We start from the raw sequence: 223,455 nt of genomic DNA, 5'->3' as shown, positions 1-223,455 counted from the left end.
GCAGCTGCCCGCGTTCGCGGGACCGGACGAGGCGCTGGCGCTGCCGCACCTCCCCGGGAGGACCCCTGACTTCTTCGCCCACCTCGACCTGCGGCTCGCCGACGGGGGTCTGCCGTACAGCGGTTCGGAGACGTCGCACATGCGGGGGTGGATGCGCTTCCGGCAGGCGCCGCCCCGCTTCGAGGAGGAGCACCTCGTCTCGCTCGTGGACGCGTGGCCGCCTGCACCGATCCAGATGCTCGACCGGCCCCGCCCGGGGAGCAGCCTGACCTGGACGCTCGAGATCGTCGGCGACGTCAGGGCCGAGCCCGACGCCTGGTGGGCCTACGAGGTCAGGACCGACCACGCCGCCGACGGTTACGCGCACACCCACGCCCACGTCTGGCGACCCGACGGGACCCTCGTCGCCATCAGCCGGCAGACCGTCGCCGTCTTCGGCTGACCCCTCCCCCTTCGCACGAGCCAAGGCTCGTGCGGGGCTCGCCGCCCCTCCCCCTTCGCACGAGCCAAGGCTCGTGCGAAGCGAGTCAGGTGGTGGCGAAGATCTGGCCGAGGTCCTCGAAGGCCTTGAACTCCATGGCGTTGCCGGACGGGTCGAGGAAGAACATCGTCCACTGCTCCCCCGGCGTGCCCTCGAAACGCACGTACGGCTCGATGACGAACTCGGTGCCCGCCGCGGTCATCCGCTCGGCGAGCTCCTTGAACCGCTCGACCGTCAGGACGACACCGAAGTGCGGCACCGGGACCATCTTGCCGTCGACGGGGTTGTGACCCGCGACGGCGTTCTGGTGGTGGTCGACCATGTGGGTGACGACCTGGTGGCCGTCGAGGTCCCAGTCGGTCCAGCGCTCGTCCTCACGCCCGCGGCTCAGGCCCATGACTTCGCCGTAGAAGTGGCGCGCGGCCTCGATGTCGTGGACGGGGATGGCTAGGTGGAAGGGTCGCAGCTCGCTCATCCCACGACGGTATCGCCCCGTCGCCTCTCGGCGCACAGCGCGGGGAGGTAGCACGGCAGCGCGAGCAGCCCGACGACCGCAGCGGCGATGATCGCTGTCTCGTTGTCCGTGGCCTCGGCGAGCAGACCCAGCAGCGGCGCCGAGACCGCGAAGGCGAAAAAGCTCACGAGCGAGGAGAGCGAGAGCACGGTCGCGCGGTTCTCCGAGGTGGCCTCGCGGTGGGTCAGCGCATGGTCCATCGCGCCGCTGCCGAAGACCGCGTAGGTGAAGAGGTAGGCGGCGACGAGAGCGACCGGGCCGGCGACCACCCCGATGGCGAGCGAGCCGAGCACGTGCAGCAGACGGCCGACGATCGCGGCCCGTGCGACACCGACGCGGCGCGCGAGCACCCCGACGGCCGCGGAGCCGGCGGAGTAGGCGCCCCACGCCATGGCGGCGACCGGGCCCATCCAGGCGCCCGCGGTCGCGTTGCTCCCGAGCAGGTCCGCGAGCCGGATCGGCACGAAGTTCTCCTGCACGACCATGACGACGGCCGTGAGCCCGGACGCGAGGACGAGCCCGCGCAGCGCTGCGCTGGAGCGCAGCAGACCGAGCCCGCCGACGATGACCGCGGGGGTGGCCGCGACGGACCGACGCACCCGCTGCCAGGTGCCGTCACCCTCGGCCACGGCCTCAGCGAGCTCGGGAGCGGCGGCGTCGGTCGTCAGGTGGGGCACCTCGCGCATGAGGGCGGCGACGGCGACGAGGTGGACGATCGCACCGACGACGTAGAGCGCCATCGGGAGCTCGAGTGCCGACCGGCTCTCGAAGGGGTGCCACCACACGAGCGCGCCCGAGAGCAGCGACCCGACCGCCATGCTCGCCCCGATGAGCGTGCCCGCGCGGGCGAGCGGCTGGTCGACGTCCGCACCGGGCTCGCGGACGTGCACGGCATCGACGAACCACGCCTCGAGCGGCCCGGACTCCAGCGCCCGGAAGACCCCCATGAGCACCCCGGCCGCGAGGTAGGCGCCCCAGGACCCGGCCATGACGTAGGCGAGGGCGGCGAGGACCTGCACGCCCGCGGCGACGAGGTAGACCGGCCGCCGCCCGAAGACGTCGGTGAAGCCGCTCGTCGGCAGCTCGAGCAGGGCGACGGCCACACCGATCGCGGACATCGCGGCGAGTGCCTGGGCCGTCGACAGCCCGAGCTCGAAGGCCCACAGGATGAAGAGCCCCACGACGAAGCCGACGGGGAACCAGCGGGTGACGGTCAGCGTGTAGAAGACCCGGTGGGCCGGACGGGACACGATGCGGGCCGGCGCCGCGGTCACGACCTCTCCGGCCGCGGGTAGGAGTGGACCTGGATCTCGAAGGGACGGGTCCCCTCGGGAGCGGCGTCGGGCGGGGTCGGGTGCTGCTCGAGAACCTCCCAGATGATCGCCTCGAGGCGCCGCCGGATCTCGTGCGCCTGCTCGAGGGTGGCATGGACCACCGCGTCGCTGCTCCCGATCGTCCCGAGCCACTCCTCCGGCAGCGCGTCCTGCTCCTCGACCGAGAGCTGCAGCCGCGAGGCGAGCTGACTGACGACGACCTGACGCCACGCGCCCTTCGCGTCCCGCTCGGCCGGCCCGGACGACGAGCTCGCCGCACTCGTGTACTGCGCGCTCGCCCGCCACCAGCGCTCTCGGCGGGTCCCGAGCTCAGCGGCGTCCGCGACGAAGCCGTGCCGCTCGAGCTGACGGAGGTGATAGCTCGTCGATCCGGTGCTCTCGCCCACCTGCTCGGCGAGGGCGGTGGCCGTCGCCGGGCCGTGGATCCGGAGCAGACCGAGCAGCCGGAGGCGAAGGGGGTGCGTCAGCGCCTTGAGCTGGGTGGTGTCGGGTATGACGACCGTGGGCTGCTCGGGCACGAGCTCACCGTAGACGACAAAGATTCCTCTGCAGACGACCGTGTGCAGTCCTGGTGCTCGGCGCTCGCCCGGGCGAGCTTCACAACTGCCGGGTAGGTGTGACCGACGAGGGGCGCGTGTGCGTAGGGTTCCGGACATGACCGCCGTCGCCGACCCCGGTGCGCTGCTCGACGCGTACCGCGAGCGCGTCGACCGTCGGGCCGAAGGGGTCGACGAGACCCTCACCGTCGACGGCACCCGCCCGCACACCGACGCGCTCATCGCGACGATCGAGCGGCTCGGCCTCGAGGGGCTCCTCGACCGGCGGGCCGAGACCCGGCGCTTCGTCAGCGACGACGGCATCACGTACGGCACCGGCGAGCCGCCCCCGGGCGAAGGGGTGGCGCCGGACGAGCCCCGGACGGCCGGTCCGTGGCGGGTGGACCCGCTCCCGCTCGTCATCGGCAGCGAGGAGTGGGCCGGGCTGGAGCGCGGGATCCGCCAACGCGCGCACCTCCTCGACGCCGTCCTCACCGACCTCGCCGGTCCGCAGCGTCTGGTGCGCGAGGGGACGATCCCCGGCCAGGTGGTCTACGGGCACGGCGGCTGGCTTCCCCAGGCCGAGGGCATCACCCTCCCCGGCAGGCACCAGCTCGTGCTCCCCGCGACCGACCTCGCCCGTGACGCCGACGGGACGTGGCGGGTCTTCGCGGACCGGGCGCAGGCCCCGAGCGGAGCCGGCTACGCGATGGCCAACCGTCGCATCGTCGCGCGCGTCATGCCGGACCTGCACCGGGCGAGCGACCTCTCCCGGCTCCGCGGCTTCTTCTACGGCGTCCAGCGCGCCGTGCGTCGGGTGGCGCCCCGGACCGACGACATGCCCCGCGTGGTCATCCTCAGCCCAGGCACCCTGAGCGAGACCGCCTTCGACCAGGCCTTCCAGGCGATGCTCCTCGGCTTCCCGCTGGTCGAGTCCGAGGACCTCCTGTCCCGCGACGGCCGGATCTGGCTCCGCACGACGAGCGGGCTCTCCCCGGTCGACGTCATCATCCGCCGGGTCGATGCCGACTGGTGCGACCAGCTCGAGCTGCGGCCGGAGTCGCGTCTCGGGCTGCCCGGCATGGTCGAGGCAGCGCGTCTCGGCCACGTCTCGATCGTCAACCCGCTGAGTGCCGGACTCCTCGAGAACCCCGCACTCATCCCCTACCTGCCGCACGTGTGCCGCGACGTGCTCGGCGAGGACCTCCTGCTCGACTCGCCCGACACGTGGTGGGCCGGGGAGCGGAGTCACCGCAGCCACATCCTCGCCCACCTCTCGAGTCTGGTCGTCCGCCCGATCCACCACGCGGGGCGCGACGACGCGATCCGCGGGTGGGACCTCACCCAGGAGCAGCGCGGCGCGCTCGCGGCACGGATCGAGGACGAGCCGTGGCGCTGGACCGGGCAGGACCCCCTGGCGATGTCCAGCGCCCCCGTCGTCACGAAGCACGGCCTCGACCCGCGCAACGTCGTGCTGCGGACCTTCGCCGTGGCCGACGACGAGGACTACCTCGTCATGCCGGGCGGCCTGGGACGCCTCAGCGCCCGCCGCGACTCGGCCGACGTCTCCTCCGCCGGCGGAGCCCCGAGCAAGGACGTCTGGGTTCTCGCCGGCGACATCCCGACCGTGAGCCGCGACGGAGGCGCGTCGCCCGAGCTCGTCCCGAGCCCGCACGTCGACCACGCACAGACCCTCGTCGCGCCCGCTCCGCGCGTCGCCTCCGACCTCTACTGGCTGGGCCGCTATGCGGAGCGGGCAGAGTCGGTGGCGCGGGTGCTGCGGGTCGCCGACAACCTCGTCGACGACCACGCGCAACGACCCGGGACCACGGGCCACGCGGCGATGGTCGCCCTGCTCCGCGCGGTCACCGAGATCACCTCGACCGGCCCTGGCTTCGTCGGCGACGGCGGGCGCGGCCGGCTCGACGACCCGCTCCCCCACCTGCGCCAGCTCGTCGTCGACCCTGGCCTCGTCGGCTCGGTCGCCTACAGCGCGCGCCGCGCGGTCATCACCGCCCAGGCCGTGCGCGAGCAGCTCTCCCAGGACACCTGGCTCGTCGTGAGCCGGCTCGAGCACACGCTGCAGCACGTCCAGCCGGACGACGACCTCCAGGAGATCCTCATGGAGAGCCTCGAGGCGTTCCTCGCGCTGTCCGGCATCGCCGTGGAGTCGACGGTCCGCGACCCGGCGTGGGCCTTCTCCGAGTCGGGGCGACGGATGGAGCGGGCGCAGCAGACGATCCGGCTGCTGCGCCACACGCTTGCGGTCGAGCGCACCCCCCTCGTCGAGGGCGCGACGACCGAGGCGGCACTCATCGCGGCCGAGTCGGTCATCACCTACCGGCGGCGTCTCGCGGCCGGGCTCGGCCCGCTCTCGGCGACGGAGTCGGCGATCGACCTGCTCCTGCGCGACCCGATCAACCCGCGCTCGATCGCCTTCCAGCTGGAGCGTCTCGCCGAGGCGCTGGAGCTCGTCGATCCTGACCCGCTCGACGAGGTCGTCGCGACCGTCCGTGAGGCGCGGGCTCGCGTCGCCGCGCTCGAGCTGCCGACGCTCATGGAGGACGACCGCGCCGGGCTCCTCGTCGAGCTCGAGCAGCTCGATGCGACGCTGCGACGCGCGCACACCGAGATCGAGGAGCGCTTCTTCACCCGCAAGGCGCGGCAGCACAGCGTCCAGACGGTCTCGTGGACGGACGGGGTCGCCTGGTGAGCCCGAAGCAGAAGAGCGCGACCTACGACCTCCACCCGACGCCCAACCCGGACCACCACACGAGGCGGCCCTACGAGGTCACCCACGCGACGGAGTACCGCTACGAGGAGTACGTCACCGACTCCTTCGGCCGGGCGATGCTCGCCCCGCGCGAGACCGCGTGCCAACGCGTCCTCGAGCACACCGTCGAGATCACCCCCGAGCCGCACGTCCTCTCCGAGCACGTCGACCACTTCGGCAACTTCAGCCACTTCTACCAGGTGCGCACGCCTCACACGACGCTGAGGGTGGTCAAGCGCTCCCTCCTCGAGATCCAGTGCCCCCCACCGGATCTCGACCGGCTCAACCGGTGGACGGTGGCCCAGGCTGCCGAGCTCATCGCGACCGGTGGCCGCCGGGACGAGCTCGCAGGGGGTGGCACCACCCCTTCGATCGACCTCGTCGAGGCGGCCCAGTACGTCCTGCCGAGCCAGCTCGTCGACCTCACGGACGAGGTCGAGCAGTACGCGCTGACGATCCTGCCGCCGGAGCGCCCTTTCGGCGAGGCCCTCGTCGCGCTGTACTCCCAGATCTACCGCGACTTCACGTACGCCAAGGGCACGACGAGCGTGAAGACGACCTTGCCCGATCTCCTCGCGCAGCGCGAGGGGGTGTGCCAGGACTTCGCCCACCTCGCCGTGGGGTGCCTGCGCGCCGTCGGCATCCCGGGTCGGTACGTCTCGGGCTACATCGAGACGATGCCCCCGCCGGGCCAGGTCAAGCTCGCCGGGTCGGACGCCACCCACGCGTGGGTCGGGGCGATGACCCCCGACGGCGACTGGGTGGACCTCGACCCGACGAACGACCACTTCGCCGACAGTCGTTACGTCGTCACCGGCTGGGGGCGTGACTTCCGCGACGTCTCGCCGCTCAAGGGTGTGATCTTCAGCGAGGGCAAGGGCAGCGAGCTCAAGGTGGCGGTCGACGTCATCCGGCAGGACCGGCCCGACCCGCGCCAGCACCCGGCCCCGATGCGCGACCAGCCCGGCAGCACGACGCCGGCCACACCGCCGGACGAGCGCCCGTGACCACCGCCTTCGTCCTCGGCGGTGGTGGCGTCCTCGGCGCCACCGAGGTCGGCATGCTCCGGGCCCTCCTCGAGCGCGACATCACCCCAGACCTCGTCGTCGGGTCGAGCATCGGCTCGGTCAACGGCGCCTTCATCGCGGCCGACCCGAGCAGCGCGACCGTCGCCCGGCTCGAGGAGCTGTGGCTCGAGGTCGTGCGTTCCGGCGCGCTCAAGGAGTCGCCGGTGCGCCAGGCGGCCCGGCTCGCGAAGCACCGCACCCACGTCATGTCCCCCGGCGTCATCCCACGACTCGTCCGCGAGTACCTCGACGTCGAGCTCATCGAGGACCTGCCGGTCCCCTTCCAGTGCGTCGCGGCCGAGATCGAGACCGCCCGCTCACGGTGGTTCTCCGCCGGGCCGATCGCACCGGCCGTGGCCGCCAGCTGCGCCGTCCCGGGGCTGTTCGCCGCGGTCGAGATCGATGGCTTGCACTACCTGGACGGCGGGCTCGTCCACTCGATCCCCGTCGGGCGGGCGCTCGAGCTCGGCGCGACACGGATCTACGTGCTCCACGTCGGGCGGGTGGAGCAACCTCTCAGCGCGCCGACGACACCGTGGGACGTCGGGCTCGTCGCCTTCGAGATCGCACGACGGCACCGCTTCGTCGAAGAGATCGGCGCCGTGCCGGACGACGTCGAGCTACATGTCCTGCCGAGCGGCGTCGAGCGCTCCCCGGCGCTGTCGACCCTGTCGATGGGCCGGGGCGAGAAGGTCACCGACCGCATCCGGGCCGCCTACGAGGCCACGGCCGAGCACCTGGCCCTCACGACATGAAGGTCGGCCCACCGCCCTCCTGGCTCCAGGTGGTGCTGCGCCTCCTCTACCCACCCTTCGCCGTCCTGGTCACCCTGGCGGCCCTGCCCCTCATGGTGCTCGGGGCGCTGCTCTGGCCGATCGACCGCCGGTTGCGACTGACCCGCGTCACGTTCCTCGCCGTGTACTTCATGTGGGAGGACGTGGGGGTGCTGCTCCACTGCCTCTTCCTCTCGGTCCGCACGCCCACCGACCGCGGGGAGCGGTGGGTGCGCCAGCACGAGGAGCTCGTCGCCCACGCCCTCGACAACTTCCTGCGCACGGCAGAGCGCTGGGCCGGCTTCCACGTCGTCGTCGACGGAGAGCTCGACCTCGGCGACCCGTCACGCCCCGTCGTCGTCCTCTCTCGGCACGCGGGACCTGCCGACTCGGTCGCCCTGGCGTGGCTGCTCGGCCACCGGGGCGGGCGGGTCCCCCGGATCGTCCTTGCGGCGGGGCTGCTGTGGGACCCGGGCCTGGCCATGGTGCTCAAGCGGCTCAAGGCCTACTTCGTGCCGTCGCGCACCGGCGCCGGCGACGACCGGACCCAGGGGATGCAGCGGCTCGCCGACCACCTCGGCCCGCGCGACGCCCTGCTGATGTTCCCCGAGGGCCGTAACTGGACCGTGCACCGCCAGGAGGCCGAGGTCGCCCGCCTCTCCGCCGAGGGCGAGAGCGAGCGGGCCGAGCAGGCCGCGCTGTGGCGATGGGTCCTGCCGCCGCGGTACCGCGGGGTGCAGACGATCCTCGCGGCCCGTCCCGACGCGGACGTCACGATCATCGCCCACACCGGCCTCGAGCTCTTCGACTCTCCCCTCGACATCTGGCGGGGCATCCCCTTCGGCCCGGACGAGGGTCTGCTCGTGCGCACCACGACCTACCCCGCCGCCGAGGTCCCGCGGGAGCCGGAGGCGATCGTCGAGTGGCTCGACGAGCGGTGGACCGAGGTCAACGCGTGGGTCGAGGGGCACCGCACGGTGCGAGGATCGGGGCATGCTGCGACGCCGTGACCTGCCGATGCCCCTCACCGTGTCGCCGGAGGCGGCGGAGGCCGCGCAGCAGGCCGACAACAAGCTCCACCGGTGGCCGATGACGCCGCGGATCACCAAGGGCCTCAGGGCGAAGGGGGCGGGCGAGCGGCGCGCGGCCGTCGAGTCGCTCGCCCGCAGCCGTCGGGTCGACATCACCGCCTCGCAGGTCTCGGTGATCAGCGGTGGCCGTCCGGTCACCTCCCTCGTCATGACGCCGGAGACCTCGTCGTGGGACGGCGACGGGGATGAGCCGTGGGTCTTCTGGATCCACGGGGGCGGCTTCTGCTGGGGGTCGGCCCTCGACGGCTCGGCCGTCCAGCTCGCCGCCGACGCGGGCGTGCCCGTCGTCTCCGTCGAGTACCCGCTCGCGCCCGAGCACCCGTACCCGGCACCGCTCGACGCGTGCCTCGCCGCCTACCTCGCGCACGCCGCCGCGTGGGGTCCGAGGGTCCTCCTCGGCGGCCTGTCGGCCGGCGCCAACCTCGCCCTCGGCGTCCTCGCCCGGGTCCGCGCCGACGGCGGGCCGGAGCCGCTCGGGCTGCTCGCGGCCACCCCCTTCGCCGACCTCGGAGGGCGGGGAGACTCCTACTCCGCCAACGAAGGGAGGGACGCCTACGTCCGGTGGAAGGGGCAGCAGGAGCGCTTCGCGAAGGCGTACCGCGGCGGCGCCCGGGTCACCGACCCCTTCGTCTCGCCCGTGCACCAGACGTGGGAGGTGCCGGTTCCGCCCACCCTGCTGACCACCGGGACGCGCGACCTCTTCCTCTCCGACTCCGTGCAGCTCGCCCGCACGATGCGCGCGTCCGGCGGCGAGGTCGACCTGCAGGTCTGGGAGGGGATGTGGCACGCCTTCCAGAACGATGCGAGCTCCCCGGAGGCCCAGGAGTGCCTCGCGCACACCGCAACCTTCGCCCGGCAGGTGCTCCGGGTCTGCGGCACGACCGGCAGGTCCGGCGCGGATCTCGCCGGGCCGTAAGAGCCGACGAGGGGTGTCGCTCCGGTAGACACGCAGGCATGGCCGACACCGAGAACCCCGTCTTCACGGCGAGCGGTGACTGGAGCGGGCAGCTCGTCGCCACCGCTGTCCACGCCGGGCACGACCTGCGCCCCGAGGTTGCCGAGCAGATGATCCTCGACGAGGACGTGCGCCTCCGGGAGGAGGACCTCTTCACGGACCGCTTCATCGCGCACCTGCCCGCACGGTTGGTCGTCCACCGGTCACGCTTCGAGACCGACCTCAACCGGGTCCGCGACGAGGCCGTCTACCGCCAGCCCGACGACGCGTGGGGCCTGGACATGTGGCGTGGCGGGACCCTCGACGACGACATCGCAGGGCGATCGCTCGAGGTGTACGACTCGGTCTACGACGAGCTGGCCCGGCGTTTCGACGAGCTCGCGTCGCGCGGTCCCTTCGTCGTCTACGACGTGCACTCCTACAACCACCGCCGGGACGGCGCCGACGCGCCGCCCGAGGCCCAGGCCGACAACCCCGACGTCAACGTCGGCACCGGCTCCCTGGACCGCGAGCGCTGGGGCAGCGTCGTCGATACCTTCACCGAGCGGATCGCCCACAACCTCGGTGGCCTCGACGTCCGGGAGAACGTGAAGTTCAAGGGCCGGGGCATCGCCATGTGGGCGCACGAGCGGTACCCGGGCACGGCGATCGTCCTGGCCATCGAGTTCAAGAAGACGTACATGGACGAGTGGACGGGCGAGCCCGACGAGCACCGCATCGGCCAGATCGCCGCCGCGCTCGCCGACACCTACGAGCCGGTCCTCGCCGCCGTCGACCGCCTCACCGGCCGCGGGAGCGAGTGGTGAGCGAGGACTCCGCGGCGCTGCGCAAGGTCGCCGTCGCGGACCTCGCGATCGACCACGCGCTCGCGCAGATGTCGGGCTCGATGCGCTTCCTGCTCGACGTCACCCCGGTGAACTCCGACGACATCAAGGCGCAGTTCCTCAAGGGTGAGGTCAAGGAGCCGCGCTTCACCTACCGCGACATCGAGGCCGACCCCGAGGTGCTCAAGCAGGTCGTCGCCAACATCGACGTCGGCTCGGTCACCGATCCCACGCTCGCGACGCTGCTGCGCAACAAGCACCGCGAGCTCACCCTCCAGCTCGACATGCTCATGGCGCGCGACAGCGACGACTTCCGCTCCCTGAGCATCGAGCTCTACGGCGGCGCCTCGCCCCAGCTCCGCGGCCAGGCCGAGCGGATCATCGAGGAGGTCCCGAGGCCGGAGGCGAAGGGGGAGAAGGTCACCGCCGAGGAGTTCCTCGAGCTCGCGCAGGCGGAGATCGACTTCTACGCCTCGATCGACCAGGACATCGAGATGCACGCCGAGGTCCGTGACGACGTCAACGGCGTCATGGTGTCGGGGAACACGCTGCTCATCGACCCCGACTCCGCCGTCCAGCGGGCCCGCGCCAACGCGTTGCTCCAGCACGAGGTCGGTACCCACCTCGTCACCCAGGTCAACGGGTCGGCCCAGCCGATCCAGGTGCTCGGCACCGGCCTCGCCGGCTACGACGAGACCCAGGAGGGCCTCGCGGTCCTCGCCGAGATCGGCTGCGGGGGGCTCACCCCCTTCCGCCTGCGGCAGCTTGCCGCCCGCGTGCTGACCGTCCACCGGATGACCCAGGGGGCGACCTTCGTCGAGTCCTGGGAGGCGCTCGTCGACGCCGGCTTCCCCAAGGCCAGCGCCTTCACGACGACGATGCGCGCCTACCGCTCCGGCGGCCTCACCAAGGACGCGATCTACCTGCGCGGTCTCGTCGACCTGCTCTGCCACCTCAAGGGCGGCGGCTCGCTCGAGCACATGTGGCTCGGCAAGTTCTCGCTCTCCGACCTGCCACTCATCCAGTCCCTCGCCGAGGCAGGGATCCTCAACCGGCCCCGGCTCCTCCCCCGCTGGCTCGACGACACCGAGGCCGCCGAGCGGCTCTCGAGCGCCGCCGAGCACGCCGAGGACGTCACCCGGCTCGTCTCGACGCCGGCACCTACCCCTTCGCCCGCCTGACCCGCAAGGAGACCCGCATGAAGATCGGATTCGTCGTCAACGACGTCGCCACCGAGCAGGACGTCTACACGACCACCCGGCTCGCCATCACCGCCCACGCGATGGGGCACGAGGCGTACTACATGGGCATCGGGGACTTCGCCTACAACCCCGACGGCTCGCTCTCCGCCCGCGCCCGCAAGGGCACCGGGAAGACCTACAAGTCGCTGACGCGATACCTCCACGACGTGCAGAAGCCCGAGGTCGAGCAGTGGCTGCCGATCGAAGACTTCGACGTCGTCATGCTGCGCTTCGACCCGGCCGACGACGCCGAGGAGAACCCGTGGGCGGGCAACGCGGGCGTCGCCTTCGGGCAGCTCTTCGCGGCCGCGGGCGTGCTCGTCGTCAACGACCCGACCTCGCTGGCCAACGCGCTCTCCAAGGCGTACTTCCAGCACTTCCCCGAGATCGTCCGTCCCAAGACGCTCATCTCGCGCGACGAGGAGCAGATCGAGGCCTTCGTCAAGGAGCTCGGCGGCAAGGCCGTGCTCAAGCCGCTCCAGGGCTCGGGCGGCAGCGGGGTCTTCCTCGTCAACAGCAAGGAGGCGCCGAACCTCAGCCAGATCATCGAGGCGATCGGCCGTGACGGCTATGTCGTCACCCAGGAGTACCTGCCCGAGGCGAAGAACGGTGACATCCGGATGTTCGTCATGAACGGGCGCCCGCTCGAGGTCGACGGCCAGATCGCCGCCTTCCGCCGGGTGAGCACCTCCGACGACATCCGCTCCAACATGTCGACGGGCGGCAAGGCGCAGAAGGTCAACGTCACCCCTGAGATGCTCGAGATGGTCGAGGCGGTGCGGCCCAAGCTCATCGCTGACGGCATGTTCCTCGTCGGGCTCGACATCGTCGGTGACAAGCTCATGGAGGTCAACGTCTTCAGCCCCGGCGGCTTCGGGTCGTGCGAGGCGCTCTACGGCATCGACTTCGTGCCCGCCGTCATCGACGACCTCGAGCGCAAGGTGTCGGTGCGCACGCACTACGACGAGATCCCCAACGTCCGCCTCGCAACCCTCTGAGGGCTGATCCCTGAGGCGCGACGAGCTGTGCGAGGAGCCTCGAAGAGTCAGCTGCCGGGGTGGCGGATCTGGTCGAGCCAGTCCGCGGCCTCGGCGAAGGACGCGTCGGAGGTCAGCGGGTCGACGGTGACGGCCTGGCCGTTCGCGGCGGGGTAGGAGCCGAGGAAGCGGACGTGGCCGCACACGCGGTGCAGGCTCATGAGCGCCTCGCCGACGCGCGCGTCGTGGACGTGCCCCTCGAAGTCGATGGAGAAGCAGTACGAGCCCATCGAGTCCTTCGTCGGGCGCGACTCGAGCCGGGTCATGTTGATCCCGCGCGCCGAGAACTGCTCGAGCAGCTCGAGCAGCCCGCCCGCGCGGTCCTGCCGCTGGTAGAGCACGACGGTCGTCTTGTCGAAACCGGTCGGCCGCGGCAGCCACTCGGGGCGCGACACGACGACGAAGCGGGTCACGGCCGACGCCATGTCGCCGATGTCGTGCGCGAGGACGGTCAGGCCGTGGTTGTCCGCGGCGACCGGGGCGCAGACAGCGGCGTCGAAGGGTGCCTCGCCGGTCCCGAGGTCCTCGGCGGCCGACGCGGTCGAGAGGGTCGCGATGTAGCGTGCGTCGGGGACGTTGGCCTGGCACCAGCCACGGACCTGCGCCCAGGCGTGCGAGTGGGTGCCGACGCCCCGGACGTCGGCCAGGCTCACGCCTTCGTTCGCGGCGATGACGAACGTGATCGGCACGAGGACCTCGCCCGTGACGATGAGCGGGTCGCCGGAGGCGAGCGCGTCGAGGGTGGCGCTCACTCCCCCTTCGACCGAGTTCTCGATCGGGACGACGGCCGCGTCGATCTCGCGCTGCCGCAGCGCGGTGAGCGCGGCGTCGACGGACCCGAAGGGGACGTGCTCGGCGTTCGCCGCGGGGCGCCACGAGAGCAGCGCCATCTGGGTGAAGGTCCCCGTGGGGCCGAGGTAGCCGTAGCGCGTCACCGTGGGTCTCCTTGTCGTCGGTGCTCGGCCCAGTCTCGCCCAGGGTGGGCTGCGGGGCGAAGGGGGTTCCGCCTCGCGGGATCGGCGCTCGGTGCACGAGGTCTCGAGGCTCCGCCCACGCAGCGCGTGGGACCCAGCTGGGCCGGTCGCACCTCGACCGACGGAGGGGGTCAGGCGGTGGGCGAGCCCTTGCGCGCGGCGGCGACGGCGTGCCGCTCCTCCGGCGTGAGGGTCGTGCTCTCGTCGGGAGTCTCCCCCGCGGCGATCCCCTTGGCATAGGTGCGCGACTCGCTGCGGCCGTGGATCGAGGTGAGCACGAGGCCGTCACCGTTGGCGTCGAGCACCGCGGCGGAGAAGGAGAGCCGGCCGCCCATGTCGCCGAAGGCGTCGTAGCGGACCACCGCGACCCGGGAGAGCGAGGCGTCGACCTGGGCGCGGAGGCTGGCGGCCTCGGACTCACCCACAGGCGTGGCGCGCTCGAGCACGGCGACCCGCTCGGCCAGGCGGCGGTTGGTGCGCGCGACGCTGATGACGAGCAGCAGGGCGATGAGGACCGAGACGGCCAGCAGGAGCTCGGTGCCACTCATGGCCGCGACCCTACCCGTGAGCCGCCCCACGTGACCCGCGAGTACGACGACCGTTGTGTCGCCACGCGGTCAGCTCCCGCGCGAGATCTCGGGGGTGGCGGGGCTCCCGGACCGGGCAACGGTCGTCGTACCCGCGCGTAGCTCTCGGTCGGTGCGAGTGATCACCCAGGCGAGGATGCCCAGGATGACGAGCGTCCCGATGACGTTGCCCTCGACGAGCACGTCGCCGAACCACGCCGGGTCGCGGGACTCCCGCTTCCACAGCACGCCCCAGAAGGGCATGGTGCAGACGAACCAGACGAAGGGGATCAGCGCCAGCCCCGCCCGCAGGCGGTCACGGCCGGCGGCGGCACCGAGGATCGCCGGGACGATCACCATGAGCCAGTGCAGGTGGTGCACCCACGACACCGGGCTGAGCAGGAAGCCGGCCAGACCGACGACCGCAGCCTCCATGAGCCAGTCGCCCTGCTGGTAGGCGCGCCGGGCGAGCCAGAAGACGAGTCCCCCGACGACGAGCAGGTACGGGGCCCAGGCGAGGTAGAGCTCGGTCGAGCCGGCCTCGAGCCCGCGCCGCAGGAGCAGCGCGCGGAAGGCCTGGTTGGCGGAGCCGTCGTTGGGCCCGAGCCGGGTCGGGTCGGAGAGCGCGCCGCCCCAGAAGGCGAAGGACGCCGGCGGGATGAGCAGCCACGCCCCGATCGAGACCGCCGACGCCGTCGCGATCGCGGTGAAGGCCTCGCGCCACCGCCGGCAGACGATGTAGTGGATGACGAAGACGCCCGGCGTCAGCTTGATCGCCATCGCCAGGCCGACGAGCACACCCGGCGGGATCGACTGCAGCGCAGGCAGTCTCGGGCGCTTGAGGTCAAGCAGGATCATGAGCACGAGGAAGGCGTTGACCTGCGCGAAGCGGATGCCGTCGCCGACCGGCTGCGTCCACAGGAAGGCCCCGGCGACCGCGCCGACGAGCACCGGCGCCCACGCGCCGACCCGGTCACGCAGGTGGTACCAGGCGACCCAGGCGATGGCGACGTTCGTCGCGAGCTGCGCGATCGTCCAGCCCCACGCCGCCGTCTCGAAGGGGACGAGCGCCAGGGGCACCGCGAGGATCGCGGCGATCGGCGGGTAGGTGAAGGGCAGCAGCTGCGGCGGGTCGGTCATCTGCTGGTAGATCGGCCGCCCCTGGAGGACCGAGAGCCCGCCCTCGCGGTAGACCTGGATGTCGACCTGCCACTGGTCCTGCGGGAAGAGGAACAGGAACTTCGCGACCGGCCACGCCGCGAGCGCGACGAGGACGGCGAGCCCGAGCAGCCAGTGCAGGGTCGTCGGCTTCGCTCGGGTCACGGGCCCATTGTGGCTGACGGCCTAGCCTGGCCCCGTGACCCGCCTCGCCCTCGCGCTCCTCGTGGTCCTCGCCTGGGCCCTCGGGGCGGCCGCGCCCGCGTCCGCGGAGGACGGCGAGCCACGGGTCGTCGTCCTCGGCGCACCGGGCCTGACCCTCGCGGACCTCTCCCCCGAGGCCACCCCGACCCTGTGGGAGATGGCGACCGGCGGGGCCACCGCCAACCTCGTCGTCCGTGGTGGCTACCTGCAGACCTGCGGGGTCGACGGCTGGCTGAGCCTCGGCGCCGGCGACCGGGTGGCCGTCCCCCGGCCGGGCAGCCCGGACCTCGACGACCCGGGCGCGGCACCGGAGTGCCCGGAGCCGCAGAGCGACGAGATCGGTGCCGTCGCGGGCTGGTCGGAGATCGCCGAGCTCACCCGCGAGCGCAAGGCCGACGCGACCCTCGGGGTCCTCGCGGACTCGCTCGTCGCGGCCGGGACGTGCGTCGAGCCGGCGGGTGGTCCCGCGGCTCGTCTCGGCGCAGCCGACGCCGACGGGGAGGTCGGCGACGGGTCGATCGGGTGCGCCGTCCGCCTCGTCGACGTCGGCGCGGTCCAGGACGACGGGGGTGAGACCGGACGGGCGGAGCAGGTGCGGGCGGTCGACGCAGCAGTCGGTGAGGCCACCGGCGACCTGGCCCCCGGGACGCTCGTGGTCGTCGCCGGTCTCGGCGACGACGGCGCCGGGCCCGCGCTGCGCGCCGTCATCTACTCCGGCGGCACCGATGCCGGCCCCGCGGCCGAGCCGGGGTCGCTGCACTCGGTGACGACGCGCCGCACCGGTGTCGTCCAGCTGCCCGACCTCACCGCCGACATCCTCGCGCGGGTCGGTGCGGAGCCCGTCGCCCCCGTGGCCGGACGACCGCTGACGCTCGTCCGCGACGGTGGTCAGGGCGAGGCGGACGAGCGCATCGCCGACCAGAGCGACGTCGCCGGCCAGCTCGCCGTCGCCAACCGGAGCATCCCGCCCTTCTTCTACGGCTTCGCCACGGTGGTCGTGCTCTCGACCCTGCTCGGCACGGCGGGCTGGGTCGCCGTGCGCCGCAAGGACTCTCGTGCCCGTCAGGCGACCTCGCTCGGCCTGCGCGGTCTGGCGCTGACCCTGGCTTCCGTGCCCGCGGCGACCTTCGGCGCGACACTGACCCGCTGGTGGGCGGCGGACCGCCCGACCCTCGCTCTCGCAGGCGCCGTGGCCGGGCTCGCGCTGCTCCTGGGGCTCGGCGCCCTGGCCGTGACCCGCGGCGCCGGTCGACGCACCCTGACCGCCGTCGGCATCGTCGGCGGCGTCACCGCGCTCCTGCTCACCGCGGACCTGCTCCTGCGCGACGGCGAGGCGATCTTCCTCGGCGTCCTCGGCCTGCACCCCTGGGACGGCGGCCGCTTCTACGGCTTCGGCAACGTTCCCTTCGCCCTCTTCGCCACCGGCGGGCTGCTCGCGACGACCGCCCTCCTCGACCCCTTCGTCCGCCGTGGACGCCGCCGCGAGGCGACGCTCGTCGCGGCGCTCTGCGCCGTCGTCATCCTGCTCGTGGACGCCGCCCCCTTCGCCGGCGCCGACGGTGGCGGGACGCTCGCGCTCATCCCGGCCCTCGGCTACCTCGTCCTCGCGGTCTCGGGGGCCCGGATCACGCTGCCGCGCCTGCTGCTCATCGGCATCGCGACGGTCGTCGGCTTCCTGACGATCGCGGGCCTGGACCACCTCCGGCCGGAGAAGTCGCGCAGCCACCTCGGACGGTTCTTCGGGCGGATCCTCTCCGGCGACGCGTGGGCGATCATCGAGCGCAAGCTGCTGACCAACGTCGAGATGCTGCTCGGCCCGCAGCGGGCGGCCCTGCTCGTGCCGGTGGGGCTCGTGCTCGTCGTCTGGGCGCTCGCCCGCCCCGGGAGCGCCCTCGCCCGACCCCTCGCCGGCCCGCTCGAGGACTACCCGGCGCTGCGCCCCGGGCTCATCGCGCTCGTCGTCGCGCTCACCGCGGGCTTCCTGCTCAACGACTCCGGGACCGCGATCCCCGGCGTCGCCGCGATCATCCTCGCGCCGGCGCTGGCCGCTCTCGCCGTCGGGTCGCACCGGAGCGCAGCAGCCACACCCACAGCGCGAAGGTCGCCAGCGGCACCGCCACCATCCGCCACGCCAGGGTCACCGTCTCCATCGTCTCGGGGATGACGATGCGGCCCGGCACGTAGCCGAGCGCGACGACAGTCCCCTGGAGGACGAGAGCGGTGAGCAGTCGCGGGTCTGCGCTGCCGAGCCCGACCCAGGCGGCCGCCGCGGCCCACATCATCAGGGCGTACCAGGGCAGGACGTAGGCGGCGCCGATCGCGTACGCGGCGGTGAGGGCGAGAAGCACCGTCACGACCGGCTCCGCCCGGTCGCGCAGCCGGCGCCACAGGACGACGGCGAGGACGACGCAGACCACGGCCGAGAGTCGTGAGGCGATGCTCCGTGCGGTCGGCTCCGCGACGACGAGGTCGAGCACGGTGTAGACAGCACGCCACGGGCTGACGTAGCTCACCCCGCCGCTCTGCCGGATCACCTGGTCGAAGACGTGCGGCCCGGCCCAGAGGTGCAGCGGCACGAAGGTCGCGAGCCCGCCGAGGCCCAGCGCCGCGGTCCGAGTCAGGGCGGACCGGTCCAGCCGCAGCCGGCCGGACGCGGTGACCCAGGCGAGGACGAGGGTGAGAGCGATGACGCCGGCGGTGACCTTCGTCGAGGCGGCGAGGCCCGCGAGTGCGCCCGCCAGTCCCGCGCCGAGCACACCCGGCACGCGCACCGCGACGACGAGCGCGGCGACGACCCCGACCGTCGCGAGCAGGTCGACGTGCGCTCCGAAGACCCCCGCGCCGAGCACGAGGATGTTGCCGGTCCACCACGTGTCGACGGCCTCGACGCGGCCGGTGAGCCGCACGAGCAGCCAGCGGATGGCCAGCCAGGACGCGACGACGACGACCTGCCAGAGCCAGACGATCTGGCGCACCGACTCGCCGCCGAGGTGAGCGGCAGCCCCGAGCAGCACCGTCGCGACGGGGCCGTAGACATTCGGGGTGTCCTGCCACGGCGGCTGGACGAGCGCGGTGACGGCGTCGTTGCCGAAGGCCTGCGGCGAGGTCAGCCACGGGTCACCGCCCTGGGCGAGGATGTGGCCGTAGGCGGCGTAGTTCGTGTGGTCGGCGGTGCCGAAGGGGACCGTGAGCAGCACGAGACCACCGACGAGCAGCCATGCGGGCCACGTGATCCCGAGCCGCGACGGACGGCGGAGAGCGAGGATCAGCGCGGCGGCCCCGAGCACGTAGCCGAGCACCTGGACCGCGATGATTCCCCACCCGCGCAGCGGCACGTCGGGCAGGTGCGGCACCCAGCCGGCATCGCCGAGCGGCGGAGCCGCGACGGAGGGGTGGGCCAGGCCGACGACGAGGAGGCAGAGGATCGCCCCACCGAGCAGACCCAGCCGAAGGGGGTCGCGACGGGCCTGCGCTGCGGGCGGCTCCCCCTTCGCCTCAGCCACGGATGCGACGGTCGAGGAGCGCCCGGGAGACGTCGCGCATCTGGCGGGCCCGGTGGAGCTGGCCGCGGATGTCGGCGCCGGTGGCGCGGTGGGTCAGCGGGACGGGCACCTCGACGACCCGGCCGCCGGCCCGCAGGACGTCGACGAGCATCGCGGCCTCGACGCCCCACCCGGGTGCGAGGGGGATCGCCCACCCGAAGGCCTCGCGGGTCAGCGCGCGCATCCCGTTGAGCGGCTGGGCGATCCGGCGGCCGGTGAGCGACTCGATCTGGCCGCGGGCGAGGCGCACGACGCGACCGCCGCCGTGCGAGCTGGCCTCGCGAGGGATGTTCGCGATCGCGAGGTCTGCCTGGCCGGCGAGGACCGGCTCGAGGAGGGGGCTGAGGCGCTCGGCGGAGTCGGCGAGGTCGGCGTCGGCGAAGAGCAGGACGAAGGGCGGCACCCCCTGCCGGGTCTCCTCCTCGGTGAGGCGCAGGACACCGGTGGTGAGCGCCGCGGCCTTGCCCTGGTTGGTCGCGTGCCGCACGACGAGGGCGCCGGCATCGGCGGCGAGCCGCCCGGTGTCGTCGGTCGAGCCGTCGTCGACCACGACGACGAGGGGGACCTCGGGCAGCGAGCGCAGCGCGGCGACGGTGGCGCTGATGCGCTCCGCCTCGTCCTTCGCGGGGACGATCGCCGCGACCGCGCCCATGGCCTCAGCGGAGGGTGACCTGGCGCGAGGTCAGGCCGGCGCGTGCGCGTCGCTCGTCGGGGGTGAGGGACTCCTCGCGGGCCAGGGCAGCCTGGTAGCGCTCCTGCATCGCGGCGAGGGCGTCCTCGTGGTCGGCGGCCTGGCTGTCGGCGGGGACCTCCCAGACGGGGACGAGCAGCCCGCCGGCGCGGAAGGCGCCGAGCAGCTTGTTGCCCTCGCCGAGCTCGGACTCGCCGGCCGCGGCGAGGCGGGCCAGCGCGGTCGTCGCGGCGTCCTCGTCGTCGCCGAGGATCCAGCGGATGTAGGTGCGCTCGCCGATCTTGCACCAGTAGGCCGACGGGGCGCCGGTCATGGCCTGGGTGGGGACGACCGTCTCGTTGGCGCGGTCGAGCGAGGCGCGGCCCTCGGCGTCGAGCTCGTCCTCGCCGACCCAGAAGTCGAAGCCCTCGTGGACCTTGAGCTCGAAGGGAGCGTCGAGGTCGAGGAGGTCCTGGAGCCGGGGGGTGGCGGCGGTGGCGCGGGGTGCGGAAGGCACGGGGTTGCCGGGCTCAGCCTCGATCGCGGCGACGAGCGAGGCGGCGAGGTCGCGGCTGGCGTCGCCGCTGCTGCTGCCGGACTGGCTGGCGAGGAGGATCGCGCCGTCGGCGCGGTGCAGTGCCGCCCATGCCATGGGCAGGACGGTCGCGAGCGTCACCGTCTCCGGCGCGCCCTCGGGCACGGCGTCACCCTTGAGGGTGAGCGTCGCGGTGGCCGCCGGGATGATCTCGTGCGCGGCGACCCAGTCGGTCTCCGCGGGGAGTCCCTCGAAGGGTCGCGCGACGTACGGCGCCGGAGCGACCTTGACCTTGCCGCCCTCGGACTTCTTGCGTCGTGATGCCTTGCCCATGGCGTGCAGCCTAGGCGCTCACGGCCCCGCGGACGGCCGGGGCGCGGGCCGGCGTGGCTCCCGGTACGGTCAGCTGCCGACGCGTCGGCGCGACGGGCCGCCGAGGGAGGCCCAGACGGTGACCCGCTTGTCCTCCTCGCTGACGCCCCACTCGTGGGCGAGGCTGCGCACGATGCGCAGACCGCGGCCGGCGGTGGCCCAGACGGCGGGCGCGGCCGGGACGGGGGTGCTGTCGCCGCCGCCGTCGCTGACCTCGACCTCGCAGACCTCGCCGCGGACCTTCCAGTGGACACGCACGCACTGGTCGGCGAGCGGCTTGGCGTGGCGGAAGGCGTTGGTCACGAGCTCGGTGACGACGAGCTCGGCCTCCTCGATGATCTCGTCGGGCATCTCGCGGGCGCGCAGGTCGTCGTTGAGCGCCTGGCGGATCACCGGGATGGCGTCGAGGTGCCACTGGGCGCGGACGGTGCGGGCCTGGCCGTCGCCGGGGCCGGCGCCGAACTCGTTGATCAGGGGACGCTCGTGCTCGTCCGTGCCGGTCTCGCTCACGCGGGGCTCCTCATCGGGGTCGGGTGGGGCGCGCCCATCGTATGCGCACACACCGGGCCCCCGGGCTGACGACCCAGCCCGCGTCGGCGTGCGTGTCCTGCTGAGGTTCGCAGTCGCGCGAGCGAGATCTTGGGCCAGATGCCGGGTGTGGACGGCGAACCTCAGCAGTACCCGAGAGTCACGGCGGCGGGTCGAGGCGAAGGGGGTGAGATCAGTCGCGGGGGACGGCGCGCCAGGGCTCGATCCGGACACGGGAGCCGTCGGTGAGCCCGTGGACCACGTCGTCGGCGAGCACCACCGGCATCCACGCGGGGCTGGTGCCGGTCGCCGGGTCCTCGACACCGCCGAGTCCGACGGCGAGGGCGCGTTCGGTGCCCTCGAGGGTCTGGCCGGGCGGCCGCTCGCGCCACCACGCGACGCTGCGGGCGACGTCGCCGGGCTCGAGGGTGAGTGTCTGCGGGGCGACCTCCTCGCCGTCGAAGCTGTGGTCGACGCCCATGACCGCCAGCGCGACCTCGTCGGAGGAGTCGGCCAGCCGCAGCTCGGGGTAGCCCTCGACGGTGCAGGCGGCCTCGCTCGTGCTGATGACGACGATGGACATCGTCGCGGCACTCAGCCCACGGTCGTCGCCGGCGACGGTGACGACGAGGTCCTCGGGCGTGCAGGCCGGGGTCGACGGGGTGGTCGGCGTCGGCGTGGTGAGTCCCGTGGGGGTGGGGCCGGGTGTCGGCTCTGGCGAAGGGGTGGGCGTCGGCGTCGGCTCGGGTCCCGCCACGACCTCGCCCGGGTAGGGGTTGAGCAGGTCGCCGAGGAGCTCGCCGGCGCGGACCCGGGTGCCGCTGTCGAGGTCGGTGGAGACGACGAGGGCGATGGGCAGGGCGAGGCTTCCGGCGGCCGCCACCGCGACCACCCGCTGCCGGTGCGGCACAGCACCCTCGCGCGGGCCGCCGTCGGCGAGCCGCGACCAGAGGGTGCCCAGACCGGCGGCTCCCGCGACGAGCACGTCGGCGATGAGGAAGGCCTCGCTCCACCCGCGCTGCTCCACCCCGACAACGAGGACCGGCAGCACCCAGAGCATCGCGACGGTGAGAGAGGAGACGGCGAGCGCGCGCCACCACGAGCCGCGCCGGTCGGAGTGGGGGCGGCAGAGCCGGTCGAGGGCGTCGAGGAAGACCGTCAGCCCGACCCACCACGCTGCGACGACCGCGCCGACCATGAAGGCGCCGAGCAGCATGGCGATGCCGAGCGCACCCGCGGTGATGGCGTTCGTGACGGCGACGAAGCCGGTGGCGAGCAGGGCGTGCCGCCACGGCCCGGCCTCGTGCTCGTCGGTGATGCCGTCACCCTCGGGCGACTCGGGCCGGGTCCGGCCGACGGCGAACATCCCGCCCGCGAGGCCGGTGAGCGCGATGCCGTGGACGACCCACGCGGCGATGACGAGCGAGCGCAGCGCCGGGAGGTCGCACTCGCCGCCGCCCGGGCAGCTGCTCCCCCAGCTCGGCATGATCCCCGCGCCGAGTCCCCCGACGACGAAGAGCGCGAGCAGCGTGAGCCCGACGATCCACCACGCCACGCGGGCCGGTCGAGGTCGGGTCAGGCGCACGCCCCCATCCTCGCAACTCCCCGACCGCTCACCCGGGATTACCCCTCCCCCGGCTCAACCCCTTCGCCCGAGGACCGCACGAGCCAAGGCTCCTACCCCGTCCAGACCGCACGAGCCAAGGCTCCTGCCCGTCTGACGGGCAGGAGCCTTGGCTCGTGCGAAGGGGGGGAGGGGCGGCTCAGAGGACGTGGTGGCCGGGCTGGTTGCCGGCCTCCGCGACGACCTCCATGGCCGGGCGGACGCGCGGCTTCTTCGGGATGACCCCGAGGCGACCGGACTGGAAGTCCTCGAAGGCGGCGATGAGCTCGTCGCGCGTGTTCATGACGAAGGGGCCGTAGGCGGCGACGGGCTCGCGGATCGGGCGGCCGCCGAGGATGAGCAGCTCGAGACTCGGGCTGCGCTCGTCCTGGTTGTCGTGGGCGGCCAGCTCGAGCGTGTCGCCCGGGCCGAAGACCGCCAGCTGCCCCTCGCGGAAGGGACGCCGCTCCGGGCCGACGACACCCTTGCCCGAAAGGACGTAGACGAGCGCGTTGAAGTCCTTGCGCCACGGCAGCTCGAGACGCGCGCCGGGGGCGACCGTCGCGTGGACCAGCGAGATCGGCGTGTGCGTGATGCCAGGGCCGTCGTGCCCGCCGAGCGAGCCGGCGATGACGCGCAGCAGGGTGCCGCCGTCGTGGCTCGAGAGCAGGCCGACCTCGGTGGAGCGGATGTCCTGGTAGCGCGGGTCGGACATCTTCATCGTGCTCGGCAGGTTGACCCACAGCTGGATGCCGTGGAAGAGGCCGCCGCTCATGACGAGCTGCTCGGGCGGCGCCTCGATGTGCAGCAGCCCGGAGCCGGCGGTCATCCACTGGGTGTCGCCGTTGGTGATCGTGCCCCCACCGCCGTGGGTGTCCTCGTGGTCGAAGGAGCCGTCGATGATGTACGTGACCGTCTCGAAGCCACGGTGCGGGTGCCAGCTCGTGCCGCGCGGCTCGAGCGGCGCGTACTCGACCTCGCCCATCTGGTCCATGTGGATGAAGGGGTCGAGCCGCTCCATCGGCACGCCGGCGAAGGCGCGGCGCACGGGGAAGCCCTCACCCTCGAAGCCCTTGGGGGCCGTGGAGACGGTGAGCACCGGGCGGCTCACGGCGTCGGGGCCGGGCAGCTCGACGCGGGGGAGCGTGAGGATGTTGTCGACGGTGATCGCGGGCATCGGGGCCTCCTGGTCGGGTGGGATACACCCTATCAACAATCGTTGATTCTTCAACTATTCCCTCGTCCCCTCATAACCGTGCCCGGGTAGTTGTGAGAGGGGGCGAAGGGGGGAGCCCGCCGCCTTATCGCCGGGCCGAGCCGGCATGCACCTCGTCGATGTCGTGGGCATCCGCCGACCCGAGCGACTCGACGACCCCGACGCCGGCCTCCTCGGCCGGGTGGTCGTGGTTCGTCTCGCGCAGCGGCTTGACCGGGATGATCGCGGTCGCGACGAAGACGAGCGCGAGGATCGGCAGACCGACGAGGAAGACGTTGTGGAGGTTCTCGGCGAGCCCCTGGCGCACCGCGTCGGCGACGGCCGGCGGCATCGTCGCGAGGACCGAGGGGTCGAGGACCGACCCGACGTCGATGTCCCCCGTCGCCCCGGAGGCGGCACCGGCGGGCAGGTGGGCGGCGATCTTCTGGGCGAGGCCGCTCGTCATCACCGTCCCGAAGATCGCGATGCCGACGGTCGAGCCGACGTTGCGGAAGAACTGCGTGGACGCGGTCGCGACGCCGAGGTCGGCCGGGGCGGCGGCGTTCTGCACGACGAGCGTGTACTGCTGCATCGCCATGCCGAGCCCGATGCCGAGGACGGTCATCGCGAGGGTGAGCTGGGTCTGCGTCGCGGTGTGGTCGAGACGCGTCAGGAGGAACATCCCCGCGCCCATGATCGCGACGCCGAGCAGCATGAAGGGCAGGTACCGGCCGGTGCGGGTGATGAGCAGACCGGTGAGGATGCCGAGCAGGATCATCCCGATCATCAGCGGCATGAGGATGAGGCCGGAGTCCGTCGCGCCGACACCGATGACGCCCTGCGCGAAGACCGGGATGTAGATGATCGCGCCGAACATCACCATCGAGACGCCGAAGGCTGCGACGTTGCTCAGCGTGAAGATGCGGCTGCGGAAGAGGCGCAGCGGCAGCACCGGCTCGACGGCCCGGCGCTCGACGAGGACGAAGGCGAGGATCGCCGCGACACCCATGGCGTAGAGGCCGATGGACTCGACCGAGCCCCAGGCCCACTGGGTGCCGCCGAGCGAGGTGGCGAGGAGCAGCGCGGTCAGACCGGTCGTCAGGGTCGCCATGCCGGCGTAGTCGATGGAGACCTCGCGCCGGACGTGCTCGAGGTGGAGGAAGCGGCTGATGACGACGAAGGCCACGCCGCCGACGGGCAGGGCGACGAAGAAGAGCCAGCGCCAACCGAGGTGGTCGGTGATGGCGCCGCCGGCGAGCGGGCCGGCGACCGAGGTGACGCCGAAGACGGCGCCCATGTAGCCCTGATACTTGCCGCGCTGCCGCGGCGGGATGATGTCGCCGATGATCGTCTGGGACAGCGGCATGAGCGTGCCCATGCCGAGCCCCTGGATGGCGCGGCCGGCCACGAGCGTCCAGAAGTCCGGCGCGAAGCCGCAGACGAGCGAGCCGACCATGAAGACGACGATGCCGCCGAGGTAGAAGCGCCGGCGGCCGTAGAGGTCGGAGAGCTTGCCGACGATCGGCACGGAGACGGCGGAGACGAGCATGGCTGCGGTCGCGACCCAGCTGTAGTGCTCCATGCCGCCGAGCTCGGCGACGATGCGCGGCATGGCCGGCCCGACGATGGTCTGGCTCACGGAGGCGACGAGCATGCCGAGCATGAGACCGACGAAGACCCGGCGGTGCTCGCGGCTCATCGTGTAGGGGGCGGTCGGTGCTGCGGCGGTCATGCAGGGGTCCTCTCGGGGACGGGCTCGAGACGGGCGGCAGCGACGTCTGCGCTCAACCGGTCGAGGAGGGTGGCGAGGGTGGCGATGTCGTCCTGCGGCCAGTCGGCGAGGACGTCGGTGATGATCCGGGCGCGGGCGTCGCGCTCGGCGTGGAGGCGATGGCGCCCCTCGTCGGAGAGGGCGACGCGGAAGGCGCGCCCGTCCTGGGGGTCGGGGGTGCGCGCGAGCCAGCCGCGGTCGACGAGGGCGGCGACGCGGCGGCTCACGGTCGGGACGTCGTGCCCGTCACGAGCGGCGAGGTCGCTCGGGCGCACGGTGCAGGGACGCCTGAGGAGTTGCTTGCATGCGGCAACCATATTCCTCAACTTGCAGTCTCTGCAACTTTGCCCGCGGGTCCTACAGTGGGCGGCGTGAGCGAAGGGCGCAGAGAGCAGCGCAAGCGGGAGACCCGGGCGGCCCTCCACCGGGCGGCCCTCGAGATCGTCCGGGACGAAGGGGTGTCCGCGGCGACCGTCGATCGGATCGCCGAGCGGGCAGGAGTCTCGCCACGGACCTTCTTCAACTACTTCCCGACGAAGGAGGACGCGCTCGCCGGTGTCGACCGACAGCTGCCCGAGCAGCTGGCCGGGTCGCTCCTCGCCCGCCCCGCCGACGAGCCGCTCGCGGACGGCCTGCGCGTCGTCGTCCTCGAGCAGCTCCGCCGGGTGAGCCGGGACCGGGAGACCTGGCAGATGCGCGCCGCCGTGTCGCGCGAGCTGCCGTCGATCTCGGCGGCGGCGATGGGCAACGGGGCGGAGACGGCACGTGCCCTCACGGCCGCGGCGTACGAGCGGTCCGGCACCGACCCCCGCGTCGACCCCGAGCCGGCGGTCACGACCTTCATCGTCCTCGGCGCGGTGCGGGCGGCCTTCTGGCTGTATGCGGCGCGGGACTTCGAGGGTGAGATCGCCGATCTCGCCGAGGAGGCGCTCGACCGCTAGGCGGGGCCGACGAGCAGCGTCGGCACGTGGAGGTCGGGGTCGCGGACGGTGGCGACGACGGTGCCGGGCTTGCGCCCCCGCCGCACCTCGGAGACGTCGACTCCAGCGTCCGCGAGGCGAGCCCGCTCGGCCTCGAGGTCGTTGCTGCGCCAGGCGATCCCGGCGTAGGCGTCCCGCCGGTCGTCGGCCCCCTCCCCGGCGTCCGGCACGACGACCTCGACGACCGCGTCCCCGCAGCGGAAGAAGAGCCCGCGGAAGCCGAGTCCGGTGTCGCGGTCGAGCCGGAGGTCGAGACCGAGCCGGGCCCCGTAGTCGGCGGCCGCTCGGGCCGCGTCCGTCGCGGAGACGACGACATGGTCGAGCCGAAGGCTGTGCGCCGAGGCGCGACGGAGGGTCCCCGAAGGGGGTGGTCCGGCCGCGTCGGGAGTGGTCGCCTCGGCGAGCCGCCAGCGCACGCCCGCGATGGTCACGAGGTCGCCGTCGACGTCGAGCCCACGACGGCCGAGCAGGGTCGCGGCGGCCGCGACGTCCGGGGTGGCGAGGACGACCTCGACGAGGCCGGCGTCCACCCCTTCGTCGACGGGGACGACGTCGACCGGCAGCGTGACGCCGAGTCGCTCCCACGCGGCGGTCGTAGCCCGCTCGTCCGGGGAGGCAACGACGGCACCGGCGATGCTCAGGCTCATGCCCCCAGGCTAGGCGCTCCCCCAGGTCAGCCTGACCGGTCCTCTGCGGGAGGACTGTGCCGGAGGAAGACGAGCACGACCCAGGCGACCGTCGCCACGAGGTAGAGCACGAGCCCGACGGGCATGATCCAGCCCGAGGCGGAGCCGGGGTCGCGCGTCTCGAGGACGATCCCGACCTGGACGACGACCGCGAGGAAGCCGGCCGTGAGACCGGTGAACGTCAGCCCGTCCTCGAAGACCCGCCGTCGCAGGACGGCCGCGCGCTCAGGGGTGGCGAGCCAGTAGTCCTTGTGCGGCAGGTTGAGGAAGATCGCCGGGGGCTTCGCGGCCCACCGGAAGAACCACGGCATGGGCAGGATGACGAGCGCGAGGATCACGGACATCACGACGTGCTCGGTGCGCGAGCCCCAGCGGTCGACGCCCTCCGGCCCGACGTGCGCGACGACCCGCTCGGGCAGCACGGCGAGCGCCCAGACGAAGGATCCGAGGTAGGCCCCGGCGCCGAGGATCCACGCGGCCCAGGCCCACCAGGCCGGGTCTCCCCCGTCGCGCATCACATCAGCTTGCGGACGACCTGCAGGGGCGCGACGGACATGACGCGGGCGAGCGCCTCCCACGGCTTGGCGGGGACGAACGCCTTGGCCTTGCGACGCTCGATCGCCTCGACCATGGCGCGGACACCCGTCTCGGTGTCGACCATGTACTTGACCTTCTGCTTGACCTTCTCGTTCATCTCCGAGCGGATGTAGCCCGGGCAGATGACGGAGACGTCGATGTCGAGGTCGGGCTTGCCCATCATCTCGGAGCGGATGCCCTCGCCCATGCTCGCGACGGCAGCCTTGCTCGCGGCGTAGGCGGTCATCGAGCTGGGGAAGCCGCGGACCGAGGTCACCGAGCTGATGATGACGAGGTGGCCCTTCTTCTGCTCGCGGAAGACCTGCATCGCCGCCTCGGCCTGGGCGAAGGCGCCGAGGACGTTGGTCACGAGGGTCTCGCGGTTGGCGTAGTTCTTGCCCTTGCCGACGGGCGCGCCCTTGCCGAGGCCGGCGTTGACGATGACCCGGTCGATGTGGCCGAAGTCCGTCTTGACCTGCTGCGTGGTCGCGAGGACGGCGTCGTCGTCGGTGACGTCGAGGGCGTAGAGCTCGACCCGGCGCTCGGGGTGCGCGGCGAGGATCTCGGACTTGAGCGCGTCGAGGCGGTCGGTGCGGCGGGCGGAGAGGGCGAGGTCGTGGCCGAGGGCGGCGAACTGGCGCGCCATCTCGGCGCCGAGGCCCGAGCTGGCGCCGGTGATGAAGGTCGTGAAGGTCATGACTGCGAGGTTAGCGCGACCTCAACCTCCGAGATCCGCCCCGGTGGCGCAGATGACACGGGCAGCCAGGGCGTGCCCGGCACGCACTGCGGGCTCGGTCGGCTCGCCCCGGAGGGTGGCGGTGAGGAACCCCGCGGCGAAGGCGTCCCCCGCGCCGGTCGTGTCCAGCGCGTCCTCGACCGGCTCGACGGGGACGGTGAGGGTCGGGTGGCCGTGCCGCAGGACACGGGTCGCGTCGGCGCCGCCCCGGGCGATAAGCGTGACGAAGGGGTGTCGCGCCAGCCAGACGTCGCGGTCCAGCGAGAGTGCGCCCACCTCGTCGGCGTTCGCGCTGACCCAGGTGGGCCGTAGCTCGGCGACGAGCCCGTCGACCCAGGCCGGACCGTGGACGTCGACGAGCCGGGTCGAGGAGACGTCGATGCTCACCTGACCACCCTGATCCCGGACGCGAACGGCCATGTTGCGCAATGCATCCGGCGTCGACCCGTGGTCGAACCCGTAGAGCGGGAGGTGGAGGATCGCGACACCGGCGAGCCAGCTGTCCTCGACCGGCTCGAGCAGGGCGCACGCCGCCCGGTCGGGCAGCATCGTGCGCTCCCCGGAGCCGTCCACGACGACGACGATCGTGCCGGTGCGACCGCGCCGCTGGACCCGGGCGTCCACCCCCTTCGCCTCCAGGTCGGCGACCACCCCGTCACCGGCGGCGTCCGGACCGACGCACCCGACGAATCGGGTGGGTGCGCCGGCAGCGGCCGCGAAGGCCGCGACGTTCGCCGCGGACCCTCCGCGCTGACGGGTGATGGTGGCGGCCGCGTCGCTGCCCATGCGCAACGGCTCGCGGGTGTGGGCGACCACGTCCTCGACGAGGTCGCCCGCGACGGCGAGGACCCCGGTCACCCGGGCCGGCCGGCCAGGGCCGTCGCAATCTCGCAGCCGAGGGCGACGTTGTTGCGGTACAGCGCGACGTTGGCGTCGAGCGAGGCGCCGCCGGTCTCGCGCTGGATGAAGTCGAGGAGGAAGGGCGTCGTCGCCTGACCGCGGATGCCCTGCTCGTCGGCCGACGCCCAGGCCCGCTCGATGACCTCGTCGAGGACACCGGTGTCGAGGCTGTCGGCCTCGGGGATCGGGTTGCCCACGAGGACGGAGGAGCTCAGCCCGAGGTCGCGGGAGGCCTGGTAGATCGTCGCGACCTGCTCCGGCGAGTCGACCTGCTGGCTCAGCGGGTAGCCGGAGTCGTGGACGTAGAAACCCGGGTAGCGCAGCGTCCGGTAGCCGACGACCGGCACCGACAGGGTCTCGAAACGCTCGAGCGTCGCCGGGATGTCGAGGATCGCCTTGGCACCCGAGGAGACGAGCACGATCGGCACCTGCGAGAGCACGACCAGGTCGGCCGACTCGTCGAAGCTGCTCGCGGCGCCGTGGTGGACGCCACCGAGGCCACCGGTGGAGAAGACGTGGATGCCGACGGCGTGCGCGAGGTAGGTCGTCGCCGCGATCGTGGTCCCGGCGCTCGCCCCGGTCGCGCGGGCGACGGGGAGCTCGCGGACCGACGCCTTGATGACGTCGTCGTCGTTGCCGAGCCGCTCGATCTCCTCGGCGGTCATGCCGACGACGGGGCGACCGGCGACGACACCGATCGTCGCGGGGGTCACGCCGGCGGCGCGGACCTGCTCCTCTGCCGCGAGCGCGACCTCGAGGTTGCGGGGCCGGGGCAGGCCGTGGGTGAAGATCGTCGACTCCATCGCGAGGACGGGCCGCCCGGCGGCCAGCGCCTCCCGGACGTGGTCACCGACGTGGATGGCAGCGGGAGAGGTCGTCACCCCCGCACGCTATCGGCTGCCGTCGACGTCGCGCAGCACGAGCTGCCGGGTCGCCGCCTCCTGCTGCGGGTCCTCCCAGGCGACCTCGTCGAGCGCGGAGATCGTCTCGTCGACGACGCGTGTCACCCCTTCGCCCGAGACGAGGCCGAGCCCGTGGGCGATGGTGGCCGCTCCGACATAGGTGTCGACGATGTGGATCCCGAGCCCGGCGAGGCGGGTCCGCTCCTCGAGGGGGGTAGCGACGACGTCGTGGATGAAGACCGCAGGGCACGCCTCGGGGTGCGTCTTGCGGACCCGCTGCCCGACGAGGACGTCACCCTGCCCGGAGTCGCCGACGAAGACGACGCCGTACTCGGGGAAGAGCTGGCGGTAGTGCGAGATGTTCGCGAGCTTGCCGTCGGCCATCGCGTCCTTGGTGTGCAGGTGCGCCAGGCCGCCGGCGAGGATCGACGACGAGGCGATGCCCGCCTTGCGCAGAGCGTCCTTGCTGGAGCGCTCGACGAGGCCGAAGGCGACCTCGGGGCGCGCCGTGACGAAGGTGAGGTCGCCACGCGAGAGCGGGTTGTCGACCGGGCCGTCGTCGAGCGCCTGGAGGAATGCGAGCGCGCCCGGCACCGGCGTGTGCCCGCGGGGGTAGCGCCGCTCGTGGATCATCGGGAAGACGGTGTCGTCGATGTCCGAGAGGACCTTGACCCCGACCCGGCCGAGATCGTTTGCGGCAGAGGCGAAGTGGGCGAGGATGCGCTCGCGGGTCGACTCGTCGTCGATGTCGCCGAAGACGAGCTCCTCGAGGTCGTGGTGGTCGTCGCGGCGGTTGATCGCGTTCTTCAGCTCGGTGAGCTCGAGGCCCTCGACGCTCGTGAGGATCTCGGCCAGCCGCTCCTCCTCGTGCCGGCGGGTCCAGCCCTCCTGCAGCCGGTGGATCTCGTCGACCAGGCGGTCCGTCTGCTCCGTCATGCCTCGAGGCTAGGGGGCGCCGAGGGGGAACGTCGCGATGACCTCGTGCCGCGGATGGCGGCCGTCGCGCAGGTGGCTGGCGACGAGGTCGACATGGTCGACGGTCCATGTCGGGCCGCGGTAGGTGTCGAGCACCCGTAGCCAACGGGTCCCCTCGATCGGCCGGCGCACCCGGGCGAGGGTGAGGTGCGGGACGAACCGCTGACCGTCGACGGGCGCCCCGCTGATCTCGCAGGCGGTCCGAGCGTGGGCGGCGAGCGCGGTGAGGTCCTCCTCGCCGTCGGCCAGGCCGAGCCAGAGGACCTTGGCGCGGAGTGCGTCGGGGAAGGCGCCGGCTCCGCCGAGGGATGCGACGAAGGTGGCGTGCCGGCCGGCGGCGTCGGCGAGCCGCTCCTCGAGGGGTGCGAGCGCGCGGTCGCTCACCGAGGCCATGAAGGCGAGGGTGAGGTGCCACTGGACCGGGCGCACGAAGGGGAAGTCAGCCGCCGCGTGCCGCGGCTCGAGGAACTCCTCGAGGTCCTCGACGACGTGCTCCGGCGGCCGTACCGCGACGAACATCCGCTGACCCATGACCCCGTCCTACCGCATGAGGAGGTGTCAGCGTTCGGGGGTCATCACCGCGAGGGCGTGGTGGACGACGCGGGCGCGGACGCGGGTGACCTGGCCGAGGATGTCGCCGTCGAGCTGCACGTGCAGGGGGCGCGGCACGACGACCTCGAGCGAGCGGGCGGGCGTGGTGCGCAGCCCCGGGACGTCACGGCGCCACCCGAGCACCCCCTTCGCCGCGATGGGCACCCACTGGTCGGGCCGCCTGACGGTGACCTCCATGACGTCGAGCAGACCGTCGTCGATCTCGGCGCCGGCGGCGATGCGCACGCCGGCACGGACGCGGCCGCAGTTCGCGGCGAGGACGCTCCAGGCACGAATGGTCCGCGGCGGCGCGTCGTCGAGGGTCAGCTCGACGGGGACCGGGCGGTAGAGGGCGTGCCGGGCGGCGGGCAGGACGTAGGCGGGCCAGCCGATGCGGTCCTTGAGGTCGTCGCGGGTGGCGGCGACGGTCGCCGCGTCGTGACCGATGCCGAGGAGGACGAGGAAGGGGTGCTCGGTCTCGTCGTCGCCGAGCCGGGCGAGCCCGAGGTCGACGGGGCGGGCTCGCCCGTCGAGGGCGACCCGGACCGCAACGTCCGGGCGGGTCGGGATCGCGAGGTTGTGGGCGAAGAGGTTGGCCGTGCCGAGCGGGACGACGCCCATGGCGAGCGCCCCCGGCCCTTCGGAGGCCAGCCCGTGGGCCACGGAGCGGACCGTCCCGTCCCCGCCGGCTGCGACGACCAGGGCGGCTCCCCCCTTCGCCAGGGCAGCCGCCTGGGCAGCGCCGGTCTCGGCGACGGTCGTCTCGAGGACCTCGGGTGCGGGCCAGCCACGCTCTGCGCAGGCCGCCTCGACGCGGCCGACGGTCGCGCGCCAGCGCCGCTTCGAGGGGTTGACGACGAGGGCGACCTGCACCCCGCCAGGCTACGGGTCAGGCCGCGGCGCGCGAGTCGTCGAAGACGATGATCGAGCCGCTGTAGCACGCCACCCAGATGCGCTTCTTCGTGGGCTCGTAGGCGACGCCGATAGGCAGGCCGTCAGTGGCCTCGGAGTCAACGACGCTCATGTCCTCGGTGAGGATCTTGCTCACCCGGGACGCGCCGTACTCGACGGTGTAGAGCGCCGAGCCGTCCGGGGAGATCGCGGTGGAGCGCGGGTCTGCGGCGGTCTTCGCCTCGGCGAGGACCTTGCCGGTCGCCGTCTCGACCTTGCTCACCGTCGCCTCGCCGGAGTTCGTCACGTAGAGGATGTCGCCCTTCGGCGAGAGGTTGACGTGCCGCGGCTTGTCGCCCGTGTCGACGAAGGTCCGCACCGTGCCGGCGCCAAGGTCGACCGCGACGGTCCGATCGGCTCCCATGAGCGTGACGTAGGCGGTGCCGCTGTCCGGGGTCACGGCGATCCCCCGTGGGTGCAGGCCGCCGAGGGGGATGGTCTTGGTGACCTTCGCGGTCTGCGTGTCGATGACGGTGAGGTCCATCGAGCACCAGTTCGTCACGAGGACCGAGCTCCCGTCGGGTGTGACGGCCACGTACTTCGGCACGGCTCCGACCTCGACGACGCGGCGGATCTCGAAGCTCTGCGCATCGACCTCGTAGACGTAGCTGTTGGAGATCCCCTTGGCCGACCGGCACGCGTCGGCACCCTCGGGCTCGAACCCCGTGCCGTACATGGAGTACTGGCTCACCCACGCCGTGCGTCCGTCAGGGCTGAAGGCGCCCTCGACCGGCGCGCCCTTGCTCGTGCCGGGGTGCCCCTCCACGCCATGGTCGGCCAGGTCGAGGGCGTCAGAGATCGTCCGCACCCGAGCACCGTCCGCCCGGTAGGCGGTGATGGTGTGGCTGTACATCATGTTGTGGGCGAGGACCAGGCCGCCCGGCGAGGCGACGACCGACTTCGGCGTGAGGCCACCGGTGATCCGTTGGATCCTGACGAGCTCGCTGTCCGCCGTGCCGACCTCCTCCCCCTGCTCCGCCGCCGGCTGCACGGCCGGCGCGGCCACCTCGACCGCGTCGTCCTGCGCTGGGGCGTGCACCGCTGCCGGGGCCGCCTCGGCGGCCTCGTCACCGCCGCCGAACGCGAGCTGGACCAGCCCGACGAGGACGAGGACGAGGACGAGGACGACGGCCAGGCCGAGCGCGACGCGACGGCGCCGGACGTAGAGCGGGTCGGTGTTGACGTACACGAACGGGCCCCTTCGGCGGATTGCGGGTTCTGGTCACGGTAGGACGCTGGTCGCAGGGGGTCACGGAGGCGCACCGACGGGTGCGCTGCAAGGATGCGGTCATGCCCTCGCTCTTCGCCCGGATGGCTCGACGACCTGCCCTCCTGCGGCGCGCCGTCTCTCGCTACCCGCCGTATCTCGGCGCGGGGATCCGGGCCGCCGACGGGTCCAAGGTGCTGCACTGGTGCGAGACCGACATCGTCGACACGGGCGGCGAGGTCGTCGCCCGGGTGCGCAAGCAGCTCTACGTCCGGCGCAAGCGGAAGGACTGACCATGGAGATCCTCACGAGCCGGGACGAAGGGATGAGTGTCAGCGAGGCGGTCGCGTCGCGACGGTCCGTGCGGGCCTTCACCGACGAACCGGTCGGCCGGGCCGTCCTCGAGAAGGTCCTCGAGACCGCGCAGCGCTCTGCCTCCGGCGGGAACCTCCAGCCGTGGCGGGTCTACGTGCTCGGCGACGAGGCGATGGCGCTGCTCCGGGCGAAGGTCGCCCAGCGGCTCGACGGGGACGGTCCGCCTGCCCCGCCGGTCGAGTACGACATCTACCCGCCGAGCCTGTGGTCGCCCTACCGCGAGCGGCGCTTCGCCAACGGCGAGCAGCTCTACGCGGCGCTGGAGATCCCGCGGGAGGACAAGCCGGCGCGACTGGGGCAGTTCGCGCGGAACTGGGACTTCTTCGGCGCGCCGGTCGGGCTCATGCTCTACGTCGACCGGGGCATGGGGCGCCCGCAGTGGGGCGACCTCGGGATCTGGCTGCAGTCGGTGATGCTCCTGCTCCGCGAGGCGGGGCTCGACTCGTGCCCGCAGGAGGCGTGGAGCGCACAGCACGACCTCGTCGCCGAGGTCGTCCGTCCGCCCGAGGAGCTCATCCTCTGGTCCGGGCTCGCGATCGGGTACGCCGACGAGTCCGCACCGGTCAACGGCTGGCGTAGCGACCGGGCACCGTTGTCGGAGTCCGTCACCTGGCTCGACTGAGGGACCCAGGTAGGGGACGGTCGATACCCCGGTCGGTCGCCCCCTTCGGGTCGGCAGACCTACCGTCGATGCCATGACGAAGGACGAGACCACGGCCGTCGAGATCGACGCCCCGCAGGTGTGGGAGCTCGAGATCGACGGGCGCCTGCACCGGGTCGAGACGAGCACGTCGGGCCTGACGAACAAGGCCATCTGGTGGGTCGACGGCGAGCGCATCGCGGACCGGTCCTCCGTCGCCGACGACAACCTCGAGCTGGTCGCCGAGAAGGATCACGCGCTCGCTGACGAGCTCGGGGCGATCAAGGCGCGGTTCACGGGCGGGGGTCGGCCGCGGCGGGTGACGCACTTCGAGGGTGACCACGACACGGCGTCGACGAAGGCGCTCATCGGCTCCGGCGGCACGGACCTCGACCCGGAGCCGGGGAGCAGGGCAGCCAAGCGCGAGGAGTGGGCGGTGCGCCACCCGGTGCTCGCCTCGCTCGACGAGATCATCGGCGGCGCGGGCAAGATCCTCGTCCCGATCGCGATCGCGGCGCTCATCCCGATCCTGTCCCGGCTGCTGCCGGACTGGGAGCTCGACCTGCCCCTGCCGGACCTGCCGAGCATCCCATGGCCGGACATCGACCTGCCGTCGATCCCCTGGCCCGACCTGTCGGTCCCGTGGCCGGACATCACCCTGCCGGGGTGGCTGGGAGCGATCCTTGAGGCGCTGAGATTCATCTGGCCGCTGCTGCTCGGCATCGTCCTCGCGATCAGCGAGTACCAGCGCCGCAAGCGCAACGCCGCCGCGCGGGCCGAGCGTCAGGCGCGCACCTCAGCCGCGCGGGACGTCGCGCCGGCGGAAGCCGACGAAGCCCGCGACGAGGAGGGCGAGCCCGAGCACGGTGAGCACGACGGCCGCGGTGACGTCGGCCTCGACCGCGGGTACGGCGCCGACCGCGGCGAAGGGTGACGCGTCGATCACCCGTTGCGGCAGGTCCATCCCCGGGCCCATCCACGCGATGACGGCCGCGAGGCCGAAGACGACCCAGGCGAGCGGCCTCCCCTTCGGCCACAGCCCGAGGAGGGCGACGCACAGGCCGATGAAGAAGACGACGACCGGCAGCTGCGCGACGCCCGCGCCGAGGAGCTTGCCGACCCATCCCCCTTCGTCAAGGACCGCACCCGTCGTCCAGCCGAGGACGAGGCTGCCGAGGAGCTGGGTCATCACGGCGCCGACCGTGACGACGAGGACGTGCACGGCGAGCCAGGCGAGGCGGCTGCGGCCCTCGACGAGCTGCATCTCGAGGCGCCCCGCGTCCTCCTCCTTGCGGAGGGACCCGACGGCCTGGATGACGAGCGCCGCGGCGAGCATCGCCTGCATCTGGACGAACATCGCCTCGATCCGGTCGAGGATCTGCTCGCCGCCGCCGCTGCCGATGAAGTCCGTGAGGTCGGGGTTGGCCTCGAGTGCGGCGATGACCTCCTTGGTCAGCCCGCCGTAGACGCCCATGAGGACGACGGAGAGGAGGAGCCAGCCGAGGATCGGGCCGCGGTGCTCGTAGAGGGCCAGGCCGAAGGGGGATCGCAGCGTCGTCGAGGCACGGGCGGGTGCCTTACGGGGACGGAGCAGGGCGGCGCCGACGTCGTGGCGCGCGGAGAGGGCGAGGGCGAGCGCGGCCAGGGCGGCGGCGGTGGCTGCCGAGAGGATCAGCGGCCAGGCACGGGCGTCCCCGAAGGGGCGGATCTCGTCGAGCCAGCCGAGCGGGGAGGTCCAGATGACCCAGCTCTCCTGGATCGCGCCGATGCCCCGGAGGATGTACGAGACGACGACGAGCGCGAGCCCAGATGCCCACACGGAGCGCGTGTTCTGGAAGACCTGGGCGAGCACCGCGGTCGCACCGGCGTGCACCGCGCCCAGCGCCGAGACGCCCGCGCCGTAGAGGATCGCGCCTCCGGCGTCGGCGCCCAGGCCGATCATCGTCGCGGTGGTCAGGGCGCCGAGCCCGACGAGAGCGGCGAGCGTGACGAGGAGCGCGGCCGCGAGCGGAGCCAGCCGGCCGATGCGGGAGGCGAGGAGCAGCTCGAGACGGCCGGCCTCCTCCTCGCGTCGGGTGGCCCGGACGACGAGCGCGAGCGCCATGATCGGGACGAAGAAGGCGATGACGAAGCTGAACTCGTTCGCGAGGACCCCGCCGAGGGTCTCGAGCCCGGCGACCCGGCCGGAGAGCATCGCCATCGCGCCCCCGGAGACCGAGGCCGCGTATCCGCGGAGCTTCTCCGGGGTGTCGTAGAGCGCGGCGATCGAACCGGCCGACATCGCGAGGACCGCGAAGAGCCCGACGACCCAGCCGACGATCCCCTTCCACCCCGTGCGCCACTGGACCCGGGCCATCGACCCGGTCCCGGCGAACGAGGTCACGGCTGCACCCCTTCGTCCCGGTACTGCTGGAGGAAGAGGTCGTCCAGGCTCGGCGGGGTCATCGTCAGGCTGCGGACTCCGCCCTCGTGGAGGCGGGAGACGACGAGCGGTACCGCGGATGCATCTGCGTGGCAACGGATCTCAGAACGTCCGTCGGCATCGCCGGTCGTGAGCTCGGTGACGCCGGGGATGCCGCTGAGGTCGGCGGGGCGGTCGGTAACCGCGTGGACGTGGGTGCTCGTGTGCTCGCGGAGGTCGGCGAGGGTGCCGGTGGTGACGGCGCGACCCGCGCGGATGATGCTCACGCGGTCAGCGAGCGCCTCGACCTCGGCGAGGATATGGCTGCTCAGGAGGACGGTGACGCCCTGCTCGCGCCGCTCGCGGACACACTCCTGGAAGACCTCCTCCATGAGCGGGTCGAGGCCGGAGGTCGGCTCGTCGAGGAGGAGCAGATCGACGTCGGCGGCGAGCGCGGCCACGAGGGAGACCTTCTGCCGGTTGCCCTTGGAGTAGTCGCGGGCACGCTTGGTGGGGTCGAGGTCAAAGCGGTCGATGAGCTCGGCGCGACGCGTATCGGACAGGCCGCCGTGGGCCCGGCCGAGGACGTCGATGCACTGCCCGCCCGAGAGGCCCGGCCACAGGGTGACCTCGCCGGGGACGTATGCGAGGCGGTGGTGCAGCTCGACGGCGTCTCGCCACGGGTCCCGTCCGAAGAGCCGGGCCGTCCCGCTCGTGGCCCGGGCCAGGCCGAGGAGGACGCGGATGGTCGTGGACTTGCCGCTGCCGTTGGGGCCGAGGAAGCCGTGGACCTCGCCCTCGGTGACCGTGAGGTCCAGGCCGTCGAGGGCCCGGGTGGAGCCGTAGGTCTTGACGAGGTCGTGGGTCTCGATGACAGGCGAAGGGGTCACGGGTCCAGTGTGCTCCTCTGCCTCGTCGGTGGCGTGCCGGTGTGCTTGGCTGAAGAAATGGCGCACCTGTTCTCCGTTGTCGGGGCCGACTCCATCTCGCTGAAGCCCACTTCGCTCGCTGACAGCCACTTGCGGGAGGTCGAGCATCTCGAGCAATGGATCGTGGATCATCCAGAGATCTTGGGTGAGAACGTGCTGATCCTGGATCGTCAGTTCGGGCGATGGAGCTCGACGTCCTGAGACTCCGCCAGCGAGCGGCTCGATCTACTTGCCTTGGACGCCGATGGCACGCTGATCGTGGTGGAGCTCAAGCGAGGGCGAGACGCAAGGGTGCACCTGCAGGCCCTGACCTACGCCGCGTTGGTCTCGAGCTTCAGCCAGAACTTGCTCGGGGAGGTGTACGCCGGCTACCTCGCTCGGCAGGGAAACGCGACAACTCCCGTCGAAGCTCTCCAGCTGCTCATCGACCGCTGCTCGGCTCGGTGAGCCAGCAGTGCGTCACCCGGGCACGCTGCCCCGTCATCGTCATGCCTCACGACGCGAGCGCCGAGAAGTAGTCCGCGTCCCGGGTCACGGGGCGAGCGAGCCCCCTTCGCCGGTGATCCGTCTCAGCTCGGCGACGTGACCGTCGAAGGCGGCTCTCCCCTGCGCCGTTTGGGACACCCAGGTGAGCCGACGGGCGTCGCTGCGAGCGGCCGAGCGCGCCTTCGTCGTCGTGATGTAGCCGGCATCGGCGAGCACCTTGAGGTGCTTGGAGAGGGTGGCGTCCGAGATGCCGATGGTGTCGCGCAGCACGGCGAAGTCGACCTTCTCCGCGCCCCGCAGCAGCCCCGAGATCCGCAGCCGCACCGGGGCGTGGATCGTCTCGTCGAAGGCGGCGCGCTCAGCGCTCACGGGTCAGCTCCCGCTGGACGAGCCACTCGCTGGCCACGCTGAGGCCCCACCCCGCGGCGAAGGCGAGGAACGCCGGGGCGAGCAGCCACCACGCCGACGCCTCTGCGGAGATGACGTTGGCCAGGACGATGACGGCGATCAGGACGACGAGGAAGACCACTGCCAGCAGGACCACCGGGACGGACCACGAGCTCATGGCCACCCCTGATCGGCGCGGCGGGTAGAGCATCAGACCGACCCATACGGCGAGGACGACCGGCATCGCGAGGTTCGACCACCCGTCAGGCACGAGGCCCAGGAGCACGAGCGCAGCGGAGGTGATCCCGACCAGGGCGTGATACCAGGTCGGCATCCGGGTGCGGTCGGCCAGTGCGGCGCGGTCAGCCTCGATCGCGGCGAGGGAGTCGCGGGCGAAGTTGTTGCTTTCCATGTAGGAAAGTGAATTACTCAACCCAGTGGTAAGTCAAGTCTGTTGCCGAGACAGAAAGTCTTGAGCAGCCCGCCACCGCCAAGGCCTCCCGTAGGGCGCCTTACCCTGCACGCATGAAGGTGGTCGACCCGCAGGGGAAGACGTGGCGGGTGTCGAGACGGTGGCTGCCGTGGCGCCGCCGGGTCAAGGCCGACTCCGGTCCCGACCTCCCCACCGGCAGCGAACTCGGGGACGACCCGATCAGCATGATCATCGGACTGGTGCTCCTCGTCCTGATCCTCCCGGGGCTCATCGTCGTCGGCATCGCCCTGCTCGAGCTCCTCCTGCTCCTGGTGCTCCTACCCTTCATGGTCCTCGGCCGGGTGATCTTCGGCAGGGCCTGGCAGATCGAGGTCCGCGACGGGTGGACGCCGGTCTGGGACGGCGAGGCCGGCTCGTGGGCGGAGAGCGGGCAGGCGATCGAGGCGGTCGCCACCGGGCTGCAGCAGGGGCTAGGTCTGCGGGCGGCGACGCGGCCGGTCGACACGCCGGGCAGGGGACCGCTCCCCTGACGCTGTCGGTGGTCGAACGTATGTTCTATCTATGGCAGCGACGGCGGGCGAGACGAGGGGAGCGACCCTCCCCGAGGCGCTCGGCCGCGCGCTCGACTCCTTGGCCGCCGGGGAGCCGGCGTCGACGTGGTCGCTCAGCGACGCGGGCGTCGCCGATGGTCTGGGCATGGTCGGCGAGATCCGGCACCTCCTCGAGGTCGCCGAGGTGGCGCTCACGCGCGAAGGGGTGAGCCGTGGCCTCCCCCAGGCGGCTGGGTGGGGAGCCCACGACTGGGTGGCTCGGACCGAGGGGCAGCGGGCCCCCGCACCCCCACCGCGGCACGTGGCGCAGGTGCTCCGGGTGGCGCAGGCCGGGTCGCGGACGGCAGCGCTGGTGACCGAGAGCGGTGCCGGGTCGGAGGTGGCTGAGGTGGTCGAGGCGTTCGTGGTCGGCGACCTGCCGCTCGGCAAGGCTGATCAGCTGGCCCGCTTCCACACCCAGGTCGCCCAGGTGGCCGACCCCGAGATGCTCGCCCACGACATGGGGGTCCTGCTCGAGGGGGCTCGCGACGAGGCCGAGGGTCCGCGTGGCGGGCGGGTCCAGGGGCTGACCGAGAAGGAGCTGGCCGTCGCGATCACGAAGACAGGTCGGCTCCTCAAGCCGGTCGCCGACCTCGACCGGGAGCACCGGCGGTCGCGGGCGGCGCGGATGTTCCAGCGCAGCGCCGGGCCTGCCGGCACGACGAGCTACCGGGTGACGCTCGACCCCGAGGGCGCCGCCATCCTCGATGCCGCGATCGATGCGCTCTCCCGGCCGGTGCCCGCCGAGGACGGGACGCTCGACGAGCGCTCGGCGACCCAGCGGAGGGCGGACGCGCTCGTCGAGATCGTGCGGCGCGGGGTGTCGTCACCCGGCGAGGCGCCCAAGACGGAGAAGGCTCAGGTCCTCGTCACCATCCCCTACGCCGCGCTCGCCGACGCGATCCCGGGCGTCGGCTCGAGCCTCACCGCGGGCCGCGGGGCGCAGCACCTCGCCGGGGTGACCGCGACAGGCGACGTGCTCCCGCCAGATGTCGTGCGCCGGATGGCCTGCGACGCCGCGGTCATCCCGGTCGTGCTCGGCAGCGCCGGCGAGATCCTCGACCTCGGGACCGCCGTGCGGCTCTACACGCCCGCGCTGCGCAGAGCGATCTGGCACCGCGACGGCGGCTGCACCTACCCGGGCTGCACGATGCCCCCGCAGTGGTGCGACGCCCACCACGTCGTGTGGTGGTCCCGCGGCGGCCCGACTAGCCTGGACAACGCAGCGCTCCTCTGCCAGCGGCACCACACCCTGGTCCACGACCGCGACCTCACCGCGACCGTCACCGCCACAGGCGTGACCTGGCACCTGTAGCGACCACGCCCCGCAACCCACCGACCGGGTGGGCTGCAGAGGTATGTCCCGGCGTAGCGTCTCCCCGTGACAACCCGACCTCAGACCCCTTCGCGCTCGGCCGAAGGCCCGGAGAACCCGTGGCCCGCGCTGTGGGCGCTCATCGTCGGGTTCTTCATGATCCTCGTCGACGTCTCGATCGTCTCCATCGCGACGCCTGCGCTCATGAGCGACTTCCGCGCGCCGATCGAGGACGTGCTGTGGGTGACGAGCGCCTACCTGCTCGCCTACGCAGTGCCGCTGCTCATCACGGGGCGTCTCGGTGACCTCGTCGGCCCGAAGAAGATCTACCTCGCCGGGCTCGTCGTCTTCACCCTCAGCTCGCTCGCGTGCGGGCTCGCCGGCAACATCGAGCAGCTCATCCTCGCCCGTGTCGCCCAGGGGCTCGGTGCCGCCCTCATGACCCCGCAGACGATGGCGGTCATCACCCGCACCTTCCCCGTCGACCGACGCGGGTCGGCGATGGCGCTCTGGGGAGCCGTCAGCGGCGTCGCCTTCCTCGTCGGCCCGCTGCTCGGCGGGCTGCTCATCGACAGCGTCGGCTGGGAGTGGATCTTCTTCATCAACGTGCCCGTCGGCATCGCCGGGTTCGTCGCCGCGCTCCGGCTCGTCCCCGACCTGCAGACCCATGCCCACTCCTTCGACTGGGTCGGTGTCGCGCTCTCCGCGGTCGGCCTCTTCAGCCTCGTCTTCGCTCTGCAGGAGGGCGAGAAGCACGACTGGGGCACCATCGCCGGCCCGATCTCCATCCCGCTCCTGCTCACCGTCGGCCTCGTCCTGCTCGCCGTCTTCGTCTGGTGGCAGTCCCGCGTCCAGCCGGAGCCGCTCGTGCCGCTCGGCCTCTTCCGCGACCGCAACTTCTCCCTCGCCAACGTCTCCATCACCCTCATGGGCCTGGCGATCAACGCGATGATGTTCCCGATGCTCGTCTGGCTGCAGACCGTCCGCGGGCTCTCCCCCACCGAGGCCGCCTTCGTCCTCGTGCCGCAGTCGATCGCCTCGATCGTCCTCGCCGGCCCCGTCGGCCGGCTCATCGACCGGCTCCACCCCCGGATCCTCCCGACGATCGGGCTGGGGGGCTTCGCGGTGACGCTCTTCGCGCTCGTCGCGCTCATGACCCCGGACAGCCCGATGTGGCTCATCGTCACGGTCATCACCTTCGTCGGCGTCACTGGCGCGCTCATCTGGGGCCCGCTTGCGACCACCGCCAACCGCAACCTCCCTGTCCGCCTGGCCGGCGCCGGGGCGGGGGTCTACAACACGACCCGCCAGGTGGGCTCGGTCATCGGGTCGGCGGCCATCGCAGCACTGATGAGTGCCCGGCTGGCGGCCCACCTCGGGCCGGCCGGCGGGGAGGTCACGATGGGTGAAGGGGGTGCGGCCGGTCTCGAGTCGCTGCCACCGGGGGTGGTCGACGGGTTGTCCCAGGCCTTCGCCGAGTCGATGCTCCTGCCCGCCGCGGTGCTCGTCGTCGCTGCGCTGGCCGCAGCAGGGCTGGAGCGGATGAAGCACCAGCGCAGCTAGAGGTGCTTGAGCGCCTCGCGGACCGACAGGGGAGAGAGCCGGTTGCGGTGCGTGTCGACGAAGGCGCGGACCCACTCAGGGTCGGTCCGCGCATACTGACGCAGCGCCCACCCGATCGCCTTGCGCGCGAAGAAGTCCGGGTCCTGCAGGCTGCCCTCGATCGCGTACGCCAGCAGGTCGAGGTCGGTGCGCTCCTTCGAGCCGAGCTGGCTGATGATCGCCGTCCGGCGCAGCCAGAGGTCCGGGTCTCGTGACCACTCGCGCAGGACCGGCGCCATGACCTCCGGGCGGGCGCGGAGGAGGTCACCGACGCAGTGCGAGGCGATCTCGTCGACGAGGTCCCACCAGGCCGCCGAGGTGATGAGGTGACGCAGCAGGTCGAGGTACCCCGTCGTGGGATCGCGCACCCACGGGCGGCAGACCGGGAGTCGCAGGATCGCGATCGCCGCGTAGCGCTCCTCGCGGTGGCTTGCCTCGTCCCAGAGGTGGCGGATGGCAGGGAGACCCGGCCATTCCCCGACGACCCGGCGGACCTCCCCTCGCACCACGGGCAGCGGCACGCCGTAGAAGGGCATCGCCGACCTCATGTACCGCTGCTGCGCCGCCGCGCGCTCCGGGTCCGCGTGGGCAGCGAGCGCCGCACGGACCACCCGCTGCAGCTCCCCGTCGACCTCCACCCGACAAAGTGTCTCGAACCCGGGAACAGTTGTCGGGTCCGAGGGACCTTTATCGGGTTATCCGATAAAGGTCACGGCAGGTCCGCGCAGGCTCGGGCGTGGGCGGCGGCGAGCTCGCCGAGGTCCGCGCGGTAGTCCCGGATCCGGCAGCCGAGCCGGTTCGGCTTGACCTCGATCCCTTCGTCCGCCCAGATCTCGAAGGCCCGCTGCCGATGAAAGGGCGCGTGGTCCCCGGACGCGTTGACGACCCGCCACCACGACACGTTGCTGCCGTAGTGCCGCATCACCCAGCCGACCTGCCGCGGGCCGATCCCGACGAGCGCCGCGATGTCCCCGTACGACACGACGCGCCCCCGCGGGACGCACTCGACCGCACGGAGCACCCGTTCGAGGACGAGATCGTCCACGGCGTCCCCCTTCGCTCAGCCCTCGCTGATCGTGACCTTCTCGATCGTGTGGGTGGTCTCCGGGAGGCCTGAGTCCGACCCGTCCTCCTCGATCGCGGTGACGACGTCCATGCCGTCGGTGACCTTGCCGAAGAGGTTGTACTTCGGCGGCAGCCCGACGCCCGCGTCGCCCGTGACGATGAAGAACTGCGAGCCGTTGGTGTCCGGGCCCGCGTTGGCCATCGCGATCGAGCCGACCTCGTACTCGCCGGCCCCCGGGAGCTCGTCGTCGAACTGGTAGCCCGGCCCGCCGTTGCCCTGACCCGTCGGGTCGCCGCCCTGGATCATGAAGGTCGGGATGACGCGGTGGAAGGTCACGCCCTCGTAGAAGCCGTAGCGCGACAGGACGACGAAGTTGTTGACCGTCGCGGGGGCCTTCTCGGCGTCGAGCTCGATGGTGATGTCGCCGGCGTCCGTCGTCATCACGGCGGTGTAGGTCTTCGACTCGTCGATGCACATCGGCGGCGCCGCGTCGAAGGCCTGCACCGGCTCCTCCACCCCGCCCTCGGGAGGGCACTCGACCGTGCTGCCGGACTGGGTGGCGCCGGTCGGGTTCTCCGGCGAGTCGTCGGAGCACGCGGCGAGCGTGACGGCGAGCGCGGGCAGGACGGCGAGAGCGAGGGTGCGACGCATGCGGGGAGTCTACGAAGATGGCTGCCAGGATGAGGTGCATGAGCTCGACGACGAGTGCCGGCATCCACTTCCCCGCCGAGGGCGACGGTCGCCCCACGACCCCTGCGACCCGCGGGATCCTCGCGGACTCCGTCGCCGGGGTCGACCCCGACCTCGCGGGTCGCATCGCGACCTCCCGCGACTGGCGCAAGGACTACGTCGACCACGTGCGTGCGGTCACCGCAGCGTCGGCCACCTCGCCCGAGGCCGCCCGTCAGATCGCCGGCGACGGCCTCGCCTCGATGCGGGAGCGGCTCGTCCTCGTCGACGCGGAGGGCCGCGAGACCCCGCTCACCGACGTCGACCTCGGCCACCCGGCCGGCGGCGCCGGCCACTCGACCCGACGGGGGTGGGGCCGCTTCACCCCCTTTGCCACCGAGTCGGTCTCTGGCACCGGGGCGCCCGTCACCGACCTGACCGTCCCCTACGAGGGCCGCGACCTCTCCGGCCCGACGCTCCTTGCCCAGCTCGACCGATGGGTCGACGCGGGGGTCGTCGAGCCGAGCTTCGTCGACGCGATCCGCGACGTCGTCGCCCACCCCGAGTGGCTCGCCCTGCCCGAGCGCCAGGTGCTCCTCATCGGGGCCGGCTCCGAGATGGGACCGCTCGAGCCGCTCCTCGCCTGGGGCGTCGACGTCCTCGCCATCGACCTCCCCCGCTCCCGGGCGTGGCGCTACAAGAAGGGTCTGGCTGCGGGGCTGGCCGGCACCCTGAGCTTCCCCGTCGACGAGCACGGCGACTCCGGCGCCGACGTCGTCCACCAGCCCGCCGAGGTGCTCGACTGGGTCCGGCGGCAGCGGGACGGCTCCCCCTTCGCCGTCGGCATGCACGCCTACGCCGACTCGGGGGTCCACGTCCGCGTGAGCGCCGCCACCGACCTGCTCATGGACGCGCTGACCCAGGACGACCCGCAGACGGCTCTCGCGTGGCTGGCCACCCCGACCGACTCCTTCGTCGTGCCGCCCGAGGTCGTCGCCGAGGCGCACCGCCGCTGGCGCGACCGCGGCCGCCGTACGCGCAGCGCCCAGGCCCCCGCGCGCCTGCTCGGTCGTGGTCGGCTCTTCGAGCCCGCCTACCGGGGCGTGCCCGACGACTCTCAGGGCGTCGCCGACGTCCTCATCCCCCAGCAGGGCCCGAACTACGCGATCGCCAAGCGGCTGCAGCGCTGGCGCGGTGTGACGGCCGAAGGGGGCGGCCAGCGGGTGTCCTTCAACGTCGCCCCGGCGACGTGGACCCGGTCGGTCGTGAAGAACCCCGTGCTCGGCGCGGCGTACGCGGGGGCGCACCACTTCGGCATCGAGATCTTCCGGCCCGAGACGGTGCGGCCGCTCATGGCGGCGCTGCTCGTCCGCGACCTCATGGCACCGGCGCCGCAGCGGGCGCACCCGGAGGAGCTCTTCTCCGACGCGGCCGCGCACGGCGGGCTGTGGCGCGCGGGCTACGAGCCGAAGACCGCCCTCGGTGTCGCCGCCGTCGCGGGCCTGCCGTCGAGGCTGGCGGCGCGGGTCCGAGGCTGACCCTGAGCGGCCCGCGCAGGCTCGGCGGTCGGGTGCTCCCCCGTCAGGACGAGGAGCTCGTCGACCAGGGGCTGCAGTTCGACCTCGCGACGATGCGCGACCGCGCGGCAGCTGCCCACGCTCCTCGGAGCGGGTGGCGTGCTCGGGCTCACCGAGGTCACCGGCGACCCGACGAAGGGGTACAGCTAGGCCCGGCTCATGGGCTGGCCGCAGCAGGTCTCGACGTGGGTGTCCCCGTCCGAGCACGTGCACGGCTTCTCGTAGACGATCTCGGCTCCGCAGCTGTCGCAGCGGTAGTGGTCTCCAGCTTCTCTGGCCATCACGGCCTCCTGTGTCGGGGGCGCCACGGTGCGCCTCGTGCTCTCGATGCTAACGACGGGCGGCGTACGACGCACCACCCCAACGGCGGGTTCGGCGTCCCGTCCGCCTCGCCCGTGATCACGCCGGACGGCGTGGTCGCGGGCGGGTGGCGGTCGGCGCGCTGCTGTCCGGCTGGGTCCTCCGGGTCGTCCACCGCACCCCGCGAGGAGCAGCCCGAGCGCGGCGATCGTCGTGGTGGTCACCCGTACGCGGTTGATCCTCAGGGTCATCCTCCCGGCGCGGTGTCGCCGACATCCTCACCGACGACCGAGAGGCTCCCGTCGGTTGGCAGCGCGTTTCCCGGCGCATGCCCAGTGGCCGATATCCGGCGCGGATTGCGGCCACTGGGCATGGGTAGGCGAAGGGATCTTGAGGCGCGGCTGGGCGGGGCCAGGCGAAGGGAGCGTCCGCGGCGCTCGGAGTCAGCTGCCGTCGTGCCCGCGGAGCAGCTGGGCGAAGCCCGTCGGGGCGTCGAGCCGGTGCGCCTGCTTGCGGGCGTCGCGCTCGGCCGGGACGAAGCCCTCGATCGTGCGGTCCTTGACGACGAGCGCGGCGAGCTCGGCGGCGGCCCGGTTGACCCGGGACTGCAGGCTCTTGCCCCCTTCGCCACCCCCGAAGTCGTCGGTGGCCGCGAAGACACCCGTCGGCACGACGACCGCGTGGAGGTAGGTGAAGAGCGGCCGCAGCGCGTGGTCGAGCACGAGCGAGTGCCGAGGCGTCCCCGCCGTCGCCGCGACGACGACGGGCATCCCGTCGACCGCCTGCGGGTCGAGCAGGTCGACGAACATCTTGAAGAGGCCCGAGTAGCTCGCGGTGAAGACCGGCGTCACGACGATCATCCCGTCGGCCGAGGCGATCTTCTCGTGCGCGGCGACGACGCCCGGCGTCGGCCGGTTGCCGGAGACGAGGGTCTGCGCCATCTCGACCGCGAGCTCGCGCAGCTCGATGACCTCGATCTCGACCCCTTCGCCTCGGGCGCCGACCGCCGCCTCGGTGGCGGTGGCCAGCTGGTCAGCGAGCAGGCGGGTGCTCGACGGCTGGGAGAGCCCGGCGGTGACGACGACGACCCTGCGGCTCATCGGGCACCCGCCCCGGCGGTCTCGCCCTCACGCGCCTCGGCCATCTCGGCCTCGGCCACGGGGGAGCTGATGACCTTGCGGTGCGGGCTGTCCGGGCCCTGCGCGACGAGCGAGGTGTGCGTGGGCGGGTCGCTCGGCACGTGCGCCGGACGGCGACGCTCGAACTCGGTGCGCAGCACGGGCACGACCTGCGTGCCGAGGATCTCGATCTGCTCCATGACCATGTCGAGCGGCTGGCCCGCGTGGTCGATGAGGAAGAGCTGGCGCTGGTAGTCGCCGACCGCGTCAGCGAAGCCGAGGGTGCGCTCGATGACCTGCTCGGACGTGCCCACCGTGAGGGGGGTCTGCTGCGAGAAGGACTCGAGCGAGGGTCCGTGCCCGTAGACCGGCGCGTTGTCGAAGTACGGGCGGAAGGTCCGCTTCGCCTCGGCCTCGGTCTCCGCGATGAAGACCTGCCCGCCGAGGCCCACGAAGGCCTGGTCGGCGGCGCCATGGCCGTAGTGCTCGAAGCGCTGGCGGTACATGTTCACCATGCCGGCGGTGTGCTCGATGTTCCAGAAGATGTTGTTGTGGAAGAAGCCGTCGCCGTAGAACGCGGCCTGCTCGGCGATCTCGGTGGAGCGGATCGAGCCGTGCCAGACGAAGGGGGCGACGTCGTCGAGCGGGAAGGGCGTAGAGGTGTACCCCTGCAGCGGCGTGCGGAACTGCCCCTGCCAGCTGATGTTCTTCTCCCGCCAGAGCAGGCGTAGCAGGTGGTAGTTCTCGATCGCCAGCGGGATGCCCTGACGGATGTCCTTGCCGAACCACGGGTAGACGGGGCCGGTGTTGCCGCGGCCCATCATGAGGTCGACGCGGCCGCCGGAGAGGTGCTGGAGGTAGGCGTAGTCCTCGGCGAGGCGGACCGGGTCGTTCGTCGTGATGAGGGTGGTCGCGGTCGAGAGCAGGAGGCGCTCGGTCTGGGCGGCGATGCTCGCGAGGAGGACCGGAGGGTTGCCCGGCGCGACGAAGGGCGGGTTGTGGTGCTCCCCGGTGGCGAAGACGTCGAGCCCGACCTCCTCGGCCTTCTTGGCGATGGCGACGGAGGCGTTGATCCGCTCGTGCTCGGTCGGGGTCTGCCCGGTCGTGGGGTTGGTCGTGATGTCGCCGATGGTGAAGATTCCGAATTGCATGACCCGCTCCTCAGGCTACGTGGTGTGGAGATCGTTTTTAATTGATGATTCAACTTTACCAACAACCAAGCCGCGGAGGCAATACCCCGCCGGCATCCCCCTTCGCCCGGCCGGACGGGCAGGGCGCTCAGGCAGGGGCGCCCGTGAGCTGGTCGGCGAGGACGTACCTGCGCGTCGCGTCGACGAGCTGGTCGAGGAGGGTCTCGAGCTCGCCGGCGCGGCGGTCCTCGAGGGTCAGCCCGTCCTGGCCGAGCTCGGTGAAGAGGCTCAGCGAGACCTGCTGACGGACGTCGTGCATCGAGAAGTTCGCGACGACGGTGCGCCAGTGCTCGACCGCGCGCACGCCGTTGTCGGCGCCGTAGGAGACGAAGGCGACCGTCTTGCCCTGCCACTCGGGGCCGAGCGAGTCGACGGCGTTCTTGAAGCCGCCGGGGACCGAGTGGTTGTACTCGGGGGTGACGAAGACGAAGCCGTCGTAGGAGTCGACTGCCTGGCTCCACCGGGCCACGCGCTCGTCGCCGTACTCACGGTTCGCCATGCCGGGCACGGTCGCCGAGGTGAGCAGCGGGACGTCGAAGGACCGCAGGTCGACGAGCTCGAAGGTCACGCCCTCACGCTCGTCCGCGGCGGCCTTGACCCACTCGGCGACGGCCTGGCCGGCGCGCCCCTCGCGGATGGACCCGATGATGATGCCGATCTTCATGCGCTGCTGCTCCCTGAGAGCTTGATGGTTAGTTGATTGATCAACTACCACCGTACCGGCATCCTCCCCGCCGACCGAATCCGTCAGGCCCAGGGGTCCTCACGCACCCCGAGCCGCGGCAGGTGGACGGTGACCCCGTCGGCGGCTGCGAGCCGGTCGATGACCCGGATCGACACGTCGAGGTCGTCCCCCGCGTAGGGCAGCGCGCGCAGCGGCTGGTCGAGCGGGCGGAAGAAGTCGTCCCAGTGGATGAGCACGACCCGCCGGGCCCCGACCGCGCGCACGGTCTCGGTCCAGTACGTCTCGATGTAGTCCTCGTCCAGGAGGCCGAGCTGCCCGACGCCGAGGTAGGCGATGTCGGCACGCACCCCCGCGAGCGCGCCCGCGACGTACCCGGCACTCCCGACGATCAGCGCGGTGTCGCCGCCGCGGTGCGCGACGTGCAGCGACCACGCCCGCCCGCACCGGTAGGCGCCGACCTTGACCGGCGGGATCACGGGCTGGGTGATCTCACCCGGGTAGCGGTCCGGCGGGCAGTGGTGACCGGCGAAGGGGGTGAGCGTCCAGGACCCGTAGGTGACGGGGGCGCCCTCGACGAGGAGGTCGCGCCGGTCGGCGGGCAGCGCGTGGCCGACCCCCACCTGGAGGGCCGACTCGTCACCGGCGAGCCGGGCGCCGGTGAGCTCGGCGACGAGCGGGGAGTCCATGACGTGGTCGAAGTGGGCGTGGACGGGGACCACCGCGTCGAGCCGGTCGACACCGCCGAGCCGCAGCCCGGCCGCGACCCGCTCGTGGTCCGGGGTGATCTTGCGGGCGGCGACCGAGAGCAGGCCCGGCCGGCTGAAGAACCCGTCGGTCATGATCGCCGACTCCCCGTCGTCGAGGACGAGGGTGGAGACGCCGAGGAAGGTGACGCGGCGGGCCCCCTTCGCCTCCGGGACGTCGAAGCGGTCGCGGTACCGGGAGAGGTCAGGACGGCCGGGCTTGAGACGCATGCGCCCACGGTAGGCGGGTCAGCCCCCGCGGATCGCCTCGATGACCGCGGAGTGATCGGCGGCCGGGTCCTGCCCGAGCACCCCGGCCCAGGCGGGGACGAGCTCGTCGCGGTAGCGGTGCCCCTCCCCCGCGGGTGGCCGCATCGCGACCGCGAGGTCGGCGGTCACCTGCCAGAAGGTGATGACCGGCAGCCACGTCATCTGCTCCGCGCTCGACCCGGCCCGGTCCTCGCGGAGCCAGTCCGGCTCCTCGAAGAGCAGCCTGGGCGACCACCACGCAACGGGGTCGGAGCGGTGCTGGAGATAGGCGACCCGGGGCGACTGCCACTCGGCGAGCCCGCGCCCGTAGCGGTCGGCGGTGAGCTCGGCGGGCGACCCCGCGAAGCGCACGTGCCGACCGTTGTCGATGACCGGGTCGACCTGCGTCGAGCCGCCCTGGCGGGACTCGGTGATCTCGGTGTAGATGTCGCTGAACTGCGGCGTCCCCGACCACACCGCCCCGTCGACCCGCCGGAGCATGTCGGCAGCGGAGGCGAAGGCGGCGTTGCCGCCGTAGGCCCCGAGGGACTCGCCACTGACGAAGACCCGGGGGCGCTCCCCGCTCGGCATCGACGCGACCCGCTCGAGGACTGCCTCGGTGAGCGCCCGGCCGGCCTCGCGGGGGCTCGAGGGGGCGTCGAGGACGGCGAGCGCGGAGGGGAGGTTCGAGTGCTGGATCGCGACCGACGCGACGTCGCCACCGGTGAGGTACTCGGCCGCGCCGACGCTCCACCGGTTGACCCAGCCACGACCGGTCGTGGTGAAGACGATGAGGTGCGAGCGCGACCACGCGTCGGTCCGGTCGAGCTCGGCGAGGACCGCGTCCGTGGTCGCCTCGACGGTCCGATCCCCGCGGGCAGCGGCGTAGACGCGGATCGGGTCGAGCGCCCGGCGGCCGGTGGTCTCGGCGATGGCCTGACGGGTCGTCGCGGACCCGACGAAGTTGCGGCCCTCGTAGCCGAGCGTCCCCCACGGCTCGCGCGAGTCCGGGCTGCCCGAGAGCGTCCGGAGCCGCGGCTGGCTGATGCCGTCGGGGGTCGCGGCGTTGGCGACGACCTCGTTGCCGCCGACGACGCGGAGCAGCCCGCCGAGGACGACGTACTGCGCGACACCGGCGACGAGCGCGACGACGGTCAGCCCCGCAAGCAGCGAGCCGACGATGCTCGGCAGTCGGTGCAGCCGCCCGAGGACGCGGCGGTAGAGCCAGCGCAGCCCCCACCAGATCGCGACGACGACGGCGAGCGAGATCACGGCGACGATCCCGCTGGAGAGCGCCCGCAGGACCGTCGGCTCGGGCAGCTCGAAGGCGCGGGCCAGCGAGCGCTGCTGGCTCAGGGCGACGAAGGGGGCGGCGGCGAGGATCGCGGCGAGCAGCCCCGCCCAGGTGCGGCGCAGCCCGCGGCGGACCTCCCGCCGCATCTCGACCCGCAGGTCCGCCCACCGGGCGAGCCCGCCGAGGACGGCGGCGAGCAGGGCGCCGAGGCCGTACCAGGCGGCCGTGCTCACGCCGGTCACGACGCCCTGGAAGAGTGCCGTCCGCGGCAGGAGCGAAGGGGTGAGCGACCCGACGAACCCGAGGACCCCGAGGGCCGTCGCGAGGACGTGCGCCTCGGCGACCCAGCGGGCGGCCGCCTGATGCAGCCAGCGGGTCACCCCTTCGGGCGCAGGTGATCTCACCGGCTCAGCGTAGGAGGCGCTGCTCCTGGGGTGCGAGGAGCCCAGCGGTCCCCCTGCTCCCTGACGTGCGAGGAGTCCGGCGACGAGCCTCGAAGGGTCAGACGCCGGCGACTCGCGCCTCGAGCTCGAGCACCTGGGGGAAGAGGACGTTGTTCTCCTTGTGGATGTGCTCGTGGAGATCGCGCTCCATCTCCTCGAGCCCGGCGAGCATCGCGCGGTACGAGCCGCAGGCGTCCTCCGGCGGGGCGTAACCCCCGGTGAGCGCGCGCATCTCCTTGAAGAGGTCCCCGACGACGTCGTGCTCGGCGAGCATCTGGGTGATCGGCTCGGCGAGCGAGCCGAAGGCGAAGGCGACCGGGGCCTGCGCCTTCTCGAGCTTGGAGACGGCCGGGAAGAGCACGCGCTCCTCGCGGGTCATGTGCGGGTCGAGGTCGGCGACGGCGGCCGTGTAGGCCTCGCGGACGCGGGCGAGCTCCGGGTGGTTGGCGCCGTGGACGGTGTGGACCTTGTCGACGAGCGCCTGCAGCCGCGGCATCTCCTCCCACAGGTACGCGTGGTGGGTGTCGACGATGTCGTGCGCGAGGGCGGCCAGCTCGAGCTGACGAAGGGGGGCCGCCGGCGGGGCGTCGGGCAGGTCGAGGGCGGTGCTCACCTCGTCGACGTCGAGGCCGGCCTCGACGGCAGCGTCGGCGAGCGAGCGCTGGCCGTTGCAGCAGTAGTCGATCTCGTAGCGCTCGAGGACTCGGGCGCGACGGGGGTCCTCGGTGACGAGGTCGCCGAGGGTGGCGGTGGTGGTGACAGCCATGACGTGCTCCTTCTGATCGGTCAGGCGATGGTGGACGCGGTGGTCCGTGAGGTGCGACGAGCCCTGGGAGGGGCCTCGAGCGGTTGCGCAGCGCGGACCGCGGGGGTCGCGGCGAGCGCCGTGGTGAGGGTGTCCCGGGCCTGGGTCCAGGCATCGTGGAGGGCGCAGGCCGCGCCGACGCCGCAGGTCTTGTCCTGGGCGACGCAGTGGCCGTCGGCGGTGGGCCCGTCGACCGCCTCGATGACGTCGAGCACGGACGCGTCCGAGGCGACCTCGGTGAGCGAGTAGCCCCCGGTCGGGCCGGGCACCGAGCGGACCCAGCCGGCCTTGACGAGCGGACCGACGACCTGGGCGACGAAGCCCGGCGTCGTGCCGAGCGCCGCGGCGAGCGCGGGCGCCTTGAGCCGGGCGCCGCCCGGCGCGAGCACCGCGACGGCCTGCACCGCGAGCTCCGCCCTCCGCGTAACCTCAAGTCTCATAGTAAGAGACTCCTAGACAAGAGCCGCCCTGTCCAGCCCCGCCGCTGCCCGGGCAGGGTCCACAGCTGCCCGGGCGGGGTGGGTCAGGGGCGGACGACGGTGACGCCGGGGTGCGCCGGGGGTGAGCCGAGGCCGGCGAGGGCGTCCGGGGCGTCCTCGAGCGGGACCACCGCCCCGACGAGCCGGGCCAGGTCGATGCGGCCGGCGACGAGGTCGAGCATCGCCGGGTAGTCCGCGGCCGCGAGCCCGTGGGTCCCGTGGATCGACAGCTCCCACCCGACGACGCGGTCCATCGGCAGCGGCGGGGTCGCCTGGTCACCGAGGAGCAGCCCTGCCTGGACGTGGCGTCCCCGGCGGCGAAGGGAGAGGACGGATCCCGTTGCGGTCGGAGGAGATCCGTAGGCATCGAGGGAGACGTGGGCGCCGCCGCCGGTGACCTCGGTGACCGCGGCGCCGACCTGCGCCGGCGTCTGGCCGGACCCGTCCACGACGACGTCCGCACCGAGGTCGGTCGCGAGCGCGAGCGAGGCGGGTGCCACGTCCACGGCCACCACCTGGGCGCCGAGCGCCTTCGCGACGAGCAGGGCAGACAGGCCTACCCCGCCGGCCCCGTGGACCGCGACCCAGTGCCCTTCGCCTGCTGCGCCGTGCTGGGCCACGGCCCGGTAGGCCGTCGCGAAACGGCAGCCGAGCGCCGCCGCCTCGATGTCGCCGATCGCGTCCGGGAGGGCGACGAGGTTGTGGTCCGCAGCGTGGAGAGCGACCCGCTCGGCGAAGGAGCCCCATCCCGTGAAGCCCGGCTGGGTCTGGTCGGGGCACACCTGCGACTCCCCCGCGAGGCACCACGCGCACACCCCGCACCCGCAGACGAAGGGGGTCGTGACCCGGTCGCCGACCCGCCAGCGGGTCACCCCTTCGCCGACCTCCCGGATCGTCCCCACGAGCTCGTGACCCGGCACGTGCGGCAGCTCGACGGGGTCGTGCCCCATCCACGCGTGCCAGTCGGAGCGGCACACCCCCGTGGCCGCGACGTCGACGACCACCCCGCCCGGCGGGCAGGCCGGGTCCGGGACCTCGGTGACGGTGGGGACGACTGCGGTCTGGGTGATGAGGACGGCACGCACCAGGCCATCGTGCCTCGTCGCCGCGTCAGCGGGTGCGGCTCTCCCACAGGATGCGGCCGAGGAGCCCGCCGAGGGCTGCCGGCACGACGACGAGGCCGGCGATGAAGGGGGTGAGGGAGGTCAGGTCGCTGATCAGCACGTCGCGGTCCAGGTCCGCCGAGAAGTCCTGCGTCTGGAGCGCGGCGAGCACACCGACGAGCACGCCCACCGCGAGCCAGACGAGCGCCGTGCGCAGCCAGGCACCCGTGGACATGGTGTCGAGGAGGGAGGTGAGCCAGGAGAGCCCGGCGAGGACGAGGGTGCGGACGACGACTGCGACGAGTGCGCTCATGGGGCGAGCGTGGTAGCCGCCGGGCGGGCGCCGCCACAGATCGGTCTACTCACCTGCGGCCCCGGGGTCCGGCCAGTTCGAGCTCGCGGACGTAGCGGAGCGCCGGCTCCTCGTCGGCGCCGACGTGGATCGGCCCGTCCGTCTCGACGACACGGAAGCCGTTGCGCTGCAGCACCTTCCGCGATGCCGGGTTGCCGATGGCGACCTCGGCGACGACCCGCCGGACTCCACCGCGCGCCGCGTCCCCGAGCGCCAGGGCCACCGCGCAGGTCGCGTACCCCCTGCCCCGGTGCGGCCCGTCGATCTCGTACCAGAGCAGCGCGTCACCATCGACGACCGGCCCGAGGGTGACGCTGCCGACCGGGTCGCCCGACGCCATGACGACGCCACCGTCGAGCGACACGTCCGGCCGGTCCGCGACGTCCCGGGAGGGACGCCCGGCCGACCGCTCGGGGCGGAGGGGGGTCACGGGACCATCCAACCCTGTCGTCCCGTGGTTGGTCGCGGGCAGGCGAAGGGGGCGGGAGCGCGGCCCACGCCCTTCGCCGACGGGGATATCCCCACCTCGTCCCGACCGGACGGCGACGCCGGTACGTTGCCGGGGAGCCCTCACCCCCAGACCCGACGATCGGAGCACCGTGGACACGACCAACCCCACCCTGGCCCCCGCCGCGCAGCGGACCCTCGAGCGCTGGCACGAGGGGGTCGCCGCGGCCGACGTCAGCAGGTTGCCGGAGATCCTCCACCCGGACGCGGTCTTCCGCTCGCCGATGGCGCACACGCCGTACGAGGGCGCCGCCGCCGTGCACCTCATCCTCAGCACGGTCATCACGATCTTCGAGGACTTCACGTACCACCGGGAGTTCGTCTCCGAGGACGGGCGGTCGGTCGCCCTGGAGTTCTCGGCCCGTGTCGGCGACCGTTCCCTCAAGGGTGTCGACCTCATCGAGATCGACGACGAGGGCCTCATCACCGACTTCGAGGTGATGATCCGGCCCCGGAGCGGTCTGCAGGTCCTCGGCGAGCGCATGGCGGAGAAGCTCGCTCAGCATGTCCCACGGCACCCCGCCGGCTAAGGTCCGCTCGCCCACGGTCCGTTGGCAAGAGCTCAGGGGACGACCTTCCCGGGGTTCATGAGCCCGGCCGGGTCGATGGCGTCCTTCACTGCTCGCATGAGGCCGATCTCCTCGGCGCTCTTCGAGACTGCGACCGCGTCACGTTTCGCCGTGCCCACCCCGTGCTCGGCGCTGATGCTGCCCGAACGACGCCGTACCTCGTCGTAGACGATCTCGGTGAGCTCGGCCGCACATGCCCTGAGCGCCTCGCCCTCACCGCGAGCCGGTGAGAGGTTGTAGTGGAGGTTGCCGTCTCCTACGTGCCCGTAGGTGATGAGCCGGACTCCCGGGAGCCGCTCGCCGAGGCGCCGGCCTGTGAGCTCGACGAAGTCGGACAGCGCGGTGGCGGGCAGGGTGACGTCGTGCTTGATCGACAGCCCGGGAGCCTGCTGCGCCTCCGAGATTCCCTCGCGCAGCGCCCACAGCGCCGCCCGCTGGGCGCCGGTGCCGGCGACGACGATGTCATCGTCGAGCAGGCCGACGTCGAGCGCGGCGCTGAGCGCCTCCTCGAGACGGACCTCGACCTCGTCGGTCGTGCCCGCGACCTCGACGAGGGCGTACCAAGGACGAGGGCCGAAGGGGTGCCGGGCGCCGGGGACGTTGCTCACGACGAGGTCGAGGGCCTCGGCATTGATCACCTCGAAGGCCGTGAGCTGATCCCCGGCGTGCTCACGCAGCACCGGCAGCAGGGCCACCGCCTCGCCGATGCCCGCCAGCCCGACGAGAGCGGTTGCCCGACGCGGCGTGGCCGGCACCAGGCGGAGAGCGACGCCTGTGACGACGCCGAGCGTGCCCTCCGCTCCGATGAAGAGCTGCTTGAGGTCGTAGCCGGTGTTGTCCTTGCGCAGGGTCCGCAGCCCGTCCCAGACCCGGCCGTCGGGGAGCACGACCTCAAGCCCGAGGACGAGGTCACGGGTCATGCCGTAACGCAGTACCGCCGTGCCGCCGGCGTTGGTCGAGACGAGGCCGCCCACGGTGCATGAGCCCTCCGAGCCGAGTGAGACGGGGAAGAGCCGACCCGCGCGGTCGGCGGCGTCGTGGATGTCGGCCAGGACCACCCCGGCGTCGACGACGATCGTGTCGCCGACCGGGTCGATGGAACGGACCTGGCGCATCCGCGACAGCGAGAGCACGACGCTCCGGCGCTCCGGGCCAGCGATGCCTCCTCCGACAAGACCGGTGTTGCCGCCCTGCGGGGTGACCGCGACCCCCGCGGCGGCGCAAAGCCGGACGGCCTCGGCCACCTCGCCGGTGCTCGCCGGCCGGAGGACCGCGAGCGCGACGCCGTGCCGGGTCCCGGTCCAGTCCGTGAGGTAGGCGGCCACGTCTGCCCGATCGGTGAGCACCCCGATGTCCCCGAGCGTTGCCCGCAGATCCGCCAGGAGCATGCCGTCCTCGTCGTCCCGTGCCGCCATGCCGCCCACCTCAGCCGGTCCGAAGCCGAACATGCTCGGTACCGATGCTCGAGACGTCGGGCGTACCGAGGAGGTTCATGGCCCGGCGCAGCTCGGCGACGAGGAGGTCGAGGACCGTCGTGACCCCTGCCTGCCCACCGACCATGAGGCCGTAGAGATAGGCCCGCCCGATGAGCACCCCCTGCGCACCGAGACCGAGCGCTGCGGCGACGTCCCCACCCGAGCGCACTCCCGAGTCGACATACACCTCGGCCTTGTCGCCCACGGCGGCGACCACCTCGGGCAGGAGCTCCAGCGGGACCGGCGCCCGGTCGAGCTGCCGACCGCCGTGGTTCGACAGCACGATCGCGTCCGCGCCCCCGGCCACCGCCTGCCGGGCGTCGCCGATCGACAGCACTCCCTTGACGACGACCGGCCCGCCCCAGCGCTCCTTGAGCCACGCGATGTCGGAGGGTCGGATCGCCTGCTCGCGCAGCGTGTTGGACATCCCCCACCGTCCGTGGTGGGACCCCTCAGGGAAGGTCGCGAAGCGCAGCGGCTCGGTCGTGAGGATGTTGCCCACCCACCCGGGGTGGCGGGCCAGCCCGGCGGGGGTCCTGGGGGTCAGCTCGGGCGGGATGGCGAATCCGTTGGCCTTGTCCTTGCGCTTCATCCCGGTGACGGTCGTGTCGATCGTCAGCATGAGTGCTTCGTACCCCTGAGACCTGGCCTCCTCGATGTGCGCGAGGCTCACGGCTCGGTCCTTCATGAGGTACACCTGGAACCAGTTGCGGCCGCCCGGGGCGGCCCGCGCGGTCTCGGTGATCGAGGTGGTCGCATACGTCGAGAGCGTGTAGGGCAGGCCCGACTCGGCAGCGGCGGCCGCGACGGCCCGCTCCCCGGTGTGATGGCTGAGCCGGGTGTACCCCGTCGGGGCGAGGATGATCGGCGCGGCGGCCGGGCGGCCGAGGATCGTCGTCGCCACGTCAGGGTCAGCGACCTGGCTGAAGGCCGTGGGGCGCAGCTCGACGCGCTCGAAGGCGTCCCGGTTGCGTGCCATGGCCACCTCACCGTCCGAGCCCGACTCGACGTAGTCCCAGACGGCGCCGGGGACCCGGCGACGGGCCAGGCGCTCGACGTCGTCGACGCTCAGACACCTCGAGAGCCGGCGAGCCGGGGCGCTGCGCTCCACGGCGCGCACCTTGAGGAAGGGCTCGAGGTCCCTCCACCGCGGCAGCTGGCGTCCTGCCATGGACCGCTCCTCACTTATGCGACAAGTCACGACTCATCATATGAGTATCACCCGAGCAACCAGGCGACAACCATCGCCAGGGGGAGCGCCGCCACCGTCGTGACGAGCACGGTCTCGCGTGACACGTCCTCGCCGACCCGGTACCGCGTCGCGAAGACGAAGACGTTCTGGGCCGTCGGCAGGGCGGCGGTCAGGACGACACCCAGCAGCGCAGGGCCGTCAAGGCCGAGCGCGGACGCGACCGCCCAGGCGACGACCGGCATGACGGCGAGCTTGAGCGTGGACGCGAGGACGACCTCGCCTCGGTGCCCGGACAGCCCCACCCCCGGCGAGAGCCGGAGGGCCGCCCCGTAGGCGAGCAGCATGAGCGGGATCGCAGCACCCGCGAGCAGCTGCAGGGGCGCGTCGACGACCTGAGGAAGGGACCAACCGCTGACGGCCAGCACAGCCCCGACCACCGCGGCCACAGTGAGCGGGTTGGTCACGACCCGGCGCACCACGGCCGCGACGTTGCTCGCTCCGCCCCCCACCCGGTCAAGGACCACGAGGCAGGCCGGTTGCACGACAAGCATCTGCACCAGCAGCGTCGGGACGACGACCGTGATGTCCCCGATGACGTAGGCGGAGATCGCAACCCCCAGGTTCCCGGCGTTGACGTAGCTGGCCGACAGCGAGCCGATGACGAGCTCACCCGGCGCCGGTCGCCACAGCACAGTGGCCAGCACGGCATAGCTGACGAAGCAGGCAGCCAGAGCGAGCGCCGACGCCGCAACGTTGACGCCAGCCTGCCCGAGGTCGATGCGGGCGATCGTCACGACCATGAGCGCCGGGGTCGCGACGAAGAACGCAAGCTCTCCCAGGAGGCGGACATCGTCCCGGTCGAGGAGCTTGGCCTGCGCCAAGGCCGCACCGCACGCGATGACGACGACGATCGTCAGGAAGCCGACGAGCACCTGGCAACCCTCCCCGCGACACCCCGCGCGGGAGCACCGACAGCCCGCTGCGCCACCAGCGAGCCATGCCGCAACGGCAATGGACGATGCCCACGCCCCCTTCGTACCGTCCGGTCATGCACCCGGACAGCGTCGTCATGGTCGGAACCCTCCGCAAGGAGCTTGTGGAGGAGCTCGAACGCCGGTACGGCGCGCGCGAGCTGCGTGAGCTGGGCGACGGGCCGGGGACGGGGGTGAAGGTTGCCGTCACCAGCGGCGTGTGGGGTGTGCGAGCCGAGCACCTCGACCGGCTGCCCGACCTTCGTGCTGTGGTGAGCTTCGGGGTCGGCTACGACAGCACCGACGTCGCCGAGTGCCACCGCCGCGGCGTCGCGGTGGCCAACACCCCGGACGTGCTCACCGACTGCGTCGCCGACCTCGCCGTCGGGCTCGTCATCGACGTCATGCGCGGACTGAGTGCGGCCGACCGGTCCGTGCGACGGGGCGACTGGGCCACGGGGCGCCAACCGGCCCTCGCCCGCCGTGTCACCGGAGCCCGCGTCGGCATCCTTGGCCTCGGCCACATCGGTGGCGCCATCGCGCACCGGCTCGAGGCCTTCGGCTGCCAGATCAGCTATCACAACCGCCGCCGTCGGGACGACGTCCCCTACGCCTACGCAGCAAGCCTGGTCGACCTGGCTCGCGGGTGCGACGTCCTCGTCGTCGCCGCCTCCGGAGGTGAGACGAGCGCGGGCCTGGTGGACGTCAACGTCCTTGCCGCCCTGGGAAGCGACGGTTACCTCGTGAACGTCGCTCGCGGCTCCGTCGTGGACGAGACGGCTCTCATCGGCGCGCTTGAGCGGGGCGAGCTTGCGGGCGTCGGGCTCGACGTCTTCGCCAACGAGCCCCACGTGCCTGCCGCCCTCCTCGAGCGGGACGACGTCGTCGCCCTCCCGCACATCGGGAGCGCCACGGTCGAGACACGGGCCGCGATGACCGAGCTCGTCCTCGCCAACGTCGAGCAGCTGCTGGCCGCCGGGACGCTCATCACGCCCGTACCGCACGCCACTGTCTGAGCCCACGGCCTGCTCCCTTCGGTCGAACCCCCTGGACAAACTCATCATACAAGTTTCATACTCATCTTATAAGTAAGGCGGCGCCGATCCGCCCACGACCCCGAAGGACCCCGCATGGCCGACTCGATCCGATCACTGACCCTCTCCCACGTCGTCCTCCCGCTGGAGAACCCGGTGAGCGATGCCAAGGTGCTCACCGGACGGCAGAAGCCGCTCACCGAGACCGTCCTCCTGTTCGTCGAGGTCACGACCACGGACGGGCACGAGGGCATGGGCTTCTCCTACTCCAAGCGAGCCGGAGGGCCGGCGCAGTACACCCACCTCAAGGAGATCGCCGAGGTCGCCGTCGGGCAGGACCCCTCGGACATCGACCGCATCTACCAGTCCCTCATGTGGGCCGGCGCTTCCGTCGGCCGCTCCGGCGTCGCGACCCAGGCGGTCGCTGCGCTCGACGTCGCCCTGTGGGACCTCAAGGCGCGCCGGGCCGGCCTCCCGTTGGCCAAGCTGCTCGGCGCCTACCGAGACTCCTGCCGCGTCTACAACACCTCCGGCGGGTTCCTCCAGGCCTCCGTCGAGGAGATCAAGGAGAAGGCCACCGCCTCCCTCGAGTCCGGCATCGGCGGCATCAAGATCAAGGTCGGCCAGCCGGACTGGCGCGAGGACCTGCGCCGCGTCGAGGCTATCCGCGAGCACCTCGGCGACACGCCCTTCATGGTCGATGCCAACCAGCAGTGGGACCGCGATCGCGCCCGCCGCATGTGCCGCGCCCTCGAGGAGCACGACCTCGTGTGGATCGAGGAACCCCTCGACGCGTGGGACGCCACCGGGCACGCCGATCTCTCGCGGACCTTCGACACCCCTATCGCGACCGGTGAGATGCTCACATCCGTGCCGGAGCACATGGCGCTCATCGACGCCGGGTACCGGGGTATCGTCCAGCCTGACGCCCCTCGGATCGGTGGTATCACCCCATTCCTCCGCTTCGCGACGCTCGCCTCGCACGCCGGGCTCGCCCTCGCCCCCCACTACGCGATGGAGATCCACCTCCACCTCGCGGCGGCCTACCCCACCGAGCCCTGGGTGGAGCACTTCGAGTGGCTCAACCCGCTCTTCGAGGAACGCATCGACATCCACGACGGCCGCATGTGGGTGCCCGACCGTCCCGGCCTCGGCTTCACCCTGAGCGGCCGGATGCGCGAGCTGACGAAGGACAGCGTGACGATCGGGGCATGAGCCCGACCGCCTCCGCAGCTCGTCACCGGCAGGCATGATGCCCCTATGACGACGACCCTCGCCCACCGCGTGGTCACCGGCCTCAAGGAGCAGATCCTCTCCGGCCGGCTCGCCCCCGGAGCGAAGCTGCCCTCGGAGGCCGAGCTCATCGACGAGTTCGCCGTCTCCCGCACCGTCGTGCGGGAGGCGGTGACCCGGTTGCGCGCCGAGGGTCTCGTCGAGACCTTCCAGGGCCGGGGCTCCTTCGTCCTCGCCGTCCCCGAGCCCTCCCCGTTCGCCGCCGAGGCCGCCTCGATCCGCACCCACGACGACGTCCTCGCGATGGTCGACTTCCGGATCGGGATCGAGTCCGAGGCTGCCGCGCTCGCGGCCCACAACCGCAGTGCCACGGACGAGAGCGCGATCCGCGCGGCGGGCGCCGAGTTCACCCGGGCCGGGGCCGAAGGGGGGGTCGCGGCCGACTTCGCCTTCCACCGGGCGGTCGCCCAGGCGTCGGGCAACCGCTACTTCCGCGACCTCGTGGAGTCGCTCGGGCCGACGATGATCATGCTCGCCCGCACCCGGCTCGGCGACAGCTACTCGATGTCGGACGCGGCTCACGTCCAGCGGGTCGCGCGGGAGCACGAGGCGATAGCGGATGCGGTCCTCGCCGGTGACGCCGACGGCGCCAGGGCAGCGATGCGCGTGCACCTCGGGAGCACCCGCCGCCGGCTCGGCGGCTGAGCGAGCCCTACCAGCGGGCGGTGTTCGGGGTGAATCCCGGCTGGATCGAGCGCATGTACACCGTGTCCTCCCGGCGTCGGACACCGCAGCCGAGGTACTGCTCGTGGAGCGTACCCAGCGCGTCCCGGTCCAGGGTCACACCCAGGCCGGGGGTCGTGGGCACCCGGACCGCACCGTCGACGAAGTCGAGGACACCGGGAGCGATGACCTCCTCCGTCTTCCACGGGTAGTGGGTGTCGCACGCGTAGGTGAGGTTGGGCGTCGCGGCGGCGAGGTGGACCATCGCGGCGAGGCTGATGCCCAGGTGCGAGTTCGAGTGCATCGACAGGCCCATGCCCCACACGTCGGCGATGCCGCCGAGCAGCTGCGAGGCCCGCAGGCCACCCCAGAGGTGGTGGTCTGAGAGCACGACCTGGACGGCACCCCGAGCGATCGCCGGCGGCAGGTGCTCCATGGCAATGACGCACATGTTCGTCGCGAGCGGGACGCTGACCTGGGCGGCGACGGCCGCCATGCCCCTGATGCCGGGGGTCGGGTCCTCAAGGTACTCGACGACGCCGTCGAGCCGGCGCGCCACATCGACCGAGGTGGGGACGGTCCAGGCGCCGTTCGGGTCGAGGCGAAGGGGCAGGCCCGGGAAGGCCTCTCGAAGCGCCTCGATCGCCGCGCACTCCTCCTCGGGTGCGAAGACGCCGCCCTTGAGCTTCAGCGAGCCGAAGCCCCACCCGTCGACCATGCGACGGGCCTGCTCGACGATGCCCTCAGGTGTCAGGGCCTCGCCCCACGCGTCGTCGGCCTGGCCCGGGTGGCCGGCCCACTTGTAGAAGAGGTAGCCGGAGAAGGGCACCGCGTCGCGGACCGCGCCGCCGAGCAGGTCGCTCACCGGCACACCGGCCCGGTGCCCCTGGATGTCGAGGCAGGCAACCTCGAAGGGGGAGTACACGGTGTCGACCGCGGAGTCGACGTCGAGCATGCCGCCGAAGCTCGCGCCCGCGCCGCCGTCCCCCTTCGCCAGGACCTCGGCAACCAGACGTCGCAGACCGTGGAGGTCGTACGGGTCGTGCCCGCCGAGAGCTGAGGCGACCGCCTCGAGCCGCTGCCAGTGCGTCTCGTCGGCGTAGATCTCGCCGAGTCCCAGGACTCCGTCGTCGGTGTGCACCTCCACGACCGCGCGCAGCGCGAAGGGCTGGTGGACGCCGACGACGTTGAGGAGCGGAGGGTCGGCAAAGGCGACAGGGGTGACGACCACCCGCGAGATCCGGCATCCAGTCATGCGGAGGGCTTCACCGCGAGGATCGGTACGTCGAGGCCAAGGAGGAGGCGCTGCGCGTCCGAGCCGAGGACGAGCTTGCCGACCGCGCTGCGCCGACGCAGCCCGATGACGACCCGGGTCGCCGCGTGCTTCTCGACGAGCTCCTCGAAGGTCTGGACGAGGTCGGCCCCGTGCTGACCCTGGTCGATGCTCGCCTCGACCCCGCGCTCCTCTGCAGCGACGAGCAGACGCTCCCGGGTCGCCGCGTCGGCCATCTCGGGGTCGATGATGCTGCCCTTGCGGGGACTGTTGACGATGACGACGGGCTGCCCCAGAGCCGCAGCCTCCGCGAGACCGGCCTCGAGCGCGGCCTCGCCCTCGGGGGCGGGGACGTATCCGATGAGGATGCTCATTCTTCTCTCCTGGCGGTGCGGCGGCGGATGGTCTTGCTGATGAACGGGGAGAGAGCGACAACGACGAGCAGCACGATGATCGTTCCCGAGATCGGTCGGGTGACGAACCCGGTCGGGTCGCCGCCGAAGATGATGAGGGAGCGGCGGATGTTGCTCTCGACGATGGCGCCGAGGACGAAGGCGAGCACCATCGGGCCCGGCTCGAAGCCCAGCTTCTTCATGAGGTAGCCGATGGCCCCGAAGAAGATCATGACGAAGATGTCGAAGGTGCTGTTGTTGATCGTGTATACACCGAGCACCGTGATGAGCACCGTGATGGGCGCGAGGATCGCCGGGCGGATGCGCAGGATCTTCACGAAGATCCCGACGAGCGGGATGCTCAGCAGCAGCAAGATGATGTTGCCGATGTACATCGAGTTGATGACGCCCCAGAAGAGCTCCGGGTTCTCGTCGACGAGCTGCGGTCCGGGCGTGACGCCGAGGATGAGCAACGCTCCGAAGAGGATCGCCATGGACGCGTTGGCGGGGATGCCGAGCGTCAGGAGCGGGATGAAGGACGAGGTGGCGGCGGCGTTGTTGGCCGACTCCGGCGCGGCGACGCCCTGGATCGCGCCGCGTCCGAACTTCTCGGGAGTCTTGCTGATCCGCTTCTCGGCGGCGTACGCGGCGAGCGAGGACATCACCGCTCCACCGCCGGGGAGGACGCCGAGGAAGAAGCCGATGCCCGAGCCGCGGGCGATTGCGCCGGAGGACTCCTTGAGCTCGGAGCGTGAGGGCCACACGTTGCCGACCTTCGCCGGCGAGTGGACCTTGCCGTGCCGCTCCTCGAGGTTGTAGAGGATCTCGCCGACGCCGAACAAGCCCATCGCGACGACGACGAAGTCGATGCCGTCGGTGAGCTGGAGGCTGCCGAAGGTGAATCGCTCGGCGCCACTGAAGCTGTCGCGGCCGACGGTCGCAAGCAGCATGCCGATGCCGGCGGCGATGAGCGCCTTGACCATGTGGCCGCTGCCGATCGTCGAGACCAGCAGCACACCGAGGAGCGCGAGTGCGGCCATCTCCGGCGGGCCGAAGTCGAGCGCGTACCCGGCGACGACGGGCGCGAGGAGGGTGAGGCCGATGATCGAGACCGTGGCCCCGATGAAGGAGCCGATGGCCGCGATGCCGAGCGCAGTGCCTGCTTTGCCCTGCTTGGCCAGGGCGAAGCCGTCGAAGACGGTCACCACCGTCGACGCCTCACCAGGGAGCCGGAGGAGCACCGACGTGATCGTCCCGCCGTACTGGGCGCCGTAGAAGATGCCGGCCAGCATGATGATCGCCGAGACCGGCTCGGTCCCGTAGACGATCGGCAGGAGGATGGCGATGGTCGCCGCCGGGCCGAGCCCAGGAAGCACACCGATGAGCATGCCGATGAGCACGCCGATGAGGCAGTAGAGGAGGTTACGAGGCTCAGCGACGACGCTGAAGCCCGCGAGGAAGTCGTTGATGTCCACGTCAGCCCCTGGTCAGATCGAGATGAGGTGCGGGAGCGGGATGCGCAGCCCGTAGAGGAAGAGGACGTAGAAGACGGCGACCGTCGCTACCGAGATGACGATCGAGGAGCGCCAGGTCTCCCCGCCGAGCCACCTGAGCCAGACGAAGCACAGGAGCAGCGACGGGATCTCGAAACCGATGAGCGGCATGAGGAAGGCCATGGCGACGAAGGTGACGAGACCGGCAACCGGCAGCACGCTCGAGCGGCTGAAGATCTCGGTGTCCTGCAGTCCGCGGCCCCCGACAAGCAGGAGTACCCCGAGCCCGGTGACGCCCACCGAGATGATGAAGGGCCACAGCCCCGGGCCGGGGGCGCGCGGCGCCCCCAGCCCGTAACCGTTCGCGAGCCACATCCCGGCGGCGCCGATGACGATGGCGACGAGAGCGCCGGCTACCTGGTAGCCGGGACCACCCGCGGGCGGGCGCTCCTCGGCCAGCTCCTGGGCGAGCTCGGCCTCGAGCTCGGCGAGGATGTCACCCTCGGCCGCGGGCCGTGGTGCGCCGCGTGTGCTCTCGTCACTCATCGTCACTCCGTCGTGTCGCAGGGATGCTGCAGGATCCGGTCAGTTGCCGCCGAGGTCGAGCTTGTACTCCTCGACGAGGGACGCGTAGCGCTCCTTGTCCTTCTTGAGCTGCTCGACGACCTCGTCGCCGGTCAGCTCCATCGGGGTGAGGCTGTTCTGCTCGTTGAACTTCTTGTACTCGTCGGTCGCGAAGGTCTTCTTCATGCCGTCGGCAATCGTGTCCTTGACCTCCTGGGGAGTGCCCTTGGGGACCGTCATGAAGCGGTACTGGTAGACCTCGACGTCGAGGCCCTGCTCCTTGGCGGTGGCGACGTCCTGGAGGTACTCGATCCGCTCCGGCGCGAAGACCGTGATCGGTGTGAGCTTGTCGCTCTCGATGTTCTCGATCGCCTCACCGATCTGGATGCAGGCCGTGTCGACCTGACCCCCGAGGACGGCCGTCAGCGCCGGGGCACCACCGTCGAAGGGCACGGGCTTGGCGTCCGCGCCGGCGACCTCGTAGGTCAGGGCGCAGGAGAGCTGCGCTCCGGTGCCGACGCCGGTGGTGGCATAGGTGAGCTGCCGGTCCGCGCTCTTGATGTCGTCGATGGACTTCAGGCCGCTCTTTGGGCTGGTGACGAGGACATAGTCGTCCCGGCTGACGCCGCCGACGACCTCGAAGTCGTCGATGTTGGTCACCTCGTCCTCGTCGACCGCAAGAGGGGTGATGACGAAGAGCGAGGCGTTCTGGATCCCGATGACGGAGCCGTCGTTCTTGGCGTCCTTGATCTGAGCCGCGGCAAGGGCGCCGTTGGCGCCCTCCTTGTTAATGACGGCGAAGGTGCCGCCGAGGGCGTCGGAGAGGCCCTTGGAGACCGAGCGGCTGATGAGGTCGCTGGATCCGCCGGCGGACGCACCGACGTACATCTCCACCGTGCCAGAGGGATACGTGGCGTCGTCGCCGCCACCTCCACCAGTGGTGTTCGAGACACCGCCGCACGCGCTGAGCGCGAGCGTGCCGATGCCGACAAGGGCTGCGAGACGGGTCGTGGTGCTAGGCATCATTGCCTCCTTGGGGGGTTCATGCTGAGTGGCACGACAGTAAGGACGTGCGTCGATGCTCGTCCAACCCCGTTTGCGTATGGGGTGATGCTCGGGCGGCATCGACGGCTAGGGTGGGCTCGTGTACACGCTCGACCAGGTCAGATGCTTCGTCGCGGTCGCCGAGGAGCTGCACTTCGGGCGTGCCGCCGAGCGGCTGATGATGACCCAACCGCCCCTCTCCCGGCAGATCCAGAAGCTCGAGCGTTCCATCGGCGTGACTCTCCTCGACCGAGACAACCGCGGGGTGCGCCTCACCGAGGCCGGTCGTAGCTTCCTCGTCGAGAGCCACCGCATGCTCAACCTCGTCGACTCCGCAGCCGACGTCGCCCGGCGCATCGACGCCGGCTCCGCCGGCGTCGTCCGTCTTGGATTCACCGCCGTTTCTGCGATCAGCATCCTGGGGCCCCTCCTCCAGAGGGTCGCTACCGAGCTCCCCCGCGTCGAGATCCGACTCTCGGAGCGGGTCAGCGGCGCCCAGGAGGACGGCATCAGGCGCGGTGAGCTCGACCTCGGCCTGGCCCGGCCCCCCTTCGATACCAGCCTGCTGGGGTCTCGTGTCGTGCTCCGTGAACCCCTCATGGCCGTCATCCCCGTGGACCACCGCCTGGCCACGCTGGACCGACCGCTGGCGCCCGAGGACTTCGACGGCGAGGCAGTGATCGGCTACCACCCGCGCCAGTCACGCTACTTCCATGAGATGGGGGTGCGCTTCTTCGCCAACGCCCACCAGCGCGTCGAGCAACGGGTGCAGCAGGTGCTGACCGCGATGCTTCTCGTCTCGGCTCACCGCGGGTGCACCCTCGCCCCGGCCTCCGCGCAGTCCCTGGGGGTCTCCGACATCGTCTTCCGACCGCTCGTCAGCGGCGGGGGCGACTCCCGCCTGGACGTCGACCCCGCGCGGCCCGTCGAGCTCCACGCCATCTGGTCCCGCACCTCCGCGAATCCCAGCGTGCGACGCATCGTCGACATCGCCTCGACGATCTCGGGTTGACCACGTCGTCCCCATAGCGGACCCTGCGAGGCGTTGATGCCCACCGTGCATCACTGGATACAAAGTTGGGCTTGGACGGGTATGGCACGGCCGCCCTACGTTGGCAGCACTCCCCCAGCCCGCCCCGACCAAAGGACGCCCGCGTGACCCGCTACAGCCCCAACGAACTCGCAGACCAGATCAAGAGCGGCCTGCTCTCCTTCCCGGTCACCGCATTCGACAGCGAGCGTGAGCTCGACCTGCCCGGGTACCGCACCCACCTCTCGTGGCTCGCCGAGCAGCCGGTCGCCGGACTCTTCGCCGCAGGCGGCACCGGTGAGGGCTTCAGCCTCAGCCTCGAGGAGACCGACGCGGTCGTCCGCGCCGCCGTCGACGAGATCGACGGCAAGGTGCCGGTCCTTGCCCCCGCCACCGGCTCGACCGTCAACGCGGTCGCCCAGGCCAAGGCGGCCAAGGCGGCCGGCGCCGACGGACTCCTCCTCCTGCCGCCCTATCTCACCGAGGCCAGCCAGGACGGTCTCTTCGAGCACGTCAGCCAGGTCTGCCGCGCCACCGATCTTGGTGTCGTCGTCTACAGCCGCGCCAACGCGGTCCTCGTCGACGAGACCGTCGCCCGGCTCGCCGACGCCAACGAGACCCTTGTCGGATTCAAGGACGGCATCGGCAACATCGAGCAGATGACCCGCACCTACGCCAAGGTCGGCGACCGCCTCATGTACATCGGCGGTCTGCCGACCGCGGAGACCTTCGCCCTGCCGCTGCTCCAGCTCGGCGTGAGCACGTACTCCTCCGCCCTCTTCAACTTCCTCCCTGCTTGGGCGATCGATTTCTACGACGCCGTGCGCCGCCAGGACCACGCCGAGGTCTACCGTCGGCTCAACGAGTTCGTCATCCCCTACCTCGACATCCGGGACCGCAAGCCCGGTTACGCGGTGTCGATCGTCAAGGCGGGACTCAAGGCCGTCGGCCGCGACGCCGGCCCCGTCCGCTCGCCCCTGTCCGACCTCGCCGACTCCGAGGTCGCCGAGCTGAAGACCCTCATCGACTCCATCAGCTGAGAGGACCGCACCATGACCGACCAGCCCCGCTCGATCATCGCCGGCCAGGAACGCGACCAGGCCGACGTCACCGCAGCGACCGCCGCCGCCGCTGACGCCTTCGCCGCCTACCGGAGCACGACCCCGGACGAGCGTGCCGACTTCCTCGAGTCGGTCGCCGCCGCCATCGAGGCCGACAAGGACGCCATCATCCAGGCCGCCGTCGCCGAGTCGCACCTGCCTGAGGCCAGGATCACCGGCGAGGTCGGCCGGACCACCGGCCAGCTACGGATGTTCGCAGGTGTCGTCCGCCAGGGCGACCACCTCGGGGTGCGCATCGACGTGGCGATGCCGGATCGGGAACCCCTGCCCCGGCCCGACATCCGCCAGCGCATGATCCCTCTCGGTCCGGTCGCGGTCTTCGGCGCGAGCAACTTCCCGCTCGCCTTCTCGACCGCGGGCGGTGACACGGCGTCGGCGCTCGCTGCGGGCTGCCCGGTCATCGTCAAGGGCCATCCGGCACATCCGCGGGCGGGCTACCTCGTCGCGCGGGCGATCACCTCCGCCGTCGCCGCCGCGGGCCTGCCCACCGGCGTCTTCTCCTTCGTCCTCGGCGACGGGTACGAGATCGGCCAGGAGCTCGTGCGGGACCCGCGGATCGCCGCAGTCGGCTTCACCGGCTCCCGGGCGGGCGGTCTGGCCCTCGTCCGTACCGCCGCCGAGCGAGACGTCCCGATCCCCGTCTACGCGGAGATGTCGGCCGTCAACCCCGTCGTCGTCCTGCCCGGTGCCCTCGGTGACGCGGCTTCGCTCGGCGAGGCCTACGTCGGCTCCCTCACGATGGGCGCCGGCCAGTTCTGCACCAACCCTGGCCTCCTCTTCCTCCCCGAGGGCGACCAGGGCGACGCCTTCCTGGTGGCCGCCGGCCGCGCTGTCGCCGGGTCCACCGGCACCCAGATGCTCACGTCGGGGATCGCGGAGGCGTACACGAAGGGGGCCGAGCAGGTTGCCCAGGTCGGTGGCGCCGAGGTGGTCGCCTCCGGGCAGTCGGGCGAAGGGGCGGACGCCCCGGCGCCGCAGATCGTCGCTGCACCGCTCAACGCGCTCGACGAGGTCGCGGTCGAGGTCTTCGGCGCTGCCGGGGTCGTCGTCCGGTATGGCTCGCTCGACGAGCTGCTGCCGCACCTCGAGGCCCTCGAGGGTCAGCTCACCGCGACGATCCACGCCGGCGAGGCGGACGCCGAGGCCTCCGCCCGGCTCCTCCCGACGCTCGAGCTCAAGGTCGGCCGGATCCTCTTCAACGGATGGCCGACGGGTGTCGAGGTCGGTCACGCGATGGTCCACGGTGGCCCCTACCCGTCCACCTCCGACAGCAGGACGACGTCGGTGGGCTCGCTGGCCATCGAGCGCTTCCAACGACCGGTCTGTTATCAGGACGTCCCGGCCGCGGTCCAGCCCGAGGCGATCCGTGACGACAACCCGTGGGGCCTGCGCCGCCGCATCGACGGGGTGCTCGAGGCGTGAGCACACCGACGATCGCACGTGTCGAGGTCGTCCCCGTCGCCGGGCACGACTCGATGCTGCTCAACCTCAGCGGTGCGCACGGCCCCTACTTCACCCGCAACGTCGTGATCATCACCGACTCCGACGGTCGTGAGGGCCTCGGAGAGGTGCCCGGCGGGGAGGCGATCCGGCATACGGTCGAGGACGCGGGCGAGCTCATCGCGGGCCGCCCCGTCGCCCGGTACCGGTCCCTCCTTCGCGAGGTGGCCGCAGCCTTCGCCGACCGGGACTCCGGCGGTCGAGGCCTGCAGACCTTCGACCTGCGCACGACGATCCACGCCGTCACCGCGATCGAGTCGGCGCTGCTCGACCTTGCCGGTCAGGAGCAGGGTGTCCCCGTGGCCGAGCTCCTCGGTGACGGGCAGCAGCGTACGCACGTGCCGATGCTCGGCTACCTCTTCTACGTGGGTGATGCCGACCGTACCGATCTGCCCTACCTGCGCGAGCCCGACGGTGCCGACGCGTGGGAGCGGGTCCGCCGCGAGGTCGCCCTGACCCCCGAGGCGGTCGTGCGGCTTGCCGAGGCCGCGGCCGAGCGTTACGGCTTCGTCGACTTCAAGCTCAAGGGTGGCGTGCTGCCCGGCGAGGAGGAGGTCGCCGCAGTCACCGCGCTCCACCAGCGCTTCCCCGAGGCGCGGATCACCCTCGACCCCAATGGCGGCTGGCTGCTCGCCGACGCCGTGCGGCTGCTCAAGGGCAAGGACGACGTCCTCGCCTACGCCGAGGACCCGTGCGGCGCCGAGGGCGGCTACTCGGGTCGTGAGGTCATGGCCGAGTTCAAGCGGGCGACCGGCCTGCGCACGGCGACCAACATGATCGCCACTGACTGGCGGCAGATGGCGCACGCCATCCGCACCAACGCCGTCGACATCCCGCTCGCCGACCCGCACTTCTGGACGATGGCAGGCTCCGTCCGGGTGGCGCAGATGTGCCACGAGTTCGGTCTGACCTGGGGGTCGCACTCGAACAACCACTTCGACATCTCGCTCGCGATGTTCACGCACGTCGGCGCCGCGGCCCCCGGCGAGATCACGGCCCTCGACACGCACTGGATCTGGCAGGACGGGCAGGGTCTGACCACCGATCCGTTGCTCATCCGGGACGGGGCCATCGAGGTGCCGACCGCGCCCGGGCTCGGCATCACCGTCGACCGCGACCGGCTCGCAGAGGCCCACGCGCTCTACGAGGAGCACGGGCTCGGCGCCCGCGACGACGCTGCGGCGATGCAGTACCTCGTGCAGGGGTGGAGCTTCGACCCGAAGCGCCCCTGCCTGGTGCGCTGACGGAGCATCCAGCGACGACACGCTGAGCCATCACCCACGAAGCTCCTCGGGTGATGGCTCAGCTGTTCGATGAGGCGGCGCAGGTGATGCAGACCGGGGTCGACGGCCGGGCCTCCAGCCGACCAGGTGCGATGTCGCCACCGCAGCGCACGCAGCGGCCGTACGTGCCCACCGCCAGTCTCGCCAGGGCGGCGTCGATCTCGGCGACCTGACGCTCGTTGGCGTCCGCGAGCGAGCCGACGAGCGAGCGCTCCGCCGCGATCGTCGTGCCCTCGGGGTCGTGCTCGTCGTCGAGGTTGCTGTCTCGGGCTGCCTCGACGATGTCGTCGAAGCTCACGACCAGTCCCCGCAGCCGGGCCACCGCGTCGGCCCGCTCCTTGAGGAGGCGGGCCCGGATCTCTTCGTCCATCACACCAGGCTAGGCGCCCGCTACGGTGCCGCCATGAGCGACAACGGTGCCGCCACTCCCCCTTCGCCCCAGGCCGGACCGGGCCGCGCCCGGCAGGACGCGATCTACCGGCCCGGAGCGCTCGGTATCGCTCCGGCCGTGCCGACCGAGCCCACCCGGCTCGAGGAGTCCGCGCGCAAGGCGATGTCCCGCACGGCCTGGGCGTACATCGCGGGCGGCGCCGGCAGCGGCGCGCCGATGCGCGCGAACCGGGCCGCCTTCGACCGGTGGCAGGTCGTGCCGCGGATGCTCACCGGGACGACGCGGCGAGACCTCGCGACGACCGTCCTCGGCACCGAGCTGCGGGCCCCCGTCCTGCTCGCTCCTGTCGGCGCGGCCGGACTCGTCACGGACGACGCCGACCTGCGCATCGCCGAGGGTGCGCACACGAGCGGCGTGCCGTACGTCTTCTCCTGCCAGGGCGGCAACCCGATGGAGCAGACGGCGCAGGCGATGGCGGGGACGCCGTGGTGGTACCAGCTCTACTGGTCTACCGACGAGGCGCTCGTCGACTCGATGATCGGCCGCGCCGAGGCTGCCGGCGCGCAGGCGCTCGTCGTCACCCTCGACACGACGATGCTCGGCTGGCGCACCGAGGACCTCGACCTCGGCTCGCTCCCCTTCGCCCGCGGGCAGGGGATCGCGCAGTACACCTCGGACCCGCGGTTCATGACCCTCGTCCGCGAGCGGGTCGCGGCGGCGACGAAGCGGGCCGGCGGCCTCGGCGTCGACCTCAAGAACCCGCTCACCGTCGCGCGGGCGGCGAAGGGGGGCGTCGGCACCCTGCTCTCGATGAGCCGGGAGCACCCGGGCGGCACCCGGGAGAACCTCCGCTCGGCCGAGCCGCGCGCCGCGGTCGAGACCTTCCTCGACATCTACTCCAACCCCGGGCTGTCGTGGGAGCACGTCGAGACGTTGCGCGAGCGGACCTCGCTGCCCGTCGTGCTCAAGGGGATCCTGCACGCGGACGACGCCCGGCGGGCCTTCGAGGTCGGGGCCGACGCGATCGTCGTCTCGAACCACGGCGGCCGCCAGGTCGACCGGTCGGTCGCCTCCCTCGATGCCCTCGTCGGGATCCGTGAGGCCGTCGGGCCGGAGCGGACCGTGCTGCTCGACAGCGGGATCCGCTCGGGGGCGGACGTCTTCGTCGCGCTGGCGCTGGGCGCCGACGCCGTGCTCCTCGGGCGGCCGCACGTGTACGGCCTGGCGATCGACGGGGCGAAGGGGGTCAGCGCGGTCATCGACAACGTCCTCGCCGAGCTCGACCTCACGATGGGCCTCGTCGGGGCGGCGTCGGTCGCGGACATCACCCGCGACCTCCTCCTCCCCGCCCCCTGACCCCCTCTTTCGCAACTGCCCGGGCAGTTGCGGTCGTGCGTCAGATCGAGGCGGCCTCGATCTTCCCGGCCGACCGTCCGTCGACGTCCTTCGGCTCGCTCGACGGGGCCGTCATGACGTAGAGCGTCCGGCCGTTGGGGCCGCCGACGGCGCAGGCGAAGGCGTTCTGCGTCGTCGTGACCATGCCGGTCACCTCACCGCCCTCCGCGTACCGGACGACCGCCGGACCGAGGGCGGCGCTGACCCAGACACCCCCTTCGCCGTCGGCCGCGATGCCGTCCGCCGCCGCCATCTGCTCGGCCGTCGACGCCCACACCCGACGGTCGGTGAGCGAGCCGTCCTCCTGGACCGTGAAGGCCGTGAGCTGCAGACGCAGCGTCTCGGCGAGCACGAGGGTCCGGCCGCCGTCGAGGAACGCCATGCCGTTGGGGAAGCGGACACCCTCGGCGACGACCGTCACCGACCCGTCGGGGTCGACCCGGACGAGGTCGGTCGCGCCCGCGCTCTCGTCGCCGAGGATCGTCGGGACGTCGCGCCGCGCCATGTCGTCGTGGAGGTCGTAGCCGAAGTTGCCGACGTAGGCCCGGCCCTGGGCGTCGACGAGCATGTCGTTGGCGTGGTAGCCGCAGTGCGCGGAGATGTCGGCGTGCTCGACGAGCGCGCCGTCCGTCTCCAAGCGCATCACCTTGTGGTCGGTCATCGACACGACGAGGAGGCGCCCGTCGGGCAGCCAGCCCAGGCCCGACGGCTGGCCCGGCACGTCGACGACCTTCGTCTCCTCACCGGTCTCCGGGTCGAGGGTGTACACGGCATGCCGGTAGAAGTCGCTGAACCACAGCAGGCCATCACGCCAGCGCGGCCCCTCCCCGAAGTCGAGGCCGTCACGGATCACGGTGGACGTCGTCGTCATGGCCCCACCCTGGCAGCGAAGGACCCCCGGCGGAAGTGTTTCGGGAGACCTTCCGGGGTTTACGTTGACGGGCATGCCGCAACCTCCCTTCGCCACGCCCCCGCACGTCCTCGGCATCGTCCAGGCGGGGGGCAAGGGCTCCCGGATGGACGTGCTCACCCGTGAGCGGGCCAAGCCGGCCGTCCCCTTCGGCGGCAGCTTCCAGCTCATCGACTTCGCGCTGAGCAACCTCAGCAACAGCGGCTTCCCCGACGTGTGGGTGTCGGTGCAGTTCGAGGCGTCCTCGCTCGACCGGCACCTCGCGAGCGGTCGGCCGTGGGACCTCGATCGCACGCGCGGCGGCTACCGGCGGCTGGTCCCCGAGGAGGGGCGCACCCGCGCGGTCGAGGGGTTCAGCTCGGGCAACGTCGACGACCTGCTGCGACTCTCCCCGCAGATCGCCGACCTCCGCCCCGACGTGGTCGTCGTCATGAGCGCCGACCAGGTCTTCCGCCTCGACGTCCGGCAGGTCGTCGCCCAGCACCTGACCCAGGGGTCCGAGGTCACCGTCGTCACCGCGGAGGTGGCCAAGACCGAGGCCAAGCACAAGACGCTCGTCGACGTCGGGGACGAGGGACTCATCACCGGCATGAGCGAGAAGCCGACCACGCCCGAGCACGGAGTCGTCGCGGCGGAGATCTTCGTCTACTCCACCGACGCGCTGCTGCGCGAGCTCGACGCGCTGAGACGTGAGCTCGCGCAGGAGGAGCCGGGACTGCCCGACGGGCTGGGCGACTTCCCCCGCCTCGTCGAGCGTTTCGTCGAGCGCGGGACAGCGCACGCCTTCGCCCTCGAGGGCTACTGGCGCGACCTCGGCCGGCCGGGCGCCTACCTCGCCGCGCACCGCGAGCTGCTGCGAGGCAAGGTCGACGTCTTCGACGACCCGACCTGGCCGATCCGCAGCCACTTCCCCGAGCTGCCACCGGCGATGGTCCATGCCGGCGCCGTCGTCGAGGACTCGCTGCTCACACCGGGCACGCAGGTGCGCGGCACAGTCCGGCGCAGCGTGCTCGGCCCCGGCTGCGTCGTCGAGGCCGGCGCCGTCGTCGAGGACTGCGTGCTCATGGACGAGGTCGTCGTGCGGGCCGACGCGGTGCTGACCGCGGCGGTCGTCGACCACCGGTGCGAGTTCGCGAAGGGGGCGACCGTCGGGTCCTCGCCGAAACGCTGGCCCCCGGCCGACTCGGCCGTCGTCCTCGTCGGCCGCGAGTCGACCGTCGGCCCCGGGGTGAGCATCGAGGCGGGCGCGCGGCTCGAGCCAGGCACGACCGCTTGATCCCTCCCCGTGCCCATGCCTCGGCATGTGCACGTCCGTCCGTGAGCACCGCCTCCAGCTCCTGCTTCGACCCCACGCCCGGGGTGTGACAGACCGCCTTCGCTGACATCATCGAGACATGGCGACTGCGAAGAAGGCCCCGGCGAAGAAGACGGCTGCGAAGACGACCACCTCCGGCACCTGGACCGCCGAGGAAAAGGCCGCGATGAAGCAGGCCGCGGCCGAGAAGAAGCGGACCAGGGCCGGCAAGAACACCGAGCAGGACGTCCTCGACGCGATCGCGAAGATGGACGGCTCCGACCGGGCGATCGCCGAGGGGCTGCACGCGCTCGTCAAGAAGATCGCGCCCCAGCTCGAGCCGCGGACCTGGTACGGCTTCCCCGCCTACGCCAAGGACGGCAAGGTCCTGCTCTTCTGGCAGTTCGCGGGCAAGTTCGACTCGCGCTACGGGCACATCGGATTCAACGACAACGCCCAGCTCGACGACGGCTCGATGTGGCCGACGAGCTTCGCGATCACCCGGTGGACCAAGGCGAACGAGGCCGAGGTCAAGAAGCTCATCCTCTGCGCCCTCGGCGACTGAGCCCCCGCGACCCGGCGTAGGGTCGCCCCTCGTGAGGACGCGAGCGAAGGGGTCGGCCGGCGCCCTCCCCTTCGCCCTCCTCGTCGTCGCGACCGTCCTCGTCTCGCTCACCTGCGCCCCGGCGCCTCGGCCGTCGGCCCGGTGCTCGACGAGATCCGCGACGGGCTCGGGATGGGCGGCGGTGCGGCCGGCGCCCTCACCGGGCTGCCCGGGCTGTGCTTCGGGATCGGAGGGGCGCTCGCCGTGCGGCTTGGCCGAAGGGCCGGGGTGGCCGGCGGCATCGCGCTCGGCCTGGCGCTCGCCGCGGCCGGGCTGCTCCTGCGGCCGCTCGTCGGTGACGCCACGGCCTTCCTCGTCCTGTCCGCGGTCGCGCTGCTCGGCATGGCCGTCGGCAACGTCCTCGTCCCCGCCTGGGTCAAGGCCCACGGCGGCCACGAGGTCCGCCTCATGACGATCTACGGCACCGGTCTCATCGTCGGCGGCTCGCTCGGGTCGCTGCTCACCGCTCCCGTTGCGGCAGAGGCGGGTTGGCGCTGGGGCGTCGGCTTCTGGGGTGTCGGTGCGGTGGTCGCGGTGCCGCTGTGGTGGTGGCTCTCCCGCCACGAGCGGCGGCGCACCGCGGTCCTCGACGAGCTCGACGTGCCACCCGACGCGCACGTCATGCGCTCCCCGACCGCCATCGCGATGACCGTGCTCTTCGGGCTGCAGTCGATGCACGCGTACATCCAGATGGGCTGGCTCCCGCAGATCTACCGGGACGCCGGGCTGTCGGCCGCGTCTGCCGGGGCGATGCAGGCGATGCTCGCCGCGGTGACGATCGTCGGCGGGCTGACGATGCCGAGCGTCATCGCGAGAGGCCGAGGTCTCGCCCCGATGATCGTCGGCCTCGGTCTGCTCCTCGTCGTCGGCTACGGCGGCCTGCTCGTGGCGCCTGCGACCGTGCCGTGGCTCTGGGCGGTCGTGCTCGGCATCTCGGGCTTCGCCTTCCCTCTCGTCATCGCACTCATCACCGCGCGGACGCGGTCGCACCACGTCACCGGTCGGCTGTCCGGCTTCGTGCAGCCGGTCGGCTACCTGCTCGCCGCGCTCGGGCCGGTCGTCGTCGGCGTGCTGCACGCGGCGACCGGTGGGTGGGAGGTCGTCCTATGGGTGCTCATGGCGACGTCGCTCCCCTTCGTCCTCGCGGGGCTGCGGGCGGTCCGCCCGTCCTTCGTCGACGACGAGCTGGGACGAAGGGGGTCCGCCGCGTGACCCCTCTGGCCCACCCTCTCCGAGGTCGACGTCAGCACCCCTGAGCCGTTCGGCCCATGACCCTCGCCCTGCCCGTGACCTGGTCGTAGCGTCCAGGGATGGGCCCGTCCCGGGCCCCGAACCCCAGGAGGGCGACATGTCCAAGGCAGCCATCTCACTGACCACCGGCCTCGAGGACGCGGAGAAGGTGACGGTTGCCTTCCTCGTCGCCGTCGGTGCCGCCGAGTCCGGCCGCGAGACCTTGATCTTCCTCACCAAGGAGGCCGTCCGGCTCGCCGTCGACGGCTTCGCCCGGACGACGGCCTGCGAGGGCTGCCCTCCCCTCACCGACCTCTTCGACCGGTACACGGCGGCCGGCGGCCGCTACATCGCCTGCGGCGTCTGCGTCACGGCCAAGGGGGTCGACCCCGGCTCCCTCGTGGCGAACGCCGAGGTCGGCGGGACCGTGCAGCTGTGGGAGTGGATCGGCGAGGGCGCCACGACCTTCAGCTTCTAAGGTCATGGGCTTCCTGCCCGGCATCGAGTCGACCGACGGCTCGCTGCCTGCGTACGAGCGTGTCTTCGCGGTGCGGCCCGAGGTCTACGCGGCGTGGCGTGCCCTCGTCGCGGCGATCCGTGAGGGGCTCGACGACCGCACCTACGAGGTCGCGACCGTCGGCGCCGCACGGGCGCTGCACAGCACCTACTGCAGCCTCGCCCACAGCGTCGTCCTGCTCGGGTCGCACGTCGACGAGGACGGGCTGCGGCGCATCCTCGCGGCGAGCGACAGCATGGACGTCGCCGAGACGACCGGCCGCGACGACGCGGTCGCCAGCTTCGCGGCGCAGGTCGCCGTCGACGCGCCCAACCTCGACGAAGGGGACGTGGCCGGCCTGCGCCGGCACGGCCTGAGCGAGGAGGAGGTGCTCGACGTCATCCTCACCGCGGCGGCGCGCTGCTTCTTCAGCACCGTCCTCGACGCGACCGGCACGCGATCGGACCCCGTGCTGCGCGACCGCCTCCCCTCTCGCCTCGTCGACGAGCTCACGTCCGGCCGGCCCGCCGGCTGAGGACCGGACGCCCGACGACCGCGACGGCTCACCCCTTCGACCCCCGTCGTTAGCGCCTCCCCGGCACGGGCCGTCCCTAGGGTGAGGCCATGGCGCTGCAACAGGTGATCCTCGTCCGGCACGGGCAGTCCGAGGGCAACGTCGCGGCCGAGACCGCGATGCGCGACGGCCTCGAGCGCATCGACGTGCCCGCGCGCGACCCCGACGTCGAGCTGTCCGAGACAGGCCGCCAGCAGGCGTCCGCGGTGGGGCACTGGCTCTCCGAGCTCACCGACGGCGAGCGCCCTGGCATCGTGTGGACCAGCCCCTACCGCCGCGCTCGCCAGACCGGCGAGATCGCGCTCGAGCAGGCCGAGATGGAGCTCGACTTCAAGGTCGACGAGCGGCTGCGCGACCGCGACATGGGCATCACCGACATGCTCACCGGCGCAGGGATCCGGAAGCAGTACCCGGAGGAGGCCGAGCGCCGGGAGTGGATCGGCAAGTTCTACTACCGGCCGCCGGGTGGCGAGTCCTGGGCGGACGTTGCCGGGCGCGTGCGGGCCGTCCTCGCCGACCTGGCGCAGGAGCGGCACGAGATCGCGCTCGTCACCGCGCACGACGTCGTCAACCTGCTCTTCTGCTACGTCGCGGAGGGCCTCGACGAGGAGGCCGTCCTCGAGCGGTCCCGCACCAACGGGCTCAAGAACGCCGCGATTTGCCGGCTCGTCCGCGACGAGGACTCACCCACCGGCTGGCGGGTCACCGACTACAACCTCGACGAGCACCTGCGCCGCGAGGACGTCGAGGTCACCGACCAGCCCGGCGCCGCCGACGCGGTCGGCGAGGGCTCCGACGAGCGGGGCGACGATGCCTGAGCAGATCCCCGAGACCGCGGCCGGCGGGACGCTGAAGAACCCGCGGCTCGTCACCCCCGACATGCTCCGCGCGTGGCCGCTCCCCGCACCATCCGGCACGAAGTACACCCGCGGCCAGGCCGTCGTCGTCGGCGGGTCGTGCGCGACTCCCGGCGCGGTCCTCCTCGCCGGGGTGTCGGCCCTGCGGATGGGCGCCGGCAAGCTCCACCTCGGGGTGGCCGAAGGGGTGGCCCGTCACCTTGCCGTGGCGGTCCCGGAGTCCGGGGTGACGGCGCTCGCCGAGTCCTCCGACGGATCCGTGACCGGGGTGGGCACGGGGGCCGCGCTGGAGCGCGAGACCTCCCGCGCCGACGGGGTGCTCGTCGGGCCCGGGCTGGACGACCCCGAGGGGTCGGCGCGGCTCATCACCGAGATCGTGCCGACGCTGGGTGACGAGACGCGGGTGGTGCTCGACGCCTTCGGCCTGACCGTGCTGCCCGACCTCGACGACTCGGTGGTGGACGCACTGCGGGGGCGGCTCGTCGCAACGCCGAACTCCGGCGAGCTCGCCTACGTCCTCGACCGCGACGAGATCCCCGACGACGAGGTCGCGGAGGCGACCCTCGCCGCGGCGAAGCGGTACGACGCCGTCGTCGGGTGCGAGCAGTGGGTCGCCGCCGACGGCCGGCTGTGGCAGGTGACGACCGGCGACACCGGGCTCGGGACGTCGGGCAGCGGCGACGTCGTCGCGGGTGCCGCGCTCGGGCTGCTCAGCCGCGGCGCCGGTCGGACGCAGGCGCTCGTCTGGGCGAAGTACGTCCATGCCGCGGCGGGCGACGCGCTCGCGATGCGGCTCGGCCGGGTCGGCTACCTCGCCGGTGAGCTGCCGGACGAGCTGCCGCTCGTGCTGCGGACGCTGCGGGGCGACTGAGCCCAACCCTGGGGGACGATGACGGACGCGAAGCCGTGCAGCGGCCTCGACCTCGAGGGTCTGGGCGGCGGTATCAAGGTCCGGTGGGTACCGGCAAGAAGCCGGCCTTCGTCTCGCGCGGCTGACCCCTCAGGTCTGGTCGCGCAGATATCGGCCGAAGTGGGGCACGGTGAAGGCGATCCGGCCCCGCTCGCCCGAGTAGATGAGGCCCTTCTTGAGCAGGGCGTCGCGCGCAGGCGAGAGCGACTGCGGCTTCTTGCCGAGATGGGCGGCGACCTCCGAGGTGGCGACGGACTCGATCTCGTCGAGAGGTGCCACCCCTTCGTCCCCCTGCGCCGCGGCGTCCGACACGGCGGCCGCGACCTCCGCCATCGCCCGCAGGTACTCGCGCTCACCCGGTGTCGCGCGCTCGAAACGTGACCCGAAGAAGCCGACGGCCAGCTCGGCCTCTGCCTCCGGCGCCGCGACCGCGACGTCGTCGGCGGTGATCGGTGAGCGGGGAGCCTTGTCCCACACGGACTTCCCGTACGCCTGGATGAAGTAGGGGTAGCCACCGGTGGCCGCGTAGAGAGCGTCGAGGGCGGCCGGCTCGAACTCGGCGCCCTCGTCGTCGGCCGGGGTGGTGAGGGCGCGGTCGGCGGCCTCGCGCGGGAGCCGGTCGATGCGGACGTAGCGGAAGAGCCGCTCGGAGTACGACTTGCTCGCCGAGAGGACCGCGGGCAGGTGCGGCAGGCCAGCGCCGACGACGATGACAGGCAGCCCGGACTGGCTGATCTCGTGGCACGCGGCGCACAGCGCCGAGACGTCCTCGGGACCGAGGTCCTGCATCTCGTCGATGAAGATCGCGATCCCCCGGCCAAGGTCGGCGGCCAGCCCGCCCGCGTCGGTGAGCAGCTCGACGAGGTCGATCTCGATGTCGCCGGAGTCGGCGCGACCCTTGACGGCCGGGGCGTCGATGCCGGGGTTCCACGTGTCGCGGAGCTTGGTGCCGGGGGCGGCGTCGCGCTGGGCGAAGGCCTTGATGACGCCGAGGACGTGGTCGACCTCGTCGGTCTGGCTGTGCCCCAGCTCGCGGACAGCCTGGTGGAGCGCACTGGCGAGGGGGCGGCGCAGGCGCTGGTCGGGGCGGGCCTCGAGCTTGCCGGTCCCCCACCTCGCGCGGACGGCGGCGCTGCGGAGCTGGTTGAGCAGGACCGTCTTGCCGACACCACGAAGACCGGTGAGGACGAGGCTGCGGTCGGGTCGTCCGGCGGCGACCCGCCGGAGCACGACGTCGAAGGTCTGCAGCTGGTCGTCGCGGCCCGCGAGCTCGGGGGGTCGCTGGCCGGCGCCGGGGGCGTAGGGGTTGGTGATCGGGTCCACGATCGGACCGTATCCCGATGTCTAGGCCGGATCGGATATTTGCGTAGCGAGTCGGATTGACGGGGTGTGAGCACCCGGTCGTCCACAGGGGGCGGGTCGCGGGGGTGTGTCTCCACAGGGCGAAGGGGGGTGAGTCGACGTTGTCAGTAGTCGAACGTATGTTCGACTCATGGCAGCCGCACCGCACCTCGTCGACCCGCAGGATGACCCTGCCGGCGGTGTGTGCGGCGAGCTCAACGCCGGCCTCGACCGGCTCGACGCGGACCTCGACGCGCTCGCCCGGGCCGAGGGTGTCACCGCGAGGCACCTCGGTGCAGTGATGCACGAGCTGACCCGCCTCGTGAACCGGACGCACGCGCTGCACGACAAGGGTGCGGCCATCGCCGACCAGATCGACGTCGCGTCGCGCACCGGTGCACGGTCGACCGGGCAGTGGCTCGCACGGGTGACGAACTCCGACCCACGGGCTGCGCACCGGCAGGCGAGCCGTGCCGCGGCAGCGGGGCTCGGCGTGCCGTCCGCATCCCGGGAGGAGCCGGGACTGGAGCTCGTCGGGCCGGACGACGGCCGGACCGGTGGCGACGGGTCCGACGGGGACGGGGCGGGTGGCGACGGGGCCCGCGGGCAGACGGTCACTCCGACCGGCCGAGCGCAGCTGGCCGGCGAGATCTCACGCGAGCACGTCGAGGTCATCCAGCACACGATGGCCGCCCTGCCCTCGACCGTGACCGAGGAGGCACGCGCCGGGTGCGAGGCGGAGCTCGTCGCACTCGCGGTCGGTCACTCGCCGCGCGACCTGCGGCAGCTCGCCCGGCGGGTCCTCGAGCGGGTCGGCACGGCCGAGGAGCAGGTCGACGCCCACGAGCACGACCAGGTGGCCGCCCAGGAGGAGCGCGCGTGGGAGAGATCGTCATTCTGGGTCCGTGACAACGGTGACGGGACGATGCACGGACAGTTCACGGTGCCGACCCTTGCCGGCCAGGCGCTCAAGACGATCCTCGACGCGATGTCGTCGCCTCGCCGCGCGGGCACGGGTGGGCGTGACGTCGGGCAGGCTGGCTCCACCGTCCCCAGGGAGCTGCCGGCATGGCTGGACACCTCCCTCGACCCGCGCACTCGCCAGCTGGCACGCCAGCAACGGCAGGGCCAGGACCTCGCGACCCTGCTCACCCACCTGCCGACCGACCACCTCCACGACAAGACCGCTGCCACGGTCCTCGTCACGACGCGCCTCTCGGACCTGCAGGACGTGACAGGGCGCGTGGGCAGCACCGCCGACGGCGAGCCGCTCACGGCCGGTCAGGTCCGGCAGATCGCCTGCCAGGCCGGAGTGGTCCCGGTCGTGCTCGGCAGCGAGTCCCAGCCGCTGGACCTCGGGCGGCAGGCCCGCTTCTTCACCGCCGTCCAACGCGCTGCGCTCGCCCTGACCTACACGACCTGCGCGGCCGATGGCTGCGACATCCCCTTCGGCTGGACCGAGACCCACCATCTCCAGCCCTGGACGGCGGGCGGTCGCACCGACCTCGCCAACGCGGTGCCCCTCTGCGGTCACCACCACCGAGCTCTTGACCGCGGCTACGAGCACACTGTTCGTCGAGCCGGTCGGCAGGTCGTCATCGAGCTCGCGCGACGACGGACGTAGAGGAGCGCCACCGATGAGCGCGGCCCCTGGGGCTGGCCGGCCACCCGACGACGCACGAGGATGCATCTCATGACCCAGTGGACGCTCGACGACGTGGCTCGCATGCGGCTGCTCTCCCAGCGCCTCGTCGGCGGAGCCGGAGGGACCACGGGAGCTACGGCGCACCTGGGTCCGCTGGCGACTCCGACCGAGGTGGTGCGCCATCTCACCTGCACGCAAGCGCAGGACCTGCCGGGCTCGACGACCTCGATCGCCCTCCGGACGAGGGGCCGGTCGCTCACCGAGGTGCACGCGGCGTACGACGCGGGCGAGATCGTCCGGTCGTGGCCGATGCGCGGGACGCTCTTCGCCGTCGCCGCCGAGGACCTCCGGTGGATGCTGTCGCTGACCGCGGTGCCGGTGCTGCGCTCGACGACCAAGCGCCGTACGGAGCTGGGGCTGACCGACGAGATGCTCGAGCGCTCCGAGAAGGTCGCCCGGGCGCAGATCCCCCAGGACGGCATGACGCGGGGCGACCTGCTCGCCGCCTGGACCGAGGCCGGCCTCCCCGTCGAGGGCGGGCGCGGGTACCACCAGATCTTTCACCTCGCGGTCCGGGGCGTCATCTGCCAGGGCCCGGTGCGGGCGACGAAGGGCGGGGCGTCCGAGCAGCTCTTCGTCCTCAACGAGCGATGGATCGGCGGGCGGGCTCGCGAGCTGGCGCGGGAGGAGGCGGTGGCGGAGTGGTTCGAGCGCTACGTCCGCAGCCACGGTCCGGTCTCGGACAAGGAGTTCCTCTGGTGGACCAAGCTGCTGCGCCGGGACCTGGCTCCGGTGCTGGCCGATGTGACCAGCCAGCTGGCGTCGATCGAGGTCGGCGGCGTGACGCTGCGGGTCGACCCGGCAGTCCTCGAGGCGTACGGCACCCAGGCGAAGGGAGCGGCTCGGCGGGCGACCATGGCGCCCCTGCTGCTGCCGGGCTTCGACGAGATCGTCCTCGGCTACGGGGACCGGTCCGCGGTGATGACCGCCGAGCAGGAGAAGGGTCAGGTCGTCCCGGGCAAGAACGGCTTCTTCCGACCGACGCTTGTCCACCGCGGGCGAGCGCTCGGGACCTGGACGCGGCCGAAGACGCGGGGTGCCACCGTCGAGGTACTGCCCTTCGAGGGCGACCTGCCCGCCGCGGTGCGGCGTTCCCTGCCGCGCCTCACCCGCGACCTGCCGACCATCTGACCACTGAGGTGCGAGCACCCTCGCCCTGATGACCCCGGATGGTCGCTGAGGTGCGAGCGCCCGCGAGGGCGCGAGCCTCGAAGGGTCAGCGCAGCGGGTCGAACGGCGCGAGGACCTCGTCGCGACGCCCTGTGGCGATCTGCTCGGCGAGCAGTCGACCGGTGGCCGGACCGAGGCTGATCCCCCACATGCTGTGACCGCCGGCGACGAAGACCCGCGACGACCTCGTGGCACCGACGAGCGGGAGCCCGTCGATGGTGCAGGGCCGCGAGCCGACCCACTCGTCCTCGCGGTGGTCGAGGTCCGCGCCGCGAAGCAGCGGGCGGGCCGCCTCGACCATGGCCTTGATCCGGCGCTGGTCGAGCGCCTCGTCCGGGCGGCGGAACTCCATCATCCCGGCGACCCGCAGCCGGTCCCCGACCGGCGTCATCGCGAGGCGCGCGGCCGGCAGGTAGACGGGACCGTGCGGGGTGCGGTCCACCGCGACGCTGAAGGAGTAGCCGCGACCGGCCTGGACGACCTTCTTCACCCCGAACTGGCGGGCGTGCTGCCCGAGCCACGCACCCGTGGCGAGCACGACGGAGTCGAAGGACTCGGCCCAGCCGCGCGTCCCACGGAGCACGACCTGGGTGCCCTGCTCCTCGACGCCCATGATCTCCAGCCCGGTCTCGAGCCGGCCGCCGCGCGCGACGAAGGACTCGGCGAGCGAGCGCATGAAGGCACCGGGGTCGATGTATCGCTGACCCTTGAGCAGCAGCCCGGCGCCGATCTCGTCGCTGAGCACGGGCTCGATCTCACGAGCCTCGTCACCGGTGATGACCTCGAAGTCCATGTCCTGCCCGGCGCCCTTGATGTGCTCGAACTCCTCGAGGAGCACGGTCCGCTCGGCCTCGCTGCGGTACCCGGCGATGAAGGAGCGCGCCTCGCGCGTCGGCTCGGCGACGCCGCCGGCCGTGAGGTCGTCGAAGGCCGAGAAGGCCAGGCCGTTGATCCCGACGAGCGCGGCCATGTTGCGGCGCCAGGCGGCGTTCGTCGCGTTGCGGGTGAAGCCGGCGACGAAGCGGGCAAGGTTGGTGTCGGCCTTCGGCGGGACGTAGACCGGCGAGCTCGGCGACATGACTGCCTTGATGCCGTAGCGCAGCACCGCCGGGTCGGGCAGCGGCGTCGTCAGGCCGGGGGTGAGCCACCCGGCGTTGCCCCATGACGACCCGGCGGCCACCCCGGTGCGGTCGATGACGGTCACCTCGACGCCGTGCTCCTGGAGGAACCAGCCGGTCGCGAGACCGACCATGCCGGCGCCGACGACGGCGACGTGCTGGGGGCGAGGCTGCGGGGAGGTGCTCATCATCGTCCTTGAGGGGAGGAGTGCGTGCGGAGGTCGGCGGGCCCGCCGACAGCAGGCGATCGCCCCATCGTCCTCGCTCCGCTCGGGGGGTGCGCTGTCGCGTGTCACAGAGATCTGCGATCCACGTTGTTGCTTCGTCACAGTCGCTGCTGTCAGAGTCGTCCCGTGGAGAGCACCCTGCCCGCAGGTCACGGCCTGTCGCTGAGCCAGGTCGTCGCCCGGCTCGGGGGCCTCGCCGAGGTCGTCCCCGGCGACGCTGGCGAGCCGCTCGACCCGGTCGTCGAGGACGTCACCCTCGCCGAGCCGGGCGAAGGGGTGGGCGTCGCGGGCGACATCGTCCTCGGCCTGGGCGTCAGTACGGCCGACGCAGCCCGGGCGATGGTCGGGTCGGCCGCGGCCCGGGGCATCGAGGTCGTGGCCCTGCGACGCTCGCTGACCCGTGACGCGAGCGGGCTCGCGCAGAGCGCCCGAGAGCAAGGAGTCACGGTCGTCGCGTTCGCCGACGACGCGAGCTGGGCCCACCTCGCCTGGCTGCTCCGCGAGATCCTCGACCGGGCCGCCACCCACCCGAGCACGGACCGCGCCCCGGGCGACGACCTCCTCGCGCTCGCCGACGCCTGCACGGCGATCCTCGGGGCGCCGGTGACGATCGAGGACACGCGCTCCCGGGTCGTCGCCTACTCCGAGCTGCACGACGGGGTGGACCCGGTCCGGGTCTCGACGATCCTCGGCCGGCGGGCGCCGGCGGCGACGGTGGCGTCGCTGCGCTCGCGTGGGGTCTTCCGTCACCTTGCCCGCTCGACCGACCCCCTCTTCGTCCCGGCGGCACCCGACAGCCCGCTCGGCGCGCGTCACATCATCCCGGCGCGGGTCGGCGACGAGTGGGTCGGCTCGATCTGGGCGGTCGTGGACGCACCACTCCCCCCGGACCGGCTCGCACGCGCCCGCGACCTCGTCCGTCTCGTCTCGCTCCACCTCCTGCGGCTGCGCACCGAGGCCGAGGTCGGGCGGCGGCTCGTCGAGGAGCGCGTCCGCGCCGCGATCGGCGGCGAGGCCACCGCCGCCACGAACCTGCCCGCCGCGCCGTGGCGGGCGGTCGTCCTGGGGGTCGATCCCGACGGCACCCTCGAGAGCGGCCTCACCCTGTGGGAGTCGGTCCTGCGCCGCAGCTCGTGGCGCCAGCCCCTCATCGCGGGGGTCGAGGGCGACGTCGTCGCGGTGGTGGCGCACCCCGGGCCCGGCACCCCCGTCGAGCCAGGGTCGTGGCCATGGCTGAGCCGGGCGGTCAGCGACGTCGCGACCCGCCAGCCCTGGGCCATCGCAGCGGCAGGCGACCCGACGAGCGAGGTGGCCGGTCTCGCCGCGTCGCTCGCCACTGCTCGCGAGCTCGCGGCCCTCATGTCGGCGGGGACCCTCCCCGGACCCGTCACGACGAGCGAAGAGGGGTGGGCCGAGCTGACGGTGAGCCGTGCGGTGGCCGCCGGCGCGACCCCTTCGTCGACGGACGCGATCGCCGGCCTCGAGCCGACCCTCATCGCGACCCTCCGGGTCTGGCTGGACCACCCGGCCCACCCGCGGGCTTGCGCCGAGGCCCTCCACGTCCACCCCAACACCGTGCGCTACCGGATCGCCCGGGTGCGCGAGGCTCTGGGCGTCGACCTCGACGACCCCACGGTGCGGCTCGCGCTCGCCCTCCTCACCCGGGTCGATCGCTCGCGATAGCGCTTTCTATCGTTTCCCCGAGATATCGGCAGAGAGCAGCATCGACCACCCGGTGCAGCCGCCGCCCGCCCGCCGCACCCGTGACCCGGCTCGCCGTCCCGCGGTCGCGACCACCCCTTCGCTGGTGAGATCCTGGTCACATGGCCACCGCAACCCCGTCGTCGTACTCGATCACCGTCCGTCTGCACACCACCCCCGACCACGCGCTCGTCGGGCAGGTCGCGACCGTCGTCGCCGAGCAGGGCGGGATCGTCACCGCGATCGACGTCGCCGACTCCCGGCACGACCGGCTGGTCGTCGACCTCACCTGCTCGGGCATCGACGCGACGCACACCGACCAGCTCGTCGCAGCGATCGACGCGATCGACGGCGTGCGGGTGCACAAGGTCTCCGACCGCACCTTCCTGCTCCACCTCGGCGGCAAGATCGAGGTCCGCTCCAAGGTCAACCTCCGCACCCGCGACGACCTGTCGATGGCCTACACCCCTGGGGTCGGCCGCGTGAGCATGGCCATCGCCGAGCATCCCGAGGACGCGCGCCGGCTGACGATCAAGGGCAACACCGTCGCCGTCGTCACCGACGGCTCGGCCGTGCTCGGTCTCGGCAACATCGGGCCCGAGGCGGCGATGCCGGTGATGGAGGGCAAGGCGGCGCTCTTCAAGCGCTTCGCCGACATCGACGCGTGGCCGATCTGCCTCGCGAGCCAGGACCCCGACGAGATCGTGCGGGCTGTCGAGATGATCGCGCCGGGCTTCGGCGGCATCAACCTCGAGGACATCTCCGCCCCGAAGTGCTTCGAGATCGAGCGGCGGCTGCGGGAGAGCCTGGACATCCCCGTCTTCCACGACGACCAGCACGGGACGGCGATCGTCGTCCTCGCGGCGCTGCGCAACGCGCTGCGGGTCGTCGGCAAGGAGCTGCCCACCGCGCGGATCGTCATCTCCGGCGCGGGCGCTGCCGGCACCGCGATCGTCACGCTGCTCATGGCCGCCGGTGCCGTCGACGTCGTCATGGTCGACCGGGACGGGGCGCTCTCGCGGGGCGACGACTCGCTGTCGCCGGCGCACGCGGAGCTCGCCGCCCGGACCAACCCGCGTGAGGTCACCGGGTCGCTCGAGCAGGCGCTCGACGGGGCCGATGTGTTCATCGGCGTCAGCGCGCCCGGGATCCTGCGGGGCGAGTGGATCCGTGACCGGATGGCCGACGACGCCGTCGTCTTCCCGCTCGCCAATCCCGACCCGGAGATCGACCCGGCCGAGGCCGGTCAGTACGCCGCGGTCGTCGCCTCGGGCCGCTCGGACTACCCGAACCAGATCAACAACGTCCTCGCCTTCCCCGGTGTCTTCCGCGGGCTGCTCGACGCGGGCGCCGAGGACATCACGACCGAGATGCTCATCCGCGCGGCCGACGCGATCTCCGGGGTGGTGACCGACGAGGAGCTCAACCCGAGCTACATCATCCCGAGCGTCTTCCACGCCGACGTCACCGACGCGGTCGCCACGGCGATCGCCGGCGAGGGCAAGTCGACCACCGGCGCGCTCGGTGGCGCGGCCGCCGTCGGCGGCGGTCACGTCCGTGGTGGCGATCGCTACCGCCACGCGACCCCCGACCCGATCGAGGCCGTCGGCACCGACCCCCACGCCTGACCGCCAAACAGACCGCACGAGCCAAGGCTCGTGCGAAGGTAAGGGCGACCAACGGACCGCACGAGCCTTGGCTCGTGCGAAGGGGGACGGCAGGAGCCTTGGCTCGTGCGAAGGGAGTTGGCGGATGAACAACTTGTCGAGTAAATTAAAACCATGACTACTCCTTGGCTCACCCAGCCCCAGCTGGCCTCGTGGGTCCGCACGGTGGCCGTCATGGAGCTGCTGCCGGCCGCGCTCGACGCCCAGCTGCGGCGCGACAGCGGCATGACGATGTTCGAGTACCAGGTCCTCGCGATGCTCTCCGAGGCTCCCGAGCACACCCTGCGGATGACCCGGCTCGCCGCCGAGACCAACGCGACCCTCCCCCGTCTCAGCCACGTCGTGCGCCGCCTCGAGGAGCGCGGGCTCGTCACCCGCGCCCAGTGCGAGATGGACGGCCGCGCGACCAACGCCTCCCTCACCGACGCCGGCCTGGCCAAGGTCGAGGAAGCAGCGCCGGGGCACGTGCGCGCCGCTCGCCACTTCGTCGTCGACGCCCTCACCCCCGAGCAGCTCGACCAGCTCGGCGAGATCACCGACACGATCCTCCAGCGGCTCGACCCGGAGGGGAAGATGACCTCCCTCTACCTCCGCCACGACGCCACGGTCTGACCGACCCCCGACCTGACCGACGACGCCCCCGGCCCCACCCCTTCGTAGGCTGACCCGGTGATCGAGGACGAGACCTTCCGCAAGGACGCCGGCGACGCACCGGTCGGCTACACCGCCTGGGAGGCGGCCGGCCTGCTCTGGCTCGAGGAGGCGGAGGCCGACGGCGGCGCCCAGGTCGTCCAAGTCCTCGACGTCGCCGAGGCGCACCTCGACCTCGAGCGGCTCAGCCCGGTCCCGCCGACGAACCTCCAGGCCGACGCCTTCGGGGCCGCGCTCGCCGCGACCCATGCCGCCGGCGCCGACGCCTTCGGGGCACCGCCCGCACGCTGGTCGACCCACGGCTTCCTCGGGCCGGCGATCCGCCCGCTGCCGCTCCCCCTCCAGCCGACGCAGCGGTGGGGCGAGTTCTTCGGCGAGCAGCGGATCCTGCACACCTACCGGCTCGGCCGCAACCAGGGCACCTTCGACGAGGACGGCGACCGCACCCTCTTCGAGGCTGTCGCGGCCCGTCTCGCCGACGGCGCCTACGACACCGACGACGCACCCGCCCGCATCCACGGCGACCTCTGGAGCGGCAACGTCCTGTGGACCCGCGGCGGCGGCGTGCTCATCGACCCCGCCGCCCACGGCGGTCACCGCGAGAGCGACCTCGCGATGCTCATGCTCTTCCGCGGCCCGCACGTCGCGCGCATCGTCGCCGCCTACGACGAGGCCGCGCCGCTCGCCGACGGCTGGCAGGAGCGCGTCCCGCTCCACCAGCTCCACCCGGTGATGATGCACGCGGTCCTCTTCGGCGGAGGGTACGTCGATCAGGCCCGTCAGATCGCCCGCCGGTTCGCCTGAGCGACGGGGCGAAGGGGGAGGCCAGCCGTGGGCGACGGGGGGACAACCCCCCTTCGGCCCTGCGGAGAACGGGGCAGACGACAGGGTCGCGCCGTCCCTACGGTTGAGGACATGAGCAGCCCGACCATCTCTCCCGCCTCGCTGGCCCGCCTGTGGCTCGGCGGGTGGGGACACCTCAGCCTCCTCGTGACGAACCTCCTCACCGGACTCGCCGCGATCACGCTGAGCCTCCTCACCCTCGCCGCCGTCCTCTCCATCCCGGGTGGCGGTATCGGCCTCGTCCTCGTCATCCCGGCGCTCTACCTCGCGTGGTGGGCGGTCCGCCTCGAGCGGCACCGCATCGTCGGGCTCACCGGGGTGCCGATCGACCCGCCGCAGGAGCCGGTCGACCTGCCGCTGTGGCGGCAGCTGTGGCTCGACCCGCGCAAGTGGCGCGCCGTCGCCTACCTCGGGCTGCACTCGCTGTGGGGCACGCTCGTCGGCACCATCACGGTGCTCGGGCTCGGGCAGCTGCTCGCGCTCGCGGCCATGCCGCTCTACGCGGACCGGATCCCGGACGACGGGCTGACCCTCCTGTGGTTCGTGCCGGTGCAGGGCCGCACCGCTCTGGCGATCGCCTGGGCCGTGGGCGTCCTCGGGCTGCTCGCACTGCCGGTCGTCGCCCGCTTCCTCGCCCGGGTCGACATCACCATGGCCCGCTGGCTCATCGGCCGCGACCGCACCGCCGACGTCGAGCAGCTCGAGGCCCGCGTCGGCACCCTCACCGAGAGCCGGCTCCAGGCCGTCGACTCCGTCGAGGCCGAGCGGCAGCGGATCGAGCGCGACCTCCACGACGGTCCGCAGCAGCGTCTCGTCGCGATCGCGATGGGGCTCGGCATGGCGCAGGAGGCGATGCACCGCGACCCCAGCGCCGCCGCAAGCCTCATCGACGAGGCCCACGCCTCGGCGAAGGAGGCCATCGTCGAGATGCGCAACGTCGCCCGCGGCATCGTCCCGCCGGTGCTCGCCGACCGCGGCCTCGACGCCGCGATCTCCGCCCTGGCCGCCCGCTCGCCCGTGCCGGTCACCGTCCAGACGCACGACGTCGGCCGGCTGGCCCCGACGATCGAGGCCATCGCGTACTTCGTCGTCAGCGAGAGCCTGACCAATGTCGCCAAGCACTCCGGCGCGAGCCGCGCCGATGTCGTCCTCGAGCGGGTCCCCGGGCTGCCCGCCCCCGCCGGGCTCACCCCTTCGTCCCCGGCGCCCCCCGCCGTCCTCGACCAGCTGCGGATCACCGTCCGCGACGACGGGCGCGGCGGTGCGACCCCTGGCCGCGGCACCGGCCTCACCGGCCTGCGGCACCGCGTCGGTGCCGTCGACGGGACCCTCGACGTCCACTCCCCCGAGGGCGGACCGACGACGCTCGTCGCCTCGCTCCCCCTTCGTCCCGAAGCCACCCACCCCACCACCCACGGAGCCCAGTCATGACCGCACGCACCACCGTCGTCATCGCCGAGGACTCGGTCCTCCTGCGCGACGGGCTCGTCCGGCTCCTCGAGCTCGCCGACTTCGAGGTGCTCGCCGCCGAGCCCGACGCCGAGCGATTCCTCGCCTCCGTCGACACGCACCGGCCAGACCTCGTCCTCGTCGACGTGCGGATGCCCCCGACCTTCACGAGCGAGGGGATCCGGGCCGCGCTCGTCGTCCGCGAGCAGCATCCCGACACCGCCGTCATGGTGCTCAGCCAGTACGTCGAGGAGCAGTACGCGACCGAGCTGCTCTCCTCGCACAGCAAGGGCGTCGGCTACCTGCTCAAGGATCGCGTCGCCGACACGAGCGACTTCATCGCCGCGCTGCGCGACGTGCGCGACGGCGGCACGGTCCTCGACCCCGAGGTCGTGAGCCAGCTGCTCATCCGCTCCCGCCGCCGCGACCCGCTCGCGGCCCTCAGCCCCCGCGAGCGCGAGGTCCTCGACCTCATGGCGCAGGGGCGCACCAACGCCGCCATCGCCAGGACCCTCTACATCTCCGAGGGCGCGGTCGAGAAGAACGTCTCCTCGATCTTCACCAAGCTCGACCTGCCACCGGCAGAGGGCGATCACCGTCGGGTGCTCGCCGTCCTGCGGTGGCTCGAGCAGGAGGACTGAGATGCGCACCCCCAAGACCACGATCCGGGTCGTCGCCGGCCTGACCTCCGCGGCGCTCGTCGCCGCGACCGCCTCGCAGATGCTCGGCCCGATGCTCGAGCAGACGACCACAGAGACGCTCCGCTACCCCGTGGGCGCCGAGCGCGTCGAGATCGGCAACGGCGTCGGCTCGGTGTCCGTCCGCGCCGCCGCCGAGGGCGAGGAGCCGCACGTCGAGGTGAGCCGCACCTGGGGTCTGACCGAGCCGCGGACGACGGCCGTCGAGGACGGCAGCACGGCACGCTTCTCCGGGCTCTGCACCACGGGACTCAAGCTCCTCGGTGACGTCTGCCAGACCGACTGGGTGCTCGTCGTGCCCCGCGGCGTCGACCTCTCCGTCGAGAACGGCGTCGGCGATGTCGAGGTCGAGGGCACGTCCGGCGAGCTGTCCGCGCGGTCGGGCGTGGGCCAGGTGCGCGTCATCGGGACGTCCTCGGACCGGGTCGACGTCTCGTCCGGCGTCGGAGAGGTCCGGGTCGAGGCCACCGAGGCGCCGGAGCAGCTGGACGTCGAGGTCGGCGTCGGCGGCATCACCATCGGGGTCCCGCGACGCGAGAGCTACCGGGTGACCTCCGAGGGCCCGCCGTCGATGGTGAAGAACCAGGTCGGCGACGACCCCACGGCCGAGCACCGGATCCGCGTCCGGATCGGCGTCGGCGAGGCGACGATCGCCGGTCGCTGAGCCCATCCCTTCGCACGAGCCTTGGCTCGTGCGAAGGGATGGGCGGTGCGGCTACTTGAGGAAGGCGCTCGTCCGCCGGTCCGCGAGCGGCTTGCCGCCGGTCTGGCAGGTCGCGCAGTACTGCAGCGAGCGGTCGGCGAAGCTCACCTCGCGCACGACGTCACCGCACTCCGGGCACTCCTGACCGGTGCGTCCGTGCACGCGCATCCCCTGCCGCTTCGCGTCCTTGAGCTCGGCGGCCGGCCGGCCGGTGGCCGCGAGCACCGCCCCGGCGAGGACGGCGCGCAGCGCCTCGTAGACCCGGTCCAGGGCATCGTCGTCGAGCCGCGTCACGAGGGCGAAGGGGGAGACCCGGGCCGCGTGGAGGATCTCGTCGGAGTAGGCGTTGCCGATGCCCGCGATGATCCGCTGGTCGCGGAGGATCCCCTTGATCTGGCCCTTCTGCCCGGCGAGCACCTCGGCGAAACGCTCGCGGGTGAAGTCGTCGGCAAGCGGGTCGGGCCCGAGCGCCGCGATCCCGGGCACATCGGCAGGGTCGCGGACGAGGTAGGCGGCGAGCGACTTGCGCGTCCCGGCCTCGGTGAGGTCGAAGCCCGAGCCGTCGGAGAGCCGGACCCGCAGAGCGATCGGGCCCTTGCCGGGGCGCGCGGGGGTCTTCGGGACCTCGTCGTACCAGCGCAGCCAGCCGGCCTTCGCGAGGTGGAAGACCAGGTGGATCCCGTCGCAGTCGATGTCGACGAACTTGCCGTGCCGGCTCACCCCGTCGACCGGCGCGCCCGCGAGCGCCTGCGGTGGCGGGTCGAAGGTCTTGAGCACCGTGATCGACGCGAGCTCGACCCCCTCGACCGCGAGACTGTCGAGACGCTCCGCGAGGAAGGCCACGAGGCCGGTGACCTCCGGCAGCTCAGGCACCCTCGCCCCCTTCGTCCGTCCGTCGCCGCTCCGCGAGCACCCGCCGCAGCACCGGTGCCATCGCGAAGCCGTCCTGCGCCCGGATGACCGGGAGGTCGACCCCGACATGCTGCTCGAAGTCGTCGGTGGCGACCGGGGTGAGGTGCGAGAGCATCTGCTCGGTCGCGGTGAGCACGCGGATGCAGATGGCCCGGACCCGCTCGGGGCGCTGCTCGGCGAATCCGCCGTAGATGCTCGGGTCGTGCTGCCCGTCGTCACCGATGAGCACCCAGCGGATGTCGGGCAGGTCGCGGGCGATCCGGTGCAGGCAGGCGCGCTTGTGGTCCTGGCCGGAGCGGAACCAGCCGGTGTTCGTCGGGCCCCAGTCGGTCATGAGGAGCGGCCCGAGGGGGAAGCCGCTGCGGCGCAGGAACCGGGTCAGCTGGGGCACGGCGTTCCACGCTCCGGTGGAGACGTAGATGATCGGCGCGCCCGGGTGCTCCTCCATGAGCCCGCGGTACATCGTCGCCATGCCCTTGACCGCGCGCCGGGTGCCCTCGTGACGGAAGAAGGTGTTGTACGCGGCGATGAAGGGGCGCGGCATCGTCGTCGTGAGCACGGTGTCGTCGATGTCGCTGACGATGCCGAAGGTGGTCTCGGGCGCGACGACGAAGACCGACGCCGACGCCTCCGCGGCGCGCGGCGACTCGATGCGCACGTCGTGCCAGCCCGGCTCGAGGCCGTGGTCGGTGATCGTCAGGTCGATGATGCCGGAGCGGTCGGAGCGGGTGCGGTACTCACGGTCGCCGATGTGGACCGTGGCCGGCTCGCCGACGGCGGGAGTGGTGAAGAAGGAGCGCCAGCCGCGACGCTCGTTGTCGGCGTTGCGCAGCTCGAGCCAGGTCGCGCCTGCGTCGGCGGCGGCCGGGGCGTAGGGGCGGCGAGTCATGAGCACGCGCGCGAGGACGCGCAGCGAGCGGACCGAGCCGTAGCCGGTGAAGGGCAGCACCCGCGTCCCCCAGCCGCGGCGGCGCATCACGCCCGCGAGCTGGCTGTTCCACGTGTCCTCGATGAGGGCAGCGGTGTGCGGTCGCGCCATGCGCGCCACCCTAGCCGTGCCCGCCGACGGTTCCGGGCGATCGGCGAAAGGGTGGGCAGGAGCCTTGGCTCGTGCGAAGGGGGAGGACGGCGCTGGGCCGCACGAGCCTTGGCTCGTGCGAAGGGGGTGGGCGGGTGGGTGGGTGGGTCAGCGGGCGGCGCGGAGGGCGGTGACGATCTCTCGGGCGCTCGCGCCGGGTCCCGGGAGCCGGAGCACCTCGTCCCCCGCGAAGAGGAAGAGGGCATGGTCGGCGGGGTCACCGAGCGAGCGGGCGGTCTCGCGATCCTCGGCGGCCATCTCCCCGACGGCGGGCAGCCCGGCCAGCACCGCGACGGCCTCGGCGTCCTGCCCGCGCTGCTCCGCGAGCCGGGCGACGACGGCGGGGTCCGCGAGGTCGGCGCGGTCGTCGTGGTGGGCACGGGTGACGTCCTCGACGACCCGCACGGGGTGGACCTCGCCCGCGGCGAGCAAGGACACGACAGCCCGCGCCGCGGCATCGCTGCCGGCAGCATCGCCGGTCGTGACGACCTCGACGGGGATCTCGTCGTGGACGGCGAGCGCCACGTCGCGCACGGCGCCGATCTCGCGACGGGTCACGGGGCTGCGCGGGTCGACGACCCAGACGACGAGCCGGTCGGTGGGCGAAGGGGTGACCTGGCGGGCGGGCAACGGACCACTCCTCGTCGTGAGGATCGTGGTCGCCGCGTCAGGAGAAGCCGTCGGGGTGTGCGCTGGCACGATCCCCGGTTGGCTTCAGGGCGAGGTCAGTCTACGACGGCAGACCGCGCCCCGGTGCTCTCGGCGTCGAGGCGGTGCGCGGCCTGGCCCGCGGCGGCCGGACGACCCGTGGCCTCCTCGACGACGCGGGCGGCGATGGTGCGCAGCTTGACGTTGGAGCGCTGCGACTGCAGCCGCATGAGGTCGAAGGCCTCGGTCTCGGAGAGGCCGTGCTTGCCCATGAGCACGCCCTTGGCCTGCTCGATGACGGCGCGGGAGGCCATGGCCTCCTCGAGCTGGCCGGCGAGCTGGCGGGCCTCGACGACGGCCAGGCCGGCGGCGACGACCTCCCCGACCCGGGAGGCGGTGGCGGTGAGCTTCGGCAGGTCGACCGCGTCGAGGGCCTGCGTGGAGCGGGCGTAGAGGTTGAGCGCCCCGACGGAGCCGTCGCGGGCCGTGAGCGGGAGCGCGATGAGCGCCCGGGTCTCGAAGTCCGCGGCCGCGGCCGAGAACGCAGGCCACCGCTCGCTCGCCTCGTCGAGGTCGGCCCGCACGATGCTGCGGGTGCGGTGGGCCTCGAGGCAGGGGCCCTCGTCGAGCGCGTACTGGACCGCGTCGATCGCGAGTGTCGTCGCCGTCGTGTACGCGGCGGTGAAGGGTCGCTCCCCGCTCACCACGGTCACCCCGACCGCGTCGCAGCCGGCCGTCGCCTCGGCGACGAGGTGGACGACGCCCGTCAGGTACTCCTCGACGTCCTCGACGGAGCCGAGGACGGCGCCGACCTGCTCGACGAGGGGAGCGGGCTCCCCCTTCGGCTGTTGCTGGGTCTCGGTCACAGGTTGACGGTACCCCCCGCTGACCTGCGGGGATGCCGGCTTGTCGGGTTCGGCGGAGCGGGTGCGGCCGGCTCGGTAGATTTGGGACATGGACCCCGACCGACCGACGCCCGCCGGCGGCCAGGTGCCGCTGCTGGCGATGGGGTGCCGGTGGTCCCTCGATCTTGACTCGCTCCCCGCCGAGGAGGTCGAGCCGATGCGTGAGCGGTGGTCGCGCTGCGCAGATCTCGCGGTCTCGCCGGACGCCCTGGTGCTCGACGAGAGGGTCGAGACGATCCGCGTCCGACGGTCCCCCACGACGTCCGTCGACGCCACGGGGGCCGACGCGGTGACGGGCGACGAGGTCACCCTCTACCTCGGCGACCCTGCCGACCTGGCCTACGACCTCTCCCGGGCCGTGACGCGCCGAGGCATCCATCGCCTCCGCGGGACCGGTCCCCTCCTCCTCCACGCGGCCGCGCTGAGCGAAGGGGGGCGCGCGACCGTCCTCGTCGCGCAGTCGGGAGGCGGCAAGTCCACCGCCGCCCGCCGGCTGTCGCAGGCCTTCGGCTACGTCACCGACGAGTCGGTCGTCCTCACCGAGGACCTGGCCCTCGCGCCCTACCCCAAGCCTCCGTCGCTCATCGTCGACCCGGATCGACCGGCGTCCAAGGAGGAGCCCGCCCCCGACGCGATCGGCATGGGCGCCACCCCGGCCGACGTCGAGCTCGGCGCCCTGCTCGGGCTCCGGCGGGACGCGGAGGTCACCACCCCCGAGATCGTCGAGGTCGACCTCGCCGACCACCTCCTCGAGGTCATCCCCGAGACCTCCTCGCTGTGGCTCGTCCCCGGCGGCGGCCTCGACCGTCTGGCCCGCGCGGTGACCCACGGCGGTCCGCCGGCCGAGCTGCGGTACGCCGAGATCGACGAGTGCGTCGACCTCCTGCGCGAGCACCTCGCCCAGGCACGGCCGGCCGAGCCCTGGTGGGTGCACCTCCCTCCCCCGGACGGGCGGGCGTGGCTCGAGCAGACCCCGCCGCCCTGGGACCCCGAGGCAGCGGCGACCGCGGAGATCACGGCGGACACTCCCTTCGTCCGGGCTCCGTGGTCCGACGCCCTCGACGACGACGGCGCCCTCGTGATCCTCCAGGGCTCCCGGGTCTTCTGCCTCGAGGCCACGCTCCGCGCCGTGTGGCTGGTCTGCGACGTCCCGCTGCCCGTCCGTGACATCGTCGAGCTGGTCGTCGCGCTCCAGGGGCCGCACCCCGAGGCCGACGACCTCGTCCGCGAGTCCCTCCGCGCCCTGCACGTCCAGGGCATCCTGCACCGCACCGACACCGTCCACGCGCCCCACCCCGCGGAGATCCGATGACCGAGCCCACGCCGACCGACGCCACCACCGACGAGGTCCCGGCGACCGACGGCCTCGAGACCGGCCAGGACGACTTCGACACGATGAGCGACATGCTCGACGACTTCGAGGACGAGGCCGCCGAGGACCCGCAGCTCGCCCAGGAGATGGGGCTGCCGGCGCACTTCGGTGACAGCAAGGCGTGGCAGCAGGGCTACCCCTACAGCACCAAGCTGAGCCGCAAGGAGTACGAGCGCGAGAAGCGCCGTCTCCAGATCGAGCTGCTCAAGATGCAGGCGTGGGTCAAGGAGACCGGGCAGAAGGTCGTCATCGTCTTCGAGGGTCGCGACGCGGCGGGCAAGGGCGGCGCGATCAAGCGCTTCACCGAGCACCTCAACCCCCGTGGTGCGCGCGTCATCGCGCTCGCGACGCCGACCGAGCGTGAGCAGTCGCAGTGGTACTTCCAGCGCTACGTCGAGCACCTGCCGGCTGGTGGCGAGATCGTCTTCATGGACCGCTCCTGGTACAACCGTGCCGGGGTCGAGCGGGTCATGGGCTACTGCACCGGGCCGCAGTACCTCGAGTTCATGCGCTCCGCGCCGGAGTTCGAGCGGATGCTCGTCAACAGCGGGATCAGGCTCATCAAGCTGTGGTTCTCCGTCGGCAAGGCCGAGCAGATGCACCGCTTCCACTCCCGCTCGAAGGATGCCGTGCGGCAGTGGAAGCTCAGCCCGACCGACCTCGCGAGCCTCGACAAGTGGGACGCCTACACCCGGGCCAAGGAGGCGATGTTCTTCTACACCCACACCGCCGATGCCCCGTGGACGACGATCAAGAGCAACGACAAGAAGCGGGCGCGTCTCGAGGCGATGCGCTACGTCCTCTCGGTCATGCCCTACCCGAACAAGGACGACGAGGTCGTCGGCGAGGTCGACCACTCGATCGTCGGCAAGGGCAACGAGCTCTTCGACCAGGGCGAGATCCCCAACCGCTGAGGCGGACGGGCGAAGGGGCGTCGGCCGGTGGTCGAGGCCCCTTCGCGCTATCTTCGACGACATGTCGTACTCCGCGCCGCCCCCGTCGCCCTACCAGATGCCTGAGCCGGGTCCGGCGCCGCGGCGGGGCAAGCCGTGGCTGCTCATCATCGGCGGGCTCGTCCTGCTGCTCTCGCTGGTCCTGTGCACCGTCGGCGGGGTGATGACGGTGCAGGCTGCGGGTGACCTCGCCGACGCACCGGTGCGCACCGGCAGCCACACGGTCGTCTCGGACGGCAGCGAGGCGGTCACGGTGTGGGCACCGAAGGGGGAGGGCACGAGGTGCGAGGTCACCGGACCGTCGGGTCCGGTGACCGAGGAGGAGACGACGGCCCTCGACAGCGTCGCCGCCGGGGACAGCGAGTACGAGTACGTCACGGGCTTCACCACCGACGAGGCCGGCGACTACGTCGTCAGCTGCAGCGGCCCCTTCGTCGTCAGCGAGTTCTCGATGACCGGGGCGATCATCGCCCTCGTCGGCGGCAGCCTGTGCTGCCTCGGCGTCGTCCTCGCAGGCATCGGCCTGCTCCTGTGGCTCATCCGCCGGAAGCGCTGAGGATCCGAGCTTCCCTAGGTTTCTGTCATCCGCCCGCGAATGTTCGCGGGCGGATCGTCAGTTCTCCCAGCGGATCTCTCGGCTCGGACGCAGGGGGGCGCTGCGGGCGCGAGCCACGGTCCGGCGCCCGAAGGGGTGAGGTACCGGACGTGGGGATCCGGTCCGGTGCGGGGGGACGGTTCGGTGCCCGGTCGGTGGCTCACCCCTTCGCGACGGGACGAAGGGGTGAGCAGCCGACCCACGCCGGCCAACCACAGGATCCCCTTGGGCTCCTGACCATCCGCTCACGAACATCCCCGAGCCTCTGACAGAAACCTGGGGAAATTTGGATCTCAAGGGGTGGGGGCGGCCGGGATGGTGGCAGCGCGCTGGGCGCGGCGCTCCGCCAGCAGCCGCGGGAGGTCGGCCTCCGGCACCCGGTACCAGCGCAGCGGGACGAGCGCGAGGGCGCAGCTGATCGCCGGGACGAGCGCCATCCACAGCCACAGGCTGTCGCGCATCTCCGGGCTGACGACGACGTCCCGCTCGTAGCCGACGAAGCCCACCGCGAGACCGAAGACGAGCGTCGCCACCGCCGTGCCCAGCTTGGTGATGAAGGTGAGCCCCGCGAAGGACGCCCCGTCGACCCGCTCCCCGGTCCGCACCTCCGCGGCATCCGCGGTGTCGGCGATGAGCAGCGTCTGCGCCACCGTGAAGAAGCCGTTGAAGACCCCGTTGACGAGGAAGACCCCCGCGACGACCCACTGCGAGGAGTACCCCACCGCGAGCAGCACGAGGCTCATCGCCGACACACCGCCGAGCGCGATGACCATGAGCCGCTTTCGGGTGATCCGCCGCAGCAGCGCCGGCGAGGCGATCGCGCCGATGATGATGCCGCCGATGAGCGCCCCGCCGAGCGTCGTGAAGACCTCGACGCCCCCGAAGACGACCGAGGCGACGACCGCGCCGCCGACCTGGATCATCAGCTGCCCGAAGGCCAGCACCCCCGAGATCAGCACGAGCTGCAGCGGACGGTTCGTCACGTACTGCATCACCGCGGCACGGAAGGGGACCGGGTCCGGCCGGTGCTCGACCTTCTCCTTCGTCGCGAAGAAGGCCAGGGTGTACAAGCCCATCCCGCCGAGGCTCACGACGAGGGCCGCCTGACCCCACCCCTTCGCCGTCGGCTCGTCCCCGCCGCTCAGCGCGATGGCCAGCGGCGCCCCGCCGAGGGTGATGACGGCCAGACCGATCATCGCGGCGGTCCGGGCGCCGGCGACGAGCCGCGCGCGGCTCTCCTCGTCGGTCGTGATGACGGCGGTCAGCGACCACAGCGGCACGTCGCACGCCGTGTACGCGATGTCCCAGAGCAGGTACGCGACGGCGATGACGATCAGCTGCGTGCGCTCGGTGCCGGCGGGGATGGAGAAGAGCGCGACGGTGAGCAGCGCCACGGGCAGGGCGGTCGCGATGATGTACGGCCGGAAGGTGCCCCACCTGGTGCGCGTCCGGTCGACGAGGAAACCGATGAGCAGGTCGTTGACCGCGTCCCAGACCCGGACGACGGTGAGGATGATCGTCAGCGCCGCGATCGCCCCGCGCGAGAGGCCGAGACCGTCGTAGAGGTAGACGAGCAGGAAGAGCGCGAACCAGTTGTAGACGAGGTTCTGCCCGAAGACGGCAACGGCAAAACCCATTCGCTCACGGAAGGTCACGCGGGCAGGCTACCCAGCGGTACTGGTCCTGCCCAGGGTCACCGCGATCGGCGCCCGTCCCCCTTCGGGTAGGGCCAGGGCGTGCATCCGCGGACGCCGAGGGTCTGCTGGAGCATCACCGGCGCCCGCCTGCCCGTCGCCGGACACCCCTCGTGCCCGTACCCGAGGCCGTGCCCGATCTCGTGGTTGACGAGGTAGGTGCGGTAGTCGTCGAGCCGTCCCTCGTAGGTGTCGGCGCCGGTCAGCCAGCGGCGGCTGTTGAGCACGGCCTTGCCCTCGTTCCAGCACGAGACCTTGCCGGCGGTGCGCAGGGGGGCGCACAGCCGGTCGGTCGTGTCCGGGCTGGCCAGGACGAGCCGGATGTCGACGTGGGCACCGTCGACCGCCTGGGCCGAGGTGACCCTGACGAAGCGGACGCCGGCCTCGCCCTGCCAGCCGCGCCGGTCGTGGAGGGTCGCGTGGACGACCTTCGCGTACTCGTCGAGGTCGACGTCGATGCCGCGCTCGGCCTCGAGGGTCCACCGGACGACCCGGCCCTCGCTGCGGGTCTGCCGCGGGGTGACCGGGGCGTGCACGAGGCTGCCGCCGCCCCGCTGGACGACGCGCGGTCCCGTCGTGCCGGGCGTGCGCGTGGGCGTCACCGAGGGCGAAGGGGGTGAGGAGGTCGCCGGAGGCGCGCTCACGGCGGCCGGTTCCGTGGCCTTCGGCGCCGGCGGGTCATCCGAGCCGCCGACGAGCAGCGCCGCGACGATCCCGGCGAGAGTCAGTCCGAGCAGCGTGATCCAGCCCAGGTCGCGCCGCGGCGGCGGCGCCTCGTGCCGGCCACCGCGCTCGTCCGCGGTCCTCGAGGGCGTCACGTCGGCAGCTCCGTACGGGCTCTCAGCGGCTGCTGCTGGGGGCCCACAGGTTGATGCCGGCGTCCACCGCGTGCCGGTCGATCGCGGCGAGCTCGTCCTCGGAGAAGGCGAGGTGCTGGAGCGCGTCGAGGTTGTCGTCGAGCTGCTCGACGGAGGAGGCGCCGACGAGGGCCGAGGTGACGCGGGGGTCGCGGAGCACCCAGGCGAGGGCCATCTGCGCGAGCGTCTGGCCGCGCTCCTGCGCCATCGCGTTGAGCGCCCGCACGTGCGCGAGAGCCTCATCGGTGAGAAGCGAGGGGTCGAGCGACTTGTCCTGTGCCGCACGGGATCCCGCGGGCACGCCGTCGAGGTACTTGCTCGTGAGCATGCCCTGGGCGAGGGGGGAGAAGGCGATGCAGCCGACCCCTTCGTCCTCAAGGACCTCGAGGAGGTCCTCCTCGACCCAGCGGTTGAGCATCGAGTAGCTCGGCTGGTGGATGAGCAGCGGGGTGCCCATCTCGCGCAGGATCGCGACGGCCTCGCGGGTCCGCGGGCCGGAGTAGCTAGAGATGCCGACGTAGAGCGCCTTGCCCGCCCGGACGATCGCGTCGAGCGCCCCCATGGTCTCCTCCAGCGGCGTCGTCTCGTCGAAGCGGTGGCTGTAGAAGATGTCGACATAGTCCAGGCCCATCCGCTGCAGGCTCTGGTCGAGGCTGGCGACGAGGTACTTGCGCGAGCCGCCGCCCTGGCCGTAGGGGCCGGGCCACATGTCGTAGCCCGCCTTGGAGCTGATGATCAGCTCGTCGCGGTACGGCCGGAGGTCACGCGCGAAGAGCGTGCCGAAGTTGCGCTCGGCGCTGCCGTACGGCGGGCCGTAGTTGTTCGCGAGGTCGAGGTGGGTCACGCCCCGGTCGAAGGCCCGCCGCAGGATCGCCTGCTGCCGCTCGAGCGGCACGTCGTCACCGAAGTTGTGCCACAGCCCGAGCGAGATCGCCGGCAGGTCGAGCCCCGAGCGCCCGCACCGGCGGTAGACCATCCCTGCGTCGTAGCGGTCACGGGCGGCCTGGTACTCGTCAGCGCGGTAGGTCATGCGCCCATCATCCCGCGTGCGACCCGGCTCAGCGTCGGGGGTTGCCGATCGAGGGTCAGGTGGCGCTCCCGCTGAGGCTGCCGATGAAGACCGCGATCGCCACGGCGACGATGACGGTGTTGAAGAAGAACGAGACGTTGCCGGCGCGCGTTCTTGCACAGGTAGTCGACGGCGAAGGAGACGAGCACGACGAACCACGAGGTGATGAGCAGGAGTGCCGCGACTCCCACGACGACATCGTTGATGTCGCCGAGGGCCTGCCGGTCGAGACGTACGAGCGCGACGGTCGAGGCGAGCGCGGCTCCGCTCGTGAAGAGCGCGACCCCGGCACCCGGCTGGTCGAGGTAGAGGTAGTGACGCGTCCAGCCGCTGTCCTCGGTGCGCTCGGTCCAGGCGTGCGGCCGCGGCCAGGGTGTCCGCAGGGAGGCCGCGAGGGTCGCAGGTCACGAAACCAGGGCCCGATCGCGCTCGGCGAAGGGGAGGGTGGGCTACCCCTTCGGCCAGGCACCCCGGGTGTACTGCGGCGGGTAGGGCGCCTCGCGCCACGGGACCCCGAGCTCGGCCGCCGCGCGTTGCGGCCACGCCGGCTCGCGCAGCGCCGCCCGGGCGAGGAGGACGACGTCGGCGTGACCGTCACGCAGGATCGCCTCGGCCTGGTCGGGCTCGGTGATGAGCCCGACGGCGCCCGTGACGACCCCGGCCGTCGACCGGACCTGCTCCGCGAGCGGCACCTGGTAGCCGGGGCCGAGGGGGATGTCGGCGATGACGTTGCCGCCGCTGGAGATGTCGACGAGGTCGACGCCCCGCTCGCACGCCCATCGCGAGACGGTCGCGGTCTGCTCCGCGTCCCAGCCGCCCTCGACCCAGTCGGTCGCGGAGAGCCGCAGCAGCACGGGCCGGTCGTCGGGCCACACCGCACGCACGGCGTCGACGATCTCGAGGAGCAGCCGGGCGCGACCTTCGAGCGAGCCGCCGTAACCATCGGTGCGGGTGTTGCTCAACGGCGAGAGGAACTCGTGGATGAGGTACCCGTGCGCCCCGTGGATCTCGACGGTGTCGAAGCCGGCCTCGTGCGCCCGCCGGGCCGCGTCGGCGAAGGACCGCACCACCCGGGCGATATCAGCCTCGGTCATCGCGACCGGGGCAGCGAGCCCCTCGAAGGGGGCGTCCGTCGGGCCGATCGTCCGCCAGCCGCCGTCGGCAACGGGGACCGAGCCGGTCGGCTCACCGGCGAAGGGGCGGTAGGTCGAGGCCTTGCGGCCGGCGTGCGCCAGCTGCGCCCCGATCGCCGCGCCCTGGCTGTGGACGAAGTCGACGACAGGTCGCCACGCGGCGCCCTGCTCGTCGCTCCAGATCCCCGCGTCCTGCGGGCTGATCCGGCCCTCCGGCTCGACGGCGACGGCCTCGGAGAGGAGCAGGCCGAAGCCGCCCTGCGCCCGCGCTCCGAGGTGGACGAGGTGCCAGTCGGTCGGCACGCCGTCGCGTGCCTCGCACGAGTACTGGCACATCGGCGCGAGCCAGACGCGGTTGCGGACGGTCAGGCCACGCAGGGTGATCGGCTCGAAGAGCCGGGGCGAAGGGGTGGGGCCGGCCGGGGTGCTCATCCGTGACGCTCTCATCGGGCCAGACCTCCCAGGTCGTAGTCGACGACGACCGGGGCGTGGTCGCTCACCCGCTCCTCGTACGACGGCTCACGGTCCACGCCTGCCTCCACCGCGCACCGGGCCAACCGCGGGGTCGCGAGGTGGTAGTCGATGCGCCAGCCGACGTCGTTGGTGAAGGCCTGCCCCATCCACGACCACCACGAGTACGGGCCGTCGACCTCCCCGACGTGGCGGCGCAGGACGTCGACGAGCGTGCGCGGCCCGATGAGCGCGTCGATCCACTCCCGCTCGACGGGCAGGAACCCCTCGGCCTGGTGCGAGCGGCGCCAGTTGCGCACGTCGTGGGTGAGGTGGGCGATGTTGAGGTCGCCCATGAGCAGGAACTCCCGCCCGGCAGCGAGCGCGGCCTTGCGGGAGCGCGCGACCTGCCGGGCGAAGGCGTCCATGAAGTGCATCTTGCGGGCGAACTTCGCCCCGCCGTCCGGGGCCTCCCGCATCCGGCCCGGCTTCTGCAGCTCGGCCGGCAGACCCCCCTTCGGCAGGTAGAGGGAGGCGACGGTCAGCGGGGCGTCCGCGAGGTCGACCTCGACGTAGCGCCCCTCGCTCGCGTACCGCGACATGCCGCGCGCCATCGTGCCGAAGGGGGCCTGGACGCGGACCGGGTCGTGCCCGGGGGCGTAGTGGATCGCCTCGCCGTCCCACGTGCGCACCGCCGCGGGGGCGACCCGGGTGAGGATCGCGACGCCGTTGCGGCCGGGGATGTGGCCGGGCTCGTAAGTGGCGTGCAGCGGCTCGAAGACGCCGGCGGGCACCTGGTCGGAGGGCGCCCGGACCTCCTGGAGCGCGACGACGTCGGGGTCCCGTCGGGCCATCCACGACCCGAACCCGCGACGGTGGGCGGCCCGGATCCCGTTGACGTTGTAGGAGGCGATGCGCAGGGGGGAGCTCACCTGGTCGATTGTCGCGCACCGGACCGACCGCCGCGCAGCGGCGTCTGAGGGGGCATCAGTCCGAGCGGCAGCCGGCCCACGGTCACCTCCACGGCGGTCTCGAGGACGAGCGCGCCCCCCGCCTCCGCGACGCCGACAGGGTCGACCCCGCCCTCGACGTTCGCGGGCACCGGTGAGCGGGACCCGGCGACGTGCAGCAGCACCGAGGTCACCGCACTGCTCCAGCGCGCCGAGGAGCTCCCCGAGCGCGCGCACCGTGGCGCAGACGATGCGCCGGGCCGAGGGATACCTCGGCTACCGCGTGGGGATCGCCGAAGACGGACGCTGGATGTTCGCGACCGCGGGCGACTGACCCCGGCAGCGCACGGCACCTCCGGTAGTTTCGGAGGGTGCTCGCCCTGCTCTCCCCCGCGAAGTCCCTCGACCTCGACTCGAAGCTGCCCTCGCGCAGGCACACGCAGCCGCGGCTGCTCGACGAGGCCACCACGCTCGTCGAGGTGATGCGCACGAAGTCGCCGGAGGAGATCAGCGATCTCATGCACGTCTCGGCCGAGATCGGGGAGCTCAACGCCGAGCGCTACGAGAGCTTCTCCACCCCCTTCGACCTCACGAACGCTCGCCCCGCGCTCTGGACCTTCGACGGCGACGTCTACCGGGGCATGGACGCCCGCGAGCGCTTCGACGCCCGCGACCTCACCGAGGCGCAGAAGACGGTCCGGATCCTCTCCGGGCTCTACGGGGTGCTGCGCCCGCTCGACCTCATGCAGCCCTACCGGCTCGAGATGGGCACGCGCCTGGCGACCGACCGCGGCGACTCCCTCTACGCGTGGTGGGGCCACCGGATCACCGAGCAGCTCGCAGCCGACCTCGCCGAGTCGCCCGGCCCCGCGGTGATCGTCAACCTCGCCTCGCAGGAGTACTCGGGCGCCGTGGACCTCGACGAGCTCGACGCCCGAATGGTCTCCCCCCGCTTCGAGGACAAGGCGAGGTCAGGTGCGTGGAAGGTCATCTCCTTCAACGCCAAGCGGGCGCGCGGCGAGATGGCGGCGTGGATGGTGCAGCACCGGGTGCGCTCGGTGCGGGCGCTGCAGGACTTCGACGGGGCGGGCTACCGGTACCAGCCGGAGCTCTCGACGCAGGACGAGCCGGTCTTCCGCCGCTCTCCCGGCTGACAGGAGCCTTGGCTCGAGCGGGGGACGATCGTGGATTATCCCGATGTCTAGCGTATGCGCGAGACATTGCCAGACATCGGTAGTCAGCTGACGAACTCGGCGACGCGGTCCTTGGGGCGGCCGATGATGGCGCGCTCACCCCGGATGATCACGGGGCGCTGGAGCAGGCGCGGGTGCTCGAGCAGCACGGCGACGACCTGGTCGTCCGTCTGCACGTCGTCGTCGGTCAGCCCCTGATCCTTGAAGTAGGGGTCGCGGCGCACGAGATCAGTCACCGGGTCCTCGAGCTTGCCGATGAGGTCGCGCAAGGCCGCCTCGTCGAGCGGGTTCTTGAGGTACTGCACGACGTCCGCGGCGACATCCGTGCCCTCGATGACCTCGAGGGCGTGCCGCGAGGTCGAGCACCGCGGGTTGTGGAGCAGGGTCACGTCAGCCATGACCCAACCCTCGCACGCCCGCGCCGCCGGCACGAGCCTTGGCTCGTGCGAAGAAGGAGGGAGGTCACCAGCGGTTGCGGCACTCCTCGGCCCACCCGACGAGGCCCTGGATCTGCTGCGGCGTGCCGTCCTCGAGGATCACCGTCCCGCCCCAGTGGCCGAAGGCCTGGTGCGTCTTGATGGCCACCACGCCCGCCTCGGTCACCGCGTGCCGGACGTGGAAGGGGCGGAAGGTCAGCGCCACGTCCTTGCCGAGCACCCGCCAGCCCGCCCCCCAGTCCTTGCGGTCGTAGGCCCACTCGAGGTCCTCGCTGATCTTGTGCGCGCGCCCGTCGACGAAGACGGCGTTCTCCGTCGAGCCGGTGCCGTCGGTCCACCGGCCACCGACCTGGACCGCGACGCGCTGCCCGTGGACGACGCCGCTGCCGGCGCCCCAGTTCCACGTGTTCCGGTAGGGCCAGCGGCCGCGACCGCGGTCGAGCACCGCCCAGCCGTCGACGGCGTGCTCGGTGCCGTCGAGGGTGAGCGTGCCGGTCACCCGGTTGGCGAGGTCCTTCGTCGTCATCTGGAAGAGCCGCTCGCTCCACGGCACGACGACGCTCAGCGAGTCGCTGCCGTCCCGCTCGACGTCGACGGCGAGGCGGACCCCCTTCGCCTCGAGGCTGATCGCGGTGGTCCCGTCCCCCTCGGTGATCTCGATGGTCACCCCGCCGGCGGAGAGGCGGGCGGACCCGTCGCCGGGGACGTCGCTCAGCTCGGGTCGGGCGAAGGGGGAGAGGCCGTCGCGTACCCACTCCTCCTTGGTCTCCCGGTCGAGGACGTAGACCGAGGCGGTGGCGAGGTAGTCCAGGCTCGCGACGACGAGACCGACGACGTGGGTGTCGGTGACGATGCCCCAGTACTCCCAGCGCTTGGTGCGCCCCCAGCCGCTGATCTCGGTGCGGTGCACGGGCGTGCGTGACCAGCCGACGGCGTCGCGATTGAGGTGGCGGCCACGGGCCAGGTCGACCGGCTCGGTCAGCTCACGCTCGAGAGGCATGGACCGCATCGTGGCACGTCGCCCGGCGGATCGGCGGTCGGGTCCCAGGTCAAGCACCTACTGTCCAGGCGATGGACCTCTCCGACGTCGTGATCCGGTGGTCCCCGGCGGGGCGGACCGAGCTGCTCACCCCCGCCGGGGTGCTCGTGGTGCTCGCGCTCACCGCCGTGGCTGTCGGCTGGGCTCCGGCGTGGCGGGTGCTGCGGCTCGCCGTGACGCTCGTCCACGAGCTCGGGCACGCAGGTGCCGGGGTCGCGGTGGGCCGACGGTTCACCGGCTTCGTCCTCCGGCGGGACATGTCGGGGCACGCCGTCACCGTCGGACGGCCGAAGGGGCCGGGCATGGTGGCGACGACGTGGGCGGGCTACCCCGTGCCGGCGGTCGTCGGCGCGCTGCTCGTGCTCGCCGGTGCACGGGGTTGGGCTGCGCCCCTGCTCACCCTCACGCTCCTCGTGCTGCTCGTGGCGCTCCTCTACGTCCGCTCGCTGCTTACCCTGGCAGTCGTCCTGGCGGCCCTCGCTGCCGCCGGGGCGATGTGGTGGTGGCGCGACGACCGCGTGCAGCAACACGTCGTCGTGGGGGTCGGGCTGCTCCTGCTCGTCGGGGCGTGGCGCCATCTCGGCGCGGTCCTCGGCCGCCGGGACCCGCGCAGCGACGCGGGGGCGCTCGCCCGGCTCACGGGGCTGCCGAGCGCGCTGTGGCAGGGCAGCTTCGTCCTGGTGTGCGCGGGGGCGACGTGGCTCGCCGTGAGCGAGCTGATCGCCGCCTGGGGCTGAGCGTCACCGTCGTAGGCTCGCTCTCATGAGCAGCTCTCGTGGTGTGGCGGTCGTGACCGGGGCGAGCAGCGGGATCGGCAGGGCGTGCGCGCAGCGGCTCGCGGCCGACGGCTACGACGTGGTCGTCGCGGCCCGCCGGACCGATCGGGTGGAGGCCCTCGCGGCCGAGATCGGTGGCCGGGCGGTGACCTGCGACGTGACGAAGGGGGACGACGTCGCAGCCCTCGCGGAGGCGGCCGGCCCCGAGGTGGCCCTGCTCGTGAACAACGCGGGCGGCGCCTTCGGGCTCGAGCCGGTGGTGACCTCGGACCTGCAGCGCTGGCGGGACATGTACGAGACCAACGTCCTCGGGACGGCGGCGGTCACCCAGGCGTTGCTGCCGGCGCTGCGGGCGGGGCGCGGCACGATCGTCACGATCACCTCGGTCGCCGGGCAGGTCACCTACGAGGGCGGTGCGGGCTACTGCGGCGCCAAGGCCGCCGAGAGCGCGATGAGCGACGCGCTGCGGCTCGAGCTCAACGGCGAGCCGGTGCGGGTGTGCGACATCGCGCCGGGCATGGTGCGCTCGGACGAGTTCGCGCTCGTGCGCTTCGACGGGGACGAGGCCAAGGCCGACGCCGTCTACGCCGGGGTCGAGGAGCCGCTCACCCAGGAGGACATTGCCGAGTGCGTCTCGTGGGTCGCGGGCCTGCCGCACCACGTCAACATCGACAAGCTGACCGTCCGCCCGCTCGCCCAGGCCGCCGCGCACAAGGTGCACCGTACGAGCTGAGCACGCGCACCGACCGGGCACGGTGATCGTGTTGCGCGCGGCAGAACTCACTCCATGCGGACGCGGCTGACGTGCACCCAGAAGCGGTCGCGCAGGTGCTGACGCACCTCGTCGGAGAGGTGCGCGCCCTGGCTGCGCGAGGCGAGGTCCATGAGCAGCGCCCGGTCGAGCTCGGCGGGGATCGCCGGCCGCGAGTCGCGCAGGGTGGCGAGCTGGGCCGGCGTCGACGTGGCGCACCACGACGCGACGAGCTGCTTGGCGACGCCGTCGACGAGGTCGGCGGTCACCCCGACCTCGGGGTCGAAGGGCACCTCCTCCATGACGTCGGCGCCGGGGAGCACGAGAGTGGTCGCCTTCCGCCGGGCGAAGACGGCCGGGCTGGGTCCGGCCGGCGCCCCGGACGAGGGGGTGGGCCCGGGCGTCGGGGGAGCCCCGGCGGCCGGGGTGGGTTCGGCCGGGGGTGCCGGCACGGAAGGCGAAGGGGGCTGCTCCCCCTTCGCCTCGACAGTGGGCTCCTCCGCCGGCGGGCCGGTGGGAGAGGCGACCTCGTCCTCCCCCGGCTCCGCGGTCGGCTCCGCGTCGGGGTCCTCCGGGATGAGCTCGTCGGGGATCGCGACCGAGCGGACGGTCGCCGCGATCGTCTCGGCGTCGATGAGCAGCAGGCCGTCGACCTCGCGGCGCAGGTGCTTGGCGACGCCGTGCGGACGGCCCTGGTGGTCGGGCACGGCGAGGAGGATGACCTGGACGCCGTGGCTCTGCGCCTCCTCGACCGCCTCGGTGAGGTCGTCGTCGCCGGAGACGAGGTAGACGACGTCGGCGACCCGGTTGCGCCCCTGGATCGCGAGGTCCAGGCCGATCCGGATGTCGACGCCCTTCTGGTCGCCGGAGTACGACAGGCGACCGAGGCGCAGCTTGACCCCGGGCAGCAGGCCGATCTCCTCCTGCTGGAAGTCCGGCTGACCACCCGGCCGCGCGCCCGAGTCGTACCAGTTCACCCGCAGCAGCGGGAGCCCCGAGGAGGTCTCGGCCTGCTCGACGAGGCGGGCGATGAGCGTCGGGTACTCGACGGTGACGCCGCGGCGCAGCGAGCTGCCGGTGACGTAGGTCGCAGCCGAGGCGAGCAGGTAGCCGACGTCGACGTGGACCGCGCAGTAGGACCTCATGGGCCCACCCTGCCACCCCCGCCCCCACCCCTTCGCACGAGCCAAGGCTCCTGCCCAATCCCTTCGCACGAGCCAAGGCTCCTACCCGGCTCAGGCCTCGATGAGCCCGATCCGGATGGCGTAACGCGTCAGCTCGACCCGGTCACGCATGCCGAGCTTGTCGAGGAGGTTCGCCCCCGCCAGAAGAGGCTCATGCCGGCACTCCCCCTTCGCCTCGTCGTTCAGGCCCACTCTGGCTGGTCCGTCGGGGCCCGACGCACGAGCGCCCCACGCGGGTGCGTGGGGCGCTCGTCACGAATCGACCGTCAGCCGCGGCGGCGACCGGTCACCGACGTGACGATGAAGAGCAGGATCACCGCTCCGAGCAGCGCGGTGAGGAAGCTGAAGATCACTCCAGCACCCTCGACGTCGAAGCCCAGCGCGCTGAGCAGGAAGCCGCCGATGAGGCCACCCACGACGCCGACGACGACGTTGAGCACGATGCCCTGCTGCTCGTCGGTGTTCATGATCTTGCTCGCAAGCCAGCCGGCGAGGCCGCCCAGGACGATCCAGCCGATGATTCCCCAGCTGATCATGGTCATCACTCCTGTTGGTCGAGGTCGATTGCTGAACCCGACGCTAGGCCGGGCGGCTCGCGTGACTCCAGCCAGCGAGGCGGATCTGCACGTCACCCCCACCGAGGGTGGGTGTCAGCCCCCACCCCGCGACCCTCCCTCACCCCACCCCACCTCGCCCGCCCACCCCCTTCGCACGAGCCAAGGCTCGTACCCCTCGACGAGGTACGAGCCTTGGCCCGTGCGCACGGTATGGGATCGTCGACCCATGAGCCTGCCGACCCGCACCCGCCACATCGCCCTCGCCGCCCGCCCGCAGGGTGCCCCCACGCCGGCCGACTTCCGGCTCGAGGAGGTCGAGCTGCCCGAGCTCGGCGACGGCGAGATCCTCGTGCGCAACACGGTGATGTCCGTCGACCCCTACATGCGCGGACGGATGAACGACGTGAAGTCCTACGTCGCCCCCTTCGCCCTCGACGCACCGCTCGACGGCGGTGCGGTCGGCGAGGTCCTCGCCTCCCGCTCCCCCGACGTGGCCGTCGGCGACCGTGTCCTGCACGGGCTCGGTTGGCGCGAGCACGCGGTGCTGCCGGCGTCGCGGGTGACGGTCGTCGACATCTCGAGCGTGTCCGACTCCGCCTACCTCGGGGTCCTCGGGATGCCGGGGGTCACCGCGTACGTCGGCCTGACAGCAGTCGCCGAGATGCGCGAAGGGGATGTCGTCTTCGTCTCCGGGGCGGCCGGCGCGGTGGGCCAGATCGCGGGGCAGGTCGCCAAGGCGCTCGGTGCGTCGAGGGTCATCGGCTCGGCGGGGACGGCCGACAAGGTCGCCCGCGTGCTCGAGCTCGGCTACGACGACGCCTTCGTCTACAAGGACGGGCCGGTGCGCGAGAGCCTGCAGGCGGCGGCACCGGAGGGTATCGACGTGTACTTCGACAACGTCGGCGGCGAACACCTCGAGGCCGCGATCTCGGCGCTGCGGCTGCACGGCCGGGTGGCGATGTGCGGGGCGATCTCGCAGTACAACGCGACCGAGGCGACCCCTGGTCCGCGCAACCTCTTCCAGGCGATCGGCAAGGGACTCACCCTGCGCGGTTTCATCGTCGGGCAGTACCCCGACCTCGCGGCCGAGTACCGCGAGCGGGCCGCCGGGTGGCTGGCCGAGGGGCGGCTGACCTCCGACGAGACGGTGCGCGAGGGGCTCGACGCGGCGCCGCAGGCCTTCATCGACCTGCTTGCCGGCGCGAACACCGGCAAGATGATCGTCCGCCTCTGACCCGACCCACCACCCACCCACCCCCCCCCGCCCTTCGCACGAGCCAAGGCTCGTACCGCCGTGACGCGGTACGAGCCTTGGCTCGTGCGAATTCGGGGGACACGAGCCTTGGCTCGTGCGGATCAGGGGGGAGCGGGTCAGGAGACCCAGGTGCGCAGGGCCTCGGCGGTGAGGGTCTGCCCCGTCGCCACCATCTCGGCAGGGGTGCCCTCGAAGACCACCCGGCCACCGTCGTGCCCGGCGCCCGGGCCGATGTCGATGATCCGGTCGGCCTGCGCCATGACCGTGAGGTTGTGCTCGATGACGATGAGCGAGTGCCCCTGGTCAACGAGCCGGTGGAGCATCGTCAGCAGCATCTCGGTGTCGGCGAGGTGCAGACCGGAGGTCGGCTCATCGAGGACGATCGTCGTGCCCTCGCCGCCCATCTGCGAGGCGAGCTTGAGCCGCTGGCGCTCGCCGCCGGAGAGGGTCGTGAGCGGCTGGCCGAGGGTGATGTAGCCGAGGCCGACGTCGAGGAGCCGGGCGAGGATCTGCTTCGGCTTGCCGGTCGTGAAGACCTCTGCGGCCTGGGCGATCGAGAGGCGGAGCACCTCGTCGATCGCGAGCCCGTGGAGCGTGTGCTCGAGCACCTCGGGCCTGAAACGGCGACCCTCGCACTCCTCGCACGGGATCGTCACGCCCGCCATCACGGCGAGGTCGGTGTAGATGACGCCGTAGCCGCTGCACGCCGGGCAGGCGCCCTCGGAGTTCGCGGAGAAGAGCGCGGGCTTGACCCCGTTGGCCTTGGCGAAGGCGGTCCGGATCGGGTCGAGCAGCCCGGAGTACGTCGCGGGGTTGGAGCGGCGTGAGCCCTTGATCGCGGACTGGTCGACGACGAGCACGTCGTCGCGGCCGACGAGCGAGCCGTGGACGAGCGAGGACTTGCCCGACCCCGCGACGCCGGTGATGACGGTGAGCACCCCCGTGGGGAGGTCGACGTCGACGTCGCGGAGGTTGTGCGTCGACGCCCCCCGGATCTCGATCGCACCCGTCGGCCGCCGAAGGGAGTCGCGCAGGCCGATCTTCGTGTCGAGGTATCGCCCGGTCACCGTGCCGGAGGCGCGCAGACCACCCAGGTCACCCTCGTAGGTCACGCGCCCGCCGTCGGTGCCCGCGCCAGGACCGAGGTCGATGATGTGGTCGGCGATCGCCATGACTTCGGGCTTGTGCTCGACGACGAGCACGGTGTTGCCCTTGTCGCGCAGCTGCTGGAGCAGGTCGTTCATCTTCGCGATGTCGTGCGGGTGCAGGCCGACCGTCGGCTCGTCGAAGACGTAGGTGACGTCTGTCAGGGCCGAGCCGAGGTGGCGGATCATCTTGACCCGCTGGGCCTCACCGCCCGAGAGCGTGCCGGACTCGCGGTCGAGCGAGAGGTAGCCGAGGCCGATGTCGACGAAGCCCTGGAGCATCTCGGTGAGCCCCGTGAGCAGCGGCCCGACCGACGGCTCGTCAAGGTCCTGGACCCACGCGAGCAGGTCGGAGACCTGCATCGCCGAGACCTCGGGCAGGGTCCGGCCCGCGACGGTGGCGGACCGCGCGGCCTCGTTGAGCCGGGTGCCGCCGCACTCGGGGCAGTCGGCGAAGGTCGCGATCTTGTCGCGGAAGGCGGTGATGTGCGCCTGCTTGGAGTCCTTCTCGACGTAGTTGGCGCGGATCCGGTGGACGAGGCCCTGGTAGGTCGAGTTCATCCCCGCGAACTTCACCTTCGTCGGCTCCTGCTCCCAGAGCCAGGTCCACTCCTCCTCGGAGTAGTCGCGCAGCGGCTTGTCCGGGTCGAGGTGCTCGAGCTCGGCGTAGGTGCGCCACATCCAGGTGCCGACGCCGTACCCCGGGGCGAGGATCGCCCCGTCATTGAGGCTCTTGCTCCTGTCGACGACGGCGTCGACGTCGATGGCTGCGGTGCGCCCTCTCCCTTCGCACCCCGGGCACATCCCGCCGATGACCTCGAACGTCTTCTTCTCGGCCTTGCCGCCCGCAACCCGGAGAACCCCCGAGCCCTGCGCGGAGGCGATGTTGAAGGCAAAGGCCTGCGAGGACCCGACGTACGGCCTGGAGCGGCGCGACCACAGCAGGCGCAGCAGCGCGTAGGCGTCGGTGACCGTGCCGACGGTCGAGCGCACGTTGGGCGTCATCCGCTCCTGGTCGACGACGATCGCCGAGGTGACGTTCGCCAGCTCGTCGACCTCGGGCCGCGCCGGCGTCGCCATGAAGGACTGGAGGAAGGTCGAGTACGTCTCGTTGAGCAGCCGTTGGCTCTCGGCCGCGATCGTCCCGAAGACCAGGCTGCTCTTGCCGGACCCGGAGACGCCGGTGAAGACGGTGAGCCTCCGCTTCGGGATGTCGACGTCGACGCCCTGCAGGTTGTTGACGCGGGCGCCGCGTACCCGGATCGTGTCGTGGCCGTCGGCCGGTGAGGTCATGCGTGGATCAAAGCAGCCTGGGACCCCCGCGCCAACCCCGCGTCACCCGATGGGGCGAAGGGCGTGCGGCAGGGTGTCGTCGACGGCCGTGGGCCAGTGCGTGGGAGGGCCCTCGAGGAGCCCGAGCTGCAGGCGCATCCACGGTGACCAGGCGGCCGGGTCCGCGTCGATCGAGGCGCTGAGCTCGGCCCAGGCCAGCCAGCGGTGATCTGCGACCTCCGCGGGTGCCGGGGTCAGGGACGACCCCCTCGGCACGACGGCCACGACCACCGGGCAGAGCTCGTGCTCGAGCACGCCTGCGCTGACCGCGGCGTAGGCGAAGCGGGGCAGGACGAGGCGCACCCCCGGGACGACGAGGCCGAGCTCGTCGAGCGCGCGGCGCCGTACCGCGTCCTCGAGCGACTCGCCCGGCGCCGGGTGCCCGCAGACCGCGTTGGTCCAGATCAGCGGCCAGGCGACCTTGCTCGCGGCGCGCCGGGTCACCAGGACCCGTCCATCGGTGTCGACGACATGGCAGGAGAACGCGAGGTGCAGCGGCGTCGCCCCGTGGTGCACGCCGGCCTTGGGCACGCGCCCCACCGCCTCGCCGCCCGCGGACAGCAGCACGACCTCCTCGACCGTCCCGACCTGCGTGCTCACCACCACATCACCGCCGCGATGAGCAGCTGGGTGACGAGGAACCCGGTGAGGTAGTTGAGCCCGAGGAAGTGCCGCCAGCCGCGGTTCGTCGTCGCGGAGGTCTCGTCCGTGACGTCGCGGTGCCGCCAGACGAGCCAGGCGTAGGGCAGCGGGAGCAGGGCGGCGAGCGGGGCCGGCCAGGGACCGAGGAGCAGCAGCACGGACGACACGAGGTAGGCGAGCGTGGCCAGCCGCACCACGCGCCGTGCCCCGAGCTGGGTGGCGATCGAGCGGATCCCGCCGGCCCGGTCGGGCAGCACGTCCTGCACCGCGCCAAAGGCGTGGCTGGCCATCCCCCAGGCGAAGAAGGCCGCGACGATCGGCCAGATCCGCTGCGGCACAGCGATGTCCGCGAGCACGAGCCCGTAGACCGCCGGGCCGACGAAGTGCGCGCTCGAGGTCATCGAGTCGAGCACCGGCCGCTCCTTGAGCCGCAGCCCGGGCACCGAGTAGCCGAGCACCGCCGCGAGGCACAGGACGAGGACGACACCCGCCGCCGCCGACCCCTGCGCGAGCAGCCAGACGACGAGGGGGACTGGGAGGGCCAGGCTCGCCAGGAGCAGACTGCGCAGCGCGCCTGGGTCGACGAGGCCCCCCTCGGCGCCGCCCTTGCGCGGGTTGGCGAGGTCGGACTCGTGGTCGAAGACGTCGTTGACCCCGTACATCAGCAGGTTGTAGGGGACGAGGAAGAAGAGGGTGCCGACGATCAGCCGGGCGTCGACCGTGCGGGTCGCGAGGAGGTAGGCGGCCGCGAAGGGGTAGGCCGTGTTGACCCAGCTGACCGGCCGGGAGGCGAGCACGAGGTCGCGCACGGAGAGGCTCATCGCTCGTCCCGCCCGGGTCGGTCCGCGGTGAGCAGCCGCCACACCGCGGGCAGCAGCACGAGCGCGCCGAGCGGGTAGGCGTAGTCCTCGATCGGGGCCTGCCCGACGAGGATGCCTAGCCGGTGCTCGCGCCCGTAGTCGAAGAGGTCCGCCGCGATCATGAGGTTGTCGAAGACGGTCGTCAGCGCCGCCATGGCGAGGAAGGCGACGACGAAGGGGGCGACCCGCCGCGACCCGGCGGCCGGCGGCACCCTCCTGTGGGCCACCAGGGCGACGGCGAGGGCCACCCCGAGGAAGAGCGCGTTGACGAGGACGAAGGTCACGGCTGCTCCCCCGTCGCCCCCAGCCAGCGATGCGCCCCGGTCCACGCGACCATCGCCGACCAGCAGAGCAGGGTGAGGAAGAAGAGCTCCTCGACGGGGAACTCCGGTCCGACCATGACCCCGCTGAGGTAGGGGCTGTCACCCCGGAAGAAGATGCCGAGCGCGATCGCCAGGGCGTCCCAGAGCGTGAAGAAGAGCACGCCGACGGCGAGCACGGCCATCCCCGCGCGTGGCCGCGCAAAGACGAACAGCCGCCATCGGTGGTCGATGAGCGCGGTACCGAGGATGGACAGGACGAGGGCCGCGAGGTACGCGAGGTGCATCAGCGGGCCACCGCGTGGGGTGGACGACGACGGGGGACCGTCCGGCGGGCCGCGAGCGCCACCTTGGTCCGGGTGGGGACGCGCACGCGCTGGGTCAGGACGTCGTAGCCGGCCAGCTCGATGCGGTCGAGGATGCCGGCGTAGAGGTCGCGGGCGGTGCGCACGCACCGGCCGGCGGCACCGGGCAGCAGGGCGAGCCCGGGGTCGGCCTCGTCGTAGAGGGCGCGGTTGCGGTCGACCTGCTCGGCCATGAAGGCGCGCCAGCGGTCGTCGACGTGCCGGGTGCGGACGTAGTGGTCAAGATCGATGCCGTGGCGGGCGAGGTCCTCCTGAGGGACGTACGCACGGCCGCGCTGGTGGTCCTCGACGATGTCTCGCAGGAAGTTCGTCAGCTGGAAGGCGTCGCCCAGTGCCCGCGCCGGCTGGAGCGCCGCGGCGGGGTCGGTGGGTCGCAGCACGGGCAGCATCATCTCTCCGATGACCGCGGCCGAGCCGTCCATGTAGCCGAGCAGGTCCGCCCAGGTCTCGTAGCGGGTGGTCGTGAGGTCGCTGCGCATCGCCGTGAAGAAGCGGTCGAAGCAGCCCTGGTCGATGTCGCACTCCGCGGCGCTGCGGGCGGCGGCGCGCAGGACCGGGTCGGGGTGGGGGCTGGACCGAGCCCGGCGGAAGTCCTCCTCGAACCGGGTGAGCCGGGCCGCGGTGGCGGCGACCGCCTGCGGCTGCGTGGCGCCCTCGTCGTCGACGATGTCGTCGGCGATGCGGCACAGCGCGTAGATGGCGTGGACATGGCGGCGCTGCTCGATGGGCAGCAGCCGGGCACCCCAGTAGTACGTCGTCGCGCGCTCGCGGGTGATGATCGCGGCTCGCCGGTAGCCCTCTGCGAGAAGGGGGTCCGTGATCGTCACGCGTCGCTCCTCCGTCGTCGGCGGACGCGTCGTCGGCGCCCTCCGGCGAGGTGGTCGGCGACCCGCTCGGCGGCGAGCCGCCCGCTGACGAGGACCATCGGCACGCCGACGCCGGGGGTCGTGGAGGACCCGGCGAAGAAGAGTCCGGGGACGCGCGGCTCGTGGTTGGCCGGGCGGAAGGGTCCGGTCTGCCCGAAGGTGTGGGCCAGGGCGAAGGGGGTCCCGCCGGCCATCCCTCGGGCCGCCCACTCGCGCGGGGTGTCCATGTGCTCGACGGTGATGTCGCGGGGGTACCCGGCGTCCTCGAGGAAGGTGAGCAGCCGCTCGCGCATCGGTCCTTCCTCGGCGTCCCAGTCGATGCCGGATCCGTTGTGCGGCACGGGTTCGAGGACGTAGAGGGTGCTCGACCCGTCGGGGGCCAGCGACGGGTCGGTCAGCGAGGGTACCGAGACGAGCCGGGACGGGTCGGGCATGAGCTCGTGGCGGTGGATGAGCGCGTCGAAGGAGTCGTCCCAGGCCCGGCCGAAGTGGATGTTGTGGTGGGCGGTGCCGGCCGGCAGCTCCCCCTTCGTCCCGACGTGCCAGACGACGGCGGAGGGCGACAGGGCGGGCGAGCGCAGCGAGCGCGGGACCGAGAGGTGGGGCAGGAGCTCGCGGTAGAGGACGGGCAGGTCGAGGGTGGCGACGACGACGTCGGCCGCGACGATCTCGCCCGAGGTGAGCTGGACCCCGGCGACCGAGCCGTCACCGCCCTGCACGATGGCGCTCGCCTCGGCGTCGGTGACCAGCTCGACACCCGCAGCAGTCACCGCGTCGGCGAGCCCCCGGGCCAGCGCACCCATGCCGCCGGCGGGGAAGTACACGCCTTCGACCGTGTCCATGTAGGTGATGACCGCGTAGATCGCCAGCGCCTCACGCGGGGGCAGACCGGCATACATCGCCTGGAAGGTGAGCAGCCGCTGCAGCCGGTCGTCCTCGAAGCGCCGTCCCATCGACGGGCCGAGCCGGCGCCACGCGCCCAGCCGGAGCAGCTCGAGGCCGGCGCGCGGGCGGGTCACCAGGTCGAGCGGCGAGTCGAGGTTGCGGTCGATGAAGTGCGGCATCTCGGCGTCGTAGAGACGGCCGAGCCAGGTGACGAGCTCGGCGAAGGCCTGAGCGTCGTGGTCGCCGCAGGTGCGGCGGATCTCCTCGATCATGTCGTCGTGCTCGGCGCGGACCTCGATGACGCTGCCGTCGGCGAAGGTCGCCCGGTAGGCGGGGTCGAGCCGCTGCAGGTCGAGGTGGTCCTCGAGCCGGGCCCCGACGGCGCGCATCGCGTCGTCGACGAGCGAGGGCATGGTGAGCACGGTCGGCCCGGTGTCGAAGGTGTGCCCGCCCCGGTGCAGGACACGTGCCCGGCCGCCCGGCTCCGGGTCGCGCTCGAGGATCGTCACCTCGTGTCCCGCGCCGCGCAGGTGCGCCGCCGCCGCGAGCCCGGCGAGCCCGGCCCCGACGACGACCGCCCGGGCGCTCATGACTGCCGCCGGGTGACGCGGTGGGCCATCTCGGTGAGGGCCTCGACGGCCGCGGCAGGAGCGGTGCCGTCGAGCGCCGCCAGGGCGAGGGTGAGCTGCGCCTCGATGTGCGCCTCGGCGCGGTCGCGGGCACCGACGGTCTCAAGGGCGTGGGTGAGCAAGGTGACCTCCGAGGTGTCGAGCGGACCGGCGACAGCGTGGCTGAGGATCTCCTGCGCCGCCGGCGGCAGGAGATCCTGGACGAGGGCCAGGAGCACCGTCGCCTTGCCGTCGCGCAGGTCGTGACCGACGGGTTTGCCGGTGTGCGACTGGCTGCCCCAGACCCCGAGGACGTCGTCGCGCATCGCGAAGGCCTCGCCGAGGTGCTGGCCGTAGGCCGTCAGCTCGCTCATCCGCGCCTCGTCCGCGCCGGCGAGCCGGGCGCCGAGCTCCAGGGGGCGCTGGATCGAGTAGCGGCCGGACTTGAGCATGGCGACCTGCCGGGTGTGCGCGAGGGAGCGCCGAGCGGTGGCTGTCCCCACGACCTCACGGGCCTGGCCGACGACGAGCTCGACGACCATGGCGTGCCAGTCGGCGAGCACCGGCGCCGGGAGGGTGGCTCCGAGGCGGTATGCCTGGGCGGCGGCGAGGTCACCGACGAGCGTCGCCATGCTCTCGCCGAACCGTTCCGGGCGGCCGACGCCGTCGGCGCCGCGGTGCTGGTCGGCCATCGTCACGTGGATCGTCGGGCCACCCCGCCGCACCGCGGCCTCGTCCATGACGTCGTCGTGCACGAGCGCGAAGGTGTGCAGCAGCTCGAGAGCCGCGCCGAGGGTGACGAGGTCCTCGGTCGGCGTGCTCGCGTCACCCCCGCCGTACACCCAGCCCCACAGGGCGAGGATCGGACGAAACCGTTTCCCCCCGGAGCGGACGTGCTCGCGCACGAGGACGAAGGGGTCCGGGTCGAGGGGCAGGTCGGGTTGCGGGTCCGCCTCCGGCTCGACGAGGCGGGCGTCGTCGAGGATCACCGCGTCGACCCGCTCGAGGACCGCGTCGAGGTAGTCGCTCTGCGCCGTGCTCATCGTGCTCGCACCCGCTCGACCCACCGGAGCCCGGCACTCTGGTGCTCCCACCCGCGTCGGCACGTGTGCATCGCGCGGGCGACCCGCTCGCTCAGCGCGGCCCGGCTGTCGTAGATCCGCGCCTCCGCGCTGACGCGCATCCCTGCGAGTCGCCGCACGCGCGCGTCCGGCCCGAGCGCGAAGGACAGGTCGAGGTCGTCGTGCACCCTCGGGTCGTCACGGTGGACGAGACGGCGGGCCCGCTCCCAGGCGGTGGCACGCAGGGCGAGGTTGGAGCCCCACAACGGGGTCGTGGCGATGGCGAGGTGCATCCCGATACTGAGGCCCGCCCGGTAGAAGGCGCGGCCGAGCATCCCCTGCCAGCCGCTCAGGTCGTGGAAGTCCACCGGCCCGGTGACGGCGTCGAGCCCGTCGTCCCGGGCGAAGGCCGACGCGATCGCCTCGATCCAGCCCGCAGCCGGGCGGCTGTCCGCATCGCAACGGGCGAGGATCTCCCCCTTCGCCTCGTCGTAGCCGCGGGCCGCGGCGGCCCCGGCACCCCGGACGGGCTCGTGGACGACGCGGACGGCGTAGGGGTGCCCGGCGCTCAGCTGCTGGAGCCGGGGGTCGGGGCTGCTGCCGTTGTCGACGACCACGACCTCCGCGGGGGGTCGGGTCTGCCGGTCGAGGTGCTCCAGGCAGACAGCGAGGGCGGGGGCGTCGTCGAGGCAGGGGATGACGACGGAGACTGCAGCGGTCATGCGGCGCCTCGAGCCCCGCTCGGACGGGAGGGCAGGGCCGCGACGAGCAGCCCGCCGGCGGTGCCCCAGAGCAGGTCGCCGACGGTGTCGTCGTAGCCGACCTGGATCTCCTGGCTGACATAGCCGTGGCCGAGCCACTCCCCGGCCTCCCAGAGCACGCTGAGCAGGGCGGCCACCCCGAGCAGCAGGACGACCCGGCCCACCCCTTCGCCCTGCAGCCGTAGACCGCGCCACACGACGAAGGTCGCCACCGCGGTCCCGAGAAGGTGCGCCGGCAGGTCCAGCCAGGTGATGTGCTCGTACGCGTCGAGGACCGCCGCCCACGCGACGGCGAGGAAGACGAGCTGGGCCAGGACGTCGGTGGGGGTCGGCAGGTCGATGAGGCGTACCGCCATGACCCCTCCGGCGACGAGGAAGAGGCAGGCCCCCGCGGCGGGCCCCGCCTGCCACCAGGCGAGGGGCACGCTGACGAAGGCGGCGGCCCGGACCACATCGCCCGACCACCAGCGCCGCTGACGCTCCTCCCAGGACCCGGCGCCCGGAGGAGCGTCGAGGTCGAGGGCAGTCATGCCCTTATCTGACCATCTCGCCCCCTCGGCGTCCACATCTTGTTCAGGGTGTGGCACAGGTGTCCAAGGTCGCCTGCCCGGGCACCTCGGTCGCTAGGGTCTGGCCATGGCCGCTGCCCGCACCACCTACCTGCTCGTCGACGGTGAGAACATCGACGCGACGCTCGGCACCTCGGTGCTCGGACGCCGTCCCCAGCCCGAGGAGCGGCCCCGCTGGCAGCGTCTCCTCGAGCACGCCGAGGACCGCTGGGACCAGGACGTCAAGGCCCTCTTCTTCCTCGCGGTCAACGACGAGCTGCCGCTCGGGTTCGTCCAGGCGCTCATCGCGATGGGGTACACACCGGTCCCGCTGAGCGGTCCCGGCAAGGTCGTGGACATCGCCATCGACCGGACCGCCCGGGCGCTCGTCCGACGCCCGGCGGACGTCCTGCTCGTCAGCCACGACAGCGACTTCGCGCCGGCGATGACCGAGCTCGCGGACGGGCACCGGAGGCTCGGGGTCGTGGGCTTCACCGAGTTCATGGCCGGGGACCTGCGCGCGATCCCCGGGATCGAGCTGCTCGACCTCGAGCACGAGGTGGGCGCCTTCACCTCGAGGCTCCCGCGGGTGCGGATCATCCCGATCGACGAGTTCGACCCGGCCGAGTTCATCTGAGGGCAGGTCCTGCCATATCCGCCCATGTCAGGGACCTGGCTGGCTAGCGTGTGAGGGACACCACCCCATCGCTGAGGAGCACGGCATGACCGAGCACGACGAGCAGGACGTCACCAGGACCGGAGCCACCGCCGCCAGCACGCAGGAGCGGTACGACGACGGGATGCGCACCGATGACGACCAGTCGGTCGACCCCCAGGAGGAGGTCGAGGAGCGCCTCAAGGGCATCGAGGAGGAGCGTCGCGCCGAGCGCGACGACGACGTCCCCACCTCGCGCGCGGACGCGGGCGGCGACGACGAGGACCGTGACGACACCCCGGCCGACAGCCGGGCGGGCGACCCGGCCGACGGCGAAGGGGACGTGGCCGGCGACGCCGACGCTCCCCCTTCGTCCGTGGCGGACCGGGACGACGACGAGGACGACCCCCGCGTCGAGACCGACGAGGAGAAGCGGGCGCGCGAGGAGGCCTTCGCGGCCGAGCACGACCCGGAGCAGCACGACCTGTCGAAGGGCGAGGAGTTCCGCCAGGCGGGCGACTGGACCGCCGAGGACGGCAAGCTCACCGAGGACGACGTCGCAGACTCCGCGGCCGGCTCCGACGAGCAGGGCGTCGACGGGCGGCGGCTCTCCTCCGTCGAGGAGATCCGCGACGGCGGTTACGGCGTCGGCTCGGCCGCCCCGATCGAGGACGGCGCGATGCCGCTCGACCACTCCGTCAAGGCGTGGGAGGACACGAAGACCTACCTCGTCCAGGGCGAGGACGGCTACGACGGCGTCGACCCGCACGTGTGGTTCCTCGACGACCGGTCGGCCGAGCGGGCGGGCTTCGACCACGCCGGCTGAGGGAGACACTCCCCCCTTCACCCCCTCCGCATCGCACGAGCCAAGGCTCCTACCCCGTTTCGTGGGTAGGAGCCTTGGCTCGTGCGATGTCTGTCGGGGTGCGTCAGGGCGTGACGGCCAGGTGGCGCAGGACCTGGGCGGCGGCCTCGGCGTCGCCGGTGATCTCGACGTCGGTCTGCGCCGGGTCGGGCCGGCCGGCGCCGAGCATGAGCCAGGTCGCGTCGTCCATGGCGAGGCGAAGGGAGGGCGCCGCCGGGGGCGCGACCGGCACCGCCCGCCCGTCGTCACCGACCTCGGCGGCCAGGGTGCGGCCCTGCGGGCCGGTGACCTCGAGGACGACGGAGGTGTGCGGCGGGAGCCGCTTCAGCGCGACGGGGAAGGCCCGCTCGAAGGTCGCCGCCGCGTGCGCGGCCCCCGCGCTCTCGGTCTGCGTGGGTCGCCCGGTCGCCCGACGGATGTCCTGCTCGTGGACCCACAGGTCGAAGGGGCGGTTGCGCAGGACGGTCTTCAGCGGCCAGCCGATTGCGGCGAAGGCCCCCGGCGCCGCGGTCGCGGGGTCGGCGACGTCGACGTCCGCGAGCATCGCGCGGCGGGCCTCGCAGGCACGGGTCAGCTCGTCGACGAGCTCGTCCCGCGTCCGGCCGCGGCGGGCCTGCACCCCGACGTCCACGACGTCGTTGATGGTCACCGGCGGGGCGTCGGGACCCGTGGGGAGACTCAGGCTCCCCCCTTCGGGCTGAGGGAGGCCGGCGGCCACGCTCTCGAGGTGCGCGAGGTGGGCGACGACGTCGCCGACGCTCCACCCGGGCAGCTCGGTGGGCCGCTGCAGGTCCTCGTCGGTCAGCTCCTCGACGAGTGCGAGCGTCGCCCGCGAGGTCTCGTCCCAGAGGGCCACCAGGTCATGAGCGCTCGCCATGGGGCCAGGCTACGGTTGCCGGGCACGTGGTGCTCCTCGAGGGCGCCGCGGGTCGACCGGACGGGTCTGCGCGGCAGGCTCCCTGCCCTCCCGCAGCAGCCGGCGCGCCGCAGGACGCACCCGAACCCCCTATGGGTCAGGCGGCGGGAAGGTCCGGGAGCGGCAGCTCGTCGAGCCACGGCCCGAGCACCGGCCGGACGTCCTGCCCGGCGACCCGCTCGCAGTGCTCGAGGAACATCTCGGTGTCGACCGTCCCGCCGGCGTGCTCGGCGACCCAGGTCCGCAGGATCTCGAAGAAGGTGTCGTCCCCGACGGTGAGCCGCAGCGCGTGCACCGTCAATGCCCCCCGCTTGTAGACCCGGTCGTCGAACATCAGCTCCGGACCGGGGTCCGACAGCACGAGGTCGTCCTGGTCGAGCCCGGACAGCCGCTTGTGGTGGTGGCGCGCCCACGCGTCCGCGGTCCGCTCCCCGATCTCCTCCGACCACAGCCACTCGGCGTAGCAGGCGAAGCCCTCGTGCAGCCAGATCCCCGACCAGTCGCGGCAGGTCACCGCGTTGCCGAACCACTGGTGCGAGAGCTCGTGCGCGACGAGGCGCCGGTGCTCCCAGTCGCCGGAGCAGAAGTTGCGCCCGAAGGTGGACAGCCCCGCCGACTCGAGCGGGATCTCGAGGTCGTCGTCGGTGATCACCGCGGTGTACGAGGCGAAGGGGTACGGCCCGAACTTCTCCTCGTAGAGGGCGAGCATCTCCGGCTGCGGCCCGAAGGCCGCCTCGCTGCCCTCGCCGTACGCGTCGGTGGGCGCCACGAGCCGCATCGGCACCGACGCGTCCTGCGCCCGCTCGGTGTACGGCCCCACCTGCAGGGTCGCGAGGTAGGGCGGGATCGGCACCGGCTGCTCGAAGGCCCAGGTCGTCGCGCTGCCGCCGCGGCGGCGGCTCGTCTCCTCGCCGGAGAAGGCGACGAGGTAGTCGTTCGGCACCGACACGATGACGTGATAGGTCGCCTTGTCCGAGGGACGGTCGTTGCACGGGTACCAGGTCGGCGCACCGTGCGGCTGTGCGGCGACGAGCACCCCGTTGTCGAGCTCCTCCCACCCGGCCTCGCCGTGGTGACGCATCCGCAGCGGCTTCGGCTTGCCGCCGTACTTGATCCGGACGGTGCAGACCTCACCGACGTCGAGGGGCGAGGGGAGGGTGACCTCGAGCCGTCCGAGGCGGTGGCTGTACCTCGCGGCCCTGGCGTCGACGCTCACCTTCGCGACGGAGAGGTGGGCGAGGTCGAGGGTCAGCGTCGTGGACTCCTCGAGCGCCTCGCAGGTGAGCGTCGCGACCCCTTCGAGCCGGTTGCCGTCGGGGGTGTAGACCAGCTCGAGGTCGTACGCCTGCACGGCGAAGCTCTCGTCGCCGTGCCCCGGGACGTAGTCGTGCCCGTCACCGCTCGTGGTGCGACCGATCACTGCTCGTCCTCCCAGGGACCGATGGGGTTGCCGATCCACCGGGTCCGACTGGGTACCCCTTCGCCACGCATGACGAGGGAGACCGGGCCGGTGGTCGCGTGCCGGCCGATGGTAGCCGCCGGGAGGATCACCGAGTTCGGTCCGAGGGTGCCCCCTTCGCGGACGACGACGGAGCCCATCGACAGGACGCGGTCGTGGAAGAGGTGGGTCTGGACGACGCAGCCGGGGTTGATCGTCGCACCGTCCTGCAGCTCGACGAGGTCGGGCTCGGGCAGCCAGTACGACTCGCACCACACGCCCCGGCCGATCCGGGCGCCGAGAGCGCGCAGCCACACGGTGAGCACGGGGGTGCCGAGGGCCGACGGCACGAACCAGGACGCGGCGAGCATCTCGAGGAAGGTGTCGGCGAGCTCGTTGCGCCACACGAAGGAGCTCCACAGCGGGTGCTCGCCGGCGCGGTGCCGCCCGACGAGGAGCCACTTGGTGAGCACGGCGGTTGTCGCCGCGACGACGCCGGCGGCGAGCAGGACGGGCCCGGCGAGGACGAGCGCGAGCAGCCAGTGGACCTGGAGCAGGGCGAGCAGCGCGAGCGCCACCCCGACGACGAGCGCGACCTGGCAGACCATCGTGAGGACGCGGGCGGTCTCGACGACGCCGCGGAGCACCTTGAGCCGGGTCGGCGGGTCGTAGGTGCGCGAGGTGTCGCCCTCGTCCGTGGTCCGGCGAAGGGGCGACGGCGGGCTGCCGATGTAGGAGGTCCCGCGCGAGACCTCCTGGCGCCGCGGGGCGGCGGAGAGGACGGCGACGAGGGAGGCCTTGGGGACGCGGCGGCCGGGGGCGGCCATGCCGGAGTTGCCGACGAAGGCGCGCTTGCCGATCTTGACCCGCTCGACGCGGATCCAGCCGCCGTCGAGCTCGTAGCCGCCGATGAGGGTGTCGTCGGCGAGGAAGGCGTGGTCGTTGACCGTCGTGAGGCTCGGGATCATGAGCACGGTCGAGGCCTCGACCCCGGTGCCGATCCGGGCGCCGAGCAGCCGCAGCCAGAGCGTCGTGATCGCGCCGGAGTACATGGGGAAGAGCCAGGTGCGGGCCTCGTCCATGACGCGCGCGGTCGTCCAGATCGCCATGCCGCGCAGGGAGCGCACGGGGTAGTGGCCCGGGGCGATGACGAGCGCGCAGGCCCGGACGATCGCGAGGACGAGCAGGGCGAGGGTGGCGTAGCCGACGAGCGCCGCGACGGCCAGCCACGGCAGGACGCGCAGCGCGAGGTCGCCGAGCGAGATGGCGTCGCGGCCGGCGGCGAGGAGGACCGCTCCCCCGGCGAGACCGGCGACGCCGGGCAGCGAGGCGAGCACGGCCGAGGCGAGTCCGTAGCCGACGAGGTAGCCGGGCGCGCGGGGCGGGTCCTCCGCCGACCAGGCGCCGCGGGCCTTGCCGGTGCGGCGGGCGGGGGCGCCGGACCATGCCTCGCCGTCGGGCACCCGGGTGGCGACGTAGGAGCCGGGGGCGACCTGCGCGTCCTTGCCGACGTCGGCGCCGGGTCCGAGCATGCTGCGGGTGCCGACGCGAGCCCGCGCGCGGACCCGGACCTCGCCGATGTGCACCCGGTCGCCGTCGATCCAGTGGCCCGACAGGTCGACCTCGGGCTCGATCGCCGCCCCCGCACCGACCCGGAGGAGGCCGGTGACCGGCGGGAGGCTGTGCAGGTCCACCCCCTTCGCGATCTCGGCCCCCAGTCCCTGCGCGTACCACCGGAAGAAGGGCGCCCCGGCCAGCGACGACGCGGCGAGCTCGTCCTGGACCCGGCCGGCAAGCCACAGCCGGAGGTGGACCTTGCCGCCGCGGGGGTAGCTGCCGGGGTGGATGCCGCGCATGACGAACCGGATCAGGCCGACGGCGAGCAGCATCCGGCCGGGCGGGGCGATGCCGACGATGGTGGTGACGAGCAGGACCCACCACGGGTAGCTCGGCAGCCAGCCGAGGGAGGAGACCGCGGCGGCGACGAGGGTGGAGCCGAGCATGATCCAGGCCAGCCAGCGCAGCGACCCGAGGGCGCGAAGGGGGATCGCCGCGGCGAGCTGCCCACGCTGGGTCTTCGTCGGGATGGGTCGGACCTCGCGGTCGCTCTGGACCGGGCCGGAGCCCATCTCGTCGAGGACGCTCGCGAGGTCGCCGAGGCCGGGGTGGGCGTAGAGGTCACCGACGACGACCTCGGGGTGGCGCTCGCGCAGCCGGCTGACGACCTGGGCCGCGGTGAGCGAGCCGCCGCCGAAGTCGAAGAAGTCGTCGCGCGGCGAGGTCGGCTCGGCGGCGAGGACGTCGCGCCAGATGCCGGCGAGCCAGGCCTGGGTGCCGTGGAAGGTCTGCGCCCCGGTGGCGGTCGTGCGGGGCAGCGGCCAGGGCAGGGCGTCGCGGTCGACCTTGCCGGAGGTCTTCGTGGGGAGGGTGTCGACGACCGCGAGTCGCGGGACGAGGGCGGCGGGCAGGCGCTCCTCGAGCAGCGGCCGGGCGACGGCGTGGTCGTAGGTGTCGTCGACGGTGAGGTAGCCCACGAGGAGCGTGTTGCCTGCGGCGGTGGCCCGGACGGCGGCCGCGGCACCGACGACGCCGGGCAGCCGGAGGAGCTGGTCGTCGAGCTCGCCGAGCTCGATGCGGCGGCCGCCGATCTTCACCTGGTCGTCGGCGCGCCCGCCGAAGAGCAGCCCCTCGGGGTCGTTGACGACGATGTCGCCGGACCGGTAGGCGCGCTCCCACCCGAGGCTGGGCATGGGCGCGTACTTCTCGGCGTCCTTGGCCGGGTCGAGGTAGCGGGCCAGGCCGACCCCGCCGATGATCAGCTCGCCGGACTCCTCGACGGCGACCGGTCGCCCTTCGCCGTCGACGACGGCCAGGTCCCAGCCGGTGAGCGGCAGGCCGATCCGCACGGGCAGCTCGCCGGTGACCATCGCGGCGCACGCGACGACGGTGGCCTCCGTGGGGCCGTAGGTGTTCCACACCTCGCGGCCGGGGGCCTGGAGCCGGGTGACGAGCTCGGGCGGGAACGCCTCGCCGCCGAGGATGAGCAGGCGCACCCGCTCGAGCGCGGCCGGCGGCCAGAGCGCGACGAGGGTGGGGACGGTCGAGACGATGCTCACCTGGTTGGCGGTGAGCCACGGGCCGACGTCGACGCCGGAGCGCACGAGGCTGCGCGGTGCAGGCACGAGGCAGGCGCCGTGGGCGAGGGCGAGCCAGATCTCCTCGCAGCTCGCGTCGAAGGCCACCGACAGCCCGGCCATGACCCGGTCGCGCGGGCCGATCGGCTTGTCCTGCAGGAAGATCCGCGACTCTGCGTCGACGAAGGCGGCCGCGCTGCGATGGGTGACGGCAACTCCCTTCGGTGTGCCGGTGGAGCCGGACGTGAAGATCACCCACGCGTCGTCGGCGGGGTCGGGGTCCTCCCCCGCACGGCCGCTGACCTCGACGTCCTCGAAGCGGGTGATGTCGAGCTCGCCGGTGATCGCGGCAGCGACGGCGGCCTCGCCGAAGACGACGCGGGCCCGCTCCTCGGGGTCGTCGGCGTCGACGGGGACGTAGGCGGCGCCGGCGACGAGGGTGCCGAGGATCGCGACGTAGAGGTCGAGGGTGCCCGAGCTGATCCGGACGCCGACCTTGTCACCCGGGCCGATGCCGAGGTCGGCGAGCTGTCCGGCGAGCGCCTCGGCCGCCTCGAGCAGCTCGGCGTAGGTCATCGTCTCGACCGAGCTGTCGACCGCGGTCGCCTCGGGGTGCGCGGCGACCGTGGCCCGGAAGATCTCGACGAGGCTCCGCGGGGGCGGCGCCTCACCCCCGAGGGTGAGCTCCGGGAGCAGGCCAGTGGTCACGGGATTGGATTGTGCTGGGCCAAGGTGAACAACCCGTGCCGCCCCGCCGCCCTCCCCCTCCTCTTTTCGCACGAGCCAAGGCTCGTGCGAGGGACAAACCCGGGTGAGGCCCGCACGAGCCTTGGCTCGTGCTGCTCCAGGACACCCCGGGCGCGCCCTTCCTCGTCGGCCTGTCGACCTTCGTCAGGCTGCTCTTCTACGTCACCTCGGCGGACCCGATCGAGGAGGGCGAAGGGGTGGGCCGCATTGGTCGCACCGCGACCCTTGTCGTGCCGGGAGAGCTGAGCGACTTCCGCTACCCGGTGCAGGTGCGCAGCATGCCCGCGCCGAGCTTCGGCACCCGGATGATCGAGGGTGACGACGTTACGCACGCCGTCGAGGTCGCCCTGCCCACGGGCGGCCGCTACAGCCTGCTCGACCACGACGTCGACCAGGTCTGCCACGACGTGCTCGACCACTACGAGCGGTGGGCGACCTCGGTCGTCCTCACCGACTCGGTGTAGGTCTCGACCAGCACGTTGGTCGAGGTGCGACGAGCTCTGCGAGGAGCCTCGAAACCACGAAGGGGGTGAGCTGCCGGGACAACCGGCGGCTTACCCCCTTCGCCGTGGTCGGGGTGACGACTAACGACTGGCGAAGGGGTCAGCCGCGGGCCTGGAGCCAGCTCGCCACCGACCGGACGTACTCGGCGTAGTCGCGCCGGGCGAGGGGGACGGCGGTGGTCACGAGCCGAAGGTCCGTGGCGACGTACTCGTGGATGAGGACGTTGCGCATCCCGACGGAGTCCTTGAGCGCGTCCGCCAGGTCCTGCTCGATGAGTCCCGCGGTGACCGCAGCGTCGAAGCTCTGCCGGTACTCGGTCGGTCTCAGTCCCCCGAGACTCGTGGCGGCGTGGGTGTTGATGTCGGCCGCGAGGTCGACGAGCTGGGTGAGGATGCGCTCGATCGCGCGGCGGGTCAGCCGGTCTTGCTCGAGGCTGGCCACCGTGACCTCACCGACGGCGTCGAGGTCGTCGAGCAGGTCACGCATGAGGCCGAGTCTGACCTGGAGCACCTCCCCGGAGAAGTCGCGCGGGCTCATCGGGTGAGCACCTCGAGCGCGCGGTCGCGGAAGCGCTGGGTGTCGCAGTACTCGCCGAAGGCCGCCATCTGGGCGTTGGCGTAGCGACCAGGCGTGAGCTCGACGAGCACGTCGACGCCGTGGAGCGCCTCGTAACGGGCGACAGAGCCAGCGTCGTCGAGCGACATGACGTCGACGTGGTCGCCGTACCTCTCTGCGAGTGCGTTGACGACGTCGAGGTGCGAGGCGTTCGGGCCGCCACGAAGACGGCCGTAGGCGAGGTCGATGTCCCCAGCGGCCGACGGGTCGTCGACCGCACTGCCGAAGAGCACGAGCAGGTCCACACCCAGGCGCACGCACAGACCGGCCAGCGACCCGTCCGCCTCGTCGGCGCGGAGCCGCTCGACGACGCCCGCGAGATCGCTCATGCGTTCAGGCTATCGGCCTTGCTGATCATGCTGGTCGAGGCGCGAGGAGCGCAGCGACGAGCCTCGAGACCGAAGGTGCGAGCGCCAGCGAGCCTCGATGGGCACCCCTTCGTCGTGCGACAGAATGTCCTCGCCATGGAGATCGCCAGCACCTACCTGCTCGTGACCTTCGCGTGCGCGTTGGTCGCGATGGCGTTGCGGCTGCCGCCGCTGGTGGGCTTCCTCGCGGCGGGGTTCGTGCTCGCCGGGATGGACGCGCCGGAGCTGCCGGGGCTCGACACGGCGGCCAACCTGGGCGTGACCCTGCTGCTCTTCAAGATCGGGCTCAAGCTCGACGTGCGGGTGCTGCTGCGGCGCGAGGTGTGGTTCACCGCGACGGCGCACATGCTCATCTACACGGTCGTCGGGGCGGGGCTGCTCAAGCTCTTCATGCTCCTCGGGCTGCCCTTCCTCGACGGGCTGCCGTGGCCGGCGCTGCTCATCATCGGCTTCGCCTTCTCGTACTCGAGCACAGTCCTCGTCGTGAAGGTCCTCGAGGACCGGGGTGAGTCGCAGGCGTTCTACGGGCGGATCGCGATCGGTGTCCTCGTGCTGCAGGACATCGCGGCGGTGGCCTTCATCGTCGCCTCCAGCGAGGACCTGCCCTCGCCGTGGGTGCCGGCGCTGGTGCTCGTCTGGCCGATCTCTCGCCTGCTACGGCGCATGTGGTCCTCGATCGGGCACGGAGAGATGCAGGTGCTCTTCGGGGTGGTCGCGGCCTTCGTGCCGGGGTACGCGTTCTTCGACGCGGTCGGGCTCAAGGGTGACCTCGGCGCGTTGGTCATGGGGCTGCTGCTCGCGGGGCACCCGGCGGCCACCGAGCTGACCCGGCACCTGTCGTCGGTGAAGAACCTGCTGCTCGTCGCCTTCTTCATCAACATCGGGATGACCGGGGTGCCGCAGCTCGAGCACGTGCTCGTCGCGGTGTGCCTGCTTGTGCTCGTGCCGCTCCAGGGGCTGGGGTACTCCCTGCTGCTGAGGATCTCGCGGATCAGTCGGCACACGACGAGCCGGGCGGGTCTGGCGCTGGCGAACTTCTCCGAGTTTGGGCTCATCGTGCTGGCCGTCGCGGTGAGCGTGCAGTGGGTCTCGGAGGACTGGCTGACGATCGGGGCACTCGCGGTGGCGCTGAGCTTCGTGCTCTCGGCGGCGGCGAACCGGTCGGAGCGGCTCGCCGACACCTACGCGCGGATCCTGCCGCCCGACGCGCCGCCGGAGCGGCTGCACGACGACTGTCGCCCGGTGGACTTCGGGGATGCGCGGGCGCTCGTGCTCGGGATGGGCCGGGTCGGCAAGAGCGCGGCCCGCCAGCTCGTGAAGGAGCACGGGGTGAGCGTGCTGGGTCTGGAGCAGGACAAGGAGCGGATCTCCCGCCTCGAGACGAAGGGGTGGCGCGTCATGGAGACCGACGCGAGCGACGTGCGCCTGTGGGAGTCGGTCGCGGCCGGCTCGCAGATCGAGCTTGTCGTCGTGGCACTGCCGTCGCACGAGACGTCGCTGGACGTGCTCAACCTGCTGCGCCACACCGGATTCGAGGGCACGGTGGCTGCGATGGCCCGCTACCCCGACCACGTCGACCAGCTCACCGAGGCGGGCGCGGACGTCGTCCTCCAGGTCTACGAGGGTGCGGGTGCACAGCTGGCGGACGAGGCTGTCGCTGCGCTGCCGACTGCGTCAGGATGGGGGAATGCAGACGATCTCTTCACTCGATGACCTGCTCGCCCTCGAGGGCAAGGAGGCCGGCACCTCCGACTGGGTGACGATCACCCAGGAGCAGGTCGACCAGTTCGCGGACGCGACGGGCGACCACCAGTGGATCCACGTCGACGTCGAGCGCGCGAAGGACTCTCCCTTCGGCGGGACGATCGCCCACGGCTTCCTCACGCTCTCGCTCATCCCGGTCTTCGCGCAGCAGATCTTCGCGCTGGAGTTCGGCGAGGCGAAGCTCAACTACGGCGTCGACTCGGTGCGCTTCACCAACCCCGTGCTCGTCGGGTCGCGCGTGCGCGCCACCGCGACCTTCGAGTCCGTGAAGCAGCTGCCGAAGGGTGTCCAGATCACGACGAAGTACGTCGTCGAGATCGAAGGGGTGGAGCGTCCCGCCCTCGTGGCTCAGCAGATCACCCTCGTGCTTGGCTGACGCTCTCTTCTCCCCGGGCATGTTGCCCGAGGCGTGAGGAGCGCAGCGACGAGCCTCGAAGGCTTCGTTCCCGTGAGCGGGGACGAATAGCCTCCGTTCTCTACCGAAGTCGACGCGCGAGGACATGGCAATGGGTAACGACGTTCGTGTTGTAGGCGCCGTGATCGTCGAAGACGGCAGGGTTCTTTGCGTGCAGCGTGGACCGCATGGTGCCCTCGCCGGCATGTGGGAGTTTCCAGGCGGCAAGATCGAGGACGGCGAAGACCCCCGCGAGGCCCTTTCCCGTGAGATCCGAGAGGAACTCGACTGCGAGATCGACATCGGCGACGAGGTCACCACAACGCGTCACAAGTACGCCTTTGCCGTCGTCACACTGACAACGTTCTGGTGTCGGATCACGGATGGCCTGCCGCGTCTGATCGAGCACGCAGCCCAAGCGTGGCTCCATCCGAGCGACCTCGCCACTCTTGATTGGGCGCCAGCAGATATCCCCGCTGTGGATCTCATTCGGCTCTCCAACTGTCGGTGACCGCTGGCAAGCTACGACCCGTGCCCCCAGACGAGCTCCCCACGGGCCTTTACGAGTCCCTTCTCACCGAGCATTTGCACACGCTCCTGGAGGGGGAGCATCGCGCTGTCGACTTTGGCAAGGTGGATGATGCCGATCAGGCCCATGTCCTCTCCCGGCACCTGAGCGCCGCCCTGCACCGTCGATTGGCTGCCATCAAGAACCCTGCCGAGCGGCTCGCCGCAGCGAATGAGCTGCTCCACGTCATCCAGGGCCCCATCGACTCAATCCGCGAACCTGTGGAGGAGCTTCACCGGCTCAGCGTCCCCGCGGGTCCAGGTCAGGTGGGCCGACTCACTCGGAGACCGAAGACACCGCTGAACGACGCTGCCCTCCTTACCAACGCACACGGTGAGCCCAGCCTGGCCACCGAACTGAAGGCCGAGATCGACTCCGCAGATTCAATCGATCTGTTGTGCGCCTTCGTCATGTGGCCTGGCCTTCGCCTCATCGAGTCGGAACTGGAACGCGCCCACGAGGCGGGCGTTCAGATCCGCGTCGTCACGACGACGTACATCGGGGGAACGGAGCGCCGCGCACTCGACCGCCTCGTGCACGAACTGGGCGCCCAAGTGCGGGTCCAATACGACGCAAAGCGCACCCGACTCCACGCAAAGGCATGGCTCTTTGCCAGGGACAGTGGATTCGACACGGCCTACGTCGGCTCTTCGAATCTCACGACATCGGCCATGCTCGAAGGAGTCGAGTGGAACGTCCGACTCAGCCGAGCCACTGCGCCCGCCCTTCTTGAGAAGTTCCGGGCGACCTTCGACACCTACTGGAACAGTCCAGAGTTCGAGACCTACGACCCGGACCGTGATCGGGATCGTCTGGACGACGCACTACTCGAAGCGAAGGGCGCCAAGGCATCCGACCGAGTGACGATTAGCATCGCCGGACTCGACGTGCGCCCCTATCCGTACCAACAGGAGATGCTCGATGCGCTCGAGGCAGAGCGCCTGGTTCACAACCGGCACCGGAACCTCATAGTCGCCGCTACGGGTACTGGCAAGACAGTCATCGCTGCGCTGGACTACCGCAACCTGGCTCGGAAGGCGGGCTCATCACCAAACCTGCTGTTTGTTGCCCACCGCAAGGAGATCCTCGAACAGTCGATACGGACGTATCGCGAGGTCCTGGGTGACGCGAGCTTCGGCGAACTCTATGTCGGGGGCCAACGGCCCGAGCGTTGGAAGCACGTGTTTGCCAGTGTCCAATCTCTAACGTCCTACGGAGTCTCGCAGATCCCGTCCGAAGCCTTCGACATCGTCGTCATCGATGAGTTCCATCACGCCGAGGCCACGACCTATCGTCGCCTCCTGGACCACCTGGCTCCCAAGGAACTGCTCGGCCTCACCGCAACTCCTGAACGCGGAGATGGCGTTGATGTCCGCAGCTTCTTTGGCGGCCGCATCGCAGCCGAGCTGCGCCTCTGGGATGCCCTCGGAGCCGACCTCCTCTGTCCGTTCCACTACTTCGCGGTGGCAGACGGCACCGACCTTCGGAGCATCGGTTGGCGGCGTGGTCGATACGACGAGAATCAACTCGAGGTAGTGTTCACTGGCAACGACGCTCGAGCCCGCATCATCCTGCAGTCGCTACAGGACAAGGTCTCTGATGTCGGCCAGATGAGGGGCCTCGGATTCTGCGTTGGAGTCCAGCACGCCGAGTATATGGCCGAGGCCTTCACCACGGCAGGTATCCCAGCACGCGCAGTGACGGGAAGTACCCCGTCAGCGGAGCGTGCTCAAGCCATACGAGACCTCCGTGATCGAGCGGTGAATGTGCTCTTCACAGTCGACGTGTTCAATGAGGGCCTCGACATCCCTGATGTGGACACGGTCCTCTTCCTGCGCCCCACCGAGAGCGCAACGGTCTTCATGCAGCAACTCGGTCGTGGGCTCCGACGCACCCATGACAAGGCTGTCCTGACAGTGCTCGACTTCGTTGGTCACCATCGCAAGGAGTTCAACTTCGCACGCCGATTCGGCGCGCTTACTGGCCTGCACGGCAAGCACCTTGAGCAGGGGGTCCAAGACGGCTTCCCGTTCCTGCCCTCGGGGTGCCATGTCCATCTCGACCGGCAGTCCCAAGAGATCGTCCTAGAGAACCTCCGCTCTCAGATCAGTCCGCGCTGGTCCCGGTTGGTTGGCCAGCTCCGGGACCACCCCGAGGACTCCCTGGCGGGCTTCCTCGAGAGTTCTGGCCTTGAGCTCAGCGATGTTCTCAAGCGGGGCCAACGGTCCTGGACCCGCCTCCGGCGCGACGCCGGCCTTCCGACCCCCCGGGGCTCTGCTTGGGAGGAGGCGCTCCTTCGCCGAGTCAGGGCATTCGCTCACGTGGACGACCCGGTAAGGGCAGCCGCGTACGTGAGGCTCCTCTCTGCGACGACACCTGACGCTAGGCAGTCGCCCGCCGAACAACGATTGACCAGGATGCTTTACCACTCACTGTGGCCCGATGGAGGCGGCTTCTCCTCTGCTGCCGAAGGACTTGTCGCTCTCCACCAGGAGGCGGCGGTGCGCGGGGAGATCTCAGAAGTTGTCCGTCTCAGTTTCGAGAATGCCCGCCACGTGCCCCAACCGCTGGACTCGGGTCTTGCGGGGATCCCACTCAGCGTTCATGCGCGCTATCAGCGTGAAGAGATCCTCGCAGCGCTCGACTTCCCACGACATCCGAATAGCTTCCGGGAGGGAGTCCTCTACGTCCCCGAATTGAATATTGACGCCTTCTTCATCACCTTGAAGAAGTCAGAGGCTGACTACTCTCCGTCCACGATGTACGCGGACTACCCGATCTCCCGCACGCTGTTCCACTGGGAATCCCAATCCACTACGTCAGCCGCGTCACCAACTGGCCAGCGATACCTCAATGGGTCCAGCACGGTGCTCCTATTCGCTCGACAGGAACAAAAGGACGACTTCGGCACCTCCCCACACCTGTTCCTGGGGCCAGCGACGTACGTCAGCCACTCTGGTGAGCGACCGATCGCCATCACCTGGCGACTTCTCACTCCGATGCCCATGGACTTCTTCCAGCACGCATCGGCAGTGGCCCAGTGAGCGAGCCTGGGCCAATGGCTCGTCCAGACCGGGCCGGTCCGCACGCCAGCGCAGCTCGGCGATCTCGTCGGTGTGGTTCGTCAGGGGTATCCCGAGCTGCGGGCAGATCTCGTAGTGCGCCATGCCCCCGAGCCTCTCGTTCAGGCACCGACACGTCAGCTCGACTGCGCGCTCCGTAGCTGACTCGCAGCTGAGCGCACTCCCCCTTCGCCCTAACCGATCCCCAACCTCCGGGCGACCTCCGGCCCACCCATCGCCGTGATCAGCCCCGGGTCCCCGACGACCACGAGCCGGTCGGTCGCGCGAGACAGCCCGACGTACAGCTTCTCCTTCGACCGGTCCCCGGCCGCGTGCTCGTTGACGCACAGGACGACCGCGCGCCGCTCGAGACCCTTGCACCCGAGGACATTGCCGTAGAAGACGGACTCCTTGTCCCAGAAGGAGTCCCAGTACCCCTCCTGGCCCTCGCTGTCCTGCAGCTCGACCTGCACCGGGTGTCGGTGCCAGGTCGTCACGAGCGCGACGTCCTCGGGTCGCCACCCCTCCTCGAGCAGCCGGTCCACCTGGTCGTCGGCGACCTCGATCAGGTCCTCCCCCTCCGACGTCGGCACGAAGGTCACCTCCGGCCCGTCGCCGCCCATCGCGCGCATCCGCATCGGCGTCAGCGGTGAGAAGACGTCGGCGATCTGCTGGGTGTTGCGCAGGTTGTGGTCGAGCACGAGCGGCACGAGCCGCACCGGCGGCCGCCCGAAGCGTGGGAAGACCCGCTGGTTCTCGTCGGAGTAGACGTACAGCCCGCCCTCCTCCTCGTCGACGAGCGAGCTCATGAGCGGCACCCACCACGAGTCGGCGAAGTCCTGCGACTCGTCGACGACGATCGCGTCGAACTTCTTGCCCTCCGGCAGCTCGGCCGCGAGCCGAGCCATCTCCTCGGGCAACCGCCGCTCCCAGAAGTCCGTGTCCTCCCGCGAGCCGAACTCCGTCACCCCCACGTGCGCGGCCAGCTCCTCGAAGGTCCCCACGAACGCCGGCTTGCGGTTGTACCGCTCCCCCGCGAGCTCCCGCTTGAAGTAGGACGCCAACCCGATCGAGTAGCAGAGCAGCGCCACCCTCTGGCGTGACCGTCCGTCGCCCCCGCGGGCCAGCGAGCGCGCCTGGGCCAGCGCCAGCGTCGTCTTGCCACTGCCCGCCCCACCACGGATCTCGACCCGGGTGAGCATCCGGGTGACCTTGAGGAGCATCGCCTGCTCCTCGGTGAGCCGGGTGGTCACCTCCTCGTCCCGCTCGGCTGCCGCCGCGACGACATCACGAAGGGGGAGCGCCCGCCCCCTGAGGATCTCGGCGACGAGGTCGCAGTCCTCTTGGGTCGGCGGGCGGTGCCCGTCGACGTTGGCCCGGGCGGCCAGGGTCAGCCGGCCGGCGAGCCCGGCGATGTCGTCACGGTCGTGCGCGAGCCGCCGGGGCAGGTCGGGCAGCGAGAAGTCCTGCGACAGCGCCGAGTTGGCGAGGACGACACCATGACTCCACTGCACGCGACCCCGGCTCCACCGCGGGTCGTGCTCGACGTAGCTCCGGGCCGCGTACTTGCCGCCCTCGGCCTGACGGACCGGGTCGATCCGGTGCTCCGACCCGGCGCGCCCCTGCCACCACTGGCCCTCCTCATCGACCCAGACGCTCCCGCCCTTGACCTCGAGGGCGACGATCGCGTGCCCTGGCATGAGCACGAGCAGGTCGATCTCGTACTCGCGCCGCGAGTCGGTGAGGTGCTGCCCGGCGATGATCGTCCAGTCAGAGGGTGCCTGGGCGACGAGGGACTCCCACACCACCTTCTCGCTCGGGTGCTCGAAGATCGGGTCAGGCGGCAGCAGCGTCGGTCCGGTCATGCCCCGATCGTGTCAGGCGTGACGGCAGCCGCGAGCAGGTTCAGCGACTCTCGGAGCCCGTGCGCAGAGCCGTCTCCTCGGTCACATCCCCGGCAAGGCCGCACACCCCCAGGAGTATCCTGGAGGTGCCGTCCCGGAGTTGAGGAGGTGGCGACGCGTGAGCACCAGCGAGCGCACCGACACCCCCCAGACCCGCGACGGGCTCCCCCTTCGCACCCTCGGGCTGCTCGCCGGCGGCGCCCTCCTGTGGATCGCCCTCTACCGCGGCAACCGACCCTTCTGGGACTGGCTTCTCGGCGGCCTCCTCCGCCTCGACCTCGAGGCCCGGCTCGGCAGCGCGGTCCACTTCTTCCTCTACGACACGGTGAAGATCTACCTCCTCCTCACCGGTCTGATGTTCGTCGTCGGCATGCTCCGCGCCAGCCTCGACCTCGACCGCGCCCGCGCCTGGCTCGAGGGGCGGGGACTGCTCGCGGGACTCGTGCTCGCCGTCGTCCTCGGCGTCGTCACGCCCTTCTGCTCGTGCAGCTCGATCCCGCTCTTCATCGGTTTCGTCGCCGCCGGGGTCCCGCTCTCGATCACCCTGACCTTCCTCATCGCATCGCCCCTGGTCAGCGAGATCGCGGCGATCATGATCGGCGACCAGTTCGGCTGGGACGTCGCCGCCGTCTACGTCCTCGCCGGCTCGGTCGTCGCGCTCGGCGTCGGGCTCGTCCTCTCCCGCTTCCGGCTCGACCACTGGGTCGAGGACATGGTCTTCGCGACGAAGGTCGCCCGGCTGCGCGCCGACGGGCACGTCCCCACCCTCGACGAGCGGGTCGAGGCGGCCGTCGACGAGGCCAAGGACATCTTCAGCCGGATCTGGAAGTGGGTCCTGCTCGGCGTCGGCATCGGCGCCGCCATCCACGGCTGGGTCCCCGCCGACTTCTTCGCCGAGCACGCCGGCGCCGACAACCCCTTCGCCGTCCCGCTCGTCACCCTCGCCGGGATCCCCCTCTACGCCAACGGCGCCGGGGTCGTCCCCGTCGGCGAGGCGCTCTTCGCCAAGGGCATGCCGCTGGGCACCGTCATGGCCTTCATGATGGGCACCATCGCGCTGTCCATCCCCGAGGCGATCATGCTGCGCCGCGTCCTGCGGCCACAGCTGCTCGCGATCTTCTTCGGCTCGGTGACCCTCGGCATCATCGTCATCGGGTACACGCTCAACCTCATCTACGCCTGACCCAAGGAGTCACCATGAAGATCAAGGTCCTCGGCCCCGGCTGCAAGAACTGCGAGACCCTCGAGCAGCGCACCCGCCAGGCCCTCGACGACCTCGGTCTCGACGCCGAGATCGAGAAGGTCACCGACTACACCGAGATCGCCGGCTACGGCGTGCTCAAGACCCCCGGCCTCGTTATCGACGAGCAGGTCGTCGTCTCCGGCAAGGTGCCGAGCGCTCGGGCGATCGCCGACCTGCTCCGGCCCGCCTGACGGGAGGCGACGAAGGGGTCAGTCGACCAGGTCGAGGACGGCCCGGGAGGCCCGCCCGTGCCACTGGCGCGGCGAGTCGAGCAGCGCATGATTGCCGCCTGGCACGAGCTCGAAGGTCGCGTCCGCACCCGCCGCGGCCACCCGCCCGACGAGGGCCCGTGCCCGCTCCGGGTCGCACACGTCGTCGGCGTCGCCGTGGATGACGCGCAGCCGCACGTCGGGGCTGCGGAGGTGAGCCGTCCGCTCCCGCTCGCCGACCCACGGGGCGAGGGCGACGACCCCGGCCACGCCGGGGTCGGCCGCGACCCGCAGCCCCACCCAACCACCGCTGGAGTGGCCGAGCACGACGACCGGTAGCTCGTGCTTCTCGACGAGCTCACGGATCACCTCGCGCGCCTGCACGACCCCGCTGCCCCCCTTCGCGATCCAGCCGCCGTGGGTGTTGTGCACGAGGACGGGGGCGACGCGGCCGTTCGAGGCGCGGGCGATCGACGCGGCGAAGGGAAGCATCCGCAGGTAGGAGATGTCGCGCCACCGGTTCGGCTGGCGCTCCTCGGCGCGACCCCCGTGCAGGACGAGGGCGATCGCGCGCGTCCGGTCCTTGACGCGGACCCTGCCGCGACGGACGTCATCCAGCAGCGCGGCGACGTCGTGGGCGTTGGCGTCGTTCACGCGGACACCTCCGCCCGGCGGCGCCACAGCACCGAGGCTCTCGTCGCCCACAGCGCCCAGACGATGAGCACCGGCTGGAAGAAGAGCCGCACCAGACGCGCGCGGTCGGTGTCCAGCCCGAAGGCGTCGCGGCCCTCCGTGTACTGCGCGACGTTGCCGGGGAAGACAGCGACGAAGAGCAGTGCCGTCGCCACCCCGACGAGCGCCCGTGCCGGCTGACGCCACGTGATGACCAGGGCCGCGCCGACCGTGAGCTCGACGACACCCGAGGCCAGGACGACGAGGTCCGGGTCGAGCGGCACCCACGGCGGCACCTGCGCCTGGAACTCCTTACGCGCGAAGGTCAGGTGACCTGTCCCCGCGAAGAGCATCGCGGCACCGAGCGCCACCTGGGCGACCCGGCGGACGAGAGCCACTCAGCCGCCCTGGGTCGCGGGGCGCATCGCCGCCAGGTCAGGGATGTCGTAGGACCACAGCTCGGCGGACATGCCGACCGGGCGACGCTCACCACCGGGTGAGTCCCCTTCGCCGTGGGCGCGCTGGAAGTCGCGGCCCGACTGCCACGCATCGAAGGCCGCCTCGTCCCGCCAGCGGGTGACGACGAGCCAGACGTTGCGGCCGTCGGTAGGCCGCAGGAGCTCGAAACCCTCGAAGCCGTCCTGCCCGTCGACCACCCCCGCGCGAGCGGCGAAACGGACCGCCAGCTCGTCGCCGGAGTCCTCGGGCACGGTGATCGCGTTGATGCGCACGACAGTCATGGGGCCCACTGTAGGCGTGGCTGACACACTGCCCGCATGGACGACGTCACCGATCTGACCTGCGCCCTCGTCGCCATCGACTCGGTCAACCCCGGTCTCGTCCCCGGTGCGGCCGGCGAGCGCGAGATCGTCAAGCACCTCCGCGCCCGGCTCGACGCCGCCGGCCTCGCCACCCACGTCGTCGAGGCCGCCGAGCCGGGCCGCCCCAGCCTGCTCGCCTGGACGCGAACCCCCAACGCGCACACCACGATCGCGCTCACCGGGCACCTCGACACGGTGGGGGTCGAGGGCATGGATGGCGCCTTCGAGCCGCGGGTCCGCGACGACGGCACGCGCCTCACGGGTCGCGGCTCCTGCGACATGCTCGGGGGCATCGCCGCGATCGTCGTCGCCGCCGAGCGCGCCCAGGCCGCAGACCTCCCCGTGCAGGTCGTCCTCGCCCTCGCCGCCGACGAGGAGGACGCGAGCCTCGGCACCACCGCGCTCATCCCCGCCCTCGCCGACCTCGACCTCGCCCCCGAGGCCGTCCTCGTCGCCGAGCCGACCTGGCTCGCCCTCACCGAGACCCTCCGCGGCTACGCGGTCGTCGAGGTCGAGCTGCGCGGCCGGGCCACCCACTCCTCCACCCCGGCCGAAGGGGTCGACGCCCTCGACCATCTCGCTCGCCTCCTCAGCCGGTTGCGTCAGGAGCACGAACGGGTGGCCCCGCTCGGCGGGTCGTGGATGTGCACGCAGGTCAGCGGCGGGAGCTCGACCTTCGTCGTCGCCGAGCACGCACGGCTGACGCTCGAGCGGCGCACCGTCCCCCACGAGGACGCCGACGTCGAGGCCGAGGTGCGCTCGATGCTCGACGACGTGCGCACCGAGGCCCCGGACCTCGACGCCGACTGGCGGATCCGCCTTCGCCAGGACGCGTGGCGGGCCGACACCGACGGCCCCGCCCACCACCTCGCCCAGACCCTCGCGGCCCGGCTCGCCGACCGTGGGCACGCGCCCGCCCCCTTCGCCGCGCCGTACTGGATGGAGGCGCCGCTGTGGCAGGCCGCCGGCATCCCCGCCGTTATCTGCGGGCCCGCCGGCGGGGGACTGCACGCCGCCGACGAGTGGCTCGACCTGCGCCAGCTGCGCGACTTCGCCGACGCCCTGACCGACACGCTCACCGACCTCGCCGGAGGACACGATGCCCACTGACCCCCGCGACCTGCGCGACGACGCGCCCCTGCTCGACGGGTGGCTGCGCTTCTACGAGGCCGGCGGGCACCCCTTCACCGTGCCCGGGCACAAGCAGCAGCACGACCTCGTCGGTGACGTCGTCGCCGGGGACGCCCCGATGTACGGCGCCGTCGACACCGTCGGGCTCGCCCACGGGCGGCTCGCCGAGGCCGAGCGACGGGCCGCCGCGCTGTGGGGCGGCGACGTCGCCCACCTCTCGACCGGCGGGTCGACGCACGGCAACCAGGCGCTCGCCCTGGCCGTCGGCCGCCCCGGTGCACGGGTCGTCATCGGCCGCACCGCGCACCGCTCGCTGCACACCGGGCTCGTCCTTGCCGGGCTCGACCCGGTGTGGCTGCCGACGGACGTCGACCGCTCCACCGGGATGCCGCGGCCCACGACGCCCGACGACGTGCGGGCCGCGCTCACCGAGGCACCCGACGCCGTCGCGGTCTTCGTCACCGACCCCTCCTACGTCGGCACCTACGGCGACATCGCCGGCATCGTCGCGGTCGCGCGAAAGCTCGCACCGCAGGCACCGGTCATCGTCGACGCTGCGTGGGCGGCGCACTTCGGCTTCCACCCCGACCTGCCGCCGCACGCCATCGCGCAGGGCGCCGACGCGATCGTCACGAGCGCGCACAAGGCGCTGCCCGCGTGGTCGCAGGCCGCCATCGTCGTCGCCCGCACCGAGCGGATCTCCGCGGAGCGGCTCGAGATCGGCATCCACGCGACGATGTCGACGAGCCCTGCCGGGGCGATCTTCGCGAGCGCCGACGCGGCCCGGGCACTGCTCGCCCAGGACGGCGAGGAGCTCATCGGGCGGACGCTCGACGCGCTGGCCGGGGCCCGGCATCGGCTCGCTGAGGTCGAGGGTCTCGTCGTCGTCTCCGGCGAGGGCGTGGACCCGCTCAAGCTGACGCTCGTGCTTGCCGGGACAGGTGCCGACGGCACGCGGGTCGAGGCCGACCTCATCGCCGCCGGCATGCCGCTCGAGATGGCCAACCGCGACACGTGCATCGCGATGGTGACGCTCGCCGACGACGCCGCCGCGCTGGATGCGTTGGTCAACGCCCTCGTCGAGTCGATCGAGCGGCACCGGGGCGAGCCCCGGCCGGTCGCCGGGATCGCCGCGTACGGGATCACGCCGGTCATGGGGATGACGCCGCGGGAGGCGTTCTTCGCCGACCGGGTCGCCGTGCCGGTGCGGGAGGCCGTGGGGCGGGTGGGCGCCGAGCTCATCGCCCCCTACCCGCCCGGGATCCCCGTGCTCGCCCCGGGCGAGGTCGTCACCGAGCAGGTCGTCGGCGCGCTCGAGCAGGCCCGGGCGTCCGGGTCGCGGATCGCCTACGCCGCCGACCCCACGGGCGCGACGATCACGGTCGTCGCCTGACCCCCTTCGCCCTCCCCCTCGCAGGAGCCTTGGCAGCTGCGCGGCCCACTGTCGTGTCGTGCTGAGGTTCGCCGGTCGGGCGACGAGAAATGGCGGATCCGACGGGGTGCCGGGCCGAACCTCAGCAGTACCCGACCGTCACGACGGCGAGTCGTCGGGCGAAGGGGTGCGAGGTGTCGGGCGAAGGGGTGAGAGGCGTCGGGCGGAGGGGCGAACCTCGAGCTGCTCTGGCGCCGCACCGGGCACCCGCTGCACCAACGGATCTTTGTCACGTGCCTCGTCGCGCCCCTCCCGAACACGATCGTCTCCTCGCTCGCGTGGCTCGTCGCCGGGCTGCTCGGCGGCGACACCATCGCCCAGGCGGAGATCGGGCAGTACGAGCACCACTGGTGGCCGCCGGACGCCCGCGGCATGCAGGCCGGGTTCCTCATGCTCTTCGGCGGGTACGGCATCGGCGGCGCGATGGGGGTCCTCGTCCTGCTCGGCCTCGTCCTGCCCGTCCTCGCCTTCATCCGGACGCAGGAGGTCCTCGCGGGCACGATGCTGCGGACCGACGGGGCGCACGCCGGGCGCAGCCGCCTCGCGCTCCGGTCCGCCTTCCTCGCGATCCCGGTGCTGACGATCGGCGGGGCGGGCATCGCCCTGGAGCTGCCGCCGGCGGTCACGGCCATCGCCGTCGTCCTCGGCGTCGCGCTCCTCGCTGCCACCGCAGTCTTCGCCGCCCGCAAGGACCGCTGACGGGCCCGACCGGGCGTAGCCTCGCGAGCATGCGCCCCCTGACCTGGGCCTTGGCCCTCGTCCTGCTCCTGACCGGCTGCGGCATCCCCCGAGACCCGGACGGCACGCTCGAGCGCGTGCAGAGCTCGGGCGTCCTGCGCGCCGCCGCCTCCCCGGCCGAAGGGAGCGTGGCCGTCGACGGCGACGACGTCACCGGCCCCGAGGTCGAGCTGGTCGAAGGCTTCGCCGAGTCGCTCGGGGCCGAGGTCGAGTGGCACGTCATGGGTGAGGAGCCGGCCGTCGACGCGATGGAGCGCGGCGAGGTCGACCTGCTCGTCGGCGGCCTCACCGACCAGTCCCCCTACGCGCCCAAGGTCGGCATGACCCGCCCGTACGCCGAGAGCGTCGACCACGGCGAGGCGACCAAGCACGTCATGGCCGTCCCCATGGGGGAGAACGCCATGCAGAGCGCCCTCGAGCGCTACCTCGACGGGGCAGCGCGGTGAGCGGCCGCACCACCCACTTCGGCGCGACCTCGCTGCCGCCGGAGCAACGCGCCGCCCTCCACCGTGCCAAGCGCCTCCAGTACGTCGGCCTGGCCTATCTCACCTCCTGCGTGGTCGTCGTCTACCTCGTCATGGGCTCCAGCCAGGCGATGAAGGTCGCCTGGATCGAGGACCTCCTCTCCCTCATCCCGCCGATCGCCTTCCTCCTCGCGGCCCACCGGGTCCGGCTGCCCCCTTCGCCCGCGCACCCCTACGGTCGCCACCGCGCGATCGGGACCGCCCACCTCGCCGCCGCCGTCGCGCTGCTCGCGATGGGCCTCTTCCTCGTCTACGACTCCGGCTCCGGGCTCATCGCCGGTGACCATCCGCCGATCGGGACGATGCAGGTCCTCGGCCACACGGTCTGGTCGGGCTGGTTGATGATCGCCGCGATGGTCTACACCGGTGTCGGGCCGGTGATCCTCGGCCGGCTCAAGCAGCCCCTCGCCCGGACCCTGCACGACAAGGTGCTGCTCGCCGACGCGGACATGAACAAGGCCGACTGGATGACCGCCGGCGCCGCGATCCTCGGCATCCTCGGGATCGGGCTCGGCCTGTGGTGGGCCGACGGTGTCGCGGCCATGGTCATCGCGACGAGCATCGTCAAGGACGGCTGGACCCAGGTCAAGGGCGCCACCGACGACCTCGGCGACACCGAGGCGAAGACCGTCGACGACTCCGCCGTCCACCCGCTCGTCGACGAGGTCCTCGCCGTCACCCGCCGCACGTCGTGGGTGGGCAAGGTCGCGGTCCGCCTCCGCGACATGGGGCACGTCTTCCACGCGGAGGTCTTCGTCGTCCCGGTCGAAGGGGTGACCGCCGCGCAGTGCGACGACCTCGCCTCCGAGATCGCCGGGCTGGACTGGAAGCTCGACGACGTCGTCGTCGCGCCGGTCGCCGAGCTGCCCGACGGGGTGCGGACCCAGCAACGGGGGCTCGAGCCGGGCGAGTAACCGAGTTCGGTACGGTGCCATGAGCGCCAACAGGGGAGACGCCATGACGACGACGGTCCGGACGACCTCGCCGCCCGGTGTGCCTCGTCGCCGCCCGTCCACCCACACCGCGAAGGTCGTCATGGCGGCCACGGGCCTCGTGCTCGGCGCCTTGGTCCTCGTCCACCTGGTCGGCAACCTCAAGGTCTGGTCCGGCGCCGCCTCCCTCGACGAGTACGCCCGGTGGCTGCGGACCGTGGGTGAGCTGCTCGTCCCGCACGAAGGGGTCCTCTGGGCCCTGCGCCTCGTCCTCAGCGTCTGCCTCGTCGCGCACCTCTGGTGCGCTGCCGTCCTCTGGCGAAGGGGTCGGATCGCCCGCGGCGGGCACCGGGCACCTCTCCGGTAGCGCAGCTTCGGGGCGCGGACGATGCCGGTGACCGGTGTCGCGATCCTCGCCTACGTCGTCGCGATGCTCGTGCTCGCGCTGCACCTCGCGCACGGGGTCTGGATGGCCGCCCACGACCTCGGGGTCACCGGCACCCGGACCCGGACGGCGCTCAAGGTCACCGCCGGCGTGCTCGCGATCCTCGTCCTCGTCGGCAACGCGTCGATCCCCGTGGCGGTCCAGCTGGGGGTGCTGGCATGAGCGGCGTCGACGACCTCCGCACGCTCGGCCCCGACCTGGATCCCCGTGTGCCCCGAGGGGACCCAGCGACGGCCTGGGAGCGCCGACGGCTCGAGCACCGACTCGTCAGCCCGCCGAACCGCCGCCGCTTCCGGGTCATCCTCGCGGCGTGCATCGGCTGCGGTGCGTGCGTGGCGGCCTGCCCGAACGGCGCCGCGCACCTCTTCGCCGGCGCCAAGCTCGGGCACCTCGCGCTGCTGCCCCAGCCCGCGCTCGAGCGGGGCCGGCGGGCACGCAGCATGTCCGAGGCGCTCGAGGAGGACTTCGGCCCGTGCTCGACGTACGGCGAGTGCGCGCAGGTCTGCCCCGCCGGCATCCCGCTCAACGCGGTCGCCGTCGTCGCCCGCGAGCGCCTGCGGGCCGGGCGGCGCGGACGCGACGACTGAGCAACCTCGCGGTCAGCCGTGGCGCACCCGGGAGAGGAAGGCCCGGGTCCGCTCGCGCTGCGGGTTGTCGAGCACCGCGGACGGCGGCCCGGACTCGTGGACCGTCCCGTCGTGGAGGTAGCAGACCTGGTCCGCCACGTCGCGCGCGAAGCCGATCTCGTGGGTGTTGAGCAGCATGGTCATGCCGTCCCGCTTGAGCTCGGTGAGCAGGTCGAGCACCTCGCCGACGAGCTCGGGGTCCAGCGCGGAGGTGACCTCGTCGAGCAGCATCAGCCGGGGCCGATTGACCAGCGCCCGGGCGATCGCGACCCGCTGCTGCTGCCCGCCGGAGAGGTCGTCGGGCCGCGCCTTCGCCTTCTCCGCGAGGCCGACCCGCTCCAGTGCCGCCATCGCCCGCTCCCGCGCCTCCGCCGCCGGCACCTTGTGCACCTTGCGTGGCGCGAGGGTGACGTTGCCGAGGACGTCGAGGTGAGGGAAGAGGTTGTAGGCCTGGAAGACGACACCCATCCGGGAGCGGATCTTGTCCGCGTCGACGGCCGGGTCGGAGATGTCCTGCCCGTCGAAGTGGATGAGCCCGTCGTCGACCTGCTCGAGCAGGTTGGCGCAGCGCAGCAGGGTCGACTTGCCGGAGCCGGAGGCGCCGATGAGGACGACGCACTGCCCCTCGTCGACGGAGAGCGACACGTCCCGCAGGACGACGTGGTCGCCGAAGGCCTTACGAACCCCGGACATCTCGAGGACAGCCATCAGATCATCCCTCCCGCGCCGTGGAAGCCCTGCCTGCGGGCGAACCAGTCGGTCAGCCGCGCCATCGGCACGGTGAGGCAGATGAAGAGGAAGCCGGCGACGACGTACGGCGTGTAGTTGAAGTCGCTGGCCGTCTCGATCTGCGCGGCCCGGATCGCGTCGACGACTCCGAGGACGGCGATGAGGCCGGAATCCTTCTGCAGCGAGACGAGGTCGTTCATCAGCGGCGGCAGCACCCTGCGCCAGGCCTGCGGCAGCACGACATGGCGCAGCGTCTGCCCGTAGGTCAGGCCGAGGGAGCGCCCGGCGAGCCGCTGGCTCTGGTGCACCGACTCGATGCCCGCGCGGAAGACCTCCGCGACGTACGCCGAGTAGCTGAGCACGAGCGCCATGCACCCCCAGAAGAGGGCCGAGTTCGGCAGACCCGAGAGGTTGAGCGCCGGGCCGCCGAAACCGAGGAGGAAGAGCACGAGGAGGAGCGGGAGACCGCGGAAGGTGTCGACGTACACCGTCCCCAGCAGGCGAAGGGGGAAGGCCACCGGCCCGCGCAGCGTCCGCAGGATCGCGATCGTCAGGCTGAGCGTGACGATGAGGATCGCGCAGAGGATCGTCACCCGGATGTTGAGCCAGAGACCAGACAGGACAGCCGGCCACGAGTCGAGCGCCTTGTCGAGGTCGAAGTAGGTCTCCTGGACCCGGGGCCAGCCCGGCGAGCTGACGATCGCGGTGATCGCGACCCCGAGCACCACGGCGGTGCTCGTGGCCGCGATCAGCGCGCTGCGGCTCGTGCGACGACGCCGGTAGGCGTCGCGCTCCCGCTGGGTCGCCGACGGCTCCCAGTCCTGCGTCACCCTGCTCACGAGAGCTCGGGTGCGCCCTGCTGGCTCAGCCACTCGTCGGAGAGCTTGTCGAGGGTGCCGTCCTCGCGCAGGGAGTCGACGGCCTGCGTCACGCACGAGGTGAGCGAGGACCCCTTCGCCAGGACCGCGCCGAACTGCTCGGTCTCGCCGGTGCCGGCCGGCAGCTGACCGACGATCACGCCGTCGTCGAGCTGGGCGGCCGTCATGTAGTAGGCGGTGGGCAGGTCGACGACGATGCCGTCGATCTGGCCGTTCTTCAGCGCCTGCACGGCCTGGTCGTTGGTGTCGTAGGTGCTCGGCCTGTCGGCGGGCTTGATCTGCTCGGTGATGGCCGTGTAGCTCGTCGTCCCGACCTGCGCGCCAAGCCTGGCGTCGGCGAGGTCGGCGATCGCGGTCTTGCCGTCGATCTTCGAGCCCTTGGTGGTGATGACGGTCTGGGTGACGTCGTAGTAGCCGGAGGAGAAGTCGACGGCCTTCCTGCGGGGCTCGCTGATCGAGACCTGGTTGAGGTCGAGGTCGAACTTCTTCTCGCCCGGGCTCACGACGGCGTTGAAGGGCACCTTGACCCAGGTGACGTCGCCCTTGGCGAAACCGAGCTCCTCGGCGATCGCGTAGGCGACGGCCGATTCGTAGCCCTTGCCGTTGCTCGGGTCGTTGTCGACGAACCAGGGCTCGTAGGCCGGGTCGTCGGTCGCCACGGTGAGCTTGCCCTGGGTAAGGGTCTCCATGGACTCCGGCGTGCAGCTCTCCGCGGCGGCGTTCGTCGTGCTCGACGACGGGGCCTCGTCGGCCGGGGCGGAGCAGCCGGTGATCGCCAGCGCGGCGACGGCGAGGGTGGACACGGCGAGGGGGGTGTGGCGCACGGGGACTCCCAGGTGGTGCGAAGGGGTGGAAGACCTCAGTATCCGCTGTCGTCGACGGCCCTCTGACACGTGTCCACCCTCCGGGGGGTGCTCGGACGGTGATCCGGGGTCAGCGCAGGACCACGAGGACGTCGTGGATCTCACCGTCGTCGGTGATCGGCAGCCGGTCGCCGGACCCGAGCCGTCGCCGTCGAGGGCGATGCTGCGCTGGGCCCGCACCAGGGCGCGGCTGTTCGCCTCGAGCCGGTCGAGGAGGCCGAGCACCCGCGGCGCCCGGCGCACGACGACGTGACTGTCGGCGAGGCTCACCGCGTGCTCGACGAACCGCTCCCGGCTGAAGAGCTCGGCCCGGATGACGTCCGGGTCGTCCCGCGGGCTGGTGCGACGCCGAACCTGTGGCGGGGCGGTCCAGGTACGTGCCATGTCTTCCCTCGAGCGGCTCGACGGGAGGGGTAGCGGGCGCCCTGACCTGGACGGATCTCAGATCGTCGTCGCCTGCCCCGCCAACCAGGTGCGGTGACCGCCGTCGAGGTTGCGGACGTCGCGGCCGAGCTGGGTGAGCAGCCGGGTCGCCGCGTGCCCACGCTGGCCGACGGCGCACGTCACGACGAGCGGGCCCTCGGGCAGCTCGTCGGCGCGCTCCCGGATCTCGTCGAGCGGCAGGTTGACGGCACCCGGGAGCGAGCCCTGCGCGAACTCGCCCGGCGTGCGCACGTCGACCAGGCTCACCCCTTCGTCCTGCAGCCCGGCGACCTCGTGCCACTGGACCGAGCGGGTCGTGCCGGCGCGGAGGTTGTCGGCGATGTGGCCGAGCATGTTGACCGGATCCTTCGCCGAGCCGAACTGCGGCGCGTACGCGAGCTCGAGGTCGGCGAGGGCGCTCGCGGTGAGCCCGCCCGTCATGGCCGTGGCGATGACGTCGATCCGCTTGTCCGCGCCGGAGCGTCCCACCGCCTGCGCGCCGAGGATCGCGTCGCTCTCGGGGTCGACGAGCAGCTTGATCGCGAGCTGGTCCGCGCCCGGGTAGTAGCCGGCGTGCGAGGCGGGGTGCGTGTGGATCGCGCGGTAGGCGCGGCCGGCGGCGCGCAGCCGCTTCTCGTTCCAGCCCGTCGTCGCGACCTGCAGCCCGAGCACGCCGACGATCGCGGTGCCGAGCACCGGACGGCCCCGGCCGGGGAGCCCCGCGATGTGGTCGGCGACCCGCCGGCCCTGGAGGTTCGCGGTGTTGGCGAGCGGGACGAGGACCTCGCTGCCGTCGAGGGCGTCGCGCTTCTCGACGGCGTCGCCCACGGCGTAGACGAAGGGGTCGCTCGTCCGGTGGTGCTCGTCGACGACGATCCCGCCGCGCTCGCCGACCTCGAGGCCGGCTGCCTCGGCGAGCGTGCTGTCCGGGCGCACCCCGATCGCGGCGACGACGAGGTCGGCCGGCAGCTCCTCGCCCGAGGCGAGGGTCACCCCCTTCGCCCCGATGGCCGTGACCTGCTCGCCGAGGCGCAGGTCGACGCCCGCCTCGCGCAGGACGGCGTGCACGGGCGCGGCCATCTCCGGGTCGAGCGGCGCCATGACCTGGTCGGCCGCCTCGACGACGACGACCCGCAGGCCGCGGCGGTGGAGGTTCTCGGCCATCTCGATGCCGATGAAGCCGCCGCCGATGACGACCGCGGTCTGCGCGCCGGCCGTCGCGGCGACCATCGCGTCGGTGTCCTCGACGTCGCGCAGCGAGAGGGCGCGCTCGATGCCGGGGATCGGCGGGCGGACCGGGCGGGCGCCAGGCGCGAGGACGAGCCGGTCGTAGGCGAGCTCGCTCGTCTCGCCGGTGCGGGTGTCGCGCACCTCGACGACCTGCCGGTCACGCTCGATCGCGGTCACCTCGGTGCCCACCCGCACGTCGAGGCGGAAGCGCGCCGCCAGCGACTCGGGCGTCTGCAGCAGCAGGCTGTCGCGCTGCTCGATGACGCCGCCCACGTGGTAGGGCAGACCGCAGTTGGCGAAGGAGACGTGGCCGCTGCGCTCCAGCACCACGATCTCGGCCTGCTCGTCGAGCCTGCGCAACCTCGTCGCCGCGCTCATGCCGCCGGCGACCCCTCCGATGATCACTGTCCTCATGGAGACGTTTATACCCCCTGGGGTATTCTGATGCACATCGACGCACGCCGGCGCCGTGGATGTCATCGTCCCCTGCCCGTGCCAATGCCAAAGAGCCCGGACCCCAAGGGGATCCGGGCTCTTTCGGCGGGTGGGTGGTTCCCGAAAGTCCATGACCTGCGGCGACCTCGCGACCAAGCTCACCGCTGGCACAGGCGGCGATGCCGGCCAAGCACCGCGGCATCGCAACCAATCGTGGCCGTCGGGCTCGCGTCACACCGCCCAGATTGACGTAACCAAGAAGCAGCGAGGGGTGTAATTGCTTTGAGCGAGCGTTCCGGTCGGTTGCGTCACTCCCCGCGGCTAACCTGCGTTCGTGGATGCATCGCTGGTCATCTCCGCTGACCTTTACAGGTACTGGCACGTCGATTACCAGAACGGGGCCATCCGAATCGTTTGCCAGGACGGTCGGGTCATCCAGGACGAACTCGCGGACCGGCACCGGCCGACCAACTCTCAGGTCGCCACCTCGACATTCGACTGGGACAATTGGTGGATCTGGTCGACCACGACCAGGAACGACGTCATCCTCACCGAAGGGTTCAACCCCGCTTCCCCACCCCCTCTCAACGGCCGACCGGCCGTCTATCTCGACCAGAACCGGTGGCGGACCGTCGCCGATGTCTTGCACGAACCGGCCCGCGTGAAAGACCTCAGCGAGCGACGCGCAGCTCAAGATCTCATCCGACTCGCCGATGGCGGCGGCATCGTCCTGCCCCTGTCGACAGGGCACTTGCTCGAGACCGCGGGGCTGCATGGCGACCGCCGCTACGAGATCGGCGTAGCGATGGCCCACTTGGCCCACGGGTGGCAGATCCGGAACCCGCTAGACCTGTGGAAGCACGAGGTCGACCGGTCGATCCGAGAGCGTCTGGGCGGAGTGGAGAAGGCACCCGTGCTGTACCCGATCGTCACGGAACCCGGTGCGCTCTTCGGCACAGACACGTCTCTCGGCATCACCGATGACACTCCGGAGATCGATAAGTTCATGGCGATGCTGACCATGCCGAGCGTCATCCTGGATGTGCTCGTCGACCGTGAGCGGATCCCGAAGAATTCGCTCACGAAGTGGGTGACCCATCACGCCACAATTACGGCGCAAATCCATGCAGAGGACTTGCCGAAGGAACAGCGTCGGCGACTCGCGCGACGCCGCTACTGGAATGAGAACATCGCCTTCTACACATCGGCGTACCGGCGGCTCATGAGCTCCGCAGACTTCCCGACGTTCAGCGACGCGGAGTTGGCACGATTGTTCGCCGACTCGCCAATGGTGGGGCTGGTGTCCGAACTCTTCATCCGCCGTTTCATCGACCACATGGGCAAGTGGGAGCGCAACGACCTGGTCGACATGTTCCACCTGTCCAGCGCGGCGGGTTACGCCGACTACGTGTGCGCTGAGGCTCACACCGGCACGCAACTCCGAGAGGCACAGCGCGCGCTCGGGCGTCCCGAGACCGTTTTCACGACCCTTGCCGACCTGGTCACCGCGGTTCGTCGCGACGGCGCCCGGGCCGACTCCGAGCGCGCCGGCTCCGACTAAATCGCTGCGCGGTTCGGGAGCGCTCTGGCCCTCCGCCTGCGACGACCCGGGCTAGCGATCGCCGATCCGGGATCGTGTCGGTGATGTCCGTCAGACTGGCGGTGTGGTGGTGACCCCGCGAGCGGAAGTGGACGGATGGACGAGGCAGAGTTCGCCAGGCATCTCGACCTGGGGCGCAAGAACGCCCGGATCATGGAGCTCTGCGCGAATCACTGCCGGCACATGCGGTTCGTGGAGTCCAGCGGACGCGGGATGCTCGAGGAAGTGTCCGGGCTGCCGTTGAACTCAAGGCGGGTGGAGTGCCCAGTCGCCATCGGGAACACGTCCGGGATGCAGTTGGACTACGTGACATTCGAGTTCTACGCCGAACACTGCGTGGGCTGCGACATGCGGGACCCGACGGGGCGACTGCCGAACCTGGAGACCGAGGCTCTGGCACGCCAGCAACAGGCCGAGGCTCAGGAAGCCGAACGGGCTGAGGAGCTTCGGGTCCGGGGCGTTGCGCGCGCTGAGCGAGTGGAGCGACGGCGGAGCTTGCGGGCGACCGCAGACCCGGCGACCATCGGGATCCTGGACGACCTCGATGTTCTCGATCCGGACCCTGCGGTTGAGGTCGACGCCGAGGCGACGGCCGCGGCGCGACGTCGGCTGACGACGGTTGCAGGCCGTGCGGCGGACCGGTTCGACGAGCGCCTCATCGACGAGCTGTTCGACGCCGTGGAGAGCGTCGGGCTTGCCGAGCTGTTGGACCCGTTGCGGCACCTGGCGGCGCGGCGCCCAGAACTCACGGGGCGCTTGTTGACTGCCGCGCTGGCGGCGTTGCGCACGTTCCCGTCGCCGGAGGCGGGCCGCTGCCTGACCGACCACCCGGACGGAGTGGACGCTAAGGCTGTCGACGATGCCGTCATCTGGGCGGTCGTGGCACTGGCGGGGTCGAAGACACCGGGCGACCATCACTTCTCCGGCCCGACGCCGGTGGTGCAGGCGAACGACCCAAGACCGTTGCGGGTACTCGCGGACCTATGTCCGGACAGATTGGTCGCACGGCTGGGTGAGATGCTGCCGCGGCCCGCGGTGACGGGGATCATCATCAACCCGGCGCTCCAGCCGCGACAGGTCTCCGACTTCGACCGGCGGGCCGCCGCTGGCACAGTCGAGCATCTCGCCAGCACCCACCTCGGGCTGGCTATCCGGCTGTTGCCGAACCTGGCCGTCTCTCTCGGCGTTCCAGCGGAGGACAGTTACGACCCAGACACGGTCGGGACCGCCGAAAGGGCGCTCGCCCGGATGTTTATCGCCGCACCCGTCCGGATTGCCGGGATGCTGGAGGATGCGGGCCGGCACTCGTCCAATGAGATTCGGGACGGTCTCGTCGGCTCGGTCCGGCATGCCTTGGAGATGATCGATACCGAGTACGTCCACCGTCGCGCTCACGACCCGGTGCCGACGCCCGAGGAGGAGGCGGCGGTCGCCGATGCGGCGTTCGCGTTCTTCCTCGCGCGCCTCGATGAGTCGTGGGGGCATCAGGTGACGTTCTCCGCCGCCGAGTCCATCGAGCAGATGGGCCGCTGGCACCGCACCGCCCTCGCAGGACACGTGGACGCGACCCTCGGATCGTTCGTGACACTGACCCGGCACCGGCTCACCGAACAAAGGAGCGTGCTCACCTCGACCGCTGCGCCAGACCCGCTCGCGCCGATGGAGGCGTGGTCGCGCAAGCACAGCCTGTACCAGTCCGCCCGACGCCTGTTGAGCGCGGTCGAGGCCGCCTCATCGACTAACCCGTTGGCCGTGTGCCAAACCATCACGGCGCTCATCACAAGCGAACGTGACAGCGACCTGGGCGACGAGGTGGTGTCCCCGCTGCTGGCCACGCTCGGCGAGGTCGGCCGACGCCACGGGCACCAGCCCGGAGTGCTCCAGGCCATCCTGCCGACCCTCCATACCTACCTGGTCGATGCCGACCCCAGACCTCGCTCCGCGGCGCTAGAGGCATGGACAACGATTGGCAGATCTCACGCCCTCCCATCGACGGTCGCGGACCTCCTCCCCGCGCTGGTCTCGGACGCATACGTCGTGATGATTGATGCCGTCCTCGCGGCCGCGTGCCGACTCCCGTGGCCGGACCAAGAGTCCAAGATCCGGTTGGCCTTACACGCTGCGACCGTGATGGAGGGCATCGACGTCTCCGACCACCTGGATACGTTCCTGACGTCAATCTCCGCACTGCGGCACCATGTGTCGGACCCCGTCGCGCTCGCTGAGCTGGAGAAGAAGGCCTTGGTTCGGGTTCCGAAACTCGAGTGGTACCAGGCGAGGAAGGTGATCGAGCAGCCGTGGCAGCCGGATGCACGGGTGGCGCCGGAGCTCGCGGTGGTGTGGTTAGCGCTGGCACCGCGAGACACCTACGGGCTCCGGCAGCGCGACGAGGCCGAGGAGGCGCTGAACGGACTTCTCGACTGCGGCGTCGGCCTCCTCGGCCTCCCGGCCGCCGACATCATCAACATCGGCGCGGCGCACTCGCCGGAGTCGCACTACGGGTCGATGGAGTACGCCGAGGTCCTCGCCCGAGCAGAACGGCGGGACGATGTCGTCGCGCTGCTCGAGAGTGCGTTGACTCGGATCCCGGATGAGCCGGCGCGCAGTTCACAACGCGCGCTGGCCGCCCTCGCGGCCGCGGTCGCACGCCTGCACGTGACCCTCGAGCCGGACGTACCGGACGACGCGAAGGTCCGCGACGCGGTCGACGAGGTCGGCGCCGCGATCAGCATCTGCCTGGGTCACCCCGAGGATGCCTTGCGATGGCTGCGGCCGTTTGCCACGGCCGCCGCAACGCGCGCAGCGATCGTCTGCACTTTGCTCCACGTTCCGACGCCCGCCCCGGTCACCGCCGCCCTCGCGGACATCCCGGCCGACGAGTCCTCGATCACCTCTGTCGAGCCGACCGACCCGGCCGAAGGGTTAAAGGCGCGCGCACAACGGCTGCGTGACCTAGCGGCCGTCCTCCAGCGCGGCGGGAGATCCACCGGGACAGCGACCCACGACGGGCTCGTCATCACTGCGCGGCTGCTCCACGCTGTCGCGCACCTCCTAGACGCCGACGGTGCCGACCTGAACGCCGACGCCAAGCAGGCCATCGCGCACCGGACCGCAGCAGCACGCCGCGCCGCCGCCATCGACCTCGACGCCTACCGGGACGACGACCCGCTCCTGCCTCGCGCCCGAGCCCTTCGGGCCATCCTCGCGGCAGATCCCGACCCGGCCAAAACCCTCGACCTGGGCACGGTTCTCACCGCTGCGGCCGGTCTGCCAGCGCCGTTGCTGTTCATCCGAAAACCCGAACGCCAACGCGGTTTCGGGCCATGGACGCCGCCCGCCGAACCTGAGCCGGACAGTACGACAGTCGCGGTCGCTCTGGTCTCGATCGACGACACGCTCCTCACCGGCCCTGCCATCGTTGACCCGGCCCTCACCCACACGCTGAGCCTGCAGGTGCAGACGGACCCATGGCCGGCCTGGGTCGAACGGCTGGACGCCGAGCTCATCAGCACGCTGAACGAGACCGAGCTCCAGCGGCCTGCGCTCACCTGGCAGCGCCACCAACAGGCCGGTGACCCGGACACTTACGAAGGAACTGGCAGCCTTCACGTGCGCTATGCCGTCCCCACCACCCAGCACGCACCGCCGGTCCTGGTGCGCCTCACCTGGCGCGGCACCGACGAGAACGGCAACCCGAAGAGCCAGCCCCTCGACGTCGCTGGCCACCGCGAGTTCCGTGTTCGTCCCTACGACCCCGCCCGCGACGCCACTACCCAGTACGAGGTGTTCGACGAGCACCTCCTCGGCATCTACGAGAAGCTCGCCGCCGCCGGCTACCCGCACAACCAGCTCCAGCCGTTCGCCCGCCTCCTCAACGCCGTCTCACGCGCCGGGCTCGCCATGACCTGGAACAAGAAGTACCGCCGTGGCCAGTACGTGAGGGAACGCCAGTTCCACGACGACCTGCACGCCGCCCTCCTCGCCGACCCCACCCTCGAAGGGCGAGTCGAACGCGGCACCCCGCTCGGGCACGGGTTCCTCGACACCCGACACGACGGCATCACCGCCGAACTCAAGGTCGCCCGCGACCAGCCCGTCACCCCTCAGTCAGCCACCAAGTACATCGGACAGCCGACCCAGTACGCCGCGGCCGACGGCGCCCGCCTCTCCATCCTCGTCGTCCTCGACATGAGCCGCAAAGTGCTTCCCATCGGCACTCCCGAGAACTACCTGTTCGTCCTAGGCCCCAAGCAGCACGGGATGACCGACCCGCACTCTCCCAGCGTCGTGGTCACCCTCGTGATCAACGGCAACCTACCCACCCCCAGCAGCTGGTCGCGCCGCAAGACCCCGACGACCGGCAACCCCTGACGGAAGCGCACGACGCGCTAGCAGCCCATCCCACCCGAACCATCAGAGGACCCGAGCAACGCCCCGCTCGACGACACCCCCCAGTCTGTGCGTCAATGCACCTGGCCGCCCGTGGGCATCGCTCACAGCGGTCCTTGACGTGCGTCACTTCGCCGCAAGTGACGCACTCTTCGCCACAGCCGTCTGAGTCGGGCACGCCGACCGCGACGCGTTCCGGAATGGGCGTCGGCCGCGGCGGTAGTCTGCACCTATCAGTCGGCCTCACCAGCCGAGACCCCGATGAGATCAGCGTCTGACCAGCGCAGCGAAGCGACATGGCGGACGTGATCGACGGGAGCAGGTGAGGCGAGTGAGGACCAGCGAAGACGACAAGGTCTCGGTCGCGCCTGCGCGTGCCGGTCGACCAGCCGCTCGGTCGCGGCGCTTCGCACCCAACGAGATCGTCCGCGTCGAGGTGCGCATGCCCGCGACGATCGCCGCCCAGGTGTTCGCCCTCGCTGCCGACACCGGCCGGCCCGTGAGCGCCACCGCCTCCGACCTCCTGGCTGCCGCTCTCGCCGCGCGAGAGGGGCCCTGCGTGACATGACCCGGTCGGCGCAGGACGCCGATCATGCGAAAGGCCGGGAGTGCCATCCCGGCCGATTCGCCCTGACAGCGGACGACACCGCTGCTTCGCAATACTCACCCCCATGCGGAGGGCTTTGCCATGCCATCTTCCGATTCCAGAACTGCCGACGTCAACCATGACACGGTCGGCGAGTCGCGTTCCGCGGCCGAGCTGGCCGTGCGCCGCTACGTGCCGAACTCCCTACGCCCGGATCAGTGGGCGGCGATATCTGAGTTCACGGTCGACATCGCGCTTCGTCTCGGCGCGAGTCACCCAAAGCGGGCCATCGAGTCGATGCGCACACTCTCGCAGTTCATTCACTGGGCGCGCACCCAAGGTCTCCCGCTCGACGTGGAGCTGATCTTCGACCCCGACACGGTCGAGGGCTACATCGCCGGTGGCTGCCCCCACCTCGCTGCTTCCTCCAGAGCGACACGGCGCGCATACCTGCGCAGCTACGGACGACAGATCACCACCACAGCACCTTGGCCCCCGTCCATCCGGCCGCTGCGCCAGGACTACGCGGTCGTGCCCTACAGCGACGCCGAGGTCGCCAGGCTGCTCGAAGTCGCCGCATCGCAACGCACTACAACCCAGCGACGCCATCTGCAGGCGCTCCTCGCACTCGGTCTCGGTGCCGGCCTCTTCCCCAAGGAGTCATGGTCGGTCACCACCGATGATCTGATGGAGAAGCACGGCTTCCTCTGCCTGACGGTGCCCGGGGACCGACCCCGGGTCGTGCCGATCCTCCCGCCCCACGACGACACGCTGCGGGCGATCTGCCGAGATGATCCAGGCTCGACACTGCTCGGCTACGTCGCGCCGGAATGGGACAGGTCTCGGCTGAGCAACCTGCTCGGCAAGAGCGAGTTCCCTCCCGGCACACCGGTGATCAAGCTACACCGGCTACGAGCCACGTGGTTCCTGCACCACATGCGCAACCTCGTTCCTCTCAACGAGCTCTCAAAAGTCGCTGGACTCAGCACGGCGAAGACCTTCGGCCATCTCATGCGCTACCTCCCCGACCTTCCCGAGGCCGAGGTGTTCGCCCAGATGACGAGGCGATGAGCCGAGCGGCCAAGAATCCTCAAGGGTCAGGTACGGCGGCCAGCCGGGTCCTGATCGCAAGGAGGCTGACCAAGGCGCAGCAGATCGCCCGCGCCATCGGATGTGCCGACAGTCCCGCCATGAGAAGCCTATTGGACCACGCCGCGCCCCGGTTCGGTCGTCCTCGCAAGATCCCCTTGCGGTCGATCGCGATCCTGCTCGCCCTGCATGCGATCCGCACCGGCTCATCGATGATCATCTCCCGGGTCGTCAGCACAGCCGACGACCTCACCCCGAGCGAGCGACACATGATCGGCATCCCGAAAGGGGTCGCCCTCAGCGACAAGAGAATCCGCAGTGGCGTGACCGCACTCATCGGTCGCTCGGCCGCCGGTCTGCAGATCTCGCACGACCACCCCGAAGCCGATCCCGTCACCGGCGAGGTCATCGACTGCGGTCCTAGCTGTCCCCATGTGGACATCGGGCTGGACGAGATCCTCACCGACATCGTCCTGGCCAGCCTGCCGACGGAGTACCTGTCCTCACTGCCGACGGCCGTCGCCGTCGACGGCACTGACATCGAGTCGCACTACCGGAGCCGTCGTCACGGCCCAACCACGCCAGCCGGCCAGAAGTGGGACTGCGTCGACACCGAAGTCGCCCTGGGCAAACGCACACCCACCGACCGACGCCGCAACGAGTTCTACCTCGGATACGAAGCCCACATCGCCACAATCGTCCCGACCGGCACCGACCAAGAGATCCCGCTTCTGGCAGTGGGCCTTGCGCTGCGACCCGGGGTCCGAGACAGGTGCCCAGCAGCACTGGCGATCATCCGCCGCCTCGGCACCGTCACCGAAGTCCTCGCTGACCGCGCCTACACCACCGCCAAGCCCGAGCACTGGGCACGGCCCCTCCGGACCATGGGTATAACCGACACTAAGGATCTGCACGAGACCCAACGAGGCGTCCGACCCGGCCCCGTGCCCGACACCATCTGGCTCGACGGTCGCCTCCACAGTGCCGCCATCCCCACCGATCTACGGGAGCTCGACCCGCCACGACCCGCCGACCCCGCCGCCACCAAAGCCCGCCGTCGCGAGGAGTTCGACCGACGCCGCAAGTACGAGTTCGTCGCGCACAAGGCACCGGACCCGGTGACCGGCGCCCAACGCTTCAAAGGCCCAGCCCTGGCGGGACGAGTGCGATGCCGGAACGTGCCCAAGAGCATGCGCAACGACCCCACAACCCGCCCACTCACCGCCTGCCAGAAGGGCACGCCGTGCGGATGCGGGGCCACCGTCACCGTGCCCGTCACCACCTTGGAACGCGACCGCCAACCGCTGCCCTGGCAGAGCACTGCCTGGGCGAAGTCCTGGAACCGGCGCAGCCGCATCGAAGGACTCAACGGCCTGGCCCGCTACCTCGACGTCAACCTCAACCGCGGCTTCATCCGCTGCCGCGGACGCGCCGCCACCGGACTGCTCACCGCCTTCGCGCTGCTGGGCATGAACGTTCGCCGTCTGCACAAGTGGCACACCACCCGCGAGTTCGACGACCCCTGGCGGCTGGTCCTCGACGAACAGCCAGACGACCGGCCCCTCGACCACTACTACCGCACCGATCGGCGAGCTCGCAGCCCCGGTGAGCGTCCGTAGCCGCGCTTCCTCCCAACGCTTGATCCAGTTGTGCAGCAACCTGCTGCACTATTGCCCGGATCGGCTCTCCAACAACTCGAACGCGCTCTCGCACGGGTTCAATGACGTCTCTCCGGTGCGTCAGCCCTCCTCAACCGGCCCCGGACAACACGCTCCACCCGTCCGGCGTCCTCGAACTGACAGCAACGACGAAGTCCCCGGTCAGATCGCTCTGACCGGGGACTTTCGGGAGGAGATGACCCCGACATTCGGGAACATCCCGGCGGGTGCGCAAGGGGGGATTTGAACCCCCACGCCCGTAAGGACACTGCCACCTGAAGACAGCGCGTCTGCCGTTCCGCCACTTGCGCGTGGTGCTCCGCTGCACGGCCGAGCCGCCAGGGAACCCGCCTATTGTGCCTGACTCCCGCGGCGATCACCAAAGCCGATCCGGCGAGGGGGGTCCCCCCTTCGCCCCGCAGCCCACCCACCCCGGTGCACGATCTGCGCATGAGGCTGCGCACCGTGTCCCCACGGAGCCGGGGGTGGACCCGCCGGCGGGCCGGCCGCGGCTTCACCTACCTCGACCACGAGGGGCGGCGGCTCCCCGAGGCCGACGTCGAGCGGATCCGCTCGCTCGCCATCCCGCCCGCGTGGGAGGACGTGTGGGTCTGCCCGCTGCCCAACGGGCACATCCAGGCCGTCGGCACCGACGCGGCCGGGCGGCGGCAGTACCTGTACCACCCGGCCTGGCGCACGCAGCGCGACGAGGCGAAGTTCGACCGGGTCATCGCTGCGGCCGGGCGTCTGCCGACCGTCCGGGCGCGGGTCCTCGATGACCTCGCCCTCGAGGGGATGCCGCTGACCCGCGCCACCGCGACCGCCGTGCGCCTGCTCGACCTCGGCTCCTTCCGGATCGGCAACCAGACGTACACCGACGAGCACGGCTCCTTCGGCCTGACGACCCTCGAGCGCAGCCACGTCCGGGCGACCAAGGGCGCGCTCGTCTTCGCCTTCACCGGCAAGAGCGGGATCGAGCAGGAGGTCGTCATCGACGACCCGGTCGTCACGAGCGCGCTCACGGTGCTGCGGACGCGGCGCGGCGGCAGCACCCGGCTGCTCGCCTACCGCGACGGGCGGCGCTGGGCCGACCTCGACGCCGCGCTCGTCAACGCCTACCTCGCGGAGCTCTTCGGCGGAGAGCTGACGGCCAAGGACTTCCGGACGTGGCACGCGACGGTCCACGCGGCGGTCGCACTCGCCCGCTCCGAGGAGCCCGGCGACACCAAGGCCTCCCGCCGCCGCGCGGTCAAGGCCGCCGTCGAGGAGGTCTCCGCCTACCTCGGCAACACCCCGACCATCGCGAAGAACAGCTACATCGACCCGCGCGTCCTCGACCTCTACGAGAACGGTCGCGTGGTGCAGCTGACGGCCCGCAGGCGCACGCCCGAGCAGGAGCAGGCGTACGTCGAGCGGGCCGTCCGGCGGATGCTGACGAAGGGGTAGACCCGGGGCTACTCCGCGGCGTCGCCGGCCGAGCCGTGCTCGAGCGCATCGACGAGGGCGCTGCTGAAGGCCGGGATGTCGTCCGGGTTGCGGCTGGTGATGAGGTTGCCGTCGACGACGTTGCGCTCGTCGACCCAGGTGCCGCCGGCGTTGGTGATGTCGGTCCTGAGGCTCGGCCACGAGGTGAGGGTGCGGCCCTTGAGGACGTCGGCCTCGACGAGCGTCCACGGGGCGTGGCAGATCGCGGCGACGGTCTTGCCGGCGCTGACCATGTCGCGGACGAGGCTGACGGCGCCCTTGTCCATGCGCAGGACGTCGGGGTTGGCGACGCCGCCCGGGAGGACGAGCGCGTCGAAGTCGTCGGCGCTCACCTCGGACACGGTCTTGTCGACCGGCCTGGTGTCGCCCTTGTCTAGGTGGTGGAACATCTGGACCTCGCCGCTCTCCGTCGAGACGAGCACGGCCTCGTGCCCGGCGTCGGTGACGGCGGCCCACGGCTCGGTGAGCTCGACCTGCTCGATGCCCTCGGGGGCGACGAGGAATGCGACCTTCTTGCTGGCCATCAGGGGGCCTCCTTCGATCGGGGGCTTTCCACGCTAGGTGACCGGGAGGACGTTTCCCCAGGTCAGTCCCACCCCTTCGCACGAGCCCAGGCTCGTCCGATGGAAAGTGGCCGTCCCGGATCGCACGAGCCAAGGCTCGTGCGATGGGTTGGAGGCGAAGGGGGCGGTACGAGCCTTGGCTCGTGCGAAAAGGGTGGGGTGGGGTCGGCTGGGGTGGGGTGGGGTCGGTTGGGGTGGGGCGGGTGGGGCAGGAGTGCGGGGGCCGTCAGAGGAGGCGGTGGATCGCGGCGGTGGCATCGGTGAGGTAGCGCAGGACGACCTCGCGGTCCCTCTCGGAGAGGTCGTCGTCGAGGGCGGCGAGCTGGGTGATCATCGGCATGAGGTGCCCGACGATCTCGGCGCGACCGGACTCAGAGATCTCGACGACCGTGCGGCGCCGGTCCTGCGGGTGCGGTCCGCGCACGGCATAGCCCCGGGCGACGAGCCGGTCGATGATCCCGGAGGCCGCGGCGGACGTCACGGCGAGCGAGCGCGCGATCTCCCCCGGCCCGCGAGGATGATCACTCAGGAGGTCGAGCACCGCGATCTCGTTGTAGGACAAGCCCGCCCGGCGAGCCATCGCTCCCGGCACGGCCCCCGCGACCTGCACGAGCGAGCGAAGGACAAACGCTGGACGCAGGTTGGACACGTTTATCCGGCGTGCACTATCTTCGCTCACGAGATATCTCACTTACTTAGTTGAACCAACATTAATCGCCCGAAGGAGTCTAGCCCCGTGGCTGACCGCATCGCCGCCTTCCTCACCGGGCGCAGGTCCGCCTGGGCCGTGCTCCTCCTCGGTCTCGTGCTCACCGGACTGGTCTTCGGCATGGGGCAGGCCGAGCGCAGCGTCTCCCCGACCGACTCCCTGCCCGAGGGCTCTGACAGCGCCGTGGCCGCCCAGCTGCGCGATGAGCTCCCCGACGAGGAGAGCGTCGGCGCGCTCATCCTCTTCACCGCCGACGAGGGCGAGATCGACAAGCGCCAGCTCCCCGCGCTGGCCCAGGCGACCGGTATGCCCGACGCCCAGGTCATCCCGAGCGAGGACGGCACTGCAGCGATAGCCTTCGTCCCGATCGACGAGACCTCCAATGTCGGCATCCGCGAGGCCGTCCGCGACCTGCGCGCCGACCTCGACGAGGCCGCCCCCGACGGCATCACCGCGCAGGTGACCGGCCCGGCCGGCGTCCAGGCCGACCTCTCCGCCGTCTTCGAGGGCGCGAACTTCCGCCTCCTCGCCGTCACCGCCTCCGTCGTCGCGGTCCTGCTGATCCTCACCTACCGCAGCCCGATCCTCTGGCTCATCCCGCTGACCGTCATCGGCATCGGTGACCGCGTCGCGACCCTCTTCGCCACCCAGGTCCTCGAGCGCACCGGCACCGCGTGGGACGACTCGACGACCGGCATCCTCTCCGTCCTCGTCTTCGGCGCGGGCACGAACTACGCCCTGCTCCTCATGTCGCGCTACCGCGACGAGCTGCGCACCCACGAGGACCGCCGGGTCGCCTTGACCCGCGCCACGGCCCGCACCTTCGAGCCGGTCCTCGCCAGCGCCACGACGGTCGTCGTCGGCGTGCTCTGCCTCCTGCTCTCGCTCACCCCGGGCACCCGCGGCCTCGGCCTCGCCTCCGCGGTCGGCATCATCGTCGCTGCGATCTCGGCGCTCGTCGTCCTGCCTGCCGCCCTCTCGCTCTTCGGCCGTTGGGTCTTCTGGCCCAAGACCCCCAAGGTCGGCGACACGACCCTCTCGGACGGCACCTCGCTGTGGCGCCGCATCGGTGACAACGTCGCCGCGCGCCCCAAGACCTTCGTCGCGGGCGCCGCCGCCTTCCTCCTCCTGCTCTCGCTCGGCGCCGGCTTCGTCAAGCTCGGCCTGCCGCAGTCGGAGCAGTTCCTCCAAAAGCCCGAGGCGATCGCCGCCGCGGAGCGGCTCTCCGAGTCCTTCCCCGCCGGCGCCTCGGACCCCGCCGTCATCATGACGAAGGGGGACCCGCAGGCGGTCGTCGCGGCCGCCCAGTCGGTCGACGGGGTCGACTCGGCCCGTCCCGCCGCCGAGGGTGACGGGCTCACCGAGGTCACCGCGGTCCTCGCCGACGCCCCCGACAGCGACGAGGCCGAGGTGACCGTCGCCTCCCTTCGCGACGCCCTCTCGGACATCCCCGAGACCTACGTCGGAGGGACGACCGCCGAGGCGATCGACGTCGGTGAGGGCGCCCAGCGCGACCGGCTGCTCATCCTCCCGCTGATCCTCGGCCTGGTCTTCCTGGCCCTCGTCCTGATCTTCCGGTCCCTTGTCGCCCCGATCATCCTCGTGACGGCGGTGCTCGCCACGAACGTCGCCGCGATCGGGGTCTCGTGGTGGCTCTTCACGAAGGTCTTCGGCTTCAGCGCCCTCGACCAGACGACGATCCTCTACGCCTTCCTCTTCCTCGTGGCGCTCGGCGTGGACTACACGATCTTCCTCGTCAGCCGGGCCAAGGAGGAGGCGCCCGGGCACGGCACCCGCGAGGGCATGCTCCGGGCGCTCGCCGCGACCGGTGGCGTCATCACGAGCGCCGGCATCCTGCTCGCCGCGGTCTTCGCGGTGCTCGGCGTGCTGCCGCTCGTCGTGCTCGCGCAGGTCGGCGTCATCATCTGCATCGGTGTCCTCCTCGACACCCTGCTCGTGCGCACCGTCGTCGTCCCCGCGATCGCCCTCGTGCTCGGCGACACGTTCTGGTGGCCGCGCAAGCCGGGCCGCGCCGAGCAGCAGGCCGTCGACGCCTGATCACGGACCCGGCGGGTGCGAGCGCGGGCAGGGGCGCGCTCGCACCCGCCCTGACGCGTCCAGGGATCCGCCAGGCTGCGTGGTTAGGATCGGCAGGTCAGTTGTGACCGTCAGCGCGACCGGAGCCGAAGGGAGGTCCGCGTGAGCCTCTTCGAGCGCATGGAGCGCAAGCTCGAGCGGACCGTCAACGGCGTCTTCGCCAAGGCGTTCCGCTCCGAGGTCCAGCCCCTCGAGCTCGCCTCGGCTGTCCGCCGCGCGATGGACGACCGCGCCACCCTCATCGGCCGTGGTCGCACCGCGGTGCCCAACCTCTTCACCATCGAGCTCTCCCCCGGCGACTACGACCGGCTCCTCGAGTACGACGAAGAGCTCGAGGACGAGCTCATCGCGGCCGCCGAGGAGCACGCCGAGACGCAGCGCTACCGGCCCGGCGGCCCGCTCCAGGTGATCTTCGAGTCCGACGAGGCGCTCGAGACCGGTGTCTTCCGGGTCCGGCCCGCGACGGCCCGCCGCCGCGTCGAGGATGCCGCCGCCGCGCGCTCGTCCGTCCGTGACTACCAGGAGGACTACGTCGAGGAGGAGGGCGAGGACTACGACGAGTACTCCGCGCCCATCCCCCAGCAGGGCGCCGCCGACGCCCACGACGACGACGAGTGGTGGGACGACGACGAGGCCGAGGACGAGCCGGCCGAGCACGCGGCCTGGGAACCCCCTTCGCCCCAGCCGGCACCCCCTTCACCCCCGGCCGCCCCGCCCCGCCGCCCCCGCGTCCAGGACCTCCCGTGGCTCGAGGTCGACGGCGAGCGCTACCCGCTCATGAGCGCGATGACCGTCCTCGGCCGCGACGAGAGCGCCGACGTCATCCTCGAGGACCCGGGCATCTCCCGCCGCCACGCCGAGGTGCGGGTGACCAACGACGGTCCCCGCCAGGTCGCCCACCTGCGCGACCTCGGCAGCACCAACGGCACGTACGTCAACGGGGACAAGGTCGACGCCAGCCCGCTGGCCGACGGAGACCGGATCACCGTCGGGCGCACGAGCGCCATCTTCCGGATGGCACGCCGGTAGCCCGGCTACCCTGCCCCAGCGGCCCCGCCGCCCGACCCGAGACAGGAGCGTGAATGAGCGAGCTGACCGTCACCGTGCTGCGCCTCGGCCTGCTCGTGCTCCTGTGGGCCTTCGTGCTCTCCCTCGCCGGGGTGCTGCGCTCCGACCTCTACGGCACCCGGGTCATCAACCGCAGCGGTCCGTCCTCGGCCGGCAACGGCCGGGCGAAGGGGGACAAGGTCGCCTCACCGCGGCGCAACCCCCGTACCCCGACCCACCTCGTCGTCACCTCCGGGACGCTCACCGGCACGCGGCTGCCGCTGCGTGACAAGGGCGTCCTCATCGGCCGCAACCCCGAGTGCAGCCTCGTCCTCGACGACGACTTCGCCTCGGGCCGGCACGCGCGGATCATCCGTGGTGAGGACGGCTGGTTCGTCGAGGACCTCGGCAGCACCAACGGCACCTTCATCGGGCAGTTCCGCGTCGGCGAGGCGATCCCCGTCGAGGCCGGGACGACCGTGCGCATCGGCAAGACGCTCCTCGAGCTGCGGAGCTGATCGATGCCCATCGGCCTCCGCTACGCAGCCCGCTCCGACGTCGGCCTCGTCCGCTCGGACAACCAGGACTCCGGCTACGCCGGGCCGCACCTGCTCGTCGTCGCCGACGGCATGGGCGGGCACGCCGGGGGTGACATCGCCTCCTCGACCGTCATCACCGAGCTCGTCGAGATCGACCACGACTCGCTCGCGGCCGGCGAGGCGAGCACCCAGCTGAGCCGCGCCCTCGCCCGGGCCAACCGCGAGATCGCGCGGATCGCCGAGGAGCGCAGCGAGCTCACCGGCATGGGGACGACGACGACGGCCCTCATGCGGGCCCGCAACAAGCTGATCCTCGCCCACATCGGCGACTCCCGCGCCTACCTGCTGCGCGACGAGGTCTTCACCCAGATCACCACTGACCACTCCTTCGTCCAGACCCTCATCGACGAGGGCCGGATCACCGAGGACGAGGCCTCCACGCACCCGCAGCGCTCAGTCGTGACCCGCGTGCTCACCGGCGACGAGGACGACGAGCCCGACGTCGGTGCCCGCGAGGCCCGCATCGGCGACCGTTACCTGCTGTGCTCCGACGGGCTCTCCGGCTTCGTCGCGCGCGACACCATCGAGGAGCAGCTGAGCGCGGGGCTCTCCCCGGCCGAGACCGCGGACAACCTCATCGCCCTCGCGCTCAAGGCCGGCGCCCCCGACAACGTCACCGTGATCGTCGCCGACGTCGTCAACTCCTCCGGCCCGACGCCGCCCTCGACCCAGCCGCAGGTCGTCGGCGCGGCCGCCCAGCGCAGCTCGGCGACGCGGGCCGTCCCCACGACCCCCGCCGCCAAGGCCGCCGCCCTGACCCGCGAGACCGAGGACGACGAGCGACCCGAGCTCGCCGAGGAGGGCAGATCCTCGCGCACGGGCCGCTGGCTGCGCCGGCTCGCCGCCCTCGGTGTCGTGGCGCTGATCCTCGGCGCGGGTGGCTACGGCGCGTGGGCCTGGACCCAGCAGCAGTACTACATCGGCGACTCCGAGGGCCGGGTGACGATCTACCGCGGCATCCCCTCCGACCTCGGGCCGATCTCGCTCTCCTCCCCCGTCGACCAGACCGACGTCCTCCTGTCCGACCTGCCCGACTTCTACCGCACGAGCGTCGAGGAGACGGTGACCGTCGACTCCGAGCGCGACGCGCAGAAGAAGGTCGACGACCTGCGCGTCGCCGCGAAGCGGTGCGCGACCCTGCGGAGCACCGGAGAGCCATGCGGTCGCTGAGGACGGTCACGACGATCGCCCCGAAGCGGGGCCGCAACGTCGAGCTCCTCCTCATCGCCCTGGCGATCGGGGTGGTGGTCCTCGCCTACGTCAACGTCGAGGTCGCCGCCAACGGCTCGGTCCCCGCCGGCCTCCTCGGCCACGCGGGCCTGCTCGCCGTCATCGCGCTCGTCTTCCACGTCGTCCTTCGCTGGCGGGCCTCCTACGCCGACCCGTTGATCCTCCCGATCGTCACGCTGCTCAACGGCATCGGGGTCGTGATGATCCACCGGCTCGACATCGCCGCCGGGCGCGACTTCAGCGACGGGCTGGCCCTCAAGCAGCTCCAGTGGACCGCGCTGGGCGTGGCGATCGCGCTCGCGGTGCTCGTCCTGCTCCGCGACCACCGCGTGCTGCGCCGCTACACCTACACCGCGGGCCTGGCCGGCTTCGTCCTCCTGCTCCTGCCGCTCCTGCCGGTCATCGGTCACGACGCCTTCGGCGCGAACATCTGGATCAAGATCGGTCCCTTCACCTTCCAGCCGGCCGAGGTCGCCAAGATCGCGCTCGCGATCTTCTTCGCCGGCTACCTCGTCCAGACGCGCGACGTCCTGGCGCTGGCCGGCCGCAAGGTCCTCGGCATGACCCTCCCTCGTGGCCGCGACCTCGGCCCGATCCTCCTCGCGTGGGTCGCCTCCGTCCTCGTCCTCGTCCTCGAGACCGACCTCGGCACCTCGCTGCTCCTCTTCGGCCTCTTCGTCTCGATGCTCTACGTCGCGACCGAGCGGATCAGCTGGATCGCGATCGGCCTGACCCTCGCGGCGGCCGGCGCCTTCGTCGCCTACCGGCTCTTCTCCCACCTCCAGACCCGCGTGCTGTGCTGGTTCGACCCCTTCAGCGACGAAGGGGTGGAGAAGTGCGGTCAGCTGGTCAGCGGCATCATGGGCCTGTCGGCCGGTGGCCTCCTCGGGACCGGCCTCGGCCGGGGGCGGCCGTGGTCGACCCCGCTGCCGGAGACCGACTTCATCTTCAGCAGCCTCGGCGAGGAGCTCGGGCTCGTCGGCATCATGGCGATCCTCGCGCTCTACGCGATCCTCGTGGAGCGCGGCATGCGCTCGGCGATCGGCCTGCGCGACGGCTTCGGCAAGCTGCTCGCCACCGGCCTGGCCTTCACCGTCGCCCTCCAGGTCTTCGTCGTCGTCGGTGGTGTCACCCGGGTCATCCCGCTCACCGGTCTCACCCTCCCCTTCGTCGCCTACGGCGGGTCCTCCCTGCTGGCGAACTGGACGCTTGCCGCCCTGCTGCTGCGGATCAGCGACCACGCGCGCCGCCCCGAGCCCGAGCTGGACACGGCGTCGATGGACGCCCCCACCGAGGTGGTGAGGACCGGGTGAACGAGCCCATCCGACGCCTCTCCACGCTCGCCGCTGCGCTCTTCGTCGCGCTGCTGGTCGCCTCGACCTGGCTGCAGGTCATCGGGGCCGAGTCGATCAACGAGCGACCCGACAACCGCCGCACCGCGCTGAAGAACTACGCGCAGGAACGCGGCCAGATCCTCATCGACGGCCAGCCGCTGGCCCGCTCGGAGCCCTCCGACGACGAGCTGCGCTGGCAGCGCGTCTACAGCGACCCCGAGCTCTACGCCCATCTCACCGGCTACTACTCCTTCGAGTACGGCGCCGGCGGCGGCCTCGAAGGGGCCGCCAACTCACTGCTCACCGGCACCGACGACAGGCTCTTCTACGGCCGCGTCTCCGACATCCTCTCCGGCAAGCGCCCCGTGGGCGCCTCGCTCGAGCTGACGATCAACCCCAGGGCGCAGCGCGCCGCCCGGGAGGCCCTCGGCGACCAGCAGGGCGCCGTCGTTGCGCTCGACCCGCGCACCGGGGCGATCCTCGCGATGTACTCCTCCCCGTCGTACGACCCGAGCCCCCTCGTCAGCCACAAGAGCGGCGACGCCGCCAAGGCGTGGGAGCGGCTGACCTCCGACCCGACCCGGCCGATGGTCAACCGGGCCATCGCCGGCAACCTCTACCCGCCCGGCTCGGTCTTCAAGGTCGTCACCGCTGCCGCGGCCATCGAGTCCGGTGACTTCGACGAGGACTCCTCGATCCCCGGCCCCGCCCGGCTCGACCTGCCGCAGACCACCTCCGACCTGCCGAACAGCAGCCCCGGCCCCTGCGGTCCGAACGACCGCGTCACCCTGCGCATCGCGATGCAGAACTCGTGCAACACCGCCTTCGGGTGGCTCGGCATGGAGCTCGGCGGCGACGCGGTCGCCGACCAGGCCGAGAAGTTCGGCTTCGGCGACAAGCTCGAGATCCCGATGTCGGTGACCCCGTCGATCTTCCCGGCCGACCTCAACCCCCCGCAGGAGGCGCAGTCGGCGATCGGTCAGTACGAGGTGCGCACCACGCCGCTCCAGGTCGCGATGATGAGTGCCGGGGTCGCCAACGACGGCATCGTCATGCGCCCCTACCTCGTCGAGCGCGTGCAGGGCGACGACCTCTCGGTGATCTCCGAGACCCAGCCCGAGCAGCTCTCCCGGGCCGTCGAGCCCGACACCGCCGCCCAGCTGACCGACATGATGACGGCCGTCGTCGAGTCCGGCACCGGCCGCCAGGCCGCGGTGCCCGGCGTGAGCGTCGCCGGCAAGACCGGCACGGCCCAGCACGCCGCCGGCGCGGCACCGCACGCCTGGTTCACCGGCTTCGCCCCGGCGGACAACCCCGAGGTGGTCGTCGCCGTCGTCGTGGAGGACGGCGGCCGGGCCGGCAGCGAGGCCTACGGCGGCTCGGTCGCGGGACCGATCAGCGCGGCCGTGATGCGGGCGGTGCTCGAGTGAGCGACGGACCGCACGTGCTCCGTGTGGCCCGATCAGCGACAATGGCCGCACAGGAAGAGAGGAACTCGTGACTACTCCCACCCCGCGGCTGCTCGGCGGCCGTTACGAGCTCGGTGAGCTCATCGGTCGGGGAGGAATGGCCGAGGTCCACCGTGGCTACGACACGCGTCTCGGGCGACCTGTCGCCATCAAGATCCTGCGCACCGACCACGCCCGCGACGCCTCCTTCCTCCACCGCTTCCGCCGCGAGGCCCAGTCCGTCGCCGGCCTCAACCACCGCTCGATCGTCGCCGTCTACGACTCCGGCGAGGACCGCATGACCGAGTCCGGCGGGGCCGAGCTCGCTGTCCCGTACATCGTCATGGAGCTCGTCGAGGGCCACACCCTGCGCGAGGTCCTCAACGAGGAGGGCCCGCTGAGCCCGGACGAGGCGGCCCGGGTCTGCGAAGGCGTCCTCGACGCCCTCGAGTACAGCCACCGGATGGGCATCGTCCACCGCGACATCAAGCCGGGCAACGTCATGCTCGGTGCCGACGGCTCGGTCAAGGTCATGGACTTCGGCATCGCCCGCGCGCTCGCCGACGCCCAGGCCACGATGACGCAGACCGCGGCCGTCATCGGCACGGCCCAGTACGTCTCCCCGGAGCAGGCCCGCGGCGAGACCGTCGACAACCGCAGCGACGTCTACTCCGTGGGTTGCCTGCTCTTCGAGCTCCTCACGGGCCGCACCCCTTACGTCGGCGAGCCGATCAGCCTGACCTACCAGCACGTCAACGCCGACATCCCGCTGCCCAGCTCGTTCGAGCCGGACGTGCCGCCCGCGCTCGACGCCGTCGTCGCCGGCGCTCTCACCAAGGACCGCGACGACCGCTACCCCGACGCCGGCGACATGGCCGAGGACCTGCGCGCCTTCCGCTCGGGCCGTCAGGTCGGCGCCCTGGCGAAGGGGGCCCTGGCCGGCGTCCTCGGGGCGGGCGAGACCCGCTCCGGCGCACCCGCCGACCCGACGATGGCGCTGCCGGCCGCCGGGGCCGCGGGCGCCGCCGGCGCAGGGGTGACCGGTGACACCTCGACCTTCGCCCCGGTGCGCGAGCCGCTGGCTGCTGAGCCGCAGCGCCCCCGCCGCGGACTGGGCTGGGTGCTCGCCCTCCTCCTGCTCATCCCGATCGCCGCTCTCGGGTGGTACGCCTGGGACGCCAACCAGCCGGACCCCGTCCCGGTGGTGACCGTCCCGCAGCTCGTCGGGCTCGACGAGGACGCGGCGGAGGCCAAGCTCAACGAGCTGGGGCTCGACGGTGACGCGACCTCGGAGAACAACCAGGCCCCGGCAGGCGAGGTCTTCGAGCAGGGCCACGACGCCGGTGCCCGGGTGCCCGAGGGCACCTCGATCGCCTACAAGGTCTCACTCGGTCCCGAGCAGTCGCAGGTGCCGCAGATCGTCGGCAAGACCCGGGCCGAGGCCACGAAGGCGCTCACCGACGCGGGCCTCGAGGTCGGTGAGGTCACCAACGAGGACAGCCCCGAGCAGGCGAAGAACCGGGTCGTCTCGTCGAACCCCTCCGAGTACGAGACCGTCGAGAAGGGCGCGAAGGTCAACCTCGTCATCGCGACCGGCAAGGTGGAGCTGCCCGACCTCAGGGGCCGGCAGGTCAGCGAGGTGCGCGCGTTGCTCTACGACCTCGAGCTGGAGATCACGGAGGAGGAGCAGGCCTCCGACGAGCCCCCCGGGCAGATCCTCGAGCAGCGACCCGGCGCCGGCAAGGTCGACCAGGGCACGAAGGTCGTCCTCGTCGTCGCCCGCCCGCAGGACCGGACCGTGACCCGGACCCGGACCGAGACGCCGACGCCCACCGAGACCCCGACGACCACCGAGCCGGAGGAACCGCCGACGACGGCGCCGACGGATCCCCCTTCGTCACCGACGGCACCCGACCCGGAGCCGACGACCCCGCCGACCCCCTAGGACTCGTCAGGGTGGCGACGCTCGAAGCCGACCGAGATCTCCTGGAACCCCTTGAGCCGCTGCGCCTTGACCTGGCCCTCGTAGGCGCGCCGGTCGGCGTCGGTGAGGACGACCCCGTCGGTGAAGACGGTGAGCAGCGAGCGCGGCCACAGCCGCTCGACGAGGACGACGTTGAGCTGGACGCACAGCAGCACGACGACGGCGTTGCTGTAGATGAAGACGAGCAGGCCAAAGACGATGGCGAAGACGGAGTTGAGGTCGCTCGCCCGGGCGACGACGGTCCCGATGTAGGTGACGCCGACGCCCTGCAGGAGGTAGAAGAGCACCGAGGCGATGACCGCACCCGGCAGCACCTGGCGCGGGGTGAGCGTCTTCGACGTCGCGACGATGAAGAGCAGGACGAAGACGCCGGTGTTGAGGATGATCGAGCCGAGGTCGACGGCGATCGACTCCCAGCCGTCGACGACAAGCCGGTTCGCGACCTGGGTCAGCACGCTCGTCGCGACGACCGCCACCCCCGCCGTGCAGATCATCAGCACGCCCCGCGCGCGGGAGAGGAAGGGGTTGGGGCGGCTGTTGCGCGGGACCATCCACGCCGTGTTCATCGCGTACTGGAGGGCCTGACCGACGCCGAGACCGCCGTAGATCGCCGCCACCGAGCCGACGACGAGGCCGATCGGGCTGCCGCTCAGCGTCCCCGTCTTGCGCAGCTCCTCGCCGACGATGGGGAACTCCGAGATCGCCGAGTCGAGGATCCGTTGCTGCCACTGCGGGTAGCCCTCGAGGACGAGGCCGAGGATCGTCGAGAAGAGCAGGAAGAGGGGGAAGAGCGAGAGGAAGCCGTAGTAGGTGATGAGCGCCGCGAGGTAGCCGCCGAAGTCGTCGAGGAACTTGTAGGCGACGCCGAGGGGGAAGCCGAGCACGGTGTGCTTGCGCTGGAAGGCGTCGAAGCGGCCGATCGCGTCGTCCTCCCCCGTCGCCGTCGGGTCGCTCCCCTGCTCGCTCACCTCGCTCAGCCCGCGGCAACCATCCGCGCGACGCCCTCGGCATCGCGCACGAGCGGGCTCAGGCCCTCGGACCGGGCGACGGCGCCGGTGTCGCCGACGATCTCGAGCCAGTTCGCGAGGATCCGGTGCCCACCCTGGGTGAGGACCGACTCCGGGTGGAACTGCACCCCGTGCAGCGGCAGGTCACGGTGCCGGGCGGCCATGATGATGCCGCTCTCGGTGTGCCCGGTGGGCACGAGGGTGTCGGGCACGGTCGCGGGGTCGATCGTCAGCGAGTGGTACCGGGTCGCCGTGAAGGGGTCGGGCAGGCCGGCGAGCACGCCGTCCCCCTGGTGGTGCACCTGCGAGGTCTTGCCGTGGAGCAGCTCGGGGGCGCGGCCGACCGTCGCCCCGGTGACGACGCCGAGCGCCTGGTGGCCGAGGCAGACACCGAGCATCGGCTGGGCCCGCTCCGCGCAGGCCTCGATCATCGCCATGGACACCCCGGCCTCCTCGGGCGTGCCGGGGCCGGGCGAGATGAGCACGCCGTCGAAGTCGGCACCCTCCGCCGCGCTGATCGCGTCGTTGCGCACGACGGTCGTCTCGGCGCCGAGCTGCTGGAGGTAGCCCACGATGGTGAAGACGAAGCTGTCGTAGTTGTCGACGACGAGAATGGTGCTCACCCGGCAAGTATGCCGGGCGCCTCAGCGCACGGCGCGGGCGTGCTTGAGCTGGCTCTGCCCGGCATAGGCCGGCAGCGTCGTCGACTCGGCCGAGCTCACCTCGTAGCCGAGGCCGAGCTGGGCGACGTACTCCTTGTAGACCGAGACGGTCGGGTCGGCGTCGAGGGCGGCCTGCAGGTCGGCCGGGTCACCGACCGCCGTGATGACGAAGGGGGGTGAGTAGACGCGTCCTTGGAGGATCAGGGTGTTGCCGACGCACCGGACAGCGCTCGTCGAGATGATCCGCTGGTCCATGATCATCATCGCCTCGGCACCACCGCGCCACAGCGCGTTGACGACGCCCTGGACGTCCTGCTGGTGGACGACGACGTCGTCGACGTCGAAGCCCTCGGGGATCTGGTCGGAGTCGAGCGGGGCGTCGTCGAGGCTCACCGTCACGCTCGGGCCGCTCACCTCGCCGAAGCCGGTGCCGTGCCTCAGCCCGGCGATGTCGCGGGAGAGCCGCTCGGCCTCGCTCGTCCGGGGGGCGCGTTCCTCGGTGAGGGCGCTGACCGTGGCCTGCAGGTCCTCGACCTGACGGGCCTTGAGGGCGTTGTCGTGGGTGCGCTCGCGGATGAGACCCGGCAGGGTGGTCACCTCGGAGCGCAGGTCGCCACCCTTGGCGGCGGTGCCGCTCGTCGCGAAGAGGAGCCCGGCGCAGAGGGCGATGACGGGGACGCCGGCGGACCAGCGGGACGGCCGGTGGTCGAGGAACCAGCTCCGGAGGCGGTCGCGTCGGGTGCTCGACTCTCCCACGGCGCCCTCCTCTCCTCGTCTGCTGCCGGTCAGCATCTACGCTAAGCCACAGACCTGGGGGCGCCGTGGAGGCGCCCCTCCCCCGTGGACGAGGAGCATCAGACGTGGCTGCGTCGAACGAGAAGCCGGCCGACAAGATGAGCGGCGAGGTGTCGGAGGCGACGAAGGCCCGGCGCTCCGGTGACCCGAGCAAGCGCGCGGCGGTCGACGGGACGACGCGGCCGGTGAGGCGGGACAAGCCCAAGGCGCAGAAGATCGGCAACCCCAGCTGGTTCGTGCCGGTGATGCTCGGTCTCATGCTCGTCGGCCTGATCTGGGTGGTCACCTACTACATCACCCAGGAGCAGTACCCCGTCGAGTCCTGGGGCCGGTGGAACCTCGGGGCCGGGTTCACCCTGATGATGGCCGGCTTCGCGATGACCACCCGCTGGAAGTAGCCCGCCCTCACGGACCCCACCCCCCCCTCTCGCACGAGCCAAGGCTCGTGCGAACCCTGACCGCCCCCTCCCTCTCTCGCACGAGCCAAGGCTCGTGCGGATTACACGGGTGTGATTTGTCCCCAGCTGTGAACAAGCCTGTGGATAACTGGGGCTTCGTCCCTCGGTGATCGCGCCGTCCACACCGCCGTCCCCAGAAACCTGTGGACAACGCGCACGAGCCTTGGCTCGTGCGATGGGGAGAGTCACCGGAGCGAGGAGGGTTGGCTCAGCCCGAGATGAGCACCGGCGCCGGCGAGATGACGACGTACTTCAGGACGAAGAGCGCGATGCTCAGGACGGCCACCGCGCCGATGCCGGCCCACGCGATCGTCGCGCTGCGCCGCTTGCGGGCCGTCGTGAGGATCGCGGCGATGACGGCGCCGGCGACGAGACCGCCGAGGTGCGCCTGCCAGGCGACGTTGGGGATGACGAAGCCGAGGACCGCGTTGATCGCGATCGTGCCGATCATCGCCGAGGAGTCACGACCGAGGTGACGCTGCAGCACGACGAACGCACCGAAGAGGCCGAAGACCGCCCCCGACGCCCCGACGACACCCTGCGTCGAGTCGGTCGGCTGGAAGAGCAGGTAGGTGATCGAGCCGGCCAGCGCGGAGACGAGGTACAGCCCGAGGAAACGCGCCCGCCCGAGGAGGGTCTCCAGGTAAGGCCCGATCATCCACAGGGCGAACATGTTGAAGAGGATGTGGAAGATCTGGCTCGGCGAGTGGAGGAACGCCGACGTGAGGATCCGCCACGGCTCGTGGGTCGCGATGAAGGGTGCCAGTGCCCCGTCGCCGTAGACGCGGGGCGAGGCCAGCTCTCCGACATACACGAGAGCGCAGATCATCATGATCGCGATCGTCAGGACGGGGGTGTCGGTGCGCGGGGCCCGGCCGCCGACCGCAGTGACCTGCGGCCGGTCGGCCTGGGACGCCTCGCGCACGCAGTCGACGCACTGGATGCCAACGGCGGCCTGCCGCTGGCAGTCGCCGCACACCGGGCGCCGGCACCGCTGGCACCGGACGTAGCTGACCCGCTCGGGGTGCCGCGGGCAGGTGGGAGCGGGGTCGTGCGGCTGGGTCATCGGCGTCGACGAAGGGGGGCGAGTCAGGTCAGTCGACGATCTCGACGGACTCGATGACCACCGGGTCGATCGGCTTGTCGTTGGCACCCGTGGGGACGCCCGCCATCTTGTCGACGACCTCGCGGCTCGGGCCGTCGGCGACCTCACCGAAGACGGTGTGCTTGCCGTAGAGGTACTGGGTCGGGGCGACGGTGATGAAGAACTGAGAACCGTTGGTGCCCTTGCCCATCCGCTTGCCGGCGTTGGCCATGGCGAGCTGGTAGGGCTTGTCGAAGGTGTGGTCCGGGTGGGGCTCGTCGTCGAAGGCGTAGCCGGGGCCGCCGAAGCCCTCCCCGAGCGGGCAGCCACCCTGGATCATGAAGCCGGGGATGATGCGGTGGAAGGTCAGACCGTCGAAGAACGGGGTCGGGCTGGTACGGCCCGCGTCGTCCTTGTACTCCTTGGTGCCCTGCGCCAGGCCCACGAAGTTCTCAACGGTCTTCGGGGCGGCGTGGGGGAAGAGCTCGATGGTGACGTCGCCGTGGTTGGTGTGAAGGATCGCCTGCATGCCCCGATCTTGGCACAGGGGTCTGACAGGAGCCTGATCGGCACCACCCGGGGAGAAGTTCACCGATTTCCCTCCCCCCGACCTCCGATCCCGGGAGCCATCCGGGGCAGGATGGGGGAGGTAAAGGGAACCCCCACAGCCTGAAGGAGGACCGGTGTTCCGTACGCAGAGCAAGGTCGAGAAGGGGCGCGTCGTTGCCCACGAAGGTGCCGAGTCGGGTGTGGAGAAGATCCACACGCTCATCGACAAGGTGGCCGAGCGCGCCGAGGTCGGCAGCGAGAAGGCATCGGTCGCAGGGGCCGCCGCCGCCGCGAGGGGCCAGGAGCTCAAGGCCCAGGCCGCCGACGCCCGCAAGCAGGCGCGCAAGGACGCGAAGAAGAAGAGCAAGGTCCTGCGCAAGGACGCCCGCAAGGCCGGCAAGCGTGCCCGCAGCGACGCGCACCACCTCAAGAGCACCGTTGTCGACGACATCCTGCCCAAGGTCGTGGAGACCGCCGCGGGTCTGGCTGCCGCAGGTGCCGTCGCGGGCAAGAACATCGCCGACGAGACCGGCAAGCGGGCCCCCGAGGCCTTCGCCGCGCTCAAGGACGACCGTGACGCGCACGCCGCGATGGAGGCCCTCAAGGGCAAGCGTCAGAAGAAGAAGAAGGGCTGGAAGCTCTTCCTCCTCGCGCTGGTCGCCGGTGGCGCCGCCGCCTACGTCGCCAAGAAGCAGCAGGCCCCGAAGAAGGACCCGTGGGCCGTGCCGGCGGGCGACCCGTACAAGGCGCCCGAGACCGGCCGTGAGTCCAGCCTCGCCGCCTCGGCCCCTGCCGCCGCTGCCCCGGCCGTGAGCGCCCCGCTCGCCGCCGACGCGCTCGCGACCGACGAGGCGATCGACGGTGCCTCGGTCACCGAGGTCGACGCGTCCACCCCGGACGACGGACTGGCCACCGGCGAGCTCGGTGGCACCCGCCCGCTGACCTCCGAGGAGATCGACGACCTCGCCTCGGACAACCCCGCCGAGGCCGGCGCGCCCCAGGACGGCGATGCCTGGAGCAGCGCCCAGGACTGGGCCGGTGACTCCTCGGTCCCGTCGGTCGCCGACGACTCCAAGCAGGCCGACGTCCACACCGAGCACCTCGGTAGCGACGACAACCGCTGAGTCGCACGAAGGGGGCCGTCCGGGTGATCCGGGCGGCCCCCTTCGTCGTGCTGGCAAAAAAGTTGGGATCAGGTGCATCCGGCAGCGCGCCATGGACGGAAGTAGAGGGTGAAGGGCGCACACGGCGCCCCCACACAGGAGGTCATCATGCTCACCACCGCCCGCACCCTCGGTGCCACCGCCGCCATGGCCCTCGTCGGTCTGACCGCCGCGGCTCCGGCTCACGCAGCCGATGACGCCCACGTCTCGATCCTGCACGGGGTCCCCGGCGCCACGGTCGACGTCTACGTCAACGGGGATGTCCTGCTCGAGGACTTCAAGCCCGGCACGCTCACCGACCCGCAGGCCCTCCCCGAGGGTGAGTACGACCTCAAGGTCACCGCCCCGGACGCCGGCGCTGACGGCGATGCCATCATCGAGGCCCAGGACGTCACCGTCCCGGCCGGGGCGAACATCACGGTTGTCGCCCACCTGGACGCTGACGGCAACCCGGCCCTGACCCCCTTCGTCAACGACACGAAGCCGATCGCCGCCGGGAAGTCCCGACTCACCGTTCGCCACACCGCGGCCGCCCCCGCGGTGGACGTGCGAGCCAACGGCGAGGTCGCCTTCCCCGGCCTGACCAACCCCGACGAGGTCTCGGCCGACCTGGCAGCCGGCACGATCAAGGCCGACGTCGTGCTCGCCGGCACCGACACGGTCGCGCTCGGCCCGGCCGACCTCGACCTCGCCGAAGGCACCCACACCATCGTCTACGCGTGGGGAAGCGCCGAGGAGGAGACCCTCCAGCTGGCCACGCAGTCGATCACGGGCATGCACTCCGCCCCCACCGGGGTTCCCTCGGGCGAGGGCGGCCAGGTCGCCGCGGCCGACGAGGCAGCCCGCTACGGCATGGTCGCCCTCGGCGCTCTGGCCGCGGGCGGACTCGTGCTGGGCGCCACCCGCCGCACGGCCCGTCAGAGGGCCTGAGCCCGATGAGCACGCACCGCACCCCACGAGGCCGCGCCGGTCTGGCCCTGCTGACCGTCGTCCTCGTGGGGGCGGTGCTGCTCTGGCTGACCCGCCCGTCCTCGGACGACCCCGCCGTCGTCAACGCTGCCGTCGCCGGCGAGGCAGCCCACCCCACCGCCACCGCCGCCACGCCCAGCGGCACAGCCCGCGGCGCTGCACCGCCAGACTCCCCGCTCGAGAGCCGGCCCACCACCCCCTCCCCGCCCACCCGGCTGTCTATCCCGGCGATCGGGGCGGCCCTGAGGGTCGTCCCCGTCGGGGTGGGCGAGCGGGGCGCGATGGTGGTCCCGGACGACCCGGCCACCGCCGGCTGGTACCGGTACGGCCCGGGACCGGGGGAGGACGGGGCCACCGTCATCACCGCCCACGTCGACAGCAAGGAGCTCGGCCCCGGACCGCTGGCGCGGCTGCGCGACGTGCGGGCGGGCGAGGTGATCACCGTGACCACGGGCGAGGAGCGCAGCACCTACCGGGTGAAGGCGGTCTACTCGGCCGGCAAGGAGGAGCTGGACGTCGACCGCCTCTTCCGCCGCGAGGGCCCGCCGGCGCTGCACGTCGTCACGTGCGGCGGCGACTTCGACCCGGCGACCGGGCACTACGAGGACAACGTCATCGCCGTCGCAGAACCGCTCAGGTCCTGAGCCCGGATAGCATCGGCCATGTGCACCCATCCCGCCACCCCACGAGGGAGGTCACGCCGGAGAGGCGAGAGCAGATGTCCCTCTCCCTGAGCGCGGGCGACCCGCACGCCGTGGAGGAGATCTACCGACACTACGGCCACCTCGTCTACACCATCGCACTGCGCTCGCTCGGTGACCGTGCCGACGCCGAGGATGTCACCCAGCAGGTGTTCCTCGCGGCCTGGCGTGGGGCGCGCACGATCAAACCCTCGCCGACGGCCCTGCCTGCCTGGTTGCTCGGGATCACCCGCCACAAGGTCGCCGACGCCCTGACCGCCCGTGGCCGCGAGGCCCGGCGGCTGCGGGCGGTGGCGGCGGAGGAGCACGTCGCCGGTGGCGAGGGCCAGACCAGGGACCGCACCCTGGAGATCGCCGTCATCGCCGAGCTGGAGGCGATGGGTGATCCCCGCGGCGCCATCCTGCGCATGACCGTGCTCGGCGGCATGACGCACGCCGAGGTCGCCGACCGTCTAGACATCCCCCTCGGCACGGTGAAGAGTCACGCGCGCCGGGGTCTGATCCACCTGCGCGAGCAGCTGAAGGAGGTGACTGTCGATGAGTGATCAGCACGAGCGCACAGTCAGCCACCCGACCGATGAGGACCTGGCGGGGCACGCGATCGACGTCCAGGACGGGTTGGTCCCAGACCCCGCGGTCTCCGCCCACCTCGCCGGGTGCCCCCGGTGCACGACCGTGCACGCCGAGCTGAGGGATCTGGCGTCCGGGCGTCTGCCGGGCGAGAGCCGACCGCTCTCGGAGACCCTTGACGCAGACCTCTCGATGGTCTGGAGCTACCCGGCCGACGACGTCTGGTCGCGCATCTCGAGCACCTTGCGCGAGGGCGAAGGGGTGCCGCTGACCTCGGTGCCGCCGGCACAGGTGGCCGGCGCCCCCGCACCCCGATCGGCGGGTCCGGCGCTCGTGCGGCGCTCGCTCCCGTGGCTGGCTGCGGCCGCAGCCCTGGTCCTGGGGATCTCGCTGGGGCGAGAGATGGCCACCGGTCCGCAGGAGGAGGTGCAGCGGGTGGCCCAGCTGCGCACCGTGGACCCGGCCGCCGTCCCGCGCGGTCAGGCGCAGCTCGTCCGGACCGGCGAGAACCTCGCGGTGAGGGTCGTGCCGGACTCCATCCCAGATGGCGAGGGATACCTCGAGCTGTGGCTGATCAACGCCGACGGCACGAGGATGGTCTCGATCGGCGTCATGGACGGCCAGGACCGCCGGGACTACCAGGTCACCCAGGAGCTCATCGACCAGGGCTACACCATCGTCGACATCTCGCGAGAGCCGTACGACGACAAGCCTGAGCACTCGGGTGACTCCCTGGCCCGGGGCGCGCTGGACGCCTGAGGTGCGTGCGACCGGTCGGGCGAGGCGGGCCTCGTGCGGCCGCGTGCGCTGGGACCCCGCCGGCGACCCCACCTCGGCTAGCGTGCAGGGATGACGGACCCCCAGGCACTGCTCGAGGCCCATGTCGCGTTCGAGCTGGCCCGGTGGAGCGGTGACCGGCTCGACGAGACCGTGCAGGAGCACGCCGGCGCGGTGCGGCAGCGGCTCGCCGGGACCTCCGTCGCCGAGGTCGCGCCCGCGGAGCCGACGGCCCGCGCCGTGGGGCAGCTCGTCGCCGGGCTGGACCTCGGCGACGCGCTCCTCGAGGTGGTCGCCGACGTCGTCGCCGCGGGGCACGAGGTCCTCACGAGCTTCGACGCGCCGGTCGCCGAGCTCGTCGACGCCGCCGACTACGACGCGCTCGTCAGCCTGCTCGCCGACGAGCGCTCGGTGCGGGACGCCGTCATCGCCGCGGTGACGGAGAGCACGGGCTACCGCAAGCTCGTCTCCCACGTGCTCTACCAGGGGGTCAAGGGCTACCTCCTCACGGAGAACGTCGTGGCCCGCAGGGTGCCAGGTGCCTCGACGCTGGTGAGGTTCGGTCAGAAGACGATGAGCACCGCCGCCCCGGGACTCGGCGACGGGGTCGACCGTCGGCTCACCGCCTTCGTCGAGGCCAACCTCAGCGAGACCCTCCGGGAGAGCCGCCGCTACCTCGAGGCGACGCTGACCCCTGAGCTGCTCACCGAGATGGCCGAGGAGGTCTGGACGACGATCGCAGACCGGCGGACCGGGGAGCTCCTCGCGGTGGCGGACCCCGGGGGGACCCGCGAGCTCCTCCTCGCCCTCGGCCCGGTGATCCGCCGTTGGCAGGACGAAGGGGTGATCGCCGAGGTCGTCGAGTCGGTCACCCACGCGGCTCTCGAGTGGTACGCGGAGCGGCCGATCGGCGAGCTCCTCGACGAGTGGGGCATCGCGGTGGAGTCCGTCGTCGCCGATGTCCTCGAGATCATCCGTCCCGGCCTGGAGCACGCCCGGACCAGCGGGCTGCTCGAGGAACGGGTCCGGGCTCACCTGGAGCCCTTCTACGCCTCGCTGCCCTCGATCCTCGAGGTGGTGCCGGCGGCGAAGCCTTCGAGGAAGAGGGCGACGAAGAAGGCAGCACCTCAGAAGCCAACCGGCCGGACGGCGGACAAGATCTGAGCCGCAGGTCGCTGAGTGTGCATGGATCGCCGTCTCACGGCTGTTGGCACGTAATATCCGCGGCTGCGACCGCTGGACAGCGATCTGTGCACGCTGGAGGTCAGGGACCGTCTCTCACTCGGTGGAGGCGAGGGGACTCGAACCCCTAACCCCCTGCTTGCAAAGCAGGTGCGCTACCAATTGCGCCACGCCCCCGAGGGCTCTTCAGTTGTCGCTGGTATCAGACCCGGGAGTCCGTCGCCGCCGCCCACACGTCCTTCGGCGGAGCGGGGTCCGCGGTCCGCGTCCGGCCGGCGGAGGCCGCGGCGTAGAGGTCCTTCTCCGAGCGCTGCTGCTCGAGCTTGCGCTGGACATAGGCAGCGCCTGCGGCGGCAGCAGCGAGGACGAGGAGCCTCTTCATCGTGACCTCCGAAGGATCGCCGGCGGCGAAGGGGGAGTGGGTGGGCCTAAGAGGACTTGAACCTCTGACCTCTTCCTTATCAGGGAAGCGCTCTAACCGTCTGAGCTATAGGCCCGTGCGCTGACGCGACGCCCGAGATTACCTCACGGGGTGCGCGGCGGCCAAAACGCGGATCAGTCGTCGGTCAGGGTGAGGTGCAGACCGCCGACGAGGCTGGCCACGATGTTGTAGAGGAAGGCGCCGAGCGTCGCGAGCGCGGTGAGCAGGATGACGTCGACGACCGCGATGACGACGGAGAGCGAGAGCACCCGCCCGAAGCCGAGGAAGTCCATGATGTCGAACTCCTGGCCGGAGCCCTCACCGATGATCTGGCTCGCGAGGCTGTTGACCGAGTCGAAGACGCCCATCGCGGACATCAGGCTCCACAGCACGGCGCTCATGACGACCATCGCGATACCCAGCGCGACCGACAGGAGGAAGCCGACCTTCATCGCCGACCACGGGTCGACGCGAGAGACCATGAGCTTGACGCGCCGCCCACCCCGCGCAGGACGCGACGCCGCCGGGCGGGCCGGGCCGGACCCCTTCGCCGTCTCGCTGTCACGCGGTTGCATCACCGTCGTGTCGCTCACTCGTCACCTCCGGGGACGTCCGTCCCACCATCCGTCGTCGCGTCGGTCGCCGGGCTCTCGCCCTCGACCTCTGCTGCTGCAGGGTCAGACGCTACCGCGTCACCCTCCAGCGCGGCCTCGACCTCGTCCGCGACACCCCGGTCGACGTTGCGGGCCACCGCGACGATCGAGTCGCCCTTGCGGGGCGTGGCGAAGGAGACACCCATCGTGTTGCGGCCCGTGCGGGAGACCTCGGCCACCGCGGAGCGGACGATGTTGCCCTTCTCCATGACGACCATGACCTCGTCACCCTCGTCGACGGTGAGCGCCCCGACGAGCTGGCCGCCCTTGCCGGACTTCGCCGCCATGACACCGAGCGTCCCGCGCCCCTTCGCCGTCCACTCCGAGGCGGCGGTGCGCTTGGCGACACCGTTCTCGAAGACGACGAAGACGTCCGGGTCGGTGCCGGCCGGGATGACCTGCATCGAGAGCAGCGAGTCGCCGTCGCGGAACTTCATGCCCGTCACACCGCTCGTACCTCGACCCATCGGCCGCAGCTGCGCGTCCGTGGCGTGGAAGCGCACCGACATGGCGTTGCGCGAGACGAGGAGCAGGTCGTCCTCCGCCGAGACCAGCCCGGCCGAGACGAGCTCGTCACCGTCGCGCAGGTTGATCGCGATGAGACCGCCCGAGCGGGGCGAGTCGTACTCGGTGAGACGGGTCTTCTTCGTCAGACCGTTGCGGGTCGCGAGGACGAGGTACGGGGCGGCCTCGTAGTCCTTGATCGCCATGACCGCCGCGATCTTCTCCTCCGGCTGGAAGGCGAGGAGGTTCGCGACGTGCTGGCCCTTGCCGTCCCGGCTCGCGTCCGGCAGCTCGTAGGCCTTCGCCCGGTAGACCCGGCCGAAGTTGGTGAAGAAGAGCAGCCAGTGGTGCGAGGTCGTCGTCCCGAAGTGCTCGACGACATCCTCCCCGCGCAGGGTCGCGCCCCGCACACCCTTGCCGCCACGACGCTGGCTGCGGTACTCGCTGACCTTGACCCGCTTGGCGTAGCCGCCGCGGGTGATCGTCACGACGACGTCCTCCTCGGGGATGAGGTCCTCCATCGCGACGTCGCCGTCGAAGGGCATGATCCGCGAGCGCCGGTCGTCGCCATAGCGGTCGACGATCTCCTGGAGCTCCTCGGAGATGATGCTCCGCTGCCGCTCCGGCTTGGCGAGGATGTCGGTGAAGTCGATGATCTGCGCCTCGAGGGCGTCGTGATCGTCGATGATCTTCTGCCGCTCGAGGGCCGCGAGGCGACGCAGCTGCATCTCGAGGATCGCCCGGGCCTGCCGCTCGTCGATGTCGAGCAGCTCGATGAGCCCGTCGCGGGCCGCCTCGACCGTGGGGCTGCGGCGGATGAGCGCGATGACCTCGTCGAGCGCGTCGAGCGCCTTGAGCAGGCCGCGCAGGATGTGGATCTCGGCCTCGGCCTTGTCGAGCCGGTACTGCGTCCGGCGCACGATGACCTCGACCTGGTGCTCGACCCAGTGCCGGATGAAGGCCGAGATCGGCAGCGTCCGCGGCACCCCGTCGACGAGGGCGAGCATGTTCGCGCCGAAGTTCGTCTGCAACTGGGTGTGCTTGTAGAGGTTGTTGAGGACGACCTTGGCGACCGCGTCGCGCTTGAGCACGATGACGAGACGCTGGCCGGTCCGGCCCGAGGTCTCGTCGCGGATGTCGGCGATGCCGGCGAGCTTGCCCTCCTTGGTGAGGTCGGCGATCTTCAGCGCGAGCGCGTCGGGGTTGACCTGGTAGGGCAGCTCGGTGACGACGAGGCAGGTGCGGCCCTGGATCTCCTCGACCTCAACGACCGCGCGCATGATGATCGAGCCGCGGCCCGTGCGGTAGGCGTCGTCGATGCCGCGCGTGCCCATGATGAGCGCGCCGGTGGGGAAGTCCGGGCCCTTGACCCGCGCCATGACGGCCTCGAGCTGCTCCTCGCGGGAGGACTCGGGGTTCGCGAGCAGCCACTGGGCGGCGTCCGCGACCTCGCGCAGGTTGTGCGGCGGGATCTGCGTGGCCATGCCGACGGCGATGCCGGCCGAGCCGTTGACGAGCAGGTTGGGGAAGCGCGCGGGCAGCACGTCAGGCTGCATCGTCTTGCCGTCGTAGTTCGGGACGAAGTCGACGGTCTTCTGGTCGATGTCGCGGACGAGCTCGAGCGCGATCGGGGCCATCTTGCACTCGGTGTACCGGGGCGCGGCCGCGCCGTCGTTGCCCGCCGAGCCGAAGTTGCCCTGCCCGTCGATGAGCGGATAGCGCAGCGACCACGGCTGCACGAGCCGCACCATCGCGTCGTAGATCGCCGTGTCACCGTGCGGGTGGTACTGCCCCATGACGTCGCCGACGACGCGGCTGCACTTGTTGTAGCCACGGTCGGGGCGGTAGCCGCCGTCGTACATGGCGTAGACGATCCGACGGTGCACCGGCTTGAGGCCGTCGCGGACGTCCGGCAGGGCGCGGCTGACGATGACGCTCATCGCGTACTCGATGTAGCTGCGCTGCATCTCGGTGTTGAGGTCGACCGGGTCGATCCGGTCGGTGATGGGGGTGTCAGGCGTGTCAGTCATCGGTCACCTTGGTGCGAAGGGGGAGCGGGGCGAAGGGGGGAGTGCCGCGCGTCAGATGTCGAGGAAGCGCACGTCGCGCGCGTTCTTCTGGATGAAGGAGCGGCGGGACTCGACGTCCTCGCCCATGAGGATCGAGAACATCTCGTCGGCGGCGGCCGCGTCGTCGAGGGTGATCTGCAGGAGGGTCCGGGTGTCCGGGTCCATCGTGGTCTCCCACAGCTCCTGGTAGTTCATCTCGCCGAGGCCCTTGTAGCGCTGGATGGCGTTCTCCTTCGGCAGGCGCCAGCCCTGGCTCTGCCCCTCGGCGACCATCGCGTCGCGCTCGCGGTCGGAGAAGGCGAACTCGTGCTCGTGGTTGCTCCACTTGAGGCGGTAGAGCGGCGGCTGCGCGAGGTAGACGTAGCCGGCCTCGATGAGCGGCTTCATGAAGCGGAAGAGCAGCGTGAGCAGCAGGGTCCGGATGTGCATCCCGTCGACGTCGGCATCGGCCATGAGCACGATCTTGTGGTACCGCGCCTTGTCGATGTCGAAGTCCTCGCCGATGCCGGTGCCGAAGGCGGAGATCAGCGCCTGGACCTCGGTGTTGGCCATGACCTTGTCGATCCGGGCCTTCTCGACGTTGAGGATCTTGCCGCGGATCGGAAGGATCGCCTGGTTCTCCGGGTTGCGGCCGGCCTTGGCCGAGCCACCGGCGGAGTCACCCTCGACGATGTAGACCTCGGAGACCGTCGGGTCCTTGCTCTGGCAGTCCGAGAGCTTGCCTGGCAGGCCGCCGGACTCGAGCAGACCCTTGCGGCGGGTGGCGTCGCGCGCCTTGCGGGCCGCGATACGGGCGGTCGCCGCCTGGACGGCCTTGCGGACGATGTCCTTGCCGTCGTTCGGGTGCGCCTCGAGCCAGTGGCCGAACTCGTCGGTCATGGCTCGCTGGACGAAGCCCTTGACCTCGGAGTTGCCGAGCTTGGTCTTGGTCTGACCCTCGAACTGCGGCTCCCCGAGCTTGACCGAGATGACCGCGGTCAGGCCCTCACGGATGTCGTCACCGGTGAGGTTGTCGTCCTTGTCCTTGAGCAGGCCCTGCTTGCGCGCGAAGTCGTTGATCATCTTCGTCAGCGCCGCGCGGAAGCCCTCCTCGTGGGTGCCGCCCTCGTGCGTGTTGATGTTGTTGGCGTAGGTGTGCACCGACTCGCTGTACGCCGAGGTCCACTGCATCGCGATCTCGAGGGCGAGCGAGCGCTCGGTGTCCTCGGTCTCGATGGCGATGACACTGTTGGTCACCGGCTCGGCCTTCTTGCTGCCGACGAGGTGGTTGACGTAGTCGACGAGCCCGCCGTCGTACTTGTAGGTGACGGTGCGCGCGGTCCTGGTCTTCGCCGTGCCCTCCTGCGCCGCCTCCTCGTCCTCGACCTCGGTGATGTCGGCGTCGACGGCGTCGAGGTCCTCGTCGAGGTCGCTGTCCTCGCCGGCGGTGGGCCGCTGCTCGACGCGCTCATCGATGAGCGTCACCGACAGCCCCTTGTTGAGGAAGGCGGTCTGCTGGAAGCGGGCGCGGATCGTCTCGTAGTCGTACTCGACGGAGTCGAAGATGTCCGGGTTGGCCCAGAAGGTGATCGTCGTGCCGGTGTCCTGCGTCTCCTCCATGCGCTCCAGGGGAGCGACGGCGACGCCGTTGTCGAAGGTCATCCGGTGGGCGTAGCCCTTCTGCCGGACGCAGACGTCGAGACGGGTCGAGAGCGCGTTGACGACCGAGGAGCCGACACCGTGCAGGCCGCCGGAGACCTTGTAGCCGCCGCCGCCGAACTTGCCGCCCGCGTGGAGCTGGGTGAGGACGAGCTCGACCGCGCTCACCCCTTCGCCCACGTGGACGTCGGTGGGGATGCCACGACCGTCGTCCTTGACCCGCACCGCCCCGTCGGCCATGAGGGTGACGACGATCGAGTCGGCGTAGCCGGCGAGAGCCTCGTCGACCGAGTTGTCGACGATCTCCCACACGAGGTGGTGCAGGCCCCGCTCACCGGTCGAGCCGATGTACATGCCGGGCCGCTTGCGGACCGCCTCGAGCCCCTCGAGGACCGTGATGGCGCTGGCGTCGTAGGCCGAGGGGTCCTTGCCCTCCGCGGCGAGGGCCGCCGTGGCGGCCTCCTCTTGCTCGACCCGTGCCTGCTCCGCCTCGGCGGCGGAGAAGGTCTCGTTGTCGCCCTGCTGCTCTGCCACAGGTCTCCTCGTCATCATGGGGACGGCGCGCCTGCGCGCGCCGTCAGCCGGTGTCGTGATCTCCGTCAGATCTTACCGCTCCATGACGACAACGCACGCATTTGCAGGCCCGTGGCGGCCGATCTGAGCGGCGAAATCCCCGCCTCACGACTCCCCGTATGCCGCCCACCCCCTTAAGGGCCCTGAGACGCCTTCTCGCAGCGCCCACCAGGGCGGCGAGCAACGACCCTTCGCACGAGCCAAGGCTCGTACCGCCACGAGCTGGGTCCGGGAAGCGCACGAGCCTTGGCTCGTGCGAGATGGTGAGGTCAGGGGAGGGCACGAGCCTTGGCTCGTGCGAGATGGTGAGGTCAGGGCGGGCAGCGGCCGCCGGGGAGGTCCGCGACGTGCTCCGCAAGGACCGCCGCGACCTCGTCCATCAGCGCGGTCCCGGTCGCGTGGTCGCTCGTGCGCAGCTGGACGGCCACGGCGAGACGACCCCCCTTCGCCCCGGGGAGGAGGCCCATCTGCCGCAGCACGTACCCGTCCGCGGTCGGCCCCCATCCCCCCTTCGCCACCGCGCCGTCCAACCCGGCCAGTCCCCAGGTGTGGCCGCCGACCAGCCGGCCCATCGGGTCGGTCACCACCGCCGCGTCCGGCGCGCACGCGGCGCCGGCGAGGAAGAGCGCCTGGTCCTCGACCCGCCACCGCGTCTGGCCGAAGGGGGAGTACCCCGCGACCACCTGCCGGTCCTGGACCCGCGTGGTGCGGTCGCCGGCCTCGCGCAGCACCCGCTCGACGGCCCGCCGGGCCTGCGCCGGCTCTCCGAGCCCCGTCCACAGCCGGGCCGCGGCCTCGTTGTCCGACACGGTGATCGCGGCCTCGATGTCGGCGCGGGCCGCGGCGTCCTTCGGGTGCGCCCGGTGCGCCGCGAGCGCCAGCGGCACCTTGATCGTCGACCAGGCGGGGAGCGTCTCGTCCGCCCCGACGGTGACCGGGGTGCCGTCCCCGCCGACCGGGGCGAGGGAGATCGCGACCTCCGGATGGTCCTCGACGACCCGCTCCAGGGCCCGGCGCGCCTCGGCTCCGACAACCACCCGGCCCGACGACGACGGCGAGGGGGAGCACGACGGGGCGGGCACCCCTTCGTCCGTGGTGGGCGAGGGGGCGCGCTCGACGCTCACCCGCACGGCGCCGCAGCCGCTCAGCGCGACGCAGGCCGCCGTCACGGCGACGAGCAGCCGGCGGCGCACGGGCCTAGTAGAGGACGACGGAGGCGTCGTTGCCGCCGGTGCAGGTCGTGACGACCGCGCCCGAGCAGCGCATCGTGTAGCTACGTAGGGTCACCGGGCTGGCCACGGTGAGCGTCGCCGCGCCGTCGTCGCCGGGGTCGGCGGCGAGGTAGGCGTCCCGGACGGCCATGGCGAAGGGGCAGGACGTCACGTCGTTGGTCCGGCCCGCGGAGATGCCGTCCTTGGGGCCGCCGCACGCGGTCGCACCCGACGGGAGCTCACCGGTGCGCTCGGGAGGGGTCGTCTCCGAGGAGGTCGGCGAGGACGTGGTCGGCTCCTCCGCCGGCTGCTCGGTGGGCTCCTCCTCGGCCGGCGGCTGCTCCGAGGTCTGCGAGGTCGTGGGGGAGGCGACCGGCTCGTCGCGCTCCATGAGGTAGAGGACCCCGAGGGCGATGAGGGCACCGGCGGCGAGCGCGCCGAGGAGGAGCAGGACGATACCCAGCGCCCGGGCGCGGCGCGGCCGGTCCTCGGGGATGCGAGGCAGCGGCGCCCGGGCCGGCCTCGGCGCGGTCGGCGGGGGAGTGGCCGCGCCACCCTGGTGGGCCGCCGCGTCGTCGCCGCGGGACGGGGCGGCATCGTCGCTCCACCAGTCCTCGGGGACGGAGCCCGATGGTCGGACCGCCGCGGGGGCCGGCGCAGAGGTGGGAACCGACGAAGGGGTCTTGGCCGGAGTGGTCGGCGGGCGGCCGGGGGAGGCCTGGGGGACCACCTGGGTCTCCTCCGCGCCGGGTCGCTCGCTCGAGCGCGGGATCACCTCGGTCGGGTCCGGCGGGGGCACCTCGTCCGCACGGCCGAAGAGAAGGTCGTCGAGCGGGTTCGGCTCGAGCGGGGTGGGTTCGTCACCACGGTGATCGCGGGCCATCATCACGTCCTCTCGGTGGCCGGGACCGCTCCACCCTGCCACAGGGAGCACGTAGCGTCTGCCCCGTGGACGGCCTCCTCGACACCCTCACCGCTGCCATGCCCGCGAGCTATCTCGCGGGCATCGTCCTCATCGCAGCCCTCGCGCAGCTGCTCGCCTGGCACCTGAAGATCCCGTCGATCCTCGTCCTGCTCATCGCCGGCTTCGGTCTCGGGACGGTCATCGACGCCGTCAGCGTCGTCGGGCAGGACGTCCTCTACGCAGGCGTCTCGCTGACGGTCGGGATCATCCTCTTCGAGGGGTCGCTCTCGCTGAAGATCCAGCAGGTCCGTGACCTCGGTCAGAGCGTGCTGCGGCTGTGCACCCTCACCGTCGTCATCGCGGCCCCGCTCATCGCGCTCTCAGCCTGGGTCGCGGGGGTCGAGCCCCGCCTGGCCGTGCTCCTCGGCGCCCTGCTCGTCGTCACCGGCCCGACGGTCATCAACCCGATCGTCCGCCAGCTCCGGCCGACCCGCCGCACGGCCGCCCTGCTGCGCTGGGAGGGCATCGTCGTCGACCCGATCGGCGCGGTCCTGGCCACCCTCGTCCTCCAGGCCATCGTCGGGGCCGGCAGCTCGCCCCTCGAGGCCGCGGCCCGGGGGCTGCTCGTCACGGTGATCCTCGGGGTCGGGCTAGGCATCGGCGTCGGCCACCTGCTGCGGATGGCCATGGTGCGGCACCTCATCCCCGACTTCCTCCAGGGCGTCTTCTTCCTCGCCGTCGCACTCGCCGTCTTCGTCGCCTCCAACATGGTCGCCGCCGAGAGCGGCCTGCTGACGATCACCGTCCTCGGCGTCTACCTCGCCAACTCGCCGGACATCCACCTCCACCGGGTCGTGGAGTTCAAGGAGCACCTCCAGGTGCTCTTCGTCGGCTCGCTCTTCATCCTCCTCGGCGGTCTCGTCAGCTGGGAGCAGATCGTCGAGATCGCCCCCGAGGCAGCGATCTTCATCGCCCTGCTCGTCCTTGTCGTGCGGCCGGTGAGCGTCTACCTCTCGCTGCGCGGATCGGACTCCGACGTCCGGGAGCGCACCCTCCTGGCCTTCATGGCCCCCCGGGGCATCGTCGCCGCCGCGGTGACGAGCATCTTCGCCATCGAGATCGGCCACCGCGCGCAGGAGGTCTCCGCAGCCGCCCGTGCAGCCCGTGCCAGCGGTGCCGCCGATGCCGACGCCCTGACCGCCCGCGCCGAGGACCTCACCGGGCTCGCCGGGCAGGCGCAGGGACTCGTCCCCCTCGTCTTCCTCGTCGTCGTCGGTACGGTCGCGATCTACGGCCTCGGCGTGGGCCGTCTCGCCGAGCGGCTGGGACTCGCCTCGACCTCTCCGCAGGGGGTGCTCTTCGCCGGGTCGGCGCCGTGGGTCATCGACGCCGGTGAGCAGCTCAAGGAGCTCGGCGTCCCCGTCCGGGTCGTCAGCCACGTCTACACCGGGATCCGCGCGGCCCGGCAGCGCGGCCTCGAGACGTACTACGGGCACATCCTCTCCGACATCACCAGCGACGAGCTCGACCCCTCCGGCATGGGCCACCTCCTCGCCGTCACCGCCGACGACGAGATGAACTCCACGGTTGCCCGGGAGTACAGCTCGCTCTTCGGCAGCGCCCACACGTACCAGCTGCGCCGGGCCGACACCTCCGCGGCGTCGAGCAAGCGCCGGCCGAGCGACCACCTGGCCGCGCGGCTCGCCTTCGACCCCCCGCTGACCTTCGACGAGATCAGCCAGCGGCACGAGGACGGCATGCAGGTGCGCCGGACCCGGCTGTCCAAGGAGTTCACCGGCGAGGACTTCGCCGAGCGCTACGGCGACGACGCCGTCGTCCTCTTCCTCGTCACACCCTCGGGCAAGGTCACCGTGGCCCGTGAGGAGACCGGCCTCCCGGAGACGGCCACCCATGTCGTCGCCCTGCTGCCCCGGCGCACCCCCGAGGGCAACGGCACCCAGGCATGAGCGAAGGGGGTGTGCCGGGCCAGCCCGGCACACCCCCTTCCCTGTGGTCTCAGCGCTTGATCTGCATGACGACGGCCTTGGGCTCGGTGAAGAACTCGCGGCTGAAGTCACCGCCCTCGCGCCCGACGCCGGAGTCGCCGACGCCGCCGAAGGGAGTCCGCAGGTCGCGGATGAAGAAGCAGTTGACCCAGACCGTGCCGGCCTTGAGCTTGCTGCTCACGCGGTGCGCCGTGGAGAGGTTCTCCGTGAAGAGCATCGCGTTGAGGCCGTAGCGGGTGTCGTTGGCGAGGTGGACGACCTCGTCCTCGGTGTCGAACCTGTTGACCACGCAGACCGGGCCGAAGATCTCCTCGCAGTACGCCGAGGCGTCCAGCGGGAGGTCTTCGATGATCGTCGGGCGGACGAGCCAGCGGCCCTGGTCGTCGACGCCACCGGTGCGGATCGTGCCGCCGTCGCCCTCGACACCCTCGACGTAGCTCTTGACCTTGTCGAAGTGTCGCTTGCTCGCGAGGACGGAGAACTTGGTGCCCGGGTCGAAGGGGTCGCCGATCGGCAGCGCCTCGGCCGCGGCCTGGAAGCGCTCCATGAACTCGTCGTAGATGCCCGACTGGACGTAGAGGCGCGAGCCGGCGAGGCAGATCTGGCCGCTGTTGCGGAAGATCGCCTCGACCGCCCAGTAGACGGCGTTGTCGATGTCGGCGTCGTCGAAGACGACGTTGGCGCCCTTGCCGCCGAGCTCGAGGGAGACGGGGGCGAGGTGGGTCGCGGCCGAGGCCATGACCGCCTTGCCGGTCTGCGAGGAGCCGGTGAAGGTCACCCGGTCGACGCGGTCGTCACCGGTGAGCGAGGAGCCCGCCGGGGCGCCATGACCGTTGAGGACGTTGAGGACGCCGGGCGGGAAGCCGGCCTCGACCGCGAGGCGACCGAGCAGGGTCACCGACGCCGGGGTGTCCTCGGACGGCTTGATGATGCAGGTGTTGCCCCACGCGATGGCCGGCGCGATCTTCCAGGTCGCCATCATCAGCGGGAAGTTCCACGGGCTGATCGCCGCGACGACACCCACGGGGCCGAACTCGCTGTACGTGTGGTGGCCGGAGTCCATCGGGAAGACCGAGCCGACGTGGTCACGCTGGTGGTCGGCGAAGAAGCGGAAGTTCGCGACCGAGCGACCCACGTCGTGGAGCGCCTGAGCGAGGGGCTTGCCCATGTTGGTGCTGTCGAGGGTGGCGATCTTCTCGGCCCGCTCCTCCATGAGGTCGGCGAGCTTGTGGATGAGCTTGGCGCGCTCGACGCGGCCCATCCGGGGCCACGGACCCTCGTCGAAGGCCTTGCGGGCGCTGGCGATCGCCCGGTCAGCGTCGGCCGCGCTGCCCTCGGCGGCCTGCGCCCAGACCTCCTGAGTCCACGGGTTGTAGACGTCGAAGCGGCCGCCGTCGAGCGACTCGACCTCCTCGTTGTCGATGATGTGCCCGAAGAATTCAGACGACACGGCGCTCATGGGTTGTTCCTTCCCTGTCGCTCGGCGATCGTCACGTCGCCCGCGGCGAAGTGCTCGCGCGGGATCTCACGGACGATGACGCGGACGTTGTCCTTGGGGGCGACGTCGGTGGCGACGACCGCCTCGGTGAGGGCGGAGATGAGGGAGCGGATCTTCTCCGGTCCGCGGCCCTCGGTGAGGGTGACCTCGACGAGCGGCATCAGATCTCGCCGCCGCTGATGAAGACCGACCCGAGGTTGGTGAAGTGGCAGCCGACGGTCGATCCGGGCGGGGCGAGGACCGCGTCGGTCATGCCACCGGTGAGCACGATCCAGCCGGCCTCGATGGCCAGGCCGCGCTTCGCGAGGTCGTTCGCCGCGAGGGCGAGCGCCTCACCGGGGTGGCCCTGGACGGCTGCGCCGGTCGCGGAGTCGACGATCTCGCCGTCGACCTCGACGAGGACCGCCTCGAGACCGAGGTCGATCTCGCCCGGCGGGAGGCCGAGCCCGCCGGTGACGAAGGCCCCAGAGCTCGCGTTGTCAGCGATGACGTCGCCGGCGCCGAACTTGAAGTCCTTGTAGCGGCTGTCGATGACCTCGGCGCCGGCGTGGACGGAGGCGACGGCCGCCATGGCCTGGGCGCCGGTCAGGCCGGGGCCCTCGAGCCGCTCACCCATGACGAAGACGATCTCGGGCTCGATCCGCGGGTGGATGAGCTTGTCCTGGGGCACGGGGTCGCCGGCCGGCAGGATCATGGCGTCAGTGAGCCAGGCGACGAAGGGGGTGTCAACGCCCATGCGCTGCTGCTTGGCGCGGGAGGTCAGGCCGAGCTTGACGCCGATGAGCTTCTCGCCGCGGGCGAGGCGCTTCTCGAGGTTGAGGTCCTGGATCATGTAGCCGGTCTCGACGTCGAGCTCGGGCCACTCGTCGGTGAACTTCACGCGGTCGCGGCGCTCGTCCTCGCAGGCGAGGAGCTCGGCGGCGACGGACTCGATGTCCCACTTCTGGTTGGCCATCAGGCACCCGCTCCCAGGGCGGCAAGGTCGCCCATGTCGAGCTCGCGAGCCTTCTGCAGCTCGAGAGCGACGTCGATGATCATGTCCTCCTGGCCGCCGACGTAGCCGTACTCGCCGACCTTCTGGAGGATCTCGTGGGCCGGCACGTCGTAGCGCTCGGCGGCCCGCTCCGCGTGGATGAGGAAGGAGCTGTACACGCCGGCGTAGCCCTGCGTGATCGAGCTGCGGTCCATCCACGGGAGGCGGCGGATGTAGGGCCGGACGACGTCCTGGGCAGCGCCGAGGATGCCGTCGACCGAGACGCCGGTGCTGATCCCGAGCCGCTCGAAGGCGACGGCGAGGACCTCGGTCGGCGAGTTGCCGGCACCGGCGCCGAGCGCGCAGAGGGAGCCGTCGATCTGGCGGGCGCCCGCGCGGTAGGCCAGGACCGAGTTGGCGACGCCGAAGGACATGTTCTGGTGCCCGTGGTAGCCGACCTGGGCGTGCTGACCGATCTCGGAGACGAGCGCCTCCACGCGGTCGGAGACGTCTTCGAGGATCAGCGCGCCGGCGCTGTCGACGACGTAGACGCACTGGCACCCGGCGTCGACCATGATCCGCGCCTGCTTGGCGAGGGCCTCGGGGCTGATCATGTGGCTGAGCATGAGGAAGCCGACGGTCTCCATGCCGAGGTCACGGGCCGCACCGAAGTGCTGGATCGAGACGTCGGCCTCGGTGCAGTGCGTCGCGATGCGGGCGATGTCGGCCCCGTTGTCGCGGGCCTGCTGCAGGTCGTGGACCCGGCCGAGACCGGGGAGGAGGAGGACGGCGATCTTGGCCTGCTCCGCCTCGGCCCTGGCCGCCTTGATGAGCGACATCTCGTCGACGGCGGAGAAGCCGTAGTTGAAGCTCGAGCCGCCGAGCCCGTCACCGTGGGTGACCTCGATGACCTGGACGCCGGCCTGGTCGAGGGCGCGGACCGTCGTGCGGACCTGCTCCTCGGTGAACTGGTGCGACATGGCGTGCGAGCCGTCGCGCAGGGTCGTGTCCGTGAGGCGGACGTCGACGTCGCCGGTGAAGTCGGGGATGGGGTGCGTCGGGTCGTTGAGGGCGCTCATGCCGAGACCTCCTGGGTGGTCGAAGGGGTGGTGGCGGCGGCATCGGTCGACGCGTCGGCGGCGACCCAGCCGGAGTCGACGCCCAGGCGGTGGGCGACCATCATGTCGCCGACGCGGGCGGCGGCCGCCGTGATGATGTCGAGGTTGCCGGCGTAGTCCGGCAGGTAGTCGCCGCGGCCCTTGACCTCGATCGGGACGGTGACCCGGGCCATGCCGTTCCACAGGTCGCGCGCGTGGTCGAACTGCGGCTCGGCGCGCAGGTGGTAGCCGGGCACGTACTCCTGGACCCGCTCGACCATGGCGGCGATGGACGCGCGAACCTTGTCGTTGAGCTCGCCCGCCTCGGCGGCCTCCTCGGGGATGGCGCAGAAGACGGTGTTGCGCATCATGAGCGGCGGCTCGACGGGGTTGAGGATGATGATCGCCTTGCCCTTCTTGGCGCCGCCGACGACCTCGAGGGCCTCCGAGGTGGTCTCGGTGAACTCGTCGATGTTGGCGCGGGTGCCGGGGCCGGCGGACTTGCTCGAGATGGAGGCGACGATCTCGGCGTAGGGGACGTCGACGACCGAGGAGACCGCGGCGACGATCGGGGTCGTGGCCTGGCCGCCGCAGGTGATCATGTTGACGTTCGTCGCGTCGAGGTTGAAGTCGAGGTTGACCGGCGGGCAGAGGTAGGGACCCACGGCGGCCGGGGTGAGGTCGACGGCGAGGATGCCGGCCTCGGCGTACCGCGGCGCGTTGGCCGCGTGGGCCTTCGCCGAGGTGCACTCGAAGACGACGTCGGGCAGCTCGTCCTGCGCGAGGAGCCAGTCGACCCCTTCGTGGCTGGCCTCGAGGCCGACGCTCTTGGCGCGACGCAGGCCGTCCGAGGCCGGGTCGACGCCGATCATGTAGCGCGGCTCGATGACCTCCGAGCGGCGCATGAGCTTGAACATCAGGTCGGTGCCGATGTTGCCGGGGCCGACGATCGCGGCGGTCCCCTTGGTGCGTGCAGTCATTGTCGTGGTCCTTTCGGGACTCAGTCGCGGGCGAATCGGGCCGTGACGCTGCCGAGGCCGGCGAAGGTCGCGGTGAAGGTGTCGCCCGGGGCGACCGGGCTCATCGAGGTGACCGAGCCGGGGAGGATGACCTCGCCCGCCTCGAGGGTCGTGCCGAGCCGGCCGAGGGTGTTGGCGAGCCACACGAGCGAGGTGATCGGCGAGCCGAGGACGGCGCCACCGGCGCCGGTGCCCACGACGTTGCCGTTGCGGTAGAAGTTGCAGCCGACGAGGCGTAGGTCGACCTCGTGGAGCGGGGTGGGGGTGGATCCGAGGACGTAGCCGCCCGAGCTGGCGTTGTCGGCGATGGTGTCGGCGAGGGTGATCTTCCAGTCCGCGACGCGGCTGTCGACGATCTCGAGAGCCGGGATGACGTAGTCGACGGCGGCGATGGCCTCGGTGACCGTGACGCCCGGGCCGGCGAGCGGGGCGCCGAGGACGAAGGCGATCTCAGGCTCGACGCGCGGCTGGAGGAACCGACCGGCGGGGACCGCCTCGTGCTCGCTGTAGACGAAGTCGGCGAGGAGGTGGCCGAAGTCGGGCTCGGTGACGCCGAGCTGCTTCTGCATCGCGGCCGAGGTGAGACCGACCTTGTGACCGACGATGGTCCGGCCGTCGGCGGTCCAGCGCTTCACCTGCTCGAGCTGGATGGCGTAGGCGTCCTCGACGGTCAGCTCGGAGAAGTCCGAGGTGAGCGGCGGGATCGGGGTGTGCTTCTCGTAGGCCGTGAGGAGGCGCTGCGCTGCCTCCTGCTGGATCTGGCTCGGCTCGCCCATGGGTCTCCTTCGACGGTGCGGACTGCTGTCAAAACTAGGGATGCCGGCACCGGGTCGGGAGTCTCGTTCCGGCCGTGGGAACGATGTGGGGTGACGCTGCGGTGCGACGCATCGAGCCTCCCGCAGCACCTCCCGGCCCGGCTATCTATCTGTTCCGATCAGCGGGACACCCGCCTCAGACCACCCCGACACCCCCCTGAACCCCCTTAGCACGAGCCAAGGCTCGTACCCCAGCACGGGACCCCCGGACTCACACGAGCCAAGGCTCCTACCCAGAAACGGACAGGAGCCTTGGCTCGTGCGAGTCGTTCGGCGGTACCCCCATCGCAGGAGCCTTGGCTCGTGCGAAAGGAGGGGGGTGGGGGGCGAAGGGGTGAGGAAGCCGCGGTGGTCAGTGGGGGGCGTTGAGGGAGATACGCCGGGCGGCGGCGACGAGGAGGGGGACGATCCGGTCGACCCGGGGGGTGACGCTCTCGTGCGGGCCGAAGACCGAGATCGCGGCGATGGCGTGCTCCCCACGCAGCACGGGGACGGCGATCGTCGTCACGCCGTCGAAGGACTCGTCGGAGGCGAGGGCATACCCCTTCGCCCGGACGCGGGCCAGCTCCCCGGCCCAGTCCTGCTCGGTCCGCACGGTCGCCCGCACCCGCGGCGGGAAGCCGGCCTCCCGGCGGGCCCGGTCGAGGGTCAGGCTGAAGGCGGCCATCGCCTTGCCCGAGCTCGTGACGTGCGCGGGGAAGCGACGTCCGGCGTGGCCGAGGATGCGCTCGCCGGCACCGAGCTCGACCCGCTCGAGGAAGACGACGTCCGGGCCGTCGGCGATCGCGAGGTTGGCGGTGAGGCTCGTCTGGGAGGCGATCTGGCGCAGCGTCGGCAGGGCCGCGTGGCGCAGCGGGTTGCGGCTGATCGTCAGCTGCCCGAGCTCGTAGAGGTGCAGGCCGAGGCGGTAGAGGCCACTGTCGGGGTCCTGCTCAATGAAGCCCCGTCCGGCGAGCGTCGTCAGCACCCGGTGCGCGGTGCTCTTGGCGATGCCGAGCCGGCGCGCGATGTCTGAGACGCCGAGGTCACCGTCGACGGCGAAGCACTCGAGCACGTCGAGCGCCGTCGTCACGGAGCGCAGCCCGCCGTCGGCAGGCCTGCTGCGCATGGGCGTTGAGGTGTACCACGCGGTGTCCTCGGTCTCGATGACGGGCTGAGCGGCCATGGTTGCTCCTCGCAAACGCCGGTGTTCGGGGAAGGCTGTTTCGGCCACGATCCCGCTCGGTTGCGGCATCATCAAGCAATGCGTACCGATGAGCGGAACACGGGCGACGAAGGGGTCATCGCCCGTGCTACCGCCATCCTCGAGGCCGTCGGTCGGGGAGCGACCGGGGTGCGCGCCATCGCCCGGGAGACCGGCCTGCCGGTGAGCTCGGTGCACCGCCTCGTCGCCCAGCTCGTCGACGCCGGGGTGCTGGAGAAGGCCGGCGACCGGATCCGCCTGGGCGCCAAGCTCTTCGAGCTCGGCACCCAGGTGCCGACGCACCGCGACCTACGCGACGCCGCCGAGCCGATCATGGAGGACCTCCGGCAGGTGACCCACCAACGCGTCCACCTCGCGATCCTCGACGGGGTCGACGTCGTCTACGTGAGGATCCTCGGGCCCAACATCGGCCTCGGGTCGAAGGTCGGCGGTCGGCTCCCGGCGCACGCCACCGGGGTCGGCAAGGTGATCCTCGCCTACTCGCCGCGTGCCAAGGTCAAGGCTCGGGTCGACGCCGGGCTGGAGCGCTTCACCCCTCGGACGATCACCACCCCTGGCGGGCTCGCCGCCGAGCTGCGCAAGATCCGCAGCGTCGGCATGGCCCTCGACCTCGAGGAGTCCACGATCGGCGTCTCGTGCGTCGCCGCCCCGGTCTTCGGCTCCGACCGCAAGATCCGCGCGGGACTCTCCGTCACCGGGCCGACCCGCTCCATAGAGCCGACCCGGCTCGGGGTCGCCGTCCGCACGGCCGCCTTCACGCTCAGCCGGACGCTGCGCGACTCCGGGCTCTAGCTCCCGGAGCTGCGCTCCTTGGCGCGGATGAGGTCGAGCGCGATGACCGCCCCGATCGTCCCGAGCCGCTCGGGCACCGGCAGCCCCGGAGCCAACGCCACGACGTAGCGCTCGCGGGACAGGAGGAACTCGGCGACCCCGGGCCAGCGCCGGCTCACCCGGGCCGCCTCGCCGAGCGGGCCCTGGACGGTGAACTCCCGGTCGAAGAGCTCACCCTTGAGCCCCATCACCCCGCCGGTCGCCAGCTCGACACGCAGCGACTTGCTGAAGAAGGTGAACTCCTTGACGATCCGCGCGACCCGACCACCCTGCGGGTCGTGCACCTCGAAGGTGTCGAAGCCGAGGTCCGGCGGGTCGGTGACCCGGCACAGCAGCGACCCGTCGGCGTCGTGCACCGCGAGCTCGCGGTTGCCCATGAGCATCCGCGAGCCGATGCCCCCTTCGGTCTGCAGGCTGCCGATCACCTGACCATGACCGTCATGGATCGCGAAGTCGTTGCTCATGAAGGACCGGATCTGGTCCATGACGATGACGTCGGTGTCGAGGAGCCCCATGGGCAGAGTCTGCCCGGGTCCGAGCTACTCCGCGAGGAAGTCGAGGACGAGCTCGGTGAAGGCCGCCCCGTGCTCGATCTGGGTCCAGTGCCCGCACCGGCCGAAGACGTGCAGCCGGGAGTCGTCGATCAGCTCGAGCATCGTCAGCGAGGTCGACAGCGGGATGACCTGGTCGTCGCGGCCATGGACGAGCAACGTCGGCGCGGTGATCCCGCGGATCGCCTCCTCGGGATGGGCCATCGCCTCGACCCACCGCTGCCGGGGCGCGGGGAACATCGATGCGAAGGCCTCCATCGTCCCGGGCCGCGTCGACGCGGCGTAGCGGCTCGCGACGAGCTCGTCGGTGATGAGCGAGCTGTCGTAGGCGAAGGTCTCGCGCATCAGCCGGCCCATCGCGGCCTCGCTCGGCTCGTACCCCCACACCGCGTCGAGGCCAGCGGTCAGCTCGAAGGGGATGCCGACGCTGCCCATGAGGACGAGCTTGTCGATCCGCTCCGGGTGGTGGATCGCGAGCGCGAGCGCCATCGACCCGCCGAAGGAGTTGCCGACGACGTGCACGCGCTCGATCTCGAGCGCGTCGAGCAGGTCGACGATCTGACGCAGCCACACCTCGCGCGAGTACTCCTGCCCCTCGGGCACCTCGGTGAACCCGAACCCGGCGAGGTCGGGTGCGACGACGCGGTGGTGACGGGCGAAGGGGGGCAGCTGGTTTCGCCAGTTCGCCCAGGCCGAGACCCCCGGTCCCGAGCCGTGGAGGAGAAGGACGGTCCCCCCTTCGCCGTCGACGGGCTCGGGGGCGGGCCCGGTGTCGTGGTAGTTGGTCGCCAGCGGGCCGGTCTGGATGCTCCGGCCGATCTCGGGGTTCTCGTTCACGGCCACGACGCTAGGAGCCGCAGGCCCGCCGGGCCAGGCATCGGAGCGCAGCGCGGAACGCCCACCCCCCGCCCCGCCCCCACCCCCCCTTCGCACGAGCCTTGGCTCGTGCGAACCGGGGGGGACGACGAAGGGGGAAGGCCCGGATGATCCGGACCTCCCCCCTTCGAGAACCTGGGTCAGGCGAGGGCGTCGGCGCCCGCCTGGGCGACCTGGGTGTCCTCCTCGGCGCTGCCGCCGGAGGCCCCGACGGCCCCGACGAGCTCGCCGTCGACGACGATCGGCACGCCCCCGCCGAAGGCGGCCACGCCCTCACGGTTCGCGATGCCGTCGCGCACGGCCGGCTCGTCCTTGAGCCCCTCGTACAGCCCGGCGCTCGGCACCCCGCCGAAGCCGACGACGGTCTTGGCCTTGTCCCGTGCGATCCCGCCGGAGAGGTTGAAGGCACCGTCCATCCGCGCGAAGGCCACGATCGTGCCCCCGGCGTCGACGACGGCGACGTTCATCCGCGCGTCTATCTCCTCGGCGCGGGCCAGGGCCGCGTCGAGCGCGGCCCTGGCCCCGGCGAGGGTGAGCGCCCGCGTGGGGCGGGTCATCCCATCGGTCACGTGAGCACCGTCGTGAAGCGCTCGTTGAGCTCGCGGGCGTGGTAGAAGATCCCCTTGCCCAGCTGGTCGACCGTCCACACCGTCGTCGGGCGGTCCGGGAAGGCGAGGTAGCCGCCGGCGAAGACCTCGTTGCGGTTGCCCGACGGGTCGAAGAAGTAGACCGTCTGGCCGCGGGTGATGCCGTGGCGGGTCGGGCCCACGTCGATCGGCACGTCGTCCATCGTCATGAGGTCGGCGGCCCGACCCACGTCGTTCCAGTTGTCCAGGCGGAAGGCGAAGTGGTGCAGCTTGCCCTGGGGACCGCCGATGACCGCGAGCTGGTGGATCTGGTTGTTGCTCGTCATCCACGTGCCGACGAGGTCGTGGTCGGCGTCGAGGCTGGTCTGGACGCGCTCGGTGGCGTAGAAGCCGAAGACGTCGATGAGCATCTTCTCCATGCGCGCCGGGTCCTCGGCGGTGATGAGCGAGTGGTCCAGAGCCGGGGCGCCGACTCCGACGAGGTGGCGCGGGAAGGCGTCCGGGTTGTGCGTGCCGACCTCGGTGCCGTACGCGGTCGCCTGGTGGTAGACCTCGAAGACGTGGTCGGACGGCGTCGTGAAGCGGATGCCGTCACCGATCTCGGGGTTCTCGCCCGTGCTCATCCGCTCGACGGTCAGACCGAAGGCCGTCGCCTTGGCCTCGATGTCGTCGATGTCGGTCTCGTGCTCGACCTTCCAGCCGTACTTCACGACGCCGACGCCGCCCTCCTCGAGGACGACGGAGTGGTGGTCCCACTCGTCCCAGCCCTTGTAGAAGACACGCTGGGCGCCCTCGGCGGTGGTGTCGGACCTGGTCTCGTAGAGACCCATCGTGCTGGCGTAGTGGTCCTTGGCCTCGGCCATGTCGGTGACGCGCACGTGCGCGTAACCCATCCTCATGATTCCCATGGTTACTGCTCCATGTCGGTGCCGGCCGCCAGCGCCTCGGCACGCCGTCGTGCCTTCTCGTTGATCTGACGGAGGAAGGGATTGACCAGACGCATCTCGTCGTCGCGCATCTGGATGGTGACGTCTGAGTCCGGGACGGCTCGGCAGCTCAGGCAGGTCCCGTCGGTGCGCTCCTCGGCGCTGATGACGGTCGCGGCGATCGGGCGGTTGTAGGAGAAGTCGCCGTCGAGCACGTCGACCTTGCAGATGCCGCAGCCACCACGCTTGCACCCGACGGTGTAGCTGTACCCGGCCTTGTAGAGGCCCGAGAGCAGCGTCTCGTCCGGGCCGAGGTAGATCACCTCGTCCAGTGCGGGGATGGACACGTTCGGCACTGCCGCTCCTTTGCGCTCGCCGGCGGCACCTCTGCCGCTGTCGTGTCCTTGAGCGTGCCGGGGGCGAAGGGGGTGCCTCTAGCGACGTTCCCCGTCGCGGAACGTCAGCCGTAGGTGTCCCGCGGCCCGCGGCCGCCGGGGGCGCGTCGCAGACCCTTGCGCCACGAGGGGGCGCTCGGCCCGACGATCCGCAGCTCGGAGACGGTGTCGGGGCCGACGTCCTCGGCGAGCCGGGCGAGGATCGTCGAGGTGAGCAGCCGCAGCTGGGTGGTCCAGGCGGTCGAGTCGGCGCGGACGGTGAGCACCCCGTCCTCGTAGGCGACCGGCTCGCTGTGGGCGGCGACCTGCTCGCCGACGAGGTCGGGCCAGCGGGACATCACCGACCCGGCGGCGACGTCGCTCTGCCACCCACGGTCGGCGATCATCCGCTCGATCTGGTCCCCGAGGAGCTCAGGGTCACGGCCGGTGGCGAAGGGGGATACCTCCGGCTCCATCCCGCGCCGGACCCGCCGACGGCGCGGTTTCATGCCGGGTCGCAGCCCGCGGGCGGCGGCGTTGGCGCGGGCACGGGCGAGCGCGGCGCGGGCGGCGTCCTCGACCTGTCCGAGCGGACCGTCGTCCGGCTCGGGTCCCGGCTCGTCGGGGGACTCGGGGTCGTCCGGGCGCGGGTCCTCCGTGGGCGGAGGCTCACTCATCGGCCACCGCCTCGGCACCCGCAGCGGGCACCCCTTCGCCGCTCTCCCGGGAGACCTGCCCGGTGGTGACGGTGAAGCGCTCGCCCGCCAACCCCGACGGGACGTCCTCGCCGACGGCGGCGGTGATGATCACCTGCTCGCAGTCACCGATGAGGCCGGCCAGCCGCTCCCGCCGGCCGGAGTCGAGCTCGGCGAAGACGTCGTCGAGGATGAGAACCGGGTCGTCCTGGAGGTCGTGCTGGAGCAGCCGGTAGGCGGCCAGGCGCAGCCCGAGGGCGAAGGACCACGACTCGCCGTGGCTCGCGTACCCCTTCGCCGGCATGGGACCGAGGGCCAGGGTGACGTCATCCCGGTGCGGCCCGACGAGGCTCACGCCGCGGTCGATCTCCTGGTCGCGCAGCGCGCCCATCGCGGTGAGCAGCTCCCCCCGCAGCACATCGGGTGTCGGCACGTCCTCACCCGACCCGAAGCCCTCGGCGAGCGCCTCGCCCGCCGGGCCGGGGATCGAGGAGCGGTAGCGGGCCGTGGCGTCCGTCGAGCTCGCGCTCACCGCGCCGTAGGTGTCAGCGAGGTGCGGGACGAGGTCGGTGAGCAGGCGCAGCCGGGCGTAGAGCAGCTGCGAGCCGAGGGTGGCGAGGTTGTCGTCCCAGATGTCGAGGGTGCGCAGCGCGTCCTCGCGGGCGGCGTCGGGCTCGAGCCCCTCCGGCAGACGCGTGGCCCGGCGACCACGGCCGCGTCCCTCGCGCATCGTCCCCCCGGCCTGCTTGAGCAGCGCCGAGCGCTGGCGGACGATCTTGTCGTAGTCGGCGCGCACCCCGGCCCACCGCGGTTGGCGCTGCACGAGGAGGTCGTCGAGGAAACGGCGCCGCTGCTCCGGGTCACCCTTGACGAGCGCGAGGTCCTCGGGGGCGAAGAGCACGGTCCGCAGCGTCCCGAGGACGTCCCGCGGCCGCGGCACGGGGGCCCGGCCGAGCTTGGCGCGGTTGGCCCGTCCCGGAGTGATCTCGAGCTCGACGACCTGCTCGCGCCCCTCGCGCACGACCGCGGCCCGGACGATCGCCCGCTCGGCACCGAAGCGGACGAGCGGCTGGTCCTGTGCGACCCGGTGGCTCGAGAGGGTCGCGACGTAGCCGATCGCCTCGACGAGGTTGGTCTTGCCCTGGCCGTTGAGCCCGACGAGGGTGCTCACCCCTGGTGAGAGGGGCAGCTCCGCGCTCTCGTAGCTGCGGAAGTCCGCGACCGAGAGGTGCCGGACGTGCACCTCAGTGCGAGCGCGTGGACCGCGACCCGCTCGTCGGCCCCGTCGCCCCGCCGGTGCTGCCCGACCCGGAGGACGGGCCCGCCTTCGCCGCCTTCTTCGCGGCCGTCTTCTTCGAGGCCTTCTTCTCCTTCGAGGCCTCCTTGCGCTGGGCGGTCGTGGCCTTCTTCGGCCCGCCGACCGCGGACTCCTTGCGCAGGTCGTGACCCTCGTCGATCGTCATCACCTGGTGCCCGCCGAACTGGCCACGCAGCGCCGCGACGGCCTGCATCGCCGGGCTGGCCTCCTGCCGCGAGGCGAAGCGGGCGAAGAGCGAGGCCGAGATGACCGGCATCGGCACGGCGTTGGCGATCGCCTCCTCGACGGTCCAGCGGCCCTCGCCGGAGTCGGCGGTGTAGTCGGAGACGTCGTCCATCTCCGGGTTATCCTCGAGCGCCTTGACCATGAGGTCGAGCAGCCAGGAGCGCACGACGGTGCCGCGGCTCCACGCCTTGAACGCCCCGGGGACGTCCTTGACGATGTCCTTCTTCTCGAGCAGCTCGTAGCCCTCGGCGTACGCGTGCATCAGGCCGTACTCGATGCCGTTGTGCACCATCTTCACGTAGTGGCCGGCGCCGACCTCGCCCGCGTGGACGAAGCCCTCGTCGCGCGGGCCCTCGGGCCGCAGCGCGTCGAAGATCGGCATCGCCCGGGTGACGTGCTTCTTCAGCCCGCCAACCATGAGGCCGTAGCCATTCTCCAGGCCCCAGATGCCACCGGAGACACCGCAGTCGAGGTAGCCGATGCCCTTGTCCTTGAGCATCGCAGCGTTCTCGAAGTCGTCGGTGAAGCGGCTGTTGCCACCGTCGATGACGAGGTCGCCGGGCTCGAGCCGCGCGGAGAGGTCCTGGACGACCGAGCGGGTGATCTCGCCGGCGGGCACCATGACCCACACGACGCGCGGCGCCTCGAGCTGGTCGATCATGTCCTGGACGCTCTTGGCGTCCGAGACCGCCTTGTTGCGGTCGTATCCGACGACCTCGTGACCGGCGCGGCGGATGCGCTCCCGCATGTTGCCGCCCATCTTGCCGAGGCCGATGAGTCCGAGCTGCATGGGTGCTCCTGGGGTTGGGTCCGTGGGTCGGGACCAGGTGACGGTCCTCGACGAAGGGGGTCAGCCGGCGAGTCGCACCGGCTGGAGGACGTAGCGGTAGGTCGTGTCGAGCTCGCCGTCCTGGCTCGTCTGGCCGGTGATCATCGCCGCCTTGAGCGCGCCGGTGAAGGACATCCGGGTCCAGTCGCTGCCCAGGGCGCCGAGCCCGTCGAGCAGGTAGCCGGGGTTGAAGGCGACGGTGATGTCCGGGCCGGTGACGCTCGCCTCGAGCGCCTCGGAGGCCTGGGCGTCCTCGCCGGTGCCGGCCTCGATCGCCAGCTGGCCCTCGGAGAAGCGCAGCCGCACCGGGGTGGTGCGCTCGGCGACGAGGGCGACGCGCTTGACGGCCTCGATGAGGTCTGCGGTCGCGATGACCGCCTCGGTCTCGCTGCTCGTCGGGAAGATCTTCGCGACCTTGGGGTACTCGCCGTCGAGCAGACGCGAGGTGGTGCGGCGCTGCCCGGCCTCGAAGCCGACGAGGCCGTCGCCGCCGGCGGCGGACCCGAGGGCGATGTCGATCGTGCCGACGGCGCCGAGGGAGCGGGCGGTCTCGGCGAGGGTGCGCGCCGGGATGAGCGCGACGTGGCTGGCGTCGGAGGTGCCCGGCGACCACGTGAGCTCGCGCATCGCGAGGCGGTAGCGGTCCGTGGCGAGCAGCGTCATCGTCTCGCCCTCGACCTCGACCCGGACACCGGTGAGGATCGGCAGGGAGTCGCCGCGGTCGGCGGCGATGGAGACCTGCGAGACGGCCTGGGTGAAGACGGAGCCGTCGATCGTGCCGGAGCCCTCGGGCGCGGTGGGCAGGGTCGGGTACTCGTCGGCCGGCATCTGCAGCAGCGAGAAGCGCGAGCTGCCGCAGGTGACCTGGACCTTGCTGCCGTCGGTGACGACGTCGACCGGCTTGCCCGGGAGGTTGCGGGAGATGTCGGCGAGGAGTCGACCGAGGACGAGCACGGTGCCGGCCTCCTCGACGTCGGCCGCGACGGTGATCCGGGCGGAGACCTCGTAGTCGAAGGCGGACAGGGTGACGGTCCCCCCTTCGTCGGCGGTGATGAGGACACCAGCGAGGACGGGTACCGGCGGGCGCGCCGGCAGACCACGAGCAACCCAGGTGACCGCCTCGGCGAGGACGTCACGCTCGACGCGGAACTTCACGACAGACCTACCCATTTCCCGCGCGTCGGTCGCGCGCGTGTGCGCTCAGTGTGGCATCTCCCACGGGCTGGCACGCTCGACCGCTCCTGGCAGCCGGTGATCCGCCCCGGGAGCCCAACCCTAGATCCACAGACCGCCCGTCCGCCATGCGTGGGGACAGGAGTCGAGATGGAGAGGACTCATCGTTGTCATAGGTCCTGTGGATCCTGGGGACAACTCCCCGGATCGGCCCGGCAAGGGCCGTGTCCCAAGGATCGTCGGGGGCGGTCCTCTGTGGACGGCCTGTCGACGGTGATGTGCACGCACGGGGTGGGGTGTGGACCGAGGACCGGCGTCCGCAGGGTGCGTCGTCAGCTCCACATGCCTCCACAGGTTCCTCCCCGTCCTCGTCCGCAGATTCGTGGGATTCGGGTCCGGTGACCACCCTCCTGTGGATCGTCCCGGGGGTGTCGCCGAGGAGATCGGCCTTGCACGGCGGCCCACAGGGTTCTCCACAGGCTGTGGATCTGTGGAGAACGTCGGGGATACCCGTGAGTCACACGCTCTGGCGACGAGCGGATGAACGGGCAGGGCGGGACAGCGCACAGCTGTGGACACAGGGTGTGGATACCCAGGGACGCGGACTCAGATGAGGGGTACGGGGGGTGGCGATCGTGGAGCCGGTGCTCAGCTGCTCGACTGCTGCTTGATCCGGTTCGTCAGTTCGGTGACCTGGTTGTAGATCGCCCGGCGCTCGGCCATGAGCTCGCCGATCTTGCGGTTGGCGTGCATGACCGTCGTGTGGTCGCGCCCGCCGAAGAGCTTGCCGATCTGGGGCAGCGAGTCGTCGGTCAGCTCTCGGACGAGGTACATCGCGATCTGGCGGGCCGTCGTGAGCGCCCGGGTGCGGGACGGCCCCTGGAGGTCCTCGATCGTCACGCCGAAGTACGAGGCGGTCTGCGCCATGATCGTCGCCGCGTCGATCTCGTTGGGCACCTCGTGCGGGATGAGGTCCTTGAGCACGATCTGGGCCAGGCCGAGGTCGACCGGCTGCCGGTTGAGGCTCGCGAAGGCGGTGACCCGGATGAGGGCACCCTCGAGCTCGCGGATGTTCGTCGAGATCCGGCTGGCGATGAACTCGAGGACCTCGTCGGGCACCGAGAGCCGCTCCTGGATCGCCTTCTTGCGCAGGATCGCGATCCGGGTCTCGAGGTCGGGCGGCTGCACGTCGGTGAGCAGGCCCCACTCGAAGCGGCTGCGCATGCGCTCCTCGAAGCCGGAGAGCAGCTTCGGCTTGACGTCGCTCGTGATGACGACCTGCTTGTTGGCGTTGTGCAGCGTGTTGAAGGTGTGGAAGAACTCCTCCTGCGTCTGCATCTTGCCACTGAGGAACTGGATGTCGTCGATGAGCAGCACGTCGACGTCGCGGTAGCGGGCCTGGAAGGCAGCGGCCTTGTCGTCGCGGATCGAGTTGATGAAGTCGTTGGTGAACTCCTCGGAGTTCACGTAGCGCACCTTGACGTGGGGGTAGAGGTTGCGCGCGTAGTGCCCGATGGCGTGCAGCAGGTGGGTCTTGCCGAGCCCGGACTCGCCGTAGACGAAGAGCGGGTTGTACGCCTTGGCCGGCGCCTCGGCGACCGCGACGGCCGCGGCGTGGGCGAAGCGGTTGCTCGAGCCGATGACGAAGGTGTCGAAGAGGTACTTCGGGTTGAGCCGGGTCAGCTCGACGTTCTCGGCCTGCACGGCCCGGCCGTTGCGGGTCGCGGTCGAGATCGGCGTGACCGTGGCCGTCGGCGTGAGGTCACCGAGCGGCAGCGGCTCCTCGGTCGCCAGTCCGTGCCGGCCCATCGGGTCGGCCTCGGCCGGCCGACCGTGCTCGGTCACGTCGGCGGTGGTCTCGGGGCGCTCGTCGCGCAGCCTTCCGGCGAAGGGGTTGTCCTCCGCCTCGGCGGGGCTCTCGTCCTCGTCGCCGGCCAGGCTGGGGTCGACCGTCACGGCGATCCGGACCTCGCGGCCGAGCTGGGCGGAGAGCGCCTGGGTCAGCTGCATGCGCAGCCGCTGCTCGACGAACTCCTTGCTGAAGTCGTCCGGCACGGCGATGAGCGCCGTGCTGTCGAGCAGCCCGACGAGCTGGGCGAGGGTGAGGAAGGCACGGCGGCCGACGGGGACACCGTCTGCGTCGAGGGAGTCGAGGGTGGAACGCCAGACCTCGGCGAAGTCCGTCTCGGCATCCGCCACGCTGGTCCCACCTTGTCGGGTTCGTCGGTGCTCACACAGGCGCGAAGGGGTGACCTCTTGCCTGGATCGGGGTTGTCCACACCGTTGTCCACAAGCTGTGGGTACTCTGGTCTGGAAGGGTGACGCTAACAACATGATCCGGCTCGCGGCAACCTGGTCGGCGAAATTCGTCGACATCATCGGCGTGTCGCTCGGACAGCGTGCCGGGGATCTGTGATCTTGGTGCGTTTGGCCCGGAGAGGTCGCGGCGCGCTCCTCGGTTTGACCGGGCCAACGGCGCTCCCGTAGCCTGGACGACGGCCTGATCGGCCGCTTTCGCATGCCCATGATCTCGCGACGTGCTGCGACGTCGCCGATGTGGGTCTCCGATCGCGGCCGAGCACCCACGAACCGCACATCCACGGTCGCGCGCCGCGCGTCCACCACCACCACGGAGTATCGCGATGAGCAAGCGCACCTTCCAGCCGAACAACCGTCGCCGCGCCAAGACGCACGGCTTCCGCCTCCGCATGCGGACCCGCGCCGGCCGGGCCATCCTGGCCAACCGTCGTGCCAAGGGCCGCTCGAAGCTCTCCGCCTGAGCCACTGCTGACATCCCCGTGTTGCCCGCGCAGCACCGACTGACGGAGCGCGGGGAGCTCACGGCAACGGTCCGCGGTCCCGGCGCACGTCGCCAGGGATCCCGGCTGCTCGTGGTCCACGCCCGTCACACCGACGCACGGTCGGCACTGCCACCGCGCGTCGGTGTTGTCGTGTCCAAGGCCGTCGGCAACGCCGTCGCCCGCAACCGGGTGAAGCGCCGGCTCCGCGCCCAGGTCGCCCCCCTCCTCCCGGCGGTCCCGCCGGGCACCGACCTCGTGCTCCGGGCCAACCCGGCGGCCGCCGGCGCCACGTCGGCCCAGATCGGCGAGGCGCTGGCCCGCGCGATCGGCAGCCTCACCGCGGAGATCGCCCCCGCGGGAGCCGGCCGATGACCTCGGCCTCGGTGCTCGCCACCCCCTTCGTCCTGCTCGTCCGCGGTTACCAGCGGTTCGTCTCCCCGCTGCTGCCCGCCCGCTGCCGCTACTACCCGACCTGCTCGGCGTACGGGATCACCGCCCTGCGCCGCTTCGGGCCGCTGCGCGGTGGTTACCTCACCCTCCACCGTCTCCTCCGATGCCACCCCTGGTCGGCCGGCGGGATCGACTTCGTCCCCGACCGCTGGGCCGAGCGCGGGTCACCCGCGCTGCGCGAGCCCCGGCTCGGTGATGACACCCCGGCCCTCTCCGAGGCCGACCTTGCAGACCTCCGGCGCCGCACCGGCGCACCCCGACAGCGAAGGACGACCTCCTCGTGAGCTTCAGCGACATCATGTATCCCTTCGAGTGGATCGTTGCCTGGATCATGTATCTGTGGCACTCCGGCCTCACCGCGATCGGTCTGCCGGAGGCCAACGGCTGGACCTGGACCCTGTCCATCGTCGGTCTCGTGCTCGTCATGCGTGCGGCGCTCATCCCGCTCTTCGTCAAGCAGATCCACGCCTCGCGCAAGATGCAGCTCATCCAGCCCGAGATGCAGAAGATCCAGAAGAAGTACAAGGGCAAGAAGGATCCTGAGTCTCAGCAGAAGATGCAGCAGGAGATGATGTCCCTGTACCGCGAGACCGGGACCAACCCGCTCGCGTCCTGCATGCCGATCCTCATCCAGTCGCCGTTCTTCTTCGGTCTCTTCCGCGTCCTCAACGGGCTCGACGAGATGGCGAACGGCTCCAAGCAGCAGATCGGCCCGCTGACCAGCGAGCTCGCCGCTCAGGCCGAGAGCTCGACGATCTTCGGCGCGAAGCTCTCCGACATCTTCCTCGGCGCCGACTCGGTCAACGTCATGATCGTCACCGTCGTCCTCATCATCCTCATGTCGGCGACGACCTTCACGACGCAGCACCAGCTGATGCGCAAGAACATGCCGGCCGCCGCGCTCGAGGGCCCCTTCGCGCAGCAGCAGAAGATCATGCTGTACCTCTTCCCGATCATCTTCGCCGTCTCCGGCGTCAACTTCCCGATCGGTGTGCTCATCTACTGGTTCACGACGAACCTCTGGACGATGCTCCAGCAGTTCTACGTCATCCGCCGCATGCCGGCCCCCGGCTCCGCTGCCGAGAAGGCCATGCACGAGCGCCGCCGCAAGGCCGGCAAGCCGCTCGACACCCCGGAGGAGAGGCGCGAGCGTGAGCACGACGTCGAGATGGCCGAGGAGCTCGCCGAGAAGGGCGTCATCAGCAGGCAGCGCGCGCAGCCCAAGGGCAAGAAGCGCGCGAAGAAGTCCGGGAGCAAGACCACCCAGCCGGCGCCCAGGGACGGTGGCGGCTCGACCGCGGCCACCGGCGGCGGATCCGACTGACCCACCCATCCCCCTTCGGCAGGCATGCGACCCGCCGCGACCACCAGGAGAGACCCATGAGTGAGACCCCCGAGCAGGACAGCTCGACCACCACCGACAAGCGGCAGGTGCTGCTGCGCGAGGGCGAGGTCGCGGCCGACTTCCTCGAGACGCTCCTCGACATCTGCGACCTCGACGGGGACATCGACCTCGACATCGACGGGGACCGCGCCGCCGTGGCGATCGTCGACTCCGAGGACGGGCGCGTCCCACGCCGGCTCGTCGGCAACGACGGCAAGGTCCTCGACTCGCTCCAGGAGCTGACCCGCCTCGCCGTCCAGTCGGCGACGGGCGAGCGCAGCCGCCTCATGCTCGACATCGCCGGTCACCGTGCCGGGCGTCGCGCCGAGCTCGTGGAGATCGCCCGCACCGCCATCGAGGAGTGCCGCTCCACCGGCGCCGAGATCTCCCTCCACCCGATGAGCGCCTTCGAGCGCAAGGTCGTCCACGACGAGGTCCTCGCAGCGGGCCTGGCGTCGGAGTCCTCCGGCTCCGAGCCGCGCCGTTACGTCGTCGTCCTCCCGCCCACCGGCGCCGAGACGGGGACTGCCGACACAGCGGACCCGGCATCGGACGAGGCCGCGAACGACGAGGACGCGTGACGTTTCACGTGAAACAGGCTCTTGAGCCCACGGAAGGCGCCCGCCGATTCTTCGGCGAGCGCCTTCCGCTCGCCGAGGCCTTCGCCGAGATCCTCGCGGACACCGGAGTGAGTCACGGCCTCATCGGCCCCCGCGAGGTCCCGATCCTCTGGGACCGGCACATCCTCAACTGCGCCGTCATCGAGGACGCCTTCCCCGAGGGGGCCTCGGTCATCGACGTCGGCAGCGGCGCCGGCCTTCCCGGCATCGCCGTCGCGATCGCCCGGCCCGACCTCGAGCTGCACCTCGTCGAGCCCATGCAGCGCCGGACTGACTGGCTCGACTCCGTCGTCGCCGACCTCGCTCTCCCGAACGTCACCGTGCACCGCGCCCGGGCCGAGGAGGTCCACGGCATGCTGAGCGCCCCCTTCGTCACGGCCCGGGCCGTCGCCCGCCTCGACAAGCTCGCCCGCTGGTGCTTCCCGCTGCTCACCCCCGGCGGCTCGCTCGTCGCGATGAAGGGCCGGTCCGTCGAGGACGAGCTCACCGACGTCACCTCGACCCTGCGCCGGCTCGGCATGACCGAGGCACGGATCAGCGAGCACGGCGCCGACGTCCTCGAGACGCCGACCCTCACCGTCGACTGCGTCGTCGTCCCCAGGCAGAAGAAGCAGAAGAAGCCCCGCCGATGACCCCCGAGGCGCGCAGGGACGAGCCGCCTGGCCGTCTCTCCCCGTTCGGGAGTTCGCCGCGGACCCGCCCCATCGAGACCCGTACCGCCCCAGAGGGACCGCGTTTCACGTGAAACACCGGGCGCATGTTTCACGTGAAACGAGCGCACCCAGCCGCTTTGGCGTGTCGGCCTCGCGTGACGTTAGATGGGCGGGTGACGACGATCGACGGACGCAAGCACGAGGGCGAGCGAGCGGTGACCCCCGGAATGGGGTGGCCCGCGGTCCCCGCGACGCCCGGCGGCTCACCCATCGGGTGGATGGGCGACCGGAGCACTCCTCGGACCCCAGACACCTCTGTTTCACGTGAAACGCAGGACGGGGCAGACGTCGCCGTGCACGAGCCTGCCGCCGACGAGCCCGCCACCGACGAGGGCGACGCTGACGAGGGCGACGCCGACAAGGGCGACGCCGACGCGGAGAACGCGTCAGACACCGAGTCTCCCGTGCTCGCCGCAGTGCGGGCGGACAAGGAGGCGCGGGCCCGGCTGGCCGCGAAGACCTTCCCCCGACCGGACCGCACGCGGGTCCTCACCGTCTCCAACCAGAAGGGCGGGGTCGGCAAGACGACCACCGCGGTCAACCTGGCTGCGGCCCTGGCGCAGAACGGTCTGCACGTCCTGCTCGTCGACACCGACCCGCAAGGCAACGCGAGCACGGCGCTCAACATCGACCATCACGCCGAGGTGCCGAGCATCTACGACGTGCTCATCGAGGGCACGCCGATCGCCGACGTCATGCAACCCTGCCCCGACGTCGCGAACCTCTGGTGCGTGCCGGCGACGATCGACCTGGCCGGCGCCGAGATCGAGCTCGTCTCGCTCGTCGCCCGCGAGTCGCGGATGCGCGGTGCGCTCGAGCGTCTCGCCACGACCCGCGCAGAGGGGGACGAGCCGCGGCTCGACTACGTGATCATCGACTGCCCCCCGAGCCTGGGGCTGCTCACGGTCAACGCGTTCGTGGCCGCGCAGGAGGTCCTCATCCCCATCCAGTGCGAGTACTACGCGCTCGAGGGCCTCTCGCAGCTGCTCAAGAACATCGACCTCATCCAGACTCACCTCAACCCTGCCCTGCACGTCTCGACGATCCTCCTGACGATGTACGACGGCCGGACCAACCTCTCGCGACAGGTCGCCGACGAGGTCCGCACGCACTTCCCGGACCAGGTCCTCGGAGCGACGATCCCGCGCTCCGTGCGCGTCTCCGAGGCCCCGAGCTTCGGGCAGACCGTCATCACGTACGACGCCCAGAGCACTGGGGCGCTGGCCTATCTCGAGGCCGCAGCAGAGATCGCCGACCGCGGGGTAGGCACGACCGAAGGACAGGGTGAGCAGGCATGAGCGAGAAGCGACGCGGGCTAGGACGAGGTCTCGGCGCTCTCATCCCGGACCAGGCGGCGGCCAGGGCGCGGCCGGTCGACGTCTTCTTCGCCGACCGCGACGAGCAGCCGGCCGATGACGCTCCTCCGTCGCACACCGCGGCCGGGATGCTCGCCGAGCACGGCGGGACGACGGCACCACCCGCCGGCCCGACCCTGACGCCGGTGGCCGAGGACGCGGGGCTTGCTCCCGTGCCCGGGGCGCGCTACGCCGAGGTGCCGATCGACGCGATCAGGCCCAACCCCAAGCAGCCGCGGACCGTCTTCGACGAGGACGAGCTGGCCGAGCTCGTCCACTCGATCCGTGAGATCGGGGTCCTTCAGCCCGTCGTCGTGCGGCCCCTGCCCGAGGGCTCGGACGCCCCCGAGGGGGTCACCTACGAGCTCATCATGGGTGAGCGCCGCTGGCGTGCCTCCCGAGCGGCCGGCCGCGAGAGCGTCCCGGCGATCGTCAAGCACACCGAGGAGGACGACCTCCTCCGCGACGCCCTGCTGGAGAACCTCCACCGCAGCCAGCTGAACTCGCTCGAGGAGGCGGCCGCCTACCAGCAGCTGCTCGACGACTTCGGCTGCACCCAGGACGAGCTCGCCCGCCGGATCGGCCGGTCCCGGCCGCAGATCAGCAACACGCTGCGCCTGCTCCGCCTGCCCCCGCTCGTCGCCCGGCGGGTTGCGGCGGGAGTCCTCTCGGCCGGCCACGCCCGGGCGCTGCTCGGGCTCGAGGACGGCGCGAGCATGGAGCGTCTCGCGCAGCGGATCGTCGCCGAGGGGCTCTCGGTGCGCAGCGTCGAGGAGATCGTCGCGCTCGGCATGGAGCCCGAGCAGGAGGCGCGCAGCCGGGCGCCCCGCAGCCGCGCCGACAACCCCGAGCTCGACGACCTGGGCGCAGCCTTGAGCGATCACCTCGACACCCGCGCGAAGATCACCATGGGGGCCAAGAAGGGCCGCATGACGATCGAGTTCGCCTCCGTCGACGACCTCACCCGGATCCTCGAGAAGATCGGGATGGACAGCGCGCACATCGTGTAATCCCGTGCAGCACAAGAGAATTCATCCTGCATGACGAAGGGGACCCGCCCGGCCTCACGGCCGTGGCGAGTCCCCTTCGAGGCGCGTTCCTCGCACCTCGGGGCAGCGCCCCTCGGTCTGGGTCGGGGCTCAGCCCAGGAAGGGCTCGAGCTCCTTGATGAGCTTCGGCTTCGGCATGGCGCCGACGAGCGTCTTGACGATCTCGCCGTCCTTGTAGACGTGCATCGTCGGGATCGAGGTGATGCCGTAGCGTGCGGTGATCTGCGGGTTCTCGTCCGTGTTGAGCTTGACGATGCTCAGCTTGCCGTCGTACTGGCCGGCGAGCTCCTCGAGGACGGGGGCGACCGCGCGGCACGGGCCGCACCAGGGGGCCCAGAAGTCGACGAGGACCGGGGTGCTGCTCTTGAGGACGTCCGCCTCGAAGGTGGCGTCGGTGGTGGCCTTGGTGCCTGCCATGGTGATTCCTTCTCTGCTCGGGTTCGGGGGTCGGTGGGTGGTCTGGGTCCAGGGTGTCAGCGCGCGCCGACAGTGCCCTCGACCGGGTCGTCCTGGCTGATGAGGGCCTGGTCGGGGGCGGGGGCTGCGGCCTGGTCGTGCTCGGCGAGCCAGCGCTCGGCGTCGAGCGCTGCGGCGCAGCCTGAGCCGGCCGCGGTGATCGCCTGGCGGTAGGTGTGGTCGACGAGGTCTCCGCAGGCGAAGACGCCGGGGATGTTGGTCCGGGTGGAGCGGCCCTCGGCGAGGACGTAGCCCTCGTCGTCGAGCTCGACCTTCGTCGCGTCCTGGGTCTCCTTGAGGAGCTCGTTGCGGGGATCGTGGCCGATGGCGACGAAGAGGCCGGTCACCGCGAGCGGCCGCTCCTCGCCGGTGACGGTGTCGCGCAGGGTCACCGAGGAGACCTTGGCGTCGCCGTGGATCGCGGTGACCTCCGAGTTCCACGCGAAGCGGATCTTGTCGTTGGACAGCGCCCGGTCGGCCATGATCTTGCTGGCGCGCAGCTCGTCCCGACGGTGCACGAGGGTGACCGAGCGGGCGAACTTCGTGAGGAAGGTGGCCTCCTCGATCGCCGAGTCGCCACCGCCGACGACGGCGATGTCCTGGTCGCGGAAGAAGAAGCCGTCGCAGGTGGCGCACCAGCTGACGCCGTGGCCGGAGAGGCGCTTCTCGTCGGGCAGCCCGAGCTCGCGGTAGGCCGAGCCCATGGCGAGGATGACGGCACGGGCCCGGTGCTCGGTGCCCTCGGAGTCGGTGACGATCTTGACGTCGCCCTCGAGACGCACGGAGGTGACGTCGTCGGTGACGATCTCGGTGCCGAAGCGCTCGGCCTGGCCGCGCATCGACATCATGAGGTCCGGCCCCATGATTCCCTCGGTGAAGCCCGGGAAGTTCTCGACCTCGGTGGTGTTCATCAGCGCGCCGCCGGCGGTGACCGAGCCCTCGAAGAGGAGCGGCTTGAGGTTGGCTCGGGCGGCGTAGACGGCGGCCGTGTAGCCGGCGGGACCGGAGCCGATGATGATGACGTTGCGGACGTCGGCAGTCACAGATGTAGTCCTTGAACGGCGGGGCAGGGGCAGATGTTGTGGTCTGTGGAGACCAACGCCCATCGTAGGCGAGGGATTCCCGACGCGTCCGGGACTGACCAGGGCGCGCCGGGCGGCGCCTCAGGGCAGGGTCGTGGGTTCGTCGTAGATCGGCTCGCACCCGGCGGCGACTGCCCAGGCCCGGGTCAGCCCTTCGCCCTCGGCCACGACGAGGAAGCCACGCTGACCGTCGAAGCTCCCGACGTCGACGAGGACCGGCCGCACCTCACCCGCCCCGAGCCGCGCCAGGCAGTCGGCGGCCCCCTGCTCGGTCGCGATCGGCCCGAGCGACGGGGACTCGGCGGAGAACGAGGGCACGGCGTGCCGCACCAGGTCCTGGGGTGAGAGCGCCCGGGCGGCCTGCTCGCCGAGGTCGCGCTCCGTGTAGGCCCGGTCGCTGATGGTCAGGGCGAAGGGGGGGCGCCGGGACTCCTCCGCGGCATCCCTCCCGGACTCGTGAGGTGCATGCTCGACGGCCTGTCCCGCGTCGGACTCGTCGGCGTCGCTCCCGCTGCGCTCCACCAGGACGGGGACGGTGATCACGAGTGCTGCGGCCGCGGCCGCGCCAAGGACCCAGGGGCCGACGGCGCGTCGTCGTCGCCGGGTCGCGAGCGGGACGACGGGTGCGCCCGCAGGGCGGCGCTCCTCGGCGAGCGAGGCCTCGATGCGGGCCACGAGCTCGGGCGGCATGGCGGGCGCGTCGCGGTCGGCGGGGAGGCCCGCGAGGAGCTCGCGCACGCGGGCGTCGTCATCGCGCTCGGTCATCGTCGCTCCTCTCGTCGGTCGGGGTGACCCTCGTCATCTGACGAGCGACGGGGGGATCTGGTTCCCTGCCGCAGGTGGTCGGCGATGGCGGCGCGACCTCGGCTGCCGCGGGACTTCACCGTGCCCGGGGCGACGCCGAGCATCGCGGCGGCCTCGGCGACGGGGACGCCGTGCATGTCGACGAGCACGAGGACGAGGCGCTGAGACTCGGGCAGGGCGGCGAGGGCCTCCGCGACGAGCAGCCGGTCGTCGACGGCCGCGGTCCGGTCGGGGAGGGACGGCAGTGCGACGCCCCCCTGCTCCTCGAGCTCGTCGGTCGAGGCGTGCGCGCGGGCGGCCCGGAGCCGGTCGAGGCAGGCGTTGACGACGATGCGGTGCAGCCAGGTGGTCAACTGGGCGTCGCCGCGGTAGGAGGCGGCCCGGCGGAAGGCGTTGACGAAGCCGTCCTGGACGGCGTCGGCCGCGAGGTCGGGGTCGGAGCACACGGACAGGGCGACGCCCCACATCCGGTCGCGGTGCCGGGCGAAGATCTCGCCGAAGGCGTCGGTGTCCCCGGCGACGTGCCGGCGCATGAGCTCACGGTCGTCGACGTCGGCGAAGGGGCCGTGGCTCACCGGGCCGGACCTACCGGAGGACGACCTCGGCGAGGGAGGCGCGGTGGCGGCCGTCCGAGCCCTGCGCCGTCGTCGTGAACCAGATGGTGACGTACCGGCCCTCGGTGGGCTGGTCGGCGGCGATCGTCACCGACCCGTCGGCACCGGAGCTCTCGCCGAGCCGGCTGCCATCGATGCCGGGCTCGGCTCCGACGAAGACCTGCAGGGTCGTCGCGGTCGGCAGCTGGAGGGTGGCGGACCGGATCGGCTGAGCCTGCCCGAGGTCGAGGACGAGCCCGACGCCACGCTTGTTGCCGAAGTCGGGCGCGTTGTAGCCCTCGGAGGTCCACGCGGTCGACACGTCGTTGTCGTAGACCCGCTGGGCCTCGGAGTTGTGCTCGGTCTGGTCGCCGTCGGGGTCGAAGCCGATGGCACTGAGGACCTGGATCGGTTCGCTGCTCGAGCTGCCCTCCTCCGCGGGCGCGGAGGGAGCCGGCTCGGGCGATGGGGCCGCGGTCTGCTGCGTGTCGGAGCCGAAGATGGCGCCCAGGTCGGTGTTGCTGCCGATCCGGGTGACACCGAAGCACCCGAGGATCAGGGCGAGCGTCACGAGCCCGGCCATGATCGCGAGCACGATGCGGGACTGCTCGGGCGAGGGGCTCTCGCCCGTCTCGGGGGGCAGGAGCGGTGCGGGGGCCTCGATGCCGTCCTGGCTGCCGGCGCTGCCGAGGCTGACCCGGTCGCGGGCCTCCGAGCTGCGGATCGCCTCACGCTGGGCGCGGCGGTCGGCCGCGACGACCTCGGCGCGCTCGCGGGTGCGCTGCGCCACCTTGCCGACCCGCTCGCCGAGCACCTTGCCGCCCACGCTGAGCGTGCCGGCGACCGTGGCGGCCGCAGCCGCAGCCGCCGCTGCGGCAGCGGTGGGGCGATGGCCCGGGCGGTCCTCGTCGGCCGTCTCCTCACGGTCGCGGTCGGTCCGCGCCGCGGGGAGGACCGCGGTGTCCTCGGGTCGGCCCTCGGTCGGCTCGGCGCGGGTCCCGGCGCCCGCGGCCGCGGCGACGGTCCCGACGAAGGGGGTGCCGCCCTCGTCGTCGGCGGTGGGGGCGGAGGTGTCGACGGGGTCGTCGGTCCCCGCGGCCGGGTCCTCGGGTTCCGGCTCGTGCGCGGCGGGCTCCCCGGAGGGTGCCGCCTCGCCCGGG

The 223,455-nt window shown here is 71.8% G+C and carries 222 protein-coding genes and 3 tRNA genes (2 of these 225 running past the window's edge); 96 read left to right on the top strand and 129 right to left on the bottom strand.

What is annotated here, in order from left to right; all coding sequences use genetic code 11:
• On the top strand, positions 1-442 hold the 3' portion of the coding sequence (locus JNO54_RS03275) for an acyl-CoA thioesterase (RefSeq protein ID WP_204142603.1). The gene continues 347 nt to the left of window position 1, outside the view; only the last 442 of its 789 coding nucleotides appear in the window; its start codon lies off the left edge, out of view; the stop codon is at positions 440-442.
• Positions 443-527: 85 nt separating this feature from the next.
• Here the strand turns inward: JNO54_RS03275 and JNO54_RS03270 are convergent, their stop codons facing one another.
• From JNO54_RS03270 to JNO54_RS03260, 3 genes are read right to left on the bottom strand one after another with little or no spacing between them, the layout of a single operon-like run.
• A complete protein-coding gene (locus JNO54_RS03270) occupies positions 528-956 on the bottom strand; it encodes a VOC family protein (RefSeq protein ID WP_204142602.1) in 429 nt (142 codons plus the stop codon).
• Complete coding sequence (locus JNO54_RS03265) at positions 953-2,269, bottom strand: MFS transporter (RefSeq protein WP_307818042.1); 1,317 nt, start codon at positions 2,267-2,269, stop codon at positions 953-955. Before JNO54_RS03265 ends, JNO54_RS03270 begins: the two co-directional genes overlap by 4 nt.
• Complete coding sequence (locus tag JNO54_RS03260; RefSeq protein WP_307818041.1) at positions 2,266-2,847, bottom strand: winged helix-turn-helix domain-containing protein; 582 nt, start codon at positions 2,845-2,847, stop codon at positions 2,266-2,268. Before JNO54_RS03260 ends, JNO54_RS03265 begins: the two co-directional genes overlap by 4 nt.
• A 136-nt stretch (positions 2,848-2,983) precedes the next feature.
• On the opposite strand from JNO54_RS03260, the gene JNO54_RS03255 reads away from it, so the two are divergent.
• The 8 genes from JNO54_RS03255 to JNO54_RS03220 are packed head-to-tail and all read left to right on the top strand — an operon-like array spanning position 2,984 to position 12,587.
• Positions 2,984-5,578 carry a circularly permuted type 2 ATP-grasp protein gene (locus tag JNO54_RS03255; protein WP_204142600.1) on the top strand — a complete coding sequence of 865 codons (2,595 nt, stop codon included), beginning with the start codon at positions 2,984-2,986 and terminating at the stop codon, positions 5,576-5,578.
• Positions 5,575-6,645, top strand: coding sequence for a transglutaminase family protein (locus JNO54_RS03250; RefSeq protein ID WP_204142599.1), 1,071 nt, complete (start codon positions 5,575-5,577; stop codon positions 6,643-6,645). The genes JNO54_RS03255 and JNO54_RS03250 overlap by 4 nt, the downstream gene beginning before the upstream one ends.
• Positions 6,642-7,460, top strand: a complete 819-nt coding sequence (locus JNO54_RS03245; protein ID WP_204142598.1) for a patatin-like phospholipase family protein — start codon at positions 6,642-6,644, stop codon at positions 7,458-7,460. Before JNO54_RS03250 ends, JNO54_RS03245 begins: the two co-directional genes overlap by 4 nt.
• Positions 7,457-8,488: a 1-acyl-sn-glycerol-3-phosphate acyltransferase gene (locus JNO54_RS03240; RefSeq protein WP_204142597.1), complete on the top strand. Its 1,032-nt coding sequence runs from the start codon at positions 7,457-7,459 to the stop codon at positions 8,486-8,488. The genes JNO54_RS03245 and JNO54_RS03240 overlap by 4 nt, the downstream gene beginning before the upstream one ends.
• Positions 8,472-9,485, top strand: coding sequence for an alpha/beta hydrolase (locus JNO54_RS03235; protein WP_204142596.1), 1,014 nt, complete (start codon positions 8,472-8,474; stop codon positions 9,483-9,485). The genes JNO54_RS03240 and JNO54_RS03235 overlap by 17 nt, the downstream gene beginning before the upstream one ends.
• Positions 9,486-9,523: 38 nt before the next feature.
• Complete coding sequence (locus JNO54_RS03230) at positions 9,524-10,330, top strand: N-formylglutamate amidohydrolase (protein ID WP_204142595.1); 807 nt, start codon at positions 9,524-9,526, stop codon at positions 10,328-10,330.
• Positions 10,327-11,529, top strand: coding sequence for a peptidase MATCAP family protein (locus tag JNO54_RS03225; protein ID WP_307818040.1), 1,203 nt, complete (start codon positions 10,327-10,329; stop codon positions 11,527-11,529). The genes JNO54_RS03230 and JNO54_RS03225 overlap by 4 nt, the downstream gene beginning before the upstream one ends.
• A gap of 17 nt (positions 11,530-11,546) precedes the next feature.
• Positions 11,547-12,587 (top strand): glutathione synthetase, encoded by a 1,041-nt coding sequence (locus tag JNO54_RS03220; RefSeq protein WP_204142594.1) that lies wholly within the window; start codon positions 11,547-11,549, stop codon positions 12,585-12,587.
• Between the two features lie 47 nt (positions 12,588-12,634).
• On the opposite strand, the gene pheA is transcribed toward JNO54_RS03220, so the two are convergent.
• From pheA to JNO54_RS03165, 11 genes are all read right to left on the bottom strand, one after another.
• Positions 12,635-13,561, bottom strand: a complete 927-nt coding sequence (pheA, locus tag JNO54_RS03215; RefSeq protein WP_204142593.1) for a prephenate dehydratase — start codon at positions 13,559-13,561, stop codon at positions 12,635-12,637.
• Positions 13,562-13,731: 170 nt separating this feature from the next.
• Positions 13,732-14,148, bottom strand: a complete 417-nt coding sequence (locus tag JNO54_RS03210) for a DUF4446 family protein (protein WP_204142592.1) — start codon at positions 14,146-14,148, stop codon at positions 13,732-13,734.
• Positions 14,149-14,217: 69 nt separating this feature from the next.
• A complete protein-coding gene (locus JNO54_RS03205) occupies positions 14,218-15,489 on the bottom strand; it encodes a glycosyltransferase 87 family protein (protein WP_204142591.1) in 1,272 nt (423 codons plus the stop codon).
• A gap of 2,063 nt (positions 15,490-17,552) precedes the next feature.
• On the bottom strand, positions 17,553-19,031 hold the full coding sequence (locus JNO54_RS15135) for an MptA/MptB family glycosyltransferase (protein ID WP_204142590.1): 1,479 nt from the start codon (positions 19,029-19,031) through the stop codon (positions 17,553-17,555).
• Positions 19,024-19,722 (bottom strand): glycosyltransferase, encoded by a 699-nt coding sequence (locus JNO54_RS03195; protein WP_204142589.1) that lies wholly within the window; start codon positions 19,720-19,722, stop codon positions 19,024-19,026. Before JNO54_RS03195 ends, JNO54_RS15135 begins: the two co-directional genes overlap by 8 nt.
• 4 nt (positions 19,723-19,726) lie before the next feature.
• Complete coding sequence (locus tag JNO54_RS03190; protein WP_204142588.1) at positions 19,727-20,608, bottom strand: DUF5926 family protein; 882 nt, start codon at positions 20,606-20,608, stop codon at positions 19,727-19,729.
• 69 nt (positions 20,609-20,677) lie between these two features.
• A complete protein-coding gene (locus tag JNO54_RS03185) occupies positions 20,678-21,157 on the bottom strand; it encodes an ATP-binding protein (RefSeq protein ID WP_204142587.1) in 480 nt (159 codons plus the stop codon).
• A 211-nt stretch (positions 21,158-21,368) separates the two neighbouring features.
• Complete coding sequence (locus JNO54_RS03180; RefSeq protein WP_204142586.1) at positions 21,369-22,760, bottom strand: DUF4232 domain-containing protein; 1,392 nt, start codon at positions 22,758-22,760, stop codon at positions 21,369-21,371.
• Positions 22,761-22,938: 178 nt separating this feature from the next.
• Positions 22,939-23,955 carry a pirin family protein gene (locus tag JNO54_RS03175; protein WP_204142585.1) on the bottom strand — a complete coding sequence of 339 codons (1,017 nt, stop codon included), beginning with the start codon at positions 23,953-23,955 and terminating at the stop codon, positions 22,939-22,941.
• 124 nt (positions 23,956-24,079) lie between these two features.
• Positions 24,080-25,705: an MDR family MFS transporter gene (locus JNO54_RS03170; RefSeq protein WP_204142584.1), complete on the bottom strand. Its 1,626-nt coding sequence runs from the start codon at positions 25,703-25,705 to the stop codon at positions 24,080-24,082.
• Positions 25,702-26,019: a MarR family winged helix-turn-helix transcriptional regulator gene (locus tag JNO54_RS03165; RefSeq protein ID WP_204142583.1), complete on the bottom strand. Its 318-nt coding sequence runs from the start codon at positions 26,017-26,019 to the stop codon at positions 25,702-25,704. Before JNO54_RS03165 ends, JNO54_RS03170 begins: the two co-directional genes overlap by 4 nt.
• Positions 26,020-26,115: 96 nt before the next feature.
• Here JNO54_RS03165 and JNO54_RS03160 point away from each other — a divergent pair, with 96 nt between their 5' ends.
• The gene (locus JNO54_RS03160; RefSeq protein ID WP_307818039.1) at positions 26,116-26,685 is read left to right on the top strand and encodes a TetR family transcriptional regulator; all 570 of its coding nucleotides are present in this window, start codon (positions 26,116-26,118) and stop codon (positions 26,683-26,685) included.
• On the opposite strand, the gene JNO54_RS03155 is transcribed toward JNO54_RS03160, so the two are convergent.
• Genes JNO54_RS03155 through JNO54_RS14890 form a run of 9 tightly spaced genes read right to left on the bottom strand, consistent with a single transcriptional unit; the run spans position 26,682 to position 34,230 of the window.
• Positions 26,682-27,371 carry a VOC family protein gene (locus JNO54_RS03155; protein WP_204142581.1) on the bottom strand — a complete coding sequence of 230 codons (690 nt, stop codon included), beginning with the start codon at positions 27,369-27,371 and terminating at the stop codon, positions 26,682-26,684. The genes JNO54_RS03160 and JNO54_RS03155 overlap by 4 nt on opposite strands.
• Before the next feature lie 26 nt (positions 27,372-27,397).
• Complete coding sequence (locus JNO54_RS03150) at positions 27,398-27,925, bottom strand: hypothetical protein (protein ID WP_204142580.1); 528 nt, start codon at positions 27,923-27,925, stop codon at positions 27,398-27,400.
• A complete protein-coding gene (locus JNO54_RS03145; protein ID WP_204142579.1) occupies positions 27,925-28,683 on the bottom strand; it encodes an SDR family oxidoreductase in 759 nt (252 codons plus the stop codon). Before JNO54_RS03145 ends, JNO54_RS03150 begins: the two co-directional genes overlap by 1 nt.
• A gap of 21 nt (positions 28,684-28,704) precedes the next feature.
• A complete protein-coding gene (locus JNO54_RS03140; protein ID WP_204142578.1) occupies positions 28,705-29,580 on the bottom strand; it encodes a carbohydrate kinase family protein in 876 nt (291 codons plus the stop codon).
• The gene (locus tag JNO54_RS03135; RefSeq protein WP_307818038.1) at positions 29,577-30,503 is read right to left on the bottom strand and encodes a pseudouridine-5'-phosphate glycosidase; all 927 of its coding nucleotides are present in this window, start codon (positions 30,501-30,503) and stop codon (positions 29,577-29,579) included. Before JNO54_RS03135 ends, JNO54_RS03140 begins: the two co-directional genes overlap by 4 nt.
• Positions 30,504-30,512: 9 nt before the next feature.
• Positions 30,513-31,460 (bottom strand): phosphatase domain-containing protein, encoded by a 948-nt coding sequence (locus JNO54_RS03130; protein WP_204142577.1) that lies wholly within the window; start codon positions 31,458-31,460, stop codon positions 30,513-30,515.
• Positions 31,461-31,469: 9 nt separating this feature from the next.
• Positions 31,470-32,030 (bottom strand): RNA 2',3'-cyclic phosphodiesterase, encoded by a 561-nt coding sequence (gene thpR, locus JNO54_RS03125; protein WP_204142576.1) that lies wholly within the window; start codon positions 32,028-32,030, stop codon positions 31,470-31,472.
• Between the two features lie 27 nt (positions 32,031-32,057).
• Positions 32,058-32,963, bottom strand: a complete 906-nt coding sequence (locus JNO54_RS03120) for a diacylglycerol/lipid kinase family protein (RefSeq protein ID WP_204142575.1) — start codon at positions 32,961-32,963, stop codon at positions 32,058-32,060.
• 16 nt (positions 32,964-32,979) lie between these two features.
• On the bottom strand, positions 32,980-34,230 hold the full coding sequence (locus JNO54_RS14890; RefSeq protein ID WP_204142574.1) for a YncE family protein: 1,251 nt from the start codon (positions 34,228-34,230) through the stop codon (positions 32,980-32,982).
• A gap of 101 nt (positions 34,231-34,331) precedes the next feature.
• Between JNO54_RS14890 and JNO54_RS14365 the strand changes: the two genes are divergently transcribed.
• Together JNO54_RS14365 and JNO54_RS03105 are read left to right on the top strand one after the other, a co-directional pair.
• Positions 34,332-34,541, top strand: a complete 210-nt coding sequence (locus JNO54_RS14365; protein ID WP_233703163.1) for a hypothetical protein — start codon at positions 34,332-34,334, stop codon at positions 34,539-34,541.
• Positions 34,542-34,543: 2 nt separating this feature from the next.
• Positions 34,544-35,245, top strand: coding sequence for a nitroreductase (locus tag JNO54_RS03105; RefSeq protein ID WP_204142573.1), 702 nt, complete (start codon positions 34,544-34,546; stop codon positions 35,243-35,245).
• 814 nt (positions 35,246-36,059) lie between these two features.
• Here the strand turns inward: JNO54_RS03105 and JNO54_RS03100 are convergent.
• On the bottom strand, positions 36,060-37,646 hold the full coding sequence (locus JNO54_RS03100) for an ABC transporter permease (RefSeq protein WP_204142572.1): 1,587 nt from the start codon (positions 37,644-37,646) through the stop codon (positions 36,060-36,062).
• Complete coding sequence (locus JNO54_RS03095) at positions 37,643-38,554, bottom strand: ABC transporter ATP-binding protein (RefSeq protein WP_307818037.1); 912 nt, start codon at positions 38,552-38,554, stop codon at positions 37,643-37,645. The genes JNO54_RS03100 and JNO54_RS03095 overlap by 4 nt, the downstream gene beginning before the upstream one ends.
• Positions 38,555-38,563: 9 nt before the next feature.
• Between JNO54_RS03095 and JNO54_RS14360 the strand changes: the two genes are divergently transcribed.
• Positions 38,564-38,794 (top strand): hypothetical protein, encoded by a 231-nt coding sequence (locus JNO54_RS14360; protein ID WP_233703162.1) that lies wholly within the window; start codon positions 38,564-38,566, stop codon positions 38,792-38,794.
• 330 nt (positions 38,795-39,124) lie between these two features.
• Here JNO54_RS14360 and JNO54_RS03090 read toward each other — a convergent pair whose 3' ends face one another.
• Together JNO54_RS03090 and JNO54_RS03085 are read right to left on the bottom strand one after the other, a co-directional pair.
• Complete coding sequence (locus tag JNO54_RS03090; RefSeq protein WP_204142571.1) at positions 39,125-39,448, bottom strand: transcriptional regulator; 324 nt, start codon at positions 39,446-39,448, stop codon at positions 39,125-39,127.
• Positions 39,438-39,878: a hypothetical protein gene (locus JNO54_RS03085; RefSeq protein ID WP_204142570.1), complete on the bottom strand. Its 441-nt coding sequence runs from the start codon at positions 39,876-39,878 to the stop codon at positions 39,438-39,440. The genes JNO54_RS03090 and JNO54_RS03085 overlap by 11 nt, the downstream gene beginning before the upstream one ends.
• A gap of 113 nt (positions 39,879-39,991) precedes the next feature.
• Here JNO54_RS03085 and JNO54_RS03080 point away from each other — a divergent pair, with 113 nt between their 5' ends.
• From JNO54_RS03080 to JNO54_RS03070, 3 genes are all read left to right on the top strand, one after another.
• Positions 39,992-40,429 (top strand): hypothetical protein, encoded by a 438-nt coding sequence (locus JNO54_RS03080; RefSeq protein WP_204142569.1) that lies wholly within the window; start codon positions 39,992-39,994, stop codon positions 40,427-40,429.
• 31 nt (positions 40,430-40,460) lie between these two features.
• Complete coding sequence (locus tag JNO54_RS03075) at positions 40,461-41,804, top strand: HNH endonuclease signature motif containing protein (RefSeq protein ID WP_204142568.1); 1,344 nt, start codon at positions 40,461-40,463, stop codon at positions 41,802-41,804.
• A 66-nt stretch (positions 41,805-41,870) separates the two neighbouring features.
• On the top strand, positions 41,871-43,367 hold the full coding sequence (locus tag JNO54_RS03070) for a DHA2 family efflux MFS transporter permease subunit (protein ID WP_307818036.1): 1,497 nt from the start codon (positions 41,871-41,873) through the stop codon (positions 43,365-43,367).
• Here the strand turns inward: JNO54_RS03070 and JNO54_RS03065 are convergent.
• The 3 genes from JNO54_RS03065 to JNO54_RS03055 all read right to left on the bottom strand — a co-directional run bounded on the left by JNO54_RS03065 (position 43,364) and on the right by JNO54_RS03055 (position 45,123).
• Positions 43,364-44,044, bottom strand: a complete 681-nt coding sequence (locus tag JNO54_RS03065) for a DNA alkylation repair protein (protein WP_204142567.1) — start codon at positions 44,042-44,044, stop codon at positions 43,364-43,366. The genes JNO54_RS03070 and JNO54_RS03065 overlap by 4 nt on opposite strands.
• Before the next feature lie 71 nt (positions 44,045-44,115).
• Positions 44,116-44,451, bottom strand: a complete 336-nt coding sequence (locus JNO54_RS03060) for an MGMT family protein (protein WP_204142566.1) — start codon at positions 44,449-44,451, stop codon at positions 44,116-44,118.
• 15 nt (positions 44,452-44,466) lie between these two features.
• A complete protein-coding gene (locus JNO54_RS03055; RefSeq protein WP_204142565.1) occupies positions 44,467-45,123 on the bottom strand; it encodes a peptidylprolyl isomerase in 657 nt (218 codons plus the stop codon).
• A gap of 38 nt (positions 45,124-45,161) precedes the next feature.
• Between JNO54_RS03055 and JNO54_RS14885 the strand changes: the two genes are divergently transcribed.
• Positions 45,162-46,679 carry a hypothetical protein gene (locus JNO54_RS14885; protein ID WP_204142564.1) on the top strand — a complete coding sequence of 506 codons (1,518 nt, stop codon included), beginning with the start codon at positions 45,162-45,164 and terminating at the stop codon, positions 46,677-46,679.
• 782 nt (positions 46,680-47,461) lie between these two features.
• Here the strand turns inward: JNO54_RS14885 and JNO54_RS03045 are convergent.
• The 10 genes from JNO54_RS03045 to JNO54_RS03000 all read right to left on the bottom strand — a co-directional run bounded on the left by JNO54_RS03045 (position 47,462) and on the right by JNO54_RS03000 (position 55,909).
• Entirely contained in the window at positions 47,462-48,118 is a 657-nt protein-coding gene (locus JNO54_RS03045; protein ID WP_204142563.1) for an FMN reductase, read from the bottom strand.
• Positions 48,115-49,287, bottom strand: a complete 1,173-nt coding sequence (locus JNO54_RS03040) for an LLM class flavin-dependent oxidoreductase (RefSeq protein ID WP_204142562.1) — start codon at positions 49,285-49,287, stop codon at positions 48,115-48,117. Before JNO54_RS03040 ends, JNO54_RS03045 begins: the two co-directional genes overlap by 4 nt.
• Before the next feature lie 127 nt (positions 49,288-49,414).
• Entirely contained in the window at positions 49,415-49,990 is a 576-nt protein-coding gene (locus JNO54_RS03035) for an NADPH-dependent FMN reductase (RefSeq protein WP_204142561.1), read from the bottom strand.
• An 83-nt stretch (positions 49,991-50,073) separates the two neighbouring features.
• Positions 50,074-50,985 (bottom strand): MBL fold metallo-hydrolase, encoded by a 912-nt coding sequence (locus tag JNO54_RS03030; protein WP_204142560.1) that lies wholly within the window; start codon positions 50,983-50,985, stop codon positions 50,074-50,076.
• Between the two features lie 18 nt (positions 50,986-51,003).
• Positions 51,004-52,701 carry an alpha/beta-hydrolase family protein gene (locus JNO54_RS03025; RefSeq protein WP_204142559.1) on the bottom strand — a complete coding sequence of 566 codons (1,698 nt, stop codon included), beginning with the start codon at positions 52,699-52,701 and terminating at the stop codon, positions 51,004-51,006.
• A gap of 97 nt (positions 52,702-52,798) precedes the next feature.
• Entirely contained in the window at positions 52,799-53,506 is a 708-nt protein-coding gene (ric, locus tag JNO54_RS03020) for an iron-sulfur cluster repair di-iron protein (protein WP_204142558.1), read from the bottom strand.
• Between the two features lie 20 nt (positions 53,507-53,526).
• On the bottom strand, positions 53,527-53,985 hold the full coding sequence (locus JNO54_RS03015; protein ID WP_204142557.1) for an RrF2 family transcriptional regulator: 459 nt from the start codon (positions 53,983-53,985) through the stop codon (positions 53,527-53,529).
• An 83-nt stretch (positions 53,986-54,068) separates the two neighbouring features.
• A complete protein-coding gene (locus JNO54_RS03010; RefSeq protein WP_204142556.1) occupies positions 54,069-55,109 on the bottom strand; it encodes a zinc-dependent alcohol dehydrogenase family protein in 1,041 nt (346 codons plus the stop codon).
• A 25-nt stretch (positions 55,110-55,134) separates the two neighbouring features.
• Positions 55,135-55,440, bottom strand: coding sequence for a hypothetical protein (locus tag JNO54_RS03005; RefSeq protein ID WP_204142555.1), 306 nt, complete (start codon positions 55,438-55,440; stop codon positions 55,135-55,137).
• Between the two features lie 49 nt (positions 55,441-55,489).
• Positions 55,490-55,909, bottom strand: a complete 420-nt coding sequence (locus JNO54_RS03000; RefSeq protein ID WP_204142554.1) for a GNAT family N-acetyltransferase — start codon at positions 55,907-55,909, stop codon at positions 55,490-55,492.
• Positions 55,910-56,078: 169 nt separating this feature from the next.
• Here JNO54_RS03000 and JNO54_RS02995 point away from each other — a divergent pair, with 169 nt between their 5' ends.
• Entirely contained in the window at positions 56,079-56,516 is a 438-nt protein-coding gene (locus tag JNO54_RS02995; protein WP_307818035.1) for a nuclear transport factor 2 family protein, read from the top strand.
• Between the two features lie 32 nt (positions 56,517-56,548).
• On the opposite strand, the gene JNO54_RS02990 is transcribed toward JNO54_RS02995, so the two are convergent.
• The 3 genes from JNO54_RS02990 to JNO54_RS02980 are packed head-to-tail and all read right to left on the bottom strand — an operon-like array spanning position 56,549 to position 60,154.
• A complete protein-coding gene (locus JNO54_RS02990) occupies positions 56,549-57,970 on the bottom strand; it encodes an FAD-binding oxidoreductase (RefSeq protein ID WP_204142553.1) in 1,422 nt (473 codons plus the stop codon).
• Positions 57,971-57,980: 10 nt separating this feature from the next.
• Positions 57,981-59,201 carry an alpha-hydroxy acid oxidase gene (locus tag JNO54_RS02985; RefSeq protein WP_204142552.1) on the bottom strand — a complete coding sequence of 407 codons (1,221 nt, stop codon included), beginning with the start codon at positions 59,199-59,201 and terminating at the stop codon, positions 57,981-57,983.
• Positions 59,202-59,248: 47 nt separating this feature from the next.
• Positions 59,249-60,154 carry an AEC family transporter gene (locus tag JNO54_RS02980; protein ID WP_204142551.1) on the bottom strand — a complete coding sequence of 302 codons (906 nt, stop codon included), beginning with the start codon at positions 60,152-60,154 and terminating at the stop codon, positions 59,249-59,251.
• 116 nt (positions 60,155-60,270) lie between these two features.
• On the opposite strand from JNO54_RS02980, the gene JNO54_RS02975 reads away from it, so the two are divergent.
• The 3 genes from JNO54_RS02975 (at position 60,271) to JNO54_RS02965 (ending at position 63,165) form a co-directional block, all read left to right on the top strand.
• Positions 60,271-61,209 carry a 2-hydroxyacid dehydrogenase gene (locus JNO54_RS02975; protein WP_204142550.1) on the top strand — a complete coding sequence of 313 codons (939 nt, stop codon included), beginning with the start codon at positions 60,271-60,273 and terminating at the stop codon, positions 61,207-61,209.
• A gap of 114 nt (positions 61,210-61,323) precedes the next feature.
• The gene (locus tag JNO54_RS02970; protein ID WP_204142549.1) at positions 61,324-62,442 is read left to right on the top strand and encodes an L-talarate/galactarate dehydratase; all 1,119 of its coding nucleotides are present in this window, start codon (positions 61,324-61,326) and stop codon (positions 62,440-62,442) included.
• Positions 62,443-62,487: 45 nt separating this feature from the next.
• The gene (locus tag JNO54_RS02965; RefSeq protein WP_204142548.1) at positions 62,488-63,165 is read left to right on the top strand and encodes a FadR/GntR family transcriptional regulator; all 678 of its coding nucleotides are present in this window, start codon (positions 62,488-62,490) and stop codon (positions 63,163-63,165) included.
• Between the two features lie 7 nt (positions 63,166-63,172).
• Here JNO54_RS02965 and JNO54_RS02960 read toward each other — a convergent pair whose 3' ends face one another.
• The 5 genes from JNO54_RS02960 to JNO54_RS02940 are packed head-to-tail and all read right to left on the bottom strand — an operon-like array spanning position 63,173 to position 67,928.
• The gene (locus JNO54_RS02960; RefSeq protein ID WP_204142547.1) at positions 63,173-64,438 is read right to left on the bottom strand and encodes a glucarate dehydratase family protein; all 1,266 of its coding nucleotides are present in this window, start codon (positions 64,436-64,438) and stop codon (positions 63,173-63,175) included.
• On the bottom strand, positions 64,435-64,830 hold the full coding sequence (locus JNO54_RS02955) for a universal stress protein (RefSeq protein WP_204142546.1): 396 nt from the start codon (positions 64,828-64,830) through the stop codon (positions 64,435-64,437). Before JNO54_RS02955 ends, JNO54_RS02960 begins: the two co-directional genes overlap by 4 nt.
• Entirely contained in the window at positions 64,827-66,323 is a 1,497-nt protein-coding gene (locus tag JNO54_RS02950) for a tripartite tricarboxylate transporter permease (RefSeq protein WP_204142545.1), read from the bottom strand. Before JNO54_RS02950 ends, JNO54_RS02955 begins: the two co-directional genes overlap by 4 nt.
• 12 nt (positions 66,324-66,335) lie before the next feature.
• Complete coding sequence (locus JNO54_RS02945) at positions 66,336-66,887, bottom strand: tripartite tricarboxylate transporter TctB family protein (RefSeq protein ID WP_204142544.1); 552 nt, start codon at positions 66,885-66,887, stop codon at positions 66,336-66,338.
• Between the two features lie 39 nt (positions 66,888-66,926).
• On the bottom strand, positions 66,927-67,928 hold the full coding sequence (locus tag JNO54_RS02940) for a Bug family tripartite tricarboxylate transporter substrate binding protein (protein WP_307818034.1): 1,002 nt from the start codon (positions 67,926-67,928) through the stop codon (positions 66,927-66,929).
• Positions 67,929-68,049: 121 nt separating this feature from the next.
• Between JNO54_RS02940 and JNO54_RS02935 the strand changes: the two genes are divergently transcribed.
• From JNO54_RS02935 to JNO54_RS02920, 4 genes are all read left to right on the top strand, one after another.
• The gene (locus JNO54_RS02935; RefSeq protein WP_204142542.1) at positions 68,050-68,961 is read left to right on the top strand and encodes a LysR family transcriptional regulator; all 912 of its coding nucleotides are present in this window, start codon (positions 68,050-68,052) and stop codon (positions 68,959-68,961) included.
• A gap of 143 nt (positions 68,962-69,104) precedes the next feature.
• Positions 69,105-70,019: a 5-dehydro-4-deoxyglucarate dehydratase gene (gene kdgD, locus JNO54_RS02930; protein WP_204142541.1), complete on the top strand. Its 915-nt coding sequence runs from the start codon at positions 69,105-69,107 to the stop codon at positions 70,017-70,019.
• A 12-nt stretch (positions 70,020-70,031) separates the two neighbouring features.
• On the top strand, positions 70,032-71,522 hold the full coding sequence (locus JNO54_RS02925; protein WP_204142540.1) for an aldehyde dehydrogenase (NADP(+)): 1,491 nt from the start codon (positions 70,032-70,034) through the stop codon (positions 71,520-71,522).
• On the top strand, positions 71,519-72,844 hold the full coding sequence (locus JNO54_RS02920) for an enolase C-terminal domain-like protein (RefSeq protein ID WP_307818033.1): 1,326 nt from the start codon (positions 71,519-71,521) through the stop codon (positions 72,842-72,844). Before JNO54_RS02925 ends, JNO54_RS02920 begins: the two co-directional genes overlap by 4 nt.
• Before the next feature lie 58 nt (positions 72,845-72,902).
• On the opposite strand, the gene JNO54_RS02915 is transcribed toward JNO54_RS02920, so the two are convergent.
• Positions 72,903-73,253 carry a TraR/DksA family transcriptional regulator gene (locus JNO54_RS02915; protein ID WP_204142539.1) on the bottom strand — a complete coding sequence of 117 codons (351 nt, stop codon included), beginning with the start codon at positions 73,251-73,253 and terminating at the stop codon, positions 72,903-72,905.
• Positions 73,254-73,286: 33 nt separating this feature from the next.
• Here JNO54_RS02915 and JNO54_RS02910 point away from each other — a divergent pair, with 33 nt between their 5' ends.
• On the top strand, positions 73,287-74,630 hold the full coding sequence (locus JNO54_RS02910; protein WP_204142538.1) for an alpha-hydroxy-acid oxidizing protein: 1,344 nt from the start codon (positions 73,287-73,289) through the stop codon (positions 74,628-74,630).
• Positions 74,631-74,670: 40 nt separating this feature from the next.
• On the opposite strand, the gene JNO54_RS02905 is transcribed toward JNO54_RS02910, so the two are convergent.
• Complete coding sequence (locus JNO54_RS02905) at positions 74,671-75,540, bottom strand: SMP-30/gluconolactonase/LRE family protein (protein ID WP_204142537.1); 870 nt, start codon at positions 75,538-75,540, stop codon at positions 74,671-74,673.
• Between the two features lie 73 nt (positions 75,541-75,613).
• On the opposite strand from JNO54_RS02905, the gene JNO54_RS02900 reads away from it, so the two are divergent.
• The 7 genes from JNO54_RS02900 (at position 75,614) to JNO54_RS02870 (ending at position 81,505) form a co-directional block, all read left to right on the top strand.
• Positions 75,614-76,855: a glucose-1-phosphate adenylyltransferase family protein gene (locus JNO54_RS02900; RefSeq protein WP_204142536.1), complete on the top strand. Its 1,242-nt coding sequence runs from the start codon at positions 75,614-75,616 to the stop codon at positions 76,853-76,855.
• A 118-nt stretch (positions 76,856-76,973) separates the two neighbouring features.
• On the top strand, positions 76,974-77,438 hold the full coding sequence (locus JNO54_RS02895) for an iron chaperone (RefSeq protein ID WP_204142535.1): 465 nt from the start codon (positions 76,974-76,976) through the stop codon (positions 77,436-77,438).
• Positions 77,439-77,579: 141 nt separating this feature from the next.
• Positions 77,580-78,689 carry an MFS transporter gene (locus tag JNO54_RS02890; protein WP_204142534.1) on the top strand — a complete coding sequence of 370 codons (1,110 nt, stop codon included), beginning with the start codon at positions 77,580-77,582 and terminating at the stop codon, positions 78,687-78,689.
• 136 nt (positions 78,690-78,825) lie between these two features.
• Positions 78,826-79,185: a DsrE family protein gene (locus JNO54_RS02885; protein ID WP_204142533.1), complete on the top strand. Its 360-nt coding sequence runs from the start codon at positions 78,826-78,828 to the stop codon at positions 79,183-79,185.
• A gap of 4 nt (positions 79,186-79,189) precedes the next feature.
• On the top strand, positions 79,190-79,738 hold the full coding sequence (locus JNO54_RS02880; RefSeq protein WP_204142532.1) for a carboxymuconolactone decarboxylase family protein: 549 nt from the start codon (positions 79,190-79,192) through the stop codon (positions 79,736-79,738).
• 89 nt (positions 79,739-79,827) lie between these two features.
• Positions 79,828-80,595 (top strand): histidine phosphatase family protein, encoded by a 768-nt coding sequence (locus JNO54_RS02875; RefSeq protein WP_204142531.1) that lies wholly within the window; start codon positions 79,828-79,830, stop codon positions 80,593-80,595.
• The gene (locus JNO54_RS02870; RefSeq protein ID WP_204142530.1) at positions 80,588-81,505 is read left to right on the top strand and encodes an ADP-dependent NAD(P)H-hydrate dehydratase; all 918 of its coding nucleotides are present in this window, start codon (positions 80,588-80,590) and stop codon (positions 81,503-81,505) included. The genes JNO54_RS02875 and JNO54_RS02870 overlap by 8 nt, the downstream gene beginning before the upstream one ends.
• A 129-nt stretch (positions 81,506-81,634) precedes the next feature.
• Here the strand turns inward: JNO54_RS02870 and JNO54_RS02865 are convergent, their stop codons facing one another.
• Entirely contained in the window at positions 81,635-82,867 is a 1,233-nt protein-coding gene (locus JNO54_RS02865) for an ATP-binding protein (RefSeq protein WP_204142529.1), read from the bottom strand.
• A gap of 169 nt (positions 82,868-83,036) precedes the next feature.
• On the opposite strand from JNO54_RS02865, the gene JNO54_RS02860 reads away from it, so the two are divergent.
• Together JNO54_RS02860 and JNO54_RS02855 are read left to right on the top strand one after the other, a co-directional pair.
• Positions 83,037-84,509 carry an HNH endonuclease signature motif containing protein gene (locus tag JNO54_RS02860; protein WP_204142528.1) on the top strand — a complete coding sequence of 491 codons (1,473 nt, stop codon included), beginning with the start codon at positions 83,037-83,039 and terminating at the stop codon, positions 84,507-84,509.
• A gap of 69 nt (positions 84,510-84,578) precedes the next feature.
• Positions 84,579-85,721, top strand: coding sequence for a winged helix DNA-binding domain-containing protein (locus tag JNO54_RS02855; protein WP_204142527.1), 1,143 nt, complete (start codon positions 84,579-84,581; stop codon positions 85,719-85,721).
• Positions 85,722-85,806: 85 nt separating this feature from the next.
• Here the strand turns inward: JNO54_RS02855 and JNO54_RS02850 are convergent, their stop codons facing one another.
• Positions 85,807-87,069, bottom strand: coding sequence for an NAD(P)/FAD-dependent oxidoreductase (locus JNO54_RS02850; RefSeq protein WP_372430704.1), 1,263 nt, complete (start codon positions 87,067-87,069; stop codon positions 85,807-85,809).
• Positions 87,070-87,231: 162 nt separating this feature from the next.
• Between JNO54_RS02850 and JNO54_RS14880 the strand changes: the two genes are divergently transcribed.
• The 7 genes from JNO54_RS14880 (at position 87,232) to JNO54_RS02815 (ending at position 94,778) form a co-directional block, all read left to right on the top strand.
• On the top strand, positions 87,232-88,788 hold the full coding sequence (locus JNO54_RS14880) for a PucR family transcriptional regulator (RefSeq protein WP_204142525.1): 1,557 nt from the start codon (positions 87,232-87,234) through the stop codon (positions 88,786-88,788).
• A 140-nt stretch (positions 88,789-88,928) separates the two neighbouring features.
• Positions 88,929-90,434 carry an NAD-dependent malic enzyme gene (locus JNO54_RS02840; protein ID WP_204142524.1) on the top strand — a complete coding sequence of 502 codons (1,506 nt, stop codon included), beginning with the start codon at positions 88,929-88,931 and terminating at the stop codon, positions 90,432-90,434.
• A 153-nt stretch (positions 90,435-90,587) separates the two neighbouring features.
• Complete coding sequence (locus tag JNO54_RS02835) at positions 90,588-91,085, top strand: MarR family winged helix-turn-helix transcriptional regulator (protein ID WP_204142523.1); 498 nt, start codon at positions 90,588-90,590, stop codon at positions 91,083-91,085.
• 57 nt (positions 91,086-91,142) lie between these two features.
• Positions 91,143-91,928 (top strand): fructosamine kinase family protein, encoded by a 786-nt coding sequence (locus tag JNO54_RS02830; RefSeq protein ID WP_307818032.1) that lies wholly within the window; start codon positions 91,143-91,145, stop codon positions 91,926-91,928.
• A gap of 111 nt (positions 91,929-92,039) precedes the next feature.
• Positions 92,040-93,398 (top strand): sensor histidine kinase, encoded by a 1,359-nt coding sequence (locus JNO54_RS02825; protein WP_204142522.1) that lies wholly within the window; start codon positions 92,040-92,042, stop codon positions 93,396-93,398.
• The gene (locus JNO54_RS02820; protein ID WP_204142521.1) at positions 93,395-94,057 is read left to right on the top strand and encodes a response regulator transcription factor; all 663 of its coding nucleotides are present in this window, start codon (positions 93,395-93,397) and stop codon (positions 94,055-94,057) included. The genes JNO54_RS02825 and JNO54_RS02820 overlap by 4 nt, the downstream gene beginning before the upstream one ends.
• A 1-nt stretch (position 94,058) precedes the next feature.
• Positions 94,059-94,778: a DUF4097 family beta strand repeat-containing protein gene (locus JNO54_RS02815; RefSeq protein WP_204142520.1), complete on the top strand. Its 720-nt coding sequence runs from the start codon at positions 94,059-94,061 to the stop codon at positions 94,776-94,778.
• 51 nt (positions 94,779-94,829) lie between these two features.
• Here the strand turns inward: JNO54_RS02815 and JNO54_RS02810 are convergent, their stop codons facing one another.
• From JNO54_RS02810 to JNO54_RS02795, 4 genes are all read right to left on the bottom strand, one after another.
• On the bottom strand, positions 94,830-95,690 hold the full coding sequence (locus tag JNO54_RS02810; RefSeq protein ID WP_204142519.1) for a DNA-formamidopyrimidine glycosylase family protein: 861 nt from the start codon (positions 95,688-95,690) through the stop codon (positions 94,830-94,832).
• The gene (locus JNO54_RS02805; protein ID WP_204142518.1) at positions 95,683-96,768 is read right to left on the bottom strand and encodes an App1 family protein phosphatidate phosphatase; all 1,086 of its coding nucleotides are present in this window, start codon (positions 96,766-96,768) and stop codon (positions 95,683-95,685) included. The genes JNO54_RS02810 and JNO54_RS02805 overlap by 8 nt, the downstream gene beginning before the upstream one ends.
• A gap of 147 nt (positions 96,769-96,915) precedes the next feature.
• Positions 96,916-97,437 carry a thioredoxin domain-containing protein gene (locus JNO54_RS02800; RefSeq protein WP_204142517.1) on the bottom strand — a complete coding sequence of 174 codons (522 nt, stop codon included), beginning with the start codon at positions 97,435-97,437 and terminating at the stop codon, positions 96,916-96,918.
• Between the two features lie 95 nt (positions 97,438-97,532).
• On the bottom strand, positions 97,533-98,321 hold the full coding sequence (locus tag JNO54_RS02795) for a GAF and ANTAR domain-containing protein (protein WP_204142516.1): 789 nt from the start codon (positions 98,319-98,321) through the stop codon (positions 97,533-97,535).
• Between the two features lie 88 nt (positions 98,322-98,409).
• Between JNO54_RS02795 and JNO54_RS02790 the strand changes: the two genes are divergently transcribed.
• The 3 genes from JNO54_RS02790 to JNO54_RS02780 all read left to right on the top strand — a co-directional run bounded on the left by JNO54_RS02790 (position 98,410) and on the right by JNO54_RS02780 (position 101,241).
• On the top strand, positions 98,410-99,672 hold the full coding sequence (locus JNO54_RS02790; RefSeq protein WP_204142515.1) for a hypothetical protein: 1,263 nt from the start codon (positions 98,410-98,412) through the stop codon (positions 99,670-99,672).
• A complete protein-coding gene (ppk2, locus tag JNO54_RS02785) occupies positions 99,669-100,646 on the top strand; it encodes a polyphosphate kinase 2 (protein ID WP_204142514.1) in 978 nt (325 codons plus the stop codon). The genes JNO54_RS02790 and ppk2 overlap by 4 nt, the downstream gene beginning before the upstream one ends.
• A 61-nt stretch (positions 100,647-100,707) precedes the next feature.
• Positions 100,708-101,241 carry a hypothetical protein gene (locus tag JNO54_RS02780; RefSeq protein WP_204142513.1) on the top strand — a complete coding sequence of 178 codons (534 nt, stop codon included), beginning with the start codon at positions 100,708-100,710 and terminating at the stop codon, positions 101,239-101,241.
• Positions 101,242-101,573: 332 nt separating this feature from the next.
• Here the strand turns inward: JNO54_RS02780 and JNO54_RS02775 are convergent, their stop codons facing one another.
• The 7 genes from JNO54_RS02775 to JNO54_RS02745 all read right to left on the bottom strand — a co-directional run bounded on the left by JNO54_RS02775 (position 101,574) and on the right by JNO54_RS02745 (position 107,627).
• Positions 101,574-102,935 (bottom strand): MFS transporter, encoded by a 1,362-nt coding sequence (locus tag JNO54_RS02775; protein ID WP_204142512.1) that lies wholly within the window; start codon positions 102,933-102,935, stop codon positions 101,574-101,576.
• A 38-nt stretch (positions 102,936-102,973) separates the two neighbouring features.
• On the bottom strand, positions 102,974-103,792 hold the full coding sequence (locus tag JNO54_RS02770) for a DUF3152 domain-containing protein (RefSeq protein ID WP_204142511.1): 819 nt from the start codon (positions 103,790-103,792) through the stop codon (positions 102,974-102,976).
• 22 nt (positions 103,793-103,814) lie between these two features.
• Positions 103,815-104,861: an L-glyceraldehyde 3-phosphate reductase gene (gene mgrA / locus JNO54_RS02765; RefSeq protein WP_204142510.1), complete on the bottom strand. Its 1,047-nt coding sequence runs from the start codon at positions 104,859-104,861 to the stop codon at positions 103,815-103,817.
• Positions 104,858-105,091, bottom strand: coding sequence for a hypothetical protein (locus JNO54_RS02760; RefSeq protein ID WP_204142509.1), 234 nt, complete (start codon positions 105,089-105,091; stop codon positions 104,858-104,860). The genes mgrA and JNO54_RS02760 overlap by 4 nt, the downstream gene beginning before the upstream one ends.
• Before the next feature lie 258 nt (positions 105,092-105,349).
• Complete coding sequence (locus JNO54_RS02755; protein WP_233703160.1) at positions 105,350-106,480, bottom strand: NADH:flavin oxidoreductase/NADH oxidase; 1,131 nt, start codon at positions 106,478-106,480, stop codon at positions 105,350-105,352.
• On the bottom strand, positions 106,477-107,415 hold the full coding sequence (locus JNO54_RS02750; protein ID WP_307818031.1) for an exodeoxyribonuclease III: 939 nt from the start codon (positions 107,413-107,415) through the stop codon (positions 106,477-106,479). Before JNO54_RS02750 ends, JNO54_RS02755 begins: the two co-directional genes overlap by 4 nt.
• Positions 107,412-107,627 (bottom strand): hypothetical protein, encoded by a 216-nt coding sequence (locus tag JNO54_RS02745; RefSeq protein WP_204142508.1) that lies wholly within the window; start codon positions 107,625-107,627, stop codon positions 107,412-107,414. Before JNO54_RS02745 ends, JNO54_RS02750 begins: the two co-directional genes overlap by 4 nt.
• 177 nt (positions 107,628-107,804) lie before the next feature.
• On the opposite strand from JNO54_RS02745, the gene yaaA reads away from it, so the two are divergent.
• Positions 107,805-108,587: a peroxide stress protein YaaA gene (yaaA, locus tag JNO54_RS02740; RefSeq protein WP_204142507.1), complete on the top strand. Its 783-nt coding sequence runs from the start codon at positions 107,805-107,807 to the stop codon at positions 108,585-108,587.
• A gap of 83 nt (positions 108,588-108,670) precedes the next feature.
• Here yaaA and arsC read toward each other — a convergent pair whose 3' ends face one another.
• Positions 108,671-109,024, bottom strand: coding sequence for an arsenate reductase (glutaredoxin) (gene arsC / locus JNO54_RS02735; RefSeq protein WP_204142506.1), 354 nt, complete (start codon positions 109,022-109,024; stop codon positions 108,671-108,673).
• 64 nt (positions 109,025-109,088) lie between these two features.
• Positions 109,089-110,063, bottom strand: coding sequence for a DUF2804 domain-containing protein (locus tag JNO54_RS02730; protein ID WP_204142505.1), 975 nt, complete (start codon positions 110,061-110,063; stop codon positions 109,089-109,091).
• Between the two features lie 71 nt (positions 110,064-110,134).
• On the opposite strand from JNO54_RS02730, the gene JNO54_RS02725 reads away from it, so the two are divergent.
• Positions 110,135-110,839 carry a M50 family metallopeptidase gene (locus tag JNO54_RS02725; protein WP_204142504.1) on the top strand — a complete coding sequence of 235 codons (705 nt, stop codon included), beginning with the start codon at positions 110,135-110,137 and terminating at the stop codon, positions 110,837-110,839.
• Between the two features lie 25 nt (positions 110,840-110,864).
• Positions 110,865-111,611 (top strand): SDR family oxidoreductase, encoded by a 747-nt coding sequence (locus JNO54_RS02720; protein WP_204142503.1) that lies wholly within the window; start codon positions 110,865-110,867, stop codon positions 111,609-111,611.
• 47 nt (positions 111,612-111,658) lie between these two features.
• Here JNO54_RS02720 and JNO54_RS02715 read toward each other — a convergent pair whose 3' ends face one another.
• The 3 genes from JNO54_RS02715 to JNO54_RS02705 form a co-directional block, all read right to left on the bottom strand.
• Positions 111,659-112,774: an NYN domain-containing protein gene (locus tag JNO54_RS02715; RefSeq protein ID WP_204142502.1), complete on the bottom strand. Its 1,116-nt coding sequence runs from the start codon at positions 112,772-112,774 to the stop codon at positions 111,659-111,661.
• 90 nt (positions 112,775-112,864) lie between these two features.
• Complete coding sequence (locus JNO54_RS14345) at positions 112,865-113,005, bottom strand: helix-turn-helix domain-containing protein (protein WP_233703159.1); 141 nt, start codon at positions 113,003-113,005, stop codon at positions 112,865-112,867.
• 74 nt (positions 113,006-113,079) lie between these two features.
• Complete coding sequence (locus JNO54_RS02705) at positions 113,080-113,349, bottom strand: GlsB/YeaQ/YmgE family stress response membrane protein (protein WP_233703158.1); 270 nt, start codon at positions 113,347-113,349, stop codon at positions 113,080-113,082.
• A 247-nt stretch (positions 113,350-113,596) separates the two neighbouring features.
• Between JNO54_RS02705 and JNO54_RS02700 the strand changes: the two genes are divergently transcribed.
• Positions 113,597-114,604: an NADP-dependent oxidoreductase gene (locus JNO54_RS02700; protein WP_204142500.1), complete on the top strand. Its 1,008-nt coding sequence runs from the start codon at positions 113,597-113,599 to the stop codon at positions 114,602-114,604.
• Positions 114,605-114,741: 137 nt separating this feature from the next.
• On the opposite strand, the gene JNO54_RS02695 is transcribed toward JNO54_RS02700, so the two are convergent.
• Genes JNO54_RS02695 through JNO54_RS02650 form a run of 10 tightly spaced genes read right to left on the bottom strand, consistent with a single transcriptional unit; the run spans position 114,742 to position 124,000 of the window.
• A complete protein-coding gene (locus JNO54_RS02695) occupies positions 114,742-117,063 on the bottom strand; it encodes an excinuclease ABC subunit UvrA (protein ID WP_204142499.1) in 2,322 nt (773 codons plus the stop codon).
• A 42-nt stretch (positions 117,064-117,105) separates the two neighbouring features.
• Entirely contained in the window at positions 117,106-117,702 is a 597-nt protein-coding gene (gene idi, locus JNO54_RS02690) for an isopentenyl-diphosphate Delta-isomerase (protein WP_307818030.1), read from the bottom strand.
• Positions 117,699-118,565, bottom strand: coding sequence for a prenyltransferase (locus JNO54_RS02685; protein WP_204142497.1), 867 nt, complete (start codon positions 118,563-118,565; stop codon positions 117,699-117,701). The genes idi and JNO54_RS02685 overlap by 4 nt, the downstream gene beginning before the upstream one ends.
• Positions 118,562-118,888 (bottom strand): lycopene cyclase domain-containing protein, encoded by a 327-nt coding sequence (locus JNO54_RS02680; protein ID WP_204142496.1) that lies wholly within the window; start codon positions 118,886-118,888, stop codon positions 118,562-118,564. The genes JNO54_RS02685 and JNO54_RS02680 overlap by 4 nt, the downstream gene beginning before the upstream one ends.
• Entirely contained in the window at positions 118,885-119,211 is a 327-nt protein-coding gene (locus tag JNO54_RS02675; RefSeq protein WP_204142495.1) for a lycopene cyclase domain-containing protein, read from the bottom strand. Before JNO54_RS02675 ends, JNO54_RS02680 begins: the two co-directional genes overlap by 4 nt.
• Positions 119,211-120,116 carry a phytoene/squalene synthase family protein gene (locus JNO54_RS02670; RefSeq protein WP_307818029.1) on the bottom strand — a complete coding sequence of 302 codons (906 nt, stop codon included), beginning with the start codon at positions 120,114-120,116 and terminating at the stop codon, positions 119,211-119,213. The genes JNO54_RS02675 and JNO54_RS02670 overlap by 1 nt, the downstream gene beginning before the upstream one ends.
• Complete coding sequence (locus JNO54_RS02665; protein ID WP_204142494.1) at positions 120,113-121,630, bottom strand: phytoene desaturase family protein; 1,518 nt, start codon at positions 121,628-121,630, stop codon at positions 120,113-120,115. The genes JNO54_RS02670 and JNO54_RS02665 overlap by 4 nt, the downstream gene beginning before the upstream one ends.
• On the bottom strand, positions 121,627-122,691 hold the full coding sequence (locus JNO54_RS02660; RefSeq protein WP_204142493.1) for a polyprenyl synthetase family protein: 1,065 nt from the start codon (positions 122,689-122,691) through the stop codon (positions 121,627-121,629). The genes JNO54_RS02665 and JNO54_RS02660 overlap by 4 nt, the downstream gene beginning before the upstream one ends.
• Positions 122,688-123,431, bottom strand: coding sequence for a glycosyltransferase family 2 protein (locus tag JNO54_RS02655; protein ID WP_204142492.1), 744 nt, complete (start codon positions 123,429-123,431; stop codon positions 122,688-122,690). Before JNO54_RS02655 ends, JNO54_RS02660 begins: the two co-directional genes overlap by 4 nt.
• Positions 123,428-124,000 (bottom strand): DUF2238 domain-containing protein, encoded by a 573-nt coding sequence (locus JNO54_RS02650; RefSeq protein ID WP_204142491.1) that lies wholly within the window; start codon positions 123,998-124,000, stop codon positions 123,428-123,430. The genes JNO54_RS02655 and JNO54_RS02650 overlap by 4 nt, the downstream gene beginning before the upstream one ends.
• A 106-nt stretch (positions 124,001-124,106) precedes the next feature.
• Between JNO54_RS02650 and JNO54_RS02645 the strand changes: the two genes are divergently transcribed.
• The gene (locus tag JNO54_RS02645) at positions 124,107-124,655 is read left to right on the top strand and encodes an NYN domain-containing protein (RefSeq protein ID WP_204142490.1); all 549 of its coding nucleotides are present in this window, start codon (positions 124,107-124,109) and stop codon (positions 124,653-124,655) included.
• Positions 124,656-124,740: 85 nt separating this feature from the next.
• Complete coding sequence (locus tag JNO54_RS02640) at positions 124,741-125,499, top strand: sunset domain-containing protein (RefSeq protein ID WP_204142489.1); 759 nt, start codon at positions 124,741-124,743, stop codon at positions 125,497-125,499.
• A gap of 103 nt (positions 125,500-125,602) precedes the next feature.
• Here JNO54_RS02640 and JNO54_RS02635 read toward each other — a convergent pair whose 3' ends face one another.
• From JNO54_RS02635 to JNO54_RS02625, 3 genes are all read right to left on the bottom strand, one after another.
• The gene (locus tag JNO54_RS02635) at positions 125,603-126,415 is read right to left on the bottom strand and encodes a maleylpyruvate isomerase family mycothiol-dependent enzyme (protein WP_204142488.1); all 813 of its coding nucleotides are present in this window, start codon (positions 126,413-126,415) and stop codon (positions 125,603-125,605) included.
• Positions 126,416-126,551: 136 nt separating this feature from the next.
• A complete protein-coding gene (locus JNO54_RS02630) occupies positions 126,552-127,874 on the bottom strand; it encodes a M1 family metallopeptidase (RefSeq protein WP_307818028.1) in 1,323 nt (440 codons plus the stop codon).
• Entirely contained in the window at positions 127,871-131,734 is a 3,864-nt protein-coding gene (locus JNO54_RS02625) for a Pls/PosA family non-ribosomal peptide synthetase (RefSeq protein WP_204142487.1), read from the bottom strand. The genes JNO54_RS02630 and JNO54_RS02625 overlap by 4 nt, the downstream gene beginning before the upstream one ends.
• A gap of 128 nt (positions 131,735-131,862) precedes the next feature.
• On the opposite strand from JNO54_RS02625, the gene JNO54_RS02620 reads away from it, so the two are divergent.
• Positions 131,863-132,237, top strand: a complete 375-nt coding sequence (locus tag JNO54_RS02620) for a hypothetical protein (protein ID WP_204142486.1) — start codon at positions 131,863-131,865, stop codon at positions 132,235-132,237.
• Positions 132,238-132,376: 139 nt separating this feature from the next.
• On the opposite strand, the gene hepT is transcribed toward JNO54_RS02620, so the two are convergent.
• Both hepT and JNO54_RS02610 read right to left on the bottom strand, forming a co-directional pair.
• Positions 132,377-132,814 (bottom strand): type VII toxin-antitoxin system HepT family RNase toxin, encoded by a 438-nt coding sequence (gene hepT / locus JNO54_RS02615; RefSeq protein ID WP_204142485.1) that lies wholly within the window; start codon positions 132,812-132,814, stop codon positions 132,377-132,379.
• Positions 132,811-133,221: a hypothetical protein gene (locus JNO54_RS02610; RefSeq protein WP_204142484.1), complete on the bottom strand. Its 411-nt coding sequence runs from the start codon at positions 133,219-133,221 to the stop codon at positions 132,811-132,813. Before JNO54_RS02610 ends, hepT begins: the two co-directional genes overlap by 4 nt.
• 114 nt (positions 133,222-133,335) lie before the next feature.
• Here JNO54_RS02610 and JNO54_RS02605 point away from each other — a divergent pair, with 114 nt between their 5' ends.
• From JNO54_RS02605 to JNO54_RS02590, 4 genes are all read left to right on the top strand, one after another.
• Positions 133,336-134,973, top strand: coding sequence for a cation:proton antiporter domain-containing protein (locus JNO54_RS02605; RefSeq protein ID WP_307818027.1), 1,638 nt, complete (start codon positions 133,336-133,338; stop codon positions 134,971-134,973).
• A complete protein-coding gene (locus JNO54_RS02600; RefSeq protein ID WP_204142483.1) occupies positions 134,948-135,400 on the top strand; it encodes a MaoC family dehydratase in 453 nt (150 codons plus the stop codon). Before JNO54_RS02605 ends, JNO54_RS02600 begins: the two co-directional genes overlap by 26 nt.
• Positions 135,401-135,530: 130 nt before the next feature.
• Positions 135,531-135,929 carry a (deoxy)nucleoside triphosphate pyrophosphohydrolase gene (locus JNO54_RS02595; RefSeq protein ID WP_204142482.1) on the top strand — a complete coding sequence of 133 codons (399 nt, stop codon included), beginning with the start codon at positions 135,531-135,533 and terminating at the stop codon, positions 135,927-135,929.
• A 20-nt stretch (positions 135,930-135,949) separates the two neighbouring features.
• Complete coding sequence (locus JNO54_RS02590; protein ID WP_307818026.1) at positions 135,950-139,030, top strand: DEAD/DEAH box helicase; 3,081 nt, start codon at positions 135,950-135,952, stop codon at positions 139,028-139,030.
• Positions 139,031-139,242: 212 nt separating this feature from the next.
• On the opposite strand, the gene JNO54_RS02585 is transcribed toward JNO54_RS02590, so the two are convergent.
• Positions 139,243-140,913 carry a nuclease-related domain-containing DEAD/DEAH box helicase gene (locus JNO54_RS02585; protein WP_233703157.1) on the bottom strand — a complete coding sequence of 557 codons (1,671 nt, stop codon included), beginning with the start codon at positions 140,911-140,913 and terminating at the stop codon, positions 139,243-139,245.
• A 157-nt stretch (positions 140,914-141,070) separates the two neighbouring features.
• Between JNO54_RS02585 and JNO54_RS02580 the strand changes: the two genes are divergently transcribed.
• Positions 141,071-142,135: a permease gene (locus JNO54_RS02580; protein ID WP_307818025.1), complete on the top strand. Its 1,065-nt coding sequence runs from the start codon at positions 141,071-141,073 to the stop codon at positions 142,133-142,135.
• Positions 142,136-142,149: 14 nt separating this feature from the next.
• Positions 142,150-142,386, top strand: a complete 237-nt coding sequence (locus JNO54_RS02575; protein WP_204142481.1) for a thioredoxin family protein — start codon at positions 142,150-142,152, stop codon at positions 142,384-142,386.
• 18 nt (positions 142,387-142,404) lie between these two features.
• Here the strand turns inward: JNO54_RS02575 and JNO54_RS02570 are convergent, their stop codons facing one another.
• From JNO54_RS02570 to JNO54_RS02560, 3 genes are read right to left on the bottom strand one after another with little or no spacing between them, the layout of a single operon-like run.
• Complete coding sequence (locus JNO54_RS02570; protein WP_204142480.1) at positions 142,405-143,058, bottom strand: alpha/beta hydrolase; 654 nt, start codon at positions 143,056-143,058, stop codon at positions 142,405-142,407.
• A complete protein-coding gene (locus JNO54_RS02565; protein WP_233703349.1) occupies positions 143,055-143,429 on the bottom strand; it encodes a DoxX family protein in 375 nt (124 codons plus the stop codon). Before JNO54_RS02565 ends, JNO54_RS02570 begins: the two co-directional genes overlap by 4 nt.
• Before the next feature lie 45 nt (positions 143,430-143,474).
• Positions 143,475-143,816, bottom strand: a complete 342-nt coding sequence (locus JNO54_RS02560; protein ID WP_204142478.1) for an antibiotic biosynthesis monooxygenase family protein — start codon at positions 143,814-143,816, stop codon at positions 143,475-143,477.
• 36 nt (positions 143,817-143,852) lie between these two features.
• On the opposite strand from JNO54_RS02560, the gene JNO54_RS02555 reads away from it, so the two are divergent.
• From JNO54_RS02555 to JNO54_RS02525, 8 genes are all read left to right on the top strand, one after another.
• Positions 143,853-145,007: a M20 family metallopeptidase gene (locus JNO54_RS02555; protein ID WP_204142477.1), complete on the top strand. Its 1,155-nt coding sequence runs from the start codon at positions 143,853-143,855 to the stop codon at positions 145,005-145,007.
• Positions 144,997-146,421: an aminotransferase class I/II-fold pyridoxal phosphate-dependent enzyme gene (locus JNO54_RS02550; protein WP_204142476.1), complete on the top strand. Its 1,425-nt coding sequence runs from the start codon at positions 144,997-144,999 to the stop codon at positions 146,419-146,421. The genes JNO54_RS02555 and JNO54_RS02550 overlap by 11 nt, the downstream gene beginning before the upstream one ends.
• A gap of 411 nt (positions 146,422-146,832) precedes the next feature.
• The gene (locus JNO54_RS02545) at positions 146,833-147,159 is read left to right on the top strand and encodes a hypothetical protein (protein WP_204142475.1); all 327 of its coding nucleotides are present in this window, start codon (positions 146,833-146,835) and stop codon (positions 147,157-147,159) included.
• Positions 147,160-147,188: 29 nt separating this feature from the next.
• Positions 147,189-147,644, top strand: coding sequence for a transporter substrate-binding domain-containing protein (locus JNO54_RS02540; RefSeq protein WP_204142474.1), 456 nt, complete (start codon positions 147,189-147,191; stop codon positions 147,642-147,644).
• Positions 147,641-148,636 (top strand): cation efflux transmembrane domain-containing protein, encoded by a 996-nt coding sequence (locus tag JNO54_RS02535; protein WP_204142473.1) that lies wholly within the window; start codon positions 147,641-147,643, stop codon positions 148,634-148,636. The genes JNO54_RS02540 and JNO54_RS02535 overlap by 4 nt, the downstream gene beginning before the upstream one ends.
• Before the next feature lie 43 nt (positions 148,637-148,679).
• Positions 148,680-149,021, top strand: coding sequence for a succinate dehydrogenase/fumarate reductase transmembrane subunit (locus JNO54_RS14340; RefSeq protein WP_233703156.1), 342 nt, complete (start codon positions 148,680-148,682; stop codon positions 149,019-149,021).
• A gap of 27 nt (positions 149,022-149,048) precedes the next feature.
• On the top strand, positions 149,049-149,261 hold the full coding sequence (locus tag JNO54_RS14335) for a succinate dehydrogenase/fumarate reductase transmembrane subunit (protein WP_233703155.1): 213 nt from the start codon (positions 149,049-149,051) through the stop codon (positions 149,259-149,261).
• Complete coding sequence (locus JNO54_RS02525) at positions 149,258-149,686, top strand: 4Fe-4S dicluster domain-containing protein (protein ID WP_204142472.1); 429 nt, start codon at positions 149,258-149,260, stop codon at positions 149,684-149,686. The genes JNO54_RS14335 and JNO54_RS02525 overlap by 4 nt, the downstream gene beginning before the upstream one ends.
• 12 nt (positions 149,687-149,698) lie before the next feature.
• Here the strand turns inward: JNO54_RS02525 and JNO54_RS02520 are convergent, their stop codons facing one another.
• The 4 genes from JNO54_RS02520 to JNO54_RS02505 are packed head-to-tail and all read right to left on the bottom strand — an operon-like array spanning position 149,699 to position 154,262.
• Positions 149,699-150,433 carry an amino acid ABC transporter ATP-binding protein gene (locus tag JNO54_RS02520; RefSeq protein WP_204142471.1) on the bottom strand — a complete coding sequence of 245 codons (735 nt, stop codon included), beginning with the start codon at positions 150,431-150,433 and terminating at the stop codon, positions 149,699-149,701.
• Positions 150,433-151,284 carry an amino acid ABC transporter permease gene (locus JNO54_RS02515; protein WP_307818024.1) on the bottom strand — a complete coding sequence of 284 codons (852 nt, stop codon included), beginning with the start codon at positions 151,282-151,284 and terminating at the stop codon, positions 150,433-150,435. Before JNO54_RS02515 ends, JNO54_RS02520 begins: the two co-directional genes overlap by 1 nt.
• Before the next feature lie 5 nt (positions 151,285-151,289).
• Positions 151,290-152,579 (bottom strand): ABC transporter substrate-binding protein, encoded by a 1,290-nt coding sequence (locus tag JNO54_RS02510; protein WP_204142469.1) that lies wholly within the window; start codon positions 152,577-152,579, stop codon positions 151,290-151,292.
• A 57-nt stretch (positions 152,580-152,636) separates the two neighbouring features.
• Complete coding sequence (locus JNO54_RS02505) at positions 152,637-154,262, bottom strand: FAD-dependent oxidoreductase (RefSeq protein ID WP_204142468.1); 1,626 nt, start codon at positions 154,260-154,262, stop codon at positions 152,637-152,639.
• 355 nt (positions 154,263-154,617) lie between these two features.
• Between JNO54_RS02505 and JNO54_RS02500 the strand changes: the two genes are divergently transcribed.
• The 5 genes from JNO54_RS02500 (at position 154,618) to JNO54_RS02480 (ending at position 163,566) form a co-directional block, all read left to right on the top strand.
• Positions 154,618-155,844 (top strand): hypothetical protein, encoded by a 1,227-nt coding sequence (locus tag JNO54_RS02500; protein ID WP_204142467.1) that lies wholly within the window; start codon positions 154,618-154,620, stop codon positions 155,842-155,844.
• Between the two features lie 135 nt (positions 155,845-155,979).
• The gene (locus JNO54_RS02495; protein WP_204142466.1) at positions 155,980-160,254 is read left to right on the top strand and encodes a hypothetical protein; all 4,275 of its coding nucleotides are present in this window, start codon (positions 155,980-155,982) and stop codon (positions 160,252-160,254) included.
• Positions 160,255-160,603: 349 nt separating this feature from the next.
• Complete coding sequence (locus JNO54_RS02490; protein ID WP_204142465.1) at positions 160,604-160,840, top strand: mechanosensitive ion channel protein MscS; 237 nt, start codon at positions 160,604-160,606, stop codon at positions 160,838-160,840.
• A gap of 120 nt (positions 160,841-160,960) precedes the next feature.
• Entirely contained in the window at positions 160,961-161,929 is a 969-nt protein-coding gene (locus JNO54_RS02485; RefSeq protein WP_204142464.1) for a site-specific integrase, read from the top strand.
• The gene (locus JNO54_RS02480) at positions 161,926-163,566 is read left to right on the top strand and encodes a hypothetical protein (protein ID WP_204142463.1); all 1,641 of its coding nucleotides are present in this window, start codon (positions 161,926-161,928) and stop codon (positions 163,564-163,566) included. Before JNO54_RS02485 ends, JNO54_RS02480 begins: the two co-directional genes overlap by 4 nt.
• Before the next feature lie 267 nt (positions 163,567-163,833).
• Here the strand turns inward: JNO54_RS02480 and JNO54_RS02475 are convergent.
• Positions 163,834-163,916, bottom strand: a tRNA-Leu gene (locus JNO54_RS02475).
• A gap of 139 nt (positions 163,917-164,055) precedes the next feature.
• On the opposite strand from JNO54_RS02475, the gene JNO54_RS02470 reads away from it, so the two are divergent.
• Positions 164,056-165,051 (top strand): DNA topoisomerase IB, encoded by a 996-nt coding sequence (locus JNO54_RS02470; protein ID WP_204142462.1) that lies wholly within the window; start codon positions 164,056-164,058, stop codon positions 165,049-165,051.
• Positions 165,052-165,059: 8 nt separating this feature from the next.
• Here JNO54_RS02470 and JNO54_RS02465 read toward each other — a convergent pair whose 3' ends face one another.
• Together JNO54_RS02465 and JNO54_RS02460 are read right to left on the bottom strand one after the other, a co-directional pair.
• A complete protein-coding gene (locus JNO54_RS02465; RefSeq protein WP_204142461.1) occupies positions 165,060-165,614 on the bottom strand; it encodes a type 1 glutamine amidotransferase domain-containing protein in 555 nt (184 codons plus the stop codon).
• Between the two features lie 265 nt (positions 165,615-165,879).
• Complete coding sequence (locus JNO54_RS02460) at positions 165,880-166,263, bottom strand: MarR family winged helix-turn-helix transcriptional regulator (protein WP_307818023.1); 384 nt, start codon at positions 166,261-166,263, stop codon at positions 165,880-165,882.
• Between the two features lie 126 nt (positions 166,264-166,389).
• Here JNO54_RS02460 and JNO54_RS02455 point away from each other — a divergent pair, with 126 nt between their 5' ends.
• From JNO54_RS02455 to pknB, 7 genes are all read left to right on the top strand, one after another.
• Positions 166,390-168,420 carry an MMPL family transporter gene (locus tag JNO54_RS02455; protein WP_307818022.1) on the top strand — a complete coding sequence of 677 codons (2,031 nt, stop codon included), beginning with the start codon at positions 166,390-166,392 and terminating at the stop codon, positions 168,418-168,420.
• Positions 168,421-168,561: 141 nt separating this feature from the next.
• On the top strand, positions 168,562-169,488 hold the full coding sequence (locus tag JNO54_RS02450) for an FHA domain-containing protein (protein ID WP_307818021.1): 927 nt from the start codon (positions 168,562-168,564) through the stop codon (positions 169,486-169,488).
• A 53-nt stretch (positions 169,489-169,541) separates the two neighbouring features.
• Positions 169,542-170,024, top strand: a complete 483-nt coding sequence (locus JNO54_RS02445) for an FHA domain-containing protein FhaB/FipA (protein WP_204142460.1) — start codon at positions 169,542-169,544, stop codon at positions 170,022-170,024.
• A gap of 3 nt (positions 170,025-170,027) precedes the next feature.
• Positions 170,028-171,275: a Stp1/IreP family PP2C-type Ser/Thr phosphatase gene (locus tag JNO54_RS02440; protein ID WP_204142459.1), complete on the top strand. Its 1,248-nt coding sequence runs from the start codon at positions 170,028-170,030 to the stop codon at positions 171,273-171,275.
• A complete protein-coding gene (locus JNO54_RS02435; protein ID WP_204142458.1) occupies positions 171,263-172,648 on the top strand; it encodes an FtsW/RodA/SpoVE family cell cycle protein in 1,386 nt (461 codons plus the stop codon). Before JNO54_RS02440 ends, JNO54_RS02435 begins: the two co-directional genes overlap by 13 nt.
• The gene (locus JNO54_RS02430) at positions 172,645-174,099 is read left to right on the top strand and encodes a peptidoglycan D,D-transpeptidase FtsI family protein (RefSeq protein WP_204142457.1); all 1,455 of its coding nucleotides are present in this window, start codon (positions 172,645-172,647) and stop codon (positions 174,097-174,099) included. The genes JNO54_RS02435 and JNO54_RS02430 overlap by 4 nt, the downstream gene beginning before the upstream one ends.
• A 67-nt stretch (positions 174,100-174,166) precedes the next feature.
• Positions 174,167-176,062 carry a Stk1 family PASTA domain-containing Ser/Thr kinase gene (pknB, locus tag JNO54_RS02425; protein WP_307818020.1) on the top strand — a complete coding sequence of 632 codons (1,896 nt, stop codon included), beginning with the start codon at positions 174,167-174,169 and terminating at the stop codon, positions 176,060-176,062.
• Here the strand turns inward: pknB and JNO54_RS02420 are convergent.
• Genes JNO54_RS02420 through JNO54_RS02410 form a run of 3 tightly spaced genes read right to left on the bottom strand, consistent with a single transcriptional unit; the run spans position 176,059 to position 178,526 of the window.
• Positions 176,059-177,069: a YihY/virulence factor BrkB family protein gene (locus JNO54_RS02420; RefSeq protein ID WP_204142456.1), complete on the bottom strand. Its 1,011-nt coding sequence runs from the start codon at positions 177,067-177,069 to the stop codon at positions 176,059-176,061. The two genes, pknB and JNO54_RS02420, sit on opposite strands and share 4 nt — an antisense overlap.
• 5 nt (positions 177,070-177,074) lie before the next feature.
• Complete coding sequence (locus JNO54_RS02415) at positions 177,075-177,731, bottom strand: aminodeoxychorismate/anthranilate synthase component II (protein WP_204142455.1); 657 nt, start codon at positions 177,729-177,731, stop codon at positions 177,075-177,077.
• Positions 177,732-177,752: 21 nt separating this feature from the next.
• Positions 177,753-178,526 carry a DUF881 domain-containing protein gene (locus JNO54_RS02410; protein ID WP_307818019.1) on the bottom strand — a complete coding sequence of 258 codons (774 nt, stop codon included), beginning with the start codon at positions 178,524-178,526 and terminating at the stop codon, positions 177,753-177,755.
• Positions 178,527-178,630: 104 nt separating this feature from the next.
• Here JNO54_RS02410 and JNO54_RS02405 point away from each other — a divergent pair, with 104 nt between their 5' ends.
• Entirely contained in the window at positions 178,631-178,963 is a 333-nt protein-coding gene (locus JNO54_RS02405; protein WP_307818018.1) for a cell division protein CrgA, read from the top strand.
• A 268-nt stretch (positions 178,964-179,231) separates the two neighbouring features.
• On the opposite strand, the gene JNO54_RS02400 is transcribed toward JNO54_RS02405, so the two are convergent.
• Together JNO54_RS02400 and JNO54_RS02395 are read right to left on the bottom strand one after the other, a co-directional pair.
• Positions 179,232-180,089: a rhomboid family intramembrane serine protease gene (locus JNO54_RS02400; RefSeq protein ID WP_204142453.1), complete on the bottom strand. Its 858-nt coding sequence runs from the start codon at positions 180,087-180,089 to the stop codon at positions 179,232-179,234.
• Between the two features lie 28 nt (positions 180,090-180,117).
• Positions 180,118-180,636 carry a peptidylprolyl isomerase gene (locus JNO54_RS02395; RefSeq protein ID WP_204142452.1) on the bottom strand — a complete coding sequence of 173 codons (519 nt, stop codon included), beginning with the start codon at positions 180,634-180,636 and terminating at the stop codon, positions 180,118-180,120.
• A 154-nt stretch (positions 180,637-180,790) separates the two neighbouring features.
• On the opposite strand from JNO54_RS02395, the gene JNO54_RS02390 reads away from it, so the two are divergent.
• The 6 genes from JNO54_RS02390 (at position 180,791) to JNO54_RS02365 (ending at position 186,000) form a co-directional block, all read left to right on the top strand.
• The gene (locus JNO54_RS02390; protein ID WP_204142451.1) at positions 180,791-181,780 is read left to right on the top strand and encodes a hypothetical protein; all 990 of its coding nucleotides are present in this window, start codon (positions 180,791-180,793) and stop codon (positions 181,778-181,780) included.
• A 147-nt stretch (positions 181,781-181,927) separates the two neighbouring features.
• Positions 181,928-182,749: a DUF4397 domain-containing protein gene (locus JNO54_RS02385; RefSeq protein ID WP_233703154.1), complete on the top strand. Its 822-nt coding sequence runs from the start codon at positions 181,928-181,930 to the stop codon at positions 182,747-182,749.
• A 5-nt stretch (positions 182,750-182,754) separates the two neighbouring features.
• Entirely contained in the window at positions 182,755-183,432 is a 678-nt protein-coding gene (locus JNO54_RS14705) for a class F sortase (RefSeq protein ID WP_204142450.1), read from the top strand.
• A 74-nt stretch (positions 183,433-183,506) separates the two neighbouring features.
• Positions 183,507-184,034, top strand: a complete 528-nt coding sequence (locus JNO54_RS02375; RefSeq protein ID WP_204142449.1) for an RNA polymerase sigma factor — start codon at positions 183,507-183,509, stop codon at positions 184,032-184,034.
• Positions 184,027-184,818, top strand: coding sequence for an anti-sigma factor (locus JNO54_RS02370; protein ID WP_204142448.1), 792 nt, complete (start codon positions 184,027-184,029; stop codon positions 184,816-184,818). Before JNO54_RS02375 ends, JNO54_RS02370 begins: the two co-directional genes overlap by 8 nt.
• 90 nt (positions 184,819-184,908) lie before the next feature.
• Positions 184,909-186,000, top strand: coding sequence for a hypothetical protein (locus tag JNO54_RS02365; protein ID WP_204142447.1), 1,092 nt, complete (start codon positions 184,909-184,911; stop codon positions 185,998-186,000).
• Between the two features lie 122 nt (positions 186,001-186,122).
• On the opposite strand, the gene JNO54_RS02360 is transcribed toward JNO54_RS02365, so the two are convergent.
• From JNO54_RS02360 to JNO54_RS02325, 8 genes are all read right to left on the bottom strand, one after another.
• Positions 186,123-186,195, bottom strand: a tRNA-Ala gene (locus tag JNO54_RS02360).
• 25 nt (positions 186,196-186,220) lie between these two features.
• Positions 186,221-186,400, bottom strand: a complete 180-nt coding sequence (locus tag JNO54_RS02355) for a DLW-39 family protein (RefSeq protein ID WP_204142446.1) — start codon at positions 186,398-186,400, stop codon at positions 186,221-186,223.
• Between the two features lie 41 nt (positions 186,401-186,441).
• Positions 186,442-186,515, bottom strand: a tRNA-Ile gene (locus JNO54_RS02350).
• Between the two features lie 58 nt (positions 186,516-186,573).
• Positions 186,574-187,032, bottom strand: a complete 459-nt coding sequence (locus tag JNO54_RS02345; RefSeq protein ID WP_307818017.1) for a DUF3566 domain-containing protein — start codon at positions 187,030-187,032, stop codon at positions 186,574-186,576.
• The gene (gene gyrA / locus JNO54_RS02340; protein WP_204142445.1) at positions 187,029-189,626 is read right to left on the bottom strand and encodes a DNA gyrase subunit A; all 2,598 of its coding nucleotides are present in this window, start codon (positions 189,624-189,626) and stop codon (positions 187,029-187,031) included. Before gyrA ends, JNO54_RS02345 begins: the two co-directional genes overlap by 4 nt.
• A gap of 51 nt (positions 189,627-189,677) precedes the next feature.
• Positions 189,678-191,852: a DNA topoisomerase (ATP-hydrolyzing) subunit B gene (gyrB, locus tag JNO54_RS02335; RefSeq protein ID WP_204142444.1), complete on the bottom strand. Its 2,175-nt coding sequence runs from the start codon at positions 191,850-191,852 to the stop codon at positions 189,678-189,680.
• Positions 191,853-192,187: 335 nt separating this feature from the next.
• A complete protein-coding gene (locus JNO54_RS02330; protein ID WP_204142443.1) occupies positions 192,188-193,069 on the bottom strand; it encodes a serine hydrolase in 882 nt (293 codons plus the stop codon).
• 4 nt (positions 193,070-193,073) lie between these two features.
• Positions 193,074-193,970 carry a signal peptidase II gene (locus tag JNO54_RS02325; RefSeq protein WP_204142442.1) on the bottom strand — a complete coding sequence of 299 codons (897 nt, stop codon included), beginning with the start codon at positions 193,968-193,970 and terminating at the stop codon, positions 193,074-193,076.
• A 65-nt stretch (positions 193,971-194,035) separates the two neighbouring features.
• Between JNO54_RS02325 and JNO54_RS02320 the strand changes: the two genes are divergently transcribed.
• Positions 194,036-195,958: a cation:proton antiporter gene (locus JNO54_RS02320; RefSeq protein ID WP_204142441.1), complete on the top strand. Its 1,923-nt coding sequence runs from the start codon at positions 194,036-194,038 to the stop codon at positions 195,956-195,958.
• Between the two features lie 49 nt (positions 195,959-196,007).
• Here the strand turns inward: JNO54_RS02320 and JNO54_RS02315 are convergent, their stop codons facing one another.
• The 7 genes from JNO54_RS02315 to JNO54_RS02285 all read right to left on the bottom strand — a co-directional run bounded on the left by JNO54_RS02315 (position 196,008) and on the right by JNO54_RS02285 (position 202,564).
• A complete protein-coding gene (locus JNO54_RS02315) occupies positions 196,008-197,456 on the bottom strand; it encodes an aldehyde dehydrogenase (RefSeq protein ID WP_204142440.1) in 1,449 nt (482 codons plus the stop codon).
• Positions 197,453-197,656: a tautomerase family protein gene (locus JNO54_RS02310; RefSeq protein ID WP_204142439.1), complete on the bottom strand. Its 204-nt coding sequence runs from the start codon at positions 197,654-197,656 to the stop codon at positions 197,453-197,455. Before JNO54_RS02310 ends, JNO54_RS02315 begins: the two co-directional genes overlap by 4 nt.
• Positions 197,656-198,450 (bottom strand): 2-keto-4-pentenoate hydratase, encoded by a 795-nt coding sequence (locus JNO54_RS02305; RefSeq protein ID WP_204142438.1) that lies wholly within the window; start codon positions 198,448-198,450, stop codon positions 197,656-197,658. The genes JNO54_RS02310 and JNO54_RS02305 overlap by 1 nt, the downstream gene beginning before the upstream one ends.
• Positions 198,450-199,547 (bottom strand): 4-hydroxy-2-oxovalerate aldolase, encoded by a 1,098-nt coding sequence (gene dmpG, locus JNO54_RS02300; RefSeq protein WP_204142437.1) that lies wholly within the window; start codon positions 199,545-199,547, stop codon positions 198,450-198,452. Before dmpG ends, JNO54_RS02305 begins: the two co-directional genes overlap by 1 nt.
• A complete protein-coding gene (locus JNO54_RS02295; protein WP_204142436.1) occupies positions 199,544-200,545 on the bottom strand; it encodes an acetaldehyde dehydrogenase (acetylating) in 1,002 nt (333 codons plus the stop codon). The genes dmpG and JNO54_RS02295 overlap by 4 nt, the downstream gene beginning before the upstream one ends.
• Positions 200,546-200,565: 20 nt before the next feature.
• Entirely contained in the window at positions 200,566-201,360 is a 795-nt protein-coding gene (locus JNO54_RS02290; protein ID WP_204142435.1) for a 2-keto-4-pentenoate hydratase, read from the bottom strand.
• A gap of 391 nt (positions 201,361-201,751) precedes the next feature.
• A complete protein-coding gene (locus tag JNO54_RS02285) occupies positions 201,752-202,564 on the bottom strand; it encodes an IclR family transcriptional regulator (RefSeq protein WP_204142434.1) in 813 nt (270 codons plus the stop codon).
• A 78-nt stretch (positions 202,565-202,642) separates the two neighbouring features.
• On the opposite strand from JNO54_RS02285, the gene JNO54_RS02280 reads away from it, so the two are divergent.
• Positions 202,643-203,395, top strand: coding sequence for an IclR family transcriptional regulator (locus JNO54_RS02280; protein ID WP_204142433.1), 753 nt, complete (start codon positions 202,643-202,645; stop codon positions 203,393-203,395).
• Here the strand turns inward: JNO54_RS02280 and JNO54_RS02275 are convergent.
• From JNO54_RS02275 to dnaA, 10 genes are all read right to left on the bottom strand, one after another.
• Positions 203,392-203,949, bottom strand: a complete 558-nt coding sequence (locus JNO54_RS02275; protein ID WP_204142432.1) for an LURP-one-related/scramblase family protein — start codon at positions 203,947-203,949, stop codon at positions 203,392-203,394. The two genes, JNO54_RS02280 and JNO54_RS02275, sit on opposite strands and share 4 nt — an antisense overlap.
• A 24-nt stretch (positions 203,950-203,973) precedes the next feature.
• Positions 203,974-204,822, bottom strand: coding sequence for an alpha/beta fold hydrolase (locus JNO54_RS02270; protein WP_204142431.1), 849 nt, complete (start codon positions 204,820-204,822; stop codon positions 203,974-203,976).
• A gap of 179 nt (positions 204,823-205,001) precedes the next feature.
• On the bottom strand, positions 205,002-205,430 hold the full coding sequence (locus JNO54_RS02265; RefSeq protein WP_307818015.1) for a GlcG/HbpS family heme-binding protein: 429 nt from the start codon (positions 205,428-205,430) through the stop codon (positions 205,002-205,004).
• Entirely contained in the window at positions 205,427-206,356 is a 930-nt protein-coding gene (locus JNO54_RS02260) for a catechol 2,3-dioxygenase (RefSeq protein ID WP_204142430.1), read from the bottom strand. Before JNO54_RS02260 ends, JNO54_RS02265 begins: the two co-directional genes overlap by 4 nt.
• A gap of 2 nt (positions 206,357-206,358) precedes the next feature.
• Complete coding sequence (locus JNO54_RS02255; RefSeq protein WP_204142429.1) at positions 206,359-206,730, bottom strand: 2Fe-2S iron-sulfur cluster-binding protein; 372 nt, start codon at positions 206,728-206,730, stop codon at positions 206,359-206,361.
• 104 nt (positions 206,731-206,834) lie between these two features.
• Positions 206,835-207,425 (bottom strand): DciA family protein, encoded by a 591-nt coding sequence (locus tag JNO54_RS02250; protein ID WP_204142428.1) that lies wholly within the window; start codon positions 207,423-207,425, stop codon positions 206,835-206,837.
• On the bottom strand, positions 207,418-208,686 hold the full coding sequence (gene recF, locus JNO54_RS02245; protein ID WP_204142427.1) for a DNA replication/repair protein RecF: 1,269 nt from the start codon (positions 208,684-208,686) through the stop codon (positions 207,418-207,420). The genes JNO54_RS02250 and recF overlap by 8 nt, the downstream gene beginning before the upstream one ends.
• A gap of 1 nt (position 208,687) precedes the next feature.
• The gene (gene gnd, locus JNO54_RS02240; RefSeq protein WP_204142426.1) at positions 208,688-209,776 is read right to left on the bottom strand and encodes a phosphogluconate dehydrogenase (NAD(+)-dependent, decarboxylating); all 1,089 of its coding nucleotides are present in this window, start codon (positions 209,774-209,776) and stop codon (positions 208,688-208,690) included.
• Between the two features lie 60 nt (positions 209,777-209,836).
• Complete coding sequence (gene dnaN / locus JNO54_RS02235) at positions 209,837-210,970, bottom strand: DNA polymerase III subunit beta (protein ID WP_204142425.1); 1,134 nt, start codon at positions 210,968-210,970, stop codon at positions 209,837-209,839.
• Positions 210,971-211,636: 666 nt separating this feature from the next.
• Positions 211,637-213,187, bottom strand: coding sequence for a chromosomal replication initiator protein DnaA (dnaA, locus tag JNO54_RS02230; protein WP_204142424.1), 1,551 nt, complete (start codon positions 213,185-213,187; stop codon positions 211,637-211,639).
• 443 nt (positions 213,188-213,630) lie between these two features.
• Between dnaA and rpmH the strand changes: the two genes are divergently transcribed.
• From rpmH to JNO54_RS02190, 8 genes are all read left to right on the top strand, one after another.
• A complete protein-coding gene (gene rpmH, locus JNO54_RS02225; protein ID WP_047310858.1) occupies positions 213,631-213,768 on the top strand; it encodes a 50S ribosomal protein L34 in 138 nt (45 codons plus the stop codon).
• An 18-nt stretch (positions 213,769-213,786) separates the two neighbouring features.
• Positions 213,787-214,161, top strand: a complete 375-nt coding sequence (rnpA, locus tag JNO54_RS02220) for a ribonuclease P protein component (protein ID WP_204142423.1) — start codon at positions 213,787-213,789, stop codon at positions 214,159-214,161.
• Positions 214,158-214,523 carry a membrane protein insertion efficiency factor YidD gene (gene yidD / locus JNO54_RS02215; protein WP_204142422.1) on the top strand — a complete coding sequence of 122 codons (366 nt, stop codon included), beginning with the start codon at positions 214,158-214,160 and terminating at the stop codon, positions 214,521-214,523. The genes rnpA and yidD overlap by 4 nt, the downstream gene beginning before the upstream one ends.
• Positions 214,520-215,563 (top strand): membrane protein insertase YidC, encoded by a 1,044-nt coding sequence (yidC, locus tag JNO54_RS02210; protein ID WP_204142421.1) that lies wholly within the window; start codon positions 214,520-214,522, stop codon positions 215,561-215,563. The genes yidD and yidC overlap by 4 nt, the downstream gene beginning before the upstream one ends.
• A 56-nt stretch (positions 215,564-215,619) precedes the next feature.
• Positions 215,620-216,204 carry a Jag family protein gene (locus JNO54_RS02205; RefSeq protein WP_204142420.1) on the top strand — a complete coding sequence of 195 codons (585 nt, stop codon included), beginning with the start codon at positions 215,620-215,622 and terminating at the stop codon, positions 216,202-216,204.
• The gene (gene rsmG / locus JNO54_RS02200; protein ID WP_307818014.1) at positions 216,201-216,875 is read left to right on the top strand and encodes a 16S rRNA (guanine(527)-N(7))-methyltransferase RsmG; all 675 of its coding nucleotides are present in this window, start codon (positions 216,201-216,203) and stop codon (positions 216,873-216,875) included. The genes JNO54_RS02205 and rsmG overlap by 4 nt, the downstream gene beginning before the upstream one ends.
• Positions 216,876-217,174: 299 nt before the next feature.
• Entirely contained in the window at positions 217,175-218,254 is a 1,080-nt protein-coding gene (locus JNO54_RS02195) for a ParA family protein (protein ID WP_204144501.1), read from the top strand.
• Positions 218,251-219,321, top strand: coding sequence for a ParB/RepB/Spo0J family partition protein (locus JNO54_RS02190; protein WP_204142419.1), 1,071 nt, complete (start codon positions 218,251-218,253; stop codon positions 219,319-219,321). Before JNO54_RS02195 ends, JNO54_RS02190 begins: the two co-directional genes overlap by 4 nt.
• A 129-nt stretch (positions 219,322-219,450) precedes the next feature.
• Here the strand turns inward: JNO54_RS02190 and trxA are convergent, their stop codons facing one another.
• The 5 genes from trxA to JNO54_RS02165 form a co-directional block, all read right to left on the bottom strand.
• Entirely contained in the window at positions 219,451-219,777 is a 327-nt protein-coding gene (trxA, locus tag JNO54_RS02185; protein WP_204142418.1) for a thioredoxin, read from the bottom strand.
• 56 nt (positions 219,778-219,833) lie between these two features.
• The gene (gene trxB, locus JNO54_RS02180) at positions 219,834-220,859 is read right to left on the bottom strand and encodes a thioredoxin-disulfide reductase (RefSeq protein WP_307818012.1); all 1,026 of its coding nucleotides are present in this window, start codon (positions 220,857-220,859) and stop codon (positions 219,834-219,836) included.
• Positions 220,860-220,979: 120 nt separating this feature from the next.
• Complete coding sequence (locus JNO54_RS02175; protein WP_204142416.1) at positions 220,980-221,663, bottom strand: RsmA family anti-sigma factor; 684 nt, start codon at positions 221,661-221,663, stop codon at positions 220,980-220,982.
• On the bottom strand, positions 221,660-222,235 hold the full coding sequence (gene sigM, locus JNO54_RS02170; RefSeq protein WP_204144500.1) for an RNA polymerase sigma factor SigM: 576 nt from the start codon (positions 222,233-222,235) through the stop codon (positions 221,660-221,662). Before sigM ends, JNO54_RS02175 begins: the two co-directional genes overlap by 4 nt.
• A gap of 52 nt (positions 222,236-222,287) precedes the next feature.
• On the bottom strand, positions 222,288-223,455 hold the 3' portion of the coding sequence (locus JNO54_RS02165; protein ID WP_204142415.1) for a hypothetical protein. It continues 710 nt past the right edge of the window; only the last 1,168 of its 1,878 coding nucleotides appear in the window; its start codon lies beyond the right edge, outside the window — the gene reads right to left on this strand; it ends in the stop codon at positions 222,288-222,290.

The sequence above is a fragment of the Janibacter endophyticus genome (assembly GCF_016888335.1).
In the GTDB taxonomy this organism is placed as follows: domain Bacteria; phylum Actinomycetota; class Actinomycetes; order Actinomycetales; family Dermatophilaceae; genus Marihabitans; species Marihabitans endophyticum.
The sequence above is the reverse complement of the archived record's forward strand: the minus strand, read 5'-3'. Positions and strand labels throughout refer to the sequence as shown.

What these genes read in the sequence shown, in the direction of transcription:
- JNO54_RS02850 (WP_372430704.1), bottom strand. Translation starts at nt 87,069, where the DNA reads ATGATGAGCACCTCCCCGCAGCCTCGCCCCCAGCACGTCGCCGTCGTC.
- JNO54_RS02900 (WP_204142536.1), top strand. Translation starts at nt 75,614, where the DNA reads ATGCCGCAACCTCCCTTCGCCACGCCCCCGCACGTCCTCGGCATCGTC.
- JNO54_RS02440 (WP_204142459.1), top strand. Translation starts at nt 170,028, where the DNA reads ATGCCCATCGGCCTCCGCTACGCAGCCCGCTCCGACGTCGGCCTCGTC.
- JNO54_RS02315 (WP_204142440.1), bottom strand. Translation starts at nt 197,456, where the DNA reads ATGAGCGCCGTGTCGTCTGAATTCTTCGGGCACATCATCGACAACGAG.
- JNO54_RS02510 (WP_204142469.1), bottom strand. Translation starts at nt 152,579, where the DNA reads ATGGCACGTACCTGGACCGCCCCGCCACAGGTTCGGCGTCGCACCAGC.
- JNO54_RS02260 (WP_204142430.1), bottom strand. Translation starts at nt 206,356, where the DNA reads ATGGGAATCATGAGGATGGGTTACGCGCACGTGCGCGTCACCGACATG.
- JNO54_RS03080 (WP_204142569.1), top strand. Translation starts at nt 39,992, where the DNA reads ATGAAGGTGGTCGACCCGCAGGGGAAGACGTGGCGGGTGTCGAGACGG.
- JNO54_RS03255 (WP_204142600.1), top strand. Translation starts at nt 2,984, where the DNA reads ATGACCGCCGTCGCCGACCCCGGTGCGCTGCTCGACGCGTACCGCGAG.
- JNO54_RS02825 (WP_204142522.1), top strand. Translation starts at nt 92,040, where the DNA reads ATGAGCAGCCCGACCATCTCTCCCGCCTCGCTGGCCCGCCTGTGGCTC.
- JNO54_RS03145 (WP_204142579.1), bottom strand. Translation starts at nt 28,683, where the DNA reads ATGACCTTCACGACCTTCATCACCGGCGCCAGCTCGGGCCTCGGCGCC.
- rpmH (WP_047310858.1), top strand. Translation starts at nt 213,631, where the DNA reads ATGAGCAAGCGCACCTTCCAGCCGAACAACCGTCGCCGCGCCAAGACG.
- JNO54_RS02290 (WP_204142435.1), bottom strand. Translation starts at nt 201,360, where the DNA reads ATGGGCGAGCCGAGCCAGATCCAGCAGGAGGCAGCGCAGCGCCTCCTC.
- JNO54_RS03210 (WP_204142592.1), bottom strand. Translation starts at nt 14,148, where the DNA reads ATGAGTGGCACCGAGCTCCTGCTGGCCGTCTCGGTCCTCATCGCCCTG.
- JNO54_RS02730 (WP_204142505.1), bottom strand. Translation starts at nt 110,063, where the DNA reads ATGCCTCTCGAGCGTGAGCTGACCGAGCCGGTCGACCTGGCCCGTGGC.
- JNO54_RS02685 (WP_204142497.1), bottom strand. Translation starts at nt 118,565, where the DNA reads ATGAGCCTCTCCGTGCGCGACCTCGTGCTCGCCTCCCGGCCGGTCAGC.
- JNO54_RS02555 (WP_204142477.1), top strand. Translation starts at nt 143,853, where the DNA reads ATGGACGACGTCACCGATCTGACCTGCGCCCTCGTCGCCATCGACTCG.
- JNO54_RS03035 (WP_204142561.1), bottom strand. Translation starts at nt 49,990, where the DNA reads ATGAAGATCGGCATCATCATCGGGTCCATCCGCGAGGGGCGCGCCGGC.
- JNO54_RS02355 (WP_204142446.1), bottom strand. Translation starts at nt 186,400, where the DNA reads ATGAAGAGGCTCCTCGTCCTCGCTGCTGCCGCCGCAGGCGCTGCCTAT.
- JNO54_RS02915 (WP_204142539.1), bottom strand. Translation starts at nt 73,253, where the DNA reads ATGGACGAAGAGATCCGGGCCCGCCTCCTCAAGGAGCGGGCCGACGCG.
- JNO54_RS02960 (WP_204142547.1), bottom strand. Translation starts at nt 64,438, where the DNA reads ATGACTGGATGCCGGATCTCGCGGGTGGTCGTCACCCCTGTCGCCTTT.
- JNO54_RS02275 (WP_204142432.1), bottom strand. Translation starts at nt 203,949, where the DNA reads ATGGGGCTCCTCGACACCGACGTCATCGTCATGGACCAGATCCGGTCC.
- JNO54_RS02285 (WP_204142434.1), bottom strand. Translation starts at nt 202,564, where the DNA reads ATGGCCGCTCAGCCCGTCATCGAGACCGAGGACACCGCGTGGTACACC.
- JNO54_RS02820 (WP_204142521.1), top strand. Translation starts at nt 93,395, where the DNA reads ATGACCGCACGCACCACCGTCGTCATCGCCGAGGACTCGGTCCTCCTG.
- JNO54_RS02975 (WP_204142550.1), top strand. Translation starts at nt 60,271, where the DNA reads ATGCACCCGGACAGCGTCGTCATGGTCGGAACCCTCCGCAAGGAGCTT.
- JNO54_RS02970 (WP_204142549.1), top strand. Translation starts at nt 61,324, where the DNA reads ATGGCCGACTCGATCCGATCACTGACCCTCTCCCACGTCGTCCTCCCG.
- JNO54_RS03030 (WP_204142560.1), bottom strand. Translation starts at nt 50,985, where the DNA reads ATGCGTCTCAAGCCCGGCCGTCCTGACCTCTCCCGGTACCGCGACCGC.
- JNO54_RS02495 (WP_204142466.1), top strand. Translation starts at nt 155,980, where the DNA reads ATGGACGAGGCAGAGTTCGCCAGGCATCTCGACCTGGGGCGCAAGAAC.
- JNO54_RS03040 (WP_204142562.1), bottom strand. Translation starts at nt 49,287, where the DNA reads ATGCAATTCGGAATCTTCACCATCGGCGACATCACGACCAACCCCACG.
- JNO54_RS03005 (WP_204142555.1), bottom strand. Translation starts at nt 55,440, where the DNA reads ATGAGCGCACTCGTCGCAGTCGTCGTCCGCACCCTCGTCCTCGCCGGG.
- JNO54_RS03055 (WP_204142565.1), bottom strand. Translation starts at nt 45,123, where the DNA reads ATGCGTCGCACCCTCGCTCTCGCCGTCCTGCCCGCGCTCGCCGTCACG.
- JNO54_RS02895 (WP_204142535.1), top strand. Translation starts at nt 76,974, where the DNA reads ATGGCGACTGCGAAGAAGGCCCCGGCGAAGAAGACGGCTGCGAAGACG.
- sigM (WP_204144500.1), bottom strand. Translation starts at nt 222,235, where the DNA reads ATGCGCCGGCACGTCGCCGGGGACACCGACGCCTTCGGCGAGATCTTC.
- JNO54_RS02465 (WP_204142461.1), bottom strand. Translation starts at nt 165,614, where the DNA reads ATGGCCAGCAAGAAGGTCGCATTCCTCGTCGCCCCCGAGGGCATCGAG.
- JNO54_RS02840 (WP_204142524.1), top strand. Translation starts at nt 88,929, where the DNA reads ATGGCCACCGCAACCCCGTCGTCGTACTCGATCACCGTCCGTCTGCAC.
- JNO54_RS02910 (WP_204142538.1), top strand. Translation starts at nt 73,287, where the DNA reads ATGAGCGACAACGGTGCCGCCACTCCCCCTTCGCCCCAGGCCGGACCG.
- JNO54_RS02520 (WP_204142471.1), bottom strand. Translation starts at nt 150,433, where the DNA reads ATGGCTGTCCTCGAGATGTCCGGGGTTCGTAAGGCCTTCGGCGACCAC.
- JNO54_RS02665 (WP_204142494.1), bottom strand. Translation starts at nt 121,630, where the DNA reads ATGAGCGCCCGGGCGGTCGTCGTCGGGGCCGGGCTCGCCGGGCTCGCG.
- JNO54_RS02375 (WP_204142449.1), top strand. Translation starts at nt 183,507, where the DNA reads ATGTCCCTCTCCCTGAGCGCGGGCGACCCGCACGCCGTGGAGGAGATC.
- JNO54_RS03195 (WP_204142589.1), bottom strand. Translation starts at nt 19,722, where the DNA reads ATGGGCGCGGTCGCGGCGATCGTCCCCGCGAAGGACGAGGCGGAGCGC.
- JNO54_RS02880 (WP_204142532.1), top strand. Translation starts at nt 79,190, where the DNA reads ATGGGCTTCCTGCCCGGCATCGAGTCGACCGACGGCTCGCTGCCTGCG.
- JNO54_RS02860 (WP_204142528.1), top strand. Translation starts at nt 83,037, where the DNA reads ATGGCAGCCGCACCGCACCTCGTCGACCCGCAGGATGACCCTGCCGGC.
- JNO54_RS02725 (WP_204142504.1), top strand. Translation starts at nt 110,135, where the DNA reads ATGGACCTCTCCGACGTCGTGATCCGGTGGTCCCCGGCGGGGCGGACC.
- JNO54_RS03045 (WP_204142563.1), bottom strand. Translation starts at nt 48,118, where the DNA reads ATGAGCCGCAGGGTCGTCGTCGTCACCGCCGGGCTCTCCCAGCCGTCG.
- JNO54_RS02805 (WP_204142518.1), bottom strand. Translation starts at nt 96,768, where the DNA reads ATGGCGCGACCGCACACCGCTGCCCTCATCGAGGACACGTGGAACAGC.
- JNO54_RS02715 (WP_204142502.1), bottom strand. Translation starts at nt 112,774, where the DNA reads ATGAGGTCCTACTGCGCGGTCCACGTCGACGTCGGCTACCTGCTCGCC.
- JNO54_RS02885 (WP_204142533.1), top strand. Translation starts at nt 78,826, where the DNA reads ATGTCCAAGGCAGCCATCTCACTGACCACCGGCCTCGAGGACGCGGAG.
- JNO54_RS02400 (WP_204142453.1), bottom strand. Translation starts at nt 180,089, where the DNA reads ATGACCCAGCCGCACGACCCCGCTCCCACCTGCCCGCGGCACCCCGAG.
- JNO54_RS03175 (WP_204142585.1), bottom strand. Translation starts at nt 23,955, where the DNA reads ATGCCCGCGATCACCGTCGACAACATCCTCACGCTCCCCCGCGTCGAG.
- JNO54_RS03230 (WP_204142595.1), top strand. Translation starts at nt 9,524, where the DNA reads ATGGCCGACACCGAGAACCCCGTCTTCACGGCGAGCGGTGACTGGAGC.
- JNO54_RS02835 (WP_204142523.1), top strand. Translation starts at nt 90,588, where the DNA reads ATGACTACTCCTTGGCTCACCCAGCCCCAGCTGGCCTCGTGGGTCCGC.
- JNO54_RS02955 (WP_204142546.1), bottom strand. Translation starts at nt 64,830, where the DNA reads ATGAGCATCCTCATCGGATACGTCCCCGCCCCCGAGGGCGAGGCCGCG.
- JNO54_RS02675 (WP_204142495.1), bottom strand. Translation starts at nt 119,211, where the DNA reads ATGCACCTCGCGTACCTCGCGGCCCTCGTCCTGTCCATCCTCGGTACC.
- JNO54_RS03015 (WP_204142557.1), bottom strand. Translation starts at nt 53,985, where the DNA reads ATGAGACTTGAGGTTACGCGGAGGGCGGAGCTCGCGGTGCAGGCCGTC.
- JNO54_RS02505 (WP_204142468.1), bottom strand. Translation starts at nt 154,262, where the DNA reads ATGAGGACAGTGATCATCGGAGGGGTCGCCGGCGGCATGAGCGCGGCG.
- JNO54_RS02815 (WP_204142520.1), top strand. Translation starts at nt 94,059, where the DNA reads ATGCGCACCCCCAAGACCACGATCCGGGTCGTCGCCGGCCTGACCTCC.
- JNO54_RS02720 (WP_204142503.1), top strand. Translation starts at nt 110,865, where the DNA reads ATGAGCAGCTCTCGTGGTGTGGCGGTCGTGACCGGGGCGAGCAGCGGG.
- trxA (WP_204142418.1), bottom strand. Translation starts at nt 219,777, where the DNA reads ATGGCAGGCACCAAGGCCACCACCGACGCCACCTTCGAGGCGGACGTC.
- JNO54_RS02445 (WP_204142460.1), top strand. Translation starts at nt 169,542, where the DNA reads ATGAGCGAGCTGACCGTCACCGTGCTGCGCCTCGGCCTGCTCGTGCTC.
- gnd (WP_204142426.1), bottom strand. Translation starts at nt 209,776, where the DNA reads ATGCAGCTCGGACTCATCGGCCTCGGCAAGATGGGCGGCAACATGCGG.
- JNO54_RS02640 (WP_204142489.1), top strand. Translation starts at nt 124,741, where the DNA reads ATGACCGAGCACGACGAGCAGGACGTCACCAGGACCGGAGCCACCGCC.
- JNO54_RS14705 (WP_204142450.1), top strand. Translation starts at nt 182,755, where the DNA reads ATGAGCACGCACCGCACCCCACGAGGCCGCGCCGGTCTGGCCCTGCTG.
- JNO54_RS02925 (WP_204142540.1), top strand. Translation starts at nt 70,032, where the DNA reads ATGACCGACCAGCCCCGCTCGATCATCGCCGGCCAGGAACGCGACCAG.
- JNO54_RS02655 (WP_204142492.1), bottom strand. Translation starts at nt 123,431, where the DNA reads ATGACCGCTGCAGTCTCCGTCGTCATCCCCTGCCTCGACGACGCCCCC.
- JNO54_RS02610 (WP_204142484.1), bottom strand. Translation starts at nt 133,221, where the DNA reads ATGAGCGATCTCGCGGGCGTCGTCGAGCGGCTCCGCGCCGACGAGGCG.
- thpR (WP_204142576.1), bottom strand. Translation starts at nt 32,030, where the DNA reads ATGGGTCAGCGGATGTTCGTCGCGGTACGGCCGCCGGAGCACGTCGTC.
- JNO54_RS03190 (WP_204142588.1), bottom strand. Translation starts at nt 20,608, where the DNA reads ATGGGCAAGGCATCACGACGCAAGAAGTCCGAGGGCGGCAAGGTCAAG.
- JNO54_RS02870 (WP_204142530.1), top strand. Translation starts at nt 80,588, where the DNA reads ATGCCTGAGCAGATCCCCGAGACCGCGGCCGGCGGGACGCTGAAGAAC.
- JNO54_RS02190 (WP_204142419.1), top strand. Translation starts at nt 218,251, where the DNA reads ATGAGCGAGAAGCGACGCGGGCTAGGACGAGGTCTCGGCGCTCTCATC.
- JNO54_RS02540 (WP_204142474.1), top strand. Translation starts at nt 147,189, where the DNA reads ATGCGCCCCCTGACCTGGGCCTTGGCCCTCGTCCTGCTCCTGACCGGC.
- JNO54_RS02480 (WP_204142463.1), top strand. Translation starts at nt 161,926, where the DNA reads ATGAGCCGAGCGGCCAAGAATCCTCAAGGGTCAGGTACGGCGGCCAGC.
- JNO54_RS02985 (WP_204142552.1), bottom strand. Translation starts at nt 59,201, where the DNA reads ATGGCAGGACGCCAGCTGCCGCGGTGGAGGGACCTCGAGCCCTTCCTC.
- mgrA (WP_204142510.1), bottom strand. Translation starts at nt 104,861, where the DNA reads ATGACCTACCGCGCTGACGAGTACCAGGCCGCCCGTGACCGCTACGAC.
- JNO54_RS02385 (WP_233703154.1), top strand. Translation starts at nt 181,928, where the DNA reads ATGCTCACCACCGCCCGCACCCTCGGTGCCACCGCCGCCATGGCCCTC.
- JNO54_RS03220 (WP_204142594.1), top strand. Translation starts at nt 11,547, where the DNA reads ATGAAGATCGGATTCGTCGTCAACGACGTCGCCACCGAGCAGGACGTC.
- ric (WP_204142558.1), bottom strand. Translation starts at nt 53,506, where the DNA reads ATGGCTGTCACCACCACCGCCACCCTCGGCGACCTCGTCACCGAGGAC.
- JNO54_RS02585 (WP_233703157.1), bottom strand. Translation starts at nt 140,913, where the DNA reads ATGACCGGACCGACGCTGCTGCCGCCTGACCCGATCTTCGAGCACCCG.
- JNO54_RS02370 (WP_204142448.1), top strand. Translation starts at nt 184,027, where the DNA reads ATGAGTGATCAGCACGAGCGCACAGTCAGCCACCCGACCGATGAGGAC.
- JNO54_RS02755 (WP_233703160.1), bottom strand. Translation starts at nt 106,480, where the DNA reads ATGAGAGCGTCACGGATGAGCACCCCGGCCGGCCCCACCCCTTCGCCC.
- JNO54_RS03270 (WP_204142602.1), bottom strand. Translation starts at nt 956, where the DNA reads ATGAGCGAGCTGCGACCCTTCCACCTAGCCATCCCCGTCCACGACATC.
- gyrA (WP_204142445.1), bottom strand. Translation starts at nt 189,626, where the DNA reads ATGACTGACACGCCTGACACCCCCATCACCGACCGGATCGACCCGGTC.
- JNO54_RS03130 (WP_204142577.1), bottom strand. Translation starts at nt 31,460, where the DNA reads ATGACGGAGCAGACGGACCGCCTGGTCGACGAGATCCACCGGCTGCAG.
- JNO54_RS02565 (WP_233703349.1), bottom strand. Translation starts at nt 143,429, where the DNA reads ATGCTCTTCGCGGGGACAGGTCACCTGACCTTCGCGCGTAAGGAGTTC.
- JNO54_RS03150 (WP_204142580.1), bottom strand. Translation starts at nt 27,925, where the DNA reads ATGCGCGACGGGGGAGACCCGGCCTGGTGGGCCTGGGCCGCGTGGATC.
- hepT (WP_204142485.1), bottom strand. Translation starts at nt 132,814, where the DNA reads ATGAGCCCGCGCGACTTCTCCGGGGAGGTGCTCCAGGTCAGACTCGGC.
- gyrB (WP_204142444.1), bottom strand. Translation starts at nt 191,852, where the DNA reads ATGACGAGGAGACCTGTGGCAGAGCAGCAGGGCGACAACGAGACCTTC.
- JNO54_RS02545 (WP_204142475.1), top strand. Translation starts at nt 146,833, where the DNA reads ATGCAGGCCGGGTTCCTCATGCTCTTCGGCGGGTACGGCATCGGCGGC.
- JNO54_RS02575 (WP_204142481.1), top strand. Translation starts at nt 142,150, where the DNA reads ATGAAGATCAAGGTCCTCGGCCCCGGCTGCAAGAACTGCGAGACCCTC.
- dmpG (WP_204142437.1), bottom strand. Translation starts at nt 199,547, where the DNA reads ATGAGCGCCCTCAACGACCCGACGCACCCCATCCCCGACTTCACCGGC.
- JNO54_RS02205 (WP_204142420.1), top strand. Translation starts at nt 215,620, where the DNA reads ATGAGTGAGACCCCCGAGCAGGACAGCTCGACCACCACCGACAAGCGG.
- yidD (WP_204142422.1), top strand. Translation starts at nt 214,158, where the DNA reads ATGACCTCGGCCTCGGTGCTCGCCACCCCCTTCGTCCTGCTCGTCCGC.
- JNO54_RS02650 (WP_204142491.1), bottom strand. Translation starts at nt 124,000, where the DNA reads ATGACTGCCCTCGACCTCGACGCTCCTCCGGGCGCCGGGTCCTGGGAG.
- JNO54_RS02365 (WP_204142447.1), top strand. Translation starts at nt 184,909, where the DNA reads ATGACGGACCCCCAGGCACTGCTCGAGGCCCATGTCGCGTTCGAGCTG.
- JNO54_RS02560 (WP_204142478.1), bottom strand. Translation starts at nt 143,816, where the DNA reads ATGACTGTCGTGCGCATCAACGCGATCACCGTGCCCGAGGACTCCGGC.
- JNO54_RS02645 (WP_204142490.1), top strand. Translation starts at nt 124,107, where the DNA reads ATGGCCGCTGCCCGCACCACCTACCTGCTCGTCGACGGTGAGAACATC.
- JNO54_RS14885 (WP_204142564.1), top strand. Translation starts at nt 45,162, where the DNA reads ATGAGCTCGACGACGAGTGCCGGCATCCACTTCCCCGCCGAGGGCGAC.
- JNO54_RS03170 (WP_204142584.1), bottom strand. Translation starts at nt 25,705, where the DNA reads ATGACCGCCGCAGCACCGACCGCCCCCTACACGATGAGCCGCGAGCAC.
- JNO54_RS03235 (WP_204142596.1), top strand. Translation starts at nt 8,472, where the DNA reads ATGCTGCGACGCCGTGACCTGCCGATGCCCCTCACCGTGTCGCCGGAG.
- JNO54_RS02550 (WP_204142476.1), top strand. Translation starts at nt 144,997, where the DNA reads ATGCCCACTGACCCCCGCGACCTGCGCGACGACGCGCCCCTGCTCGAC.
- JNO54_RS02940 (WP_307818034.1), bottom strand. Translation starts at nt 67,928, where the DNA reads ATGCCTAGCACCACGACCCGTCTCGCAGCCCTTGTCGGCATCGGCACG.
- JNO54_RS02310 (WP_204142439.1), bottom strand. Translation starts at nt 197,656, where the DNA reads ATGCCGCTCGTCGAGGTCACCCTCACCGAGGGCCGCGGACCGGAGAAG.
- JNO54_RS02705 (WP_233703158.1), bottom strand. Translation starts at nt 113,349, where the DNA reads ATGATCAGCTGGGGAATCATCGGCTGGATCGTCCTGGGCGGCCTCGCC.
- JNO54_RS03105 (WP_204142573.1), top strand. Translation starts at nt 34,544, where the DNA reads ATGGAGATCCTCACGAGCCGGGACGAAGGGATGAGTGTCAGCGAGGCG.
- ppk2 (WP_204142514.1), top strand. Translation starts at nt 99,669, where the DNA reads ATGACCGAGCCCACGCCGACCGACGCCACCACCGACGAGGTCCCGGCG.
- JNO54_RS02305 (WP_204142438.1), bottom strand. Translation starts at nt 198,450, where the DNA reads ATGGCCAACCAGAAGTGGGACATCGAGTCCGTCGCCGCCGAGCTCCTC.
- JNO54_RS02295 (WP_204142436.1), bottom strand. Translation starts at nt 200,545, where the DNA reads ATGACTGCACGCACCAAGGGGACCGCCGCGATCGTCGGCCCCGGCAAC.
- JNO54_RS02600 (WP_204142483.1), top strand. Translation starts at nt 134,948, where the DNA reads ATGCAGACGATCTCTTCACTCGATGACCTGCTCGCCCTCGAGGGCAAG.
- JNO54_RS02175 (WP_204142416.1), bottom strand. Translation starts at nt 221,663, where the DNA reads ATGACCGAGCGCGATGACGACGCCCGCGTGCGCGAGCTCCTCGCGGGC.
- JNO54_RS02790 (WP_204142515.1), top strand. Translation starts at nt 98,410, where the DNA reads ATGGACCCCGACCGACCGACGCCCGCCGGCGGCCAGGTGCCGCTGCTG.
- JNO54_RS02470 (WP_204142462.1), top strand. Translation starts at nt 164,056, where the DNA reads ATGAGGCTGCGCACCGTGTCCCCACGGAGCCGGGGGTGGACCCGCCGG.
- JNO54_RS02280 (WP_204142433.1), top strand. Translation starts at nt 202,643, where the DNA reads ATGCGTACCGATGAGCGGAACACGGGCGACGAAGGGGTCATCGCCCGT.
- JNO54_RS03085 (WP_204142570.1), bottom strand. Translation starts at nt 39,878, where the DNA reads ATGGAAAGCAACAACTTCGCCCGCGACTCCCTCGCCGCGATCGAGGCT.
- JNO54_RS02485 (WP_204142464.1), top strand. Translation starts at nt 160,961, where the DNA reads ATGCCATCTTCCGATTCCAGAACTGCCGACGTCAACCATGACACGGTC.
- JNO54_RS03155 (WP_204142581.1), bottom strand. Translation starts at nt 27,371, where the DNA reads ATGAGCCTGAGCATCGCCGGTGCCGTCGTTGCCTCCCCGGACGAGCGG.
- JNO54_RS02250 (WP_204142428.1), bottom strand. Translation starts at nt 207,425, where the DNA reads ATGAGTGAGCCTCCGCCCACGGAGGACCCGCGCCCGGACGACCCCGAG.
- JNO54_RS02905 (WP_204142537.1), bottom strand. Translation starts at nt 75,540, where the DNA reads ATGACGACGACGTCCACCGTGATCCGTGACGGCCTCGACTTCGGGGAG.
- JNO54_RS02875 (WP_204142531.1), top strand. Translation starts at nt 79,828, where the DNA reads ATGGCGCTGCAACAGGTGATCCTCGTCCGGCACGGGCAGTCCGAGGGC.
- JNO54_RS02395 (WP_204142452.1), bottom strand. Translation starts at nt 180,636, where the DNA reads ATGCAGGCGATCCTTCACACCAACCACGGCGACGTCACCATCGAGCTC.
- JNO54_RS02780 (WP_204142513.1), top strand. Translation starts at nt 100,708, where the DNA reads ATGTCGTACTCCGCGCCGCCCCCGTCGCCCTACCAGATGCCTGAGCCG.
- JNO54_RS02195 (WP_204144501.1), top strand. Translation starts at nt 217,175, where the DNA reads ATGGGCGACCGGAGCACTCCTCGGACCCCAGACACCTCTGTTTCACGT.
- JNO54_RS02945 (WP_204142544.1), bottom strand. Translation starts at nt 66,887, where the DNA reads ATGAGTGACGAGAGCACACGCGGCGCACCACGGCCCGCGGCCGAGGGT.
- JNO54_RS02990 (WP_204142553.1), bottom strand. Translation starts at nt 57,970, where the DNA reads ATGGCGGCACGGGACGACGAGGACGGCATGCTCCTGGCGGATCTGCGG.
- JNO54_RS14365 (WP_233703163.1), top strand. Translation starts at nt 34,332, where the DNA reads ATGCCCTCGCTCTTCGCCCGGATGGCTCGACGACCTGCCCTCCTGCGG.
- JNO54_RS02965 (WP_204142548.1), top strand. Translation starts at nt 62,488, where the DNA reads ATGACGACGACCCTCGCCCACCGCGTGGTCACCGGCCTCAAGGAGCAG.
- JNO54_RS02695 (WP_204142499.1), bottom strand. Translation starts at nt 117,063, where the DNA reads ATGACCTCACCGGCCGACGGCCACGACACGATCCGGGTACGCGGCGCC.
- JNO54_RS02700 (WP_204142500.1), top strand. Translation starts at nt 113,597, where the DNA reads ATGAGCCTGCCGACCCGCACCCGCCACATCGCCCTCGCCGCCCGCCCG.
- arsC (WP_204142506.1), bottom strand. Translation starts at nt 109,024, where the DNA reads ATGGCTGACGTGACCCTGCTCCACAACCCGCGGTGCTCGACCTCGCGG.
- JNO54_RS02525 (WP_204142472.1), top strand. Translation starts at nt 149,258, where the DNA reads ATGAGCGGCGTCGACGACCTCCGCACGCTCGGCCCCGACCTGGATCCC.
- JNO54_RS02635 (WP_204142488.1), bottom strand. Translation starts at nt 126,415, where the DNA reads ATGGCGAGCGCTCATGACCTGGTGGCCCTCTGGGACGAGACCTCGCGG.
- JNO54_RS02660 (WP_204142493.1), bottom strand. Translation starts at nt 122,691, where the DNA reads ATGAGCACGGCGCAGAGCGACTACCTCGACGCGGTCCTCGAGCGGGTC.
- JNO54_RS03075 (WP_204142568.1), top strand. Translation starts at nt 40,461, where the DNA reads ATGGCAGCGACGGCGGGCGAGACGAGGGGAGCGACCCTCCCCGAGGCG.
- JNO54_RS02595 (WP_204142482.1), top strand. Translation starts at nt 135,531, where the DNA reads ATGGGTAACGACGTTCGTGTTGTAGGCGCCGTGATCGTCGAAGACGGC.
- JNO54_RS02435 (WP_204142458.1), top strand. Translation starts at nt 171,263, where the DNA reads ATGCGGTCGCTGAGGACGGTCACGACGATCGCCCCGAAGCGGGGCCGC.
- JNO54_RS03240 (WP_204142597.1), top strand. Translation starts at nt 7,457, where the DNA reads ATGAAGGTCGGCCCACCGCCCTCCTGGCTCCAGGTGGTGCTGCGCCTC.
- JNO54_RS14340 (WP_233703156.1), top strand. Translation starts at nt 148,680, where the DNA reads ATGACGACGACGGTCCGGACGACCTCGCCGCCCGGTGTGCCTCGTCGC.
- JNO54_RS02325 (WP_204142442.1), bottom strand. Translation starts at nt 193,970, where the DNA reads ATGGCCCGCGATCACCGTGGTGACGAACCCACCCCGCTCGAGCCGAAC.
- JNO54_RS02855 (WP_204142527.1), top strand. Translation starts at nt 84,579, where the DNA reads ATGACCCAGTGGACGCTCGACGACGTGGCTCGCATGCGGCTGCTCTCC.